This is a genomic window from Shewanella sp. SM21, from assembly GCF_025654335.1.
Classification (GTDB): domain Bacteria; phylum Pseudomonadota; class Gammaproteobacteria; order Enterobacterales; family Shewanellaceae; genus Shewanella; species Shewanella oncorhynchi.
This window is the reverse complement of the sequence record NZ_JAKKRL010000005.1, coordinates 57,672-288,357: the sequence shown is the minus strand read 5'-3', so window position 1 is coordinate 288,357 and position 230,686 is coordinate 57,672. Positions and strand designations below refer to the sequence as shown.

General features: G+C 44.8%; 204 protein-coding genes and 3 pseudogenes. 103 read left to right on the top strand and 104 right to left on the bottom strand.

Annotated elements, in window-relative coordinates; all coding sequences use genetic code 11:
* Positions 1–150: 150 nt before the first annotated feature.
* Entirely contained in the window at positions 151–2,919 is a 2,769-nt protein-coding gene (gene polA, locus L5L94_RS08955; RefSeq protein WP_263162667.1) for a DNA polymerase I, read from the bottom strand.
* Positions 2,920–3,306: 387 nt separating this feature from the next.
* Here polA and elbB point away from each other — a divergent pair, with 387 nt between their 5' ends.
* Positions 3,307–3,969: an isoprenoid biosynthesis glyoxalase ElbB gene (gene elbB / locus L5L94_RS08950; RefSeq protein ID WP_263162665.1), complete on the top strand. Its 663-nt coding sequence runs from the start codon at positions 3,307–3,309 to the stop codon at positions 3,967–3,969.
* 88 nt (positions 3,970–4,057) lie between these two features.
* Here the strand turns inward: elbB and glpG are convergent, their stop codons facing one another.
* The 5 genes from glpG to L5L94_RS08925 all read right to left on the bottom strand — a co-directional run bounded on the left by glpG (position 4,058) and on the right by L5L94_RS08925 (position 8,471).
* Positions 4,058–4,903 carry a rhomboid family intramembrane serine protease GlpG gene (glpG, locus tag L5L94_RS08945; protein ID WP_263162662.1) on the bottom strand — a complete coding sequence of 282 codons (846 nt, stop codon included), beginning with the start codon at positions 4,901–4,903 and terminating at the stop codon, positions 4,058–4,060.
* Complete coding sequence (gene glpE, locus L5L94_RS08940; RefSeq protein WP_006084745.1) at positions 4,900–5,205, bottom strand: thiosulfate sulfurtransferase GlpE; 306 nt, start codon at positions 5,203–5,205, stop codon at positions 4,900–4,902. The genes glpG and glpE overlap by 4 nt, the downstream gene beginning before the upstream one ends.
* A gap of 101 nt (positions 5,206–5,306) precedes the next feature.
* On the bottom strand, positions 5,307–6,332 hold the full coding sequence (tdh, locus tag L5L94_RS08935; RefSeq protein WP_012090660.1) for an L-threonine 3-dehydrogenase: 1,026 nt from the start codon (positions 6,330–6,332) through the stop codon (positions 5,307–5,309).
* Between the two features lie 11 nt (positions 6,333–6,343).
* On the bottom strand, positions 6,344–7,537 hold the full coding sequence (locus L5L94_RS08930; RefSeq protein WP_168826108.1) for a glycine C-acetyltransferase: 1,194 nt from the start codon (positions 7,535–7,537) through the stop codon (positions 6,344–6,346).
* 286 nt (positions 7,538–7,823) lie between these two features.
* The gene (locus L5L94_RS08925) at positions 7,824–8,471 is read right to left on the bottom strand and encodes a TetR/AcrR family transcriptional regulator (RefSeq protein ID WP_263162659.1); all 648 of its coding nucleotides are present in this window, start codon (positions 8,469–8,471) and stop codon (positions 7,824–7,826) included.
* Between the two features lie 147 nt (positions 8,472–8,618).
* On the opposite strand from L5L94_RS08925, the gene waaA reads away from it, so the two are divergent.
* Positions 8,619–9,884 carry a lipid IV(A) 3-deoxy-D-manno-octulosonic acid transferase gene (gene waaA / locus L5L94_RS08920; RefSeq protein WP_263141277.1) on the top strand — a complete coding sequence of 422 codons (1,266 nt, stop codon included), beginning with the start codon at positions 8,619–8,621 and terminating at the stop codon, positions 9,882–9,884.
* A gap of 26 nt (positions 9,885–9,910) precedes the next feature.
* Here the strand turns inward: waaA and L5L94_RS08915 are convergent, their stop codons facing one another.
* Positions 9,911–10,666 (bottom strand): 3-deoxy-D-manno-octulosonic acid kinase, encoded by a 756-nt coding sequence (locus L5L94_RS08915; protein WP_263162656.1) that lies wholly within the window; start codon positions 10,664–10,666, stop codon positions 9,911–9,913.
* Between the two features lie 98 nt (positions 10,667–10,764).
* On the opposite strand from L5L94_RS08915, the gene L5L94_RS08910 reads away from it, so the two are divergent.
* From L5L94_RS08910 to L5L94_RS08900, 3 genes are all read left to right on the top strand, one after another.
* Complete coding sequence (locus L5L94_RS08910) at positions 10,765–11,808, top strand: glycosyltransferase family 9 protein (RefSeq protein ID WP_263162653.1); 1,044 nt, start codon at positions 10,765–10,767, stop codon at positions 11,806–11,808.
* Positions 11,809–11,898: 90 nt separating this feature from the next.
* Positions 11,899–12,984: a glycosyltransferase gene (locus L5L94_RS08905; protein ID WP_263162650.1), complete on the top strand. Its 1,086-nt coding sequence runs from the start codon at positions 11,899–11,901 to the stop codon at positions 12,982–12,984.
* A 24-nt stretch (positions 12,985–13,008) separates the two neighbouring features.
* A complete protein-coding gene (locus tag L5L94_RS08900; protein WP_411569219.1) occupies positions 13,009–14,091 on the top strand; it encodes a CDP-glycerol glycerophosphotransferase family protein in 1,083 nt (360 codons plus the stop codon).
* Between the two features lie 48 nt (positions 14,092–14,139).
* Here L5L94_RS08900 and L5L94_RS08895 read toward each other — a convergent pair whose 3' ends face one another.
* Positions 14,140–15,312 (bottom strand): glycosyltransferase family 4 protein, encoded by a 1,173-nt coding sequence (locus L5L94_RS08895; RefSeq protein ID WP_173497803.1) that lies wholly within the window; start codon positions 15,310–15,312, stop codon positions 14,140–14,142.
* A 356-nt stretch (positions 15,313–15,668) separates the two neighbouring features.
* Entirely contained in the window at positions 15,669–16,739 is a 1,071-nt protein-coding gene (locus L5L94_RS08890) for a glycosyltransferase (protein WP_263162645.1), read from the bottom strand.
* Between the two features lie 282 nt (positions 16,740–17,021).
* Here L5L94_RS08890 and coaD point away from each other — a divergent pair, with 282 nt between their 5' ends.
* A complete protein-coding gene (gene coaD / locus L5L94_RS08885) occupies positions 17,022–17,513 on the top strand; it encodes a pantetheine-phosphate adenylyltransferase (protein WP_105250747.1) in 492 nt (163 codons plus the stop codon).
* Between the two features lie 90 nt (positions 17,514–17,603).
* A complete protein-coding gene (locus L5L94_RS08880) occupies positions 17,604–19,079 on the top strand; it encodes a capsule assembly Wzi family protein (protein WP_263162642.1) in 1,476 nt (491 codons plus the stop codon).
* A 72-nt stretch (positions 19,080–19,151) separates the two neighbouring features.
* Here the strand turns inward: L5L94_RS08880 and mutM are convergent, their stop codons facing one another.
* From mutM to L5L94_RS08840, 8 genes are all read right to left on the bottom strand, one after another.
* Complete coding sequence (gene mutM, locus L5L94_RS08875; RefSeq protein ID WP_113940164.1) at positions 19,152–19,967, bottom strand: bifunctional DNA-formamidopyrimidine glycosylase/DNA-(apurinic or apyrimidinic site) lyase; 816 nt, start codon at positions 19,965–19,967, stop codon at positions 19,152–19,154.
* A 35-nt stretch (positions 19,968–20,002) separates the two neighbouring features.
* Positions 20,003–20,458: a hypothetical protein gene (locus L5L94_RS08870; protein WP_263162638.1), complete on the bottom strand. Its 456-nt coding sequence runs from the start codon at positions 20,456–20,458 to the stop codon at positions 20,003–20,005.
* A 90-nt stretch (positions 20,459–20,548) separates the two neighbouring features.
* Entirely contained in the window at positions 20,549–21,532 is a 984-nt protein-coding gene (gene moaA, locus L5L94_RS08865; protein ID WP_263162634.1) for a GTP 3',8-cyclase MoaA, read from the bottom strand.
* A gap of 18 nt (positions 21,533–21,550) precedes the next feature.
* The gene (locus L5L94_RS08860) at positions 21,551–23,362 is read right to left on the bottom strand and encodes a bifunctional molybdopterin-guanine dinucleotide biosynthesis adaptor protein MobB/molybdopterin molybdotransferase MoeA (protein ID WP_263162631.1); all 1,812 of its coding nucleotides are present in this window, start codon (positions 23,360–23,362) and stop codon (positions 21,551–21,553) included.
* 36 nt (positions 23,363–23,398) lie between these two features.
* The gene (gene mobA, locus L5L94_RS08855; RefSeq protein WP_263162629.1) at positions 23,399–23,989 is read right to left on the bottom strand and encodes a molybdenum cofactor guanylyltransferase MobA; all 591 of its coding nucleotides are present in this window, start codon (positions 23,987–23,989) and stop codon (positions 23,399–23,401) included.
* Positions 23,973–24,683 (bottom strand): ATP-binding cassette domain-containing protein, encoded by a 711-nt coding sequence (locus tag L5L94_RS08850; RefSeq protein WP_173497808.1) that lies wholly within the window; start codon positions 24,681–24,683, stop codon positions 23,973–23,975. The genes mobA and L5L94_RS08850 overlap by 17 nt, the downstream gene beginning before the upstream one ends.
* A gap of 3 nt (positions 24,684–24,686) precedes the next feature.
* A complete protein-coding gene (locus L5L94_RS08845) occupies positions 24,687–25,394 on the bottom strand; it encodes an ABC transporter permease (RefSeq protein ID WP_105250740.1) in 708 nt (235 codons plus the stop codon).
* A complete protein-coding gene (locus tag L5L94_RS08840) occupies positions 25,391–26,215 on the bottom strand; it encodes a substrate-binding domain-containing protein (protein WP_131524430.1) in 825 nt (274 codons plus the stop codon). Before L5L94_RS08840 ends, L5L94_RS08845 begins: the two co-directional genes overlap by 4 nt.
* Before the next feature lie 284 nt (positions 26,216–26,499).
* Here L5L94_RS08840 and L5L94_RS08835 point away from each other — a divergent pair, with 284 nt between their 5' ends.
* Complete coding sequence (locus L5L94_RS08835) at positions 26,500–27,882, top strand: sigma-54-dependent transcriptional regulator (RefSeq protein ID WP_105250738.1); 1,383 nt, start codon at positions 26,500–26,502, stop codon at positions 27,880–27,882.
* 1 nt (position 27,883) lies between these two features.
* A complete protein-coding gene (locus tag L5L94_RS08830; RefSeq protein ID WP_263162624.1) occupies positions 27,884–30,037 on the top strand; it encodes a cache domain-containing protein in 2,154 nt (717 codons plus the stop codon).
* A 338-nt stretch (positions 30,038–30,375) separates the two neighbouring features.
* Here L5L94_RS08830 and L5L94_RS08825 read toward each other — a convergent pair whose 3' ends face one another.
* Together L5L94_RS08825 and L5L94_RS08820 are read right to left on the bottom strand one after the other, a co-directional pair.
* Entirely contained in the window at positions 30,376–30,834 is a 459-nt protein-coding gene (locus L5L94_RS08825; protein WP_263162621.1) for a GNAT family N-acetyltransferase, read from the bottom strand.
* Positions 30,835–30,934: 100 nt separating this feature from the next.
* Positions 30,935–31,594 (bottom strand): 7-cyano-7-deazaguanine/7-aminomethyl-7-deazaguanine transporter, encoded by a 660-nt coding sequence (locus L5L94_RS08820; RefSeq protein ID WP_263162618.1) that lies wholly within the window; start codon positions 31,592–31,594, stop codon positions 30,935–30,937.
* 205 nt (positions 31,595–31,799) lie between these two features.
* Between L5L94_RS08820 and L5L94_RS08815 the strand changes: the two genes are divergently transcribed.
* Positions 31,800–32,540 carry a substrate-binding periplasmic protein gene (locus L5L94_RS08815; protein WP_219251450.1) on the top strand — a complete coding sequence of 247 codons (741 nt, stop codon included), beginning with the start codon at positions 31,800–31,802 and terminating at the stop codon, positions 32,538–32,540.
* A 21-nt stretch (positions 32,541–32,561) separates the two neighbouring features.
* On the opposite strand, the gene L5L94_RS08810 is transcribed toward L5L94_RS08815, so the two are convergent.
* Complete coding sequence (locus tag L5L94_RS08810) at positions 32,562–33,920, bottom strand: isochorismate synthase MenF (protein ID WP_263162614.1); 1,359 nt, start codon at positions 33,918–33,920, stop codon at positions 32,562–32,564.
* Positions 33,921–34,435: 515 nt separating this feature from the next.
* On the opposite strand from L5L94_RS08810, the gene L5L94_RS08805 reads away from it, so the two are divergent.
* The 3 genes from L5L94_RS08805 (at position 34,436) to L5L94_RS08795 (ending at position 38,052) form a co-directional block, all read left to right on the top strand.
* Positions 34,436–35,806 (top strand): ATP-binding cassette domain-containing protein, encoded by a 1,371-nt coding sequence (locus L5L94_RS08805; RefSeq protein ID WP_263162612.1) that lies wholly within the window; start codon positions 34,436–34,438, stop codon positions 35,804–35,806.
* A 306-nt stretch (positions 35,807–36,112) separates the two neighbouring features.
* Positions 36,113–37,303 carry an HD-GYP domain-containing protein gene (locus tag L5L94_RS08800; protein ID WP_263162609.1) on the top strand — a complete coding sequence of 397 codons (1,191 nt, stop codon included), beginning with the start codon at positions 36,113–36,115 and terminating at the stop codon, positions 37,301–37,303.
* A 113-nt stretch (positions 37,304–37,416) separates the two neighbouring features.
* Positions 37,417–38,052, top strand: a complete 636-nt coding sequence (locus tag L5L94_RS08795) for a paraquat-inducible protein A (protein WP_263162606.1) — start codon at positions 37,417–37,419, stop codon at positions 38,050–38,052.
* Positions 38,053–38,125: 73 nt separating this feature from the next.
* Here the strand turns inward: L5L94_RS08795 and L5L94_RS08790 are convergent, their stop codons facing one another.
* The 4 genes from L5L94_RS08790 to L5L94_RS08775 are packed head-to-tail and all read right to left on the bottom strand — an operon-like array spanning position 38,126 to position 43,731.
* Positions 38,126–38,431: a DUF3240 family protein gene (locus tag L5L94_RS08790; RefSeq protein ID WP_006079422.1), complete on the bottom strand. Its 306-nt coding sequence runs from the start codon at positions 38,429–38,431 to the stop codon at positions 38,126–38,128.
* Positions 38,428–41,481, bottom strand: coding sequence for an efflux RND transporter permease subunit (locus L5L94_RS08785; RefSeq protein WP_263162604.1), 3,054 nt, complete (start codon positions 41,479–41,481; stop codon positions 38,428–38,430). The genes L5L94_RS08790 and L5L94_RS08785 overlap by 4 nt, the downstream gene beginning before the upstream one ends.
* A 1-nt stretch (position 41,482) precedes the next feature.
* Complete coding sequence (locus L5L94_RS08780) at positions 41,483–42,511, bottom strand: membrane fusion-like protein (RefSeq protein ID WP_263162601.1); 1,029 nt, start codon at positions 42,509–42,511, stop codon at positions 41,483–41,485.
* Positions 42,508–43,731: a metal transporter gene (locus L5L94_RS08775; protein ID WP_263162598.1), complete on the bottom strand. Its 1,224-nt coding sequence runs from the start codon at positions 43,729–43,731 to the stop codon at positions 42,508–42,510. Before L5L94_RS08775 ends, L5L94_RS08780 begins: the two co-directional genes overlap by 4 nt.
* A 145-nt stretch (positions 43,732–43,876) precedes the next feature.
* Here L5L94_RS08775 and L5L94_RS08770 point away from each other — a divergent pair, with 145 nt between their 5' ends.
* Positions 43,877–44,422 (top strand): helix-turn-helix transcriptional regulator, encoded by a 546-nt coding sequence (locus tag L5L94_RS08770; protein WP_105250726.1) that lies wholly within the window; start codon positions 43,877–43,879, stop codon positions 44,420–44,422.
* Positions 44,423–44,535: 113 nt separating this feature from the next.
* Positions 44,536–44,682: a hypothetical protein gene (locus tag L5L94_RS08765; RefSeq protein ID WP_105253023.1), complete on the top strand. Its 147-nt coding sequence runs from the start codon at positions 44,536–44,538 to the stop codon at positions 44,680–44,682.
* Positions 44,683–44,705: 23 nt separating this feature from the next.
* Here L5L94_RS08765 and L5L94_RS08760 read toward each other — a convergent pair whose 3' ends face one another.
* Positions 44,706–45,656: a YeiH family protein gene (locus L5L94_RS08760; protein WP_263162593.1), complete on the bottom strand. Its 951-nt coding sequence runs from the start codon at positions 45,654–45,656 to the stop codon at positions 44,706–44,708.
* 286 nt (positions 45,657–45,942) lie between these two features.
* On the bottom strand, positions 45,943–46,506 hold the full coding sequence (locus L5L94_RS08755) for a malate synthase (RefSeq protein ID WP_011845404.1): 564 nt from the start codon (positions 46,504–46,506) through the stop codon (positions 45,943–45,945).
* Positions 46,507–46,761: 255 nt separating this feature from the next.
* Here L5L94_RS08755 and L5L94_RS08750 point away from each other — a divergent pair, with 255 nt between their 5' ends.
* From L5L94_RS08750 to L5L94_RS08740, 3 genes are all read left to right on the top strand, one after another.
* Entirely contained in the window at positions 46,762–48,294 is a 1,533-nt protein-coding gene (locus L5L94_RS08750) for a DUF3612 domain-containing protein (protein ID WP_263162591.1), read from the top strand.
* A gap of 8 nt (positions 48,295–48,302) precedes the next feature.
* Positions 48,303–48,470 carry a hypothetical protein gene (locus L5L94_RS08745; protein ID WP_263162589.1) on the top strand — a complete coding sequence of 56 codons (168 nt, stop codon included), beginning with the start codon at positions 48,303–48,305 and terminating at the stop codon, positions 48,468–48,470.
* A gap of 61 nt (positions 48,471–48,531) precedes the next feature.
* On the top strand, positions 48,532–50,046 hold the full coding sequence (locus L5L94_RS08740) for a KAP family NTPase (protein WP_263162586.1): 1,515 nt from the start codon (positions 48,532–48,534) through the stop codon (positions 50,044–50,046).
* Between the two features lie 311 nt (positions 50,047–50,357).
* On the opposite strand, the gene L5L94_RS08735 is transcribed toward L5L94_RS08740, so the two are convergent.
* The 17 genes from L5L94_RS08735 to L5L94_RS08655 form a co-directional block, all read right to left on the bottom strand.
* Positions 50,358–50,684 carry a DUF3325 domain-containing protein gene (locus L5L94_RS08735; protein ID WP_263162584.1) on the bottom strand — a complete coding sequence of 109 codons (327 nt, stop codon included), beginning with the start codon at positions 50,682–50,684 and terminating at the stop codon, positions 50,358–50,360.
* Positions 50,681–52,270, bottom strand: coding sequence for a PepSY-associated TM helix domain-containing protein (locus L5L94_RS08730; RefSeq protein ID WP_263162581.1), 1,590 nt, complete (start codon positions 52,268–52,270; stop codon positions 50,681–50,683). The genes L5L94_RS08735 and L5L94_RS08730 overlap by 4 nt, the downstream gene beginning before the upstream one ends.
* The gene (locus L5L94_RS08725; protein WP_173248398.1) at positions 52,267–52,635 is read right to left on the bottom strand and encodes a hypothetical protein; all 369 of its coding nucleotides are present in this window, start codon (positions 52,633–52,635) and stop codon (positions 52,267–52,269) included. Before L5L94_RS08725 ends, L5L94_RS08730 begins: the two co-directional genes overlap by 4 nt.
* Positions 52,628–55,795 (bottom strand): efflux RND transporter permease subunit, encoded by a 3,168-nt coding sequence (locus L5L94_RS08720; RefSeq protein ID WP_263162577.1) that lies wholly within the window; start codon positions 55,793–55,795, stop codon positions 52,628–52,630. Before L5L94_RS08720 ends, L5L94_RS08725 begins: the two co-directional genes overlap by 8 nt.
* Before the next feature lie 4 nt (positions 55,796–55,799).
* A complete protein-coding gene (locus L5L94_RS08715; RefSeq protein WP_263162575.1) occupies positions 55,800–56,849 on the bottom strand; it encodes an efflux RND transporter periplasmic adaptor subunit in 1,050 nt (349 codons plus the stop codon).
* Between the two features lie 26 nt (positions 56,850–56,875).
* Positions 56,876–57,517 (bottom strand): DUF4198 domain-containing protein, encoded by a 642-nt coding sequence (locus L5L94_RS08710; protein WP_263162574.1) that lies wholly within the window; start codon positions 57,515–57,517, stop codon positions 56,876–56,878.
* Between the two features lie 39 nt (positions 57,518–57,556).
* Positions 57,557–59,743 carry a TonB-dependent siderophore receptor gene (locus L5L94_RS08705; RefSeq protein ID WP_263162571.1) on the bottom strand — a complete coding sequence of 729 codons (2,187 nt, stop codon included), beginning with the start codon at positions 59,741–59,743 and terminating at the stop codon, positions 57,557–57,559.
* A 402-nt stretch (positions 59,744–60,145) separates the two neighbouring features.
* A complete protein-coding gene (locus L5L94_RS08700) occupies positions 60,146–61,393 on the bottom strand; it encodes a glutamate-5-semialdehyde dehydrogenase (RefSeq protein ID WP_263162568.1) in 1,248 nt (415 codons plus the stop codon).
* 48 nt (positions 61,394–61,441) lie between these two features.
* A complete protein-coding gene (proB, locus tag L5L94_RS08695; RefSeq protein ID WP_105250714.1) occupies positions 61,442–62,542 on the bottom strand; it encodes a glutamate 5-kinase in 1,101 nt (366 codons plus the stop codon).
* Positions 62,543–62,553: 11 nt separating this feature from the next.
* Complete coding sequence (putP, locus tag L5L94_RS08690) at positions 62,554–64,050, bottom strand: sodium/proline symporter PutP (RefSeq protein WP_168826179.1); 1,497 nt, start codon at positions 64,048–64,050, stop codon at positions 62,554–62,556.
* 3 nt (positions 64,051–64,053) lie between these two features.
* Complete coding sequence (locus tag L5L94_RS08685; protein WP_006079436.1) at positions 64,054–64,230, bottom strand: hypothetical protein; 177 nt, start codon at positions 64,228–64,230, stop codon at positions 64,054–64,056.
* 163 nt (positions 64,231–64,393) lie between these two features.
* Complete coding sequence (locus L5L94_RS08680) at positions 64,394–66,466, bottom strand: FUSC family protein (protein WP_263162566.1); 2,073 nt, start codon at positions 66,464–66,466, stop codon at positions 64,394–64,396.
* Between the two features lie 5 nt (positions 66,467–66,471).
* Positions 66,472–67,335, bottom strand: a complete 864-nt coding sequence (locus L5L94_RS08675) for an HlyD family secretion protein (protein WP_263162565.1) — start codon at positions 67,333–67,335, stop codon at positions 66,472–66,474.
* Between the two features lie 6 nt (positions 67,336–67,341).
* Positions 67,342–67,542, bottom strand: coding sequence for a DUF1656 domain-containing protein (locus L5L94_RS08670; protein ID WP_263162563.1), 201 nt, complete (start codon positions 67,540–67,542; stop codon positions 67,342–67,344).
* Between the two features lie 181 nt (positions 67,543–67,723).
* A complete protein-coding gene (gorA, locus tag L5L94_RS08665; protein ID WP_113940197.1) occupies positions 67,724–69,079 on the bottom strand; it encodes a glutathione-disulfide reductase in 1,356 nt (451 codons plus the stop codon).
* A 147-nt stretch (positions 69,080–69,226) separates the two neighbouring features.
* On the bottom strand, positions 69,227–69,793 hold the full coding sequence (locus L5L94_RS08660) for a hypothetical protein (RefSeq protein WP_263162561.1): 567 nt from the start codon (positions 69,791–69,793) through the stop codon (positions 69,227–69,229).
* A 152-nt stretch (positions 69,794–69,945) separates the two neighbouring features.
* Positions 69,946–70,737, bottom strand: coding sequence for a hypothetical protein (locus L5L94_RS08655; RefSeq protein WP_263162558.1), 792 nt, complete (start codon positions 70,735–70,737; stop codon positions 69,946–69,948).
* Positions 70,738–71,006: 269 nt separating this feature from the next.
* Here L5L94_RS08655 and prlC point away from each other — a divergent pair, with 269 nt between their 5' ends.
* Entirely contained in the window at positions 71,007–73,046 is a 2,040-nt protein-coding gene (gene prlC, locus L5L94_RS08650) for an oligopeptidase A (protein WP_263162556.1), read from the top strand.
* A gap of 175 nt (positions 73,047–73,221) precedes the next feature.
* The gene (locus L5L94_RS08645) at positions 73,222–73,752 is read left to right on the top strand and encodes a thioesterase family protein (protein ID WP_263162553.1); all 531 of its coding nucleotides are present in this window, start codon (positions 73,222–73,224) and stop codon (positions 73,750–73,752) included.
* 24 nt (positions 73,753–73,776) lie between these two features.
* On the opposite strand, the gene L5L94_RS08640 is transcribed toward L5L94_RS08645, so the two are convergent.
* A complete protein-coding gene (locus tag L5L94_RS08640) occupies positions 73,777–74,424 on the bottom strand; it encodes a glutathione S-transferase family protein (RefSeq protein ID WP_263162550.1) in 648 nt (215 codons plus the stop codon).
* Positions 74,425–74,630: 206 nt separating this feature from the next.
* Here L5L94_RS08640 and L5L94_RS08635 point away from each other — a divergent pair, with 206 nt between their 5' ends.
* The 5 genes from L5L94_RS08635 to L5L94_RS08615 all read left to right on the top strand — a co-directional run bounded on the left by L5L94_RS08635 (position 74,631) and on the right by L5L94_RS08615 (position 81,190).
* On the top strand, positions 74,631–75,320 hold the full coding sequence (locus L5L94_RS08635) for a DNA-3-methyladenine glycosylase I (RefSeq protein ID WP_219235075.1): 690 nt from the start codon (positions 74,631–74,633) through the stop codon (positions 75,318–75,320).
* Positions 75,321–76,134: 814 nt separating this feature from the next.
* The gene (locus tag L5L94_RS08630; protein ID WP_105250703.1) at positions 76,135–77,280 is read left to right on the top strand and encodes an efflux RND transporter periplasmic adaptor subunit; all 1,146 of its coding nucleotides are present in this window, start codon (positions 76,135–76,137) and stop codon (positions 77,278–77,280) included.
* Between the two features lie 9 nt (positions 77,281–77,289).
* Positions 77,290–80,424: an efflux RND transporter permease subunit gene (locus L5L94_RS08625; protein ID WP_105250702.1), complete on the top strand. Its 3,135-nt coding sequence runs from the start codon at positions 77,290–77,292 to the stop codon at positions 80,422–80,424.
* 141 nt (positions 80,425–80,565) lie between these two features.
* On the top strand, positions 80,566–80,829 hold the full coding sequence (locus L5L94_RS08620; protein WP_263162547.1) for a hypothetical protein: 264 nt from the start codon (positions 80,566–80,568) through the stop codon (positions 80,827–80,829).
* A 37-nt stretch (positions 80,830–80,866) separates the two neighbouring features.
* On the top strand, positions 80,867–81,190 hold the full coding sequence (locus tag L5L94_RS08615; protein ID WP_113940205.1) for a hypothetical protein: 324 nt from the start codon (positions 80,867–80,869) through the stop codon (positions 81,188–81,190).
* Between the two features lie 56 nt (positions 81,191–81,246).
* Here the strand turns inward: L5L94_RS08615 and L5L94_RS08610 are convergent, their stop codons facing one another.
* Complete coding sequence (locus L5L94_RS08610) at positions 81,247–82,869, bottom strand: AbgT family transporter (RefSeq protein ID WP_263162544.1); 1,623 nt, start codon at positions 82,867–82,869, stop codon at positions 81,247–81,249.
* A 559-nt stretch (positions 82,870–83,428) separates the two neighbouring features.
* Between L5L94_RS08610 and L5L94_RS08605 the strand changes: the two genes are divergently transcribed.
* Genes L5L94_RS08605 through L5L94_RS08595 form a run of 3 tightly spaced genes read left to right on the top strand, consistent with a single transcriptional unit; the run spans position 83,429 to position 85,837 of the window.
* Complete coding sequence (locus tag L5L94_RS08605; RefSeq protein ID WP_173497831.1) at positions 83,429–83,995, top strand: LemA family protein; 567 nt, start codon at positions 83,429–83,431, stop codon at positions 83,993–83,995.
* Between the two features lie 49 nt (positions 83,996–84,044).
* Positions 84,045–85,082: a DUF3137 domain-containing protein gene (locus L5L94_RS08600; protein WP_263162541.1), complete on the top strand. Its 1,038-nt coding sequence runs from the start codon at positions 84,045–84,047 to the stop codon at positions 85,080–85,082.
* On the top strand, positions 85,082–85,837 hold the full coding sequence (locus L5L94_RS08595) for a lytic transglycosylase domain-containing protein (protein ID WP_263162538.1): 756 nt from the start codon (positions 85,082–85,084) through the stop codon (positions 85,835–85,837). Before L5L94_RS08600 ends, L5L94_RS08595 begins: the two co-directional genes overlap by 1 nt.
* A gap of 69 nt (positions 85,838–85,906) precedes the next feature.
* Here the strand turns inward: L5L94_RS08595 and L5L94_RS08590 are convergent, their stop codons facing one another.
* Positions 85,907–86,752: a 23S rRNA (adenine(2030)-N(6))-methyltransferase RlmJ gene (locus L5L94_RS08590; protein WP_105250694.1), complete on the bottom strand. Its 846-nt coding sequence runs from the start codon at positions 86,750–86,752 to the stop codon at positions 85,907–85,909.
* 92 nt (positions 86,753–86,844) lie between these two features.
* Positions 86,845–89,109 carry a GGDEF domain-containing phosphodiesterase gene (locus tag L5L94_RS08585; protein ID WP_105250693.1) on the bottom strand — a complete coding sequence of 755 codons (2,265 nt, stop codon included), beginning with the start codon at positions 89,107–89,109 and terminating at the stop codon, positions 86,845–86,847.
* Positions 89,110–89,375: 266 nt separating this feature from the next.
* Here L5L94_RS08585 and L5L94_RS08580 point away from each other — a divergent pair, with 266 nt between their 5' ends.
* Together L5L94_RS08580 and L5L94_RS08575 are read left to right on the top strand one after the other, a co-directional pair.
* Positions 89,376–90,122, top strand: a complete 747-nt coding sequence (locus tag L5L94_RS08580; RefSeq protein ID WP_107949945.1) for a class I SAM-dependent methyltransferase — start codon at positions 89,376–89,378, stop codon at positions 90,120–90,122.
* Positions 90,123–90,349: 227 nt separating this feature from the next.
* Positions 90,350–90,997, top strand: a complete 648-nt coding sequence (locus L5L94_RS08575) for a CatB-related O-acetyltransferase (RefSeq protein WP_263162534.1) — start codon at positions 90,350–90,352, stop codon at positions 90,995–90,997.
* Positions 90,998–91,043: 46 nt separating this feature from the next.
* On the opposite strand, the gene L5L94_RS08570 is transcribed toward L5L94_RS08575, so the two are convergent.
* A complete protein-coding gene (locus L5L94_RS08570) occupies positions 91,044–91,964 on the bottom strand; it encodes a LysR family transcriptional regulator (protein WP_263162531.1) in 921 nt (306 codons plus the stop codon).
* Positions 91,965–92,148: 184 nt separating this feature from the next.
* On the opposite strand from L5L94_RS08570, the gene L5L94_RS08565 reads away from it, so the two are divergent.
* The 5 genes from L5L94_RS08565 to L5L94_RS08545 all read left to right on the top strand — a co-directional run bounded on the left by L5L94_RS08565 (position 92,149) and on the right by L5L94_RS08545 (position 97,798).
* Complete coding sequence (locus L5L94_RS08565; RefSeq protein ID WP_263162529.1) at positions 92,149–92,898, top strand: 3-oxoacyl-ACP reductase family protein; 750 nt, start codon at positions 92,149–92,151, stop codon at positions 92,896–92,898.
* 404 nt (positions 92,899–93,302) lie between these two features.
* The gene (locus L5L94_RS08560) at positions 93,303–93,731 is read left to right on the top strand and encodes a hypothetical protein (RefSeq protein ID WP_263162526.1); all 429 of its coding nucleotides are present in this window, start codon (positions 93,303–93,305) and stop codon (positions 93,729–93,731) included.
* A 398-nt stretch (positions 93,732–94,129) separates the two neighbouring features.
* Entirely contained in the window at positions 94,130–96,241 is a 2,112-nt protein-coding gene (locus L5L94_RS08555; protein WP_263147335.1) for a protein-disulfide reductase DsbD family protein, read from the top strand.
* Positions 96,242–96,363: 122 nt separating this feature from the next.
* A complete protein-coding gene (locus L5L94_RS08550; protein ID WP_263162524.1) occupies positions 96,364–97,248 on the top strand; it encodes a DsbA family protein in 885 nt (294 codons plus the stop codon).
* 25 nt (positions 97,249–97,273) lie between these two features.
* Entirely contained in the window at positions 97,274–97,798 is a 525-nt protein-coding gene (locus tag L5L94_RS08545; protein ID WP_263162522.1) for a protein disulfide oxidoreductase, read from the top strand.
* Positions 97,799–97,909: 111 nt separating this feature from the next.
* Here the strand turns inward: L5L94_RS08545 and cyoE (L5L94_RS08540) are convergent, their stop codons facing one another.
* From cyoE (L5L94_RS08540) to L5L94_RS08515, 6 genes are all read right to left on the bottom strand, one after another.
* On the bottom strand, positions 97,910–98,842 hold the full coding sequence (cyoE, locus tag L5L94_RS08540) for a heme o synthase (protein ID WP_263162520.1): 933 nt from the start codon (positions 98,840–98,842) through the stop codon (positions 97,910–97,912).
* A gap of 13 nt (positions 98,843–98,855) precedes the next feature.
* Complete coding sequence (cyoD, locus tag L5L94_RS08535; RefSeq protein ID WP_263162517.1) at positions 98,856–99,197, bottom strand: cytochrome o ubiquinol oxidase subunit IV; 342 nt, start codon at positions 99,195–99,197, stop codon at positions 98,856–98,858.
* Positions 99,197–99,817, bottom strand: a complete 621-nt coding sequence (cyoC, locus tag L5L94_RS08530) for a cytochrome o ubiquinol oxidase subunit III (RefSeq protein WP_263162515.1) — start codon at positions 99,815–99,817, stop codon at positions 99,197–99,199. Before cyoC ends, cyoD begins: the two co-directional genes overlap by 1 nt.
* A 1-nt stretch (position 99,818) precedes the next feature.
* On the bottom strand, positions 99,819–101,798 hold the full coding sequence (gene cyoB / locus L5L94_RS08525; protein ID WP_263162512.1) for a cytochrome o ubiquinol oxidase subunit I: 1,980 nt from the start codon (positions 101,796–101,798) through the stop codon (positions 99,819–99,821).
* Positions 101,799–101,800: 2 nt separating this feature from the next.
* Positions 101,801–102,886: a ubiquinol oxidase subunit II gene (cyoA, locus tag L5L94_RS08520; RefSeq protein WP_263162509.1), complete on the bottom strand. Its 1,086-nt coding sequence runs from the start codon at positions 102,884–102,886 to the stop codon at positions 101,801–101,803.
* A 189-nt stretch (positions 102,887–103,075) separates the two neighbouring features.
* Positions 103,076–103,465, bottom strand: coding sequence for a hypothetical protein (locus L5L94_RS08515; RefSeq protein WP_105250682.1), 390 nt, complete (start codon positions 103,463–103,465; stop codon positions 103,076–103,078).
* A 615-nt stretch (positions 103,466–104,080) separates the two neighbouring features.
* Here L5L94_RS08515 and L5L94_RS08510 point away from each other — a divergent pair.
* Positions 104,081–107,728 carry an EAL domain-containing protein gene (locus L5L94_RS08510; protein WP_263162506.1) on the top strand — a complete coding sequence of 1,216 codons (3,648 nt, stop codon included), beginning with the start codon at positions 104,081–104,083 and terminating at the stop codon, positions 107,726–107,728.
* A gap of 97 nt (positions 107,729–107,825) precedes the next feature.
* Complete coding sequence (locus L5L94_RS08505) at positions 107,826–108,302, top strand: cytoplasmic protein (RefSeq protein WP_263147353.1); 477 nt, start codon at positions 107,826–107,828, stop codon at positions 108,300–108,302.
* Positions 108,303–108,326: 24 nt separating this feature from the next.
* On the opposite strand, the gene L5L94_RS08500 is transcribed toward L5L94_RS08505, so the two are convergent.
* From L5L94_RS08500 to L5L94_RS08455, 10 genes are all read right to left on the bottom strand, one after another.
* Positions 108,327–109,391, bottom strand: a complete 1,065-nt coding sequence (locus tag L5L94_RS08500; RefSeq protein WP_168826299.1) for a sulfate/molybdate ABC transporter ATP-binding protein — start codon at positions 109,389–109,391, stop codon at positions 108,327–108,329.
* A gap of 27 nt (positions 109,392–109,418) precedes the next feature.
* A complete protein-coding gene (gene cysW, locus L5L94_RS08495) occupies positions 109,419–110,270 on the bottom strand; it encodes a sulfate ABC transporter permease subunit CysW (RefSeq protein WP_263162505.1) in 852 nt (283 codons plus the stop codon).
* Positions 110,271–110,274: 4 nt separating this feature from the next.
* Positions 110,275–111,099 carry a sulfate ABC transporter permease subunit CysT gene (cysT, locus tag L5L94_RS08490; protein WP_263141424.1) on the bottom strand — a complete coding sequence of 275 codons (825 nt, stop codon included), beginning with the start codon at positions 111,097–111,099 and terminating at the stop codon, positions 110,275–110,277.
* 68 nt (positions 111,100–111,167) lie between these two features.
* Entirely contained in the window at positions 111,168–112,181 is a 1,014-nt protein-coding gene (locus tag L5L94_RS08485; RefSeq protein ID WP_263162503.1) for a sulfate ABC transporter substrate-binding protein, read from the bottom strand.
* An 88-nt stretch (positions 112,182–112,269) separates the two neighbouring features.
* The gene (locus tag L5L94_RS08480) at positions 112,270–112,443 is read right to left on the bottom strand and encodes a YezD family protein (protein WP_011790691.1); all 174 of its coding nucleotides are present in this window, start codon (positions 112,441–112,443) and stop codon (positions 112,270–112,272) included.
* Between the two features lie 69 nt (positions 112,444–112,512).
* A complete protein-coding gene (locus L5L94_RS08475) occupies positions 112,513–113,163 on the bottom strand; it encodes an alpha/beta hydrolase (RefSeq protein WP_263162501.1) in 651 nt (216 codons plus the stop codon).
* Positions 113,164–113,422: 259 nt separating this feature from the next.
* Entirely contained in the window at positions 113,423–114,925 is a 1,503-nt protein-coding gene (locus L5L94_RS08470) for a DUF3300 domain-containing protein (RefSeq protein WP_263162499.1), read from the bottom strand.
* Positions 114,926–115,073: 148 nt separating this feature from the next.
* Positions 115,074–116,438, bottom strand: coding sequence for an ATP-binding protein (locus L5L94_RS08465; RefSeq protein WP_105250673.1), 1,365 nt, complete (start codon positions 116,436–116,438; stop codon positions 115,074–115,076).
* Positions 116,431–117,126, bottom strand: a complete 696-nt coding sequence (locus L5L94_RS08460) for a response regulator transcription factor (protein WP_105250672.1) — start codon at positions 117,124–117,126, stop codon at positions 116,431–116,433. The genes L5L94_RS08465 and L5L94_RS08460 overlap by 8 nt, the downstream gene beginning before the upstream one ends.
* A 2-nt stretch (positions 117,127–117,128) precedes the next feature.
* Positions 117,129–117,431 (bottom strand): PepSY domain-containing protein, encoded by a 303-nt coding sequence (locus L5L94_RS08455; RefSeq protein ID WP_105250671.1) that lies wholly within the window; start codon positions 117,429–117,431, stop codon positions 117,129–117,131.
* A 367-nt stretch (positions 117,432–117,798) separates the two neighbouring features.
* Here L5L94_RS08455 and L5L94_RS08450 point away from each other — a divergent pair, with 367 nt between their 5' ends.
* Both L5L94_RS08450 and L5L94_RS08445 read left to right on the top strand, forming a co-directional pair.
* On the top strand, positions 117,799–118,746 hold the full coding sequence (locus tag L5L94_RS08450; RefSeq protein ID WP_263162497.1) for a choice-of-anchor H family protein: 948 nt from the start codon (positions 117,799–117,801) through the stop codon (positions 118,744–118,746).
* A gap of 80 nt (positions 118,747–118,826) precedes the next feature.
* A complete protein-coding gene (locus L5L94_RS08445; protein WP_113940228.1) occupies positions 118,827–119,300 on the top strand; it encodes a peroxiredoxin in 474 nt (157 codons plus the stop codon).
* Positions 119,301–119,371: 71 nt separating this feature from the next.
* Here L5L94_RS08445 and L5L94_RS08440 read toward each other — a convergent pair whose 3' ends face one another.
* The 3 genes from L5L94_RS08440 to L5L94_RS08430 form a co-directional block, all read right to left on the bottom strand.
* Positions 119,372–119,761, bottom strand: coding sequence for a YgiW/YdeI family stress tolerance OB fold protein (locus tag L5L94_RS08440; RefSeq protein ID WP_105250668.1), 390 nt, complete (start codon positions 119,759–119,761; stop codon positions 119,372–119,374).
* Positions 119,762–119,915: 154 nt separating this feature from the next.
* Positions 119,916–121,181 (bottom strand): sensor histidine kinase, encoded by a 1,266-nt coding sequence (locus tag L5L94_RS08435; protein ID WP_131525517.1) that lies wholly within the window; start codon positions 121,179–121,181, stop codon positions 119,916–119,918.
* Entirely contained in the window at positions 121,153–121,821 is a 669-nt protein-coding gene (locus L5L94_RS08430; protein ID WP_131525518.1) for a response regulator transcription factor, read from the bottom strand. The genes L5L94_RS08435 and L5L94_RS08430 overlap by 29 nt, the downstream gene beginning before the upstream one ends.
* 86 nt (positions 121,822–121,907) lie before the next feature.
* On the opposite strand from L5L94_RS08430, the gene L5L94_RS08425 reads away from it, so the two are divergent.
* Positions 121,908–123,200 (top strand): DUF5666 domain-containing protein, encoded by a 1,293-nt coding sequence (locus L5L94_RS08425; protein ID WP_263141446.1) that lies wholly within the window; start codon positions 121,908–121,910, stop codon positions 123,198–123,200.
* 37 nt (positions 123,201–123,237) lie between these two features.
* Here L5L94_RS08425 and L5L94_RS08420 read toward each other — a convergent pair whose 3' ends face one another.
* The 4 genes from L5L94_RS08420 to L5L94_RS08405 all read right to left on the bottom strand — a co-directional run bounded on the left by L5L94_RS08420 (position 123,238) and on the right by L5L94_RS08405 (position 128,976).
* The gene (locus L5L94_RS08420; protein ID WP_263141449.1) at positions 123,238–125,208 is read right to left on the bottom strand and encodes a methyl-accepting chemotaxis protein; all 1,971 of its coding nucleotides are present in this window, start codon (positions 125,206–125,208) and stop codon (positions 123,238–123,240) included.
* Positions 125,209–125,336: 128 nt separating this feature from the next.
* On the bottom strand, positions 125,337–126,653 hold the full coding sequence (gene envZ, locus L5L94_RS08415) for a two-component system sensor histidine kinase EnvZ (RefSeq protein WP_263162494.1): 1,317 nt from the start codon (positions 126,651–126,653) through the stop codon (positions 125,337–125,339).
* Between the two features lie 42 nt (positions 126,654–126,695).
* On the bottom strand, positions 126,696–127,421 hold the full coding sequence (gene ompR, locus L5L94_RS08410) for a two-component system response regulator OmpR (RefSeq protein ID WP_006079507.1): 726 nt from the start codon (positions 127,419–127,421) through the stop codon (positions 126,696–126,698).
* 472 nt (positions 127,422–127,893) lie between these two features.
* Positions 127,894–128,976, bottom strand: coding sequence for a hypothetical protein (locus L5L94_RS08405; RefSeq protein WP_168826321.1), 1,083 nt, complete (start codon positions 128,974–128,976; stop codon positions 127,894–127,896).
* 297 nt (positions 128,977–129,273) lie between these two features.
* On the opposite strand from L5L94_RS08405, the gene L5L94_RS08400 reads away from it, so the two are divergent.
* From L5L94_RS08400 to L5L94_RS08385, 4 genes are all read left to right on the top strand, one after another.
* On the top strand, positions 129,274–130,722 hold the full coding sequence (locus L5L94_RS08400) for a WH2 domain-containing protein (RefSeq protein ID WP_263162490.1): 1,449 nt from the start codon (positions 129,274–129,276) through the stop codon (positions 130,720–130,722).
* Positions 130,723–131,239: 517 nt separating this feature from the next.
* Positions 131,240–131,791, top strand: coding sequence for a transcriptional regulator (locus tag L5L94_RS08395; protein WP_173497857.1), 552 nt, complete (start codon positions 131,240–131,242; stop codon positions 131,789–131,791).
* A 396-nt stretch (positions 131,792–132,187) separates the two neighbouring features.
* Complete coding sequence (locus L5L94_RS08390; RefSeq protein ID WP_168826327.1) at positions 132,188–133,564, top strand: hypothetical protein; 1,377 nt, start codon at positions 132,188–132,190, stop codon at positions 133,562–133,564.
* Between the two features lie 233 nt (positions 133,565–133,797).
* Positions 133,798–134,664 carry a hypothetical protein gene (locus L5L94_RS08385; protein ID WP_168826328.1) on the top strand — a complete coding sequence of 289 codons (867 nt, stop codon included), beginning with the start codon at positions 133,798–133,800 and terminating at the stop codon, positions 134,662–134,664.
* Positions 134,665–134,904: 240 nt separating this feature from the next.
* Here the strand turns inward: L5L94_RS08385 and L5L94_RS08380 are convergent, their stop codons facing one another.
* Positions 134,905–135,999 (bottom strand): YopT-type cysteine protease domain-containing protein, encoded by a 1,095-nt coding sequence (locus tag L5L94_RS08380; protein ID WP_173497859.1) that lies wholly within the window; start codon positions 135,997–135,999, stop codon positions 134,905–134,907.
* A 565-nt stretch (positions 136,000–136,564) separates the two neighbouring features.
* Between L5L94_RS08380 and L5L94_RS08375 the strand changes: the two genes are divergently transcribed.
* The 30 genes from L5L94_RS08375 to L5L94_RS08230 all read left to right on the top strand — a co-directional run bounded on the left by L5L94_RS08375 (position 136,565) and on the right by L5L94_RS08230 (position 162,765).
* Entirely contained in the window at positions 136,565–136,843 is a 279-nt protein-coding gene (locus L5L94_RS08375) for a hypothetical protein (RefSeq protein ID WP_014620520.1), read from the top strand.
* Positions 136,844–136,886: 43 nt separating this feature from the next.
* Positions 136,887–137,582 carry an EscR/YscR/HrcR family type III secretion system export apparatus protein gene (locus L5L94_RS08370; protein WP_168826332.1) on the top strand — a complete coding sequence of 232 codons (696 nt, stop codon included), beginning with the start codon at positions 136,887–136,889 and terminating at the stop codon, positions 137,580–137,582.
* A 7-nt stretch (positions 137,583–137,589) separates the two neighbouring features.
* Positions 137,590–138,267: a type III secretion system apparatus protein VscT2 gene (locus L5L94_RS08365; protein ID WP_263162485.1), complete on the top strand. Its 678-nt coding sequence runs from the start codon at positions 137,590–137,592 to the stop codon at positions 138,265–138,267.
* A complete protein-coding gene (locus tag L5L94_RS08360) occupies positions 138,260–138,547 on the top strand; it encodes a hypothetical protein (RefSeq protein ID WP_173248293.1) in 288 nt (95 codons plus the stop codon). Before L5L94_RS08365 ends, L5L94_RS08360 begins: the two co-directional genes overlap by 8 nt.
* The gene (locus L5L94_RS08355) at positions 138,537–140,000 is read left to right on the top strand and encodes a secretin N-terminal domain-containing protein (RefSeq protein ID WP_168826338.1); all 1,464 of its coding nucleotides are present in this window, start codon (positions 138,537–138,539) and stop codon (positions 139,998–140,000) included. Before L5L94_RS08360 ends, L5L94_RS08355 begins: the two co-directional genes overlap by 11 nt.
* A 2-nt stretch (positions 140,001–140,002) precedes the next feature.
* A complete protein-coding gene (gene vscN2, locus L5L94_RS08350) occupies positions 140,003–141,265 on the top strand; it encodes a type III secretion system ATPase VscN2 (RefSeq protein WP_263162481.1) in 1,263 nt (420 codons plus the stop codon).
* Entirely contained in the window at positions 141,219–141,614 is a 396-nt protein-coding gene (locus L5L94_RS08345; RefSeq protein WP_173497860.1) for a hypothetical protein, read from the top strand. Before vscN2 ends, L5L94_RS08345 begins: the two co-directional genes overlap by 47 nt.
* 4 nt (positions 141,615–141,618) lie before the next feature.
* On the top strand, positions 141,619–143,271 hold the full coding sequence (locus tag L5L94_RS08340; RefSeq protein ID WP_263162477.1) for a hypothetical protein: 1,653 nt from the start codon (positions 141,619–141,621) through the stop codon (positions 143,269–143,271).
* Positions 143,258–143,491 (top strand): flagellar biosynthetic protein FliQ, encoded by a 234-nt coding sequence (locus tag L5L94_RS08335; RefSeq protein WP_173248286.1) that lies wholly within the window; start codon positions 143,258–143,260, stop codon positions 143,489–143,491. Before L5L94_RS08340 ends, L5L94_RS08335 begins: the two co-directional genes overlap by 14 nt.
* 40 nt (positions 143,492–143,531) lie before the next feature.
* A complete protein-coding gene (locus L5L94_RS08330; protein WP_173248284.1) occupies positions 143,532–143,906 on the top strand; it encodes a hypothetical protein in 375 nt (124 codons plus the stop codon).
* 541 nt (positions 143,907–144,447) lie between these two features.
* Positions 144,448–144,726, top strand: coding sequence for a type III secretion system inner rod subunit SctI (gene sctI / locus L5L94_RS08325; RefSeq protein ID WP_263162474.1), 279 nt, complete (start codon positions 144,448–144,450; stop codon positions 144,724–144,726).
* Complete coding sequence (locus L5L94_RS08320; protein ID WP_173248282.1) at positions 144,726–145,271, top strand: type III secretion protein; 546 nt, start codon at positions 144,726–144,728, stop codon at positions 145,269–145,271. Before sctI ends, L5L94_RS08320 begins: the two co-directional genes overlap by 1 nt.
* On the top strand, positions 145,258–145,749 hold the full coding sequence (locus L5L94_RS08315; protein WP_263162472.1) for a regulator: 492 nt from the start codon (positions 145,258–145,260) through the stop codon (positions 145,747–145,749). Before L5L94_RS08320 ends, L5L94_RS08315 begins: the two co-directional genes overlap by 14 nt.
* 29 nt (positions 145,750–145,778) lie before the next feature.
* The gene (locus L5L94_RS08310; RefSeq protein ID WP_173248278.1) at positions 145,779–146,267 is read left to right on the top strand and encodes a tetratricopeptide repeat protein; all 489 of its coding nucleotides are present in this window, start codon (positions 145,779–145,781) and stop codon (positions 146,265–146,267) included.
* Between the two features lie 168 nt (positions 146,268–146,435).
* Complete coding sequence (locus L5L94_RS08305; RefSeq protein ID WP_173248276.1) at positions 146,436–147,623, top strand: hypothetical protein; 1,188 nt, start codon at positions 146,436–146,438, stop codon at positions 147,621–147,623.
* A 20-nt stretch (positions 147,624–147,643) separates the two neighbouring features.
* Positions 147,644–148,816: a hypothetical protein gene (locus L5L94_RS08300; protein ID WP_173248274.1), complete on the top strand. Its 1,173-nt coding sequence runs from the start codon at positions 147,644–147,646 to the stop codon at positions 148,814–148,816.
* Between the two features lie 156 nt (positions 148,817–148,972).
* A complete protein-coding gene (locus tag L5L94_RS08295; RefSeq protein ID WP_173248272.1) occupies positions 148,973–150,016 on the top strand; it encodes a VspD in 1,044 nt (347 codons plus the stop codon).
* 14 nt (positions 150,017–150,030) lie between these two features.
* Positions 150,031–150,837: a type III secretion system protein gene (locus L5L94_RS08290; RefSeq protein ID WP_173248270.1), complete on the top strand. Its 807-nt coding sequence runs from the start codon at positions 150,031–150,033 to the stop codon at positions 150,835–150,837.
* A gap of 38 nt (positions 150,838–150,875) precedes the next feature.
* Entirely contained in the window at positions 150,876–151,382 is a 507-nt protein-coding gene (locus L5L94_RS08285) for a hypothetical protein (RefSeq protein WP_028759493.1), read from the top strand.
* A 7-nt stretch (positions 151,383–151,389) separates the two neighbouring features.
* Positions 151,390–151,809 (top strand): hypothetical protein, encoded by a 420-nt coding sequence (locus L5L94_RS08280; RefSeq protein WP_049821674.1) that lies wholly within the window; start codon positions 151,390–151,392, stop codon positions 151,807–151,809.
* A 5-nt stretch (positions 151,810–151,814) separates the two neighbouring features.
* A complete protein-coding gene (locus L5L94_RS08275) occupies positions 151,815–152,381 on the top strand; it encodes a hypothetical protein (RefSeq protein ID WP_173497862.1) in 567 nt (188 codons plus the stop codon).
* Positions 152,382–152,961: 580 nt separating this feature from the next.
* Positions 152,962–156,003: a hypothetical protein gene (locus L5L94_RS08270; protein WP_263162465.1), complete on the top strand. Its 3,042-nt coding sequence runs from the start codon at positions 152,962–152,964 to the stop codon at positions 156,001–156,003.
* A gap of 137 nt (positions 156,004–156,140) precedes the next feature.
* Positions 156,141–156,737, top strand: a complete 597-nt coding sequence (locus L5L94_RS08265) for a hypothetical protein (protein WP_263162462.1) — start codon at positions 156,141–156,143, stop codon at positions 156,735–156,737.
* The gene (locus tag L5L94_RS08260; RefSeq protein ID WP_263162459.1) at positions 156,734–158,617 is read left to right on the top strand and encodes an FHIPEP family type III secretion protein; all 1,884 of its coding nucleotides are present in this window, start codon (positions 156,734–156,736) and stop codon (positions 158,615–158,617) included. The genes L5L94_RS08265 and L5L94_RS08260 overlap by 4 nt, the downstream gene beginning before the upstream one ends.
* Before the next feature lie 4 nt (positions 158,618–158,621).
* The gene (locus L5L94_RS08255) at positions 158,622–159,668 is read left to right on the top strand and encodes an EscU/YscU/HrcU family type III secretion system export apparatus switch protein (RefSeq protein WP_173497956.1); all 1,047 of its coding nucleotides are present in this window, start codon (positions 158,622–158,624) and stop codon (positions 159,666–159,668) included.
* Positions 159,661–160,503, top strand: coding sequence for an OmpA family protein (locus tag L5L94_RS08250; RefSeq protein WP_219235006.1), 843 nt, complete (start codon positions 159,661–159,663; stop codon positions 160,501–160,503). Before L5L94_RS08255 ends, L5L94_RS08250 begins: the two co-directional genes overlap by 8 nt.
* Positions 160,493–160,888 (top strand): hypothetical protein, encoded by a 396-nt coding sequence (locus L5L94_RS08245; RefSeq protein WP_251071130.1) that lies wholly within the window; start codon positions 160,493–160,495, stop codon positions 160,886–160,888. Before L5L94_RS08250 ends, L5L94_RS08245 begins: the two co-directional genes overlap by 11 nt.
* Positions 160,875–161,879, top strand: coding sequence for a hypothetical protein (locus L5L94_RS08240; protein WP_219234901.1), 1,005 nt, complete (start codon positions 160,875–160,877; stop codon positions 161,877–161,879). The genes L5L94_RS08245 and L5L94_RS08240 overlap by 14 nt, the downstream gene beginning before the upstream one ends.
* 13 nt (positions 161,880–161,892) lie before the next feature.
* Positions 161,893–162,546, top strand: coding sequence for a hypothetical protein (locus tag L5L94_RS08235; protein ID WP_219234903.1), 654 nt, complete (start codon positions 161,893–161,895; stop codon positions 162,544–162,546).
* A complete protein-coding gene (locus L5L94_RS08230; RefSeq protein WP_242068362.1) occupies positions 162,547–162,765 on the top strand; it encodes a FliM/FliN family flagellar motor switch protein in 219 nt (72 codons plus the stop codon).
* A 596-nt stretch (positions 162,766–163,361) separates the two neighbouring features.
* Here L5L94_RS08230 and L5L94_RS08225 read toward each other — a convergent pair.
* The gene (locus L5L94_RS08225) at positions 163,362–163,910 is read right to left on the bottom strand and encodes a transcriptional regulator (protein WP_263162451.1); all 549 of its coding nucleotides are present in this window, start codon (positions 163,908–163,910) and stop codon (positions 163,362–163,364) included.
* Positions 163,911–165,056: 1,146 nt separating this feature from the next.
* On the opposite strand from L5L94_RS08225, the gene L5L94_RS08220 reads away from it, so the two are divergent.
* Together L5L94_RS08220 and L5L94_RS08215 are read left to right on the top strand one after the other, a co-directional pair.
* On the top strand, positions 165,057–165,977 hold the full coding sequence (locus L5L94_RS08220) for a LysR substrate-binding domain-containing protein (RefSeq protein WP_173248252.1): 921 nt from the start codon (positions 165,057–165,059) through the stop codon (positions 165,975–165,977).
* Between the two features lie 22 nt (positions 165,978–165,999).
* A pseudogene (locus tag L5L94_RS08215) lies at positions 166,000–166,107 on the top strand (transposase); the annotation flags it as partial.
* Positions 166,108–166,390: 283 nt separating this feature from the next.
* On the opposite strand, the gene L5L94_RS08210 reads toward L5L94_RS08215, so the two are convergent.
* Positions 166,391–167,323: an SGNH/GDSL hydrolase family protein gene (locus tag L5L94_RS08210; RefSeq protein WP_263162446.1), complete on the bottom strand. Its 933-nt coding sequence runs from the start codon at positions 167,321–167,323 to the stop codon at positions 166,391–166,393.
* A gap of 437 nt (positions 167,324–167,760) precedes the next feature.
* Positions 167,761–167,872 (bottom strand): annotated as a pseudogene (locus L5L94_RS21870) (IS5/IS1182 family transposase); the annotation flags it as partial.
* A gap of 316 nt (positions 167,873–168,188) precedes the next feature.
* Here L5L94_RS21870 and L5L94_RS08205 point away from each other — a divergent pair.
* Positions 168,189–169,400, top strand: a complete 1,212-nt coding sequence (locus tag L5L94_RS08205) for a cytotoxic necrotizing factor Rho-activating domain-containing protein (RefSeq protein ID WP_263162443.1) — start codon at positions 168,189–168,191, stop codon at positions 169,398–169,400.
* A 220-nt stretch (positions 169,401–169,620) separates the two neighbouring features.
* Here the strand turns inward: L5L94_RS08205 and L5L94_RS08200 are convergent.
* A pseudogene (locus L5L94_RS08200) lies at positions 169,621–170,055 on the bottom strand (transposase); the annotation flags it as partial.
* A gap of 359 nt (positions 170,056–170,414) precedes the next feature.
* On the opposite strand from L5L94_RS08200, the gene greB reads away from it, so the two are divergent.
* The 3 genes from greB to L5L94_RS08185 all read left to right on the top strand — a co-directional run bounded on the left by greB (position 170,415) and on the right by L5L94_RS08185 (position 175,617).
* The gene (gene greB, locus L5L94_RS08195) at positions 170,415–170,918 is read left to right on the top strand and encodes a transcription elongation factor GreB (protein ID WP_105250662.1); all 504 of its coding nucleotides are present in this window, start codon (positions 170,415–170,417) and stop codon (positions 170,916–170,918) included.
* Between the two features lie 152 nt (positions 170,919–171,070).
* A complete protein-coding gene (locus L5L94_RS08190; protein ID WP_263162440.1) occupies positions 171,071–173,434 on the top strand; it encodes a Tex family protein in 2,364 nt (787 codons plus the stop codon).
* A gap of 218 nt (positions 173,435–173,652) precedes the next feature.
* Positions 173,653–175,617: an LTA synthase family protein gene (locus L5L94_RS08185; RefSeq protein WP_263162437.1), complete on the top strand. Its 1,965-nt coding sequence runs from the start codon at positions 173,653–173,655 to the stop codon at positions 175,615–175,617.
* A gap of 99 nt (positions 175,618–175,716) precedes the next feature.
* On the opposite strand, the gene L5L94_RS08180 is transcribed toward L5L94_RS08185, so the two are convergent.
* On the bottom strand, positions 175,717–176,274 hold the full coding sequence (locus L5L94_RS08180; RefSeq protein ID WP_173248241.1) for a hypothetical protein: 558 nt from the start codon (positions 176,272–176,274) through the stop codon (positions 175,717–175,719).
* 61 nt (positions 176,275–176,335) lie between these two features.
* Complete coding sequence (gene bioH, locus L5L94_RS08175) at positions 176,336–177,130, bottom strand: pimeloyl-ACP methyl ester esterase BioH (RefSeq protein WP_212599493.1); 795 nt, start codon at positions 177,128–177,130, stop codon at positions 176,336–176,338.
* Positions 177,131–177,162: 32 nt separating this feature from the next.
* Here bioH and L5L94_RS08170 point away from each other — a divergent pair, with 32 nt between their 5' ends.
* The 7 genes from L5L94_RS08170 to nfuA all read left to right on the top strand — a co-directional run bounded on the left by L5L94_RS08170 (position 177,163) and on the right by nfuA (position 184,378).
* On the top strand, positions 177,163–177,945 hold the full coding sequence (locus tag L5L94_RS08170; RefSeq protein WP_263162434.1) for a ComF family protein: 783 nt from the start codon (positions 177,163–177,165) through the stop codon (positions 177,943–177,945).
* A gap of 177 nt (positions 177,946–178,122) precedes the next feature.
* Positions 178,123–178,869: a helix-turn-helix transcriptional regulator gene (locus tag L5L94_RS08165; RefSeq protein ID WP_263162431.1), complete on the top strand. Its 747-nt coding sequence runs from the start codon at positions 178,123–178,125 to the stop codon at positions 178,867–178,869.
* Positions 178,870–178,871: 2 nt separating this feature from the next.
* Positions 178,872–179,549, top strand: coding sequence for a response regulator transcription factor (locus tag L5L94_RS08160; RefSeq protein WP_219251885.1), 678 nt, complete (start codon positions 178,872–178,874; stop codon positions 179,547–179,549).
* A complete protein-coding gene (locus L5L94_RS08155) occupies positions 179,536–180,780 on the top strand; it encodes a sensor histidine kinase (protein ID WP_263162428.1) in 1,245 nt (414 codons plus the stop codon). Before L5L94_RS08160 ends, L5L94_RS08155 begins: the two co-directional genes overlap by 14 nt.
* A 174-nt stretch (positions 180,781–180,954) precedes the next feature.
* Positions 180,955–181,719: an outer membrane protein OmpK gene (locus L5L94_RS08150; RefSeq protein ID WP_219251883.1), complete on the top strand. Its 765-nt coding sequence runs from the start codon at positions 180,955–180,957 to the stop codon at positions 181,717–181,719.
* A gap of 92 nt (positions 181,720–181,811) precedes the next feature.
* Positions 181,812–183,560, top strand: coding sequence for a urocanate reductase (gene urdA / locus L5L94_RS08145; protein ID WP_263162425.1), 1,749 nt, complete (start codon positions 181,812–181,814; stop codon positions 183,558–183,560).
* A 239-nt stretch (positions 183,561–183,799) separates the two neighbouring features.
* Entirely contained in the window at positions 183,800–184,378 is a 579-nt protein-coding gene (gene nfuA / locus L5L94_RS08140) for a Fe-S biogenesis protein NfuA (RefSeq protein ID WP_006079591.1), read from the top strand.
* 84 nt (positions 184,379–184,462) lie between these two features.
* Here the strand turns inward: nfuA and L5L94_RS08135 are convergent, their stop codons facing one another.
* Positions 184,463–186,400 (bottom strand): alpha/beta hydrolase family protein, encoded by a 1,938-nt coding sequence (locus L5L94_RS08135; protein ID WP_263162422.1) that lies wholly within the window; start codon positions 186,398–186,400, stop codon positions 184,463–184,465.
* Positions 186,401–186,480: 80 nt separating this feature from the next.
* Positions 186,481–187,848 (bottom strand): MATE family efflux transporter, encoded by a 1,368-nt coding sequence (locus tag L5L94_RS08130; RefSeq protein ID WP_219251881.1) that lies wholly within the window; start codon positions 187,846–187,848, stop codon positions 186,481–186,483.
* Positions 187,849–187,870: 22 nt separating this feature from the next.
* On the opposite strand from L5L94_RS08130, the gene L5L94_RS08125 reads away from it, so the two are divergent.
* Positions 187,871–188,917, top strand: coding sequence for a polysaccharide deacetylase family protein (locus L5L94_RS08125; RefSeq protein WP_168827212.1), 1,047 nt, complete (start codon positions 187,871–187,873; stop codon positions 188,915–188,917).
* Here L5L94_RS08125 and L5L94_RS08120 read toward each other — a convergent pair whose 3' ends face one another.
* The 5 genes from L5L94_RS08120 to L5L94_RS08100 all read right to left on the bottom strand — a co-directional run bounded on the left by L5L94_RS08120 (position 188,918) and on the right by L5L94_RS08100 (position 192,895).
* On the bottom strand, positions 188,918–189,550 hold the full coding sequence (locus tag L5L94_RS08120) for an SCO family protein (protein WP_173497969.1): 633 nt from the start codon (positions 189,548–189,550) through the stop codon (positions 188,918–188,920).
* 47 nt (positions 189,551–189,597) lie between these two features.
* Entirely contained in the window at positions 189,598–190,503 is a 906-nt protein-coding gene (gene cyoE / locus L5L94_RS08115; RefSeq protein WP_263162418.1) for a heme o synthase, read from the bottom strand.
* Between the two features lie 14 nt (positions 190,504–190,517).
* A complete protein-coding gene (locus L5L94_RS08110) occupies positions 190,518–191,495 on the bottom strand; it encodes a COX15/CtaA family protein (protein WP_263162416.1) in 978 nt (325 codons plus the stop codon).
* Positions 191,495–192,040 carry a hypothetical protein gene (locus tag L5L94_RS08105; RefSeq protein WP_198572401.1) on the bottom strand — a complete coding sequence of 182 codons (546 nt, stop codon included), beginning with the start codon at positions 192,038–192,040 and terminating at the stop codon, positions 191,495–191,497. Before L5L94_RS08105 ends, L5L94_RS08110 begins: the two co-directional genes overlap by 1 nt.
* A gap of 90 nt (positions 192,041–192,130) precedes the next feature.
* Entirely contained in the window at positions 192,131–192,895 is a 765-nt protein-coding gene (locus L5L94_RS08100) for an SURF1 family protein (RefSeq protein WP_263162685.1), read from the bottom strand.
* On the opposite strand from L5L94_RS08100, the gene L5L94_RS08095 reads away from it, so the two are divergent.
* Complete coding sequence (locus L5L94_RS08095; RefSeq protein ID WP_105250645.1) at positions 192,894–193,112, top strand: DUF2909 family protein; 219 nt, start codon at positions 192,894–192,896, stop codon at positions 193,110–193,112. The genes L5L94_RS08100 and L5L94_RS08095 overlap by 2 nt on opposite strands.
* Positions 193,113–193,116: 4 nt before the next feature.
* Here L5L94_RS08095 and L5L94_RS08090 read toward each other — a convergent pair whose 3' ends face one another.
* The 6 genes from L5L94_RS08090 to lexA all read right to left on the bottom strand — a co-directional run bounded on the left by L5L94_RS08090 (position 193,117) and on the right by lexA (position 199,242).
* Positions 193,117–193,992 (bottom strand): cytochrome c oxidase subunit 3, encoded by an 876-nt coding sequence (locus L5L94_RS08090; protein ID WP_105250644.1) that lies wholly within the window; start codon positions 193,990–193,992, stop codon positions 193,117–193,119.
* Complete coding sequence (locus L5L94_RS08085) at positions 193,989–194,570, bottom strand: cytochrome c oxidase assembly protein (protein ID WP_198572399.1); 582 nt, start codon at positions 194,568–194,570, stop codon at positions 193,989–193,991. The genes L5L94_RS08090 and L5L94_RS08085 overlap by 4 nt, the downstream gene beginning before the upstream one ends.
* Before the next feature lies 1 nt (position 194,571).
* Positions 194,572–196,164 carry a cytochrome c oxidase subunit I gene (ctaD, locus tag L5L94_RS08080; RefSeq protein ID WP_263162411.1) on the bottom strand — a complete coding sequence of 531 codons (1,593 nt, stop codon included), beginning with the start codon at positions 196,162–196,164 and terminating at the stop codon, positions 194,572–194,574.
* A gap of 9 nt (positions 196,165–196,173) precedes the next feature.
* On the bottom strand, positions 196,174–197,709 hold the full coding sequence (coxB, locus tag L5L94_RS08075) for a cytochrome c oxidase subunit II (RefSeq protein WP_263162408.1): 1,536 nt from the start codon (positions 197,707–197,709) through the stop codon (positions 196,174–196,176).
* A gap of 403 nt (positions 197,710–198,112) precedes the next feature.
* The gene (locus L5L94_RS08070) at positions 198,113–198,625 is read right to left on the bottom strand and encodes a cell division inhibitor SulA (protein ID WP_131524817.1); all 513 of its coding nucleotides are present in this window, start codon (positions 198,623–198,625) and stop codon (positions 198,113–198,115) included.
* On the bottom strand, positions 198,622–199,242 hold the full coding sequence (gene lexA, locus L5L94_RS08065; protein ID WP_105250639.1) for a transcriptional repressor LexA: 621 nt from the start codon (positions 199,240–199,242) through the stop codon (positions 198,622–198,624). Before lexA ends, L5L94_RS08070 begins: the two co-directional genes overlap by 4 nt.
* A 160-nt stretch (positions 199,243–199,402) precedes the next feature.
* On the opposite strand from lexA, the gene plsB reads away from it, so the two are divergent.
* The 3 genes from plsB to L5L94_RS08050 all read left to right on the top strand — a co-directional run bounded on the left by plsB (position 199,403) and on the right by L5L94_RS08050 (position 204,004).
* Positions 199,403–201,826, top strand: a complete 2,424-nt coding sequence (gene plsB, locus L5L94_RS08060; RefSeq protein WP_263162406.1) for a glycerol-3-phosphate 1-O-acyltransferase PlsB — start codon at positions 199,403–199,405, stop codon at positions 201,824–201,826.
* Complete coding sequence (gene mtr, locus L5L94_RS08055) at positions 201,826–203,082, top strand: tryptophan permease (RefSeq protein WP_131524814.1); 1,257 nt, start codon at positions 201,826–201,828, stop codon at positions 203,080–203,082. The genes plsB and mtr overlap by 1 nt, the downstream gene beginning before the upstream one ends.
* 148 nt (positions 203,083–203,230) lie before the next feature.
* Positions 203,231–204,004 carry a VOC family protein gene (locus L5L94_RS08050; RefSeq protein WP_263162402.1) on the top strand — a complete coding sequence of 258 codons (774 nt, stop codon included), beginning with the start codon at positions 203,231–203,233 and terminating at the stop codon, positions 204,002–204,004.
* A gap of 76 nt (positions 204,005–204,080) precedes the next feature.
* On the opposite strand, the gene L5L94_RS08045 is transcribed toward L5L94_RS08050, so the two are convergent.
* From L5L94_RS08045 to L5L94_RS08025, 5 genes are all read right to left on the bottom strand, one after another.
* Positions 204,081–205,247 carry a ribonuclease T2 gene (locus tag L5L94_RS08045; protein WP_263162399.1) on the bottom strand — a complete coding sequence of 389 codons (1,167 nt, stop codon included), beginning with the start codon at positions 205,245–205,247 and terminating at the stop codon, positions 204,081–204,083.
* Positions 205,248–205,464: 217 nt separating this feature from the next.
* On the bottom strand, positions 205,465–208,605 hold the full coding sequence (locus L5L94_RS08040; protein WP_263162396.1) for an efflux RND transporter permease subunit: 3,141 nt from the start codon (positions 208,603–208,605) through the stop codon (positions 205,465–205,467).
* A gap of 9 nt (positions 208,606–208,614) precedes the next feature.
* Complete coding sequence (locus L5L94_RS08035) at positions 208,615–210,150, bottom strand: efflux RND transporter periplasmic adaptor subunit (protein WP_263162393.1); 1,536 nt, start codon at positions 210,148–210,150, stop codon at positions 208,615–208,617.
* Between the two features lie 21 nt (positions 210,151–210,171).
* Positions 210,172–210,432, bottom strand: coding sequence for a heavy metal-binding domain-containing protein (locus tag L5L94_RS08030; protein ID WP_263162390.1), 261 nt, complete (start codon positions 210,430–210,432; stop codon positions 210,172–210,174).
* 277 nt (positions 210,433–210,709) lie between these two features.
* Positions 210,710–211,147 (bottom strand): hypothetical protein, encoded by a 438-nt coding sequence (locus L5L94_RS08025; protein ID WP_168827238.1) that lies wholly within the window; start codon positions 211,145–211,147, stop codon positions 210,710–210,712.
* Positions 211,148–211,738: 591 nt separating this feature from the next.
* On the opposite strand from L5L94_RS08025, the gene L5L94_RS08020 reads away from it, so the two are divergent.
* On the top strand, positions 211,739–212,302 hold the full coding sequence (locus L5L94_RS08020; RefSeq protein WP_219251870.1) for a NapC/NirT family cytochrome c: 564 nt from the start codon (positions 211,739–211,741) through the stop codon (positions 212,300–212,302).
* A 78-nt stretch (positions 212,303–212,380) separates the two neighbouring features.
* On the opposite strand, the gene L5L94_RS08015 is transcribed toward L5L94_RS08020, so the two are convergent.
* Together L5L94_RS08015 and rsmD are read right to left on the bottom strand one after the other, a co-directional pair.
* Complete coding sequence (locus tag L5L94_RS08015) at positions 212,381–212,665, bottom strand: DUF1145 domain-containing protein (RefSeq protein WP_173248200.1); 285 nt, start codon at positions 212,663–212,665, stop codon at positions 212,381–212,383.
* Complete coding sequence (gene rsmD, locus L5L94_RS08010; RefSeq protein WP_131524803.1) at positions 212,640–213,308, bottom strand: 16S rRNA (guanine(966)-N(2))-methyltransferase RsmD; 669 nt, start codon at positions 213,306–213,308, stop codon at positions 212,640–212,642. Before rsmD ends, L5L94_RS08015 begins: the two co-directional genes overlap by 26 nt.
* A 213-nt stretch (positions 213,309–213,521) precedes the next feature.
* On the opposite strand from rsmD, the gene ftsY reads away from it, so the two are divergent.
* The 4 genes from ftsY to rpoH all read left to right on the top strand — a co-directional run bounded on the left by ftsY (position 213,522) and on the right by rpoH (position 217,897).
* On the top strand, positions 213,522–215,132 hold the full coding sequence (gene ftsY, locus L5L94_RS08005; RefSeq protein WP_263162385.1) for a signal recognition particle-docking protein FtsY: 1,611 nt from the start codon (positions 213,522–213,524) through the stop codon (positions 215,130–215,132).
* A 3-nt stretch (positions 215,133–215,135) separates the two neighbouring features.
* Positions 215,136–215,852 (top strand): cell division ATP-binding protein FtsE, encoded by a 717-nt coding sequence (ftsE, locus tag L5L94_RS08000; RefSeq protein ID WP_263162382.1) that lies wholly within the window; start codon positions 215,136–215,138, stop codon positions 215,850–215,852.
* Entirely contained in the window at positions 215,849–216,814 is a 966-nt protein-coding gene (gene ftsX, locus L5L94_RS07995; RefSeq protein ID WP_168827242.1) for a permease-like cell division protein FtsX, read from the top strand. The genes ftsE and ftsX overlap by 4 nt, the downstream gene beginning before the upstream one ends.
* A gap of 225 nt (positions 216,815–217,039) precedes the next feature.
* The gene (gene rpoH / locus L5L94_RS07990; protein ID WP_006079635.1) at positions 217,040–217,897 is read left to right on the top strand and encodes an RNA polymerase sigma factor RpoH; all 858 of its coding nucleotides are present in this window, start codon (positions 217,040–217,042) and stop codon (positions 217,895–217,897) included.
* Positions 217,898–217,997: 100 nt separating this feature from the next.
* On the opposite strand, the gene menE is transcribed toward rpoH, so the two are convergent.
* The 5 genes from menE to L5L94_RS07965 form a co-directional block, all read right to left on the bottom strand.
* Positions 217,998–219,440 carry an o-succinylbenzoate--CoA ligase gene (menE, locus tag L5L94_RS07985; protein ID WP_411569220.1) on the bottom strand — a complete coding sequence of 481 codons (1,443 nt, stop codon included), beginning with the start codon at positions 219,438–219,440 and terminating at the stop codon, positions 217,998–218,000.
* Positions 219,403–220,503, bottom strand: a complete 1,101-nt coding sequence (gene menC, locus L5L94_RS07980; RefSeq protein WP_263162374.1) for an o-succinylbenzoate synthase — start codon at positions 220,501–220,503, stop codon at positions 219,403–219,405. The genes menE and menC overlap by 38 nt, the downstream gene beginning before the upstream one ends.
* Before the next feature lie 26 nt (positions 220,504–220,529).
* Positions 220,530–221,318 (bottom strand): 2-succinyl-6-hydroxy-2,4-cyclohexadiene-1-carboxylate synthase, encoded by a 789-nt coding sequence (gene menH, locus L5L94_RS07975; RefSeq protein WP_263162372.1) that lies wholly within the window; start codon positions 221,316–221,318, stop codon positions 220,530–220,532.
* The gene (menD, locus tag L5L94_RS07970; protein WP_105250598.1) at positions 221,318–223,039 is read right to left on the bottom strand and encodes a 2-succinyl-5-enolpyruvyl-6-hydroxy-3-cyclohexene-1-carboxylic-acid synthase; all 1,722 of its coding nucleotides are present in this window, start codon (positions 223,037–223,039) and stop codon (positions 221,318–221,320) included. Before menD ends, menH begins: the two co-directional genes overlap by 1 nt.
* A 185-nt stretch (positions 223,040–223,224) precedes the next feature.
* Positions 223,225–224,193: a LysR family transcriptional regulator gene (locus L5L94_RS07965; RefSeq protein ID WP_105250597.1), complete on the bottom strand. Its 969-nt coding sequence runs from the start codon at positions 224,191–224,193 to the stop codon at positions 223,225–223,227.
* A gap of 409 nt (positions 224,194–224,602) precedes the next feature.
* On the opposite strand from L5L94_RS07965, the gene L5L94_RS07960 reads away from it, so the two are divergent.
* From L5L94_RS07960 to nrfD, 4 genes are all read left to right on the top strand, one after another.
* The gene (locus L5L94_RS07960; RefSeq protein WP_105250596.1) at positions 224,603–225,079 is read left to right on the top strand and encodes a DUF2726 domain-containing protein; all 477 of its coding nucleotides are present in this window, start codon (positions 224,603–224,605) and stop codon (positions 225,077–225,079) included.
* Between the two features lie 76 nt (positions 225,080–225,155).
* Positions 225,156–225,620: a cytochrome c3 family protein gene (locus L5L94_RS07955; RefSeq protein ID WP_105250595.1), complete on the top strand. Its 465-nt coding sequence runs from the start codon at positions 225,156–225,158 to the stop codon at positions 225,618–225,620.
* A 4-nt stretch (positions 225,621–225,624) separates the two neighbouring features.
* Positions 225,625–226,311 (top strand): 4Fe-4S dicluster domain-containing protein, encoded by a 687-nt coding sequence (locus tag L5L94_RS07950; protein WP_105250594.1) that lies wholly within the window; start codon positions 225,625–225,627, stop codon positions 226,309–226,311.
* Positions 226,308–227,249, top strand: coding sequence for a cytochrome c nitrite reductase subunit NrfD (gene nrfD / locus L5L94_RS07945; RefSeq protein ID WP_105250593.1), 942 nt, complete (start codon positions 226,308–226,310; stop codon positions 227,247–227,249). Before L5L94_RS07950 ends, nrfD begins: the two co-directional genes overlap by 4 nt.
* Positions 227,250–227,518: 269 nt before the next feature.
* Here nrfD and L5L94_RS07940 read toward each other — a convergent pair whose 3' ends face one another.
* Complete coding sequence (locus L5L94_RS07940) at positions 227,519–227,950, bottom strand: Lrp/AsnC family transcriptional regulator (protein ID WP_006079646.1); 432 nt, start codon at positions 227,948–227,950, stop codon at positions 227,519–227,521.
* Between the two features lie 251 nt (positions 227,951–228,201).
* Between L5L94_RS07940 and yjeH the strand changes: the two genes are divergently transcribed.
* Together yjeH and L5L94_RS07930 are read left to right on the top strand one after the other, a co-directional pair.
* Complete coding sequence (gene yjeH / locus L5L94_RS07935) at positions 228,202–229,464, top strand: L-methionine/branched-chain amino acid transporter (RefSeq protein WP_113940284.1); 1,263 nt, start codon at positions 228,202–228,204, stop codon at positions 229,462–229,464.
* Positions 229,465–229,752: 288 nt separating this feature from the next.
* Positions 229,753–230,577 carry an HDOD domain-containing protein gene (locus L5L94_RS07930; RefSeq protein WP_131525752.1) on the top strand — a complete coding sequence of 275 codons (825 nt, stop codon included), beginning with the start codon at positions 229,753–229,755 and terminating at the stop codon, positions 230,575–230,577.
* Positions 230,578–230,686 lie beyond the last annotated feature (109 nt).

Sequence of the window (230,686 nt, the reverse complement as noted above, 5' to 3'; positions counted from 1 at the left end):
TTATGCTGAGTGATGAAAAGGACTCTGTATTGATGTTCTTAGAGGCGATTAAGACGGGAGAGAGCTAATCTGAGCTCAAAATATTGAAGTCAGATTAGCTTTATTTTCAGTTAAATCATATTGATAGTGTTCTTCTGGATATTACTGAGATTAGTGGGCTTCATCCCAGTTATCACCAATGCCTGCTTCGGCAAGCAGTTCAACATCGAGATTAGCTGCTTGCGCCATCAAGGTGCAGATTGTCTTTTTAAGTGCCTCTGCTTTATCCGCATCGACTTCAAACACTAATTCATCGTGAACCTGCATGATCATAGTGATTTCGCCTTGGGTTTCTGTTTTGATCCACTGGGCAATATTGATCATGGCCTTTTTGATGATGTCAGCAGCCGTACCTTGCATTGGCGCGTTAATCGCAGCACGTTCAGCACCTTGGCGGCGCATCGCATTACGATCACGGATTTCGGGCAAGTAGAGGCGACGACCAAACAGAGTCGACACATAACCTAAGTCAGCAGCACCCGCGCGCGTTTCTTCCATATAACGTAATACGCCAGGATAACGGGCAAAGTAGGTATCGATATAGGTTTGTGCTTCATGGCGTGGGATATCAAGCTGACGCGCCAAACCAAAGGCTGACATGCCATAAATTAAGCCGAAGTTAACCGCTTTGGCACGGCGGCGTTGTTCTGTGGTTACTTCATCAAAGTCGGTACCAAATACTTCTGCAGCAGTGGCTCTATGAATGTCTTTGCCCTCGGCGAAGGCTTTGAGTAAGCCTGCATCTTGGGATAAATGGGCCATGATCCGTAGTTCGATTTGCGAGTAGTCGGCGGCCAAAATTTTACGGCCTGCTGGGGCGATAAAGGCTTGGCGAATACGGCGACCTTCTTCGGTGCGAATCGGAATATTTTGCAGGTTAGGTTCGCTTGACGATAAGCGACCTGTTGCCGCATTAGCTTGATGATAGCTAGTGTGTACGCGACCCGTTTTGGCGTTGACCATCAGTGGCAGCTTATCGGTGTAAGTGCTCTTTAACTTAGATAGGCTTCGATGCTCGAGGATCACCTTTGGCAGTGGGAAATCTAAGGCTAATTCGACTAATACTTCTTCCGCGGTCGATGGCGCACCCTTTGGGGTCTTTTTGGTGATCGGATAACCTAGCTTTTCATAAAACAAGACTTGCAGCTGCTTAGGTGAACCAAGATTGAATTTTTCACCAGCAATGTCGTAGGCTTTTTCTTCTAAGGTATCGATTTTACGCGCCAGTTCATCGCTCTGTTGGCCGAGTAACATACTGTCGATTAATACCCCTTGACGTTCAATGTCCGACAATACTTGGATTAGCGGTAATTCGACTCCGGTAAACATGGCGGCAAGTTCGGCTTCTTTCTCGAGTCTTGGCCATAAATGTTGGTGTAAACGCAGTGTGATGTCGGCATCTTCGGCCGCATAAGGCGCAGCCGTTTCCAGTGGAATTTGGTTGAAGGTCAGCTGTTTTGCACCTTTACCGGCGATTTCTTCAAAGCTGATATTCTTATGGCCTAAGTACTTGAGCGCTAAACCATCCATATCATGGCGCGAAGCCACTGAGTTGAAAACATAGGATTCGAGCATAGTGTCGAAAGCGACGCCCTGTAGTTTGATCCCTGCATTGGCTAAGATACTGATGTCGTACTTAAGATTTTGACCGACTTTCTTGATCTTTGGATCCTCAAGCAGCGGACGCAGTTTTTCTAACGCGACCGTTTTATCGATTTGAGTCGGTGCACCAACGTAATCGTGGGTTAAAGGAAGATAAGCGGCTTTTCCTGTCTCAACGGCGAAGGAAATCCCGACTAATTCGGCCACCATGTAATCTAAGCTGGTGGTCTCAGTATCGATTGCCATTAAGTCGGCTTGTTTAAGCTTAGCAATCCAAGTGTCTAATTCGGCTTCGGTGAGAATGCAGTCGTACTGTGTTTCAATCGCTTCGACTGGAGATGAGTCTTCTTGCGTTTCTGTGGATGCCGCATCAATTGAGGTATTTGCCGTCATTTTATTATCTAAGACTTCAGCTAACCAACGTTTAAACTCCATCTCGCCGTAGCATTTGATCAGTTCATCTTTGTCTGCTGGCATGAGAGTGAGTTCGTGCCAATCTTGCTCAAGTTCGACATCGGTTTTGATGGTGGCGAGTTCGTAAGAAAGCTTGAGCATGTCGGCATTTTCAATGATCTTTGCCGCCATGGTTTTAGAACCTCTAAAGCCGAGCTCGGCGACTTTTTCGGGTTCCGCTAATAAGTTACTCACACTGCCGGCTCCCGTGAGCATAGCGAGCGCCGTTTTCTCACCTACGCCGGGTAAGCCGGGAATGTTGTCGGCCTTGTCGCCCATCAGCGCGAGTAAATCTATGATACGGTCTGGACCGACACCAAATTTGGTGACGACTTCTTCTGGGCCCATTATGGTGTCTGTCATGGTGTTGATGAGCGTAACGTTTTCATCCACTAATTGCGCCATGTCTTTATCGCCTGTGCTGATAAGCACGGCACGGTTTTCTAAGCTGGCTTGGCGGGCAATAGTACCGATCACGTCATCGGCTTCGACGCCGGAAATTGAAATCAGTGGTAAACCTAGTGCGCGAATAATGCGATGCAAGGGTTCGATTTGCGAACGTAGATCATCAGGCATAGGTGGGCGCTGTGCTTTGTATTCGCTGTACATGTCATTGCGGAAGGTTTTTCCCTTGGCATCGAACACGACTGCGATATGGCTTGGTTGATAACGGGTCAACAAGCTGCGTAACATATTCACTACGCCATAAACGGCACCCGTTGCTTCGCCCTTTGAGTTTGTCAGGTGAGGAGGCGCATAATAGGCGCGATACAAATAAGAAGATCCATCCACAAGCACAAGTGGGTTTTTAGCGACGGTTGGCATAGGTATTTTTCGTTTATCGATGACTTAGATGGCGCTAAGCATGCCACAGAAGCACTATTTCAGCCATGGCAAAATGACTCTCAGCCTGTGGATAAGTCTGTGAGTGAAAAAGTCAACTGAGAATAATGGCGATGATTACGGCTTAGTGCGATTTTTTTAAGTTGTTGTTTTTTATGTTTATAAAAGATTTGTGTGAGTTCAATACTGTTTCTTAAAAAATCTTCCCAATTTGTGGATTTTTTATTGACTCCGTAAAATACATCTAAGGATTGGCTTAATTTTCGGCACTCGTCAGATTCGACGAATTAAGTTAGCACGATTTTTAATCAGATCAACTAGTTTGTTTATGGTTTGTTAAAACTTAATGACATAAGAAGGATATTTTTAATGAAAAAAGTCGCAGTGTTACTGAGTGGATGTGGTGTTTTCGATGGAACTGAGATACATGAATCGGTTTTAACGCTTTTATGCTTATCCCGATCAGGGGCTCACTACCAGTGTTTTGCACCTGATATCAAACAGATGCATGTGGTAGATCATTTCACTGGCGAGGTCGATGCTGCTGCAAGTCGTAACGTGCTGGTGGAGTCGGCACGTATCGCCCGTGGCGAAGTCAAAGCGACCACAGAATTAGATATCGCCGAATTTGATGCCTTGATCATTCCCGGTGGCTTTGGTGCGGCGAAAAATCTGTGTAACTTTGCGACGAATGGCAGTGAGTGTGAAGTGGAACCGCTGGTGACTGATTTTATCAATGAGTTCATTCTGGCGAAAAAGCCCGTTGGTTTTATCTGTATTGCTCCTATGATGATCCCGCGTTTATATCCCCAGGGTGTAAAAGGCACTATCGGTAATGATAGCGATACTGTCGCAGCGTTTAATTTGATGGGCGGTGAGCATCAAGTTGCGACAGTACATGAGATAGTCGTGGATGAAGCGAATCGCATTGTCAGCACTCCCGCTTATATGTTGGCTGGTAATATTGCTGAGGCGCATTCAGGCATCGAGAAGCTAGTCGTTAAGCTACTAGAAATGACTGATCAGAGTTAGTTTGAGCGGTTTGTAGAGGAGTGAAGCGAGTCATTGAACCAAGATAAATTTCAGGATTTATCTTGGTTCACAATATTAGATTGAGTTATTAGATTGAGCTCGAGGATTTGCGGCTATCAAATAAACCTTGGGCTAAACCTATGAGTAAGCCGCCAATGTGGGCACCATTAGCAACCGAAACCCCTAGAATATCTGTGAATCCCAATGCCAACCATATCATCATAAAGCCCATATATGATGGTGGGAAATCTATTCCAGCTGCGGGTTTACGTATACCCATGATCCAAGTGTAACCCACCACTGCATACACAACGCCGGACAGCCCGCCAAAGTTAGGTCCACCGACATAATATTGGATAACGTTTGGCAGAGTTCCTGCGACAAACAGCAGGATGAGTAATGGTGCAGTACCGATACGGGTTTCGATTTTGCCACCTAAATACCACCACCAGAGCAAATTAAAGATGACGTGCATGGCTGAAAAATGCAGTAGGCTCGGTGTAAAAATACGCCAGAACTGGCTGAACTCTGAATGAGGTACGGCCCCAAAATAGGACAGTGCTTCGTAGGTTTGGTTGGCGAATCCTAAGTTCATCGCTGCAAAAATGAGTACGCAAGCCGCAAATATGATCAGCGTGACTGGGCCTGCGCCAGTAATAAATTGGGTGAACAACTGCAGCGAAGGGGCACCATAATCGAGTTTGGTTTGGGTATCGCCGTGTTCCCATGAGGCTTGCAGATATTTATTGTCGTAAGGGTGAGCAATAAAGTGGGCAAACTCTTTGCGTGCTTGCTCCACATCTTTGTCATGGATAACCAGAATGGCAACACCCTGAACCAGCGGCTCAATTTGGCAGTCAATGTCTTCCCCTTTGAGGTAATCGACAAATGCCTGCGCGGCTCTGCTGTTGGGGAGTCTGCCAATTTCTATCATGCATTCGCCTCATGCCAAGCGCTATAGCCGCCGTCTAGGCTGTAAACGTCATCAAAACCTTGTTCGCATAAATATTGCGCCGCATTTTGGCTGCTCATGCCGTGATAACAAACCACCACCAGTGGGCTATCCATATCGGCTTGGCTAATAAATTGCGCTAGGTTTTCGTTATTCAGGTTAGTTGCACCTGCAATATGGCCGTTGGTGAAGCTATTGCCATCGCGGATATCGACGATTTGCACTGGCTGTGCTTCGGTCATTTGCAGCAATTGATTAACGCTTAAGTGTTTAAAGGAAGACATAATAAAACCTGACAAAGCTAAGAAATGGAAATCAAGATGGGATAAGTGTGCAACAAGGGGCTGCGAGTGTACAGCCCCTATCTAGGTAATGCTCTGGAGGATTAATCCCAGCTGAGGATTACTTTACCTGATTGGCCCGAGCCCATAGCGTCGAAACCTTGTTGGAAATCGTCAATCTTGAAGTGGTGAGTGATGATAGGTGAAATATCTAAGCCTGATTGGATAAGACTGGCCATCTTGTACCAAGTTTCGAACATTTCACGGCCGTAGATGCCTTTGATGACCAAACCTTTGAAGATCACTTTGCTCCAGTCGATGGCCATTTCACCACTAGGAATACCGAGCATAGCGACTTTGCCGCCGTGGTTCATGGTATCTAACATGGCGTGGAAGGCTGAGGGTACGCCAGACATTTCTAATCCAACGTCGAAACCTTCGGTCATGCCCAGTTCTTTCATCACGTCTTTTAGGTTTTCTTTTGACACGTTCACAGCGCGCGTGGCGCCCATTTTACGGGCCAGTTCTAAGCGGTATTCGTTGACGTCGGTGATCACCACATGGCGAGCACCTACGTGACGACATACTGCTGCCGCCATTATGCCGATGGGACCTGCGCCGGTGATCAACACGTCTTCACCGACTAAATCGAAGGATAATGCTGTGTGCACAGCGTTACCAAAGGGGTCAAAGATTGAGGCTAAATCATCGCTGATATCATCAGGGATTTTAAAGGCGTTAAAGGCGGGGATAACTAAGTATTCTGCAAATGAACCTTCACGATTGACACCCACGCCAGAGGTGTTACGGCATAAATGGGTGCGGCCTGCGCGGCAGTTACGGCAGTGGCCACAGGTAATATGACCTTCGCCAGACACGCGGTCTCCAATCTTAAAACCACGAACTTCTTGGCCTATATCAACCACTTCGCCTACATATTCATGACCAACAACCATAGGGACTGGAATGGTTTTTTGTGACCATTCGTCCCAGTTGTAGATGTGCATGTCGGTGCCACAAATCGCAGTTTTTTTAATTTTGATCAGCAGATCGTTGTGGCCCATCACTGGCTTAGGCGCATCGACTAACCAAATACCTTTTTCGGCTTTTAACTTGCTTAGTGCTTTCATTGTCTTAAGTCCTAAATAATGCCCATTTCTTTGGCAATACGGGTAAAGGCGGTGATCGCTTTGTCGAGTTGCTCACGGGTATGTGCCGCTGACATTTGCGTACGGATACGGGCTTGTCCCTTAGGAACGACTGGGAACGAGAAGCCAATAACATAAATATGTTCTGCTAATAAGCGGTTAGCAAAGTCGCCCGCCAGTTTCGCATCACCAATCATCACAGGGATAATCGCGTGGTCGGCGCCGCCCAAAGTAAAGCCTGCTGCTGACATTTGCTCACGGAAATAACGGCTGTTTTCCCATACGGCTTCGCGCAGGGCTTGGCCTGATTTGAGCATTTCTAACACATGGATAGATGCAGTCACGATTGACGGCGCTAATGAGTTAGAGAACAGGTAAGGACGTGAACGCTGGCGTAACCAGTCGATGACTTCTTTTTTACCCGAAGTGAAACCGCCCGATGCGCCGCCTAAGGCTTTGCCTAAGGTGCCGGTGATGATGTCCACTCTGTCCATCACATTGCAATATTCGTGGGTTCCACGGCCGTTTGCGCCAATAAAGCCTACCGCGTGAGAGTCATCGACCATCACCAGTGCGCTGTATTTATCGGCTAAATCACATACGCCTTGCAGGTTAGCAATCACGCCGTCCATCGAGAATACGCCATCGGTGGCGATCAAGATATTACGGGCGCCCGCTTCTTTCGCGGCGATCAACTGAGTTTCTAAATCGGCCATATCGTTGTTGGCATAACGGAAACGCTTTGCTTTACATAAACGTACACCGTCGATGATAGAAGCATGGTTTAACGCATCAGAAATGATGGCGTCTTCTGCATCTAACAAGGTTTCGAATAGACCTGCGTTCGCATCAAAACATGAAGAGTAAAGAATGGTGTCTTCAGTGCCGAGGAATTCGCTCAGGCTAGCTTCTAGCTTTTTATGTATGTCTTGGGTACCGCAAATAAAACGTACTGATGCCATACCAAAGCCGTGGCTGTCTAAGCCCTGTTGGGCGGCTTTGATTAGCTCTGGGTGATTCGCTAGGCCTAGGTAATTATTCGCGCAAAAGTTAACAACTTCTTGGTGATTAACTTGAATGGCAGTTTGTTGCGGTGAGGCAATAACACGCTCGCTTTTATATAAGCCTTCGGCTTTGATGTCTGCAAGCTGTTGATTAATCTGTGCGTAGAATGAGGTAGAGGCCACCTGATATCTCCTTAGTTAACTTTATTCTGATTTTGGGAGTGGCGGCATTCTAACTCTAAACCTAATCGGCCTACAGCCTTTTTTTCATGCAGGTTCGCAAGATAAACTAGTTTAGGGCTAAAGTGGTTTTTACATTATAAAAACTAATGTGCAACATAAGTTTGCCACTGTTTGACTGAGTATTCTTTTAAGCGTTGTAGAGCGAAAACGGGTTCGCACTCAGTACTATAATTGCTTTGAGTTTAGTTCCGAATGCGAGTTCCCAACATAGGCGTTTGGGATGATGTTATAGGGATTCTTGACTCGCTAGCGCGTGGTAATGTTGCTCTAGGCGAGTAAAAGTCGCAACGGAAGTCGGGGTTGCATAGGCTTTGAAAATCATCAGCACCCTTAAAACGCCTTCATAAAGTGTCGCTTTAGTAATGGTGGACGTGCTGGATTGTGTGAGTTGATAACCAATCCAAAAGCTGACGATCATCTTAATGGTATCCGCCAGTGGCGTGATTTTGTCAGCATCGATACACAGAAATCCGTCTTGTGTGAGTTTATGCAGCACATGGCTTGAACGCGTTAAGACTTGCTGCTGTGCGTGCAAATAGCGTTTTTTTAGTTCTTCATCGCGAGCGAGAATATCCGCAAGATTGGCGTACATGAAGCGGAATTGCCACAAGGTATAGAACATAGCATCGAAGTAGCCGATTAACAGTTCTACATCCACTTGCTTATCTTCATAGGGTTGGAAACCCGATTCGAGATGATTCTCATAGAGACTGAAAATACAGCGGATAATGTCTTCTTTATTGCGAAAATGGTAATAAAGATTCCCGGGACTCATATTTAAGTGAGCGGCAATGTGATTGGTGGTGATGTTTCTTTCGCCATGCTCGTTGAACAGTTCAAGACTGGCATAGATTATTTTGTCGCGGGTTTTCATAAGTTATCCAAATTGCTAGTGAACGCCACATAATTGATCAAAGAAAGCTAACCAACGACCGCCGAACTGCTGGTAAATTATCCCTAATTTGGTGCATATGCTAACATTGCCGCTATTCATCAGGCAAAACTCATAAGCACGTTTTTAATGAATCGTTTTCTCTATTCCACGATCTTATATTTATTATCCCCTTTGCTAATCGTCTATTTAGCATTTCGTGCTATTAAAAGCCCTGATTACCGCGGTCGTTGGGGGGAACGTTTTGGATTAACCCGACTTAAATCGACGGATGTACTGGTCCATTCTGTGTCTATGGGTGAAACGCTTGCGGCAATCCCATTGATCCGTTTGATTATGCAATCACACCCTGAGTTAAGCATTACGGTTACCACAACCAGCCCAACAGGGTCTGCCGAAGTGCGTAAAGCCTTTGGTGACTCAGTGCAGCATTGTTATTTACCCTTTGACTTACCTTGGTGTGTGCGGCGTTTCTTGCGCCAAGTCTCACCTAAATCTTGCATCATTATGGAAACCGAACTGTGGCCTAACTTGGTTGCCTTAGCGGCCAAGCGAGGTGTGCGCTTGATGTTGGCCAATGCACGTCTGTCGGCCAAGTCGGCGGCGCAATATGCTAAGCGCCCTAAACTCAGTCGACCTATGTTGCAACGACTCGATGTTATTGCGGTGCAGACTCGAGTGGAAGCGCAGCGTTTTATCGAGTTAGGTGTATCGCAGGACAGAGTAACAGTATGCGGTAGCTTGAAGTTTGATCTCAGTATTACGCCTGAGCGTTTAGCCAATGCCAAGCAGCTACGTCAAGCTTGGGGGCGTGAAACCTCGCCGATTTGGGTCGCAGGCAGTGTGCATCCTGGAGAATTTGACGCCATGCTCACCGCCCATAAGCAATTATTAGCTCAGTGGCCCGATGCCTTGCTGATTATTGCACCGCGTCATCCTGAGCAGTTTTCTGCCGTTGCTGAGTTTGTTGCCAGCCAAGGTTTTGAATCTGTTCGCCGCAGCGGTAATTTTCCTGTGGCGGCCACGACTCAAGTGCTGGTCGGCGATACCATGGGTGAACTTCTGACCTTTTATGGCGCGGCGGACCAAGCCTTTGTCGGTGGCACGCTGATCAATAATGGTGGCCATAATCCCTTGGAGCCTGTTGCTATGGGCGTACCTGTTATGGTGGGGCCGAACCATTGGGACTTTGCCCAGATTACGCAGATGTTGGCGGATGCTGGTGGGTTAAGGGTTGTCGCTTCGGCGGATGAACTTGCCGCTAACTTGATTGAGTATTTTGCTAAACCTGAGTTACGCCAGCAGGCGGTGAACGCGGGATTGGCTGTGGTTGAGGCAAATCGCGGTGCCTTGCAACAACAATATCTTCTCGCGCAATCTTTAATAACCGCTTAATTCAACTGGATAATTCGTTTAGTGGATCAGGCGCTTTGCATCGCCGCTTGATAGCCTTGCATTAGTGATGACCAGTTATCAGCGGTGAAGGCAAGGTTTGGTAGCTTGGCTTGTTCTTTATTAAAGGAACGTAACAGTCTGTCTAGATTTGATTGCTGCCATTGCGGGCTCGGTTTTTTTAACTCGCCGCGGTCGAAATCGATAAGATAAAACCGCTCTGGCGTTAAGGGTTCAGTTTGTGCGGGCTGGAACAAAATATTCTTGGCATTGAGATCGGCGTGGTACACACCGCGCTGGTGGAATTGGGCGATGCAAGCCCCTAATGCCTGCCATTGCTCTGTGCTCATGACCCCTTTGCCGAGTTTAGCGACTAAATCTTCGGCGCCTTCGACCCGTTCGATAATGATATCGGCGCGGTAAAATAATCCATCGCGCACTATGTTGGCGGCAATCGGTTTAGGTACAGCAAAATCTTCGCGATACAAAATGTCTAATAAGCGTAACTCACCCATGGCGCGGGTATTTTCGAGGCCGGTATAAACGTAAGCATCTTTGCTGAATTTCTCCATTAAGCCGCCACGCCAATAATGACGCAATACCCAATGACTGTGCTCAAATGCCACAAACCAAGTGGTGTAGCGGCCTTTGGATGAACCGACGACAGCATTTTTAGCCCGCCAAAAATCCACCGTGAACCACGCGGGATCGATATCTGTTGGCGTATCTTGGCAAACTGCAATGTTACCTTGGGCGGTTTTTATGAGCTGTATCTGAGCATTCATCGGAGATTTGTTGACTTAAGCGTGGCACCTAGGGCCATTCTACATTAAGATCCTTAGCTTGCGCCAAATAACCTTAAGAGCTTTTAGCTTCAATCCCAATGAGTTTAAATCCCAATACCATGAATTCTCTTTGTTTGCTTCGCTTATCCGCTATCGGTGACGTCTGTCATGCCGTGGCTATGGTGCAGGCGATTCAGCGGCAATACCCCGAGCTCAAAATCACATGGGTGATCGGTAAACTCGAATATCAATTGTTGAAGCATTTACCCGGCATTGAGTTTGTTATTTTCGATAAATCTCAAGGATGGCGCAGTTATTTTAATTTGCGTAAGGCCTTAAAAGGTCGACGTTTTGACGTGCTGCTGCATATGCAGGTTGCGCTACGTGCAACCTTGGCTTCATTAGCCATTTCGGCAAAGGTGCGCATAGGCTTTGATCGTGCCCGCGCTAAAGAAGGTCAGTGGCTAGTGACAAATCACAGGGTGGAGCCCTTGGCAAATCCCCATGTGCTCGAAGGATTTATGGGATTCGCTAAGGTGATTGGCGTTAACGATCTCACTCCTCAATGGCATATTCCTGTGCCAATTGCGGATACTGAATTTGCCCAGACGCAGATTAAAGACAATGAAAAAGTCTTTATCATTTGCGCTGCAGCCAGTAAGGCTGAACGTAACTGGTTACCAGAGCGTTATGCCACCGTTGCGAGCCATGCGATTGCGAAAGGATTTAGAGTCATGCTTTGCGGTGGCCCAACTCAACTTGAGAAGGATTTAGCAGAGCAAATTTTGCAGGCTTGTCCCTCTAAAATCGATAATTTAGTGGGCAAAACCAGTCTGACTCAATTATTGGCCCTGCTCAAACGCGCAAGCTTAGTGTTAGCACCGGATACTGGCCCTGCGCATATGGCGGTTACCCAAGGCACGCCAGTCATTGGTTTATATGCCCATTCCAATCCTGGGCGCACAGGTCCGTATTTATCGCAGCAATATGTGGCGAGCGCCTATGATGAGGCGATAGCATCCCAACATAGCGGCGAAGTTAAGTGGGGCACTCGCGCCAAAGGCGAGCATTTGATGGCTTTGATCAGTGTTGAAGCCGTGATTGAGAAGTTTGATCTGGTGGTTCAGCAGACACTCAGTTAAGGCTTGTTAGTATCAGCATTCTTGTTCAGCACTCTTGATGTATCGCTGCGTTAGCGGTTTGTATTCAGAATATCGTTTAGGAGATAAATCATGCGGATAGCCATTGCCATTGATAGTTTAGCGGGTGGCGGAGCCGAAAAGGTCATGATTACCTTAGCCAAGCAATTTATTCGCTTAGGGCATGAGCCGCATTTTTTAGTCATGGAAGATAATCGCTATTATGAAATCCCTGAGGACTTACCCATTCATCAATGTTTTGCCCCTAAGGATAAAGATTTCGACCATTTTGGGCGATTGAATGCTTCGGTTAACAAGCTCAGCGCAAAAATCGCGGAAATTGAATCTCAAGTGGGCAAGTTTGATTTGTTTTTATCAAATTTAGATAAAACCAATTTGATGATGACCAAAACCGGTGTTTCACCACTTTATGTCATAGTCCATTCTTCTGTAGAAGAAGAGTTGAGCCGCCAATTTAAACTGGGACCGTTTGCTTATTTCAAGAAGCTAAAATCCAAAAAAGCGCTCAATAGTCAGCATTTGATTACTGTCTCAAATGGTATAGCAAAGGAGATTAAAGATAAAGGTCGTTTGCATCCAGCATCTATGCAAACTATCTATAATCCATTTGAATTTAACGAAATCACATCTCAATCACAGCAAGATAATCCGCAAATCCCTCAGGGAGATTATCTTATTCATGTCGGTCGCTTTGCTAAGCAAAAGCGCCATGATGTGTTGTTTGAAGCCCTCAAACTCACGCAAAATCAACTTCCTGTCGTGCTCTTGTGTCATAACCACAAAAAAGCGATAAAAGCAGCGAAAAAGTTTGGTATTGAAAAGCGATTAATTATTCCCGGTTTTCAAAGTAATCCTTTTCCATGGATTAAGCAGGCTAAGGCATTAGTACTCAGCTCTGATTTTGAAGGTTTACCGACAGTCTTGATTGAATCTTTAGCTTGTGGGACTCCTGTTGTGAGCACTGATTGCCCACATGGACCTAGTGAAATTTTAACCGGAAATTTAGTGCCTTATCTCGTGCCGCGTCGTGATCCCAAAGCGTTAGCTAAAATGATAGACGAGGTTGTTAGCTTGCCGCCATCCCTCGAGCAGGTTGAGATTTTGACCAAAGTCGATGCGACCTTAATTGCCGAACAATATTTAGCGTTGGCAAAATAATTTATTCGTTTGTGTTTTAGGAGCATGCTTGTGGAAGAAGCCAAACAAGCCAAAAGACGTTATTTATTTTACATAGCGCAAAACTATTCCTATGCGATGTTAAGGCCACTTCAACAAGTCATTTTGGAAAGAGGTGATGAGGTTAGCTGGTTCTTAGAGGGAAATGAGGTCGATCCTAAGTTTTTAAAAACCGATGAACTGCGCTTGCAGAGCATCGATGCTGTGAAAGCGTGGAAACCAGATGCGGTATTCGTCCCTGGGAACGTTGTCCCTCATTTTATTCCTGGGGTTAAAGTGGGCGTATTCCATGGATTTAATGCGGGTAAAATGAATCATAAGGGCCGAGAAGATCACTTCGAAATCAGAGATTGTTTTGATTTGTATTGTACCCAAGGCCCTGCGACGACTCTGCCCTTTCTGAAACTAGAGAAAAAGTTTGGTACTTTTACTGTCGTTGAAACGGGATGGCCTGCGCTCGACCCCCTATTTCTTGAGAATAAAGATAATCCTTATATCAAAGCTGATGACCCAAGGCCTGTAGTACTCTTTTGCTCAACATTTTCCCCAAGTTTGACCTGCGCACCTGTGGTATTTGAGCAGATTAAAGCCCTGTCGCAAAAGAGCCAATGGAGCTGGTTAGTGCAATTTCATCCAAAGATGAATCCTAAGATTGTTGAGCAGTACAAGGCTTTAGAAAACGAGAATTTACAGTTTGTTGAAACTGATAATGTGATCCCTTTGCTGCAGGCGGGGGATGTGATGTTGTGTGACACTTCATCGATTCTGTTGATGTTTTTAATGCAGCGAAAACCAGTGGTGACCTTTAAAAATCAGTCACCGAAAGATCATTTAATCGATATCAGTCGGGTTGAGGATATTGAATCTGCATTAACGCGAGCACTGAGTCGTCCTGATGATTTGATGGCGCACATCCATGATTATTGCAATCAAATTCACCCTACGGGCGATGGTCAATCTAGCCAGCGAGTTTTAGCCGCAACAGATGCTTTGATTGATAAAGGCACAGATTGGCTAAAACCTAAACCATTGAACTTGTTGCGCCATTTTAAGATGCGGCGCAAGCTAGGTTATTGGAAGTTGTTTTAGCTAGTTGTCGTTACTTATGGGCCGATATTGAAATATCGGCCCATTTTGTTAGCCTTGCAGTTTCGTTTCTTCAACCAGTTTAAAGATGATTTCTTGCATATTTTTCTGGAAATCTTCAATACTGTGGTTTGCTTTGATGTAGTCAACTGCCTTAACCGCGAGTTCTTGTCTTAGTTGTTCGTTTTCCATCAGATGGCGTATACCATCGACAAATAAATCGACTTTATCAAAACCATCTCCGAGCACTGTACCTGTAAATACGCCAAATTGACTCGTCAGCTCGTCGGGGTCACGGCAACTGACGAGAAGGGTGCCATAAGATAACGCTTCTAAGAAAGAAATTGGTAGAGCTTCGTGAATTGAAGTGTTGACTAAAATTTTAGCATCTTTGATTAGCTGGTTTTTTCGATCGCCTTCTACATGCCCTACAAAATGTAGGTTGGGAATATTTAGGTAGTCATTCATGATGGACTGATTTTTCTTTGACTGCCTAAATGACTGACCTAGCATGAAAAATTCATATTCAGGCATCAGTTTAGCTATCTCGCAAAATAACCAACCACGTTTGACTGACTCAATTCGTCCCAGAAAGATAATGTGATTTTTCTTCGGGTGTGCTTCTACATCGAAATTATGATCGATCTCGATAGGATTGGGTAAATATTTGATTTCTGTTTTATCATCGAGATTGTAGAGATCTCTGGCTTTACGATCTAAAAAGCGTGCCTGAGAAATAAATGAGACTTTCCCTGCCGCCCAAAGGTCATGAACAAACTGATAAATATTACTGTCCCAATAACTTTTCTCAGGGAAAAGTTTTACGGTATTAATTTCATCCCATTCATAATCAGGTCTTGGATCTTGAACCCAAAATAGGAGTTTTTTATCAATATTGGGAATGGTTTTTAGAATGCGATATGAGTGGGTTGTCATTTCTATTGACAGAAATATATCGTAATTCTTCTTTTTCAGAAACCTAATATTAAGGAAATCCATAAACTTAGCAGCTAAGCGATAAACTTTAATGCCATCGATCATATAGCGACGAGGTATTAATCTTTGCTTGCTGCAGTCTTTTTTTATCAGCACTTCTACTTCAATATTTTCGTTGGGTAAGTGTTTGGCGATTAAGTGGCGTGCTAGAAAACCGTATCCACCATACACTGTGCCTGTACCACCAAAGTACTCATCAACTAATAAAGCCACTTTAAGCTTACTCATTACTACCCCAAAAAATCATTTATTGCTAATTCTACTTAGGCAGAATTATTTGATGGGAAGTATTTTGATATTTTTCAAATAGACTATCAATGAATTTATTTATTCATAAATATAGAATGGTTAACCTTATAATAAACTGTTTTATCGATGTTCAATAATAGTAATTATACAGGCTAAATGTATTGTATTTCTGTGTGTTATTACTCTTTGTTTGATGCATTTGTTAACGTCTTGTGTTTTTTAATCCAATTAAAACGAGCTTTCATACTGTATCAGAGTGTAACAGGTGTTGGAGGTTAAGTAGAAACTCTACTTATATTCAATAGAGTTTCTACTTTTTTACCGTATAAAGATATTTATTCGGCTAAGTTCAAATATTGCTTTGCAATATTTTGACTATCTACGGCTTTAAGAATAGCAAGGTCTTCAAGCGATGGAGGCGATGCCAGACATTCCAGAGCCTTTTGTGCCAACAATGCAGGTTGGCGAACGGGAACCAAATATTTAGCTAAATGTCCGGTAAGGATTTCATTCGGGCCGTGAGGGCAGTCAGTGCTTACGACGGGGGTGCCACAGGCCAATGACTCAATGACTACCGTTGGCAAGCCTTCAAAATCTGAGCTCAGTAGCATTAATTCTGCGTTGGCAATCCAAGCATAGGGATTATGTTGAAAACCGGGTGTGATAATTCGGTGCTCAACACCGTATTTTTTGGCTAATTTACGCGCTTTATTTGGTCGATTACAGAGAAGCACGAGTTTCGGTGCTGTCGGCATATCCCTCAATGCTTTGAAGAGAATGTCATGGCGCTTTTGACGAGTGACTCTACCCACATGGATCATATAAGGCTCATTGGGAATTTCGGCGATAACTTCTTGAGTCTTAATTTTTATTTCTTCTAAGCGAAAAGGGTTGTAGATGGTTTGCACGCTCTGGGGTTTTAACCAAGAAGTGGCTCTGAGTTCGTCGGCAATACCATTTGAGACTGTGATGATTTTTTTGCCGATCAGAGCCTTGGCTTTTTTCCATCTGCGCCAGAAGTGTACTGGACCGCGTTTTAACTCCATCAATAACTCTTGTTTTAACGCACAATGACAGAAGTAGTAGCAAGGATCGAAATGACAGCCGGAAACAACAACATCGCAGTCAGTTGAATTACTTAGAAAGAGTGAAAACTTGCCCGTTTTTTCGGCGGCGCTCACTTTAGCTTTGAGTTGTTGTATCTGCTCCTGTAGCGAAGGTTTTTGACCCGCTTCAAACAGATAATGAATGGTCACATTTTGCGGAGGTATAAAATCGCCTTCCCTGTGAAACACAAACAAATGTACATCTTGTCCTGCTTCCTGTAACACTTCTGCCTGCGACAAGGCGACTTTCACTGTGCCGTTGGAGAAAAAGTTATGGCAAAAAATCGCGATTTTCTTCATATATGCTCTTCTGCGTGTCTTCAAACGTCGTTTTTAAACCTAACACTGCTCAGTGTATATCGTTAAATAGGGGAGCAACATTGTATGTGGTCGGTTTTAATTTCGTGCAACATTATACCTGTTCGTGCCTTTACATGGGCTTAATCAATAGCGTTCTTGCTTATTTTTAAGTTTTTTATCGGTATTTAAAGTCGTTTTTGCTGCGATTATTCACTCGCTTGGCTAAAACGAGTAGACTTGCGAGCAATGATTTTTGGCATCCATGTGAGTTGAGTCAGCAAAGTGCATACAAGAGCAATTTACCCAGGGACATTTGATCCTATCACCAATGGTCATGCCGACTTGATTGAGCGTGCGGCTAAACTGTTTAAACATGTGGTGATTGGCATTGCGGCTAATCCTTCCAAGCAGCCTAGATTCACCCTTGAAGAGCGAGTTGAATTGGTCAATCGGGTGACTGCTCATTTGGATAATGTTGAGGTGGTGGGGTTTTCGGGGTTGCTAGTGGATTTTGCCAAGGAGCAAAAGGCCAGTGTACTTGTGCGTGGGTTACGCGCGGTATCCGACTTTGAATATGAATTCCAATTAGCAAATATGAATCGCAGATTGAGCCCTGATCTGGAAAGCGTATTTTTAACGCCTGCCGAGGAAAACTCATTTATCTCTTCAACCTTAGTTAAGGAAGTCGCTTTGCATGGTGGCGATGTGAGCCAGTTTGTTCACCCTGAAGTAACTGCTGCATTGGCGGCAAAGCTTAAGTTGGTTAAACCCTAGATTTTACCTGCGTACCTGATGGTTTTTACGTAGGCGTTTTGTGTTAACTTTGAGGCATTGTTGCCTTGTGATGATACTTAAAAGGATGTTATGAAGGCTTTTTTTCCCCCCACGATCCTTGCTACTAGCATTGCCTCTGGCCTGTTTTTTTCTTCAATGCTTGCTGCTGCACCTTGGGTCGATGCCTCTGATATTTATCTTAGAGCTGACATTCAAGCACTTGCTGATGCGGGTGTGATCACTGTGCCAGTGAATACTTATCCATTGATGTGGTCAGGCATTGGTGGTGATTTAGCGAAAATTGAGCCTGAGCTGCTTTCTCCCTCTTTAGTACAAGCCTTTGCACGGGTTAATTTTTATTATCAAAATGCTGTCGATAATCGTGGTAATGCACGGATAAAAGTATCGGCAGCATCTGATCCTGCTCGCTTTCAACATTATGGTTCTGACTATCGCGAGAAAGGTGAAGTGCTGGGCTCCTACGAGTATTTAGGATCGCGTGTTGCTTATAAGGCGACTGTGGCAGAAACCTATGATCCGCAAGATAATAAAAATTTCCGCCTTGATGAGTCTTATTTTGCCATCATTTTTGGTAATTGGATCGCAACCTTAGGCGCGGTTGAGCAGTGGTGGGGACCGGGGTTTGACTCGGCTCTACATCGTTCTAATAACGCCCGCCCTATGTCATCGTTAACCTTGAGCCGTAACAATGCCGCGGCCTTTGAAACACCTTGGTTATCTTGGATTGGTCCTTGGACCTTTAAAACCGGATTTAGCTTAACTGAAGTGGATCGTGCTGTGCCTAAGACGGCTGAGTGGGATATGCGCTTAAGTGCAAGACCGATTAAACAGTTAGAAGTGGGATTGTCTTGGTCGACCTTATTTTGTGGTGAGGGCCAAGATTGTAACTTTGACTCTTGGTGGGATTCGGTTGCGAGTAATGCTGTTTGTATCGATGGTACAAATGATTGTGCGCCGAATGAGCGCCGCGATGCAGGCCATAGAACTCAAAGTATTGATATGCGTTATGCCGATACTTTGCAGGATATTCCCGTTGGATTATATCTCGAACATAGTTGTGAAAATGGTAGTGACTGCGGCTCACTTTGGGGTATTGATACCCATTTTGGCACATCGGGTAAGCAGTTTAAGTTGTTCATGGAATATTCGGACACCTATGTAAAATGCGATGGTGATAGTGCCAATTGTTTCTATGAGGATCCTGTCTATCTGAGTGGTGCTCGCTACTATGGTCGTGCTTTGGGTTCTACCTATGATAGCGATGCACAAGTGTTCGTGGTTGGATTAGTTGGCCAGTTTAATAACAGCCGTGGTTTTACCTCGTTGCTGCGTTATGCGAAGCTGAATAAAGATGGCTCCAATGTGGCGAACACTTGGGCACCACAACCGCCAAAAGAAGATTTATTGATGCTGGAGCTTTCTTACCGTATGCCTGTGTGGAAAGGCATGTGGAGCTTAGGTGGAACTGTATCGAGATCGGAGTTTGAAGTTCAAGAAAATGATACCAATGCCACGCTATTTAGCAGTTTTGAGTATCGTTTTTGACAGCTGTAATTGATTAAATAACGAAAAATGCCAAGCACTTGCTTGGCATTTTGGCTTATAAATAACGCAATATTAGCGTGTTTGGCAAATGCCACAAAATACTGTGGTGCGTTGGCCTAAACGGATCTCACTTAGTAAGTTACCGCAGCTTGTGCAGGTTTCACCGCCGCGACCATAGACATGCAGTTTCTGGGCGAAGTAGCCGGGCTTGCCATCGGCATTGGTGAAGTCTTTCAGCGTGGTTCCACCCTGTTTAATGGCGTGGGCTAAGATTTGCTTCACTTCGGCAACTAAAACGGTCAAACGCTCGATATCGATTTTACCTGCTTCGGCCTCTGGATGAATACCAGCGGCAAACAAGGCTTCATTGGCGTAAATATTGCCTACACCCACTACGATATGATTATCCATCAGGCAAAGCTTGATCGCTTTTTTCTTGCCCGCTAAAGCTGCCGCTAATTGTGCGACATTAAAGGCATGGGTCAGTGGCTCTGGCCCTAATTTGGCGAGTAATGGATGGGCTTCTTCTGGGAGTTCACACCATAGCCAAGCACCGAAACGTCTCGGATCGTTAAAGCGTAAAATGCGGCCGTTGGCGAGCACTAAGTCGATATGGTCATGCTTTTCCACTGGCGTGTCGTGGGGCAAAATCCGTAAACTCCCTGACATACCCAAATGCACTATGCTGGTGCCCGCGTCAGTGTCGATTAATAGATACTTAGCACGGCGTCGCACTTGGCGTATAACTTGACCGATAATCTGTTTGGCTATGTCAGGCACAGGCCAGCGCAACGAGCCATTGCGGATCACAAGATCTATTACGGTTTGCTCGACAAGGTAGGGGGCAATACCCTGACGGGTGACTTCAACTTCTGGTAATTCCGGCATGGATTCTTTCTTATCTTAAGTAAAATTGGGTGACATTAAGTTGTGGGTTTCGCATCGAGGATCGGTTGCAGTTTAGCTCTTAAACTCGGTGGTACTAAATACCAATTACCTGCGGGAGACTTTAAGGCGCCTTCATTGGGAAAATAGATCCACAGTTGAGCATCGCGGATATCTGCAATCTGGATGACTAACTCTTGCGGATTATCTGTGGTTTCTGGCGCGGCGGTTAAGGGGGATACCCGTATGGTTTGCCACGCCTTTGCCCATTCATCACAGTTGAGGACTTTAGTGTCGCACTCCCATTGTGATGCTTGCTTGTGCAGCCATAACCCGTCGAGTTGCAGCTGTGAAAGCGGTGCATTATCGTCAAACAGTCGCTGAGCATCACTCGGAACATTATTGGTTTTGTTATCCATAAAAGTCAGCACGGCGACCATAAAGGCGCAGGCGACTATGATGATGTTATTCCATTGCTTACGAGTTAATGCCATAGAAATGTGTAACGCTAAGTATGGGGTGATGCTTCGAGTTTATCACGGCCAAATTGAGATGCTAGCCCTTAAGCGATGGAGTGGTGATGCTTAACCGCCAGTGGCGTTCATAAAGCGTAGGATTTGTACCTCATTATTGCCAAAGTCGTGTTGCTTAGGCTTGAGATTAATTCCCGCGAGAATAGCGACTTTTAATCTTTCAATATCAGCCGGAAATTCCCGGACTATGCTTTTGAGATCAACGGCATGTTCATTGCCTAAACACAGCAATAATTGGCCTTCGACTGTGACGCGCACGCGATTACATTCGTGGCAGAAGTTGTGGCTGTGGGGCGAGATAAAGCCGATATGGATTGGGCTGTCAGCCATAGTGTAATAACGTGCTGGGCCGCCGGTACGTTTGTTGGAAAGCTGTAGCGGATAGTGACTATTGATGATGGCTTTTACTTCATCGCTGCTGCAATGACGGGCGCGTTTCCGCTCATCCATTTCGCCAAGTGGCATTTCTTCGATAAAGGCGATGTCTAAGTTACGGCCACGGCAGAAATCAACTAAATCAATAACTTCATTATCGTTCTGCTGTTTTAAAATCACCGCATTAATCTTGATACGTTCAAATCCCTCCGCAATAGCCGCATCAATACCATCGATGACTCTGTCTAATTTGCCGTTACGCGTTAGCTGAGTAAACAGTGTGGGGTTTAAGGTATCTAGGCTGATATTGAGGCGCTTTAATCCTGCATCAAACATGGGTTTAGCGAATTTTGTCAGCCTTGAACCATTGGTGGTCATGGATAAATCCGTCAGCCCAGGCAGTTTGCCAAGCAGACCCACTAGCTGGTCGCAATCGGTGCGAACTAAGGGCTCACCGCCGGTCAGGCGAATTTTAGTCACACCAAGCTCGGTAAAGGCTTGGGCAATCCAAGCTAATTCTTCGAGGTGGAGTACGTGGTCCTTTGGCAGAAAACAGGGATCTTCCGTCATGCAATAAACACAGCGAAAGTCGCAGCGGTCGGTGACCGAGAGCCGTAAATATTCGACCTTACGGCCAAAGGAATCCACAATTAGACTCATAAAAAAACTCACTGGATCCTAAAGTAGATCCGCAAAGGGTTGAATAAATACAGTTTCACCTGCATTCACGGCTTCTGCATCATCCCCTATGATGATGAGGCAATTCCCTTTAACCATTGAACTTAACATCCCAGAACCTTGGTTGCCCGTGCTACTCACGTGTAGGCGTCCATCTTTACCAAGCTGATAAATCCCGCGAATAAATTCGGTGCGGCCTTGGCGGCTTCGTAGAGTTTCATCACTTATTGCAGGGAATAGCTGCGCTTGCCAGTTCACTTCACCTGCTAATTTTCGTAAAGCGGGCTGCACAAATTGCAGGAAAGACACCATGACTGCGACTGGGTTGCCAGGTAGCCCGAAGAATAAGCTGTCATTCACTTTACCAAAGGCGAGTGGCCGACCCGGACGCATGCTAATCCGCCAGAAATCAATTTTTCCGAGGCGTGTAAGCACGGTTTTGATGTAGTCCGCATCGCCGACAGACACACCACCCGAGCTAATGACGACATCGGCAAGGTCGGCGGCTTTAGCGAGAGTTGCTTCAAGGGCGGCTTCGGAATCTTCGATAATGCCTAAATCGATAACGTCACAACCGAGACGTTTTGCCATCGCTTTGATGGTAAAGCGGTTTGAGTCATAAATGCAGTTAGCTTTGAGTACTTCGCCAGGCTGGCTCACTTCATCGCCGGTGGAGAATACTGCAACAGTTGGGCGGCGATATACACTCACGTGATTGAGCCCGAGTGAGGCCAGTAAACCTTGTTCGGCGGCGCTTAGGCGAGTGGCTTTTGCGAGTGCGACTTGGCCTTGAGCAATATCTTCTCCTGCTAGGCGAACGTGTTGGCCAGAAAGAATGCGGCCTTCAAAGCTAACAATGCCATCGACTTCCTTGGCAAGCTCTCGGGGCTGCACAGTATCGGCACCTGCAGGCACTGTTGCGCCCGTCATGATACGCACGGTTTCGCCGACTTTAAGCGTGCCCGAATATTGATGACCGGCAAGAACCTCTCCCACCAATTTTAAGGTGGTAGGCATTGGGTCTTGATAGACAAAGGCGTAGCCATCCATCGCCGAATTAGTTTGTTGTGGCACGTCGACGGGAGAAATGCTGTCGCTGGCCAGTACGCGGTTATCTAAGGCATCTAACTCAATGTCTTCAATCTCTGCCACGGGTGATACATGGGATAAAATCTGCGCTAAACCTTGGCTGACGGTAAGGTTTTTGTTGTCGCCTATGGCGCAGGCATCCACGGCCGAAATGGGGTATTGGAGTGGCGCTTCCCAGTTTTGGGTGTACTCCATCACAAAATCGGCAATCTGGCAGACATTGTTGAGATCGAGTCGGCGCAGCTCACTAGGAAGTGCGTCGCTGGGCAATTGAGTATCGTCGCAACAGGCGATGGCGAGGATATTCTCATCTTGAGTGTAGATAAAAGGTTTGCCGTGGGCGGCGCGGTGCAATTCAATTTTAGGTAATGCGAGCTTTTTAAAGCCCTCGACGAGGACGATATCGACTTTGTCGGCTTCGATTTGCTTGAGTAAATGGACTAACTCAGGATCGCCATCGCGCGCGTCTTCTGTCATCAGCGCCCAGCGTACATGGGAGGCGACCAGCATTTGTCGTGCGCCCGCTTTACGCATTTCGTAACTGTCTTTGCCGGGAATATCTACGTCGAAATTATGGTGGGCATGTTTGATTACGGCTAAGCGTAGACCACGTTGATTTAATTCGGGGATCAATTGCTTGAGTAAGGTGGTTTTCCCCGTGCCACTGTAGGCACAAAATCCGAGAACGGGAATAGCGAGCGGATTGACGAAGGGGTTACTCATTTGCACCTCTAATTTGGGTTATTGGAGCCTTTTTAGCTATTGGGTGATTTCTATCGCTAGTCGTTGTTTTTGTTCTGGCGTATTCACATTCACAAAAGCATTGGGCTGGTCGGCGAATGTCGCTACGACGAAGTGATGTTTGATATACCAAAAGTCCACTTTACGCTCTCCCGCCTCAAGAAACGCTTTCATCGAGTCACGTAAGCTAGGTTTTAAGAGTAAAACAACGGGTTGTTCATACTCACCGTCACTGGCGACAGCAATCTCGGCTTTTTCTGCTTCAATTGCTGCCAACATACGCGGAACAAGGTCAAGTGGCAGGAGTGGGCAGTCGCAGGGCACTACTAATAAGTAGTCTGCATCTGTTTGGCCCATAGCGGTGATCATACCCGCTAAAGGTCCGAGGAAACCACTATGCTCGTCACTTATTACCTTAAAACCGAACTCAGCATAACGTGTTTGGTTACGATTTGCGTTGATCAGGATCTCCTTAACCTGAGGTTTTATTCTATCTATTGTGTGCTTAATCATGGCTTCACCGTTTAATTCGACGAGACCTTTATCGTCGCCACCCATGCGACGGGCCATACCACCGGCGAGAATAACGGCATCAATTTGCGATGACATACAAAGGCTCCTGTGCTGGCAAAGATTCAGGCTGTTGATAAGAGGTCATCACGCGCTCACCTTCTATGTGCCACTGTTGTTCGCAGATGGCGGTTAACGCGCAATTCTGATGGCTACTCAGTAACATTCCTGTGCCTTCGTGTTTGAGTTGTTGGATCATTTTTAATACTAGCTCTTGGGAATCCTTGTCCATATTGGAGGTGGGTTCATCGAGCATTAATAGTTTAGGTTGTAGGATCCAAGCGCGCGCAATCGCGAGGCGCTGTCTTTCGCCACCAGAGAGATTACTGGCCCTTTCGTGCAGCAGCGACCCTAGCTGCGCCATCTCAATTGCTTGAGTAATCCGCTGTTTAGCCTTGGCTTTTGTTTCTGAGCTGAAATTCAGCCCATAGGTGAGATTATATTCTACTGTGCCGTCGAACAAATAAGGATGTTGGTGCAGATAAACAGCCTTACCTAACAATGGATTGCGTCGCCACCAAGCATTTTGGGCAAAACCGACAGCCTCAATATGACCTTTGGTTGGTGGCATTAAGCCCGCCAGAATTTTCATCAAGGTTGATTTGCCTGTGCCATTGTCGCCTTGCAGATAAATCACATCTCCTTGGCAGAGCGATAATACGTCGGCTTTGAATAACAGGCGCGCGCCAAAGGACATTTCTACGTCACGGGCGATCAGTTTGACCTTAGTCATTGCTTAATGGCTCCTTGGCATGGCTTTGCCGCGTAAACTACCTAAGGCAAAGTTGAGGATCAAGGCCAAGATTAGCAGCACTAGCCCGAGGGCGATAGCTTGGGCGAAGTCACCTTTGCTGGTTTCAAGTGCGATTGCGGTAGGAATATTACGGGTCACGTTTAAAATATTGCCGCCGACCATCATAGAGCAGCCGACTTCGGTCAGAATGCGACTAAACGCCGCGACAATCGCCAGCAGTAAGGGCATGCGCAGTTCTCGGCATACTGTCCACACTGCACGGCACCAAGAGGCACCTAAGGTGCGTGAGGTTTCCCAAGCTCTGCGATCAACGCTAGTGAATGCGGCTTGGCTCATTGCAATTAGCACGGGGGCACAGATGAACATTTGCCCGAGAATCATACCTTCTTGGGTAAATAACCATTTTAGATCGCCCAGAGGACCGTTGCGTGTTAGCAGTAAATACACGAGTAGACCGATAACCACTGTCGGGATTGATTGCAGAGTTTGAACTAAGTTAGTGACTATCCATTTGCCGCGAAATGGCGCAAACGCCAACACAAAGCCGAGCACCATGGAAGGAACAAGCGTGATCAGCAGTGCCGCGAAAGAAACCGAAAACGAGATCGAAATGATGGACCAAACGTCAGGGTCTAAAGAAAACAGCAGGCTTAACGCCTGCTGTAATAGTGCTAGCCAGCCGTCGTTCATTCGCTATAAGTTGCCTTGAACAATTGCTCGCCTTCAACTTTGAAGCTGTTGATCATGCTTTGACCTTCTTTGCTGATCAACCAGTCGCTGAATGCTTTAGCGCCTTTGTGGTTCAGATCTGGGTATTTAGCAGGGTTGATGAGAATGACTTGGTATGGGTTGGCTAAGGTTTTGCCACCATCGAAATCAACGGCAAGATCGAGTTTAGTTTTATAAGCCACGAAAGTACCACGGTCAGACAGAGTGTAACCTTGCATTTCGTTTGCCATCAGCAGGGTTTTACCCATGCCTTGACCGACTGAAGTATAACCTTTGAAGTTAGGAGTAACATTTGCCGCTTTCCATACTTCTAACTCTTTGATGTGAGTGCCTGAGTTGTCACCACGAGAGATAAAAGGTACGCCTGATTTTGCCATTTTAACGAAGGCTTCTTCGGCCGTTTTGCTGTCACGGATTTTTGCTGGGTCGTTTTTAGGGCCAAGTACTACGAAATCATTTTCCATAATGCCGCGGGGCTCAACACCAAAACCATCGGCGACGAATTTAGCTTCGGCGCTAGGCGCGTGAGTCATGACTAAATCCACGTCACCTTGCTCACCTAGTTTCAGGGCTTTACCTGTACCAGTGGCGATGACTTGAACCTTGTAGCCTGATTCACTTTCGAACTTAGGTAACAGTTCTTTCAATAGACCTGAGTTTTCTGTGCTGGTGGTGGTGGCTAACTTGATAATTTCAGTCGAGTGAGCGGGTAAAACAGTGAACATACTGGCTGCAACAACCAGTCCCAGTAATGACTTCATATGAGATTTCATGTTTAGCATGGGTACTCCTTGGCGGAAAATAGGATTCCAACTCAAATGCCTACTGAGTGGAAGGTCTCGTAAATTGTAATACGTTCGGTTGAAAGCAAGTTAGATGCCAAGCTGAGAATGCGGTCATTTTCTTCACAGCTTAACCTAATTTGTGAGCTTGATCCCAAGCTTAACAAATACTCTACAGACAAATTGTCTCAGGACAAACTTCTGATGGTTCATAGTGACCTATTCATCTATTTTCAGTGCTAGAATTGGTCGCAAATGAGTCAAAATGTCCAGAAGCAGACAATATGAGCCAGATAGATAATAACCTCAAGCCTCTTCCATCAGCAGTATCGGTACTGATTGTTGATGATGAACCCGGAATGCGGAGTTTTTTAAATAAGGCACTCTCGAAGAAATTTGCCTTAGTCGAAACGGCGGGCAGTATCGAAGATGCGGAGCAGCTGCGTAGCCGTTGCCATTTCGATTTGCTTATCGTTGACATTCGTCTGCCTGGTCGTTCGGGTATCGAATGGCATGAAGCGTTGGATGAGCAGGGGCGTCGTTCGGACATCATATTTATGACTGGCTATGCTGACATGGAAGTCGCGATTACCGCGCTACGCGCTGGTGCGTCTGACTTCATCATGAAACCTTTCCACCTCGAACAAATGATGACTGCGGTCGATCGCTGTATCGAACGTCGTCTGCTTAAACGTGAAAACTTGATGCTGCGTCGTGAGGTTTCAATCGGTTATTCATCGACCATTATTGGCAGCAGTGAAGCCATGAAGTCGGTGAAACATATCATCGAACGTGTGGCGCCGACCAATGCCGTCGTCTTGATCCAAGGTGAGTCGGGCACGGGTAAGGAATTAGTCGCACGGCAATTGCATTTGCTTAGTGGACGTCAGGGACCTTTTGTCCCAGTTAACTGTGGCTCTATCGCCCCTGAACTGCTCGAAAGTGAATTGTTTGGCCATACCGCCGGTGCCTTTACGGGTGCGAAAGGCAATCGTGAAGGTTTATTCAGTTTTGCTTCTGGCGGGACGATTTTTCTCGATGAAATTGGCGAAATGCCACTGAAAATGCAAACGGCTTTACTCCGAGTATTAGAGCAAAAAGCGATTCGTCCTGTGGGCAGCGAGAAAGAAGTTAACATCGATGTGCGAGTGATCGCGGCCACTAACCGTACTCTGATTGATGAAGTGGATGCAGGGAATTTCCGTCGAGATTTATATTATCGGCTGAATGTGCTCGATATTTTAATCCCGCCATTACGTGATAGACCCGAAGATGTCGTGGAGTTAACCCATCATTTCACTCGCCAACTTGCCGCTGAATTAGGGGTAAGAGAAGTCGTGTGGAGCCATGAAGATATGGTGAAACTACAGCAACACGAGTGGCCTGGTAACATTCGTGAACTGCGCAACATGATTGAGCGTTGTATTTTGCTGGGTAAACCGCCAGCGGAATATTGGAAGCAACAGCTGAAGAGTGAGTCTTTATCCACATCGGGTTATCCATTGGATTGGCCATTGAAAGACGTAGAAAAACACCATGTGACCAGTGTTGTGGACTTACATTCTGGCAATAAGTCTGCCGCGGCGAGGGATTTAGGCGTTTCGCGTAAGACCTTAGATCGCAAGTATAAAGAGTGGTTTGATTTTAGTGGCGAACAGGAGTCATAGGGTGTCATTCTTCACTCACTTTTTTGGTGTCAGTTGGCAGCAAATGCAGGCCAAGGTGCGCTATCGCATATTAATCCTGACGTTACTGCCCATTCTACTGACACTGGTGAGTTTAGTGTTTATCACTATTTACTGGAACATCAGTTATACAGGTAAGCAGCTGTTTATGAAGGTTAAAGCTGACTTATCTGTTGCCGAAAACACTTTGCAGCAAGTGCAAGTACGCCAAGAAAAACAACTTGAACGTGTGGTGACGTCTTGGACCTTTCAAAATGACTTTAGGCCACTTTTCAGTGGTAAAGAATTAAGTGGCGAAGTCAGCTACCGAGCCAGTATTGATGCTTTTCTTCTTGAACAGAAAAACCAGCTAAATCTCGATTATCTGCGTTTAGTCAGTGTTGCCGAAGCGGCCGCAGACCCAGATTTACGCCAAATCCTTCCTAAGTTAGACGGTTTATTACCTTACTCCGGCTTGATGGTGCTGCCGCCCGAGCGTTTAGCACGTATCGATCCCGAATTGGCTATCACTGCGAGCATTCCGATAGTTGCAACCTTGCGGGCGCAGAGCCCCGTTAAAACCGTTGAAGAACGTGGTTTATTGAGCCGTAGCCTATTGCCCGTCCCTGATATGGAAGGCAAAGTGGCTTGGTATCTCGATGGTGGGATCTTGTTTAATCGCGATACTCGAATTGTCGACCACATTCGTGATCTGGTATACGACAAAGGCACCTTGCCCGAGCGTTCCATCGGCACTGTGACCATCTTCTTAGATAACATCCGTATTTCCACCAACGTGCCGCTGCATTTTTATCCCACAGGCAATGAGACGCTGGGCCGCGCGCTTGGCAGTTTAGTGTCGGAGGAAGTGAAAGACAAAGTGTTAACTCAAGGCGAGCAGTGGGTCGATCGCGCTTTCGTATTTAACGATTGGTTTATTTCCGCTTATGCCCCCTTGAAAGATGTTCGCGGCCAACGTGTCGGTATGATCTATACCGGCTTTTCTGAATCGCCATTTATCCATAATTATTTACTCAATATCATAGAGCTAGGCACGATTCTAATGTTAGTGCTGTTGGTCTCTGGCCTGCTGGTTTATCGCGGTGCTTATAGTTTATTGCAGCCCATTGAACGTATTCACCATGTTGTACAAGCAGTGCAGTCGGGGCGCAATATTCGTATCGGCGCCTTAGGATTAGATAGGGATAATGAGTTATCGAACCTAGCCGAGCAATTTGACAGTATGCTTGACTTGCTACAGCGTCGAAATGCCCAAATTCAAGCGGCGGCAGAACAGCTTGAAATGAAGGTTGAAGAGCGTACTCGTAGCCTGCAGGATAAAACCTTAGAGCTGCAACGTAACGTGGCATTACTAAACGAAACGCGTCAACAGCTCGTCACTAACGAGAAGCTCACAGCTCTTGGCGAATTGACCGCAGGTATCGCCCATGAAATCAATAATCCGACTGCCGTAATCCTCGGCAATATGGAGTTACTGCGCTACGAGCTTGGCGACAATGCAGAAGTAGTGAAAGAAGAAATTGATCTAGTCATTCAACAGGTTGGGCGGATCAGCACTATCATCCGTAGCCTGTTGCAATACAGCCGACCTGGCGAATTCAACGCACCACTAGAAATGCATCCGATGACTCCTATTATCGAAGAAATGTTGGTGTTGGTGCGACATTCAATTCAAAAACAAGAAGTCGTGCTGATCACTGAGTTAAACGCCAGTTGCCCAGTACAGGTTAATCGTCCGCAGTTGCTGCAAGTCTTGATTAATCTTGTAGTGAATGCGGCGCATGCGATGGACGGTAAAGGACGTATTTGGGTGCGAACCTATGACTGGGTGCAGCAGGATATGCCGATTGGCGTCAAAATCGAAGTGGAAGATGAAGGCTCAGGGATAGCGCCAGAGCAGCTTGGACGGATTTTCGACCCTTTTTATACCACACGTAAGGATGGCACTGGTTTAGGTCTTTCGCTCAGTTACGGCATTATCAAGCGGATTGGCGGCACGATAGAAGTGAGTTCAACTTTGGGTAAAGGGTCTTTATTTACCATAGGTTTGTATCATGAAGCGAAGGAAGATCAGCAAAATAATCCCTACGATGGCTTACACTTTGCGGGCAACTACAGCGATATGTCTGCAGATTAGTCTTATCCCGTTAGATAGGCAGTGTATTGTATTTGGCTGATTAGGTTTGAATTAAAATATGTCGAGCGATTGCTAGCTTTGTATTATGTGGCTTTGCATTACTGATTTTTAGGCAAAAAAAAGCCGGATGATGAGTCCGGCCACAAAGAGTGTGTGTGAGCAATGTCGTGCTTGCAAACTCAGGAGCTCCATAACAACGTCGATTACCAGTCATCGTTGTTAAAGATGAGTTTTGGAACGCACGTTAACGATAATCATTCTCAATTGTGTTTGCAAGCTATTTATTGCAAAAAGTGCACATCTTTACAAATATCGTTTTGCTCTCATCCATTAACGGTTTAGATCGACTTGCACAGATGCAGTTTATGATCGACTAAGCTTTTAGGATCGGCTGTCAGTTCAGTAATTAAATATTGATTACTGATCAATAAATTAAGCATCGCAGGGAAGCGGTTCAGCGTCTTCACTTGAATATGATTATATCCTTGGCGGCGCGCCCAAGTTTCTTGATATTCGAGTAGGCTCTGCGCTAAGCCTAAACGTCTAAAGTCGAATGCTACTCCACCCAACCAGCTGTAAAATATGGTTTCTTCTTGCTCGTAACCCAGTTTAAAACCCGCAAGTTCACCTTCTACATATGCGACTAAGATCAAACATGTCTTGCCCTGTAAGCGCTGGTCCAACACTTCGTTTGTGAGTGGGTGATCGAGCTCAGGGATTTGTTGGCTAAGTTGGATAAGCTGAGCGGCTAACTCGGGAGTCAAACTTGACTCTGCTTTAATTTCAATAGAATACATAGTTTACTCTCATAAAAAATCAGCCCCACTCGCGCGTTAACAGGAGCAGGGCTGAGCTATTAACTGGTTAAATTATAACAGGTCTGGCCAGTTGGGTTGATCAGGAAATTGATTCTTGCGGATTGGCTCGCAAAATCTTGTCCTGTAAGACTTTTAGCAAAACACCGTATGCCGGTAGGAAAAGGCCTAAGCTCACGATTAGCTTAAAGCCGTAATCGACTGTAGCGATTTCGGGCCAATTGGCTGCCATAAAGCTATCGGAAGAGGCGTAAAAGGCGATACTGAAAAAGACTAAAGTATCGACCAGATTTCCGACTAAGGTTGAGGCGGCTGGGGCGACCCACCAAGAGCGACTGGCTCGAATACGGGCAAAAACCTTAATATCCATCAACTGACCAATCAAATAAGCCGCGAAGCTGGCAAAGGCAATTCGGAACACAAAGGTATTCCACTGTGCAAGTGAGTCAGCGCCTTGGAAGCTACCTTGATGGAACACAACTCCCATCACGTAGGAAATCATCAAAGCGGGGATCATAGCTTTGAGTATGATACTGCGTGCGGCTTGTTGGCCAAAAATACGGACAGTGAGATCTGTGGCTAAGTACACGAACGGAAAGCTGAATGCCCCCCAAGTTGTGTGGTAGCCAAACAGTTGAAATGGCAATTGTACTAAGTAGTTGCTGACGCAAATAATCAGTATGTGAAATCCTACTAATAGGAATAAAGCGCGGCGAAGCTGCGCTGTGGTTAACATTAACATATGTGGCCTTTTTAGTTGTGTAGGGCGGGGTGAGGGAACCCGCTAATATTCAATTTATTATGTTTACGACTTTATTGCCGATGACAGCGTGCTGAAATCGGGTCGCCATTATAGTGGTCGAGTTTTAAGATGCAAGTCTGCTGTTTAAATGTGCACATAGAATGAAAACTCTTCTACACTTTGAATACGTCGAAGGAGGATAGCCATGAGACGATTTTTTGCTACTTTTTGCTTATTTTTAGCTGTGTTACCTGTATCTGTTTCCGCCGCTCAGCCGATAGTGGTCAATGTCGCAACGTCAACTTGGGAGGGATTTGCCAATCGTGATAAAACGGGTTACTACTTCGAGTTACTTCAGCGGATTTTCCCTGAGCCAGAATGGCAACTCAATGTGCAGTTTATGCCTTTTGCCCGCAGTTTATATCTTGTTGAGCACAATCGTACCGATATCACGCTCAGCGTTTACAAGGGTGATATTAAAAAGGGGCTATTAACAGAGAATATGGTTGAAGTGGACTCTATCGATGTGGCTGTTACTGCCGAGGCAGCAGCAGGCTGGACCGGTATTGAAAGCCTATCCCACAAGAAGGTTCAGGCCATGCTGGCCTACAGATACAATATGCTGACACCTGTGCCTATGTATTACGAAGAAAGTAGCGATATGTTGACTATGCTCAATAGCTTAAATGCTGGACGTATAGATGCCGTGCTAGATTACAAACCTAATTTACTTACGTTTGTTCCTAAATTAAAGGCGCCACAAAATTTTGTGATTATTCAAGGTGTACTCAAGGCCGAAACCTATTTTGTTTTCGCTAACACCGAGAAAGGCCAGATGTTGAAACAACATTTTGACCTTGCACATAAGCGCTTAATCGATTCGGGTGAACAGGACAGGCTTTACCTTGAAACGATTGAAAAACGAAGGGCTGACGGCGCTGAATAGTCTTAATGTTTACTAGGCTTATTACATTTCGAATAAAATCGACATTATGGTTGCGAGTTTATTTTCAAGCTCTTGCCACTCAGCTTCGGGCTCAGAACCTGCAATAATTCCCGCCCCCGCAAATAGGTTAATCCGACCTGGTTCGATCAGCGCACTGCGGATCGCTACCGAAAACTCACTCTCATATTTATTGAAATAGCCGCAGGCACCGGCGTACCAACCACGAATATAACCTTCACGTTGACGAATAAAGTTTAGCGCTGAATACCGCGGCAAGCCGCCAACTGCAGGAGTAGGATGCAGGGCTTGCAACAGTTGAAAATCATTTACGCCCGGCTTTAATTCGGCTCGAATTGCACGGTGTAAATGTTGAATATGGTTCAGTTTAAAAATAGTCGCTAATTCATCGGCGCCAACATAATTGCTCAGCGGCGTGAGCATATTCACTATGTGACTGCGAACAAGTTGGTTTTCAACGCTATTTTTGTTGTCTTCTAATAAAGCGTTCGCCAGCGCAACATCTTCTTCTTGATTGAGACCGCGTACCGTTGTACCAGCAAGTGCCTCGGTAAATAGCTCCTGCTGACGGCGGCGGAATAAACGCTCTGGTGAGCAAGAGATAAAAGTGCGATCTGGGCTAAATTGAAAGCCAAACTGGAAACTATTGGGATTACGGCCCTGCCAGCAAGCCAACACCATCCAAGGATCGATAGGTTCGTTGACTTCAAGTTGCGTTAAGCGGGATAACACGACTTTTGGGGTATCTTGATTGAACTTAGGATCTACCACTTGCTCGACTAATGTCTTCCAACGTTCAAAATCAGGTTTGTCACTGCGTCCAAGTGGAACGATCTTTTTAGGTGGCGAGAGTGGCTTCGCAGGCATGACGGCTTCGATAGCGCCGATGGCCTTATCTATCTCGCTATGGTGATCATTATCAGCAAAATTAAGATTCACTAATAGGCTAAATTTGTTCCCACTGCGTCTAAATTCAATGCGCGGCAGGATAAAGCGGCTATTACCGAACTCAGGCCAAGACTCTATAGTGCGATCAAAGGCAACACCGCCATAGTAGCGAATATTCTGATTCGTCGATAAGGCTCGCTGCTCTTGGTAGGCCATGGCCAGTTGCTGATCATTGATTCCGGTTTCAAATCTAAAGTCTTTGCACGCCCCAATCGCCGCGACTTCTTCGATTCTGTCGCGCCCATGCCAGTAGATGCGCGGAAATTGCGTCTGCGATGCCAACCATGAAATTAAAGGCATAGCGACAGTGTTTAGTGACAACTGCACTATCGGTTCCGTCGGTGGAACTTGCTTTAATTGAATGAGTTTGTCGATGAGAGACTTAAGGTCTTCAGACAGGGCATGAACGGGCAAATAGAACTCCAAAGATAACGGATGAAGGCGAAAGCTGAAGGTCACTCTGTCAGCGTCAGTAAATTCGACTCAGGTTAATGTCCTCTTTTACAAGCCATTTACCTGTAGTGATTTTAGTCTGTAAATAAGAATCTTTCGCTCAAATTAAAGGCCACGGTCGAGTGTGTCAAGATGTAAGGCCCTATCGTGTGACTTTCGCCATAGTCTCATTTTACGCTGATAAAAAATGTGACTTGAGTGGGTCTTTTTGTCGGGCAAGTCACCCTCGGTGGACATTTTGTCTCTTAGTCGTTAAATGTACTTTCCCTTTGTCGTAATTAGTCGATCTAGGTTGGTTTTTAAACGTTTTTCGGTTGAGACAGAATAATCGCGGTCCACAATAGCTGGCACATCTTAAATTTTCTACGTGACAAGTTAGATGTCTATTAACGTATGACTCGCCGTGGGAATGAAAAGACGACTAGGGTGAAGCCTTGTCATAGGCTGTTCGTTAGATCTTTATAGGCAGATATAGCATGAAACTCTTAGATCTCGAAGGCGTTAGCTTCAACTATGGCAGCCAGTTACCGACGGTATTGCAGGAAATTAACTTGGCGATTGGTACCGGCCAATGCCATTGCGTGAGCGGTCCTACGGGATCAGGAAAATCGAGTCTGCTAAATCTACTGGCGGGCGTGTTAAATCGCCCGCATGAAGGTGATATCTGGCGTTATCCTCAATTGGTTACGGGTCTGGTAATGCAAGACCCACAAACTCAGCTACTAAGGCAAACCGTTGGTGCCGAGGTGGCTTTCGCCTTAGAAACCCTCGGTATTCCCGCCGAGCAAATGCTACCTAAAGTGCAATTAGCACTGCGGCGCGTGGGCTTGTATCTGCGCCTCGATACCCAAGTCAGCACGCTTTCCCTCGGTCAAAAATATCGCTTAATGATCGCCGCCCAACTAGTGTCAGAGCCGCATTTACTGCTGCTCGATGAACCTTGGGCACAACTCGATGATCACGGTGTGAGTGAGCTGCTGGTCGTGCTTCGTAATCTTATCCAAGATGGTATGGCGCTAGTATTAGTTGAGCATAACGCCTCGGCATTCGCCGAGATTATTCAGCATTATTGGCAGTTAGAGGCTGGCAAGTTGTCCGAAGGCATCTATACAGTGAGCGATGCGCCACAAATTGAAGCGCCTGCGTGGCGACATCAAGCTAAATTTGAGCATTTAGGCAAAGTCTTGGTCAGCGCCGAAGCCTTTGATTTTGGGTTCGATGCTTGTCCCATGTTATTTGCGTGTCCGCAAGGATTCCAATTACAGGCGGGGGAGATAGTGACCTTAGTGGGCGACAACGGCTCTGGTAAAACGAGTCTATTGAAAACCATAGCGGGCGTGCACAGTTTAAGGCAGCGTCTTCCCCTTAAAGTGCTAGGGCGAAGGCCTAAATTGGGGATTTATGGCACTGAATTGGGACTGTTGATGCAAAGGCCGAGTCGACAATTATTCGAGTCTAACGTGCTAGCCGAAATGCAGTTTAGCCTTAGGCGCTTTGAACTCCCCAAAGAGCGAGCGGTGCAAATGTTGGACGAGTTGGATTTATTTAGCTTAGCCCATCTGTCGCCCCACAAATTATCCTACGGCCAACAGCACTTGATTGCCTTAGCGTCACTCGCCTGTCTACGCCCTAAGGTGCTGCTTTTGGACGATCCATTGGCGGGGATGGATAAGCATTACTATGGCAAAGTGTGGTACTTGCTAAAGCGGTTAAGCTCCCAAGGTTGCGCTATTTTGCTCAGTACTCACAGAAGCATTGAACACAGTGCAGTGTCACGGCAACTGAGTTTACGTAATGGTTTATTGGTGGAAGAGTCAACTGAAATGGCTGAGCGTTATGTGGGGTAGTTGTGAGCTTTTCGCGCGTGAGGGGCGCAGGTTTTGAATGCCTAGCCCTTAGGCATTTGTTGAAATAATGAGAGATTGAAATGGGTCTAATCTACACCTTAAGCTCTGATTTCATCGTATCTTGTTTAAGCCCCTTTATTTACCAAGAAAGTCTATGGTGATTTTCTAATCCTCGTCTTAGAATGCCCCTCACGTCTGTTCTATAATAATCAAAAATAACAACAGAACATTTGAGCGTAAGTCGCTTTAATGTCGTATGGTTAAGTTGATATTTTATTCAGGCACATCATCCTTGGGGTTGTAGATATGAGTGAGTCGGCAGAATCAGTTGAACTTATCAAATTACCTGTGTCGCAATTGACATTAGGTATGTTTGTCAGTGCCATAGACAAAAATGATAAAGGTCAACTTGCTATTGCAAATGCAGGACAAATTAAACACAAGGATGCGATTTTAAAACTGGCCAAAAGCGGTATTAAATTTGTTTGGGTAGACGCCGAGCGTTCGGCTGAACATTGTGGGTTAAAGAAAAAAATCACTAACGATAATCAAACCGACAATAAAAAAGCACTCATTAGCCGCGATAAGCAACAAGCTCAAGCTAAAGTCATGCTTACCGAGGCGAAAGACCTCATTCGTAAAGTCTTATCTGAGACCTTCGAAGGTAAAGCCATCGAAGTTGCCCCCTTCGAAGCGTTAGCCGATACCATGATAGAGTCAGTGATGTTGGATGCTGATGCGCTTAAATGTATGTCTGCACTCCGTTCAAAAGATGCCTATCTACTTGAACATTCAGTGAATGTCGCCTTTCTACTGGTTACCTTTGGTAAATACTTAAAGCTAGATCGTGTCATGCTACGGGAAATGGCGGTCGGGGGTATTTTGCATGATATTGGCAAGATTAAAGTCGACAATAAAGTGCTGCACAAGCCGGGCAAACTGACGCCGGAAGAGTTCGAACATATGAAGCTGCATCAAGTGTATGCGCTTGAAATTATGAACGAAACTACTGGTCTGTCGCAGATCAGTAAAGATATCTGCTTAATGCACCATGAAAAATTAGATGGCAGAGGTTATCCAAGGGGTTTGAAGGGTGATGAAATCCCCCGCCATGGCCGTATGAGTTGTATAGTCGATATCTTCGATGCTTTAACAGCGACGCGATGTTATAAAGAGGCTATGAGCCCTGCCGCGGCCTTTAAAATTTTACTCAGTCTGACGCCATTCCATTTGGATCAAGAATTGGTCTATGAGTTTATTCGTTGTATTGGTGTTTACCCTGTGGGTTCCTTAGTTGAATTGTCGGATGGTCGTGTTGGTATTGTTTGGGCCTCGAAAGATAGGGATGCGCTACATCCAATCGTAAAGTGTTTTTATTCTTTAAAAGTAAAACGTTACACTGATGTCGCTATGGTGGATTTATTAAAATCTGAACTTTATATTGAACGCGGTGTGTCACCGAGTACATTAGATATCGATCCGACTCCTTTCTATTAATCCTCAAATCCTACCTTAAATGCCGGTCATCTGAGTCGATGGCTGGTGTGAATGATTGCAGAGCCTGAGCTAAAAACCGTAAACTGAAAGTATTTCTCTGGTCGAGCAATGCTATGAACAGTGCTATGAAATCTCTATTTCCTATTTTTATCATTATCTTATCCTTGGCTTTGTTAATCCCTGGGGTGACTCAACCTATTTTGAGTATCAGCGGCAGTATCGATAAGGCCAAGCTGGCGGAACAAGGCATAGAGCAAGTTGCCCAAAGCTTTGATGAGGACTCTGGGCGTGGCAGTGCCCGCGGTATGTTAAGCATGGTCAGTGGTTTGCTTGGGTTTAATAGCCTTAAAGGTGAAGTCCAAGTGTTGCAGAAGACTCGTAGTATTTGGGGAACAGTGACCGAGCTTTATCACTCTGGTAATGGACTCGTCGCGGGATTAGTCATGTTATTCAGCGTGGTGGTGCCAGCCTTGAAGTTGAGCTTAATGTTGGCACAGCAATGTGTTAGCTCGATTGGGCTGAAACTGCGGATTAATGCCCTCGTTAATGCGCTCGCCAAGTGGTCGATGGTCGATGTGTTTGTGGTGGCGCTGATCATTACGTTTATGGCGGGAAATGCTTCTGGCGGCATGGGGGAAATGTTAAAAACTCAGGCGCAATTTGAAAACGGTTTTTATTTCTTTACCGCTTACTGCATTTTATCGATCCTGAGTGGGTTTTTAGTGCGTCGCCCAACGCCAATTCTTTAGCTATTTTAAAGGCATACTGACTTTAGTGACAAAGTGAGTATGCCTTGCTCAGTGAGATCAACATCAATCTAGATTAAGACAGAGTACCATTTTGATAGATGGGCATAATCCAATAGCGACAGGGATTATGTTTGCAGACCAACGCCAGCGCCGCGAGCAGCGCCGCTTGTTGCGCAGCGGGGTGCATGATTTCGAATTTACAAAACTCCCGATAACCTTCCACTTGTTCCTTGATATTAAAATGGCTGTGTTCACGGCTAAAACCACAAATATTCCCTAGGCTAAAACCCGACAGAAACTCCAACTCTATCAAGGTATCGACTATGTCGTCCTTAATATCATTTTGGGCGATCAGTACTAACAGTTGTTCTGTGCTCATTTACGTTTCTCCAGCCAAAAATACAGAATTGGCAGTAAATACAGTGTGGTAATGGTTGAAGTGAGCAGACCGCCAATCACCACAATCGCTAAAGGTTTTTGAATTTCAGCCCCAGGGCCCGAGGCAAACACCAGTGGCATAAGACCAAACATCGCCGTAGTCGCCGTCATCAAAATAGGGCGTAAACGCCGCGCCGCACCTTGTTCTACCCGTTCGCGCAGGTTGCTGAACATGTGCTTGGTTTGTTCGTAATAGCTGACCATCACCACGCCATTGAGCACAGCGACGCCGAGTAGGGCGATAAAGCCAACCGAGGCGGGCACTGATAAATATTCTCCTGACAAATACAGGCTAACTATGCCGCCCATCATAGCGAAGGGAACGTTAGCGAGGATTAAGCCCGCTTTGGCAAGCGAGCCAAATGTCGTGAATAAAATCAAAGTGATCAGTGCGATAGCAATGGGTATCACTAGTAGTAAATTGCTGGTGGCTCGCTGTTGGTTTTCAAACTCGCCACCAAAACTCACGCTATAACCGCTCGGAAGTTTGATTTCCTGCGCAATTTTAGCGTTGAGCTCTTCTACAAAACTCACGATATCGCGACCCTGCACGTTGGTGGTTATCACTGAAAAGCGATTCCCTTGCTCACGCTCGATAAGGATGGGGCCTTGCTTATAGCTTAAGGTGGCGACATCACTTAGGCGTTTTAAGGAGTGATCTGGCATCACCAGTAACTGATTTTTAAGCTCATTAATGCTGCTTAAGTGGCTCTGATTGTTAGCAATCAGCACGGGTGTGCGCTTCTTACCTTGCAGCACTTCGGTCACGATCACGCCTTCGAGCTGGCTTTTCAGGTAGCGAGCAAACTCCATGGTGCTCATGCCAAAGCCTCGGGCGAGCTCGTTATCTAAGGTGAGGTTGATAAAAGGACTGCCTTCGATCATCGCCATTTTCACATCGACGCTGCCGCTGGTGGCATTAACCAGCTGTTGGATTTGGCTCGTGAGCTGACCTAAGGTGTCGATATCGTTACCAAAGACCTTGATCGCTACGTCGCCAATGCTGCCGGTGAGCATTTCTGATACGCGCATTTGTATCGGTTGAGTGAAGTTAAAATTAACGCCGGGATAGTCCAATAACACAGTGCGGATCGCATCGATAAGCGCTTCTTTATTGGCAAAGCGCCATTCGCTGCGGGGCAAAAGTTCTAAGAATACATCGGTTTCATTGAGTCCCATGGGATCTAAGCCGATTTCATCCGCGCCAGTACGCGCCACCATCTGTTTGATTTCAGGAACTTTAGCCAGCAAGGTTTGCTGAATTTGCTTGTCGATGGCAATCGAAGCCTCGAGTGAAATCGATGGAGACTTCTCCAGCTGCAGAATAATGTCGCCTTCATCTAAGGTCGGCATAAAGGTTTTTCCCACTAACCCGAACAAGCCTAAGCTGACGATAAGCAAGCTAAAGGCGATCACTATAAAGCGTTTTTGATGGCTAAACGTGCTCTTGAGGCTGGCCAGATAAAGCTGTTTAAGCTTTTCAATCGCCTTAGGTTCCTTGGCGGCTTTTTCGTTGACGAGGTAAGAGGCGATAACCGGAATGACAGTTAACGACAACACTAGCGCTGACAGCATGGCAAACACGATAGTGACCGCAACTGGGGTGAAGAGCTTGCCTTCAAGCCCGCTCAAGGTCAGCAAGGGTGAGAACACTATCATGACGATCACTGTGCCCGACACCACGGGAATGGCAACGTCTTTAGTCGCGCGAAAAATCAAATGCAGCCGCGGCAATCTCTGCTTAGTAGCGATGAGATTCACCATGTTTTCGACTACGACCACAGATGAATCCACTAACATGCCGATGGCGATAACTAGTCCGCCTAGGCTCATTAAGTTCGCAGAAAGATTGAAGTAATCCATCATCAAAAACGTCATCAACGCGGCAAGAGGCAGCGAGAGTGACACGACCAATGCGGCGCGCACGTTGCCTAAAAATAGCGCCAGCAAGATGATCACCAACACTACGGCTTCGAACAAGGCATTGGAGATGGTCTCAATCGCGGTATTGATCAGATTCGCGCGGTCGTAAAAGGTGTTGATCTGGCTCCCTTCTGGCAAGGTTAGGCTGATTTGATCGAGTTTTTCTTTAATGTTTTTGACTACTTGTGCGGTATTGGCATCTTTTAGGGCGATGATTAAGGCTTCGGCTGTTTCGTTGCCATCTTTAGTGACTGCGCCATAGCGGGCTAAGTGGCCAATTTGAATATCGGCCAAATCCTGCAGTCGATACACTCTGGCATCATCGGCCTTGATCACCAATTGTTTGAGTTCGTCGATGTCATCGATGCGACCTTCGGCGCGCACTATGATGGTATCTGTACCAATGGTGAGCTTGCCCGCACCTTCGTTGTGATTATTCTCCACTATCGCCTGTTGCAGCGCCGCAAAACTTACGCCCGCGGCCGCCATAGCCGCAGGTTTGGGGGTCACACTAAAGCTTTTGGCATAGCCACCGAGGATATTCACATCGGCGACACCTGCAACGGTGCGTAGTAGCGGACGGATTTCCCATTCGAGCAACTGCCGTCTTTCCATCAGCGAAAGATTGGGATTTTCGAGTGAAAACATAAAGATTTCGCTGAGCGGCGTACTCATTGGCGCTACGCCGCCCGTCACACCTTCAGGGAAACTGTCCCACACGGCGGCGATGCGTTCGCTCACCTGCTGGCGCGCCCAATAGATATCTGTACCTTCGTCAAAATCGAGGGTGATATCGCTGATGGCGTATTTAGTGGTCGAGCGCAGAATCGATTGATGGGGAATACCTAACAATTCGGTTTCAATCGGCACGGTAATTTGCGCTTCGATTTCCTCCGGCGTCATGCCGGCCGCCTTGAGGATGATCTTCACTTGGGTGGGCGAAATATCGGGAAAGGCATCCAAGGGAATGGAAAACCAGGCTCGCGCTCCCGCTAACATGATGATCAGCGCCACAATCAGCACAAATAAGCGCTGCGTAAGCGAAAAGCGGATGACTGAGGTCAACATCTTATTCGCCTCCTAGGCCAAGCATTATGCCTTTGACTGCAGCAACTGACTGGGATAACACTTGGATTTGGCTGAGATCTTGATCGCTTTCAACGATATATTGCTCTGGGGTTGAACCGAGAATATCGATCGTAATCGAGGTGAGCGTGTCTGCGGTTTTAGTGAAGACTTGGCTGTCTTGCTCCCAACTGAATACGCTATTTTTAGGCAATAAATACACCGCCTTTTGATACTCGGGTATCACAGTGATCTGTTGTCCTAACAGTAAGTTACACTCCTGCGGTACGGGTGATGACCAAGCGGTCACAAAGGCACCTTCGGCGATGGCCGACACGGACTCAATGGCGATATGGCACTGATTGATATTCACCGCCGAGAGCGAGTGCGACTGACTCATTGGCACACTGACCTTGACGCGAATGCTGTTGCTGGGCACCAGTGAGAATAGCTGCGAACCCGCCATATAAGGTCCATTCACTTGGTTGAGTTTAACGATCCCCGCCACTGGCGTGCCTACCACAAGGGAGTCTGTGGTGGCATCTGTGCTTTTGACTATCTCCATAAAATGCTGCATGTGCTCATATTCGAGGTGAGTGCTGAAGTAGTCTTGGCTGATCTCTTGCCATTTTTCTGCGCTGATACTGCCATTGTTTAATAAGGGTTTATTGCGCTCATAACGGCTTTTGGCTAGTTGATACAAGCTGCTGGCGGCTTCGACTTGGGCGAGGTAGTGGAACACTTCTGGCCCAGTCAGTTTGACAATCGCTTGGCCTTTAGTGACGAGCTGCCCTTGGCCGACGAGAAAGCTGATCTGCTGGATATTCTCCGGCGTGCTGATCCAATAATCGTTACCGGGGAGGATTTCAACCTGCGCGGGCAACGGGCTGCCCTCATAACTGGCGACTTTCTGTGGTTGTACGTAGCTCAGGTCTAAATTACCGAGGGAGCTTATCGTTAAGGATTCAGCCTGCACTAAAGTGGCAACACTGGCGGATAAACAGAAAAGGCATGCGCCGTACTTGGCCATCATAATGAAATTCCTAAGGCTTGCAGTTGTTGGGAGTGCAGTTGTTGCTGCGCGACTTGGTTCAGTGCTAAGCGGGATTCGGTATCGAGGGCATCCATATAGCGGCGCAGCCAGACTTCGTAGCTAACTTGATTTTGGTCTTTGACCTTGGCCAGCTCTTCAGTGATGGTGCGGCTAAGGTGTAAGGCTTGGGTTAGCAATGTCTGTTGGTCGAGTAAGTTTTGTTGCTGTTGCTCTAGCTTTTTAAGCTGAGTTTTTAGCTCGATATAGGTACGGTCGAGGTTGAGCGTGTGCTCGGTATTGGCTTGTTGCCATTGGGATAATTCGGTTTGTGATAGGGCAGAACCTAAGGTCAGTGGTACAGAAACGGCGATGCCAAGCTGTTGATCATCGACTTGATTATCGGCGGTATTTTTGGCCGTGAGTGAGACAGCCCAAGGATCGTTATTCCCCGCTTGCTGACTCTGGATGATCAACAGCTGTTGCTGTTTCTGTAGGCTCAATAATTGCCATAATGGATGTTGCGCGAGCATGTCATTGGATTGGTTGTTGGCAGAAAGTGGCCGCGCGGTTTCGGCTATGTTCTGCGGTATTTGCTCTTGTCCGGTGAGTTGTTGATAGAGGGTAAGCGCCTCAGCCTGTTGCTGGTTAAGGTCGACCCGCTCCAGTGCAATATCCACCAGTTCGCGCTCTAACAAGATAATGTGGGCAATAGGCAGTTCGCCCACATCTGTGAGTTGCTTTTGCTGATTATGGAGTTTGTCGAGTAATTGGGTCTTGCGATCTAACTGGGCCAGTTTCACTGCGGCAAGACGATGTTCCCACAGGCTTTGTCGCAATAATCCTGATAAATACAGGCCTTGCAGCACAGCTTGTTGCACCTGAATGCCTTGGGTGAGTTGCTTAATTTGCTTATCGCTGCTGTGCATAGCAGGGGATTTTATTGGCAAATTGAGTGAGAGTTCCTGCTCGTAGCTGTTACCATTATCTAGGCTACCTAAGTGACTCAAGCTAATGCTCGGCAGGCCATTGAGCCAAGATGAGCTGCTTAAGCTTATTTGTGATTGCGGTAACTGGCCGCCCGATTGAGATAGAGAATGTAATCTTGCTTGGCTGGTGGTGAGTGCTTGAGATAGCTCGGAATGCGCGGCGTGGCACAGGAAACTGCTGCTGACTAAGGTCGCCAACAGACATAACTTGATACAAGACGTACTGACAGACATAGGACGATTCTATGGTAATAAAGTGTGCTGTCAGTGTAGGGATTGGTGGGCGAAAGTCGTGGGGGACATGTATCATAAAACTGTCTATGGTACATATGTCCCATAAATTAATGGGTTGATTTTGCTTTTATTTAGGAGTTTTTCGATGAAGGATCTTGTCATTATTGGTCTGTTGGCCTTGATCATATGCTTTAAGCTTTTTGACATCACTTCCGACATTCAATTGGGCATTCCCCAATGGCATATTGCCCAGGAAGCCATGTTATTAGTGCTCACTGTGATTGGTGCCATGTACTTAAGTTATGACCTTATTCGTCGCTCCCGCGAAGTGAAAGCGTTGGCTAAACGGTTGGAGCATGCGGATAAAAAAATCGACAATATGTCGACGCAAATGCGCTCTGCCAGACAAGAATATAGCCAAGCGGTGTCGCAGCAATTCGAGACTTGGGGCTTTACTAAGAGTGAGCAGCAAGTGGCATTTTTACTGCTTAAGGGTTTAAGTTTTAAAGAAATTGCTGAAGTGCGCCAGACTAAAGAAAAAACCGTCAGACAACAGGCATCGACCATTTACGGTAAAGCGGCAGTCGATGGACGCCATACTTTTTGTGCTTGGTTTATGGAAGATTTTATTCAAGAACATAATCAAGATCTTGCTGCGAATGAAGCGGCATCAAGCCCTAAGGCGGCTTAATCAACGCAGGATTGGCTTAGCTGTTATAGCTATTTGTTATTGAAAATCGATATTTGCTGAGTTTTTAGTTCTAAACAATAATGAGCATCCCCTAAGTTTGCAGGAAGATGCAATTGAAAAACTGGCTGATTATCGTGTTTTGCCTGATTGCCTTGGTCGCTTCGACGCAAACCACAGGACTCGTGCGCTCACTTATCGAATTCTCCGCCTTTGTTGGCGTCCTCTACTGGGCTTGGCGAATGAAGCCGACAGCAGAGTAGATTGGCTTTGAGTTAAATCTTAGCTATTGAAAATAAAGAATATACACTAAAGACGTGATACCAATCGCTGCCCACAGCATCACCCCAAGCAACAAAGGTTTGGGGCCACTCGCCCGCATTTTCTGCACTGTAATTCCTGCACCAATCAAAAACAAACACAGGACTAATGCCCGTTTCGACACCGTAAATAAGGTGTCATAAACAGCGTGGAATTGTGGCAACCAATGGGCTACGGCAATGGCTAAACAATAAAAACCGATAAAATACGGCAGGTTAAGCTTGCGCTTATCGCCACCAAACAATATAGCGCTGACTAATGCGATCGGGATAATCCACAGGGCACGGGCGAGTTTTATAGTGGTTGCGGTTTTTAAGGCTTCATCGCCGTAGGCCGAAGCCGCGCCGACAACCGATGAAGTATCGTGGATAGCGATGGCGCTCCATACGCCAAAATTGTATTGGCTCATATTAAGCAAGTGGCCGAGTGCGGGGAATAAAAACAGTGCGACTGAATTGAGCACAAATACGCAGGCTAATGCAGTGGCGGTTTGATCGTTACGCGCATTGATGGCCGGAGCGACTGCGGCAATGGCGCTGCCACCGCAAATAGCGGTACCAGAGGCGATTAAGTGGCCCGTGACATGATCAAATTTCAGGGCGCGGGTGAGCACAAACCCTAAGCTGAGGGTGAAAAAGATTGAGCCAACAATCAGGCCGAAGTTGTGGGTGCTCGCCTCGATCGCCGCGTTTAAGTTAATCCCAAACCCTAAGCCAATGATCGAATAAGACAGGAGTTTTTTGGTGAGTGCGGCGATATTCCATTGCACTGGCACCCAACCAAGGCTGGCTAAGGTAAAACCGAGCACTAGCGCCATGGGCGATGAGATAAAAGGCGCGAGGCATAACAAACCCGCACAGATGAAAACGATGCGATGAGTCTTATTATCTTGCTGTGATGTCGATGAAGAATTCATAACGCCTTAGGCTCGAGCGATTCGGTTTATCGTTCCAACCACAGATCTTCACATTAAGCGACGGATACAAAATGGCGATCAATTGGATTGATCATGGAGACAGATGCAAGAGGGCATTATAGCTGTGTGTATGAGCATCAATAAAATCAATTAAACTTATCTAGTTAATCAGTTTTATTGACTCTCAGAGGATTGTGCAAAGCAGGAGGGTAAATTGAAGAAGATGAACTGAGCTCAGTTCATCTTCTTGGCTAGATAATAAATGGCGAGGTTACAAAGCGTGAAATTATAAATTTACGATACTTTTCAAGTTGTAATCGCTGCCATCCTTTGCGGTAAACAACTTATCTTGGGTGTCGTTGGCGCTGGACATTCCCGCATGTAATAGGCTGAGCCAATGGCGCGATGCGGCAGAACGTGACTCTGGTGTTCCGACTACCATGTTTAATGACGTTCCGATTTGGATATCTTCCAGATTGGCAACGTCTCTCGCACCTATCATGCCACTGCGGTCGAAACTGAGTTCAACGTGGCAACCTAGGTCCTGTAACACTATGGCGCAAGGCGCATCTTTAGTGCCGTTAAAGGCCACAAACTGTTTTGGCTGACGTAAACCACTGTGGCTGCCGTCGGCAAAAAAGGCCAACAGGTGTTGGTAGTAAACCACATAGCTGCTCACATCTTGGTGTGAACCAGAGTTAAGTGGAAAGAGGCGGTCGAGGAATTGTTTCGCATTAGCGATCTTCTCGTGCTCGGCGACATTCACTTGGGCCACGGCTAGCACTTCTTCTGCGATGAGGCTGTTTAGATTCGGTTGGATCTGGTTGCTCTTGATAATTGACATATTCATCGCTTGTTCCTCTCACTCTTTCAATTTAAAAAAATTCAGGGTTTTGATTTAACTTTTGGCTTATCAAAGTTTGTCTTCAATTTGGTTTGTCCGCTTTGAGTGCTTAGCCACTTTTAGTGGGAGTGGTTAAGCATTTCTTGTACTGGAATGGCTTAGCTTGTTCGCATTAGCCTTTCCTTGATTGCTTGATTTGTAGTCTAGTCTTTTTTTGACTACAATTTCACAATAAAAATTTTACACTGTGAATTTTACAAAATGCGCAATGACCAGAGCTTGATGAGAAAATCACATTTCCTAGGCACAAAAATACGTAACCTACGGAAACGTAATAATTTAACGATGGAAGATTTGTCAGCACGATGCATTCGAGTCGACGCCGGAAGTGCGCCCTCTGTGTCATATTTGTCGATGATCGAACGTGGCAAGCGTGTGCCGAGTGCAGGAATGCTGGCAGTCATCGCCGCGGTTTTTCAAAAAGACGCCGAATGGTTCTTAGACGATGTGCCCGAAGAAAACGCCATTACGCCAGACAAGGGCCGACGTGGTGGCATAAGCGGTATGGCACTCGAACCCAGCTTTTTGTTTTCCAATGATATTTTACAAATAGCGATACCTGAGATGCTGTCGCAGACAGGGATCTCTGGTCGGCAGTTTGCCCATTTATTGATCCGCGCCCATCAAGAACACCATCAAAATCATTTCCCCGATCTTGAACGTGCCGCTGAAGAAGTCGGCCTCAAACGTATGCCCTTATCTCTGGACGACATGTTGGATATTGCTAAGGGAATGGGATTAAAAATCAAGTGGATAGACAGTACACCGCAGGAAGTTATCGATGAAATGGGCGTGAGTTCGCGTCAGTTGGTCACCTCATTTATTGAGCCGCCGAGCACGATTTATGTAAATAAAATCCTCAAAAATCGCCCCAACAGACTCAAATATGATTTAGCCGTGCACATAGGTCATTGCGTGTTGCACAACAAGGACGGCCTCAAGAGTGTGATGATCTCAGGCCGCAAATTAGAAGTGGATGAAGAGGCGGGTATGCAGTCCAATACCTTGAACGCGCAGGATATCTTGCATGCGTGGCGCGATTTTGAATCGAGCTTCTTCGCCGGTGCGCTGCTGTGCCCTAAAGTGCCTTATCGCCAATTACTCGACCGCCACGGCTATGAGATTGAAGTACACAAGCAACTGCAAGTGTCAGCCTCAGTCGCCATGCGGCGTATGACAGTGGTATCTCCTTATCCTCATTGGCATTATTTCGACGCTTACGCACCAGGCAAACTCAAAGCCGTTTACCGTGGTAACGGTATTCCACTGCCTTGGGGCAATATGCGGTTAGTGGAAGACCCTTGTCAGCATTGGGCCGTCTTTAGAATGATCAGTGAGCCGACGGTCGGTACTTCGGCACAGATTTCGATTTTAAACGTCGGCAACGAACCCCGCATTTACTGCTGTGAGTCGATTAAAGTCGAAGATTCTGCGGGTAACCCGCATGTGCTCTGCGCTGGTATTGATTTGAATCCGGCCATTGAAGCCCAAGGCAAAGATGCCCTGTCCATTGCCCACGATTTGAAGAATGCCTGTGTCGCCAGTGGCGGTTCAGTCGCTATTCCCAAACACATTAAAAGCGATCTGGTGAGCGTCGCAAAAATCCTCAATATCAACTGGATAGAACGCGGGATCAAAAACGACGCCCGCCTTATTTGCTCTCGCGGCGCCGTATGCCCACGCCAACCCAGTTGCTATCAAGCGGGTAAATCACAGTGTGATGGAGTAGCGTAAAGGATGTCGTGGGAAGTTTTATAAAGTGGTTGCTATTAAGCACTATCACTCCAGTGACTCGCCATAAACTCGTCCCTGAGGGCTCGACGGCGGCATCCATGCCGCCAACGGTCACTGCCGCGAGAGTGCTTAACTCTGCGGACTTCTGTGTTTGTCTGTATCGCTCATTTAGTTGATAGTTAAAAAATAACGACTTTATTCTGAAGTATGAGTAACTGATTAATAAAAAGGGATTTTATGTCTGATGATATTGTAGAGTTTAACTGGCAGAAGCCTATGTTATGCACTGATGGAACGGAATTATTTCCAAAAGACACATTAAATAGAGCAAGATACGCTTCATTTTTGCACAACTATTTGGCAAGTAATGCCATCGATGGCGGTTATGTATTAAACCTAAACGCTAAGTGGGGATCGGGTAAAACCTATTTCATTAACCGCTGGATAGAGAGCATTAAAGAGAGTCACCCTGTCGTTTATATTGATGCTTGGAAGCAGGACTATTCAGACGACCCAATGCTTACGGTGATTTCATCTTTGATAAACGCTTTAAGTGATCAATTACCTCATGGAAATAAAATAGTATCTAATATCAATGAAAAAACGGCTCGTTTTATCAAAGCTGCAGCACCTGCTTTACTCAAAGGATTGGTTAAAAAGGCAACTGGATTGAATTTAGATGACATTTCAATCGAAGACAAAATTACACATGAGCTTAAAAATGATGACAAAGGTTCATCAGATATTTTTAGTGAGTCTGCTGCAGCTATTGCACAATGCTTAGTGAAAGATCACAACGATAAACTGAAGTCGGTTGAATATTTACGATCCGAAATTAAAGAATTAATTACTGCGGTAATTGCACATAAAAATGATACTTTAAAAGCACCGGCTTTTATATTTATCGATGAATTAGACCGCTGTCGTCCAAGTTACGCAGTAGAGATGTTAGAAGTAGTGAAGCATTTCTTTGAGCTAGATAATATTGCATTTGTTGTTGCGACTGATACTGAGCAATTACAGCATGCAGTTAAAGCAGTCTATGGGGAAGGCTTTGATGCACAAACCTATTTAGGGCGATTCTTTAGGCGCCGTTATTCGTTAACTGAGCTTTCCCGCTATGAGTTTGTAAGCCGAATCGCAGAAAGCAAAGTGACTTATAATCCTAAGTGGAAAGAATATATTCCTAGATTAGATGAGATCGATGACTTCACAAGAGTTGTTTCTATTGTTGCCGATAGATTTAGATTATCGCTAAGGGAAACTGAGCAGTTAACAGATAGGTTTTTAGCTGTTTTAAGCAATACACCAAAGACATTTAATCCTTATTTATTGCTGACGTTATTTGTCTTGAGGGATAAGTATTTTTCTCTTTATAGTGAATGGGTTGAAGCAAATGATAAAAACCATGATTTTTCTATTTCAATATCAAATGTTGGTTATTTTATAGATGTTCTACCAATTTCTTTTCATAGTGATGAAGGATTTTTACCTAAAGTGGTTACATCACCATGTGGCCTTTCTTTTAATTTAGGATTAAATGGATTGCTGGCTGAAATGAATAAAATGTGCTCGAATTGGATACCTAGAGATAAGAGTATGTATATAAAGCATTTAGATGAAAAACATGGAAAAAGTATATCTTACTTTGATAAAATAGATTGTCACCGTCAAGAGCAATTATTAAATCTTTCTGCAAGTAAAACGGATTATAAAAACTGGGTAGAGTTAGCAGTGTCTTTTGATGAATAGAAAGAAGCGCTTATCTATACTCCTTAGTCATTTTAGAGCTATCCATTTATGAAATTTTGGTATTAATGTAACAATAGTAAGCTTCAAAAATATACAGAGATTAAGCACTCGCATGTAAGTGACCGTTGGCGGCATGGATGCCGCCGTCGAGCCCTCAGGGATGAGTTAATGGCGAGTCACTGGAATGTGGGTGCTTAATTAGCTATATCGTCACTCGATGTGTATATGGCTTTAAAAAAGAACTCATCTCACAATCCCTACTCTATGATTTTTATCAATTAGCCCCGCTCATAATCGATCTCATTCGGTATTTAATACAGCAAACCGAGCAAACACACTACGGTGCTGGCGGGTAATATGGGCTGTAGCCAACGCGGCTTGTAGCTGAGTAAAATTACTAGGATTATCGAACTCAAACACACCCAGCCGAGCAGTAATACGCTGGCGTACGCTGGGCCGTAATGACGACTGGCAAGCCAATAGCACAGGACGAGCGTTGCAGTACCAGCGGTGCGAAATCCGCGTGCCTGTGCATCGGTTAACGGGCGGTTACGCACGGCTCGGTGGTGGCTAAAATAAGATAAGGCCAACAGCCCCATGGCGATAAAACAGGTTAACAATTCGACTGTGGCTATCATGATTCAACTCCTAATTCTGCCGTCGCTTTGGTTACCCGTGTAGCCAGCACTTTTTTAGGGCTACGCAAGCGTTTGGCTGCCATGTAAAATAGCGCTGCAAGTGCGAGCATCATGAGATCAAATCCTGCGAGAACATAGGCTTGGCGCTGTAGATTGCTTATCAGCTGATACTGCGAAGTCATGGCATTGAGCAGGGGTAGCAGGCCATAAAGCAAGGCTGTGAGTAAAAAAAGTCGTTGCCATGTTTGTTTATCTCGTTTGAAGCAAGCGAGCAGTGCGACTAACGCCCAACTGATAAAGAAACAATGGATTTCCCAGTTCTCTCTATCTGCAAAGGTGACAGGTAAGAGTCGATTGGCATAAAAATAACAGGCTAGCGCAATGGGCAGGCCAGCAAAGGTGGCGAGATTTAACATGTTCACTAGCGTAAGCCCGCTATGATTCTTATCTTTTTTAAGCTGCTTTTGTGCCAGTTTATCGGCCCACATAATCGCGCCGCTGGCGATCATCACGCAGCCCGTTAATCCCGCCAGTAAATACAGTAAACGTAGGCCTTGGCCAGCAAAGCGACCACTGTGCAAGGCTATCATGGCACTTTGGGTTTGATTCGCTCCCGAAGTCACAGCCGACTGCGCCAACACAGCACCTGTCACAGTAGACAAGTGATACCAAGGCGCTTGCTGATTTAAGCTGTGCTCAGGGGCGATTTTGACTGTTACGCTGGCATTGCTGTCGTTGAGATTATCAAACTGCAAGCCTTCAAGTGGCGACTCACCCACGACACTGTGAATCGCACTGAGTAAACTCTGACTATCGAGCATAGTGGCTGGTGTGCCAGTGGCGGCGGGAGTTTGGTAAATGGGTTTCCATTGCGAATAAAAGGCTTGAGTTTCATCACCATATTGCGTGTTAAGTCCCCATGGCATATACATAAACATCAGGGTCACTAGGCCGGTATAAGTGATCATAAGATGAAAGGGCAATGCGAGAACTGAGCTGGCGACATGGGCATCTAACCAAGAGCGCGGGCCTTTTCCGGGGCGAAAACTAAAAAAATCCTTAAAAATACGTTTGTGGATCACTATCCCGCTGATGATGGCGACCAACATGAACATAGTGCAAAAGCCGACAATCCAACGCGCCGTGAGCACACTCATGTAGTACAAGTCGAAATGCAGTCGATAGAGAAAGTCGCCCCCTCGGCTTTCCCGTGCTTTAGGTAAGGCTTCACCTGTCGCAGGGTTAATAAAGCCTTGATGATAATCACCAAATCGCTGGCCTTCAGCGGCGGGATCGCTCCATGCATAGGTCAGTAATGGCATCCGTTGTGTGGGTAAGTAAATCCACCATGACTCAGCGTCAGGCGCTTGTTGTGCCAAGGACGTGAGGCCCTTAAGTATCAATTGTTGATTATCCGCATTGGCATCATATTGGCTGCCGTGGTTTTCGGGTTGCATCCACAGGTTGATTTCAGCACGGTAATAGGCCGCTGTTCCGGCGAAAAAAACCAGAAACAACACCCAGCAGGTGAGCAATCCAACCCAAGTGTGTAGCCAAGTCATTGAACGAAAAAAGGAGTCTTTCATAATCCACTCCCTTGAACACTTGTAACATCAAACGCTTTAGCGGCGAGGTAAGCTAAATACAGCAGACCGCTGAGCGCGAATAAATCCAGCCAGTATCGCCATGTTGATTTAACGCTGAACACCCAAATCACGGCGCAGGTGTACACAGTAAATGACAGCATCATGGCGGTTAACACCCGATCAACCTGAGATAACGGCAGGATTTGTGCGAGCAAAATAGTCGCTACTGCACTTAACAAATAGCCGCCAAAGGTCGCTGCGAGGCAGCGATTGCCTATGTGCAGGCTATCGTTCCAGATGGCTGACGTTTTCCAGCGCATCAGTCTTTGTGTTAACGGCGGAGTCATGTTGGTTTTTTCAGTCATGATGGTGTGCCACTTCTGCTGAATTTGTCTTGTGGGTGCGGGATAGCACAGAGATTAACAGGGCGGGTAAAAAGGTTAAGCTAAGTAGCGTTGCCACGATAAGACCTGCCAATACCACTATGCCAACGCCGCGGTAGAGTTCGCTTCCAGCACCGGGGAATAACACCAGCGGCAATAAGCCAAACAAGGTCGTCGCGGTAGACATTAGAATCGGTCGTAATCGACTGGCGACGGCAGATTTGACGGCTTCAACGACACCAAACTGACCCGATTGCAGGTTTTTACGGCTCTGTTCCACGATCAAAATCGGGTTGTTAACGACAGTGCCGAGTAGGATTAAAAACCCAAGCATAGTAATCATATCAAAGGGTTGGTGCCAACCTTGGCCGCCAAAATACGCAAATAAGCTGCCAGTATAATTAAGCGCTTGTAAGCCGACTAAACCGCCAGCAAGTCCTAGCGGGATAGTGATCAGCACAAATAACGGATAACCCCAGTGATTAAAAATCGCGACTAATAACAAGTAGATGATCAACACGGCGACCAGAAAATTGCTGGAGAGTGCCGCTTTCGTCGCTTCGAGCTGATCGGCTGCGCCCGAAATATCCAAACTGACATCTTTGCCGACAGCACCCTGTTGATAGAGGATGGGGACTAATTCTTCCCGCACCTTAGCCACAGCGGTTTCTAACGCAATGGAACGCGGCGGAATAATGTAAAGAGTCACGGTTCTGCGGCCATCGACGCGGCGTAAACTGTCGCTATCCATTTGCTCACTAATGTCGGCCAAGGCTTGCAGTGGCAGTACATTACCCTTAGGCGTGACTATCGGCGCGAGTGCCAATTGCGACAGACTCTGTTGATTGCCTGCCAGACTAAATAGAAAGATATCCACCTTGTTATCACTGAGGAAAAACTCGTCGACATAGGCGCCATCGCTCAGTGCCGAAACTGCATAGCCAAACTCGCTACCGCTAAAATCTTGTTCTACAAGACGTTGCCAGCGAGGGGAAATCTGCCACAGCGGTTGATCTAGCGACAAGGTCGATGGGTCTGAATACAGCTGTGGTTCGGCAAATACTTTTTCCGCCGCTTGATACGCCGCTTCGGCAGCGCGATAGAGACTGGCTTGATTTGGGCCAGAAATATCCAAGGCGACAGCGCGGGTGCCACCATCGTTGCTGGAAATAATGGAACCCCGCGATGAATAGGCGCGCATGCCCGGATATTGCTCAAACAAGGCGGTGAGTGAGCTCATCATGGCATCCATATCTTGGCTGCGAACGGGTTCGCTCATCACCCAAATACTGCCGACACCTACGCTGAGGGTATAGTATTTTAGCGGCGGAATTTTTTGCTCACCACGTTCAAAGGATGCCGCCTCGGCATTGACTCTCGCGGATAGCTGAGTCGTTAATTCTTCTGCAATTTTAGCCATTTCCGATAGGTTGTAACCCGGCGGTGCGACCATAGAAGTAAAGGCTTTTGGTTCTTCACCTTCGGGTAAATATTCGGCCGGAGGCATCAGCCAAGCCGCAAGCCCGATCGTCGAGACGAGTGACAGCACAATCACAAAGGTGCGGCGTCTTGCCGACAGTACAAGTTGGCTGACTAAGCTCAATATGCGTGATGCTTTGGGGGGCTCACTTTGGTTTGTCTGCGCCGAGTGCATCTTACCGAAACCAAAACGGGCAATTGCGGCGGGTACGATGAACACCGCGACCAGCATAGAAGCGATAATGGATGAAGCGATGGCAATCGCGATATCCGAGTACAGTTGCCCCGCTTCTTGTTTGATAAATAGAATGGGTACAAACACTAGCACTGTGGTGAGCGTCGAGGCTAATACTGCGGGCCAGACATCGTAGATACCACTTATGGCTGCTTCGAGACGCTCTAATCCGCGTCTGCGCGCTTGTTCAATACTTTCGAGCACCACAATGCTGTTATCGACCGTCATGCCGATGGCAAAGGCAACACCCGCCAGCGAAATGACATTAATGGTGCGATCAAACACCAGCAGCCCGACGAAGGCGGCTAAGGTACACAGCGGAATACCGATAACACCAATCAGGGTGGCTCGATTCGAGCGCAAGAAGAGATACATCACTAAGGTTGCCAGTAAGGCACCTAGACCTAAATTGACCCACACATTTGCAACTGAATCTTGCACATAGCGCACATCATCACTGAATAACTCTAACTGCATGGCGTGCTGGGCGAGTTGATTTTGATTGATCTGCGCTATCACGGGCATCATGGCATCTTTGATGGCGATAACGTTAGAACCGACATCCCGTTTGACCGCTAAGCTGAGGGTGCGTTCTTGTTCGGCAAAGGATAGTTCTCGGATCTCGGCGTGGTCGAGTTTTATCTCGGCAACGTCTTGCAGCAGAATATTCGTATTACCTTGGCGTTTTAAAATCAGTTGCTTAAGTTGATTTAAATCCTCAAAACGGCCAATTACCCGCAGTAAATAACGTTTTTTACCACTGTCGATATCGCCCGCAGAAGTGTCCTTGTTGCGATCTCGAATGGCTTGGCGCACGTCCATAATGCTGATGCCACGTTGGGCGAGTTTGGCGGGATCGAGCCGTATTTGAATTTGCCGTTCAGCGCCGCCTTGAATAGTGACGGAGGAAACGCCTTTGACGCGCTCCATTTGTGGGCGAATAAAGTCGTTAGCGAAATCGCGCATCATGTCTATGTCTAGATTCAGCGGGTTCCCCGCGACAGGCACGAGGCGGAAATACATGAAAGCGTTGTCTGAATATGAACTGCTGTAAAGCCTTGGTTGATCGACGTTTTCAGGGTAGGACGATACTTGGCTGAGCGCATTGCTAACACGAATAAGCGCGTCGCTTATCTCAGTGCTTTGGGGGAATTCGAGTTCTATCCATGCCGAACCCGTATCAGCCCAAGATGTCATGCGTTGTAAGTTGGGCAGGGTGCGCAGGTAGCGTTCCTGCTCAAGTAGAATTTCTTTTTCGACGTCTTGCGGTGTTGCCCCCGGCCAACCTGTGGCCACGCTGATGGTGCGCACATCTAAGTCGGGGATCATTTGGATTGGGATACGCAGTGCGGCAGCCGTGCCCAATACGCAAAATATCAAGACGATGACCGACAGTAAGGTGCCATGTTTAATTCCAAACTTCAGCATCTCACTAACCTCCTACTGCAGAGTTGAGTACAGAGACTGGCTGTTGGTCTTGTAGGCTTTCGTTACCGCGGATCACTACGGGCGCGTCTTTAGGTAATGGGCTAAGGATTTCAATCCCGATGGCACTCGTATGGCCCACTTGAACGGTATGCCGTTGGGCTATGTTGTTTTGCACGGTAAAAACACTGAACTGGCCGTCCGGGTGACGGACTAGCGCATCTTGCGGCACGACAACACTGTGTTGCGCCCGCTGTAAGTGGAAGGTCGCAGTGGCCGATGTGCCGGGCATCAAAAGTCCACTCGCATCAGGAATGGTTAAGCGCACCAAGAAGCTGCGAGCATTGTGGTCGCTCACGGGGACGAGTGCATTCACATGGCCGATAAACTGCTGTTCAGGCAGCATATCTGCGGCAATATCGACTTGAGTTGCAGTGGCTATGTTTTGGAACATTTCCTGTGGGACTTGAATATCGAGCCAGAGCTGTTCTTGGGATACTAAGGTGAAGATTTCAGTGCCGACATTGACCCATTCACCGGTTTCAGTTTGTTTGCTTGAAATCACTCCCGCAAACGGCGCGATCAGTTGGTGGCGGGCGACCACCTCTTTTTGGTGTGCTAATGCCGCCGTTAAACTCTGCAGATTAGCTTCGGCTTCGGTTAACGCCGCTTGACGAATCGCGCGCTCAGTTTCGGGAAATAATTGCTGAGAACTGAGTGTTTGCGCTTCGGTGAGGAGTCGCTGCTTTTCTGCCAGCATGGTCTTAGCGGCCATTACATCGGCCTGACGCTGTGCTAATTGGTGTATGGCTAAGGTGTCATCGAGTGCGAGCAAAGGCTGGCCAGCGGTAACGTTAGAGCCCGCATCGACCAGCACTTTGGCGACTAGGCCATCGGTACGTGCAGATAAGCGGGCTACCCGTGCGGATTTAATGGAGCCACTGAGTGGCAAAAGTTCATTGGTACTGCCTGTTTGGGGCAAGGCGACTCTTACAGGTGCTGTGCTTGCGTGGACTGCAGAACACAGCATGTATAAACCTATCATTAAATAACGCACGTTAACTCCATCTCATTATAAGATTATTACTGAGTGATAAAACTCGTGGTGGTGATGTGTAAAACGCTATCAACCTCGTTGCCTGCGAGTGTTTGTTTACCTTCTGTGGTGTGATTACTGACGAGTAAGTAGCGGCCCGCATCTGGGGTATCGAGGGCGAATTTACCTTGGGCATCGGTGGTGAAAGATTTACTCCAAAAACCGGGGCGATAAACTTGTACTGGATGATTCACCAGTGGTGCGCCTTTATAGCTAAGTACAAACTCGGGAGCGCCTGACTTTACTGGCGTAAATTCAAAATCTTGCAGCGGTTTTGTGTGTTCTTGTCCCGTGCGGGCATAGAGTATTGCGGCCTGCAATCCGGTCTCAGTTTTCCATGGTTGCCACGCGGTATCGGCATAGAAACTGATGTCACTCTTGCTATCTTGGGTTTTGACCAGTAAATGATCGGCCTGCGTTGTGGCGGTTAACGGTGTCTTGGCATTGGCGGCGAAAATACGCGCCGCGCTTAACGATGCTAACTCTTCTGCCGAAGCTTGCTCTGAACCCGGTTCGCCAAATTGCACTTTAACCGAACCATCGTTATTACGCTCAAGCCATACTTCATGTGCTTGAGCCGAAAAAGCGATACCGCCGAGTAAAGTGAGTATTACAAGTGCTTGTTTCATCAGATCATCCTTAATGTTATTTCGGGTTAGGGCTATGTTTTAGAGCGTCCAACGTAGTGACAGTGTGGCATTACGTGGCTCGCCAAAGTCGGCGTAACCCCAGAGTGAACGGTTGTAGTTCTTGTCGAAAATATTGTTAATGTTCAATTGCATAGAAATAGAAGGTGTGATTTGGTAGCCAAACATTAAGTCAACGAGTGAGTAGGCGGATTGTGTTTGGCGGTAAGCCACATTCGGCGCGCCATCGACACCCCAAATAGTGCCTTGATAGAAGGTGCTGCTCTGCCAGCGCCAGCTTGCACCTGCAGTAATGCCCGGCAGAATGTCTTCAAAGTTATATTTAGTGGTGAGTTTGAAGATATCTTCGGGCAGATAAGTTTGACGACGTAGGCCATCTTTATCTTCTGCATTGTTGTGGGTATAACCACCGCTGATATCCCATAAGTCGGTAAGACGTCCGGCTATTTCTAACTCATAGCCTTTGGTGGTAATCCCATCCACACTTTCGTAGATAGAGTCACCGGAAGGTAGCTGACCTTTACCTGCATACTCGGGTTCGTTGTCTTTATTGGTTTCGTAGATGGCGGCTGACATGTTTAGCGTGTCATCGAACAGCGCGACCTTGACGCCGCCTTCGACGTTTGTGCCTTCTGCAGGTTCGAGCAGTTGGCCATCTTCACCAAAATAGGTGCCAGGTTTGAAGATTTCAGTACGGCTAGCGTAGACAGCGATCTGCTCGGTCACATCGTAGACTAGGCCGTAGTAGGGGATGAAAATACCGGTTTTTTCCATGGTTGCATCTGTGCTGTTACCCACGAGATCATGCTTTTCGTAGGACCAGTTACTTACGCGTCCACCGACCATTAATTTCAGTGAATCCAACAGATTGACACGGACAGTGCCGTAAACACCCGATTGGCTTTGCTCATTGGTTTGGCCATTGGTGGGGGAATTAGGAATATTAGGCTTGGGGTAATTGCCTTGATCCGCCACGTTATAGCGACGTTGGGGGGCGGAGTTCGTGTTGATGTTGTCAAACTCGTTGTCACCATAGTTAAAACCGATCACCGCACTATGTTCACGGCCGAGTAAGTCGAAGTTACCCGTTGCATACAGGTTGAAACTGTTGGTATCGGATTCACGATCATGTTGGGCGGCATAAGTATCGCCCCAAGGGCCAACAAATTCGCCGGTTGATTTGACGATATAATCGCCTGGGTAAAAGGCCAATGCGTCTATGGTGGCGTTAGCAATACGATAGGCACTGACAAGTGACCAGTCGTTATCGAATCTATGTTTAAACTCGGCCATGAGACTTTTTTGGGTCACGTCCCAATGGGTCCAGTCCTGTGAGCTGGAATAACTGCGGCCGAAATCGACAGCTGTGCCATCGGTATAAAATGCGGGATTAGAGTTCCAGTTATACACGCCATCGGTTTGCGATTTTTGATAGTCCGCAAACAGTGAGAGGCTAGTATCTACGCCTAGACTCGTTTCAACCACGCCATAAAGCACTGTGGTATCGCGCTGATAGCGGTCGATAAAAGAATCGCCTTTCTTCACCGCACTGACGAATCGACCTTTCACATTGCCTGAATCCGTGAGCCAGCCAGAAACATCGGCCTCAAGTCTATAGGTATTCCATGAGCCATAACTCGCACTTGCCGTGGCGCGGGTGTCATCCGTTGGACGTTTACGAATAAAATTAACCGTGGCAGAAGGTTCACCTAAACCGCTTAAAATCCCTGCCGCCCCTTTTAATACTTCAACCCGTTCGGCAATCACGGGGTCTAAACCTTGATCAATTGAGCCGCTGTAAACATGGGATGAAGAGGTCGTGATTAAGCCGTCAATTTGGACACCGCTGTCGAGTGCATAACCGCGCACGAAAATCTGACTATTTTCAGAGGCATCGCCCACCATAGTGACGCCAGGAGTGTGATTTAACACTGACTCCATAGTGACCAAACCTTTGTCACTGATCATTTCTTCGGTAATCAAAGTGACGCTTTGTGGGGTTTCTTTGAGTGACATAGACAAACCCGTGGCGCTATTCATTGCCGCGCGGGTGTATGTTCCTACCACGTTCAATCTTTCTATCTGTTCTGTATCTTTTTTCTCATCTTGCTTAGGGTCAGTATTGGCTTGAACCGTCAGAGTAAGTGTGCTGAGAAGTACAGGGATCAATGGCGAGCGCCAAGACGTTAAAACAGATAGGGGAGGCATGGTATTTCAATCCTTTCAGGCGATTTCAGATTAAATGATGATTGGTGATCCTGAGTGCAAATAAAGCGTTTAGGTGCAAATGAGAATCGATCGCATGATAGGTTTGTTGAAAATAAATGCAATATGCTCAATGTGTAAATTGTTTAAGCTGGGTTGTAACTTATTGGCGAATAGCTTGTCAGCGAGCTGTGATAAGCCGTCGCAGTGGGATCTGCACTTTTAGCGCATGCCTTACTATAACTCGGTTTCAGGGCATCGACTTGGAACTCAGGCTGTTGTGGATAGGGTCAATTTAGCCAACAAAAAGGCCACAGTCGTTACCGACTGTGGCCTTTAATCTTTACAATTGAATCGAAATCCAACGGACTTGTTAAGCCTAAAAGTGTGATTTACAGCTTAGGTTTACGCCCGCACTTGGCCTGTGCCTGAGACTAAATACTTCTCAGCGGTCAAGGATTCGAGTCCCATTGGGCCATAGGCATGTAGCTTAGAGGTCGCGATGCCGATTTCTGCTCCAAGGCCGAGTTCGCTGCCGTCGGAGAAGCGCGAAGAGGCATTGACCATTACCACAGAAGCATCGACCGCACGTTGGAAGTGTGCGGCTGTGACTTCGTTTTCGGTGCAAATCACTTCGGTGTGCTGGCTACCAAAACGAGCAATATGTTGGATAGCATGGTCAAAGTGATCGACTTGGCGAATGGCAATTTCGAGATTTAAATACTCTTGGCCGAAATCGTCTTCTTCCATGTAAGTACAGTTTTCAAAATAACCACCGGCTTGAGTACAAGCATTGATTTTAACCTTATGCTCGGCCAGCGCTTTGGCTACCTTAGGCAGGAATTGCGAGGCAATTTCTTGGTGTACTAATAGGGCTTCGAGGGCATTACATACGCCAGTGCGCTGGGTTTTACCGTTGAGCAGTAAGTCCATAGCAATATCCAGATCGGCATCTTTATCGACGTATAAATGACACACGCCTTTAAAATGCTGGATCACTGGGATTTTACTGTTGTCAGTCACAAAGTTAATCAAGCCTTCGCCGCCGCGGGGAATGATCACATCGATATAATCTCGTTGCTGCAGCAGTTCTAGCATGAGGGCGCGATCTGGGTCGGGCACCACAGTGATTAACGCCTCGGGCAAGCCGTATTGTTTCAATACGCTTTGCAAAATAGTGGCGATAATTTTACTGCTGTGTAGCGCCTCTTTACCGCCGCGCAAAATCACGGCATTGCCGGATTTAAAGCACAGGGCACCCGCATCGGCGGTGACATTGGGGCGCGCTTCATAAATCATACAAACCACGCCCAATGGAACGCGCATCTTACTGATGGATAAACCATTAGGTCGTTGACCTATATAACGTTCGTTGCCAATGGGATCGGGTAAGGCGGCGATGGTTTCAATGCCTACCGCCATAGCTTCGATACGCTCTGGCGTTAGCGTTAATCGGTCGAGCATGGCAGGGCCGACGTTATCGGCGGTCGCTCTGTGTAAGTCGATTAAATTTGCGCTTTGGATTTCATAGGACTTTTCACGTAATGAGCGTGCCATATCGAGGAGTACAGTATTTTTAAGCTGTTCGTCAACTTGGGCGAGGATCAGAGCCGCTTTGGCAGCTTCTTGAGATAAATTTTTGATTAAAGTCATATTTACTCCGCTTAGATGTTTACTCGCTTAGTTTTATTCGGCTGATGCTTATTCGAGAATGGCGATGTTTTTCTCGGAAATAATCGGTCCAGTCTTTTGCTGAAATTCACTGGCAAACTCGCGATCGTCTTGGTCCGTAATAAAGCTAAGCAAACAACTGCTGTAATTGGATTTGGCCTTTGCCAATTTAGTGCCATCGTCTTTGCGTACTAAAATGGTGTCACCGACAGAAAAGTCCCCATTGATGGCAACGACATCGTCACTGGTCAATTGCTCGCTATGGATATCAAGGGCGATATTAAAGTCATTTTCAACAATGACTTCGCCTTGAGCCTGCGAGGTATGTGTCATCCAGTGCAAGTGATCCTGCATTGGCTTCTCATCGGGGGTAAATAAGGTTCCTGGGTTTTGGCCCTTCAACAATTGGTTGAATGAGTCGGCATCAAAACCATTAATAATAAAGGTTTCGATCCCGTGGGAAATCGCCTTCTTGGCGGCTTGTATCTTAGTCCGCATTCCCCCCGTACCGACGGCACTGCTAGCGCCGCCCGCCATGGCGTAGATCTCGGCATTAATCTCGGTAACCTGCTTGATAAGCTGTGCATCGGGATATTCATGGGGGTTTTGTGTGTAAAGCCCATTCACATCCGAACAGATAATCAGCGTATCGGCATCGGCCGCCGCGGCGACCATGGCCGAAAGATTATCGTTATCGCCAACTTTGAGCTTGTCGGCGGTGACGGCATCGTTCTCGTTGATGATAGGCAATAGCCCATGTTCGAGTAGGCTGAAAATTGTGTCTTTAATACTGATGTAACGATCTCGATTGCGTAAATCACCGTGGGTTAACAGTAGCTGTGCGGTTGGGAAATCAAATAACTTGTTCCATGTGGCCATCATATCGGCCTGGCCCGCTGCAGCCATGGCTTTCTTCACTGTGACGCTCGGTTTATCAACCTCGCCAAAGTGATGCCATCCTGCAGCGACTGAGCCCGAAGAGACCAAGACAACTTGGATCCCTTGGGCACGACAATAAGTAATAAATTGGGCAATGCCGAGTAAGTAGTGGCTGCTGCAACCTTGTTTGTGTGGAGCAATCAGGGCACTACCTACCTTAACGACAATGCGTTTCCAGGGTAAGTCAGTCATACCTGCGCGCCTCATCTGTCTTCGGCTAAAACACGGCCAGCCTTATGGAATAATTTAGTGGTTTTGGCACAGGGATCAGTATCGAGTAACGAGACTATCCAAATCACCACACTGCTCACGGCAAAGCCGGGGATCATCTCATACACCACTGTGGTTAAAGCTTTACCGTCAGCAAGTACAGGTGCATAAATCCAAAACAACACTGTAGCTGCGCCTGACACTATGCCGGCAATCGCGGCTTTGTGGGTTAGGTTAGCTTTATACAAGCTAAACAAGACTAACGGACCGAAGGCTGCACCGAATCCTGCCCATGCATTACTCACCAGTGATAGCACACTGCTAGAGCGGTCAAGCGCCAGTAGACTTGCGACAATTGCCACGCCAGCTACGCCAAAACGTCCCATTTTTACCATGTCTTTTTCGCTAGATTCTTTCTTCGAGATCACGCGATAAATATCTTCCGTTAGCGAGCTTGATGACACTAATAGTTGCGATGAAATGGTGCTCATGATCGCGGCCAGAATTGCGGCTAATAAGAAACCACTAATGATCGGATGGAACAACAACTCAGAAAACACAATAAAGATGGTTTCAGGATCGGTCAGCTTCATGCCAAATTTATTGGCGTAAGCGATACCGACAAGACCTGTTGCCAGTGCACCCACAATGGTCACTGTCATCCAGCCCATACCTATGTGTCTGGCGGTTTTAATGTCAGCGACTGAACGAATTGCCATAAAGCGCACAATAATATGCGGTTGGCCAAAGTAACCGAGTCCCCAAGATAAGCTTGAGATAAGCCCTAACATAGTGACGTTTTGCATGGCATCGGTGAAGTGTGGAATCGATTGATACGCAAAGTTCAGCATAGTGTCAGCGCTGGTAAACTCTTGATATGCCACCACAGGCACTAAGATTAAAGCGACAAACATGATACAGCCTTGGACAAAGTCAGTGAGGCTCACTGCTAAGAATCCGCCCAACAAGGTATAAGAAACCACTACGCCGAGGGTGACGACTAAACCTATGTCGTAGTTCAGGCCAAATGCTGACTCAAATAACTTACCGCCAGCCACTAAACCCGCTGAGGTATACAAGGTAAAGAAGATCACAATGATCACGGCCGAGATAATTCGGATACTGCTGTTGGCATTGCCGAAGCGTTTAGCAAAAAACTCCGGGATAGTAAGGGCGTTATCCGCGACTTCGGTATAGACCCTTAATTTGGGTGCAACGACCAAGTAATTAATTAGAGCACCAATCAATAGTCCAAGTGCGATGTAAATGGTTTCGAAACCAACCAAAAACATTGCGCCGGGAAGACCCATTAGCATCCAGCCACTCATGTCAGATGCACCCGCTGAGAGTGCGGTGACCTGTGGGCTCACCTTGCGGCCGCCAAGAATATAGCCGGATACATCGCTGGTGGATTTTTTATAGGCGAATAAGCCAATAGCAAGCATGGCGATAAAGTAAATCGCTAAGGAAACGTAAGCCAGGTAATTCATTGGTTATTTTTCTCCTAACGCTTTGTTATTTTGAATAATACTCGGTTTCAAAATGACAAAGAGATAGGTGCTTAATATTGCAAGTAAACACATAAACTGCATTGATTCCTTAGCGTGTAATCGGGTAAAGCTTGCTACTTGCGAGATGAGATTTTCCTCTGGTGGGTTCTCCGTAGACATAATTGCTCCTTGGTTGATAATTGAATTTATATCACCAATATAGTTAGTGATCTAATTATATTAAGGCATTTTATCGGCCAAATATCAAGCTTCTATTGGATTTAAATGGTTGTGGCGGCGGTACGAGAGTGGCTTTTGGGGCGGAAAATAGTTTGAGAACTGACTATTTTTCAGAGGTGTTTTTCTGCTCGGCGATACTGTGGGCGGTACGTTCGAAGGTTAAGGTGATGCGTTCAAACATCCCAGTAATCAGAGTGAATTGTTCGTGGGGTAACGGGCATTGCGCCAGCGCTTGTAATAAGGCTTCGCTGCTGGTGTTAAACTCTTCTGCGACTTGGCCGTGGGCGCAGGCGATAAATGCCTGACCTAAATTGTGTTGCCAGAGGTTGAGTGCATTTTCTAAGCCTAAGTCTGAGTGCGTATCTGAAATCCCCTGCAACATGCGCCGCATTCGAATCGACACATGGCCTAGATTAAGTGCAGTGAACACCAGATCGGTAAATATCCTCGAACTTTTGCCCGAGCCTTTTTCGTAACTGGCGATCCGCAGCAGTCGATCGCCCATGCGGGCGTTAAACCAAGGCTCAGGATCATCATGTTGCGCGATATGCACTAGATCTTTTTGGATAGATTGCAGCAGACGATATTGCATCAACCGCTGGCTAGGTTCGGTGATCAATTTAAACAACCAATACAGCACAGTGACGCCAACAAAAATCGCTAAGGCATTGCTGACAGTGTTTTCTATCGCAAATGAAATGGTATTACTGGGCTGTACTAATACCGCAAACGGCACGCAAATCCCGAGACCATAGGGTAAAGTCGGTCGATTCGCTAAAGCGAGTAGCCCAATAAAAAAGGGGCCTGCGAGCACTAAAATGAGGATTTCGAAATCGCCGCTACTCTCTGCCAGCAAAGGTAAAGCGTAAAACACTGTGAGGGGTACAGCGATAGTGATACCGACAAGAATACGGCGCAAAATCGTGGTTAGCATCGGCAGTGGCTGGCGCGCCATCATGATGGAAAAAACCACTGGCATCAGGATCATCATGAGTACCGCGCTCGATCCTGTGCCGATCCACAGCGAAGCCCCAATGACAAATACCGCCATGCTGCGTAGACCGGTCGTAAACCCTATCAGTGGATCTCGGTGAAATTCCATTGGCGGCGCGTTGAGTTGTACCGCAGAATTGCTTGTCAGTACGTTATAACTCTTGAGCACCATGATCAGATCGGCGCTGAACTCCATCGCAACTTTGAGTAAGCGAGTCTCTAATGGGGTTCGGTCGCGGTATTGCATCAGGTTTTGTTGGAGTTGATACCTTAAAGTACGCGCCATTTTGTAGCATTCTTGGTCATCAGTGGATTGCGCCATCAGGGTAAAACTGCTGCGCATATTGGCTAAGGTTTTTGCGAGCGGTTCGCTGACCAGATGGGAGTGATTACGTTGTAGTCGGCCAAATATTTGGATTGCCGCCAACAGCGAAAGGGTTTTATTGCAGAGAAAGTTTGCCGCATGGCTTTGTCCGCGTCCTTCTGGACCTTCATAAATCACCGCGCTGGAGTCGTCACTCAGCGCCGATACTGATTCCATAATAGTGTCGATATGTTCATGGCGGCTCGCATGTACGCCCTGTAAATCGAGTTCTAATGCAAGATAGTTAAGCGTTTGATTAATTGTGTTTTTAGCATGCAGTTGCAGGCCATGTTTTACCTTAGTCGGCCAAAGTAGCGAACTGACCAAGACGGCACAAATTGCGCCGACGATAATTTCGCTGATCCTCGCCTGCGCCACATCGAATATTTTTGCACTATCGGCTGTGCCTGGGCTCGCCATCACAATGAGCACTATCAAGCAGGCTGTCATGCCCGCCATAGCAAAGGCATAGACAAAGTTTTGCTGGCGCACCATGGCCGACAACCCAGAATTTAACCCTATCCAGCAGGCGAGTAATCCTAAGGCGAGTTCGGGATAGGGTGTAAACCCGTTGAGTATGGCAATCCCTGCAAGTGCGCCGACTAAGGTGCCGCCAATTTGGCATAAGCCCTTTTCGATCACGAGGCCACTTTCGGGGCGAATTTGCAAAAATACCGCTGACACCAGCGCCCAATATGGCCGTTCTAAATTTAAAAACATGGCCACATATAAGGCGAGCGCCATCGAGATCACGCCTTTAATCGCGAAGATGAGGGTTCGTCGGTCGGGAAAAAATAAACTCTTAAGTAATAGCGTCATAATGACTATTTGTCAGTCTGTAGCTTGATGGAAACTGTCATGCCGACGCTCAGTTCTATGTCCTTAGGAATGCTATCTAGCTGGATATCGACCGGAATACGCTGCGACAACCTCACCCAATTAAAGGTTTGGCCAATTTGCGGTAATAACTGCCCATTAGCGGTGACATTGGTATTGGCAATCGCCTTACCTATGCTGACCACTTTGCCGTGCAAGACATGGCCACCACTCATTAGGCTGACATCGGCGTTTTGACCTATGTGAACCAAGGGGATTTTGGTTTCTTCAAAATAGCCTGTGATATAGAGAGAGTCTTGTTTGACGAGCGAAAATACTGAGTTGCCTTTGCTGACATAGTTGCCATTACGCAGGCTTAAATTGATCAGGGTGCCATTTTCGGGAGCGTGAATTTGCGTCCGCGCTAAGTCAATTTTGGCGGTATTCAATTGTGCCTGTGCGAGTTCATAACTGGTTCTTGCCAGTTCGGTATTGATAAAGGCTTCGTCGAAGGTTTCTTTGCTGACTAAGTTGGCGTTGGTCAAATCGATACGGCGTTTGTATTTATGTTTTGCCAGTTCCCATGTCAATTTTTGGCTTTCCGCTTTGGCATTTAATTCGGCAATTGTGGCCTTGTAGCGGGTATCGTCCACTGTGAACAATACATCACCTTTATTAACGACTTGATTGTCTTTTACATTCAGTTGGTTTACCCAACCGGATACATCTGGCGCTATGGTAATGATTTCGGCGCGAACTCGGCCGTCGCGGGTCCAAGGAGAATAAAGGTAGTGCGACCATATCCAATGTCCGGCGATACCTGCAATCGCGACCACAATAAGGGTGAGGCTGATACGAAAGATTTTTCCCATGAACAATCAACTCCCAAGCAAGTAAATGACCAACGCCAGATAGCAGATAAACAGCCCAACTTCGAACCAAGCTGCGCGCCACAGCTTGTGATAGAGCCCAGTTTGATAGAGTACCCCGCGAGTGATGCAGGAAAGCAGAAAAGCGAAGGGGATAAATATAATTAATGGACTAAATAACAAACCATCGAACGCGAGTTCTTTAAGCATTACGCTATTCATCCCGATAACAGTGGCGCAGCGATAACAGCGCTAAGTGTTTAAAATGCAAAGTACTCAGTCGAGATTATAGGAAAGTCGCGTGAGAGTTAATGGTTTTATGCTATCTGTGATCAATTAGGGCCAGCATAAGCTGGCCCTAAATATGATGAAATCAAAGCGAAAATCGCTTCTACCTCATGGTAACAAACTCTTCCGCGCCCGTGGGGTGGATAGCAACGACCGCATCGAAATCGGCCTTAGTCGCGCCCATTTTCATGGCGACGCCGAAACCCTGAAGGATTTCGTCCATACCAAAACCAATACCATGAATACCAACGACTTTTTCGTCCTTGCCAGCGCAGACTAACTTCATCTTACAGGCTTGGCGATGGGCCGTAACGGCGGTGTACATGGAGGTAAACGTCGACGTATACACTTTGACGTTATCGTCGCCGTATTGAGTACGGGCCTCAGGTTCGGTCAAGCCCATAGTGCCGATAGGTGGATGGCTGAACACAACGGTTGGGATCAGGTTGTAATCCATTTTGGCATCTGTCATACCGTTAAATAAACGCTCAGATAACAAACGGCCCGCTTTAACCGCAACAGGGGTGAGCTCTACGCCGCCCGCCATAATGTCGCCGACACAGTAAATCCCTTTGTGAGTTGTATTTTGCTGCTCATCAGTGATGACATAGCCTTTGCTATCTAATTGCACTTCGGTATTTTCTAGGCCGATATTGCCTGTTGCAGGTGAGCGGCCAATTGCCCAAATTAGGCAATCGACTGTAATGCTTTCACCGTTTTCTAAGTTTAATGTCAGGCTGTCATCGGCATTTTTAACCACGGCTTTTGGCACGCTATGGGTGTGTAATGTCGGGCCTTCGGTTGCCATCGCATCGACGAGAGCATCGACTAATATAGGGTCAAAGTTACGCAGCGGCGCATGTTTACGCACTAATAAGTGAGTTTCACTGCCCAGAGCGTGTAACACGCCAGCGACTTCTACGGCGATATAACCCGCGCCAACAACGGCAACACGCTTAGGTTGCTCGCGTAGGGCGAAGAAACCATCGGAGTCGATACCGTATTGCGCGCCAGGAATGTTCGGAATCGTCGGTGCGCCGCCAGTGGCGATAAGAATGTGATCGGCGGTGTAATGTTCGCCGTCCACTTCGATGGTGTTGCCATCCACAAAACGGCCGTAGCCATTTAACAGCGTCACTTTGTTGTTGGCAAAACCACGGCCATAGGCATCGTGAATACGACCAATGTAGGCTTCGCGGTTTTCGACCAAAGTGTTCCAATCGAATTTATTAACAGTGACGTCGAAACCATAATCTTTGGCGTAAAGGTTCATCGCTTCGGCAACATGGGCGCCATACCACATGACTTTTTTGGGCACACAACCTACGTTTACACAGGTGCCACCCACGTGTTTGGCTTCGATGAGTAGAACCTTAGCACCACGCATTGCCGCTCGGTTTGCTGAGGCGATACCGCCGCTGCCTGCGCCTAGGCAGATATAGTCAAAATGTTGAGCCATGAGTTTCTCCGTCTTACTTCAAGGATGAGATGCTTTACAGCAGAAGGTCATTGTAGGGGGCTTTGTGGTAACAGACCAGCCTATTGCATCACTAACGTATAAGGCATTGCTTTTAATAAAAAATATTACTAAAGCTGCACTCAGTTGTTATCGCGTGGCTGTTTCGCGGCGATATTGGCACTTAGAGTGATCGTTTTGAGCTGGGCCTTCTGCACCACATTTCAAACACTGCCACTCTTTTTGGCGGGCGCTGAGTTCGTCGGCTTGATGTTTAGCAGCGTTATCTTGCTTGTCGCCGAGTAGGGACTCTAGCTGATCCATACGTTTATCGAGCCAACGGCAATTAGGATCATTGGCGACATGTTCACGACTGGCTAGCTGTTGTTTGCGACTGAGTTTTTTACTCTTAGCGGCTTTGTTCGATTGAGTGGCTTTAGTTGATTTAGTGGTTTTGGATGGCTCTGCGGGTGTGACAGTGGGGGGCGAATACTCGAATGCACTTTGCACTTGGTTAGGCACATTAATCGGCTTACCTTCATTGTCGAGCAAAGTGCCTAGGGGCAAAGGCGCGGTTTGTGTCGGTTGCGCTAAGGACTCTAGACTCGGTTCAGGCTCAGATACCTGTTGCGCATTAGTCGAGCTTGTCACTTGGATAAAAAGCAGGGGCAAGATAATGATAGCGGTTCGGATAAGATAGAAATGATACGTTAACATTCCCTGTTCCTCGGCAAAATCGATGTGAATAGTGAGTCGCTCCGTCGACATTTTGAGTTTAGTTAGAGAGCTTTGTTTTTGCCAAATGTCGCGGGATAAATTGACAGAGGGAGGTTGCAATACGGCGCTAGAAACACAGAGCTAAAACGACGTTAAAACGTTATCGCAAAGTGGATGCCTGCATAGGTTTGATCCTGTGAACTCATATCGCCATTGGCTGAGGCTTCTTGCTCAATATCACTCTGGGCAATGCTGTGGCTAATGTGTCCGCTAATATTCATGCTTGGGGTCAGTTGATAATTCGCTTCGAGGCCAAACTGCAGGTTATTACTGCCATCGTGTTCTTCTGTGCGGTATTTAAAATCAAACCCTTGAGTGATATAGGGCGTGAGGCTGAACTGGTCTGTGATATTCCAATAACTGTGCAAACTCACTTCAACAAAGTAGCCTGCCGCCTCTGTGGAATAGACATAACTCATCGATGGTACCAACCAAGCTGTGGCGCTGTAGGCGAGTTCTGCAAATAGCTCGTTATCTTGGCAGCGGCTATTGCTATAGCCTTCAATGCGCTGATATCCCAGATTAGCCTCTAGGTTTTCGGCTAAGTTGAACCCATATTCAAGGCCGATATTCCACTCTGTATAGGCTTGGCTATCACCGCGTCCGACTAAGGCATAAGTGGTTAAGTTGCCGTGTTGAACGGCAGCATTGAGCCAATAAATACCCCCATTTTGCAAGTTATTGCGACCCTGTGAGACATATTTGCTGTCCCAACCTAAATCCAGCGTCACCGCCAAAGGTTCTGTTATCTGGCGGGGTAATATGGTGTTTGAAATACTATCGACTTGTTCTAGGCTCTCATTAGCAACTGCGTTGTGACTAAGGCAGTTGATCCCTAATGTGCAGAGGACGCTGGCGATAAGTTTCACTGAGTGTGTTGCCATATTTTTGCTGATTTTGGTCGAGGTACGTTAGTTATGCAGATAATACCTTGCCCACATACAAACATTAATGCGAATTGATTCGATTTGCGATCGAGATTGCAACAATGTGTAGGTAAATAAAACGTAAATCCTAAATGCGAACTAGTTCACTTTTTTTCAGGGGAAATAGGGTTAAGTAAGGCGTTCGAAGGGGACAATCGGTTTTCTCGCCTTGATAAATAGGCCATTAGCCCTTATTTATAACAGATACAGATTGTTGAGGAGTCAATATGAGCAACCCTTTGCTTAGCGGCGCAAAATTACCGCTTTTTTCACAGATTAAACCGGAACATATTCAAGTCGCCGTTGAGCATGCCATTGCTCAGTGCCGCACTAAGATTGATGAAGTGCTGCAGAACCAAGGTTCTTTTACGTGGGACAACTTGGTCGCGCCATTAGAACAGGTTGACGATGAGCTAAGCCAAATTTGGTCGCCCGTTTCTCATATGAATTCAGTGACTAGCACAGATGAGTGGCGTGCCGCCCATGATGCTTGTTTACCTCTTTTATCGGAATACGGTACTTACGTTGGCCAACACCAAGGTTTGTATCAAGCCTATAAAGCGCTGCGAGCATCCAATGAATTTGCACAATTGAGCCAAGCGCAGCAGATGGTGATAGAGCACAGCCTGCGCGACTTTGAACTATCGGGTATTGGCTTAGATGACGCGCAAAAAGTGCGTTATGGCGAGATTGTAAAACGTCTTTCTGAACTCACCAGTGGCTTTTCGAATCAATTACTGGATGCGACGCAAGCTTGGACTAAGTTGATCACTGATGAAGCTGAGCTTGCTGGTTTGCCTGAGTCTGCCAAAGCCGCCGCTAAAGCGATGGCGCAGTCGCGTGAGCTAGAAGGTTGGTTATTTACCTTAGATTTTCCATCTTACCTACCCGTCATGACCTACAGCGAAAACCGCAGTCTTCGGGAAGAATGCTACCGTGCGTTTGTCACTCGCGCTTCAGATCAAGGTCCCAATGCCGGAGAGTTTGATAACAGCCCGCTGATGGACGAAATTCTTGCTTTGCGCCACGAACTCGCATTGTTACTCGGTTTTGACAGTTTTGCTGACAAATCCCTGGCGACGAAAATGGCTGAAACACCGGCGCAGGTGATGGCATTTTTAAATGAGTTAGCGCTGCGCTCAAAGGATCAAGCTAAGGCAGAACTGGCTGAGCTGAGAGCGTTTGCCGAGGCCGAATATGGCGTGACTGAAATGGCCTCTTGGGACTTAAGTTTCTATGCTGAGAAGTTGCAGCAGCATAAGTATGAGATTTCACAGGAAATCCTGCGTCCGTATTTCCCCGAAGATAAAGTGCTCTCGGGGTTGTTCTACACAGTATCGCGTTTGTTCGGCCTTAAAATCCTTGAGCAAAAGGATTTTGACCGATGGCATAAAGACGTGCGTTTCTTCGATATTTTCGACGAAACTGACGAACACAGAGGTAGTTTCTACCTCGATTTATATGCCCGCACAGGTAAACGTGGTGGTGCTTGGATGGATGACTGCCGTGTGCGCCGTCAAACCGCCAATGGATTACAAAAGCCAGTGGCTTATTTGACCTGTAACTTTAATGGTCCGGTCGATGGCAAACCTGCGCTGTTTACCCATGATGAAGTGACAACCCTGTTCCACGAATTTGGCCATGGTATCCACCACATGCTGACCAAAATCGATGTTGCAGGCGTGTCGGGCATCAATGGCGTGCCTTGGGATGCGGTCGAGTTACCAAGTCAATTTATGGAAAATTGGTGCTGGCAGGAAGAAGCCTTAGCCGAAATTTCTGGCCACTTTGAAACGGGCGAACCATTACCTAAAGCCTTGTTGGATAAAATGCTGGCGGCGAAAAACTTCCAGTCTGGCATGATGATGCTACGCCAACTCGAGTTCTCGTTGTTCGATTTTAGAATGCACCACGAATACGACCCAGCTAAAGGTGCGCGCATTCAAGAAACCTTAGACGAAGTGCGTCGTCAGGTGGCCGTATTAACGCCGCCGGATTTTAACCGTTTCCAACATGGGTTTGCCCATATTTTTGCGGGCGGTTATGCCGCAGGTTATTACAGCTATAAATGGGCTGAAGTGCTCTCGGCGGATGCGTTTTCCCGCTTCGAAGAGGAAGGTATTTTCAACCCTGAAACGGGTCGTCGTTTCCTGCACAATATCCTCGAAATGGGTGGTTCAGCCGAGCCGATGGACTTGTTCAAACAGTTTATGGGACGCGAGCCGAATATCGATGCCCTGTTAAGACATTCAGGCATTGCTGCATAAGCAATTGTGCGTTTTGATAAATCAGCCCCTTTTAATGGACTGATTATCTGAGGGTATTTAGCTTAATCGAACGATAAAAAGACGCCTTAGGGCGTCTTTTTTGTGAGCTATATCCCGCTTGCCCTGTGGTATGACCTCTGTTAGCCTGTGGCTCTTATTTCAAGGGCGGCGCGTTATGAATCTGTATTTTCGTTTGTTTTGGTTGTTATTCTGGCGCACGCGCCATTGTCGTAAGATCGATTTTCTAGGGACAAGCCGTATCACTTATCGTGCTTTACCGAGCGATTGCGACATCAATTTCCATCTCACTAATTCTCGCTATCCCGCGTTTATGGATCTGGCGCGGACTTATATGTTGGCTGAGATGGGTCTACTGAAACGTTTCTTAAAGTTGAAGTGGATGCCGATAGTTAACGCCGCCGAATTTACCTATATTCGCGATATTAAGCCGCTGAAAACTTTTGAGATTGAAACCAAAGTCGTCGGTTGGGATGAAAAATATTTCTATATTGAACAACGCTTTGTGAGCGAACGTGGCCTACATTGTATCGTGCATGTGCGCGGTGTGTTTGTGTGCAAAGGTAAGCAAGTGCCGCTAGATGTCCTCGTGAAAGAAGCGGGTTATACCGATGCTGCACCTGAGTTGCCGCCAGAAGTCGTGAAGTGGAAAGCGTTTTTGCAGTTGAAGAAAGAACGTAATATATGATTGTGTTGAGGCATGACTTACTCGCTAAGGTATGCCTCTTATTCCCGTCGTTTCCTCCATCTCAGCCAGTAACACCTCTTCTTGTACTAACATCCAAGCGCCACGCAGTTGTGCCTGTTGCCAATAGCGCACGATTTCATCTAAATCCAACAGGTTTAGATGTTGGAAGCTATAGCTTAAACAAGGGATTAGTGCACAGTCGGCTAAGGTAAAACTGTCGCCACAGACCCAATGATGTTGTGTGAGTTGCGCGTCTAAGCGTTGAAACTGTGTCAGTAGTTGCTTCTCTAATTGTTTGATTTCGAATTCATTGCTGTTTTCTATATGCTTTAACTTTTCTAATTGAAATAATGGGTTGTTAATATCATTGTCTATGATGCGATCGAACAAACGTACCTGTAAGTTGCGTTGTGGTTCTTGTGGCAGCAGCTGGGTACTGTTTTCAAAATGCCTATCTAAGTACTCGATAATAATGCTGGATTCGGGTATCAGCTGTTCATTTTGGGCTTTAAGCAGAGGGATTCGCGCTTGCGGATAACGTTGGTGAAATTCCTTGCGAGACAAAGGGTCGCGTAGATCTATGATTCTGGGATAGAAGTTGGCCTGCTTTTCATAAAGTGCGATGAGCACTTTCTGTGAATAGCGTGATAACGGGTGATAAAAAAGCTCCATAGGCACTCACTCCAAACCCAGTCTTTTGCGGACTTTACGTTTTAACTTTAGTCGTAATTGAAGCGCCTGCTGTAAGAGTTTTCTTAAAAAATGCTGGAACAAACACAATTTTTCTTGGCAAAGCCAAGTGATCCATCAGGGATAAAAATCGGTATTATGAGCCCATATAGAAAGTGTCGGGATTTAATCATTTTAAAGGTAATAATATGAGCCAGTTAGAGCGTTTTTCATCTATTTATGCCAGAGCCAGTGAGCGCAAAGGCGGACCTGCTGGACTCGAAGCCTTATTGTCTGGTTGCCTGTCTGATGATGAAATTCGCCAATATCGGGATGCTGAATTATTGTCGGCGATGAGCCGTCAGGTGTTTCAAAGTGGTTTTGTATGGCGGGTGGTTGTGAACAAATGGCCCGAGTATGAGAAGTCTTTCTTTGGGTTCGAACCGCATAAAGTATTAATGTTATCGCCTGAGCAAATTCAAGCGCGGGCAAGTGATGCGACCTTGATTCGCCATCTTAAAAAGACTCAAGCCATTTATGATAATGCTCTGATGATCCACGATGTTGCTCGCGAACATGGCAGCTTGGCGCAGCTGATCGCCGCTTGGCCGACGCAGGATATTATTGGTTTGTGGGCGTTGTTGAAGAAACGAGGTACTCGATTGGGCGGCAATACGGGTCCCTATTTTCTGCGCGGTATTGGCAAAGATACTTTTTTGTTAACCGATGATGTACAAGGTTATTTTAAAGCACATAAGTTAGTCGATGCGGGCTTTTCATCACAAACGGCGCTTAAGCAAGTGCAAGCCGTATTTAATCAGTGGCAACAGGAGTCGGGTCGTTGTTTGGCTGATATCAGCCGTATTTTGGCTTGCAGCGTGGGCGATAATCGAATTTAGTCCTGTTAAGTTGTGATTGAAGATGAACAAATTAGTTTTAATAGACAAATATTGCTTTGCTAGCAATATTTTTCATTACAGAAGCATTATTTGTGGGAGTCTGAGTTTCATTTAATGGGGTATTAATCTGAATTTCGGGTTTGCTCCGTTTTGGGGTAACCACTAAAATAGCCCGCTAGCTATTATTTGTGACTGTTTAATTGTATGGCGTTGACTCATAACGCTGGCGCTGCATTTTAGCCGTGCACAAATAGTAGATGTAATAAACTGCACAGCAATCCGCTATCGGATGTATTCATGTTTTTACGCACAAGCAGTCTGAAGCCAGCTCTTTGCTTACTCTCTTTCGGTATTGTCAGTCTTGATAGGGTCGTTTTTAACGACTTGATGCTGAGAGTGGCCTGAGTAAAAACAAGCGCGCTGCGTTTTCGTCTCTATGTACAAATTATTGCAACAAGTGACGGTTAAGCTAACGTCATTGAGCTGTGGGCCTTGGCCTGCCGCAAGTCTAGAATATGAACAGATTTGCAACATATTCAATATGGAGTAGGCTTATTGGGGGTTTTACGGCATATCCCCCTAACAATGCCACTCAAAGTTAACCGATTTTTTAAATCGAATAACAATTCGATGAATATAGTAATGCTGAATGAGTGAAAATTTTCATTAGTTTACAATTTAGTTTCGTTATCTTCCTTGTTGATTCATATAGGCTATGAGATAAATAACGGATTTGATTTTAGTTACAATTACGGCTCGTGTCAGCGCAATAAGTGTACTGGTATGTGGGCAGTTAATATTTGAAGGAGTTCTCATGCGGCAGACAATTAAACTTGCCTCAGTTATAAGCGTGGCGTTATGGATGGCAGCTTGCAGCCCTCAAGAAGAGAGCGCTCAGGCGGGTGCTGGTCCACGTAGTATGGAAGTGGGAATCCTTAATGTTGTTGCCCAGCCACAAGTGATTCAGGTGGAATTACCAGGACGCAGTAAAGCTTTCCTCGAGGCTGAAGTTCGTCCACAGGTTAACGGTATTATCACTAAGCGTAGTTTTGTTGAAGGTGGCAATGTGAAACAGGGTGAATCCTTGTATCAGATTGATTCTTCAACTTATAAAGCTGCTTTAGTGAGTGCCAATGCTGATTTAGCCAGAGCGAATGCGGGCTTAGCCTCAGCAAAAGCTAAGGCGGCACGTTATCAGCAATTGGTAAAAACCAACGCCATCAGTAAGCAAGAGTTCGATGAAGCTGAAGCGGCTTATAAAGAAGCATTAGCGAATGTAACCGTGGCTGAAGCTGCGATTAACACCGCTAAAATCAACCTGCAATATACTGAAGTATTAGCGCCTATCTCTGGTCGTATCGGTAAATCGAGTGTGACTGCGGGTGCGTTAGTCACTGCCAACCAGAGCCAAACGCTGGCGACGATTCAACAACTTGATCCTATCAATGTGGATATCGCGCAATCGAGTGCTCAGTTGTTACGTCTTAAAGCTAAGTTGCAGCAAGGTAAGCTACAAGCTTCAGAAAATGCAGACGTGAAATTATTGCTTGAAGATGGCACTCAATATAGTCATCCGGGTAAGTTGCAGTTCGCTGAAGTGAGCGTGGATCCAAACACTGGCTCAGTTATTCTGCGCGCCGAATTCCCTAACCCTGAAGGTATCTTGTTACCTGGCATGTATGTTCGCGCTATGTTAAATGCGGGTACTGATCCACAGGCTATCTTGGTTCCACAAAAAGCGATTACGCGTAACTCTAAGGGTGAAGCTGTGGCTATGGTGGTGAATGACCAAGGTTTAGTCGAAGCGAAAACAGTGACGACCGCAGAAGTGATTAACAACCAATGGCGAGTCACTTCTGGTTTAACTGTGGGCGACAAGTTGATTGTGGAAGGATTACAGAAAGTTCGTCCCGGCGCTCCAGTAACCACCAAAGTTATTTCTGAAACGCAAGCACAATAGGGCATAGCTATGGCACGTTTTTTTATTGATCGCCCCATCTTTGCGTGGGTGATCTCCTTGATTATTATGCTGGCGGGGATCCTTTCGATCCGCTCGCTGCCAGTGTCCCAATATCCTAACATTGCACCACCGACCGTGGTGATCAGTGCTAACTATCCTGGCGCTTCCGCTAAGATTGTTGAAGATTCTGTGACTCAGGTGATTGAGCAACGTATGACGGGTATCGATCACCTCCGTTATATCGCCTCAGCCAGTGACAGTTTTGGTAATGCTGAGATCACTTTAACCTTTAACGCTGAAGCCGATCCGGATATTGCACAGGTTCAAGTACAGAACAAGTTACAGGGTGCTATGACCCTGTTACCGCAAGAGGTGCAGGCGCAAGGGGTTAACGTTAACAAGTCGAGTTCAGGCTTCTTAATGGTATTAGGCTTCGTATCGACCGATGGTTCGTTAGATAAAGGCGATATCGCCGACTATGTTGGTGCGAACATTCAAGATCCTATGAGTCGCGTACCGGGCGTAGGTGAAATTCAGCTGTTTGGTGCCCAATATGCGATGCGTATATGGCTAGATCCGTTGAAATTGACTCAATACAACTTGACCAGTTTAGACGTTATCGCTGCGATTCGTTCTCAAAACGCTCAAGTTTCAGCTGGACAGTTAGGTGGCGCGCCCTCTGTGGCAGGCCAAGAGTTGAACGCAACGGTATCGGCTCAAAGCCGCTTACAAACGGCAGAAGAGTTCCGCAAAATTATCCTTAAATCGGATATTTCAGGCGCAAACGTCTTCCTAAGCGATGTGGCACGGGTTGAATTAGGTTCTGAAAGTTATGCTGTGGTGTCACTGTATAACGGTCAACCTGCGACAGGGTTAGCGATTAAGCTGGCAACGGGTGCTAACGCGCTTGATACTGCTGAAGCTGTTCGTGAAAAAATTGCTGAGATGAAACCTTTCTTCCCGCAAGGGCTAGAAGTTGTTTATCCATACGATACAACGCCTTTCGTTGAAAAATCGATAGAAGGTGTAGTGCATACCTTGCTTGAAGCTATTGTACTAGTGTTCATCATCATGTACCTCTTCTTGCAAAATTTCCGTGCAACTTTGATCCCGACTATTGCGGTACCAGTGGTATTGCTGGGAACCTTTGCGATTCTGTCGTTAGCGGGTTTCTCGATTAACACTTTAACCATGTTTGCTATGGTGCTCGCCATTGGTTTGCTGGTGGACGATGCGATTGTGGTGGTGGAAAACGTCGAGCGGGTAATGGCCGAGGAGGGCTTAAGTCCACTGGAAGCGACGCGTAAGTCGATGGATCAAATTACTGGTGCTTTAGTCGGTATCGGTCTGACCCTCTCTGCAGTGTTTGTCCCTATGGCATTTATGTCAGGTTCAACGGGGGTTATTTATCGTCAGTTCTCTATCACTATCGTATCTGCGATGGCGTTGTCTGTTCTAGTTGCTTTGATTTTAACACCTGCACTTTGTGCGACTATGCTCAAACCGATTAAGAAGGGCCATGCTCATATCGAAACTGGCTTCTTTGGTTGGTTTAACCGTAGTTTCGATAAACTGACTAATCGTTATGAATCGAGCGTTGCTGGGATCATCAAGCGCGGCTTTAGAGTAATGGCGATTTACGTTGTGCTGGTTATTGCAGTGGGTTGGATCTTTATCCGTATGCCTACGGCGTTCTTACCAGATGAAGACCAAGGTATTTTGTTCACGCAAGCCATTTTGCCGACTAACTCAACTCAAGAAAGTACCTTAAAAGTATTGGAGAAAGTGTCTGATCACTTTATGGCTGAGGAGGGCGTGAGGTCGGTGTTTAGCGTGGCGGGCTTCAGTTTTGCGGGTCAAGGGCAAAACATGGGTATCGCCTTCGTTGGTTTGAAGGATTGGTCTGAACGTGAAGCGCCTGGTATGGACGTGAAGTCTATTGCTGGTCGTGCTATGGGTGTGTTCGGTCAGATGAAAGATGCCTTAGTATTCGCCTTCGTACCGCCTGCGGTAATCGAGTTGGGGACGGCGAACGGTTTCGACATGTACCTGCAGGATAAGAACGGCCAAGGCCACGAGAAGTTAGTGGCGGCACGTAATCAACTGCTTGGTATGGCGGCACAGAATCCAAATCTGGTGGGTGTGCGTCCAAACGGTCAAGAAGATGCGCCAATTTATCAATTACATGTAGATCACGCTAAGTTGAGCGCGTTAGGCATTGAAATCACTAATGTGAACAATGTGCTTGCAACGGCTTGGGGTGGTTCTTATGTGAATGACTTTATTGACCGCGGCCGCGTGAAGAAAGTATATGTGCAAGGTGATGCCCAGTATCGTATGCAACCGGGAGATTTAGATTCTTGGTACGTGCGCAATAACAAGGGTGACATGGTGCCATTCTCTGCGTTTGCCACTGGTGCATGGGAATACGGTTCTCCACGTTTAGAACGCTTTAACGGCTTACCATCGATGAACATTCAAGGTGCCACGGCTCCTGGTTTCAGTACCGGTGCAGCTATGACAATTATGGAAGACTTAGCCAAGCAGCTTCCTCCTGGTTTTGGTGTCGCGTGGAACGGTCTATCGTATGAAGAACGTCTATCGGGTAACCAAGCGCCAGCGCTGTATGCTCTGTCGATCTTAGTGGTCTTCTTAGTATTGGCAGCACTCTATGAAAGCTGGTCGGTACCCTTTGCTGTTGTGCTCGTGGTTCCGCTCGGGATCATCGGTGCCTTGATTGCAATGAATGGTCGCGGCTTGCCAAACGACGTGTTCTTCCAAGTGGGGCTGTTAACCACAGTAGGGTTAGCGACTAAGAACGCCATCTTGATTGTGGAATTCGCTAAAGAGTTCTATGAGAAAGGTTCAGGCTTAGTTGAGGCGACCTTACATGCGGTGCGTGTGCGTCTTCGCCCCATCTTAATGACGTCTCTAGCCTTTGGTCTGGGTGTTGTGCCGTTAGCTATCAGTACTGGTGTAGGCTCTGGTAGTCAAAACGCCATTGGTACAGGTGTACTCGGCGGTATGATGAGCTCGACTTTCCTAGGGATCTTCTTCGTACCATTATTCTTCGTGATAGTGGAGCGTCTCTTCAGTAAGCGCGAGAAGAAAGGTAAAGAACAGAAGCCAAACTCAGCTGAATAAGCTCGATCGTTTCTAAACTTCTAAACTAAAGCCCTGCAATTGCAGGGCTTTTTGTTATTTTAATGCTGTTAGTTATAAAGATGGATAGGCACTGTGCGCGAGTTCTGGCATATTGCGCTGAGGCAGTTAAGAGGACGAAACATGGATGATGCTGCATTGGAATTGCAAAAACTAGATGCACTCATTGCTAAGGGTAAGATGTACGTCATTTTGGTCTTTGGCGTATTTTTCTGGGGTATGCTGACCTCCCTCGTGGTCGCCTTAATACATTATTTTATCTCGGGCGATCCATTCTGGGCGGAACTGCAAAGAGCGCTCTATATTTATCCCATTGGCGGTATTTTATTTGGTTGGTTTGTGTGGGTGCAGATTAATTGTAAGCGAGATAAACTGCGCGCCCAATAGTATCAATAGTTCTGGTTAAGCTGAGTGTAGGGGTGACATGGTGTTTTCGTGGGGTAATCTTGCCACTAAGCAACTTATCGTGGGAATGATATGCCATGGTATAGCGCTGGCGTTTTTGGCCTATGGCGTTTATGCATTTTACTTGCAGGAGCTTGTACTACCAGAGTTAACTCGCTGTGTCGGTGCTGCTGTGTTATTTGTGGGCATGGGGTTAGCACCTCAATTATTTTTTATGTCAGTGAGCCAGATAGTGTCGCAAGCTGAGGACTCGACATTAAAATCTACCCTACAGACCTATGTGTTTAATCTAGGTATTTTTTTGATGATCTGCAGTCTGTTAATGGAATGGCTATACGACTAAAGCTATCGAATAAAGAAAGGGCGTCGACTTCATCATCGACGCCCTTTTTATTGCGGTTAAGGCGTGTAGTAAGTCGCGGCTCCCGGCCCAACGGGCAGACCAAAGCCAAATACCCACAGGAAGAAGAATGCTGTCCAACCCACGAAAAACACGAGCGAGTACGGCAGCATAGTGGCGATCAGCGTACCTATCCCTAGGTTTTTCTGGTAACGACAGGCAACCGCTAAGATCAAACCAAAGTAACTCATCATAGGTGTGATTAAGTTAGTCACCGAATCCCCAATACGGTACGCCGCTTGAATCGTTTCGGGCGCATAACCAACCAGCATCAGCATAGGCACAAAAATAGGAGCGGTAATGGCCCACTGGGCCGAGGCACTGCCAAGCATCAAGTTGATAATGCCGCAGAGCGTAATAAAGAACAAAAATACGATCGGGCCCGTCAAGCCAATGGATTGCAGAGCATCGGCACCTAACACCGCCAATACAGCGCCTAAATTACTCCAGTTGAAGAAGGCGACAAACTGTGCGGCGAAAAAGACGAGGACGATATACATGCCCATAGTGCTCATGCTGTGGGACATGGCATTGATGACATCTTTATCATTTTTGATGCTGCCCACGACTTTGCCGTAAATAAAGCCCGGTATGGCAAAACAGATAAAGATAAAGGCGACTATGCCCTTGAGGAATGGTGAACCTGAGATGAGACCGGTTTCAGGATGGCGCAGCGGTGCGCCTTCTGGTACGACTGAAATCGCTAAAATAACCGCGAGCACTAACATAGATAACCCAGCCCATTTTAAGCCGCGTTTCTCAATAGCACTGATGCTCTCCATCGAATGCAGTACGGTTTCGTCTGCATCATTATCTTGGTATTGACCTAACTTAGGTTCGACGATTTTCTCGGTGACAAAGGCGCCAAGGAAAGTGATCACAAAGGTGGAGACAAACATGAAGTACCAGTTTACTTCTGGGCCGACGTTGTATTGAGGATCTATCATGCGCGCCGCTGCTTCGGTAATGCCCGATAGCAAGGGATCGACAGTACCAAGCAATAAGTTAGCGCTATAACCTCCTGAAACCCCGGCAAAAGCGGCAGCTAAACCTGCAAGTGGATGGCGGCCAAGGGAGTGGAAAATCATCGCCGCCATAGGGATAAGTACCACATAGCCAAGCTCGGCAGCGGTGTTAGACATAATGCCGGCAAATACTATGGTCACAGTGACTAATCGTTTAGAGGCACCCATGACTAAGGCGCGCATAGCCGCAGATAATAAGCCAGAGCGTTCGGCAATCCCGACGCCGAGTAGCGCCACGAGCACAGTGCCGAGCGGCGTAAAGCCAGTAAAGTTGGTCACTAGATGCGAGACTATCATCCGCAAACCTTCGGCGTTCATCAGGCTCACCACATGGATTAAACCGTCGGCACTGCGGCCGTGTGAGCCAATAGGTCTAGGATCGACTACGGTTAACCCAAAGTAGCCCGCAATACCTGAAATAATGATCACTGCAACACAGAACAGTGCGAATAAGGTGATTGGATGGGGCAGCAGATTGCCTAAGCGTTCAACAATATTGAGAAAACGTACAAACCAACCACTAGAGCTGATATCGCCCTGTTGTGGATTGGGTTCAGAAGCTTTTTTTGGAGGAATATCGCCGGAATTAAAACTCATCGTCCTTCCTTTATGTCGACCTTTACGCAGCGCAATATTTGGACCCTATAACAGACTCGAGACATTGCCGACGGCCGATTGTGGATGATGTGGCTGAGGGGATAACTCTAGGTGCAAGACTCGGAGTGAAAGCTAAGGTAAAAGTTAAAAAATTAGCGGCAAAGTATGATTGTTAAGTTTTAATTGAAACTTAAATGTTGCTATTGACTGTGTTGAAGTGAGGAGGGCGAAAATTAGGATAAAAAAATGGACTCTCGAGGAGTCCAGTATTCACGAGCAAAATTGGATGCTCTAATGTTGTGCCATATCACTATAGACGTTGTTTGCTGTATCGGAGCTGAATATCGATAAATTTATAGGTTAAATGCTGTTTTTTATGCAGATGATCACTTTTCATCGCTGAATATGGCCAGTTTCGTTGATGATTGCTCGTTAGATAACATCGCCAGCTCTGACCAGCGAGTAATTTCATTGTCTTAATCAGCCCGTAGGTGAAATTTTCACTCATTTATGGTTAGCTGTATCCTATTAACAAGAATAAGAAACCTAAGGATGGAAGATGGAAAAATTGTTATTGGGATTAACGCTGATTTTTATCGTGACCTATCTTTGGTACGTCAGCCTAGTCAAAAAGCGCAATACCGCGCTCGAAGCCTTGTCGGGTATCGATGTACAGCTGACCAAGCGTGCCGACCTTGTGCCTAATATTCTAAAAATTGCTAAACGATTTATGGAGCATGAAAAGTCATTGCTCACTGAAATCACCGAATTACGCACTCAGCTCAGCAATAATTACAACAAGGCCGATCCGAGTGCCGTTAAAGAGCATTTAGTTCAGGCCGAGCGGTTGAACGACAAAATGAGCACCTTGATGGTGAATGTGGAGAACTATCCCGAGCTCAAATCTGACAACACTATGTTGCAGGCGATGCAGACCTATAACGAGGTCGAAGCGCATATCTCAGCTGCGAGGCGTTTTTACAACTCGGCAGTTTCCGAGCTTAATACTGCGGTAGAAATCTTCCCCGGCTCGATTATCGCTTCTATGGCGAGTATTAAAGTGATGCCATTCTATGAGGTAAGCGAAGCGGCAAAAGCGCCCGTAGATGCGGCCGAATACTTGTAAGCTTAGCAGTGCAGGGTGAGTTATTACCCTGCAATACTATGACATCAATATGAATATCATCACTTTTATTTTAGGTAGCCCGATTCGGACTTATCGGGGTCATGTTGGTTTGTCTGCGGATTTGGACGAACTACCTCAACTCGAAGCCTATTACGAAGAATATATCGCTCCAATCAGTCGCAAATATGAAACTAAGCGTGTGGCTTGCCTTAAGGCGGCGCGTAAACGTTTGTATTTGAGTTTGATGATAGTGCTTGGGCTGAGCTTGCTCACCGTTATTGGCTACTACAGCGGTGGCGCTTATTTCCCGCCTTTGCCATTGCTTGCCTTAGTCGGATTAAGCTGGTGGAGCTTTGCTCCGACTCGTGAGTTTAAGCATTTGGTTCAAAATGATATTTATCCGCTGATGTTTAAATATTTCGGCGATGATTTTATTTATAGCCGCAAAATGCGCCTCGACATGAATCGACTCGTTGCGGCTAAAGTATTACCGCGATACGACAAAGTCAGCTTCGGTGACTATATACAAGGCTGCTATAAGGGCGTTGAGTTGACGGTCAATGAGCTTACCTTGACCAAGAATGTGCAAGTCGAAGAGCTGGATGTCGGTACGAATAGCCGCAGAACTGTGACCCGCACGGAAACCCAGTTTCGTGGCTTAGTGGTTGAGCTGAGTAGCCATAAAGCGTTTATGGGTCATACTGTTGTGCTGAGGGATCGCGGTGGTTTAGCCAATTTCCTGTCCGACAGCCATGCGGGACTGGTACGAGTCAAACTTGAAGATCCGCAATTTGAAAAAGAGTTCGACGTGTTTTCAACGGATCAAATCGAGTCACGTTATTTGCTCAATACGGCATTTATGGAGCGCTTACAGGAGCTTGCCAAACATTTCGATGGCAATATTCAATGTGCATTTTTCCGCAATAAATTGACTTTGTTCCTGCCGAATCGCAGAACGCATTTTCAAATGCAGTCCATTTTTCATGGCGCAACCTTTTCAGTAGAATTTAGTCAGATAAACCGAGAAATGAAGCAACTCTTTGCTATTATTGAAGTACTTAAACTTAATCAGTACACGGGACTTTGATGTTGCTTACTCGCTCAGCGCTTGCTCGTACACTGACTTTTGCAGCCTTTTCATTGCCCTGCAGATTTGAGGGGCTAGGCCTGTGCTTATTATTGATATCGAGTTTGATGATAAATGCAAATGCTGAGGAGGCGCGCGAAAAAGCTAAGCCGCGTATTGTGGCGCGGTACTCACAAAGCGGCATAGTGAGTAGTGAAGGTCTAGAAAAACTCAAAATTTATCAATACCAACAAGCTAATGGTGTCACCGTATTTACCGACAAAGCCCCCGCAAATAACCAGTATCAAATTTTGTTATATGACTGTTTTGCCTGTCGTCCCGATTCGACCATAGACTGGAATGGTATTCGGCTATTTACCGCTAATTATGATGCCCTGATCTCCCATGCAGCCCATAAGCATCAACTTGATCCCGCCTTAATCCGCGCTGTGATCCACGCGGAATCAGCCTTTAATGCGCGTGCACTTTCGCGAACTGGCGCCATGGGATTAATGCAATTGATGCCAGAAACAGCAAAAGAAATGGGTGTGGCGAATGCATTTTTACCCGAAGAGAATATCTTAGGTGGCAGTAAGTATTTGGCACAAATGCTAAAACAGTTCAATGGTGATGTCGCATTGGCCTGTGCGGCTTACAATGCGGGGCCGACGACCGTGGTTCAGTACAATGGCATTCCGCCCTATCCTGAAACCCAAGCCTATGTTGAGCGTGTGAAAATTTTATTGAAGCGTTACCGCGAGCAGAAGGACGTTTAGTTGCCGCATTGATAAGCTAAAATGAAGTGGCGAAAATCCGGAGATCATCGCCGCCATTTGAATCGAAGGTTACTCGCCGACTTCCCATTTTACGGTAATGTCACCGTCCACTTGTCCAAGTGTTTTACCCAAGTAATCCATTAATTCAGTTGCGATTTCGTCTAACTGCCAAGGTGGATTGATGATCCATAATCCTGCCGCTGTCATGCCAAATTCATCTGAATCGGGCTTAATGGCTTGTTCAATTCTCAGCTGACGTTTAATGCCACTGCTGGCGAGGCGCGATAACATACCTTCGGTCTGAGCACGATTTACGACTGGATACCACAGGATAAACACACCCGTAGCAAAACGCTTGTGCGCTTTTATCAGGGTTTCGGCCACATCTTGGTAGTCGGTTTTCATCTCGTAGCTAGGATCGACTAGCACCAGAGCACGACGCTCTAATGGTGGTACTGCGGCGATAAGGCCTTTTAAGCCATCACCTTTGATCACTTTAACTTGTCTGTCTTCGCAGAAATAATCATCCAATAACACATAATCAGTGCTGTGCAGCTCGTGCAAGACCATGCGATCTTTAGGCCCTAGCTCCATGTCGATAATGGCGGGTGAACCTGGGTAGAAGTTTAGTTCGTCTGGATTTTCTTCATTAAAATGGCGCACGGCGGCGACATAGTCCTGCAGTGATTGTGGTAGGTCAGTTTTATCCCAAAGCTTAGCTACACCTTCGAGGTATTCACCTGTTTTCTGTGCAAATTCATCGCTTAAAGCATAACCACCCGCACCTGCGTGGGTATCGATATACACGAGTGGTTTGTCTTTTTTGTGCATCAGCTGCAAGGTTTGTAGCAAGATGGCGTGTTTCAACACATCGGCATAATTGCCAGCGTGATAACCATGGCGGTAACTTAACATGGGGGATCCTAGTAATTTGCAAACATAGCAAAGAGAGGCAAATGCCAGTCGCCAATTATACCTGCGATGCTTCTAGGCGTAAATTTAATGCCTCAGTTGGCGCTCTTTTTATTGGCAAACCAATGTGTGGGGGTTTGCATTTGAAAGGTTTTCAGCCAGAGATTCGCTGGTGCGGGTTTACCGAATAAATAACCTTGAAATTGTTCACATCCTAGCGCAGTGAGTTGCAATAACTGGGCTTCGGTTTCGATACCTTCGGCAATGACGTTGAGTTTTAAGCTCTTGGCTAATAGGATGGCGGCGTTAACAATTTGGGTATGGCGTTCACTAATGCCCATTTGGCTGACAAAGTAACGGTCGATTTTAATTGTGTCGGCACTGATATCAATGAGCTGGCTTAATGACGCATGGCCAGTGCCAAAATCGTCAATAGCGATAGAAACCCCCATGCGAGCTAAGGTGTTTAGGCGTCGGCCTGTTTCTTTATGGGTTGAAAATACAGAGGTTTCAGTAATTTCAATTTCCAACAATGGGATGAGTTCAGGATGATTCATATAGGTTTGGATCAACACTTTAAAGAAGCGATCCGACAGAATATCTTGCCCAGATAAATTAAAGGCAATCCTAACCAAAGGCACATTTTTAGGCCAAGAACGGATCAGTTGTAGTAATTGCCTGAAGACTTTTATCGCAAAAATCGCCTGCAATTGAGATGACTCTATGATGGGGATAAAAGTGTTCGGCATGATCATAGTGCCGTCTTCATCAAACATTCTGGCTAGCGCTTCAAAGCTAGTAATGTGGCCATTGGCCATCACTTTAGGTTGCAGCCACATTTCAAGGCGGTTGTGTTTCAGCGCGTCACGGATTCTGGCTTTTTGCGATGAAGCTTCGAGAAGATTGTTAATCAAACCAATGTAATACACCATCACTGGGCTAGCTTGGGTGGTTTGTTTTATGGCAATTAAACATTGCTCCGCGGCTTGCTGCGGTGAGGCTTTATTACCTGAGCTGCAACCGACTCTGCACTCGAGATGATATTCAGTCTGTTGTTCTTGCTTAAGTTGTAGGTTTGTTGGAATACGCTCGCGTAATTGTAGCGCTAGGTTTTCAGGGGAGATAAGCGGCAGGCTAGTAAACTCGAGTGCAAACGATGCTCCTCTAAATCGGTATATTTTTGCGATATGACCAAAGCGATTTTTGAGTTCAATAGCAAAGGCTTTTAGGATGGCATCTCCGACGCTGATACCGAAAGCAGCATTAATTTGGCTAAGATTATCAATTTTGATTAAGGCTACGGTCATTTCCTGATGGATCAAGCTTGGCGCTGGGTTATACCAGTGATTTTCGTTGGGTAATCCCGTCACTAAATCATAGAAATGCGTGCTGATGTGGTGCTTTTTAAGTCGACTCAGCTCAATCGCATGGTTTGCCTGTTCTGTGACATCGTGGCAGTGAAACAACAAAGTATCATGGTGCTGTAATGAGGCTTTTTGCAGCAGATATTTAGTGCTGTTATTGTTCTTTAAATGGGTCGGAAACGAGGCCGCCAGTAAATTCGTGCTGGTATCTTCGGTAAGTTCAAAAATGTCACATAGGCGAGTGCTGTTTAGTGTGACTTCTCCAGCGATTTCCCTCGCGGCATTATTCAGGTTGAGAATGACTCCATCCTCATTGCAGAAGAAGGAGGCTGTACCATTATTTTCAAAGATTTCAGCATATTGGTCTAATGTATGTTGCAGTGCATTTTGATGCTGGATCATTTGCTGCGCATGGATTTTCTGGGTTTTTAGCAGACGCATCGCCGACAACGGGATACAGATATTAAAAAACATAAACAGCAAACCGTTTAGATAAGCGTGGGTCGCAGGTAGGCTGATATCAATATCAATAATGGGAGGCAGGTTTTGGTTACGCAGTAGCAGTAAAAAAGGCAATACGTTGAAACACATCATAATAAAAGCGACTTTTCTGCCAAACAGGAAAAGCGCCATCAAGGGCAAGGTATATAAGAAAGTAATACCCACCTGCGATAAGTTAAAGTCGGGGATAAACAACAGCATAGATAAACAGGCTGCAATAACCATCGCCAGCAGGCTGATAGAGCTGACGAGTAAATATTTGCGCGTAAACCATAAAGACAGGAATAGTACGGTTAAAAAACTGACCGTAATGCTGATAATGAAAGTGAGGTTTAACTCATACGCAATTAAAGAGCTATGCAGCACTATGCTAGTGGTCAAGATGGCGCCACTAAGCAGAATAATCCGCAATAAGCTGGTTTTTAATATCGTTTTGTCAGGATTTAAAAAATCTTGCTCCCTGATAAACAAAAAACCTTTTAGCCATTGAAGCAAAAAAAGTCCTTATCCCGTACGGAAGTCACGCAGGTTGGCTGGGGACGTAACATATAACATAAATCACTAAACTGTTATACAAATAGATTGCTGCCTTTATAAATCAGTACATTACAGTGTGATGCTTGTTTGAATTATTAAGGGCGTACTGAGACAAATTGGCTAAGACAGTGATGAGCTTAGCGATGTGTTTTGCTTACTAGCATATTCATAAACGAGATTTTTAGGCATAATGGCCATCATTTTCGTTGGTTAGAAGACAGCCTGTGACCCCGATTTTTTTCAATCAGCAATACCCAACACTTGTGGATATTTGTGCACGTTGGCAACTCGTCTACGATGCGAATGCGACCTTCGAATTGCGTTTTGAATCAGATACTTTATCACTGCATAAACGCGATGAGCCTAAGCTCGATGGCATAGTGGTGGATTTTGTGACTGGCGCCGTCGCCCATAGACGTAAGTTCGGTGGTGGTCGTGGCCAATCTATCGCTAAAGCGGTGGGATTGAAGCAAGGGGTAACACCGAGTGTGGTTGATGGCACAGCGGGTTTAGGGCGCGATGCGTTTGTGCTCGCAAGCCTTGGTTGCACTGTAACTATGGTTGAACGTCATCCTGTGGTTGCGGCATTGCTTGAAGACGGCCTGCGCCGCGCTTATCAAGATGCTGAAATCGGCGATTGGATGCGTGAGCGGATGCGCCTATTTCATGGGTCTAGCCTAGAAGCACTATCGAAATTGGCACAAGAGGTGGATGTGGTTTACCTCGATCCTATGTACCCCCACCGTGATAAATCGGCCCTTGTTAAAAAAGAAATGCGTGTATTCCAATCCTTAGTCGGTGCCGATTTAGATGCCGATGGCTTACTCGCCCCAGCTTTAGCCTTAGCAACTAAACGTGTCGTCGTTAAGCGCCCAGACTATGCCGAAGATTTGGATGGGGTTAAGCCTAATACGGTTATTGAAACCAAGAAAAACCGTTTCGATGTCTATGTAAAAGCCGCGATGAAATAGCGAAGATTTTTCTCATCGCGAACATTGTATGCTTTCAGTGACAACGGCTTAGCTCATGTCGATATTTCAGTTTTATGGGCTATTTTCTTTTTTATACCCACTTGTGATTTTTTTATGAAACTCATTCCTCTGCTAAAACAGCCGCGAATTCACTGACTATTCCAATGTGAAACTTCTCATAACATTATGTTTCGTATTAACTATTTTGTTTATAAAGAGGATTTGCAATGCAGAACAAGCATTGGTCAAAAGTTCAGTTATTGCACGAGGTGGTCACCAATCCCAATATCATAGTCAAAGGTCAGCATAGCTATTACAGTGATTGCTGGGATGCTGGCTTTGAGGGAGCAGCGGTGAGGTATCTTCATGGCGATGAAGTGAGCCGTGAGTGGGAACCTAAGTGGTCTACCGATAAACTTTATATCGGTAATTATGTGTGTATCGCTGCCGAAGTTGTGATCTTAATGGGCGGAAATCATACGCATAGAGCAGATTGGTTTTGTTTATACCCCTTTATGGATTTCATCGAGGAGGCCTACGTAGGCAAAGGTGATACTCATATTGATGATGGGGCTTGGTTAGGCATGAGATGTATGTTGATGCCAGGGGTGACGATAGGTGAAGGTGCGGTTGTTGCCGCAAATAGTGTTGTCACCCAAAATATCGAACCCTACAGTATTGTGGCGGGATCACCCGCGAAATTAATCAAGTATCGGTTCGATAAAGACGTTATTACTGAGTTACTGGCGTTAAAAATCTACGATTGGCCTGCCGAAAAGTTTGAAAGCTTAAAGCGGTATTTGTGTTCGGCGGATTTTGACGCGCTCAGCAAAGCAATCACTCTCTATGACCAATCCGTACATCAAAGCAAGTAACCGTTAGTCCCAAAGTCAAAGGTCGCGCTCAGTCGAGGCCTTTTACTTATCCTGCCTTAAATCTGCTTTTGGGCGCTTTCGCTAAGTCGGCCAGTGCTTCGATGATCACTCGTAGCTTGGGTTGGAGGTAAGGGGTTTTAAGCCAAATCAGGTGGATAGGTGTGTCGTCACTGGCGAGTTCGTCCAGTACCGAGATAAGTTCACCGGTTTTAAGATAGTCCTCAACCAACCATATAGGCACTTGCGCTAAACCCACTCCCGCCAGTGTGGCCGCTAAAATGGCTTCGCAATCAGCGATTTCGTGGCGTACTGGAATGTCATAGGCCTCAGTGACCCCATCCTCATTTTTAAGTAACCAGCGATGTTGCTGCCCAAGCGGCCAGCCGACAATGCATTGGTGCTGGCTGAGATCATCTTTGCCTTGTGGCGTACCAAGTCGAGCGAAATAGGCGGGAGATGCGCAGATCACTCGGCGTTGTTCTCCTAATCTACGGGCGACTAAATCCACAGTGTCGCCGAGTTGTCCGACACGCACCGCCAAATCAATGCCGTCACTGAACAAGTCAGTTGCTCTATCGTTGAAGGTAATGGATAACTCGAGCTTGGGATATTTTTGCGATAGTGATAATAGGGTTGGCAGTATATATCGCCGCCCAAACGTGACGGGTAAATCCACTCGCACTCGACCTGAGGGAATTTGCTGTTCGCTGCCGAGGCGGCTCTGTGCATTGTCTAGGATTGCCATGGCATTTTGGCAGTCTTTGAGGTACGAATCGCCATCATTGGTTAAGCTCACACGCCTTGTGGTGCGGTGCAGCAGCTTAGTACCTAAGCGGGTTTCTAATCGTACTATGCTTTTACTGAGCGCCGAACCTGTCATGCCTAACGCCTGCGCCGCTAAGGTAAAACTGCCGAGCTGGGCAACTGTGACGAAATGGCGTATCTCAACAAATTGATTATTTATCACGGCAATTAATTCCTTGAAGGACTTAGTGATGGTCATTTTAGTGACTTAATCATGGGAAGTGAATCGCGTAAGCTACTACCACAGTATGAAAAAGAGCGTTAACTAACGGGCGATCGCCATTTTGTGATTGATTAACAACGCTTTTTTATACCATAGATTTTTATCCCTATTGAGTGAGCTAACTATGAAATCGTCGAATAATTTGCAAGGTAAAGTGGCTTTTGTACAAGGTGGTAGTCGTGGTATCGGTGCCGCCATCGTTAAACGTTTAGCGAGTGACGGCGCAGCAGTTGCCTTTACCTATGTTTCATCTGAAGCCCAATCACAATTGCTTGTTGACGAAGTTATCACCCATGGTGGTCAAGCCATTGCCATTAAGGCCGACAGCACAGAGCCTGATGCGATTCGTCGTGCCATCCGCGAGACCAAAGAGCATTTCGGTGGCTTAGATATAGTGGTCAATAATGCGGGCACGTTGATTTGGGATAGCATCGAGAACCTGACGTTAGAGGACTGGGAGCGAACCATTAACACTAATGTGCGCAGTGTGTTTGTGGCGAGCCAAGAAGCCGCGCTGCACATGAATGACGGCGGCCGGATCATCAATATCGGTAGCACGAACGCTGAGCGTATTCCGTTTGTAGGTGGTGCGATTTACGGCATGAGTAAATCGGCCTTAGTCGGTTTGGCCAAGGGATTAGCGCGGGATTTAGGCCCACGAGCTATTACGGTGAACAATATTCAGCCTGGACCTGTGGATACCGATATGAACCCTGATAATGGTGATTCATCCGAGCCCGTTAAGGCGATGGGCGCCCTAGGGCGTTATGGTAAAGCCGAAGAGATCGCCAGCTTTGTCGCTTTTATTGCTGGCCCAGAAGCGGGCTATATCACTGGTGCGAGTTTGATGATTGATGGTGGGTTTTCTGCATAAGCTTTGTCTGTATTTATCTTTTAGGCAAAAAGTTTGATTCCAGTCATTAATAAGCCTGCACAAGAGTCACTCTGGCGGGCCTTGCTTAAGTTGTGGCTAGTTATTTCAGAATCAATATGTTAGAGCATAAAAACTCGTTGAGTATGATGGTAAGAACTTAGGTCGTTGTTACTCAAATTATCTGTCAGCAAAGCGCGGTTTTATTGAAATGGTGGACTATGGCTTGAGTCAGGCAAGGCAAAATAATTTGCTTGTTGATGAACTATTGTTACAATCCGCCGGTCTTATCTTCAGCTATCTGTTGAAAGACACTCATTTTTTATCTTTATTATCAAAGAATAAGACGAAGGGAAATCCAAATTTCTAAGTTATCGACTAAGCAAACAGGCAACCTATGGGGCGTGATGGTGTTTACCATTCTGACCTTGTTCTGTTTGACTCAAAATAGTGGAATACTTAACTTGTTGCTCAAAGAGTCGAGCGCGCAAGCGATGTCGGCTACGTCTTTTTCTGGAGCTGGTTTTGGCGCCAACTCAGTTTTAAACTCAAGTTCAGCTTTAAACAGCAGCTCAGCTTCAAGCAATATGGCTAGTCACGTCGATGCCCAAATGGCGGGTACTGAGCTGGTCAAAAGCGATCCTAAAAAATGTGAATTGTCTGAGAAATCGATCCGAACCTGTATCGACACTCCGAGTACCATCCCATTTCTTATCCTGCTGTTCCTACTGCCGTTACTTCCCCGCGCCTCCCGCGTGATAACACTGTTACCCATACAAGGTTATCAAGCTAAACCTAGGCGAATACATCTCACACATTGTCGCTTTCAAGAATAAAAACTTATTTATCAATTTGATAGGTGGGTTTGTTTAGGCATGCTTTCTCTCAGTCAATATTTGACTTTTCTCGCCAGTTTGCCGGTAGAAAAGAAAGTTAAGCGGCTGCAGAACATCCAATTTTACACATCACACCTCCCTATCTGACTGCTTGAACTTAAGCCTTCTATCACGCTGATGTTTCTTAAGCCATAACGATATTGGTAACCAGAACATAGCGTTAGCCAATATTTATATGGCCTAAAAGCAAGGTAAGCATGCACGCAGCATCACAGAGTCTTGTTTAACTTAGCTTGGTCTAACAGCGCTTAAGTATTGCAATGGCAAATGTGACGACATATCGAAGAGATTAATATGCAATTGAATAACAAACAGTTAATGCATATTTGGGGGACAAAATGAGTACATTAAAATCCATGTTAACCAGATTCTGGATACTCGCCTTAATAGTGACGAGCCCGTCGCTATTGGCCGCATCGACGGGGTGGTTAGTTAACGATAATCACCCGCCAGCCAAAGTACGCTTTATGCTGACGGGCGAAGTTGATCCCGCAACGAATACTTTGCCTGCTGTGCTTGAAGTACAACTTGAGGGTGATTGGAAAACCTATTGGCGCAGCCCTGGTGAAGGCGGTATCGCGCCGACGATAAAATGGAATGGCTCTCGCAATCTACAGCAAGTAGATTGGAGGTGGCCAGCGCCAGAGGAATTCTCATTATTGGGATTACAAACCTTTGGTTACAAAGGTAATACCACCTTTCCCTTAACCCTAAAAGTCGATGATATCGCTGCTCCAACTCAGCTGCGTGGCAAAGTGACCTTGTCGACCTGTACCACTATCTGTGTACTGACGGATTATCAGATTAGTCTCGACTTCACGCCCAATGCGCTGCAAGCGGATACCGATGCCATGTTGGCTTATAACAAGGCCGTGTCGCTTGTGCCACAAAAAGTGTTGTCCCAAGAGGGCCAGAATCCTGCGGTGACAATGGGTTGGGATGCCGCCAAAGGTCAACTTGAAGTCAGACTCAATGATGCCAACTGGCAGAGTCCAACCGTGATTATCGATGGCGAGCCAGATACCACATTCAAGCTAGTGAGCTTAAAGCCAAGCGAAAGAGATGCTAACGGCAAGCAATTGATTGGGATTTTTAGCGGTAAAAGTTGGCTGGGCGAGCCTGAAGTTTTGGGTAAATCACTGAACATAACTGTCGCCGATAGCGAGCGGGCGTTGGAATACAGCGCCGAGGTTAAGCCTGTGGTGATTTCCCAAGCAAGTACCTCGATATTTGGCATGATTTTGTTAGCGCTTATCGGTGGTTTGATCTTAAACGTCATGCCCTGCGTGTTACCCGTTCTCGGCATGAAGCTCAGTTCAGTGGTTGCTGCGCCTGATCTGAAGCGTAATCAAATCCGCCAACAGTTCATCGCATCAGCGCTGGGGATATTGGCCTCATTCTGGTTACTGGCTGGCTTTATCTTAATGCTTAAGCTCACGGGTCAAGCGATTGGTTGGGGTGTGCAGTTCCAAAACCCTTGGTTTATCGGCTTTATGGCGCTGGTGACCACAGTGTTTGCCTTCAATATGTTAGGTGTGTTTGAGATCAACTTACCCTCTAACGTGCAAACCAAGTTGGCGACAACGGGCGGCAATAATAACAGCGGCCATTTTTTACAAGGCATGTTTGCGACGCTGCTGGCGACACCGTGCAGTGCACCATTTTTGGGGACTGCGGTCGCCTTCGCCTTGGGCGCCGATGTACTGAGCCTGTTTGCCATCTTTACCGCGTTGGCCGTGGGTATGGCGTTCCCTTGGTTGATTGTGGCGGCATTTCCGCAAGTGGCGGGTTATTTCCCTAAACCCGGTCGCTGGATGAATACAGTCAAAGTGTTTTTCTCCGGCATGTTGCTCATCACCAGTTTGTGGCTGATTAGCCTGTTGGCCAGCTTTATTGATGTGCTCTACCTGTGGCCATTAGCGGGTGTCATTACACTGATATTTATGGTGTTTATGGCTAAGAAATATGGCGCGATTGCTATTGTGAGCTGCTTAGGTATCGGCATTTTACTGTCGGCGGTTATTGCATTTATGACGGCGAACCAGTGGGCTAAACCTTTACCTGCGGATCTTGCTTGGACGCCATTGGATCAAGCATTGATTAATCAGCAGGTTGCCAAAGGCAAAACTGTGTTTGTCGATGTCACTGCCGATTGGTGCATTACCTGTAAGGCCAATAAAGTTGGCGTGATCTTGCAAGATCCAGTCTATAGCCTGTTGCAACAGCCGCATATTTTGCCGATGAAGGGCGATTGGACCACGCCTTCTGAGCCCATAACTCACTACCTGCAAAGCCATAATCGTTTCGGGGTGCCATTCAACGTGGTTTACGGCCCGGGTGCACCGCAAGGGATTGAGTTACCGGAAATTCTATCGACTGACCTTGTGCTTGCTGCGATTGAACAGGCCTCTGCGTCCCCTGAAAAGTCATCCGTAGCGGCAGGGAAATAACGCTAACGACTAGCCGTTCACTCGGCAATATCACTAGCCAATCTCGTACGGTAGCTCGCCGAGTGACACTCAACAAATACTCAGGTCAGGAAGCCCCTGACCTGAAACAATGGAAATTGATTATGAAACAGACAATTGAAGCACAAAACATCACTGAATCAATGCAGAATACTCAACTCATCGGAGGCACCAAAATGTCGAAATTTAGCTCTTTATTCAAACATCGCAAGTTGCAGATGTTTGCTGTCTCGGTTGTCGCCATGGCAATGCTGGTGGTTTCCTTGCCTTCGGTGAGCACCATGGCCTATGCCAAGGACAGCAGTTTATCGGCGGCGCAGCAACAAGAGGTGCGAGCGATTCTTAAAGATGCCTTGATCAATGATCCTGACCTAATGAGAGAGGCGATTATTGCGTGGCAAGCAAGGGAGCAAGAGGGGGCAAATACAGCCATGCAAACCAGTCTTGTGACCCATCATAAAGCCATGTATGAGATCAAAAGCGATCCGTGGAAGGGCGCTGCGACACCTGAGATTGAGATGGTGTACTTCACCGATTTTAACTGCCCATACTGCAAGAAAATCGAGCCTTCGCTGAACCAGCTGATTGAAGAATTTCCGCAGTTAAAAATCATAGTCAAAATGGTGCCGCTGCAGGGCGAAGGCTCCAAAATGGCGGTCGATTTTGCCCAAACGGTTTGGTTAAACGAGCCTGAAAAGTATCTCAAGGTGAAGGATATGTTGATGTCGAGTCCGCGTGGACTCGATGCCGCCGCCATCGCTAAGGTCGCTAAACTGACGGCAACCGAGCGTTGGGTTGGCAACACAGATGAGCGCGTGGCTAAAATGGTCGATGACAATGTTAATTTAATGAATGAGTTAGGCATAGGTGGCACTCCAAGTATGATAGTGGCCGATACGCTTATTCCCGGATTAGTGCCTTACGAAGTGTTAAAAGAGCAGCTTGAAGCCGCTATTGCCGCTAAAGATAAGACGCAGAAGAGCAGTTAAGATGCCGCCAAAGGAAACTGAAAATATGAGCGCCGAACAGGTTTCGACATCTTTATCTAAACGCATATTGGGCTGGATTAAGCAGCTGGCACTTTGGCTGCTCATTGCCCTTATCGTGACCAGCGTGATGGACATCTGGCGCGGCAAAGATATCCCGCGGGATAATTTGCCGCAGCTCCAAGGGACGACGTTGGCTGGGGAAGCGCTTGATATTGCTAAGTTAAGCCAAGATCAGGCGGTATTGGTGTACTTTTGGGGTACTTGGTGCCCTGTGTGTAATTTTGTCAGCCCGGCAGTCAATCAAATGTCGGCCTATTACCCCGTGGTGACGGTTGCCATGAATTCGGGGGAGGATGAGAAACTGAGAAAATATCTTCAGCATCAAGGCTATGGCTTTGACACTATTAACGATAGTGACAGCAAGATTGCCCGTGATTGGTCATTGCAGGCGACGCCAACCATTATGATCTTTAAAGAGGGTGAGCTAAAACACTATACGACAGGCTTTACTAGCCTACCCGGTATGTGGTGGCGAATGATGTTCACTTAGAAGTGATGCTTCAGGGGCTGTTTTAGGAGAGAAAAAAAGCGCTAATCTTGGTTAGCGCTTTTGTATTATCAACTTATTTCAGGACTAGACAACTAGCTGAAAGCTTAGGGTTTACCTCACTAAAGTGAGTAGCGGTGCCTGACTCACAACTTGGAAGTCGAGCGCCATAGTCACACTGAGCGCCGTAATAGTGATGATTGAAAAACCAAACACTTGGCGAGCCCAGCGGTGCATGTCGATGCCGTGGCGATAACCTTTTAATGCCATGGCAAGCCACCACAGGCTAGTGGCACAGGTGACTGCCATAAAGGCGATACCTGTGTAACCCGCGAGTGGTAACAGCGCACTGACTAAGGCGAACACAGCAATATAAAGCACGATATGCAGTTTTGCCTTGGTCATGCCTTCTGCAACCGGCAGTACTGGAATATTGGCTGCCGCATAGTCATTAAAACGGAAAATCGCGATGGCATAGGAATGCGGCATCTGCCATAGACTGAACATCAACAGCAAAATAGCCGCGCCCATGTCCATTTGCCCTGTCACACTGCAATAGCCAACCACGGGCGGTACTGCGCCCGAGAAGCTGCCGACCAAAGTGCCATACACTGAGTTACGTTTCATATAGAGGCTATAAACCCCCACATAAACGATGTAACCAATAACGGCAAATAGCAGGGCTAATGCATTGGTAAACAAGGCTAAGATGCTAAAGCCTAACACACCTAAGGCGAGTCCAAATGCAAGTACGTTACCCACGGCAATTTCGCCCGTGACGGTCACGCGTTTGCAGGTGCGCTGCATCTTGGCGTCGATATCACGGTCAATACAGTTATTGATTGCGCAACCCGAGGCTACGACCAAGGACAATCCCACTAAGCTCGCCAGCATCAAGACCAAATTTACGTCGCCTTTGGCGGCTAATAAAAAACCGCCAGCAACGGAAATCAGATTCCCGAAAATGATGCCAGGCTTAGTGACCTGCACATACCCTTTGAAGCGTGCTTTCCATTGCGGTGACATAAATCTGTCTTGTGTTTGCATAGACTGTTTCTCGTTACATCATCAAAGCGTTGGCTTCGAGTATGATCCACACCGACAAGCCGACGACCATGACAATAATCAGGGCGGTAAACAGGAAGGAGAAGGTATTCACTTTGCCTTCTTTCGAGAAATCTAAGTGCAAGAAGTACTTAAGATGTACCACTATCTGCACTATCGCCATCACTAGCACTAAGCTAAGGGTGGTCGCTTTCTCGAAGTGATGGGTCATTACGGCCCAAAATGGAATGGCGGTTAATATCACTGACAGCACAAAGCCCATTAGATATGACTTAATGCTCGCGGCCAGATCGTCAGTGCCATGGCTATGCTTATCAGTATGACTATGTGCGCTCATTACAGTGCTCCCAATAAATACACGACCGTGAATACACAAATCCACACTATGTCGAGGAAATGCCAGAACAGGCTTAAGCAGCTCAGGCGGGTGATGCTGCGATGACCTAAACCGGTTTTCGCCACTTCAATCATCATGATCGCCATCCAAATCAGACCTGCGGTCACGTGCAAGCCGTGCATACCGACCAGGGTGAAGAAGGAGGACAGGAAAGCGCTACGCTGTGGGCCATTGCCGTGTTCAATCAGGTGATGGAACTCATAGACTTCCATCCCGATAAACACACAACCGAGGGCGAAGGTGACGAGTAACCAAGCCAAGGTCGCGGCTTTGTTGTGGCGTTTAGCAAAAATCAGCGCCATGCCATAGGTAATACTACTGACGAGCAGGGCGGCAGTTTCGATCAGCACAAAGTCCAATTCGAAAATGTCTTTACCCGAAACGCCACCGTCCGTGTTCATGTAGAGCACAGCATAGGTTGCGAAAACCGAGGCAAACAAAATGCAGTCTGTCATCAGGTAAATCCAAAAACCAAACAGGGTGTTGCCACTCGCATCATGGTGTTCGTGATGATCTTCTGCGTGAGCTACTTCTAAATCTGCTGGGATTGCAATACTCATATCAGCCCCTTACTACATTGTTTAAGTGGGCATTTTCAATGCGAGCCACTTCATCGGGTTGCACGTAATAGTCGACGTCATTGTTATAGGCACGGAATAAGAACACGATAAACGCCCCCACTAAGCCCACAATGGCTAACCAGAGAATGTGCCAAATAGCGGCAAAACCCGCGGCAGTGATCCCCAGCGCCATTAAGATACCGCTTGAGGTATTTTTCGGCATATGGATAGCTTGGTAGTGTTTGAGGCCTTGATAAGCCAAGCCTTTTTCTTTCGCATCGGTAAAGGCATCGATATCAGCAACCTGTGGCAGCTTAGCGAAGTTATAGAACTGCGGTGGAGAAGCGGTTGACCACTCTAAAGTATGGCCATTCCATGGATCGCCCGTGGTGTCGCGGTTTTGGTCGCGGTCACGGATACTCACGTACAGTTGGATAAACTGCAGAATGATACCGACCATGATGATGCAAGCACCCACGGCGGCTAAGTAGATCCACAGGTTCCATGCTGGGTTATCCGTATGACTAATTCGGCGCGTCATACCCATAAAGCCTAATACGTACAGCGGCATAAAGGCCACATAGAAACCGATTTGCCAGCACCAGAATGACGCTTTACCTAAACGCTCATTCAAATGGAAACCTGTCGCTTTAGGGAACCAGTAAGCAAAGCCTGCTAAGTAACCAAATACCGCGCCACCAATAATAGTGTTATGGAAATGCGCGATTAAAAACAAACTGTTATGTAGAACGTAGTCGGCACCTGGTAAGGCTAGTAACACCCCTGTCATACCACCTATAGTGAAAGTCACCATAAAGCCCAGCGTCCACAACACTGGTACCGTTAAACGTAGGCGGCCACGGTAGATAGTGAACAACCAGTTAAACAGTTTTACCCCGGTTGGAACCGCAATCACCATAGTCATCACCCCGAAGAAGGCGTTGACGTTGGCACTTGAGCCCATGGTGAAGAAGTGGTGTAACCAAACGATGAAACCTAGAATTGAAATCGCACCACTCGCCCACACCATAGAGGTGTAACCGAACAGACGTTTAGAGGTAAAGGTTGAGATCACATCGGAGAAAATACCAAAAGCAGGCAAAATCAGGATGTAAACTTCAGGATGTCCCCACGCCCAAAACAGGTTGATATACATCATGGCGTTACCGCCACCGTCATTGGTGAAGAAGTGGAAATCCATGTAACGGTCGAGTGTCAGCAGGGCTAACACAGCGGTTAAGATTGGGAATGACGCGACGATCAGTATGTTCGCCCAAGTACAAGTCCAAGTGAAGATTGGCATTTGCATCAGCTTCATGCCTGGGGCACGCATCTTCAGCACGGTGGCGATAAAGTTCACCCCGGTTAAGGTTGTCCCTATGCCCGAAATCTGCAGTGCCCAGATATAGTAATCGACTCCAACCCCCGGACTGTAAGCCAGCTCTGAGAGGGGGGGATACGCCACCCAACCTGTCTTAGCAAATTCACCTAAACCCAATGAAATATTGATCAGCACAGCGCCAGAGGCGGTCAGCCAGAAACTGAGGTTGTTCAAGAAGGGGAAGGCAACGTCGCGTGCGCCAATCTGCAGCGGCACGACTAAGTTCATTAGACCTATCATAAATGGCATCGCCATAAAGATAATCATGATCACGCCGTGGGCGGTGAAGATCTGGTCGTAATGTTCTGGCGGCAGATAACCTGCTGCGCCGTTGGTGGCGAGTGCTTGCTGGGTACGCATCATAATGGCATCGGAGAAGCCACGAATGAGCATCACTAAAGCCAACACTATGTACATGATACCGAGGCGTTTATGGTCAACTGAAGTTAACCAATTATTCCAGAGTACACTCCATTTTTTGTGTTTAGTGATCAAGGCTGCGATATACAAACCTACCACAGCGACGACCGCTAGGGTCACCATGATGATGGGCTCGTGATACGGAATCGCATCTAAGCTTAATTTACCGAGAAATGACATGATTACTCCGCCTCCACTTTATGAGTGGATGAGTGCTCTAGGGATGAAGGTTCTGTGGATGAGTCTTGTGTTAATGACGGTACAGAAGGTGCTGAGCTATCCATGTCGGCCATGTTCTGTGTATTTTCCATCGCGTGTTCGCCTGCCATATGTGCCATGTCTGCCATGTCAGATGTGTGCTCAGTGCCCATGTGTTCCATGCCTGCGTGCATGTCCATTCCTTCGTGACCTTTTATGCCCTCATGTGAGTCCATGTGCATGTATTGCATCACGATTTGGTCAAACATCCCTTTGCTCACTGAGCCAAAGTATTCAACTGGATTGTATTCACTCGGTTTAGCCAGTGTGGCATAGGCCGCTGAGTCCAATGTCTTGCCCTGTTGTTTTAACTTGGCAACCCATGCCTCGAAGTCAGCAGGTGTTTGAGTGGCAATCGCTTTAAACTTCATGCCCGCAAATCCAGCGCCGCTGTAGTTAGCCGAGATACCGTCGAAGGTGCCTGGCTCGTTAGCGATCAAATGCAATTTAGTGGTCATGCCCGCCATAGAATAAATCTGGCTGCCTAACTGAGGGATGAAGAAGGAGTTCATCGCAGTGTCAGAGGTGATCTTAAAGTTCACCGGCACATTGGCTGGGAACGCCAACTCATTGACCGATGCCACGCCTTGTTCTGGATAAATGAATAACCATTTCCAGTCCAGCGACACTACTTCAACCGTGACGGGTTTCGCTTCGTGTTCTAAAGGTTTATATGGATCAAGATCATGGGTCGAACCCCAAGTGATCACACCTAGCACTATCACGATCACAATCGGCACTATCCACACTACGGTTTCAATCGCCGTTGAGTGTGCCCATTTAGGCGCATAGATTTCCTGATCACGGCCATCGCGGTATTTCCACGCGAAGTACAATGTCATGGCAATCACAGGGATAACGACAATGAGCATGAGTAGGGTGGCGACGATAATCAGGTGTTTTTCATCGATACCGATTTGGCCCTTAGGGTCCAACACACCGCCATCACAACCCGCGAGCATGAGTGCTACTGCCGCAATTGCTGCTTTACTTAATTTTCGAATTAACAAAGGAAGATTCCTCTAACCCTAAGGTTTACAACTCTGCCAAGCGTTAACCGGCAGTCGCACTAAGCGGCGTTATCTGAGCGCAAATCCTGAAACCCAAGAGGCATGACACAATAATGTGCCGCCATCACGAGGCAAATCTAAGATCAGCTTTCAGCGCTTAATGCTTAATTTGAATTTAAAAACAGAGGGTTAAAATGGCGGAGCGCGACAACCGTGGGCGGTATGTTCGAGGGATTTTAGCCTTGGGGGTGCTAAAAAAAGTGAAGCGTTAGTTAAATCGAGATGATTGAAAAATTTGAAGCAGCAGTCGATTAAATGCCATAACTGCAGAATAACGAGGGGGTTGAGCAATAACAGGCTGAGCAGACTAGCGCCGATAAACTCGACTAAAAAGCCATTGCTGAGGCTGATTAATTCACTAATATCGACACAACCGCCGATCAACACAGATAAAACGTCAGCAATAGGCAGCACAAACAATAACCCGAAAAACAGGGTTAGATTTGTCATGCTAAAGGTTGAAAGCCGAATAGTTAGGTTCAATCTTTCAACAATGAATTGGCTAAGAGCTAATTTCAATTAATGAGTCCGGCTGAACGGGAAAAGGAGTCAGTTGGCAGAACAAAAAATATTCAGCATGTAACTTTTTTATGCGGCAGGAGGATACCAAGAAGCGGCTATTGAATGAAAGCGGATCCCCGTAGTAAAAGGGCTTTAGTATTAAAAAAACCTTAATTAAAACTAAATTGGATCGTTAGATTTACAAAATTAACATTATTTAAACTGATTTTGTTCTCATAAAATAAAAAAATGTGAAGCCTCTCATTTATTCATTTTGACTAAAGTTGATTTGCTCGTGGCGTCATTGAGTTGATTACAGCCCCTATAAACATGTTCGCTTTACCCGCAAAAAGACTAAGCTTAACTTCTATGGCGGGGCTAATGTTGCCGGTAGTTGTCTTGATGGGTTAGCTTGTTTGTCGCAAGATTGGGCTCGCCAAGTTTGGCTGTGTGATTAAGTGCATTTGAGATCGGCATCCCAAATAAAAACATCACGTTAAATGAGTGATTGCGTCAGTCATTTACGCTATTTACATTAGATAAACCGATTATTAAACTGTGAACTTATCTCGCCCCTGATATGTGCTTGAGATTGAGCCTGTGAGTAGGGCATGATGCTTCTCAATTCTCGAAGTGCGTCAGCATGAAGGACTACACATAAAGTCATTTATCCCATACCTTAAGGTAAACATTTTCATCGCCTTAGCTTACGTTATTGTAGGTAAGATTGGTTTGATGATTGCTTTGCCGCCTGGATATTCTGCTGCAATTTGGCCTGCCGCAGGTATTGCTATTGCCGCTTGTGTTTTATGGAAAGAATATGCGCCTTGGATTGGCGTGTTCATTGGTTCTTTGTTGATTAATCTCAACATCAGCGGACATATCCATTGGGGGTGGTTGCCCTTTGCGATTTCAATTGGCTCATCTATACAGGCAGTGCTTTCTGCCTATGTTCTTGGACGAGTCGATCATTTATTCACCCTAGATAATCCTAACGCCGTCATTAAATCCTGCTTGAGTTTAGCTTTAACTTGTACTGTAGCGACTGTTTTTGGCAATTTCTCCTTAGTGATTAACGGTACGATTCCACAGTCCGATTTACTGGGTAGTTTAATAAATTGGTGGACTGGGGATTTGCTCGGTGCCGTGATTTTTATCCCTCTGACTATGTTGCTATTTGATAAGCGAGTTATTTGGCGTTCTCGCCGCATTCAGACGGGTGTGCCTTTGCTGGTGGGCTTTTTATTCTGCGTGGGGATTTATTACTACTCAGATATGAATCAGCGCCAACAGTTACGGGATAAGTTTCTGGTTCAATCTAATGCAATTATTAGCAATATTGAAAGTTTTCAAGATGCTAACCTCCAACAAATTGTTGCCTTAGCAAGCTTGTTCGATAATAGCGAGCAGGTTTCTGAGGATGAGTTTGTACAGTTTGGCAAACGCAATATGTTGATGAAGGATGGCTTTAGAGCTTGGTCTTGGTCACCGCTTGTGGCGGCAGCCGATCAGCAAAGTTTTGAGGCATCAATTCGTTCTGTGGTTGGTGGTTCCTACAAAGTGACTCGTCCCGAAGGCTGGCAGGCGAATACTGATGGTTGGCTAGTCCCTGTGATGTATATTCAGCCGCAGATAGGTAACGAAGCGGCCTTGGGATTAGATCTCAATAGTGAGCCGACGCGAGCTGCTGCCATAGCAAAAGTGCGTGCGACGTTAGCACCCGTGATGACAGCCAAGATTCAATTAGCACAAGATCCCAATGGTCCTGGTGGCACTTTACTCATTGCTCCTGCTTTTGACAGATTGGGTAAGATCTCAGGGTTTTGTTCTGCTGTAATTGATTTGCAAGGCATTATTGATGATGTTGATAGTGTAAAAGGGTTGCAGTGGCAACTGACAGATATGAGTGCGGGCGGTACCTTACTTTATAGCAATACTCAAAAATCGTTTCCCGAATTTAGCAGCAAGCTCTTCAGCGATAAAACTGGGCAGTATTTTCAGGCAAATCTGATGTTAGCGGATCGTCATTGGCATATAGTGATTTATCAATCCTATGCGGTGCTGATGGGCGATACTTTTAGCTTATCGCTACTGATGCTGCTGCTCGCCTTTATCACTTGTGCGGTCGTGGGCGGCATGACACTAGTTTCCTCCGGCGAGCGCCAACGTATTGCCGAAAAAGTGACAGAAAAAACCATGGCATTGTCGAAGGAAATTGCCCGCCGTCAGGCTTTTCAAGCTACCTTGGTCGAAAGTGAGCAAAAATATCGAAACCTATTTGATAAGGCCCCTGTGGGGCATGTGCTTAAACGTTTAGACGATGGTCAATTTGTGGCGATTAACCCCGCCTTTCAAGCGATTACGGGTTATTCACTCGATGAGCTTAATCAACTTGATCCTTGGGATCTTACCCCAAAGCGTTATCAATTAAGTGAAACTGAGCAATTAGAGCGCTTAAAGCAGACGCGCCGTTACGGTCCCTATCAGAAGCATTATTTACATAAAAATGGCCAATTAGTGGCGGTGCGCCTCAACGGGGCTTTAGTTACTGGTGCCAATGGTGAACAGCTAATTTTGTTTATCGTCGAAGATATTACCGAGCAGGAGCGTACCGTTGCGCGGGTAAATCTCTTGGCGCAAGTATTTCAGCAGAGTGGTGAAGGCATCACGATTATGGATGCCAACGATATTATTGTGGATGTGAATAGCGCATTTTCTCAGATCACGGGTTATTCCCGAGAGGACATTATTGGTAAAAACTGCCGTTTTATAGAGGCTGAACGAACGGATAAAAGTATCGATTCTCAAGTCCGTGCTGCCCTCGAACAAACGGGTTTCTGGCAAGGTGAAGTCTGGGATAGGCATAAACAAGGCTACGATTTCCCGAAATGGTTGATGATGTCTGTGGTGCGGGATGATTCTGGTGCCGTGAGTCACTATATTGGCAGCTTTACCGATATCAGTGAGCGTAAAGTCAGTGAGGAACGCATTCATTTCCTTGCCCATCATGACTCTTTGACCTTATTGCCTAATCGACTGAGCTTGCAGTCGCGCCTCGAAGTGGTGTTTAAGGATGCTCTGGTATCCCACAGCCAAATAGCGGTAATGTTCATCGACATGGACCACTTTAAAAATATCAACGATACCTTGGGTCATCATGTGGGCGATCAACTGCTGCTAGAGGTGGCCCGACGTTTGAAATACATCGTTGGTGATAATGATACTGTGGCGCGTTTGGGGGGCGATGAGTTTGTGGTTGCCTTGTCCGATACGAACCATGATGAAGTGGCCAGTTTAGCCGAGGCGCTGCGCAGTGGTTTGAGTCAAACCTATGTGATTAATAATCAAGCATTACATTCATCGCCAAGTATAGGGATCAGTTTATTCCCCAATGATGGTGACAGTGTTGAAGCCTTGATGAAAAATGCCGATATGGCCATGTACCGCGCAAAAGCGGCTGGACGCAATAACTATCAATTCTTTACTGCGGCAATGAACACCTTGATCACTGAGCGCCAGCATATTGAAACGGGCCTGAGGCAAGTGTTAGCAAACGACGAATTGCGGCTGCATTATCAGCCACAAATTGATATTAGAAGCGGGCAAGTGGTCAGTGTCGAAGCGCTTGTGCGCTGGCAGCATCCCGAATTTGGCATGATAGCGCCTGACCGTTTTATTCCCATTGCCGAAGAGATCGACATGATCATCCCAATTGGCCAATGGGTGTTAGAAACGGCGATGGCGCAACTTGCTGTCTGGCGCGCAGCGGGTGCCACTGAGTTGCGAATGGCAGTGAATCTGTCAGCGCATCAACTCCGTAAGGATACGATAGTCGCCGATATTACCAATGTGCTGGTGAAGCATAAGTTGGGCAAAGGCGCACTGGAGCTGGAGATTACCGAGAGTGTGGCGATGCAATATCCTGAGCAGAATGCGCGCCTATTAGCGGAATTGCGCCAACATGGTATCGAGCTCGCCATCGATGATTTTGGTACAGGATATTCCTCTTTATCCTATTTGAAACTCTTGCCCTTAGACAGGTTAAAGCTCGACCGATCCTTTGTGAAGGATATTGAGACCGACCCGAACGATGCAGCCATTAGCGCTGCAACTATTTCTATGTCCCATGAATTAGGGTTAACTGTGGTCGCTGAAGGGGTTGAAAATGAGGCGCAATTGGTATTATTGTCGAGCATGGGGTGCGACTTAGTGCAAGGGTTTTACTTTAGTAAACCCTTAGCGGCAGAAGAGTGTTTCCGCTTTATCCAGCGTAATTTATAACGGCAGAGTGTTGTTGTTTTTCTAATGCTGGCGCAGAGTTGGACTATACTTGAGTTCGCATTATGCATGCGTTAATCAAAATACTAAGGATGGTTTTATGCAAGTCATCTTCACTAAAGGTACTCAGCGTTATGGCCAGTTGCGCTGTGTGCGCATGGACGGTAGTGCGACCCAAACCCAAATGCCAGAACAAGGTATAGCACCTCACGATATGATCCACTATGTGGTTGAAAAACGCCTGCATATTCAAGGCGCTTTTTTCTCGCAGATCAGAGCTGGCGCCGATATCAGCTTTACCTTAGAGCATAATGAAATCTCCCGCGCCATCGCAGATAAAACGGAAGTGTGGCAAACCGAATCCATAGTCGAGACCTTGCAGTCGCTACTCTGGTCGGGCGAAACGCCAACCTATGACGGCTTTATTTATCTGTTAGAGCAAGCCTGTAGCAGTCGAGACTTAGCCGTTCCTACTGTTAACCAAACAGATTTTGATCATATTCTCAATGAGATTATGGATTTGAGTGTTGAGTGGCAGGGAATGGGAGAAGGTCAGTCCTTGACCTTGAAGTTCTGATCTATTGATTATGGCGGTGAGTGGCTAAATGCCTTCCCCTAAAAAGACTTTGGTATAGCGTGGCTGGATCCAAGCGCTATCACCTTTGTTTATGCCAAGCTGTTTAAATTGCACTTTAGATAATTCAACATGGATCAGTTGGTTATCTAGCTCAGTTAGGACTTCTAATCTCACTGCAGGGCCAACTATGGTCACTAAGTCTAAACTGACTTTAAGGGCATTTTCAGTTGGTTGTGTCAGTACCTCGATTTCGTGTGGGCGAACATAGGCCAAGCCTTGTTGCTCTTCGCTAATTGTGTGTTCAGGTGAGGGTATGTGGATATTGCCTATAGTGCTATGCCCTTGTTTTACCCGGGCATGAAATAGGTTCACATTGCCAAGAAACTCGTACACAAAAGGATTGCTTGGATTATCATAGACTTCTTCTGGCGTACCTTGCTGCTCGATACGACCTTGATTCATCACTACAATTTTATCTGCGACTTCGAGTGCTTCTTCCTGATCATGGGTCACAAATACGGTAGTGACATTAATCTCATCGTGTAAGCGTCTTAACCAGCGGCGTAATTCTGCGCGGACTTTTGCATCGAGCGCGCCAAAGGGTTCGTCTAACAGTAGAACCTTAGGTTCGACCGCAAGCGCGCGGGCGAGTGCGATGCGTTGCCTTTGACCGCCTGAAAGTTGTGATGGATAGCGATTAGCAGTCCAATCTAATTGGACGAGTTTGAGTAATGAATGCACCTTATCGGCAATGTCTGCCTTACTCGGACGTGTTTTTCGTGGTCTGACTGTGAGTCCATAGGCGACATTTTCGAATACAGTCATATGTTTAAATAGGGCGTAATGTTGGAATACAAAACCGACACCGCGTTCACTCACATGCTGTGTGGTGATGTCTTCGCCATTAAATCTGACTATGCCACTGTCGGCCTGTTCGAGTCCGGCAATAATCCTGAGTAAAGTTGTTTTGCCTGAGCCGGATGGGCCTAAAAGGGCTGTCAGCTCTCCGGTTTTGATCTCTAAATTGACCGAGTCCACGGCAACAAAATCACTAAAACGCTTATTAACTTGTTGAATGTGTATGCTCATAATGCTCTGTTCCCAAGGACGTTGCGTTTAGTTAATTTGATGTTTGCGCTCATCTTTCCACTCCACAAGGCTTTTCAGCACTATAGTGACCAGTGCTAAACCTGTGAGCAGGGATGACACGGCAAACGCGGCCGTAAACATGTATTCGTTATAAAGCACTTCTATGTGTAGCGGCATAGTATTGGTCTCACCGCGAATGCGCCCAGAGACCACTGCTACCGCCCCAAACTCGCCCATAGCACGGGCATTACACAGGATCACGCCGTAGAGTAAGCCCCACTTAATGTTAGGCAGTGTGACGTACCAAAAGGTCTTTAAACCACTGGCACCTAGGGTGAGTGAGGCCTCTTCTTCATCTTTGCCCTGTTGTTGCATCAGTGGGATGAGTTCACGGGCAATAAAGGGTAAAGTGCCGAACATGATGACAATGACTATGCCCGGAACGGAAAAAATCACTTTTAAATCATGGGCAGCAAGCCAAGGCCCAAACCAGCCTTGGGCACCGAAGAGGATCACAAAAATCAGCCCGACCACTACGGGTGAAATGGCGAAGGGCATATCGATTATCGAGATCAGTATGGTTTTGCCTCTAAACTCAAATTTAGCAATGGCCCAAGCGATGGCGACACCAAAAATAGCATTAGTGGGTACAACAATAATTAACACTAACAAGGTGAGGCGAATGGAAGCGAGCGCATCGGGATCGGTCACGGCTTGCCACCAGACCTTGAGACCCGCTTCGAAGGCGCCGTAGAGCACAACCGCTAATGGCAAAACCAGAAACAGTGCGAGAAAGCTTAATGCGATCCCGATTAAACTCCACTTTATCCAAGGTGCCTCAGTGGTAGCGTGATGATTTACAGTCGATATTTGACCCATAGACTTAACCTCTTTTACTCGCCCACCACTGTAGGCTATTAATTAATAACAATAAGAGGAAAGCTGCTGCGAGCATGACCACGCCGATAGCCGCTGCGCCGTTATAGTCATATTGCTCAGCTTTGGACACTATCAGTAGCGGAGTAATTTCGGTGCGATAGGGCAAATTGCCCGAGATAAAAATGACGGAACCATATTCGCCCACTGCACGTGCAAAGGCTAAGGCATAACCCGTTAATAATGCAGGTAATATCGCAGGTAGGATTACTCTTCTTATGGTGGTTAATCGATTAGCACCGAGGGATGCTGAGGCTTCTTCAAGTTCCTTTGAAAAGTCAGCCAAAACCGGTTGCACTGTTCGTACGACAAAGGGCAATCCAATGTAAGTTAAGGCGATTACAACACCAATTTGACTGTAGGCGACTTTAATGCCCCATAAGTGTAAATATTGACCTACCCACCCGGTAGTCGAATAAAGCGTTACGAGCGCGATACCTGCGACAGCCGTCGGTAAGGCAAAAGGCAGATCGACTAAAGCATCGACGACTTTTTTACCAAAAAATTGATAACGTACTAACACCCAAGCGACGAGAGTCCCAAAAATGGCATTAATGCTGGCGCCAATAAAAGACGCCGTAAATGACAGCTTGTATGAGGCTACAACCTGAGGATGACTAATTGCGACCCAAAAGTCAGCCCAACTCATTTGCAGCGTAAACAGAACTAATCCGGCTACAGGAATAAGAAATAGCAAACTTAAATATAAAACTGAGAAGCCTAAGGTAATACCAAATCCAGGTAGCACAGATTTTATGACAACCTTGCTCATATCATTATTCCGTCGCGAGATAAGTGAAACCAATGGGCGGTTTCGTATGAGTGAAACCGCGTAAAAGATTACTTGCTAATCTTGGTTAAAATAGAATCGAATTGACCACCATCATTAAAATGCGTTTTTTGTGCTTTGTTCCAGCCACCAAAAACTTCATCAATGGTAAAGAGCGTCAGTTGTGGAAATTTGTCTTTGTATTGCAACGCAACGTCTGGGTTTGTCGGGCGATAAAAGTGTTTTGCTGCTAGGTGTTGTGCTTCATCAGTATAGAGATGTGCTAGGTAAGCTTCTGCTAACTTACGTGTCCCTTTGCGATCGACATTTTTATCTACCACTGTCACTGGTGGCTCGGCAAGAATACTGACACTTGGAACAATGATTTCAAATTCACCTTTTCCTAACTGCTCAACAGATAATATGGCTTCATTTTCCCAAGCGATGAACACATCGCCAATTTTACGCTGTACAAAGGTATTGGTTGCGCCACGGGCGCCAGAGTCCAGCACAGGTACGTTTTTATAAATCTGAGTAACAAACTCTAACGCTTTTTCTTCTGAGCCGTATTGCTTCAGTGCATAACCCCAAGCGGCGAGATAGTTCCAGCGCGCCCCGCCTGAAGTCTTAGGATTTGGGGTAATGACCTCTACACCTTCTCGAACTAAGTCATTCCAGTCATGGATATTTTTGGGATTTCCCTTGCGAACCAATAGCACTATGGTCGAGGTATAGGGCGAGCTATTGTGTGGCAGGCGACTTTGCCAATTTTCAGGAATTAAATCCGCTTTTTGCCTTAATGCATCAACGTCATAGGCCAGTGCCAGAGTGACAACATCCGCTTCTAATCCATCAATAACTGAGCGAGCTTGCGAGCCTGAACCACCATGAGATTGACGTATGGTTGGGGCTTTATGGCCCTGTTTTTGCCAATATTGGCTAAAGAGTTGGTTATATTCCCGATAGAATTCACGGGTTGGATCATAGGAAACATTCAATAGCGTATCTTCAGCGAGTGCGAGAAAACTAGCCGAGGCCAAAACTAAGGTGAGTGTTGCTTTTTGTAGGTGAGATAAAATATTCATACCGAAATCCTCATATTATTTAATAAGGCTTCCGGTTGACCGGTCAGCGATGTGGTCTAACTGTGTTGATTGGGTGGTAAATTTCGTTTTATTTCGACGGCGTAACTTGGTCTAAACGAATTTTTTCTTTCTTTTCTAATTGCACTAATTTCCCATGGTGAAAGGTTAATTCCACTGTCCCAAACTCAATTCTACCCAGTAGTTTTTCTAAACTATTGACGAGCAAGGGGATCACGGTTTGTAGATCTTCTTTGGTTGCCATATAAGTCCTCATGTAAGTGGTTTTTGACAACGTAATTGGAATTATAATCAAATATTGATAACTAAAAAGTTACATTTTGCGATTTGATATTCTTTTATGTAATAAGTGTGTCTTTTGTGTGTTTGAGTTTACGAGATCGTTAGACTGGCTCTGAGTTGCACTTTCTATTTGATAGATAAGATTACCAATAAGCACATCAATGAGGGGCCACTGTCCATGTCCGGAATCGACATTAATGTGGCCACTTAACCCTAAGTTGATTGTTGGGAATCCCAATTTTTTTGCCAGTTTTGCAGCTTGATTAAAGGGCATCCAAGGATCGTTTTCACTGGCAATGACAAGCCCTGCGACACCTAAGGGATGTTTTGGCAACAAGTGTTTGATCGTTTGATTGCCATCGTGTTCAGGCAGAATGTGTCCATTCTCAGAAAATCGTGCTGGTGATGCTGGCGCGACTAAAATAGCTGCTGCTACCCGCTGTGGATGATGAGCGATGGCAAGGCTTGTCGCTAAACAGCCAAAACTGTGGGCGAGGATGAGGATTTCACCTTCGATTTGATCGATTGCGCGGCAAATGGCATTGGCCCAGATATGAATCTTAGGCTCCAATAGTGGTAAGTCATTGACCCATATAGCTGATTCATATTTTTGTGCAATCCAACTTTGCCAATGTAAAGGGCCGCTACCACCAAACCCTGGCACAATTAATAAGGTTGCCATATTTTATCCTCCAAGATGTGAGTTTATAAGAGAGCCAAATGACGACCGGATGAAGCCAGTTTGACTCGCACTCTGACTATATCTACAAATTTGGTTATTAAAATTGTTATTTGTAGTTCATTTTGGAATATGAGATATATTTAGGATATTAATTCTGGAGGAAGTTGCCTTTGTGAGGTGATGTTACAGATAAATAATCCATAAAAATGCCCAGTAAGAGGGTGAGTCTTCTGGGCACTCGTTTTCAGTTTATATCTTGTTATTCCCTATGACGACGTTCTTGGCTTTGAGTTGATCGACCTTGGTTATGTTCTACCGAGCGAGCGGTTTGCGCATTTTGGCGTGGCTCACTTTGTCTCACTCTCACTTCTTCGCGTTGTCTAGGCGCTGCTTGTCTTGGTTGTTCAATCCGTTGTGGCTCTGTACGTCTTGTTTCAGGCCGTGGCATTTCACTTCTTGGGGTCATAGTTCTTGGTTTTTCTTGCCTTTGTGACTGTGCCCTTTGTTGATCGATATTACGCGGCTGCGATTCACGAGTTTGGTATTGCCTTTGCTGCGGCTCCCTCGATGGTATTGGCTTTGACTGCACGGGTCTTGATTGCATGTCATTACGCTCCTTGTGGGTTGGTGTTTGTACCATAGTCGCGGATCGACGCTCCTTTAACTCGGCTTGCGTTTTCTGATAACTCGGCGTGCGGTTATCACGTTCACGGCTGACGTTGTGATAGTCTTTATTATCACGACTTTTATTGCCCTGATTACTCATATTACCCAGATTACTATGGGTATCTTGGCGTTCTTTAGACTTCGAATATTGGCTATTGAAGTGCTGTTTACTGCCGCTGGAGTGTGAATCTCTGCCGCGATATTTATCATCATGGTAATAGCGTTGTTTTACCACTGGATTGTGATAACTCACGCCGCGTCTATGTTCGGGTTTATGTTTCCAAGGTTGTGCGCCATGGCTAACACTGTATCTTTCCCGTGGGCGATATCGGTGTGAATGGCGATAGTCGATCACCACCACTTTATGGTTGTGCCAGTGGAACGAACTGAAGAAGTAGTTAAAGGAAATATGGATGCCCGGTGACCAGTAGAAATGGTTATGACTCGGACGATAGGGATAGCCAGCATAGCCGCCAAATTCCCAATATACAGGTGGATAAGCCACACCCCAACGCCATGTGCCGTAAACCACGCGTGGATCGTAATAGGGGACGTAGACGATTTCTCGCTTCGCGGGTTCTATGATGATCTGATTGTTGGCGCGTGTAATTGCCATGTTATCCATGTCCGCTAAGCTATTCGCTTTATCAGCCTGTTGTCTTAGGGACTGAATGCTGTTCATCACTTGGCCTTCATCTTCTAAGAAGGCTTCACCGAGTCTTTGAGTCCATTCGAGATCTTCACTCATTTTTTGCAGCAGAGTCGGGAAGGCCAGCAAGGCTTTGACGCTCGGGTCCCAGTCCTGATCTTCGGCTTGCGACATAATTTGGTCGATCGATGATTTGGGGCGCTGGGTTAACCAACGCTGTGCCTGCACTATTTCGAGTGGATAAGTTGAAGCGATAAGTATGTGGGTCAGTAAGCTATCGGGATACAGGGCAATAGGCGCCAGCATTTGTTCGAGTTCGGCTTGGCTTGCCGCTGTGCTCGATCCTTGGCTCACAGATACGCCCGCAGCTTGGGCTGTGGTAGTGAAAGGCAAGGCCACTAATGCCGCCGTTAACACTAGCCAATTCCATCGATGTAGTCTGTTCATGGTTTGCTCCAATAATCCTGTTCGAGGATGTTATGGGCATATTAGGCGTGTGAATATGAACATAAGCTGAAAGTGTTTTGCGGTTAAATATTTATCTATATCCAAGTTTTAAGAGAAGTAATAAATCTATCAAATTGAAAATAAAGACTTAAACTGAGTGTGCAAAGCTGATGCTAAATTTGGCACCACCTAAGGTTTCTGAACGAGAGACAGAAATTCTGCCGTTATAGCTGTCGACTAAATCGCGCACGATAGCAAGCCCAATACCATTACCTTGAAGGTAGGAGTCTGCGCGAATACCACGTTCAAAGATTTGATTTTGCAGGGCTTCACTGATCCCAGGGCCATCATCTTCGATACAGATTAGCAGTTGATAGGCATCGCCTGTGACCGTTAATGTCACCGTAGACTTCGCGGCTTTACAGGCGTTGTCGAGTAAATTGCCCAGAATTTCAGTCAGATCTGCTTCATCCCCTTTGAATACTGCGTGTTCTACCATCTCGCCGCTGAGATTGATTTGTGGCTCTCGATAAATTTTAGCTAATGTGCGTAATAACTTAGCGGCGACTTCATCGACACGAATACCTAAATGCCACGAGGCCGCCGCTGCGGTTTGGGCGCGTTTTAGCTGGTGGCCAATGATCCTGCTGATCACTGATACTTGCTCACTGGAGGATTCGCTTAAGTCGGCCTGACTCTTGATCACCGCCAGTGGTGTTTTGAGGCTATGGGCTAGGTCGGCCAAGGCATTACGATAGCGTTTTCGTTGGGTTTGTTCGGTATTGAGCAAAATATTAAGCTGCCGAGCAACCGCTTGTAATTCAGTGGGGTACTGGCTACTTAGCTGCATCGACTTACCTTGCTCGACGGAATGTAGCTCTTGGGTAAAGCGTGCTAAAGGCCGCAACGTCCATAGTAACCAACTCAATTGAAACACTAACATGACTAACATTAAGATCAGCAGCCAAGTCCAAAGCTGTTGATTAAACTGATCAATTTGCTGCTGAAATTCTCGCTCGTCTTTAATAATGTGGATTGTCACAGGCACGTTTTGATTTTGGCTGGCAAAACTGACACTAAAGCTATAAATCAAATGGAGTTGATCGGCGAGCTCGATTTGCTCAAATGCGCTTTGACCCGTGGCTGGGATGGTAAAATGTGGCGGTGGCGTAATCCCCATAAAAGATTGCGAATGCCACACTATATCTTGTTTGCCGCTGGCGTCTTCAGTGGTTGCAATGGCATACAGCCCTGATTGAATGAGGTTAAAACGATTCTCTAACACTAACTCTGGGATGGAGATTTGTTTGTTTTCGACTTCAGTCACCGCGAGAATCGAATAGACATAGGCACTGAGTTCATTCTTGGTTGCGCTTTTAACTTGTTCAGTAAAGGCATCGTTTAAGGCAACGCCGATCAAAGGTAATAACACTAAGATAAATAATAGCGCGCTGGCAACTAAGCGTGCTTTTAGGGAGTTCAACACTTGCCACGCCATGGCGCGTTTACTCATCGGCTGCTTGCCCGGACGTTAACGCTTTTAGGCGATAACCTTGGCCGCGCAGAGTTTCAATTAAGTTGTATTGATTATCTGGGTCGAGTTTTTTGCGTAACCGGCGGATAAAGACTTCGATGACGTTAGAATCTAAATCAAAATCCTGATCGTAGATGTGCTCTGTGAGGACGGTTTTTGATTTGACTTCGCCTTGATGCAACATAAAAAATTCGAATAGCTTGTATTCAGAACCACTGAGATTAACCAGTTCTTCGCCTTTACGTACTTCTAGACTGCTGGTGTTAAGGCTAAAGGGGCCGTTGTAGATCAGGGGGCTGGCCTTACCGGCGGAGCGACGGATCAGGGCTTTTAGTCGTGCGATGAGTTCTTGGGGATGGAAAGGTTTCGTCAGATAGTCGTCGGCACCGGCATCGAGTCCTTCAACCTTATCTTGCCAACTGTCCCTTGCGGTTAAAATCAGGATAGGAAAGTCGCGTTTTTGTTCACGCACGCTACGGATCAAGGCGATACCATCGAGTTTAGGTAAACCTACATCGATAATTGCTGCATCATAGTTGTATTCGAGCGCTTGAAATAAGCCTTCTTCACCATCACTCGCCACATCGATACTGTAATGGGCATCGAGGAGATGTTGCTTTAAGTTAGTCTGTAGTTCTATATCATCTTCAACTAGTAACAATCGCATCGTTAGTTCCTCGAGACTCGGCCCGTTGCGGCATCTACTGAAACAGAAAATACTTGGCCATCATTATTGAGGATTTTAATACGATATCCCGATCCGCTGGATTGTACGCTCAATACTTTGCCTTGAAATTGTCGTTGCGCCATTGCCACCGCTTGATCAGGGCTATTGACCGCTAGACGGCGCTGCTCATTCTTCGCACCTTGGTTACGAGGCTGATTGCGATCATCATGTCTATCATTACCTGCTATGCAACCAAAGGAGGCTGATAAGCAAGTGATTAGGGCCAAGGTCAAACCAAGTTTCATATCGGGTACCCGCAATGTTTAGCGATCTTAAGTTAATGAGTGAGATGGATAACTTATCGAGTCGACTAAGAATACCTCATCACCTTAACAAACACATAGAGATCAGCCAATTGGTTGGCACAATTCCTTCAAAATTAACTCTGGCAGTTATTTTGTTATTCGTGACAGAACTGAAGTTCTGTTGGCGAGTCTATCTCTATGCTCGCGCTTGTATCGTTTAAGTTTTGTAAGTGTTACCCATTCCAGATGAACTCGGGCTGAACGTATCTTCTGGCTGAGAACAGTGGGCGTTGATGTTCAGCTTATGTTCACCTTCATTGCACTTTAATAGCTCCAATTTGAACGGGTTATCCATAGGATATTCAAGATGAACATACTCAATAAGCAAGATATGGCAGCCACAGTTAATATTAAGCTGTTTATGGCAACGGCTATTGCTGCGCTGTTTTTAGCGTCATCTGTCGCTAGCGCTCAGCCCCGCGAACTGGAGTCATCGCAAAGCTTAACGCCATTTACTGCAGCCAGCGTTGGTATTGCCAAAAAAGCAGAAAATAGCGAGCAAGCTGCTGAGCAGGAACAACAAGCTTTAGCTTTGTTACAACAAGCCGCGCCCGCAAAAAATGTCACTGAAGTCGCCGCTGCAGCCGTGAAATCCTTGGCGCCAGCAGCCTTATCATCCAAAGCGCAGACGACAAACCGAGTGCAACTTATGGGCGCCTCGCCTATGACGCGTGAGCAAGTAACAGCGAAACATGCGAGCCAAGGGATTCCGAGTTCGAGTGCGACCAGTGAAGATCCCTACCGCGCACCTGTGTATCACAGCTTTTCGATTTTTGATGCCAGCAGTCGTTTGTTTGAAGACTTTGACTACGATGGTTTTTATCAAACGTTTAGCGTGACCTTCGACGTTGATGTCAATGGTGCATATCTTAATGAAAGAGCTGATTTATTTGCCGAGCTTTATCTCAGTCGTGATGGTGGCCCTTGGGTGCATTATTACACCACAGACGTATTTACCATTTACGGCGATTCGACACAGGACGATTACGAAGTGTTGACCACGCTCTACACGGGTTATGCGACGGATCACTATGATGTGTTGATTGATGTGTATGAAGTGGGTTACAGCGATATTGTTGCGACCATTAGCGCCGATGAGACCGATAGTTTGTATGCGCTGCCATTGGAGAGTAGCGATCGAGACAGAGAGCCCGACATTATTGTTGTTGAGGAAAGTGGCGGCGCCTTCTCAGTATTAGGTTTGTTATGTCTTAGTTTGTGTGCGGGGCTGCGGTTGAATCGAACTCGAGTCTAATCGCCCTTATTTCTCTCGGTGTTTATCTGCGGTAAATAGGGCTAGTATGGATGAGTTATTTTAACTAAATGGAGAAAGACATGATTGCTCAAGGTCAAACATTACCCGCGGCCACATTAGGTCAACTGACTAAAGATGGCATGGTGAATCACCAAGTTACCGAATTGTTCGCGGGTAAAAAAGTCGTATTGTTTGCAGTGCCAGGTGCTTTTACTCCAACGTGTTCTGAAGCGCATTTACCTGGCTATGTGGTATTAGCCGATCAATTTAAAGCGAAAGGCGTGGATTTGATTGCCTGTGTTGCTGTGAACGATGCCTTTGTGATGAAAGCGTGGGGCGAAGCACAAAATGCCTCTGAATTAATGATGTTAGCCGATGGCGATGCCAGCTTTACTAAAGCCTTAGGTTTAGAGATGGATACTGCCGGTTTTGGTGGCGTGCGTTCACAACGTTATGCCATGATCATCGATAACGGTGTAGTGACTCTACTGAATGTAGAAGAGCCAAAGGCTTTTGAAGCCAGTAAAGCTGAAGTTGTTTTGGCTGCTATCTAAGCGTATTTAAGACATGAAGTTTGGATGTGACCAAAGCCAGCCATTCATTGGCTGGCTTTAACTAAATCAATTTATTGTACGATTTGAATGTTGTCTGCATCTATGGTCACTTCAGACCAATCTTTATCCACTTCACCACGAATAATGACCTGAGTCTCAGGTGTTACTGTGTTGCCGCGCCATAAATCATCATCAATTTCGACCTTAATATCACCCGTAGCGTCACGGAAAATATAATCATCGTGTCCAATGGAAGAAATGATATGGCCCGTTAACTCAATTTGGGCGTCATCACTGGCATTGAGCGCGCTCACCACATCATGAATCACTTGTCTTGCGCTCGGCCCTTGGAAGCCACCCTGTATTTGAGGTTCACCCGTTGTAGGTTGAAAGCCTGCTTGGCTGGTCATAGTCGTGAATGAAAGTGCCATTGCGAAAACGGTAAGAGTCATTTTATTCATCTGTTTGTCCTTTCTATGGTTTTATGTAACTCAGCCTCAATGGCTATTACAGTGTTGCGAGCATAGTGCCAAGACAAGCGTGAAGCGGTTGTGAAGATTGGGTTTGCAACTCAGAATTTGCTAAAACGAGGTCATTTATCCAAGCTAACTTCAGTTAATGGGCATTATCTATAAACTGAACATAAGCCTGATAGCTAGCACCATCGTTTTGGGTTGAAAATGCCCAGCCCATTCGCTCGCAAATACGTTCAATAATAATTAATCCGCAGCCATAGCCTGATGTATCAGTACTTTGAGTGCTTAGTGGATTCAGTATCCATAATTGGTTGCTTTGCATCGTAATTTCAATGTTTCCGGCACTGTAATTGAAAGCATTTTTAATTAAATTACCTATCACTATGTCAATAAAGCTCAGTGGCGCCTTGATGCTCAAGCAATCTTTAAGCGTTAAGCTGTAGGTGATTTCTTGCTTGGCAAAATGCTGCGCCATTTCAGCTAAAATGTGTTCAAGGCGTGGTGCTAAATCAATTTGACTGTAGTGCTGGGATTCAATGTCTTCTTTTCCGAGAAGTAAAAAGGCCTCGGTGAGCGTTTTCATTTGATGCCCTGCGTAATCAATACGTGTAATGGCTTTTTTGACCATTAATTGTTGAGCCTCGGTTGTCGCATTGGGGATTTTTTTGAGCAATTCGACCGAACCTTGGATCACCATAATGGGCGTGCGTAGTTCATGGGAGGCAAAACGGCTAAATTCTTGTTCTCGAGTGAAGTAGGCGGCAATTTTAGCTTTGTTGCTTAATAGGGTTTGCTCAATCTGGCGGGTTTCACGGTATGAAGTACTCGGTGTTGATGTCGGTCTTTTTGGTGATAGTTGATTGATTTTATTTTCAATCTCAGCGAGTGGACTGGATAGCAGACGTACAAAATACAATCCATACGCCATGATAAACAGGAGCAAACCGATCCCCATAATAGAGATCAAAATGTGCATTCTATCTTCATAGCTATCAAGGAAATCGTCCGCGTCATCCTTATAAACCACATACAGCAGCCCTTGCCCAGAAGGATGAGCGGATATCAAAAAGTGTTTATCTTCGTCACCCAGTTGATGTTCGTAAAATCCGGTATTTTGATAAGGTTGCAGCCAAGCTGGTACAAACTCTTTGCTCCAATATGTTTTCAATTCATTGATATCGGGGAGCTGTGCTTTATCACCAAACCTTTGATAATTCTTTAGATATTCGCGAGTCTCTGTGGCCAGCGTTTGCTCGAGGCTAATCTTCTCAATTTGTTCTTCGGCGATATAAATGAGGCTCCAAAAAATGGCAAACATCAAGCTAGTTAATACTAAAAAAGTGAGGCGGATTTTTTTATATAAACTCGGAAAATGCTCAGGGGATAAGTCGGTAACCTTGGCCATGGATAGTCTCTAATTTTGAGTCTGAAAAACCTTTATCGAGTGCACTGCGTAAGCTGTATATGTGGCTGCGAAGTGAATCACTCGAAGGTGCATCATCTCCCCATACTGTATCTACCAATTGCTCTTTACTCACGATAGCGGGCGCATGTTTTAGTAACAGTGAAAGAATGGTGCGCTGAATTTTACTGAGCTTAATTTCTTTACCAGCACGGGTAACTTGATGGGTTTGCAAATTTAAACTGATATCACTGAAGCGCAAAATACCCACATCTAAACGTGGGCCACGATTATGCAGTGAATGCAGTCGTAAGCATAATTCTTCCATCGCGAAAGGTTTATTTAAAAAATCATCCCCACCTGATGTAAAAGAATCAATTTTATCCTGCAGGCTATCTTTGGCGGTTAAAAATATAATCGGTGTATTACAATAAATTTCTTCACGCAATTTTTTGACCGTATTAATACCGTCTAATTTGGGCATCATAATATCCATTATGATGACATCGTAATGGTTTTGTTGAATTAAATTGATTGCACTTTCCCCGTGATATGCACAGTCGGCAATAATACCCTCTAGGGTTAAATAATCCATGATTGTTTCAATAACATCATGATTATCATCAACAATTAATACTTTCATCGGTTAATTCATTTCTTCACATTTGCTTGACGATCTTCATACTAAGATGCCCAGCACTGATTTAACAAGACATAATAGGGAAGAAAATGAATAAACTCTTAGTCTGTATTACGGCCATTTTGCTGGCAGGTTGCGGTGGTAATGATTCATCAACAGATACCTCTAAACCTGATCCTATCGTTCCACAACCTACGTTACCTGCAAAAATTAACGGTACAGTAACAAATATTGCTTCTGACAATAATTCGATTACGGTCAACGGATATAACGTCAATATCGCTAATGCTAAGATTCACTATGGTCAACAGCCGTTAGAGGTTAATGCCATTCAAATGGGGATGAGGGTCAAAATTGATAATGAAGGCCAACAGGCTAAAAATGTCATATTAGATCCAAGCCTCGTGGGTGAAATCAGTTCCGTTAATCAAAATACTATTGCCGTTAATGGGATTAATTTAGTCGTTAAACCAGCGGACGCGACCCAGTATAAAGTAGGCGATTGGGTGGCGGTAAATGGTTATCCAACGGTAATGGGAGAATGGCAGGTTAATTCTATAAACCTTATTCCCAATTTTGCGTTTGCTGAAATCGAGGGACGTGTCTCTGGATTAAACAAGGCTGCGCAACAATTCAATATCGGTTCGGCAGTGATTAATTATGCCAACGCACGTTTAGAAGGCAGCTTACAGGAAGGCGCATGGGTTGAAGTGGAAGGCCAGCAAAGTGGTGCTTCATTTTTGGCCTCTGAAGTCGAGGTGGAAGATACGGCGTCTTTTAACGATATGGAGCTAGAAGGGACTATTACTTGGGTCAACCAAGATAAGACGCAGTTTGAGCTTAATGCCCGTACTCGACTCTATGTCACTACAAATACTCAATTTGAAGATGGCAAGCAAGCTAACTTGGTTGAAGGCAAGTTAGTCGATGTAGATATTCAATCTATGCCGCAGGGTTTATGGGCCAGAGAAGTTGAATTTGAAACATCACATGATAATGGTGGAATACCTCCAACCTTAGGTAAAAAGTTCGAGCTAGAAGGTCTGGCGACACTGACTACCAATAATCAGCTACAAATTAATGGATTTACATTTGATATTGATGCCAGAACTCAATTCGATGACGGTTTAACCTTAGCGACACTTGACCAAAAATGGATTCAAATAGAAGGTGTTGAACTCGCAGACAACCAGTGGTTAGTGAAAGAAGTTGATCTTGAAGTGCGAAGCAATGAGCTTGATTTGTCGGGTTTAGTGATGCAAAAGACCTTGTGGGGCTATCAAGCGACTGATGCTTCATTAACGCCATTTGAAGGCAAATGGGTTGATGTCGAATGTCAGTTCGATGGCTCTAATATCCACAATTGTCGAATCGACGATTAAACACAAATAGAGAAATTAAGTGAGTAAACGTGCGGTTTTAGGCCGCACGGTTTATTTGGCTTTGCCCAATCCCCAAGCTGGTTTCAATATCTTCTACACTCTGCTGTACTTCTTGGGCGATGACCTCACTTTGCTGTGAACTGGTTTGCGCTTGTTCTTTTAAACTATCCATAGTGCGAACAAATTCATCGAGATAATCGACTTGCTCTTTGGCATTTAGCGAGCCTTGTTTGGCGGTATTAGCCATTTCACTTGCTTGGTTTTGCACTGTTTGCGCCACTTGCCACAGGCTCTGAGCACGCAGTTTTTGGCTGCTTGTCGCCTGTGCTATGCCATCGACACTCTCACTGAGAGCATGATTTGATTGGGTCAGTTGTTGCAGAATTTTCACGATCTCATTCAAAGACACTTGGGTGCGTTGGCTTAAATTACGCACTTCATCGGCCACCACGGCAAAGCCGCGACCTTGCTCGCCAGCCCGCGCAGCTTCGATGGCAGCATTAAGGGCGAGTAAGTTAGTTTGCTCGGCAATATTGCCAATCACATCAATGATTTTCGATACATCCGTCACTGAGTTATTCAGGCTTTCAAGGGACGAATGGCACAGACCGACCGCGGTTTGTGTTTGCTCGGTCGCGCTCAATACCGCCTCGGCTTGTGCTTGACTCGACTGCATTTGGCGCATGGTTTCGGCGGCGCTGTCTTCCACAAGTGCCGAAGTGTGGCTCACCTCATTGGCGAGGCTGCGGATATGCTCGGTCTGTGTTTGCGTATCGGCCACAATCGTTTGGGTATGCTCTGTGTGTTGTGATAGCTGAGTAATACGCGCCACCAGTTGGCTTAATGATTGAGAAACCTTAGTGATTTGCTGGCGCTGTGCCTCGTCTTCCTGTTCAAACCTGTGCAGCAACTGGTTGAAATGACCTGCGATTTGGCCCGTTTCGCAGCGACGATTAATGTCTAAACGCTCGCGGCTGTTCGATTCACTTAATTTCATAAAAGCTTGGTTGAGACGTTTTAGCGGTTTGACGACGCGATTTTGCTGCAGGATTAAATAACCAATCGCAAACAAGGCCATGATGGAAACCATAGTGTAGAGGATTAGCTGTAACTCATATTTCAGCTGCTGGTTCTTTGCTGCCTGAGCCTCACCTAAGCCAATAAGCTGTTGTTCCACATTGCTAATCGCTTGAATGAGTTGATCTTGCATCTCTTGGTTTGTTTGCAGTAATTGGTGGGTATTGGCGACTTCTTTGTTATATCGATTGGCGAGACTCAGCAGTTCACTGCGGTCACTCTCGCCGATTTCAATTTGTTCCGGTTCGCTGGCGCCGAGTGCAAATTCATCGGCTTCTTGCTGTTCATATACGCCAATTAACGGCAGTGCGCTGAGGGTGTCGTGCCACGTATTTAGCTCTTTGCTGGTGCTGTCTAAAATGCCCTTGAGCTGCTGATTTTTACCGATCAGATAACCATCGGTCAACTGGGAAAGTTGGTAGACGATAGAAGGTAAATCGCGGCTCAATTGCAGATATTGTTCGGCGACCGCCGCATTTGTGGCTAAGCCTTTATCGGCATAACTGCCCAGACGACGGTTGTAGTCGAGCATTTCAGATTCCGCGTGGGCGAGCAGTTGCCTAGGGTTGCCAGCGAGTTTACCCGCGGCGCGGTACTTGGTATCTAAATCTTGAATGAAGTTGCTTAGGCTGGCTTGCAAGTCATTGTCGGTAGCGCCCATGGCTGCGAGGTTAAGCTGCGTGAGCTGGTTTTTAATGGCGCTGAGTTTGGTTTTCGCTTGTTCAAGTTGGCTAGCGTTGCCACTGGCTAAATAGCCATCGAGATCGCGGCGTACACCGACGAGAAAATCCTGCTGAATAGCTTGTAATGTCAGTGTTTGCTGCTCAATTTGTTGTCGCTGATCACTGCTCCACAGCACTACGGCTGCGAGCAATCCCGCGAGCAATAACAACAGGGCAGAAGCAGAAAGCGACAGCGTTGAAATTTTCATTTTGCAATCTTCATAATGGTCAGAGCCAGTAACTGTGCTGAGTTTATGAATTTAAGGTGACATTAATATGACAAGTGCTCACTTGGATGTCAGCGTTGTCATTTGATTTGCAAATATGTGATCTCGCGTTATTCTAGCGGCAGCCACACTTGGGCTTTTAAACCGCCTTCGGCGCGGTTGGAGAGGGTAATTTGCCCTTGGTGTCTGTCGATAATCCGTTTGATAATGGCGAGGCCTAGGCCCGAACCAACACTACCACGGGCGATATCACCTTGGGTAAAAGGTTGAAATAGTTTGGTAATTTGCGATTCGTCAATTCCTGGTCCATTATCTTCAACACTAAAACCGATACGCTTGCCATCGAACTGCGAGCTAATGCGGATCCAGCCTGAACCATAGCGAAAGGCATTTTCGACTAAATTACTCAGTACCCGTTTAATGGCAATCGCTTGGAATTGGGCTTCTGGGCAGTCAGTTAACAGCACTTCAATTTCACCAGCGCGATTGGCTTCTGCTTGAGCGATATCTTGAATGAGTTTATTGATTTGCCCTAGCTCACGGCTGGTTTCCTGATCTTGGCGAATGTAAGCAATAAATTGGCTGATGATGGCGTCCATATCTTCGATATCATTGACTATGCCATCTTTAAGATATTGATCTTCCTCTACCATCATCTCAGAGGCGAGGCGAATACGGGTGAGCGGTGTGCGCAAGTCGTGGGAGATCCCCGCCATCAATAGCGCTCTGTCCTGCTCCAGTTGCTTCATGCTGTTCGCCATCTGGTTGAAAGCATTGGTAACTTCGACAATTTCACTCGAACCTTTTAGCGGCAAGGGATCGGGAAATTCACCGCGGGAGACTGAAATCGCGGCTTTTTGTAGTCGCCTAAGTGGGCGGTTTTGCTGGCGAGCAAACCACCATCCCCCAGCGACACTAAGTGCGCCAATCACCATTAAATAAAGGGTGAGTGGCGAAAGATCTGAAACATTTTGGCCGATAAGTGGCACTTGTATCCAAATAGAGGGCGCCTGTGGTGGACGGATCCAAATCTGTAATACGCTGCCATGGGTGACGCGGACTTCAGCATCGCCACCAAGATATTCCGACATCTGCGATGACCAGAAACCATAGTAAGTGGCTTGCTCAATACCCGCTTCATGCGCTTGCTGTTGATTGTAGATTTTCATGCCATCGTCGTGGACTTTGGCATTAAGGGCATCGACTATGGTTAAGTGTTCGCGGCCAATATCTATGCCGTCGACAAACAGTAATTTGACTTGGCGAGCGATTAACTGATTAATTTGTTGGTAACTTGGCTTAAGTACATAGACGGCGACCGTGACGTAAGACACCAACTGATTGATCAGTAATAGGCAACCAATCAGCATCACGGTTTGACTAAATGCGCTGCGAGGAACAAACCGCCACCAAAACTTAGGTTTCATCGTGGGCTCAATAACCGCAGGAGATTAAGATGGCAGCGCGGCTCATCGACGCGCGGCACCATCGGGTACAAACACATAACCTAATCCCCACACAGTTTGAATGTAGCGAGGATTCGCGGGATCTTTTTCGATTAAGCGGCGCAGACGTGACACTTGCACGTCGATGGAGCGTTCTAGCGCCGAATAATCGCGGCCACGGGCGAGGTTCATCAACTTATCCCGAGACAAGGGTTCGCGTGGATGGGTGACGAGCACTTTAAGTACGGCAAACTCACCGCTAGTGAGCGCAATCGATTCGTCGCCGTGGTACATCTCACGGGTCGCTAAATCCAGCGAGAACTCACCGAAGCTAATCTGTGCTTCCTGCTGAGCGGGCGCACCGGGCACATCTTGGGTTTGGCGACGCATCACGGCTTTGATCCGCGCAAGTAATTCCCGTGGATTGAAAGGTTTTGGCAGATAATCGTCAGCGCCCAACTCTAAACCAATAATGCGGTCGACTTCATCGCCCTTGGCCGTCAGCATCACGATCGGAATGGGGTTACCTTGCTGGCGCAGCCTACGACAGATAGACAGGCCATCTTCACCGGGCAACATCAAGTCGAGCACGAGTAAATGGAAGTTTTCGCGTTCTAATAGGCGGTCCATCTGCTCGGCATTGGCCGCGCTGCGCACCTGATAACCTTGCTCCATCAGGTAACGCTCGAGTAACGCTCGCAGGCGCATATCATCATCGACGACGAGGATTTTCGAGGTTTCTTGTCCCATGGGATGTCCTTTAATTGCTCAGATTGGTGCTTATTCTACTGATGAGAAACAGTTAAGATTAACCAACTGGCTGAAATTGAAAACGAATCTGCCTAATATAGCCGCATTCAACCAAGGCGACTAGCTCACCTTAGTAACTTGAATGCGATAAATGCTGACATTGATTGCCCAATGTTAATACTAAGCAAATGAAATTGCATGGGAATACTCGCGTTTATTCACGCTATAGCTGAAATTGTAACTAAATTGGCATCAGTAAAAGAGGTGATTTAAAAGCCATTATGCACAGAGATGATTTAGTGGATAGAAATAGTACACATACTTTGATGAATGTACTATTTGCACGTTCAGCTCATAAAGTCATCACAGAACTAAGAACCGTTGTTAGCTCCATAACCATAAAAAGTGGTTATGGAGCTATCTATGTAAATAGAGCTCCAATCATTGATTGTTACAAGCGGTTTGAGACAGTTTACTTCCAATTAATCATATCGATTAAGGGCGTTGAATCGCTATTGGTTCCTGGACACTTAAGTAATGCTCCTGCTGTCGCTTGGTACTCAGGCTTGATGTGCTCTTGTATCCAGCCTTGAGCTCTTATTAGATCCTTACCCATGAGCCCGAAAATACGTTGTGGGTTTACAACTGGGGCATTTGGGAAGAAGTCACCGCTAGTGGCTTCAATCATGCTCAATAAAATGGCGTAGTTATCGTGGTTTTGGTCTGCGAGTGGATCCCCGTTTAAAATCGCATTTGTTAAATGCGCTGTGGTGTACTCTGGCGTGCAGACAATACCATTATCGCCATCGTTATAATCCGCCGCGACCAGATTTTCCACATCAATATGATGCACATGGCTGCCTTTATAGGTTAGATTTTCAGGTTTAATATCGTGCAGGAATATCTCCTCGCTATGTAAGGAACATAAATCTTCTAAGAGTGATTTAAAGTGAATTAAGGGAATCTTGTCCCCTTGTTCAATTAATTGCGCTACTTCAATGCCACCATTATGGGCAATCATGGTCGAATCGTTTACATAAATAGAAGGACAAATTGAAGGATGCGATCTAAGTTGGTTCATTGCTAATTGGTTGTATTTATTTTTATCTATATCAAACGTGTCATTATGAATATGTAATTGCACAAATTGACTATCTTGGCGTACTAACTGTTTGAAGGTTCCTTTCCCAGCAGGTTGAAACTTAGTTGGTGTTTTTGCGACTAATTCGGTTTGTGCATTATAGAAGTAGCTACGTCCTGCCTTAGCATTTGTGAGTGATTTAATACCTACTGTATTGAGCTCTTTTTCAGCTTTTTTTTGTTGATAAGAGCGATAACTTTTTTGTATTAGCTGAGCCGCTTCGATTTTCACTCGATGGAGAGATTTTTTGACATTGTTGATCTCTGCGAATGAACTTATCGTTTTCACAGGCTTTAGCGTATCAGCTCTACGTTGGGAAAGTTTTACGATATTGAGCGTGTTAGGTATAGCTGCGAATTGATTGTAGCTTTTATAGCTGGAAAAATTAGAATAATTGCTTGTATGAATCGGCATTATCAAATCTCTGAATGGAATATTAATACTAAAATAAATGAAAATTTTATTAATGGTTAATGGCAAATGATGAATAAAAAATGATTAATTTACTTGCACAATCCTAATTTTTAACTAACTAGTGATTACTTTTACTTGTCTAAATAAACAGAGTGATTAAGTCATTCCACTTTTACTCAGAATATTTCAGACAAAGTCTGTGTGTCCCTCTTCTACTTATTTATATAGTGATGGAGTAGATAGTTAATTGCTCACACATTTATAACATTAGTGAGCCTATGACCAGAGGAGTACCGGATGCCAATTTCCAATCACATCATCAATCCACCTTCATCAGATATCAAGAGTGAGGGCGTCAGTAACGCCGCAACTGATAAACTCGAGATTAAGCAGGTGAGTAATAGGCCTAGTATAAAAAAGCGTTTTTTATCGCTGTTTCAATCTATCCGTCTTAAATCTCGCTCGAAGAATGGCAAAGAAAAGTCAGTTGCGAATAAACCGCTTCAGTTAGCCAAACCAGCCCAAGTTGCCAAAATGGCAGTTACAGCGCCGAAGCAAAATGCGGATTCTAGACTGTCATTAATGCAAGCGATTCGTGATGGCGTTGAGTTGCGATCGGTAACGGCAGATCAGAAAGCGCGACCTGTGACGCCCAATGCCGATACTTCATTTTTACAAGAAGTATTGAAAAAAATGCAAGACGCTCGGATGGTTTTATCCAGCCAAAGTACTGCACCATCCACAGTGCAAGGAGATATTCAGCCTCCTGTCGCATTAACTATGGCAAGTGGTACATTGCCACCGCCACCGCCACCTTTGCCGCCACCGGCTCCGATCCTGCCAGTAGGTGCGATGGCAAGTGACGTGGTTGCGCCGTCAGGTGGAGGAAAGGACGCTTTGCTAAATGCAATTACAGGTTTCAATAAAAACAACCTTAAAAAAGCAGTTACTGGAATCAAAAATGACGATGTTCAGGCACCTGCAACAAAAAATGAGCCCATGGATGAACTCTACTCTGATGAATTACTTAAAACAGCGCCCAATATGAATCAAGCTAATAGAGAGTTGCTCTGCCAACAAATTAGTGATTATGTTGTCAATGCTATGGAGGTTAATTGGGAAGGCATTTTACTCGATCAATATGGGCAGTATGAGGATATTGATGCGTTAGAGGCGGCAATGAACGGGCAGTCTAAATCGATTTCAAGTTATTGGGCCGAAGTGAAACGTTTTCCTGATCTATGGAAGCGAGCCGATGTTGTGTCTGATCAGCCTTTCCAGACGCAGCGTAAAGGTGTTGCCACTGAAACGATGAGTCGCCTCGATTCAGGAAAAACACGGCTTTTCCGCTCGGATAGTAGCCGTGGCGCCATTGAGATGAAAAAAGGGGAAGCCATTTTAGATGGGGCTCGTCGCACAGCCAATCAACTGACGACAAATGAAGAAAAATTGAATTTACTAGGTAGCAATTACCGTCAGTCAGCACTCAAAGTTCTTACAGAAATGCCTTTTATGGAAGGATTCGCTACTAAGAATGGTAAAGATGCGCAGGCAAAATTGGAAAAGCAATTCATGGAAAACATCCATGGAGCCGACAGTCTTAAAGCAGATATATCAAGATTTCTATCGATTCATATGAAAACTGGATTTGAAGACTTTACCTTTTTAGGACAGGAGGCTTTGGTCAAAAAACAGAGTGAGTTAATAAAAACATTACAATTAAAACTGGGTTATTCTAACAGTTAAGCTAAAAATAGTAAGTCGGGTCTAAGTAGATATTTTGGGCCTGGCTTATGACTTAATGTATATAGATTTGTAAACATAAACATATGTGTACACATTAATAAATTAAGTTTCAACACTAAACTTTCCTAAAGGTAAATTTTTAATTTAAAATAATTAAGGTGAGTATAATAAAGTGTGTCATATTTTAAAGTATGAATATTTAGGTTTTTGTTAGTTATATTCTCTGGGGTTCCCGTAGTTCCTTATCACCTTCTAAGCATATCAGCACAATGTACTGTAATCTTAATAATTAGTATTTACATTCGGCAGCTTGATACATTTGGTTTCGTTTGTTTTTCCATTGTTTTCAAAGCTGCAAAAGGTCCGCACCTTGTTTTTTGAGTGTGTTTTTTTCGATTTTTTTCTGGTTAATTCATCTTTTTTTGGCGATTTTTTATTACTTTATTCTGAAAAAAAGACCACAATGTAACTCTGAGTTAATTTTGTGATGAACGAGTAATTCTTAGGAGGAATAGCAATGGCAAGAAACTATGCGTTAGGAAATCAGATGGTTTTTGATGTGCTTAAAAGACAGGTTAGCACTGAGGATAATGTAGTTAGCATAGGTGGACGTGAGGCTGTAATATTAAAACTACTATGTGATCATGTAAATGAAGTTGTAGGTAAGGAGTATATACAAGAAAAAGTTTGGGGTAAGGTTTTCGTGAGTGAAACATCATTGACCAAAGCCATTTCTAATTTAAGAAAATCTCTTGCGCAATTTGATAACTTAGCGTGCGAAATAAAAACCATTTCTAAAGAAGGTTATATACTGATTCTGGATGAAAGTGTTTCAGGCGTTTTAATTGAAGAGGAATATCCGATTTTTGAGATAAAGAATATTAAGCAGAGTCGTAAAGAATCCTTAAGTAATATCAATGTTTCTCCATATTCAATCGAACGAAATTTATCAATTCGTACTGACATACCAATGAGAAATATATATTTTTTATTGGTATGTTTTTTCTCTGCTCTTCTTGCATCTATGTTAACAGTAGGAGCAATAGTCGTTTTCAATAAGTTTTTTTAAAATTATATTTCACGTAAATTTAAACTTATGCGTGCCAAGATTCATATTGGTTGACTTTTGTTTTTTAAAATAATAGTTGATTCAATCTAAAAGATTTTTAGTGTAATTTTTCACGTTCAAATTCAACCTTGAAACGAAATGAAATCATACGCAAGATTGTCTTAAATATTCTACTAGTATTCTATAATTTATGGGCTTCTCTACAGAGATTTGAGCCAAGGATAAGGCTTTTTTTGCTCCTTTAAAGTCACTTTTACATCTTGGTATAAGCGCGACTGTTGGTTGTTATACATGTCGTTCGGTGATAGTTATTTTTTACGGATTTTTTCATAAGTAATCTGGTGATATTGATGTGCAGGATGATGGATAATTAAAGCTCAACCTCTAGGAGATATTATGCTTTCATTAAACAAACTAGCTGCATGCGGACAGACTGAAACATCTGAAATCATGGATAAAAAAAATATTGATTTAGATGTCAAAAAAATTTCCCACATTGAGAATAAAGATCCCATTGTTTCTTTAAGTAAATTGTTGAGTCCAAAACCTTACCAAAAAGTAAAAGTAGAACTAAAAAGCGGCAGTGAAATTTTTTCTTCTTTAATTAAAAATAAATTAATAAATGGTAAAAGTACTGCTTCTGAACGGGCTCTCGATGCAATGGCATCTAGTTTAACTAATATTCTTAATACGGCAACAGATGATGTAGATCTAAGTGGGAAGAAGGTATATGTGAAAAACTTTCTTCAATGCGATCAAAGTAAGCCTGTCAAAGTGACATCTGATCAATTTACACTAGTGCATAAAGCAGAGATCTTTTCACGGTTATCAGTATGTTTTGATGGGTTTATGAATTCTAATCAAAGTGAGTTATCTGAACGTTTGAACACAATCAGAGACAAATTATCAAAAAATGAAAAATTGAATGAAAGTGAAGAGAAACACTTATTTGAAAAATTAACTAAAGATGCATTGAAGGACACTCAAGGTAATAACCTTTATACAAACAAACTCTTGAAACCAGAAAATTTAGTGTTAGAGTTTCCTGGTGATGCTGCGGTTGTTAAAAATGAAACTGAAGCAAGAAATAATAAGATATTAGTTGAGAATTTTGGCTTTCCTAGCAGCCTTTTAGATAGACCAAGCGCTAAGCTCCATGAAACCTATGCATTAAACGCATTTATGAGTGAAAAAGGTGAGCCAGTTGATTTAGGTCAGCTTTTTGGTGGTGCCTTGCAAGGTATTATGCGGGACCCTGTCGATTCCAGTAAAAGTAAAAGTGGCTTATTTAATGAGGGGATTTTAGCTTCTGGGGGGTTACATTTTGATTTTAAGCCTAACGAAAAAGTGTATCAAAATAATATCGATACGTTAGGCCAAGATATACTTGATTTAGCTGTAAACCTCAATATGGATAATTTCAGCCGTCCTGATATGGAGGGTTTCACTGCAGGTGTATCTGGAAATGCTCTGCATTATACCATTCAGACAGCTAAACTCTGTCGTGCCACCAATGCTACATTTAATTTCGAACAAGTGCTTGATGTATGCTTAGACCACTTAGTTGGTGATAGCGTAAAGCAGCCTGTGCATCATAGTTTACCTGAAGTGATACAGGGGGCATATATAGCCAATATGCTAATAAATAAAGGTGTATTGGATAAAAATGATAAAATTATGAAGCATGATGAAATGTATAGTAGTTTAAAGAGTGCCATTTCTGATGCAGATAAAAAAATCACAGACTTGATGGCAACGACTTATCGTAGGTAATGAGTTTGTCTCTGGCATTAATTGATATCACAATGTCTCAGTGTTAATAAAAAACCACTTTTAAAAGTGGTTTTTTATTGCAGATGTTATTTAAGATGTGGTTAATGTTTTTATATTTATAAACTAAAGCCATTTGTAGTATGAGAATAATATTAATGTATATTTTGCATAGTCATTGATTGCATTCTTCGTGGAAGATGGTGTGCTTTTCATCAACAAATTTAGAGGTGTATATGTCACTTATTATAATTCCTTCCCTTCGAGAAAAGCTTGGGTTAAATATATCATCGAGTGAATTAAAAAAGTTGGATGTAAAAAGTGTTCGTAATGTGGATATTTTACGCTTAAAGCAAACTTTGATAAGGAGCCTGAATATACAAAAAAGGGAAGTAATAGCCACATTTTTAGCTAAGCTAGCTACACCACAAAAACTACTACTACCAAGACCAAGGTTGAAGCCACAACTGCAGCATGAAGTTCTGCCATTGCATCTAGCACTGTCAAGTCATGTTGACTCAATAAACATCCGTCATCCAGAAACAATATCTCAATTAAAAGAGGAGGCTAAGGCGGGAAAATATGAAAAATTTGAGGGGACAAATCGAGAAGTATTTATCGATAAAAAAACAGGGAGAGGGTATAAGATCTTTAAACAAGATAGTACGTGGGGAGCGTTAACTAATGCCGACTTAAGAGTAAATGATGTATATCGTAATCATAATTTCTATGATGGTAAGTATGCAATTTTTGCGAACAATGACCTTATTACTATGAGGGATGATAGAGTATGTGGCTCTCCACGAGTAAGAGTGTTTACTTTTCAAAAAATACCAGGTGCAAAGCATCTAGATAATCATGAAAAAATTCCATATTCAGTGCTGGTTATGATGGAACAAGCAGGTTTTAGACCTTTTGATGTAAAGCCTGATAATTTTATGAAAGTCAAAAATTCACATGGAAGATATGACTATCTGCCTATTGATGCAAAACAGATAGGATTAACGAGGAGCAATAGCGAACGCTCTAGGGAGGTTCGTGAGTTTAAGCAACAACATGGTCCTTATTATTATGGTCAACGTTATGTTGATTATAATAAATAAAACTCATTAATTTGAATAGTCATTGGGTATTGGTTAGTGTTAAACGGCTGGACAAAAATGGTCGGGAAGTGAATGGTTACTCAATATCCTCACTATAAAGCTGCGAGCAACCAATTGAAGTGAAAAAGGCTAGGTTAATATTTCTCCATTAAGAGTTGCAGATAGTGGAGGTCGCAATGACGACCTCCTTCTTTGAAAAGTGGATTTTACTGGGAAATCAGAGAAATTTTCGGAGCTATGCTAATTATTTTCTTCAACTGCAGTTAATATTAAGTCTTGATCCAGCTTTAAGTCTGTATATATTCTGGTCGATGAAGTCAGAATAAATGACTTCATTTTTTCTGACGTTGAAAAAGAAAACTCTCCAAGATTAGGATCGAAATATTTGTACTGTTTCGCTTGGTCGTCGATAAATGCTGCGACTTCATGTCCATAACCTTTATTTTTGGGAGAAAGACCCAATAAATGGAAACCTGCCTTTTTTATATTAAGGTTTGTTTCATTTTCCGAGACAGCTAACCCACTAGATTGCAAATATGATGCTACTTCTTTGTTTATTTTTAGGTTAACAACTTCTTCTAAACCCTCTTTTGTGTCCATATCATTAAAAAAGTGAACACCCTGATGTTTGTCAGCACACCATTTTATGGCGAGCGTTGAACATAGCCCATCTTTACCTACTTGAATATTCTTCAGTATGCTCGATTGATCCCAAGTGACATCAAGACATCCACCGAAATAATTGGCAAGCAGTTGTTGATTTTGTGGTAATGAAAAAAGTATCGAGAGAATTTTTTTAGTCGCGTTAGGTTTTAAAGCTTCATCAAGTTGACCACGATTTTCATATTTTTTGAAAATGCCATCAACCACACTATTATCTGAGAAGCTTGCTCTTATGAATTCAAATAATTCTCGATAATTGCTAGGGAGAGTGGTCAGCTTAACCCCTACGAGCTGGAAATCTCTAATGATAGCAGATTGGCCAATCGTTTTATCATTAGTCTTATGAATGATGCTTGCAAGCCGTTTATCTTTATTGAATGCTTTTAATACACTTTTCGTTAATCCTTTAGTACTAAGTGTTGATACTTCATTTTTTATTTCTTCTCGTTTTACATCAAAAATTCGACCATATTTTGCATCACTAATTTTATCCTTCAATATTATAACTTTTTCCCGTTTAACAGGCTTTTTTGTTACTAATAATGTTTTGTCTAACCGAGAAATGTCGACTTTATTAATGCTTTTCACATCTATATTTTCAAGATTACTCAATTCGATCGATGAAACACTTAATCCAAGATTAGATCGTATTGAAATTGGAACAAGAGACATAGACACCTAAAATTTTAATTGCAATATTTATAGTGAATATTAGTATATTTAGTTAGATATAATTGTAAGATTGTTTATGAAATATTAAGGCAAAGGTTACCATGCAAGTCTTATGAGTTTAAATTGTCGATTCAACATATAAATGACTATAAGTCATGCAGCTTGATTTAACTTAAATGTATGGGAAGAGATAATATCTATGCAGAATGTTCGGCGCGGCCTACAGCTTAAAGGTTCAGAAGATACAGGTCATTGTGATTTACGGTAATTTGATTTTTTAAAAAACCATATTAATCAGTGGTTTTTGGCCGTGTTCAACAGACGCGCAAAGCGCCAAGGATAAATTAATACATTAGCTGATTGTGCTTTTAATGAGCTTTTTCCGTGTTTTATCAGAAGTTTTCACTGGCTTGGCCTGGCGCAGATGGCTTATATTTTGCGCATTCTAGAGCTATCTAGAAGTTTGTGCATGTGTGCATGTATGTAAAATTAAGTAGGCATGTTAAGTATAAGTAGGCATGTTAAGCATTAGAAATAAACGTATGAATAACTAGGGATGTATTAAATGGCTCAACAATTATCAACTGGGTATATAAGTGGTGTTTTTGGCGGTTTAGTTAATAATGCCGACGATAAGGTCAGTACATTCATTACCGATCATACTGGAAGTGTTGATAAAGATGGAAAGTTTACACCAGATAAAGATGGTACACTTATTTTGAGTGCATCTGATTCTTTATCGCTACAACAGTTAATGGCAGATCAAAGCATTACCGCTCAAACCTCAACAACTACATTAAAATCAATTAAAGACTCTATTTCTGCAGCGGCAAGAAACATTTAACTTTAATTTTATAATGCATTATGGGCAATAGAGAGTGCTATAGATGTTGCAATTATTGAATCCAGATAATGCATTTTCAGGAGCAAATTTAATTTTGCTCCTGACTCTGATCTTGTTGTCTACCGTCTTTTTTATCTGTTTCTCTGGATATGTTAAATATAATATTGTACTTAACATCATTAAAAATGCGGTGGGTACACAACAAATTCCACCTACAATAGTAGTGAATTTACTTGCGGCATTAATGGCGCTTAATAGTATTTGGCCTGATATAAAACCCGGATTAGAGAGGGTTAAGCCATATTTTATTGAGCAGATTAATGGAGGAATAGACCCTGACGTCTTGCAATCATCCTCCCTATTTGAGGATAAAAAGCCAGAACAAGTGACTATGTATTATCTGGTCAGCAATGTATTTGAGTTTTTCCCTGAACTGTTGGCGAGGGCGCAGCGTAAAACTAATGAACTAACTGGCATTATTGACATTCCACTTAATTTTGACTCAGGGAGTGATACACTAAAATATTTTCTTGGTAATCTGATTTTAGATTTGTATCAAGGTTTCGAGTTTGGCCTAAAGCTATACATGATATTTGTGAGTATTGATTTTCTAATTGCCGTGATTCTCAGTGGTGTAGGTATGACTATGTTATCACCGACGGTAATATCGACACCTGTAAAACTCGCAGTATTTTATTTTTCTGATAGTTGGACTATTTTATTTAGAGCGCTCCAGTGATATGGACATGCTTTTATTTCCTAACTGGCTGTTATTTGCAGGATTATTTTTATTTTTAAAAATTTATAATCCAACACGTCTTTATCTTGATAATTCGACGGCACTTGCTATTGCTATTGGACTTGCAATTGTTATAGATTCTAGTGATTTAGGAAATATTCCAACTCCTTTTTGGGTATTAAGCGTTATTATTTTTGCTATGTTTTCATCTGTACCTTATTGGCTCAGTGGTATGGTTGGCAGTGTTATACAACAGTTATTATTGCTTAACGAACAGTCTGTACAAGATAAACGTTTTACTGATGAGTCTGAAGCGCTATCTAAGATTAGCTCTTTGATGTTTTTGATGTATGCCTTGGACTCTGGTGTGGTTTTTAGACCTTTGCTGGCGGTGATCTCAGAGAATATTGAACAAGGTGCTAATGTTGGTTTTGATACTTTGTATTTTTACATCACTGATAGCTTAACTATGATGGCTATGGTGACTGGTAAATACATGGTTCTGTTGTTGTGTATTACTATTTGTTGTGGCTATGTTGACCTTTTTTTCAAAAAAGCTTCTTTATCTATTAGTACAACAGCAGATATTAAAGCTATCACCATGATTATTATTCTTAACCTATGGCTGTTACAAGATCAGTTTTATGTTTTTAAACAAATAATGAAAAAGGCAGGGTATGAGTAACATTAATTTATTGAATGTCACATTGAATAGTCAGCAAATTAAAACCACTTCAGAAAAGGATGCCCTTCAGTTTGAGTCAGAACTCAAAGCTGCTGGTGAAGTACATTTAAGTGAACAATTTTCCGATAGCCAAGTAAAAGTACACGCTAGTAAGCAAAATGATTATGTTACTGAAGAAGAGTTTACGATGAAAATAGTAGAGCAGGCCATTATTAATCAAAGTATCAGACAAATGAAAGTTAGTCAGGAACGTATGAAGGAGATACTTGATGAAGTCTAGAATCTTACTTATTTTCCTTTTGTTTACGGCATTTACTTGTCAGGCAAAGGTATTTATCAAGCAGTCTGATATCGATTTGAAAGGCGCCTTGGCGGCAATAGCCAAGGATATGCAGCTAAAGTTAGTTGATGATATTGAAGAAAAAAAGGCTAAACAGCCTATTACTCAAACACTCTCTGGTGACGGTCTCGATTTGTTGGACCAGCTTTCTGATGTTTATGATTTTGATTGGTATGTATATGGCGGGACACTAACGGTTCACTCTGGTCAGGCTTATATAAATCATGCATTTAAACCCAGAAATATTACGCCAGCTAGCCTGCTTAAAGAATTAAAGAGTACGTTCAGAGCCAATAATACGACGAAAATTGAACTCGTGGGCAGTGGCAACTCTATCTTTATTTCAGGAACACGTAAGTTTGTTAATGACGTTGTTGTCTACTCTAATATGATTGATAAAAATCAGTTTTTAGAGAATGGTAATAATTTGGAATTGGCACGGATCGAGTTTGATTATATATCTGTTATGGATCGCCAAATTGATTCATATGACGGTAATGTTATTTTTCCTGGTGCGCAGTCTTTAATCTCATCGGCAATTGAGAAAATTGGTCAGTTTGAGAATATTAGCGATGGAGAAATGGTTAAGCGCGCTTATAAACTAAAACTTAACCAAAATGATAAACAACAGCTTGAAGAGGATGAGTTTACCTCTAAAGTCCAGGTATTACCTGGAAGTAATGCATTGCTAGTTCGTGGTACCCCTGAGGAGATCCAGTTAGCTAAGCGTATTGCCACTCTTATTGATGTTAAACGGCAGCAGTTGCTATTTTTCCTTCGGGTTTATGATGTTTCGGTAGAACGAACTGAAGCACTAGGTGTTAATAGTTCATGGTTGAATGGCAGTCGAGGTCTGTACGATATTATCGTTCCACCCTTTACGGATACAGTAGATTTTTTCAAAAATTTTCAAGCTTTGTATACTAATAATATGGCTAGAGGAGTATATGAAACTAATCTCTTAGTCTTAGAGAACCAGCAAGGGCATTTTGGTAAAAAAGAAACGGCTACAGTTGTACTTATATCTGATAAGCAAGTATCAACTCAAAAAATTGAGGCCGAAAATAGTTTGTATGTCACTGGCCGTTTATTGCCATCAGGAAAAGTGCAGGCGAAATTTAGCTATATAGAAGAGTCACTGAGTGATGATAAGACAGAAGGCGGAGCGACTCAGGCGCCTAGAGTTAACTCTCAATCTTTGACATCAGAAGTCTATATTGAACCAGGGCAGACCGTTATTCTTGGAGGATTTGACAATACAGTGACTGATAGTGTCGAGAGTGGTGTCCCTATCCTTTCAAGTATTCCTTGGTTAGGTGAATTATTTAAGAGTAAGAAGGAAACTAAACGTAAATATAAACGTTACGTATCAGTGTCATTTAAGGTTATCTAGTCATGATCAAACATTTTTTTAAGGTTAAAGAATCTTATCAAGATACAGTGATTTGTCATGTCAGTATAAATACTTTTGTGGGGCAGGAGTGCTTCATTATCACAGTCGCTAATGAGCGCATTCGTGGTGAGATAATGAAAATTACTGGTAAAAGAGTAGAAATTAAGTTGCTTCAGCCAGGGGCTATTCAACGGGGAAGTAAAGTTGAAATTACCCCACGGCGCTTCTGTTTCCCGCTGAATGAAACCGCTCTTATTGGTAAGGTCATTAATTGCTATGGCGAGTCATTGTATGGTGAACAATATTTGGCCGGTGAGGGTGATTACTATGATTTACCCATTATCGATAAGCCTATACCGCTTAATATTCGCGCACCAATCGACACTGTCTTTCCAACAAAAATTAAAATTATTGATGGCTTATTCACCATTGGAGTAGGGCAGCGTTTGGGCCTATTTGCCCCCGCAGGTGCTGGCAAAACTACTACGGTTTCGATCATGGCAAATAACATGGATGCCGATGTGGTGATTTTCGCCATGATTGGTGAGCGTGCAAGGGAGGTGGTTGAGTTTTTGGAGGGGGAGATTGGTCCTGCTGTGATTCAAAAATCGATCACTATAGTGTCTACATCCGAAGCAAATCCGTTGGAGAAAGTGAGATCGGGTTTAGTCGCTGTATCTATTGCTCGGCATTACATGGCTCAGGGCAAGAAAGTGGTGCTCTATTTCGATTCATTGACACGTTTTGCACGTGCACAAGCCATGTTAGATGGTACTCCCATCGAGGGCGGAATTCCGATCGGAGTCTCTTTGGCACTGTCACGACTGGTAGAGAATTGTGGTAACTCTATTCATGGCTCTGTGACTGGAATTTTTACGGTATTGATTGAAAAAGAAATTGATGAAGATCCTATTGCACATGAAGTTAAGTCACTGATTGATGGACATTTGGTCTACTCAACGACAATTGCTTCTACTGGCCGTTATCCTGCTATTGATGTACTAAAGAGTAAGAGCCGTCTACAAAATAAAGTTCAGGATCCTCAATATGTAAGTCTTTCTGAAAAGTTCAAAGATATGGTGTATCGCTATTTTAATGTTGAATTGTTAATCCGAGTCGGTGAGTACGAGAAAGGTAACGATTTGGCGACCGACGAAGCGATAGAGCGCTTCCCATATATCATGGAGTTTTTGAAGCAAGGTTACGACGGGGTCGAATATGAAGAAACCCTCCAAGCAATGGATCGAATTTGGTCAACTTATTGATGTAGTTGACATCAGAATTGGCAAGCAACAACGTAAATTAGCCAAACTAAATTTGAAGCATCAAGAGCTATTGGATTCGATAGAGGCCTCATGGGCATTAATCGCCAATGAGCAACAAAAGTTAAAAAGTCTAGTCGTTAAAGACGAATTAAATGGGCTTTCTCGTTTGTTTCAGCGAAGAGAAAGCGTTAAGTCTCATATCGAGTCTTTATTCTTCGATGCGTCTGTGACCCAGCAAAATGCTAATGAATTAGCAGCCGAGATTGCCCTTGTTATCGCTGAAAAGCGAAGGCAAGAAAAACGAAAGGACGCTTTAGCTGAGATCCAAGAACAGTTAAGAGATGAGTGACAAAATGACAAAGATGGATAGACTTGCCCCAGTTGCCCAAATAGCCTGTTTGAGCCCAGTAGAGAGCGAATTTGAACAGCTTTTGAATCTATCAAAACGGCAGGCTTCTTCTCATGATACATCAACATTTGATGGTGAAAAGGAGGCCATTAAAAGCCATGAGGCTGAGCAAGAAGAGGGTTTTATTTGGGGGCATGTTGTACCTGTCACGGCTTATGTACCACTTCGGCAGCATATATTTTCGGCGAGTAAAGCTATCAGAATCCATTCGTCTGATGCAGTTAGTGGCAGTCGGCTTAAACTCGAGACCAGTGAACCATTGGCAAATGTGGCTAATTTGCAGCGGCCTAGACGTGCAATACCAGTAGCGAATCATGTTCAATCTCAGTTAAAAGTGAGCAACACTGATGAGGTTGCGATGAATACCCAGGTGTCATCTTCAACGGTGCCAGTCAGCAAGTCTTTGAACACAGCTCAGTCAACAGTAGGTGCGGATAAGATTACGCTCCCTCTGAGGGCAAAGTCTGAACTTTCTCAGCCATTACTCAAGTCGTCACTAATAAAGCAACCTACTACGGCAATGGGGTTTGAGTCAGTAGCGAATGCTCAAGTGTCAACGACGCTGGTTGGCAAATCCTTGATAGTAGGGCAACCAGTTGTGAATTCAGAACAGGCTACGCGCTCACAGACGCGATTACCTCAATCTATTGCGGCAGTGCCTCAACCGACTCAGTCGTCACCAATTAAGTCGCCACTAATAAGTCAGCCGCCCGCTGTTATCGGACGAGAGTCTGGAGCAAATGCTCAAGTGTCAACGACGCTGGTTGGTAAATCCTTGATAGTAGGGCAACCAGTTGTGAATTCAGAACAGGCTACACGCTCACTGACGACACCACCCCAGTCTATGGCGGCAGTGCTTCAACCCACTCAGTCGTCACCAATTAAGTCGCCACTAATAAGTCAGCCGTCCGCTGTTATCGGACGAGAGTCTGGAGCGAATGCTCAAGTGTCAACGACGCTGGTTGGCAAATCCTTGATAGTAGAGCAACCAGTTGTGAATTCAGAACAGGCTACGCGCTCACTGACGACACCACCCCAGTCTATGGCGGCAGTGCCTCAACCTACTCAGTCGTCACCAATTAAATCACCACCAATAAGTCGGTTGGCGGCTATGGAGGGGGAGTCTGGAGTGAATCTTCAAAAGCAATCAGAATTAACAGTTGCTCACTCTAATGTACCTGTTTTGACTCGAGTACAGCGAGAATCGAATGCTAATAAAGGCTTATCCGCCGGAGAGAAGAAAGAAGACCCGGTTATTAAAGCTTTTGTACCAGTTCATTCAAATTTAGAAGTAAAGGAGGGAGGTCAGCACATAAATAAGGTTTTTATTGAGGAAAAATCTTCAGTTTTAGTAACTCAGATGGAATTACCAAGTCTAGGTTCTAAACTTGTGGCGATTGGAGCTGTGAGTGCAGGCATGACTGTCCAACCTGTATTGTCTTCGTTGATGCTGCATTACCAAATCGCACCCGAGTATTTTACCCAATATGCGCAATTGAACACCTATCGAGTATTTTTTCGCAATAAGTACTACGTATTCCAGTTTGAGGATAACAAAGTGACTAACTTTCTTGAGGATTATTATGACCGTCATTGATGTCACAGCGGCATGCTTAGACATTCTCAAGAGTGCGATTATTATTTTTTCGCTTAGTTTTGTCGTCACGGGAGTTATTGTCGGTCTGTTGCAAACTGTGTTTAGTGTGCAAGATCCAGGCTTACCTATGGCGGCTAAATTAGTTGTATTTATCGTTTTACTTACACAAGTTGGCGGTGGGATTTATGATCAATTCCATCTGCTTTTTGGGCAACTCTAACATTGAATAGTTAAATATTAACTTTTAAACGGAAGGTATTATGAAAAAACTCAGAGAAATTGTTTATAAAACACTCGTAGATGATTTTAATGTGTCACCAAGCTTATTATCTCGCATCGAGGGTGATGATCCTATCGCAATCGAATTGAATGGCGGAGAAGAGATATTTGTTTATATAAATGATAGAACATTGCAAACTTTTATTGAAATCCCCTTGCGTGATCAACGCATGCTTAAAAATAAAGCACCTAAAATAATAGAGAGTCTCATGTCTGATGAAGACGTTTTTTTCAATATAAAGAAAGAGAAATTAACAGTAGTGACAGAGTTTTCCGCAGATATCGCTAATGTAGAACGAGTGTTGGCCGGTAAGCTGAAACTGTTCAATAACATGGTTGCATATATCAAAGTCTAGCCAGTAATTTACATCATTATTCAGGAATGAAATTTCTGCAGTTGATGATTCAAGAGGAATGATTTAGTTAATTTTAATGTTCTTTCATTATTATCTGTTCATCAACTGTCTCCAGTATATCCGACTAAGCTGGCTCCATAATGCACTGAAAAAGTGGCTATTGATTCTAAATCCAATGCAACGCGTGTTCGTCATGTGACTAATGGTGTCATCTATAGCCCTTTTAGCAATCAATTGTCTACCCGATAAAGTATTAAGAATATTTATGTTGTAGGCCATAGCGAAGCTGTTCGACTACAAATGACTTACTTAGAGAAGGAAAGGTGTTGAAGTTTTGGGTAAAGCGTAAAACTGAAGCCGATAAATACTTTCCTAAAGCGCATATATTTGGATATGACGGGTTAGGAGTTTAACTAATAACTCGGGGGCTATTAATTAACTCATTGTATTAAAAAGTTATTTTTAAACTCGTGTTTTTTCACTTTGATTCCAGTTTGTTCATTTGCTTGCTAACGATAGCAGCGGTTAAATATCAAACATTGTGAAGCGTATTGATTTAAAGAGTTGTTTAGAAATGGTAGATCTTAATGTACAAGCGATACAACCTTCTGTATTTGAAGATACCTTTAATAATATTGGTGAAGGTTTTCAAGAGATTATGAATAATTTACAGAAGATAAATGATGGCAAAACGATTACCTTGCAGGATACGTTGGCCTTACAACAATCGGTATTTCATTACAGCATGTATCAGGAAACAGTAACTAAAATTGCTTCGAAGTCTGCCACTGCAATAAATGATGTCATGAAGGCCCAGTGATGAAAAAACTGTACTGGATAGTTTTTCTTGTACTCTTTGGATGTAATGATCAGGGCCGAGTAGAAGTTGCCAATTTTGATTCCGCTGATGCAGCTAATAAAGTGGTTGTTCTGCTGGCCCGATATCAGGTTTCCGCTTCTTTATCTATTAGTAAGGATCGTCATCTTGTCTATGTTGATAAAGATCACTTAGCTCAGGCGAGAGAAGTGTTAACAAAATTCAATTTCTATTTTGAACGAGAAGATCTAAATGATCTGCTTGAGTCAAAATTTGCTAGCTTGAGTAAGTTAGAGATAGTGAAGGGAAACTTGCTTGAGAGCCGCGAAATATATAACAAAATTAGTGTTATTCCCAATGTGCTACGGAGCAGTGTTATCGTCACTGGGGAAAAAAATAAGCGAGTCTCGGTTATTATTTTTAGCTTTGATGAAATCGAACGTGAAAATAAGTTGAATATTGAGCGTTTTTTGAAAGGCTTAGTTTCAGAGTTGGATACATTAACTGTCAGTTATTTTTTTCAGAATACGGGTAATGAAAAAGTATAAAAAACTTCATCAAACATACTTACATTATTTACTGGTCAATCGGCGACTTTCCCCGGATCAATATAGTGTGCTTACATCACTAACCGAGAGTGAGGTACAGGTATGGTTTACACCTAGACGTTCAAAAATTACTGCTTTAGTGAAAGTATTGGGTAGCGTAGTCATATACCAAGCTCGCAAAGGTGACGCGAGTGATCGCTCTTGGCTGCTGAGCAAGCAATATCTCAATCAAAGTCAATATCTCTGGTCAAGTACACTAGGAATTAAACTCGATTCTAATGTGTCAAAAAATATGTGCACCCAAAAACTTGGAGTAGCATTATTGGCTATTCACAATCCACGTCATGCCATCATTTGGGCTTTAAGACTAGGTATATCACTGCCAGAATCCATATTAGCAGTAAAATCTTCAACTAGACTTGATGCCTTTATCTTACAAGTCGCCAAGGATACAGATATCGAACTCAGCGGCGGGTAAAATAACCGTTAAAATTGGATTGAATTTATATGAAAAAAAATACAATACGCCCAGGTGAAACCTGTGATGACTTTTTTGAGCTATTGAGTGGCACAGTCATTGAAAAAGATATTGCAGCTATGCGTAAGTCGCAGAAAATCACAATAACTCAACTAAAATCAATTTATGAATTAGGGGTTAAGTTTTATACTGACTTCCAATTTAAGGAAGCTGAGATTGTTTTTTCTGCCTATGTTGGTTTAAATCCGTATGATCATCGAGGCCCAGGATGTCTAGCTGCCATTTTTTTGGAAAAAGGGCAATTTAAAAAAGCTTTGGAAGTGCTAAACATATTAAAGACTTTCCCGACAAATGATCTAGATGAAACTATTCTCAACATTTCTTTGTGTCATTATAAGTTAAATGAATATACCGAGGCTAGTGTTACCTGGCTTATTGTAAAAGAAGATAATTTAAATGATTTCTATCTGCAACGATATCATTATCTTAAGTCGCAGCTGAGCCCGTATTTACCTTAATTATAGATAGTATTGCAGAGTCAATATGAAACAACCATTTGAATCTAAGTTTTTTCTTGAGATATAAGCCAATTTCATGACTCACACATTTAGCTGTTCTGTGTGAGTGCATTCCCAACCTGTACCATCAAGAGGATACAGGATTCTTAAATTGTAGAGACTCTATAAATGATAGTGAATAATGCACGAGTGTTATCAGATGCGCTAAATTTTGAACAAAAAAGTTCATCTTTGACTGATGCCGATAAAAAAAATCTAAATGATATAGAAAAGTTAGTTAAGTCTGCCTCCCAGCAAGAAGAAAAAACAAATAAAGCTCTGCCATTTACTAAGAGTGAGCCATCTCCATTTCAGACGCTTGCTACTTTTGCTGCCCATCAGAAAGAAGTTGTACGCTCAATGGTTGGCCTGAGCTCTGAAAGCGCGATCGCCTCTGCTTTGGCGGGAAGCATTGAAGCTTATGGTAAACAATTAGCACATATACAAGGTTGGACAACTGGTGGTCTGCCGATGTTCGAAAGTGCAATGAGAGAAATGTTCGAAGGTTTTCTGAAAGATGGTATCACAGGTAATGAAATTGAAGATTTATTTCAGCTAGCCATTATGGATTACATTTCACACTCAGCTGACTTTCCAGATCTCACGCCACAGATGATGGAAGACATGATGCATTTTTTAGAGAGCACGGGTTCTGGTTCACATGGATATCATGAGGGCTGGAATGGACAGAAATTCGCAGATAAAAGTACAGCTATCTTTGACTTTATGTTGAAAAATGCTCCGAAAGACAGCCTGTGTAATGAAGTACTGACATTTTTAAAAGATAAACAAGGCGCACCATCTGCATTAGTCGACCATTTTAAAAATAATTTTGAAAATAAATATTCGTTTATTGGTGATGCTGGATATCCAAGTGATGCAGGTGTCTCGCCTATGTTACGTATGGCACTAATGGCTGCCTATTTAAATAAGTATCCTGACGTAACGCAAGATACGATAAATTTATTTCTCACTGGGTCAGTGGGTGAGTTGAATGACTTTATTAAAAATAATACACCGGGCGGAAGTTATACATCTGCTATGGATTTTCTCTTTAAAAATGATGGTCACGGGGAAGATAGCGGTTGGCGTGAAGTCACTCAAAATGGGCATAAGGTGATTGATTGGGAGGGGGTTGGATTGGATTCCGGTTATTTTAAAGATATGTATACCGACTTTCCACCACGCGAGTTAACCGATGAAGATATTAAAGAAATTAACCGTATCGGCGATCAAGTGAAAATGATCCAGCAGACCCTTAAGTACTGGATTCAGATCTGCCGGGATGAACTCATGGCATTCGCTAGAAATATCTAACAATCAACAGGGAGTTTGCTATGAGTATTAATGGTGTTTCTGGTCTTCAGCCCCAGTGGACATTGCCGTCTACAACCGAAAATGCACCACTTAAAACTATGCAGCCTGTCGCGAATGAATCTAAGTTGGCGATTGCTGACCGTGCGCTCGCCTCACTCGATGTCGAAACGGGGGATGTAACAACGCTATTAATGGTTGCGGCGCAGCAGAAACAAGTGGTGATGGCTATGGCGGGTCAACATTCCGAGGCCGTTATTGCTTCGGCTCTTGCGACGAGTATTGAGGGCTATGGAAGTCAATTAGACATCGTTAATAAGTGGACCAGTGGTGGAAAACCTGCATTCGAGGCCGCCATTATGCAGATGTTTACTGCTATGAAAGAGGGCGGGATTAACGGAATTGAGTACGAGAACATGTTCCAGCTGGTGCTGCTCGATGTGTTGAGTAATAGTAAAGAGTACGGTTTAGAAGACGCTAACTTCTTGAAAGAATTGGGGACTCTACTGGAAAAAACTGGTAGTGGCAGTCATACCAATTGGGATTTTACCCCTGAGCAATTGGGGGCGAAGGTCAATAATGTTTGGAGTACTCTGAATAGTGCGATTCAGGGGGGGAAAATTCCAACGGATAGCATTGCTTACCAAGCTATGTCAGCTATGAGTGGCGGCAATATCTCATCGACGACGCCCACAGAGTTATCGAGTCGCTTTACCTCGTCTGTGTATAACGATCCCAATGCCGGTGGCTGGATCACCAGCGGCCTTAACGATATTAGCCCTATGGCAAGAATTGTGTTGCTGAGCGCGTTAAACGGTGATCAAACAGTATCGGCAGCCGAGGTCGAGACCATTCTCACTGGCAGTAAAGCAGAGGTTGATGGACTACTCACTAAATTAGCCAATATGGATGCGATGGCGTACTTGTTCAGTGCTAAGTGTCCTGGTTGGCAGAATTCGTCGGACACAAATAAGCCTTTACCACCTGGAGTGACTCAGGCCTTCGATTATGACGGAACGATTCAGGCTCAATATTTAACAGATCTTTATAAAAACTTCTCGCCTAGACAGCTTACTGATGAAGATATTAAAGAAATTAACCGTATCGGCGATCAAGTCAAGATGCTGCAGCAGACCCTTAAGTATTGGATTCAGGTCTGCCGTGATGAGCAAATGGCATTCGCAAGGAACATCTAAAGAGTCGTGTTTGTATTAAGTACAAAATAGAAGGGCATGGTAGCACTGGGAACATGCCGCTCGCATCGCGAGAATTTAGATGTGCAAGCTCACTTCAGTAACTCTGATAGTGAGTGCGCATCTATTCCCAGTATCGTCACATGAAAGGAAATAACTATGAGTACATTCATGATTACCGTCGCTGCGCCAAGCATTATTGGTACAGTCGATGAACAGAGCCAGAGTGTTCAGCGCCAAAACACTGCTGCGACAGAATCGGCTAAGCCGAATCAACCCTTACCAGGCAATACGATTGGAGTGTCCGATAGTCAGCTCTGGCGCATGGTGCAAGAGAGTATGAAACTGGCCGCTGAAGCGTTTTCTGGTACCGGTAAAGAAAACTCTGAAGCGAAAAAAACACTGATAGATATTCAAAAAAATACTCAGATCGATGCGCTTAAAGAGCGTATGGCGCAGATTGAAGAACAGAAGCAAGCCCAAAAGAGCCAAGGCATTTGGGGCAAGATTGCTATGGGATTAGGTTTTCTTGCGGCAATTATAATGGCGCCATTCAATCCTGTTATGGCTGCAGTGATGATTGGTTTCATGATTGCTTCGATCGTGTTGCCTAAAATTGTCGATAAGATTATGGAAGCCGCAGGTGTCTCTGAAGAGATCAGGGGCTATGTATCAATGGGATTAGAGATTGCTATTGGCATTATCAGTATGGTGGTCAGTTTCAATCCTGGGAACATGATGGCGACTGCGGGTAAGGCTGTTGCGAGTGGGGCTGCGAAAGTCGCAACTATGGTTGATAAGGCTGTCGACGCAGTTAAAACGTTGAAGTCATTCAGCACTATATCGACAAAAATTCAGGGTATGGTCAACAAAGTTATGAAGTTGATTGAGCCTTTACTCGATAAGATTAAGTCATTTGCAAGTGGTGGTGAAAAGCTGACCTCAAAGATTGCTCAAGCAAGTTCGGTTACTTCAAATGCAACTTCAGTCGTGAGTAGCGGTTACGCGATTAAGTCTGCCGACATTACAAAAGATCTTGAGATTGCTAAAGCAAACCAAGAGGAGTTGGAAACACGTATCCAGCAAATCTTGACCATGCTTAATCAGGCGTTGCGTGCGGTAAGCCATGCTTTTGAATCACTTTTTAAAGTTAATAGTGATCAGCGCGAATACAACGACAAGATTATTTCAATCAATATGTAAGAGGAAGTTAATTTATGAATTTAGTACAAATGAGTGCACTGTCACTACCATCGACAAAATCTGAAGAGACTTCTTCTGTTAATAATCTCAAGCCGATAGATCAAAAAGCATGGGGCAGTTATGAAAACTCATTGAAAGAGGCCAACAAAGGCTCGGTTTCAATGGCTGATTTACTGGCACTTTTAGCACAAATTATTGAGTCGTCTCAACAGGTTCGCGCTCAAGTGATGAAGAATCGCATTGGTGAAGCTGTTGCTACGTCAGAGTTGGCGACTATGCTCGCGCAAGATAAATCTCAAGATGCCAAATTACGCTTCGGTATTACCTTAGCGTCATCTGTGGTTAACATGGGAATGACAACTGCAGCAACTGTTCGAATTGGCCAAACTAAAACGCTGAAGGATAAACACTTATCCAAAATGGGCGACCGAGGGGCTGCGGATACAGGAGGAGTCAAGTTATTAAAAACGACGGATCTTGAGTCTGGTAAAGTCACTAATGTTGATAAGTCTCCTAAAGTCTCAGATCTAACAGCAAAAGAGCTTAATCAATACAGTGCTAATCTTCAGCAGCAGCGTACTGCCAAGTACAACTCTGTCACTCAAATGGGTGGAATGGCTGATGGTATGGTTGGCAATGCAAACGAAATTCAAAATGCTGAACAGGTGAAAGTACAAGAAGAGACTCAAGCGAGCAAAGACTTGAAAGAGAAGTTTGATGCTCAGCTTGATCAATATATTCAAGATCTGACTGCTGAAGCGGTGAAGTTAAATGAGATCCTTGAAGCTGTAGCGAAAGCGAGTTTAGTGACTAACCGATAATACGGAGCAGAGCGAGCCTAAGCTCGCTCTGATTAACTATGCTTCGACCCGTTTCTTTTGCCGTGACACAACGCACCGAAAAAATTTCGGATATTAACCGAACTCAAAAGGCTGGTGACCACCGCCAGCCTCGCCGAGTAAAAGATATAAAGCAAGTCGACAAGCGAACTAAAAAATATCCTCGTCTGTTCCGGGTTAAACGTAAAAATTTAACATTGGATCAGCAAAGGCAATTTGCTCGACAGCTTAATAGCTATCAGCTCAAGGCGTTACGCGATTGGCAAGGTTTCTCTGATAATTTACTTGATGTTAAATCATTAAATGATGCTCAACTTTGGATATTACATGCGGCAGAGCACTGTGAGCACTTATATCCATTAACGTTAAGAAAACAGCTTAAAAAATATATTGCAGATGTTAAGTCTTCCGCAGGGGATATGGATGCTAATAGCAAAACAGTGCAGCAACTTGTCGCTTATGAACATAATTTAGATGGTTTACTGTCATTATTGGCTTTATGTCGCCGTTACTATATTCAAGAGTAAAGTATAAATGCCTACAAATAATCGCCATGTTCGTATCTCGCATTGTCACTTAAAGGGCAAAACACTTGATCCTTATCAGTTATTAAAGGCTAAGTCAGAACGGCTTAGTTGGAATAGATTATCTGATGTGGAGATATATGCCGATAAACAAGCGGTAATCGAATGGTTTGCTATGTTGCGCGATTATTCTGAAACAACAGTTAAAGCGATTGTGGTAGAAGGGATACTAGATAGTCAATTTCATAAAATTACCTTTATTTTAACATTAGTACAAAGTGTTGATTTTGAAGAGGTGACTTCGAAAGATGCTTATCAACAGCTTTATGACTTTGTTTGCAAAACACCTGCTGGAATACGTGATTGGATCGATGATATAGATTTTAAAATGAGTATGGATGTATTAGCACTGTTATCTAGGAATCGGTGAAATATATGAAACAAGAGCGCGTCACTCTCATGCCAAAATATGAGATGAAACCAGCAATGTACCGAGCAGTTAATCAGATTGCTGGGACAACTTTTAATAATCAAGAGATTAGAGTTGATGTGGGGGCTGTATGTCATCGATTTCAGCAGCAGGATTTCATATTACTCAGCTTAAAGCATGTTGGTATCGAGGCTGAACTATATGTTTCTTTATGCGAAGCAGGCAGGTTGCTCGGTTTGGATGTGAACCATCTCGAACAGGATTACTTATCCTATGTAATCACTCAAGTCTTAAGCCAGTATGGATTAGCGTTTAAATCATATCCTGAGATGGATATAGATGAGTTGCCTCTGTTAATGAGTTGCAAACTTATTATAGGAGATTTCAACATATCTGCATTGTTAAAAGTGGATACACTCATTATTGATGCTAACTATTTGAAAACTAGTTTATCTTCATTACCGAAAACGTTAGTTCTGATGGCATCTTGTACTATGTTTAAAACTAGTCTTAGTGTTGAAGAAATATTGTCGTTAACTAATAATGACCTTGTATTGGTTTGTCCAAAGTAAATGAAAACTAGAACGTGTGACTACATTCAACAATTTTTACAGCGCCTCGAAAAAAATGAGGGTGTTATTTTTAGAGATTACCCAGACAATCTATTGCTGCCAGTTTTTCCTTTTTTTCAGTTAATACATCTCGTTAACTTGGAGGCCGTTATTGATCTTATTTTACAATTTGAAATGGCCTCAAAAGGTGTATTTATTCGTGTTGATGGATTTCTTACTCTCACAATAGCTGAGCAAGATTATTCCGAAGATAATGTGAGACGGTTAAGCATTAATTTATTTGAAAAGATGAGATTTTAATATGGCACTTAATCCAGCGTTGACTCGTAGTACTTCTATGCCAGAGTTATCACGTTTAGACTGTGAGGCTCTACCTAGGAATATAGCACGATCTACCTCTTTATTGGACGTTAGAGCTCCAACACTTAGATCTGCGGAACCTCAAATTCCAGAGAGTGTCTCTACTGCCCCTAGTATTTTGGAGACGGAAGAGCCTCATTCTAAAGTTAAGCCTAAAAAGATTAAAGAAAGCACTAAAAAATCAAATAGAGTGAGCACAGAGAAAAAGGCTAAGTTTCATTTGGCTGCGATCGCCGGTGCCGTAACAATCGGTACTGTGTTAGCTCCCTTCACCTTAGGATTTAGTTTATTACCGACGGTATTTGTGGTGATGTATGGTAATGCATCTGCGATAGCTATGTATGGTGGATCCCAATTTGTCGCTGGCGATAAAGAGAAGAAAAAAGCCCCGTTGGAGCCGCCTAAAGTTGATGCCCCCAAAGATTTACCAACTAAGCGCCCTTTTCATTTGCCTTCCCTGGCCGAGCTACCGGAACCTAAGCATACAGAAGATGTGACGGACAAAGACACCGAACGCGGAGATGTTTTTAATAACTGTTTTAACAACGTTAGTAACTTTCATAACAGTTGGTATGTCTTTATTAACTCTTCCAAGGATCCAGACATTAATCTGGTTTCAGAAGATAAAGTTAAGACCCCTAACGAGTCGCATGTTAATAATATCGGCACGCAAACAACTGATGCAACATCGATCGGGCGGGTCACGTTACCCTTTGCTGATGCTGCTGAAGTCACTGTTGTCGAGACGCCAGTTAAGGAGCGTCAAGCGCGATTAAAGACGTTAATATCTGAGTGCCAAGAGCAAGCAGATCCGCAGCTGGTAACCTTATTCAATTTACTTCTAAGCGGGGATGATGCATGTGCTCAAATGGTCGAAATAAAAGGGAAAGATGGTGCTACAGCGTATGCTGTTATTCCTAATAGTGAATCATTGGTTATTGATGAACACGATCGTGCGACGGGATCCGATTTACCTAGGCTTTTAGCAGGTACAACAACGAAAATCACAACGCCAGTTGCGACGCAAACGGACGATACACCTGCGACAGTGACGGGCAACGGTTCGCCATCGATGACAGATGATGGCACGCAAACCGATTCGCCTACAGCCGTCGCAGAAACACCGACGAATGCGGGGACACCTGCTCGTCCGCCTGTCGCGGCGAAGACCACAAACACGCCAGTAACGTCACAGACGGATGGCGTGCCTACGGAAGACACCCCTGCGACAGAAGTGCCTGAGGCGAATGCTGCGCAAGGATACACCGGCCGTAAATGGGAGGTGAGTAGTTCTACACCAGTAAATCTGAGTCAGGGTGCGCAAACGGGCAGCAATTATACCCAAGGACCTAGACATAATCTTGGGACAATCCCAGATGCAGCGACTGGTCATCCCGGTGGTCCCGCGGCTGGCAATGGCAGCGGAACAACCCCACCAGTGATGGGCAACGGTTCGCCATCGGTGGCGGATGTAACAGATGATGGGATTCAAACCGATGTTCCGACAGCCGTCGCAGAAACACCGACGAATGCGGGGACACCTGCTCGTCCACCTGTTGCGGCGAACACCATAAACACGCCAGTAACGTCACAGACGGATGGCGTGCCTACGGAAGATACCCCTGCGACAGAAGTGCCTGAGGCGAATGCTGCGCAAGGATACACTGGCCGTAAATGGGAGGTGAGTAGTTCTACACCAGTAAATCTGAGTCAGGGTGCGCAAACGGGCAGCAATTACACCCAAGGACCTAGACGTAATTTGGGGACAACCCCAGATGCAGCGCCGAGTACCGCGACTGGTCATCCTCGTGGTCCCGCGGCTGGCAATGGCAGCGGTACAACCCCACCAGTGATGGGTAATGGTTCGCCATCGATGACAGATGATGGCACGCAAACTGATGTTCCGACAGCCGTCGCGGACACTCCGACGAATGCGGGTACACCAGCTCGTCCGCCTGTCGCGGCGAAGACCACAAACACGCCAGTAACGTCACAGACGGATGGCGTGCCTACGGAAGACACCCCTGCGACAGAAGTGCCTGAGGCGAATGCTGCGCAAGGATACACTGGCCGTAAATGGGAGGTGAGTAGTTCTACACCAGTAAATCTGAGTCAGGGTGCGCAAACGGGCAGCAATTATACCCAAGGACCTAGGCGTAATCTGGGGGCAACCCCAGATGCAGCGCCGAGTACCGCGACTGGTCATCCTCGTGGTCCCGCGGCTGGTAATGGCAGCGGTACAACCCCAGCGGTAACGGGCAACGGTTCGCCATCGGTGGCGGATGTAACAGATGATGGCACGCAAGCCGATGTTCCTACAAATACAGGTACACCGGCTCGTTCGCCTGTCGCGGCGAACACCACAAACACGCCTTCAATGTCACAGACGGATGGCGTGCCTACGGAAGATACCCCTGCGACAGTGGTGCCTGAGGCGAATGCTGCACAAGGATACACTGGCCGTAAATGGGAGGTGAGTAGTTCAACACCAGTGAATCTGAGTCAGGGTGCGCAAACGGGCAGCAATTACACCCAAGGACCTAGACGTAATTTGGGGACAACCCCAGATGCAGTGCCGAGTGCAGCTACAGCTCATCCTCGTGGTCCCGCGGCAGGTAATGGCAGCGGTACAACCTCAGCTGCAACGGGCAACGGTTCGTCATCGATGACGGATGTGACTGATGGTGAAGTCGGTGTTGTAGCAACGTTAGTTAATACATTAACCCCAGTGTCGACTGAGACAGCTGGTCCTGCTATTGCCGCTGAGAGTCAAAAAAGTACTGCTAAACCACAACTTGACCTAGGTAAGATCGAATCGCGCATAGTAGGTCGAGCGGGGGGACATATTCAACATAGGGTACCTAAGTTCTTAGATCGTCCAGAGGCTGGCACGTTAATGGGATCTTGGCGACCTATACCTGAGTCTTTACGAGGTAAAAAAGATTCTGCTGAATTTGAAGAGTGGCGAAAACAAGATTTAGGTCAGTATTTGAAAAGTTTGAATTCGAAGGTCCTGTTGACTCAAGGGGCTACCAGTATGCGGGGACAAAATCATTTTGCCGGTAAATTAAATAATTTAAGGGATCGGGCCGAGATTAAGTCGCAGTTAAATCCCGTTAATCGAATGAATAAATCTGATTACCAGCAAATTTCAGGGTTGGATCTAGTGTCGACCGGACGCTCATATTTACTCGGGACTGCCAGTGGAGAACTGATTGTTACCTCTCCGGTTGTTCGAAGTAATCTGGTTTTAGCGCCTTGAATCAATAGCTAACCTCCAGACTCTCCATCAATTGAAAAGATTAAATCATAAGAGTTCAGGTTTAATCTTTTTTTTTCTTTTGTAGTGAGATTTAAGGATTTAGTAAGCTTAAATTCTAAACCAGAATGAGGTATGTCTTGTATATAGAAATCAATTCATTGCATCGATTAGTTCCACAGATTGCATTTAAGAAAGAGCGTCACTCAAACGTAATAAAGAAGTCTGATCTTCTTATTTATAACGAGGCTAAGGCGTTATTATCTGCTTTAGAAGAGAGAGTCGAGCAATACCAGCAAATGCTTGAAGAGCAAGTGGTGCAACTGATCGAGGAGAAAGAGCAGGCGCTCAATCTTCACGCTAATAATTTATATAATGAGATAGAAGAAGAATTTCAGGTTAATCAAGAGCGTTGGTTTGACGAAGCCAATCAACAGCTTGTCGATATTGTTGAAGAACAGTATCAAAGTCTTAGTTTGTTGAAAGATGAATTGAAAAACCGACTCGCTGAAACCGTAAAATTGCGTTTAACAGAACTGAGTCTTAATGAGTATTTAATCGGACATCTTGTGGACTTACTCCATGCTGAAATAGACGATCAGGCAAGACATTTGTCTGTAGAGTATACCTATGTCAATGGATTCGCCGTGCTGACGATAGAGAATGACGACAAGATTATTAGCATAGAAACTCAGTCGATTGTTGAAGCACTACGGACTAGCTTGGAGACGGTATGATTAAGCGTCTTCGTCGGTTTCCAATCAAGTTTAATCCCAGCAGTGTGATTCTCGCATTTGCGTTGCCAACTATTATTTTGTTCACCCTTCCCGGAGTGGTGATCGATCTGTTTATTTTAATTAGTTTTATTAGTTCAGTATTGCTGCTGGTTATCATGCTTGAGAATGATCAACCTCTAATGGTGACATTTTTACCAACGGTCGTATTGTTACTGACGACCTTTCGCTTGTTATTGTCTATCGCAACGACCCGAAACATTATTGCGAATGAAGATGTAGGTAATGTGATTGAAACCGTGGGGGAGTTTGTGATGGGAGGGAACCTTATTTCAGGGTTACTCATCTTTATCATTATCACCATAGTGCAATTTTTAGTTGTTACCAAAGGTGGCGAAAGGGTCGCGGAAGTGGGGGCCAGATTCTCTCTGGATGCCTTACCTGGTAGACAAATGACGATTGACGGCGATTTAAAAAGTGGTCTTATTACAGGTGAACAAGCACAAAAGTTACGCTCTGATTTAAGCACCGAAAATCGGCTATTTGGTTCGCTCGATGGGGCAATGAAATTCGTCAAAGGTGATGCTATTGCTGGTATTTTGATCAGCTTGGTTAACCTGTTTGGTGGCATTTATGTGGGGGTTAATCAGTTTGATCTCTCGCTATCTGAAAGTGTTAGCCGATTCTCTGTACTGACGATAGGTGATGGTCTTGTCTCGCAGATCCCCAGCTTATTGTTATCAATCGCTTGCGGTGTGTATCTCACGCGTATTAAAGGGGATGAAGAATCTAGTTCATTTATGGGGCAGATGGCAAAGCAGGTTAGCCGTTTTTGGAAAAGCCTGTTAGTTATTGGAGCCTTGATTTTACTACTCGGTCTACTCAGTCCAAGTCTGTTCTATGTGTGTATGACGTTATTTATCTTATGTACACTGTCAGCGTTCTTACTGTGGCGAGTGCAAGGCAAGCCAAAAACTGTCGTAAATACAGGCATTGCCGGCAGTGGACTATATGAATCTCTTACATTTGTGCTAAGGGAACCTCAGCATTGCACCCTAGTAGAAACTAGTCTTGTACAGATTGAAAAAGCACTTTGGGGCCAAGCCCTTGGCGCCCCTATTATCACAGTAGATGAGCAACTTACTGTTGATATAGAAGTTCATATTTCGGGTATTCGTATTTATAGCTTCTCACATGATGAGTCTGCAGAGCTAATCGAAGTACTTGGGGACGAAATTTTTGTTAGCGATGCTGCCACCCAAAATATCGCTACGATTGTGCAATATTTTTTACGGAAATGCTTAGTTGAAAAGTATAATCTTCAATACACCAGCAATATTATTGAAGGACTTGCAAGCCAAAGTGAAGTGATTAAAAACGAAATCGACTCGGCACTTGGTTTGAACCGTGTCCATGATGTGATTAAAGAAATGATCCGTGCTCGCGAGTTTTATCTCGATAGGGTGACTTTCTTTGAGGCATTAATTTATTGGTCTCGTATCGATAATGAGTCTAAAAATTGGCTCAATCGGATTCGAAATCAAGCAAGATATGAAATCACCTCACGTTTAATGAATTCTGAGGGAAAAATCTATGTTGCGCTATTGAGTTCTGAACTAACCGAGTGCATTGAAACCTTTGTCATGGGGGAGAGTGAGGATTTAGATAGCCTAATTGAGCTTCAGTCAGCATTACGCCAGGAAGTTCTGCGAATGACCTCACTATATGGAAGTAAGCCGACTTTAGTTGTGAACGATAATGAAATTAATTCGGTTAAATCTTTCTTCCAGCAGGTGGTATCAACTATTTCAGTATGTAGCCATGGTGATATAGCTGATCCAAGTTGTGTTGTGAGTTCCGAACCACTACAAGTTTTGATCTAAATTTATGTCAAACGAATCAACTGAACCCAAAAAATATCCGCCAACGGAGAAGAAGCTTCGGGAGTTAAGAAAAAAAGGTCAGTTTCCAAAAACTGAACTAGCAGAACCGACCATGGAGTTAGTGGTATTTGCAGTGATATTTATTGGTACAATTTATTTTATTTTTGATTCGTCAAATGATTGGTTTGAGGTAATGTTATATGCAGATATACAGACAGGCTTAGACATTATTTACACTGTGATTGCGTGGGGTATATTCATACTGCTAATGATTAAGCTCGTCATGGCAGCTATTAGTTGGGTAATGCTAAATAAGAATGTTATTAATACTGAGTCATTAGGTCTTAAAATGGAAAAGATTAGCCCAGTTACGGGGGCTAAAAATATATTTGGAATTGAGGCAATATCCCGTTCATTACGTAAGGTGCTAGAGTTAACGTTTTTGTTGTTTTTGCTTAAATATGTTTTTGATATTGGTGGCGCAGAATTGACTAGGTTGGCACAAATAAACAATGTGTCATACTTTATTTATAATCTAATGCTGTATGTGGGTTTGGTTTCCTTATTGTTTTTTGTTTATGGCGTAAGTTTAGGTTGTGTAGATTTTATGGCTGAGAGTTATCACTTTAATCATAAAAACCGTATGACGTTTACTGAAATGAAAAATGAAATGAAAGAAACTGAAGGCTCGCCAGAAATGAAGTCTGAACGCAAACGGCAAATGCGAGAAGTCATGGATGCGCCAATGACTAAAGGGCGTACACCAACTTTTGCTATTGCAAATCCTACGCATATCTTAGTGCCTATTTGCTATGACTGCATGATAGATAAAGTCCCTGTCGTGCTCAAGATTACAACTGAATCATTTGCATTGGATGAACGCCGTAGATTAGAGGCGCTTAATATTCCGATTTTGGAACATATAGGGCTTGCAAGGGCATTCTATAAAAGTATGCGTACTGGTGAAGACTATATTCCTAAAGAGTTTTACCGCCATATCGCTTTTATTCTCTTAGAATTAAATAAGCAGGAAAGTGCAAAAAATGTTTAGAAATTGGCTTTGGATAGGGGTGATAGTTGGACTCACTTCATGTGCCCAGAATGTGAAAGATGATTCAATAATATGGGATCATGAATGGAAACAAGATATTTATAATTTACTGTTTTCTGAGATTGATGATGTAGATCATCTACGTTATTGGGTAAAGAGAATACCTGAATATGTAGATGGTTCACCACATCAGACGACATGTATTGAAGTTTCTACGCCTTCTCATCCAAGTCGGCTATATCTCGCTAATTTACATACCTATGCGTTAAGCGAGGTAAGCAGTTGTCAAGGTGACTATTGGCTCTATTCAAATCTTATTAATGTAGTGAAGGGTAATAAAGTTTCTGGCAGTGACCGTTCAACTGCCGCTGATACGGGTCGATCTATAGCAGGTGATCGTTGGAGTTCGGACGATGGGAAATATTGGATAGTAGACGATCAATCATCATGCGCATTAGATAATAGATTCGATATTTGTCGTACTCAGTCTAAACACGTACGTTTAGTATTTAATGAGCTATTTATGGTGAATGAATCAGTTCTGACACCAGATGGTAGAAATATGTTGGTTCGCATGATTGAAGATCTGCGTGGAAAGCCAATAGAAAGCATATTGGTTTATGGCATTGCTGATTCATCAGGAGCTTATGAGAGTAATCGACATCTAGCTGATGCGCGCGCTAAAAGCGTGAAATACTTTTTACAAACTGAAGGTATGAGAGATACGCCCATTTTTTTACGCGGTAGTGTTGAAAATGGTTTACCTACTGCTGAACAGCGTATTACTCAGCGCCGCTTTATGATTGAGATGAAGTTTAATTACGATGAAAAATAAAAAATTTACCTTATTTATAATGGAATTTACCCACTTAGTGCAAGCTTCAAGCCTATCGCTAGATGAACACCAAGCATTATTATGTCATTTTGGTGATGTAAGCTGCCGCATTGAAGATGGTGCTCGCGTTGGCCTTGCCAACACTATCTTGATTATGGTTGAACTCGATATTGAGCATTTCCCTGCAGATACTGCGTTAAAGATAAATGCTAATTTTTCATTAACATCGGGTGGATATATTGCTAAGTTTAAGTCGAATGATTATTTCTATGTGCGTAATATGCCTTTACCGGACCATCCTCAAGGTTTATTAAAAGCGTTGAGTGATACTGTGAGTATTGCAAATATATTGAGAAAAGAGTTGAACTTGCATGTGGTTAGTTGAATTCGTTGATGGCCACCTGCATGGCGTAATATTACCAGTCGAACCAAAACTAGTTATTACAGGGTCAAATAAAGATATAGATGCAGAAACGCTTTATGTTCCAGAAATTTTGCCTGTAAGTACTCGTTGGGACTTTTGCAATGATAAAAATATCATCTGTATTAGAGGAACAAGAAAAAACGACCGATTAAAAAAACTGAAGTCAGGCCGTATCTATCGCTTAAGAGGCATAGCCTTTTTTGTTTATCAAGAAGGTAAACGTAAACCACAATGGTTAAGCTATCTAGCTCGAAAATATCAAGCACTCATTATGTTAACTTTGTTGCTTAATGCTGGATTGGGTCTAGGTATGTGGATGGTATATCAAGCTAACCAGTACACGCAAATTGCAGAACACTTAACTCAACTCAATGGTAGTTACGTCAAGAATGGCAAGCTTAAGGTGCCCAATAGCGCCTCCTTTTTGTTGTTGCCTGAGGCTTTGCAAGCAAATGCTGAGATTGTTGAAGCAAATAATTTGCAAATTCTCTCACAACCTGTTGTGGAATTAGTCTCAAGCGATTCGAAGCAGCCTGTTAGTTATAAGGTAATAAATAAAGTCGATCGTGATCAAATCCAGGTTGAGACCTTTGAAACTGATAATCGAGTTATGGCTGTGTTAGGTGAATATGGTTTGTCGTTTAATAAGATAAATGATACTTGGTTTGTCAATGATAACGCCAAAGCTGCAATTGTGCTAAGAGCTAATGGGCTACAGGATATTATCCCATCCGTTTCAGTTCGGAATGATAGCACTCAAGTTATTGATAATGCCAACTTTCCATATTCAATCTTTTACTCATCGACATCAAGAGGGTATATATATGACGACAAGTATCGATATTGGGTTGGTAGTAATGTACCACTTCTAGGTGTGATTCAGTCTATTTCACGTAATAAGGTCATTTTTAAAGACCGCAATCAAACACGCGTATATTTTATTCAATCATAATAGGAAAACTGAAATGCTAGATATTCAAGCTAGATCTATGACCAGTGCTATTCCCACTCCTGAGTCCGAGGCTATGGCGCTCGAATTGGCCTTGAACCAGCTTCCCATAGCGACTAAAGCGGTTAAAGCATCATCTTCAAATTATTTATTTTCAGCGGGCAATCGAGACCCGTTGAGTCTGATTGATACAATTCTTTCAAAATATATTTCAGAACAGACAAAAAGTGCTGAAGCTAAAGCTGACAATATTTCATTAAAGTCAGAGGCCATTGCCGAAATTAACCGCCTATGGGGGTTAATTATGAGTGATAGATTACCGAACACTAAACCTGGTGATGATAAAAGCACTAGGTTAAATAATGGCAGTGCCGACGTTGAAGGATCTGCAGCGAATTTGTTGAGTAAAATAGATAACATCATTAAAACTAAACTTGGTAATTCTAAGGGCGTTGGAGAGATCGCGGGTACTGATTGGAGCACTAAGAACGTAACTTATGATCAACTCCAATCTATGAATGCAACTATGACAGCATATTGTGACACCATCCAAGTCGATTTAGATACTGAGCAACAAAAGTTTAAAAATACGATGACAGAAATTACCTCTGCTCAAGAAGAGATCCGTGATGTCCGTCGCTCAATTATTTCTATTTCTCAGGGAGGCTAAATGATGCGCATCGCGATAGATGTTGTTATTGCAAATTGCACTATGACATTGGATGAACTTAATCATTTACAAACAAGTCAAATTAAGCCAGTAAACGACTTTGTTCAATCTGAAGTATTATTAAAAAGTGGTAATGAACTGATAGCAACAGGCTCATTAATAAAAGTAGATGACCAGTTTTATGTTTCTATTGAACAAGTTAATAACATCGTGAATTAATTTATATTTTCAAGTTAAAACCTGTAATAGTTAAATTAATATAACGATTTATCTATTGGTTAAATCTATATATTTGTGGCGCATGTATATCAGAGGATATCTTGTGCCTTTATATTTTATTTATTAGTAAGGTTTTTCTGCTAACTATATTGATTGGCATTAAGAGTTTCTATATTATGCAAGCAAGTGTTAATCAATAGTTAACTTATTTAGATATAAAGCACTATGAAAAAATTTAATCAGATTTGAGTAGATGCGAAGTTAATTAGATAGACGTGTTTATTGCAAATAATTAGGCTGATAGATTTTTTAGTAAGGTACTACCTCCTATTCTAAAGTGTAAATACTCTATTCTAATTATGTATTTCGCTTGCAGATGTCTTTGGAGAACTTATTTCTGTAGAGTTAATGCGTAGCTATTCACTCTTCATCACTATATCTGAGCTAGATTTATTGACTTGTATAATATCATTAGCCAATGCCTTGGCTATATAATGCAAGTGTGTTTTGATTTTTATGGAATATATTTACAGCTCATTTTTACATGCTTATAATATATAATGAGATATTCAAACCAAAAACAGCTGTTATAGTTATTAAAATATTTTATTTATGGTAACAATAGCTACAACGGTAAACATCGATGCAAGTAGTGAAGAAATTAAGCATACTAAGAAAAAATATACATGCTTAATAGACAAATTTTCTCGCATCATTTCCGTTTTCTCTATGAAAGATGAAATCATGCCGTGATTGTTTAAAGCTTTATTTCCTTGTTCGATACTTTTGATGTCAATTATATCTTTTTTATCGGGAATTTGAATGTCCGTGGTACTTTCATCTAAAATAAGTACATAACCTTCTTTTGAAATTGTTTTGATTTCGCAAGCTAAGTTGTCGAATTGGGTAAGGATTTTTCGCAAATTTGAAATAGCTTTTGTCAAGGATGTTTCGCTTACAAATACTTTCCCCCAAACTTTTTCTTGAATATATTCCTTATCCACAACACTATTAAAATTATCACATAGTAACTTTAAGATTACTGCCTCGCGACCACCTATCTTCACTGTATTTTCTTGTGTACTAATCTGTCTTTTAAGTACATCAAATACTAACTGATTTCCCAACACATAGTTTCTTGTCATTTTTTGCCCTCTTAAGTTCACTCGTTTGATATAAGTCTAGTGTTAAGTATGATAAATGAACCCTATTCGTTTTATGAATAAGGTATTTAATGATTTTTTCTTGGTTATTAGACTAGTTTGTTTGACTGCTTTTTGCTGTGTCATTTGCTTGCCGTGCTCATTACTGTCAAAAGCAGTCTTTAGTCTATTTATGCGGTGCAGCAATTTATTCATCGCTAGTGACTCATGTTGCTATATTGTGTTTTATAAATTAATAATTAGTCATTTTATTAAGTTTAGGAGATAACTTTGTATTGCCCTCAGCACTTGATTTCTGTGTTATTCCTTGTTCGGTCATTTCAAATATTGTTGTTGATCAAGTTTAATTTACTTCAATAGTTAAACTATGCATCAATCGAAAAACACCGCCTTGTAGTAAGTTAGTAATTTATATTTTTTTGTAATTGTTTTTTTGATATTTTCGTGATTTTCTGGATAAAAATTTTCACATTTCCCAGTTGTGTCATGATAGTTTTTGGTAAATCTGCAAGTATATCGAATTGATATTTATGATTTTAATATGTACTAAACAACAAAACAATGCGTCAAGTGCTCAATAACGGAGAGGCATACTAGCGAGACTTGCTTAAAAAAAAAACTCTATTTTTTTCATGGCTATGAATTTTTTGTTCTTTTGCCCTTTAACTTGCGAAGTTGATTTTCATAACACACTGTTTTTTTGATGGTTTTCTGGTAATTATATTGTTGTATTATTTGTCAAAAACGACCTTGAGGTTGTTAAAAAATTCATTGCAGTGATTGATCTATGCCAATACACCTTCCTACAGTCAAGAGGTTTTTATCTGATAATATTTTCTGCTATAAGTCGAATGAGGTTGCAGTACACATTAGGTCTCATGGGCTAAAACTAGGAATGTCTGCGATACTAAGTCGTTGTATGCTGTAGCCAAATTTTAATAAGTCACAACGTAGTAGCAAATACCCTTATCTTAAACAAGAATTATTACTATTATTAATTGAGTGTTGTTTTGCCAATGGAGGTATTGCTTTTAAGTTCCAGTTATTACTCAGAGTGATCCTATCTACAGCTATCCTGCGTATGGAAATGTAGTAAAAAAGAAAGTCCATTATATTGAAGGAGATAGAATGAAAGCGTTGCCGAAACTAAATCAACTTAGAAATCTTAGGGCTATTATTCAACATGGAAATATTAGTGCTGCTGCACAAATGCTTCATCAGACACAGTCGACATTGACGAGAAGTATCCAGGAGCTTGAAAAGACGCTGGGTGTTACCTTGTTAGACAGAGGGATGAATAGCACTGTATTAACTAAAGCCGGCATGATGTTTGAGCCTAGAATGAATTTAATCCTGAATGAGTTAGAGAGAGCAGTTGATGAATTACGACAAATTGAGAAATTATCAGATGGGAAAATAGCTTTTGGTTGCTCTCATTTCCCTGCTACTAGTATTGTTCCTGATGTTATTAAAAAGTTCCAAGAACGCCATAATTCCACTCGGATTACTATTATTGAAGGGCAGCTTTCTGAATTACTAAGCTCTTTACGTATGGGGAAGCTAGATTTTTTTATTGGCGTTGTATCTTCCGATTTAATGCTTAATGAGTTTGTTGAAGAGAGGTTGACATCGTGTAGTTTTTCGGTCGTAGCTCGCAAAGGACATCCTCTTGCTAATAGTACTTCACTAGCTGAACTACAGGCTGCAAAATGGTATATTCCAGCTGCAAGTCATGGATATTATAGCGATTTAGAAATAGTAATTTTTCCTAATGGAGTCAAATCTTGTGGTTCGGTAATTTTTGGTGATTCAAGTGCCATCGCTCGGAAACTTGTATTAAATGAGGACTATTTGTTTGTTGGTCCTAGACCTATGTTTTTAGCTCCACATCACAAAGACTTGATATCTATTATTCCAATTAAGGATAAGCTTCCTGAGGGCCATTATAGCTTGATTTTTCCTCGTAACAAAAAATTAACTCCAGCTGCATTGAATCTCGTTAATGAAATTCGCTTCGCATATTTTGATTTCATAAAATCGCATAGCTAATTTATTAGGGTAAATCTAAATTAAGATATTTTATAGCCCTGTGGTGACGGCTCTGCAAGAACTCACCTATTACTGTGAACACTTAGAAAAACGACGGCGGCATTTTACGACAAGCTGTCAGCACTTTTAAAAAACTGACACCAAAACTATTTTAAACCGCCAACCTTTAGGCAATGAGTTGGCGCAACTTAAATACGTTATTTATGAAAGAATTAGCTCGATTTCTACCTCTATTATGTATTTAACTACTTTTAGTAGTTCTTATTAAATTGACTTCGGGAACTATCGCTCGAACGCACATAATATTGTTTTTTTTAACATGGTGGCTAGGTTTCTTGTTGTTCTATAATAAAATTAAATTATTGCGTCTAATTAATATGGACGCAATAAAATCTTATGTAATTGATAATTTTTTAATTATCGGTTAATTTTCCAAATTTATAGATAATATAATCGCTCATTCGAGATGCTAACATTTGGTGTACCTCTTGGCTTGGATGAACTTCATCATGAAATACATGCCGATGTGCAGGATCAAAAGCTTTACTCGTGCCAAAGATATCCACATAACCGACACTATTTGCTGTGTGAGTGTCATAACCTACCTTATCAGCTTTATCTAGTAATTCAGTAAATTGATTATCGAAATCGAAAAACTGTATATTTACTCCTTCGGCCTTATATCGCTCCGCGAGTTCTGCTATTTTTTGGCTTAGGCTAGCATTATGTTCACTGGCGAGAGCACTATTACTGGTGCGATATGTTTCGTCTTGTTTTTGGGCATAGGCTGTCTTCGTGAAGTCTGGAATCCCTGTAACTAAGATGTTTTTTATTTTTTTATTTCCCACTAATTTAGTGATTTGTTTCTCGTAACAGTGTACCACTTTTTGAGTGTCTTTCTTATCGAACGTCATATAATCGTTGCTGCCCAGAGCGAGTATGACTAAGTCATCAGATTTAAAATCATGTTTTTTAATTTGACGTTCCATGTTGGAAATAAACCAGAAGGTGGGATTTAACTTGGAATATTTAGCCGCTACAGCACCACCTTCGGCATAATTTACCAGTTCTTTATTCAAATAGGCAGGTGAAGATATAAAATCTGGCCATACGAAACCATTGGTAAAACGTCCAGCGTGATATTGTTTAGAGGAAAGCATTATTCCCAAGGTTTTTGATTTCATTCGGCCTTCTGAATCCGATAGACTATCTCCTATCACGACCAAACGTTTAATATGATTCAGTGATGCGTGATCATGAGGGGTTAATATATTAGAAAGCCTTTGTTGACGCTCTTGGTGATCATTTACTGCGACTTCAAATAAACGGTGGCTGAAGTCTGTCATCTGAGTGGGTCCATCAATCGTATCCTGTGTCGATACAGGTCCCTTCACCACACTATTATGGTGCTGATACTTTAGTCGTGAGTGTGGAGATTGGGATGATGCTAATAGAGGCCGAACATGTTTTATTGAGATTGTAGGATTGCGGTGTTGGGTGTTCGTATTGAGTGGTACGAATATTGTTCCTTGAACTATGCGAAATGGCATAGGGATATTTCCTATTGGTTATCTGTCAGTTTTATGACTATCAGACTTATTAGACAGATGTACACCATAAAAATAATGAAATACTCTGATGATTATTGAATTAGAGCTTGAGGTCTGTATCTATATGGTTTCTAGACGATCATACTGTATTGGCTTGAAAATATTTTTCTATCCAAGAGGCCTTATTACTTAAATCACTCTCCAGTGACCCCATTCCTACCTTGTTTCCTGTGCTAATTGACCCTCTGGCGGATGGGCATAGCTAGCCTTATGACTTGTTCATCACTTTTAAACCTGACTGTTGTAATCCCGCAGACTCAATTTCGGGCTGATGGACTGTTTATAACAATTTACCGATATAGCTCACCTTTACATGGTGAGTATTTTAAAGGTGAGGTAGCAGCATTAGCCATTTATAGTCACCACCTATGCATTGTATTTACTAATTTTTATTTTTTTCAAACGTGTTTTCTGTGGCTAATGTTTAAGTCTATCAATCCTGCTTAGTGAAGGAGGAGTGATAATATTTATTCATGTTTATTCACGTTAGTTCTCTTAAATAGTTTTTGATAATTAAAAGTGATGAAATGTTATATTTTTTCATTAAGGAAATATACTGATATCGAATATGCTCATTTTTTAACTCAGTGGAAAACTTGACATGCGCATGAATATATTTAGTAAAGCTAACTCTTATGACTTATTGACGCCGAATTTAAAAAATAGCGATAATGCGTCACCGATTCAATTGGTTTCTGTTCGTCCGTTGACTGAACAAGAGAAGAAAAATTTAACAAAAAATAAAACTTATTCTAACTTTATTAAAAATAACAAATCAATCAAGTCTGTAACCGTACTGACTAAAATTAAATCTTTATTTGATAATAGCTCTGGTAAGAACAAAATGTTAAGTAAGCGAGGCTTAACTATTGAAGTTAAAAAAGGTTCAACCGAAGAAGCAAGTGCTCAATGGAAAAATGACCCGCTACGAAATCACTTCAAGTCTGCAGACTTATCGTCACACAGCCTATTATCGGACAAGCAAACTGTTCTTAAAGGTCAATTGTCACCCTTAATCGGTAAGGGGATTATTGGTTGTCATAAAAAATACGAATACTTGCCTTTTCCTATTACTCATATTCAAAATGATAAGGATGGTAAACATGTATCTTCGGATACTCTTGAAAGTAAAGCTGGGTTAGGATATTACACTGGCGAGCATATCGCACCGGAAGAAATAATTCCAGGGAGCCCAATTGGGCAGTATTTTCATCAAGCATTATTTGATAAAAACTTGCACATTCTCGCTATTGATAATGGCAATAAAGGTACTTTTGGTATCTCATTTGATTTAAATCAAGTCAAAGAGGGCCAGCCTATTTTAGTTCATTGTAGGAGTTTGTCGGGTTGCTCAGTTGTGTTTGCCACTAAATCGAATAAGTTATTTGCTTTCCATGCTGGTCAACGCCCAAATGAAAAAGAACATTGGATTACAGCCGAGAAAGGTGCGGAATCGATTGCACAAAGTGCTGATTTTTTAGCTAATGGCACATCAAATACTTTATCATGTACTAATAACCAAGAGTTAGTAAGTTATTTATCAAACCATTTTGACCAATCTGCTTTTATTTATTGTGGTCACGGAGAGTCAGTCATGAGCCAACCCAATGTAAGCTGCTTTGATTATAACATGGGACCACAGCGAGATGAACCCCGTGTAGGAAATGCCATGGCTTTAGTTAGTAAAAATAAAGGTAAAATCAGTGTGAATGTATTAGGAGATGATCTTGGTATAGATAGCGGTAGCTTTGAAACACGATCATTGCAACATTCGATGTTCGCATTATTTACTGACAAATCGTTTTCTCGTTAATTGGCTAATTTTGCTCTATTATATTAACTAATTAAGCAGCTAATCAGTAGGAAACAACTATTAGCTGCTGAAAATGTTATTAAGAAAATTGTTGATTTTTTAAAAAGTCATTTATTAGGTTAAATTATAACTAGCGGTCGTTGGTTTTTTCTTTGAACTATAAAGTTTCTGAAAGCTTACGGCTAAATTGCGTGGCTATACGTATCTACAGTTTACGCTACACTCGGCGCTTCCCATCTGTCCCATGCTTTTTAATTTTCCACTCGCCTTCGCCATCGATTTTCAAGTCCGTCGAGTGGATAGCAAAGTGTTCAATGGGGCTTCTTGTCTTGGTTTTGAAGGCGATATTTACGCTTTTTGCTCGCTTGATGATATAGGTGTAATGAGAGCAAGATAGTTGGATGTCGCCTAGTTTAAGCACTGAATTGATAAGGCCTTGCAGGGCTCGCAACGGCATAGAGAAAACATGTTTAACCATCCGGTGGTAATAAGCTAAGGTCACTAAACAAGCGGGGACGCCTTTATTGCAATGCTCAGTTTTCGTTTTCCACATTGCGATAGCCTCTTCATCAATCCAGAAGGTAAGCAAACCACGGTTTATCAAGGCTTGGTTATAGCGTTTCCAGTGAGTGGTTTTGTCGTGAGGTTTTGGCACGATTGATAGTGAAGAAAGTGGATTATGCTGATCAGATCAGCAGACAGTGTTTTAGTTCAATCGATTTAGGAAACAAAGCTCTTTTATAGCCCAAGCTGACCAGCAATAACCGCCAGCTTAATGATGCGCAATACAGCTATTGTATTTATTGGATTGATATTGATAGAAAACAGTAATGTATCAGTCGATCGAAGCTGAAATGGTTACTAAATTGGCATCAGTGAAAGAGGTGATTTAAAAGCCATTATGCACAGAGATGATTTAGTGAGTTAACTTTAGCGTCCAGTCTGAGTATCATCAGTCTAATATATTATCCCGCATCAATTGTGGTCGTTTAATCCAACGATTGAGTAATGAGTATGAAAGCGCATTTGATCACCCGACAGGGTTGGCAAACTTTAGATAAAGAATTGAAGTATTTGTGGAAGGAATATCGGCCGCAAATCACCCTTAAAGTCCAAGAAGCGGCGGCGCAGGGCGACCGTAGTGAGAACGCTGACTACACCTACAACAAGCGTTTGTTAAGACAAATTGATGGCCGAGTCAGATACTTAGTTAAGCGGTTAGAAGAATTAAAAATCGTCGATTACTCGCCGCAACAGGAAGGCAAAATATTCTTTGGCGCTTGGTTTGAGCTTGAAAATGAAGCAGGTGATCGAGTGCGTTATCGGATCGTCGGTAAAGATGAGCTCGATACAAAATTAGGCTATATCACCATCGACTCGCCCATGGCGCGTGCCTTAATCGGCAAGCAAGTGGATGATGAGGTGCTAGTGCAAACGCCATCGGGTCCAAAAGAGTGGTATATCAATCAGATCCGTTATACCCCTTTTGAAACTACTCTCGCCAGCGAGGCGAATTAACCACAGAGTTGCCGCTGTTAAAATAGCGGCGGTAGTCACGGGATTGCGGGAAAGATCAATTGACCTAGGCTTTAGCATGAAACATACGGGGCGCCTGTGGTATCTTTGGCGCAATAACGACTTACTTTACAGTTAGGCACGACACTTTATTTATGCAAACTAATGCACATAACATCGCTCTGATTATCGCTCAAGAACTGAATGTTCGTGAGCAACAAGTTGCCGCAACCATCACTCTGCTCGACGATGGTGCGACAGTTCCCTTCGTTGCCCGCTACCGTAAAGAAGCCACGGGCGGTTTAGACGATACACAACTGCGTACCTTGTACACGCGTTTAGGTTACCTGCGTGAGCTGAACGACAGACGCCAAGTGATCCTGTCTAGCATCCAAGCTCAGGGTAAGTTAACGCCAGAATTACAATGGGCGATTGACGAGGCAGACAGTAAGACACGTCTCGAAGATTTATACCTGCCCTTCAAACCTAAGCGTCGTACTAAGGGCCAAATCGCTATTGAGGCTGGGCTTGAGCCATTAGCCGATGCATTACTGGCTGATCGTAGCGTAGATGTCGAGACTACAGCGGCAGGCTATATCAATAGCGAAGCGGGTTTTGCCGATGTTAAAGCTGTGCTCGAGGGCGCGCGTTATATTCTGATGGAGCGCTACGCCGAAGACGCTGAATTACTGCGTAAAGTGCGTGAGCATTTAAGCCAAAACAGTGTGTTAGAAAGCCGTTTAATTGCAGGAAAAGAGAAAGAAGGCGCGAAGTTCCGCGATTATTTTGAGCATACAGAACAGTTAGCTAAGATCCCATCACACCGTGCGCTGGCTATGCTGCGTGGGCGTAATGAAGGTTTCTTAACCTTATCTATGAATGCCGATCCAGCCGCTGAAGCGGGCCAAGGTAGTTACTGCGAAGTGATTATCTGTGATCATTTAGGGCTGAAATTAGGTGATAGCAGCGTTGATCAATGGTTGAAAACTGTGGTGACGGCGACATGGCGTATTAAGATTGCCCTGCAGATGGAAACTGAGTTTATTTCGCAAATGCGCGAACGCGCTGAAGCCGAAGCGATTAAAGTTTTCGCCCGTAATCTAGGTGATTTATTGATGGCCGCTCCTGCGGGCGCGAAAGCCACCATGGGACTCGATCCTGGTTTACGTACCGGTGTTAAAGTCGCTGTGGTCGATAACACAGGTAAGTTGTTGTGCCATGCGACTATTTTCCCACACGCACCGCAAAATCTGTGGGAAAAGTCGATCCGTACTTTGGCTAACTTAGTCAAAATGCATAAGGTTGAGCTGATTGCGATTGGTAACGGCACTGCATCACGGGAAACTGACAAGCTGGCCGCTGAGCTGATTGCCGAAGTGAAAGATACCCATCCACATTTGACCAAAGTGATGGTCAGTGAGGCGGGTGCGTCTGTGTATTCTGCATCGGAATTGGCGGCGTTGGAGTTTCCTGATCTTGATGTGTCGATTCGTGGCGCTGTGTCTATCGCCCGCCGCTTGCAAGATCCATTAGCCGAGTTGGTGAAGATTGAGCCTAAGTCTATCGGTGTCGGTCAATATCAACACGATGTGAGTCAAAGCCAATTATCGGGTTCGCTGGAAGCCGTGGTGGAAGATTGTGTAAACGGCGTGGGTGTAGATCTCAACATGGCCTCAGTGCCGTTATTGTCACAAGTGGCTGGTTTAAATAAGACGTTAGCGAAAAACGTGGTCGATTATCGCGATGCCAATGGTCAGTTTAAGAATCGTAAAGAGCTGCTGAAAGTGCCGCGTTTAGGGCCTAAAGCCTACGAGCAAGCAGCGGGTTTTTTGCGTATTCGAGAAGGGGACAATCCACTCGATGCCTCGTCTGTGCATCCAGAGGCTTATTCGCTAGTGGAAACTATCGCTAAGACTAAGCAAGTAGAGTTGGCGAGCCTGATGGGTAACTCTGATTTGCTGCGCAGCATCAAGGCAGAAGAGTTTATTACGGCGGAATTTGGTTTGCCGACGGTGACGGATATTTTAGCCGAACTGGATAAGCCAGGACGCGATCCCCGCGGTGAGTTCAAAACCGCTAAGTTTAAAGATGGTGTTGAAGAACTTAAGCATCTGAAACCCGAAATGGTACTCGAAGGCGTAGTGACCAACGTGACTAATTTTGGTGCCTTCGTCGATATTGGCGTACATCAAGATGGACTCGTGCATATCTCTTCTCTAACCGACAAGTTCATCAGCGACCCGCACACTGTGGTGAAAGCGGGAGATGTGGTGAAAGTCAAAGTGATGGAAGTTGACGTTGAGCGCCGCCGTATCGGTTTGAGCATGCGTTTGGATGAAGCTATCGACCAGAGCAAGCCACAGCAAAGACCACACAATCCTGCCAGAACTAATCATGGTAAAACACCGCAGTCAGCGAAACCGGCTGCGCGTCCTGCGCAGAAGCAAACACCTAAAGCGCCAGCAAACGCGGCCATGGGCAATGCCTTTGCCGATGCCTTCGCTAAGCTGAAAAAGTAGACGCTGTAATGTTAATACTCGGACATACGTCATGTCCGAGTCGACTTTTTAACCTGTTACTCACAAAATTGTTGCATAAATGCCGTCTTAGGGAATATAAAGTCGGCATTTAATGCAACGTTAAGCAAAATCGGTTGTCATAGCACAGCTTATTCACCGATTTTTCAAATTGACACTCCAAAGCAGAGTGGCTCTTTTTACACGTTTTGGGGTAACACATGCAATCTGGTTTATCACCTCGTGGGCGAAACAATGCCCATGGGCCTTTTCGCGCCATCTTTATCTTTTCGTTATTAGTGCTTTTCATTGCCACCGCGAGCCGTATCGCTTTAGGGCTGTGGCAAGCCGATCGCGTGGCCGCTGTGGATGGTTGGTCGCATCTCTTAATTCAAGGTTTACGCGTCGATATCGCTACCCTGTGCTGGTTATGGGGTATTGCTGCCTTAGGAACCGCATTATTTTCAGGTGATCATTTTATTGGCCGTCTGTGGCAGCCGATTTTACGGGTGTGGTTAACCGTCGGTCTGTGGATAATGCTGTTTTTAGAAGCATCGACCCCCGCTTTTATTGAAGAATACGGTTTTCGTCCGAATCGTTTGTATGTGGAATATCTGATCTACCCGAAAGAAGTGCTTTCTATGCTGTGGGCGGGTCGTAAGCTTGAGCTTATTTTCTCAATATTATTAACCATAGGTACACTCTGGGGCGGTTGGGTTCTCAGCGGTAAACTGACGAAAAACCTGCGCTTTCCACGCTGGTATTGGCGTCCAGTATTAGCGTTAATCGTTATCGCAATTACGATATTAGGTGCCCGTTCAACCTTGGGTCATCGTCCGCTTAACCCCGCTCTGGTGGCCTTTGCTGACGATCCATTGGTGAACTCTTTAGTGATTAACTCTGCTTATTCCTTGGTGTTTGCCATCAAGCAGATGGATAGTGAAGAAGATGCTTCTAAAGTGTATGGCAAGCTAGATAACGCGGAGGTTATTGCAACGATTAGGCAGGAAAGTGGTCGCCCTGAAAGTGCCTTTACTTCAACGGATATCCCATCACTGAGCTTTAACCAAGCCAGTTATACTGGTAAGCCAAAGAACTTAGTGATCCTACTGCAAGAGAGCTTAGGCGCCCGTTTTGTCGGCAGTTTAGGTGGGTTACCCCTGACACCGAATATCGATGCCTTGTCTAAAGAAGGTTGGTATTTCGATAACTTGTACGCTACTGGTACACGATCTGTACGCGGAATCGAAGCCGTGACAACAGGTTTTACGCCAACGCCAGCTCGCGCTGTGGTGAAGCTAGGTAAGAGCCAAGTTGGCTTTTTCAGTATTGCTGAATTACTTAAAAATCATGGATATACCACGCAGTTTATTTATGGTGGTGAGAGCCATTTCGACAATATGCGTAGCTTCTTCTTGGGCAACGGCTTTAGTGACATTATAGATCAGAAAGATTACAAATCTCCGGCCTTCGTGGGTTCGTGGGGCGCGTCAGACGAAGATTTAATGCGCAAGGCCAACAGTGAGTTTGAGCGTCTGCATAGTGAAGGTAAGCCTTTCTTTAGTTTGGTGTTTAGTTCGAGTAACCATGATCCATTTGAATTCCCAGATGATCGTATCGAACTTTATGAACAACCTAAGCAAACTCGCAATAATGCGGCGAAATATGCCGACTATGCGGTTGGTGAGTTTTTCAAATTGGCGAAAAACGCAGACTATTGGAAAGACACGATTTTTATCGTGGTTGCCGACCATGACAGTCGAGTGGGTGGCGCGGATCTGGTGCCAGTGTCACGTTTTCGTATTCCGGGATTAATTCTTGGGGATAATGTTGCACCAAAACGCGATCATCGTATTGTGAGCCAGATTGATTTACCGCCAACACTGTTATCATTGATTGGTATTTCAGACTCTTATCCTATGCTGGGCCGAGATTTGACCCAAGTCAGCGATGATTGGCCTGGACGCGCGTTAATGCAATACGATAAAAACTTTGCCCTGATGGAAGGTAAAGATGTAGTGATCCTGCAGCCAGAAAAAGCGGCTCAAGGTTTCGAATACAATGAAAAAACTGAGCAGTTAACGCCTTATGCGCCAGCCGCTGCAGCGCTAGAGAAGAAAGCCTTAAGTTGGGCATTGTGGGGCAGTTTGGCCTACCAGCAAGAGCTGTATCGTTTGCCTAAATAAGCGTTAAACAGAATGGAAAATGCCGCTATTTTTAGCGGCATTTTTGTTTATCATTCAGGTTAATTTTGTGCGCAAACGGATTCATACGATTGGAATAGGTTAAATCCACGTCGACATAATAGATTCTTGCTCTGGCTGAGTCTGTTGTTGATAGAACTGACTAATGCGTTGCCCAAGTTGTTGATAAAATTGACTCGATTCGCCTTGAAGCGATTGCCTTGCCGTACTGCTGGTATTCGCTTTGGCGTTACTGCTGGCATAATTTGCCGCACCTTGACTGACCTTTAAGCGTATATCCTTACGTTGCAGCGCCGCTTGGCCTCTTGCAGCAATTTTTAGCGTTTTAGGTAAAACACGCTCGGCCACTACAAGGGGCGCTTTTTTCTCTTGCTGTTGTTGGTTCTGTTGCTGTGAGGATTGCTGTTGCTGCTGTTTTTCTTGAACTTGTTGCTGATTATGCTCGAGCGTTTTCGCCTGTTGTTGAGCTTGATCCGCAGTGCGTTCATTCTGTGGATTAAAGGCGCGTTCTTCGTGACCTTTAGTTGCAGCTTGTGGTGGGATGACCACAGGTTTCAGTTGGTTGTCGACCCGAGCCGAGTCCGTCGCGACATTACTGGTCGCTAGCGGGACTTGGGGGTAGTTACTGACAACTAACATGGGAAATTCCTTGGCACATTAATGGTTAAATACTAGTCATTAATCGCTCAAAGATAAAGCGTTAACGTGTCTGTAACGTTAACCAAGGCATAAATACCTGCAAAAACTCCTGCTGATGGGAAATAAAGGGCGCGTGAGAGGCTTTGGCGAGCATCACATCCTCACTTTGAGCTGTGATGGGCATTTTAGGTGGTACGCGTTTGGGTACTAGCCCGTCGAGTCGGCCCCAGATCCTTAGCCAAGGTTGTTGCAACTCTATCAGTTGCTGCCTTAAGTCGACGTCGGTCAGCATATTTAGGCCTTGAGTTAAGGCTCTGGCATTGGGTAAAGGGCGTGCGAGGACAAGATCGCGCAGTTGTTTGATGTCTTCTTTGGCGGTTTCGCTACCCATGGCTTGAATCGCCAGAAATCTCTCTATAGTTTTAGGTAAATTTTGGCCGAGTTGTTCTCTAAATTGATTGAGGACTTGTGGCGGAATGCCCGGCCATGCTTCGTCCTCCCTTGCCATAAAGCAAGGGGATGAGGCAATAGTAATCAAGCCTTTGATTTTTTGTGGATAACTTAACGCTGCCTGAGTCGCAACGAGCCCACCGAGTGACCAGCCGGCCCAAATAGCGTGTTCAGGCAATGCAGCGACCAAGGTATCTACCCAGGTTGATAGGCCACCTTCAACCATTTGGCTATGGCCAAAGCCCGGCAAGTCTACATAGTGCACCCTATACTGAGACAGTGACTCATGTAATGGCGTAAACACAGCGCTATTCACTCCCCAACCGTGAAGCATCACCAGATCTGGCCCTTGGCCGCTGATTTCAATATGCAAATTTGCTTGGTTTGTGGATGTCACTTGGCTCACTTGAGTGCCTCAAAAATGGATTAGGTGAATGTATGCCGTACTTTGTCAAAAGGATTTGGTCGCAATCTGCTTTGCGGGTAATGCGTTTAGGCTATCAACTCGGTACAAGGTGGTTGGCGGGCAGTTTACCTAACCGTTGCCTGCTGTGCCACCAATCCATATCACTTCCCGAGACTGGCATTTGCGCCGTTTGTCTTCAATCTGGCTTATATCATGGGCCTATTTGCTTAGGTTGCGGTAAGTCGATGCAAATAGAAGTCGATTATTGCGGTGAATGCCAAAAGCGTCAGCCACGTAAAGTCATTGCGCCTTGTAGTTATCATCAAGGTTTGGGTGCTTGGGTTGGTGCGATTAAATATCAAGGTCAACTTGCCGCTTTGCCCGTGCTGTGTCGCGCCTTAGTGGCACGACTTAAGGTATTAGAACAGCAAGGATTAATCTCGCTGCCTCAAGCGATAGTGCCAGTTCCATTGCATCCAAAACGTTTGCAACAACGGGGATTTAATCAGGCGTGGTTAATTGCCCATGACTTATCGCAGCTCTTGCAACTGCCATTAGTGAGCGAAGGGTTAACGCGTCAACAAGACACTCGACCGCAGGCGGGGCTTTCGGGGGCGCAGCGACGACGCAACTTACATGATGCCTTTATGTTAGCGGATGATTTTGCGTTCCAGCGTATTGCATTGGTGGATGATGTGGTCACCACTGGCACTACAGTCTCTGAAATTGCTCGCTTATTCGAAGCGCGTTATGTGCATGTTCAAGTATGGTGTTTGGCAAGGGCTGAGGCGCCAGGCTTGTTGGATGATATTTAAAAAGGTTAAAAGCATTGCTCCATTATATCTTTGTGTATGTCAAAATTATGTCAAAAATACTGCGTAAACATGAATAAGTTTTAATTTTGCGACAAGATGTAAGTATCTGTATCAATGGGTTTTGTTTATTTTTTGTATTGAGATACCTTCCTATATTATTTCGTTTGGAGGGTATTTATGGACGCTAAACTGGCGCGATCAAATGCAGATACGGCATCAACGCTGAAGGACGTTATTCAGGCGATAAACTACTCTTTAAAGCTACATGGTTTTTGTGGTTTCTGGTTTCAAGGAGTTCCACATTGTGCGTATGAAAATTATCACTTTCCAAAAGATACCAATCTGTTCTCTCCTACGGCACTAAGAAAACCTATCGCCAGCATAGCTTCTTCCCATGTCATAGCTGAATTACAGCATTTTTATTTAAATCAGATAGCCTCCCATGATTTCAATTTTGGTTTTTCATTGGATACTTCAAAATCTTATATGTATAGATTCACGAGTGAAAAAAATGATAAGACCAGCTTACTGTTTAGTAAGCATAATATTCAAAGTGTTTTGAGCTGGCCCATCTCATGCCACTCTAATCGTCATTGGGCAGGCCGGTTTATACTACTTAGCCATCTTAGTGCTTCGGAGGTGGTATTAGAGGGATTGGCAGACACTTTAAAGGAAGCTCAAAACAAGCTTTTTGAATGTAATAAACAATTGTTCAATCCATTTCTACAAAGCTCTCTGCTTAAAGATAATGCGAGAGATATCCTACTTATGGTCGCAAACGGTCTTCAAAACGACGAAATTTCAACTCAGCTCCCGATAAGTGTCAGAGGAGTTGAATATCATATGGAATCCATGCGTAAGAAATTTGGGGCTACAAATAGAGCAAATTTAATCCATTTAGCCCATCAATATGAGTTGATCTAAATATGTTGATATTACTGGTTGAAGATAATCGACTTCTTTCTAACAACATCATTCAATATCTTGAATTGAGTGGTATAGAGTGTGATTACGCTTTCAACCTGGCACAAGCGGATATGCTCATTAGTCAGCAGCAGTTCGACGCTATTATTCTCGATCTAAATTTGCCGGATGGTGATGGGATTGAAGCGTGTGAACGCTGGAAAGCACAGTGCATTACCTCACCAGTAATCATGTTAACTGCACGTAGTAGTCTGAATGATCGCTTGAGTGGGTTTGCTGTGGGCGCGGACGATTATTTAGTAAAACCCTTTGCAATGGAGGAACTGGTCGCGCGATTGAAGGTGGTTGCTCAGCGTCGTCCCGCGCCCCAAAGGTTGACTATTGGCGACCTAGAAATCGATTTTGCAAACCACATGGTGTATCGGCAAGGGCAACAGCTGGCTTTGTCTAAAACCGGATGGCAGATCCTGGCTTTATTAGCTAGGCGTAGTCCAGAAACGGTGAGTAGAGAAGAGATTGAGCGAATGCTTTGGCCCGACAGTACACCTGATAGTGATAGCTTGCGCAGCCATATTCATCTTTTGCGCCGAGTGATCGATCGCCCCTTTGAACGGCAAATATTACATACGATTCGTGGCGTCGGTTTAAGCCTTAGAGATGATATCAATGCAAGCGCCTAAACTTAGCCTCAAGCGTAGTTATCAAGTGTGGGGAGTTATTTTTCTATTAATAACCTTAGGTGTAAATAGTTTTATCCCGCTTTGCATGATGTGTGCAGGTATGATTTCTATGCATGAAGTCACAATGCACAATGCAGGGCAAGCGGCTGAAGCATTACTGAAGCTGGCGGAGCCAACTCAGCAATCATTACTTCATCAACCACTTCTAAAAACCGATAACTTAACAGTCTATCCTCATTGGCGAGATATTCCGCTGCAAATTCGTGAGTTAAGTAACAATGAAGTCTTAACTGATGCGAGCACAATTCACTATGAGCATGCAGAAGGTCCCATTGTTAACGCGTTAAGTGTGTACTACACCCAAACTGGCCAGCCGCTCTACGTTTGGCTGCAGTTTAGTGTTACCCATGATTTGCACTTTGCCCCTAAAAATATGACGGCGATCTTGCTGCTTGTCTTGATAACCTTTTGTGCCAGTGCAAGCTTAGCGTTTTATATGCAAAGTAAAGTGATTACGCCTGTTCATCAAATTAGTCATGCGATTAAACAACATGATTGGGAAGGAGGAGGAAAACTGAGTTTACCAGAACAAGAATATGCTGAATTAAAAGCTATTGTTGATGCTTTAGATAACTCGATTTTACAACTTCAGGAGGCTCAGCAGCGAGAACTCAATTTTTTACGTTTTGCTAGTCATGAGTTACGTACGCCAGTCGCCATATGCCAATCTTCATTCGAAATCCTCGCATTACAACAAGGTGAGCTTACGGGGGCAACTCTGTATGCTTCCCAAGCGACCAATCAAATGAAGTCACTCATTGAAACCCTACTATGGTTAACTAATAAAGAGTGTTCAAACCTAGAAAAGGAAAACGTAGCATTATCGCCTTTACTTACCAGTATTATCGAGGAGCAGCAACGGGTACATGGTTATGAGCAAAAAATTCAATTATTATGTGACGATACTTGCTTGCCAGTTCAGCTTCATCCGCTAAAAATCATATTAAGCAATTTATTAAGGAATAGTATTGAGCATGGTGGGATGGATATTCGCATTACTCAAGATGCTTGTTGTATAGAAATAATCAATTCCTACAATAGTAAGGGCCGCCATGGATTTGGTTTAGGGCTTTTACTAGTGAAACGTCTCGCTAATCAACTGGGTTGGATTTTTACTAGCTCATCTGCAAATAATTTATTTACAGCTAGGCTGGTCATATCTAATAACTAAAGAATGGGAACTATAGATTTACTGCATTAAACCACACACTTTTAAAATGCAAAAGCGCCGTTGGGCTTAGATCACATAGTCATCATGCTATTCGTAGTAACTTTATTATATAAAGTTTACTGGTCGATAAGTATTTTAAAATACTTCCTAGAATACATGATTGAGAGGGGCTCTATGTGTAAAAAAAGTGTGGCATCTATTTTAGTCAGTGCAATTATTTTTAGTGGTTCAGTATATGCTGATGTGAATAAAACGAGCGTGGATTTAGGTTATAAGTTTTATACTAGTGCCGCAAAAAATGATAACCCAGGTGTTTTTAATCAACCTTTTGTAAAGTTGAATCATTTAGGCATTGCTGATTGGGGTACTTACTTTGCTAATCTTAAGCTCGAAAACCCTGCTGAAATCGCGGAAAATCAGAAGAACCTTGATGGTAAAACTACCATTAAGTCATTATTGATACTTGAAAATAAGCTGGGAGAGTCGCAGTTCAACTTCTGGACTCAGAACTTTATCTCTGCGAGTGAAACGCTAGTTGAAGATAATCTTTACTTAGGTATTACCCATAATGCAAAAATTCAAAATTTATCACTAAACTATGGTGTCGGTTTAAATTATACCATTGGTAGCTTTTCCCCCACATCAGAGAAGTTTAATGATCTGTCAGGTTATGCCATGGTTTTAAATGCAAAGTACCCATTTGAGTTGCTAGGTTTAAAAAATAGTTTAAGTTTGAATTATGAAGCACAAATTGATAGGGATAAAGCGCATCAATCATTATTTTCATATGACAGCTATGGCCATCAGATAATTACAACATTACAAACAAGCCTCACAGGTTCAATATTTTCAAAGTTATATATCACCCATTATGATAGCTGGGGTTCGCAATATAATGATGGGATTGAATACGGTATATCTGTTGGTTATCAGTTTTAACGGTTTATCAAATAGGTTGAATTTTTGATAAGTAGAATCTCATTTAATTTGATGCTGTTCTAGTTTTCATTAAAAATAATAAGGGAATTGTAATGCATTATAAAAAATCCATTATTGGTATTGCTGCCACGGCAACAGCAATTATTGTCGGCTGCCAAGTTACCCATCAAATAGTAAAAAGCCAGGGAACCGCTCAAGGCAAGCATGGCGAAGTGCAGGTCGAAACCACATTCAAAGACGGACACATTGTGGCGATTGATGTACTAAAGCAAAAGGAAAATAAGGTCCTTGCTGGTGCCGTATTTAAAGATGTTAAACAGGCAATTATTGATAATAACTCTATCGAGGTTGACGGTATTGCAGGCGCAACCGTAACGTCTAAAGCGCTTAAAGAAGCTGTGGGTAAAAGTATTGAAGCCGCAGGTGTTACGTTAGTTGCTGTCGCTTCAGCTAAAAAAAATGAAGCATTAACACCAGCAGAATATACCTATGATGTGGTGATTATTGGCTCGGGTGGTGCAGGTTTCAGTGCTGGTTTAGAGGCTATGGCCGCAGGCCGCTCCGCCGTTATTATTGAAAAGATGCCTATTATCGGCGGTAATTCTTTGATTTCTGGCGCTGAGATGAATGTGGCCGGTAGTTGGGTGCAAAAAAATATGGGAGTTACCGATAGCAAAGAGCTGTTTATTAGCGACACGCTAAAAGGCGGCGATTTCAAAGGTGACCCTGAAATGGTTAAGACCATGGTCGATAATGCGGTTGATGCTGCTGAGTGGTTAAGGGATTACGTCAAAGTAGAATTTTACCCAGATCAATTATTTCAGTTTGGTGGACACAGCGTGAAACGTGCGCTTATCCCTAAAGGTCATACCGGAGCAGAGGTGATCAGCAAGTTTTCTATTAAAGCTGAAGAAGTAGGCTTACCAATTCATACCAATACTAAGGCTGAAAAGTTAATTCAAGATCAAACGGGCAGAATTGTGGGTGTAGAAGCGATTCATAATGGCAAAACGGTAACCTACTATGCAAAACGCGGTGTTGTGATTGCCACAGGTGGCTTCTCGTCTAACATGGAAATGCGTAAAAAATATAACCCAGAGTTAGATGAACGTTATGGCAGCACTGGTCATTCAGGTGGTACTGGTGACGGTATTGTGATGGCAGAAAAAATACATGCAGCAGCTAAAAATATGGGATATATCCAGTCATATCCTATTTGTAGCCCAACCTCGGGTGCGATTGCCTTGATTGCAGACTCTCGCTTCTTTGGTGCGGTGTTAATCAACCAGAAGGGTGAGCGCTTTGTTGAAGAATTGGAACGCCGAGATGTGATTTCACAGGCCATTCTAGCCCAACCAGGCCGTTATACTTATGTGCTCTGGAACCAAGCTATTGAAGATGTTGCCCATACTGTTGAAATGCATCAAGGTGAACTGAAGGAATTCACAAAAGACGGGCTAATGTATAAGGTCGACACCTTAGAAGAAGCTGCTAAAGTCTTTAATATTCCTGAAGATAAGCTGTTATCAACGATTAAAGACGTTAATCGTTATGCCGCAACAGGAAAGGATGAAGCCTTTAATCATCGCTCAGGATTGGTTGATTTAAGTAAAGGACCTTATTGGATTTTAAAGGCGACACCTTCTGTGCACCATACTATGGGTGGACTAGCGGTTGATATACGTACTCGTGTACTTGATGAACAAGGAAAGGTGATTCCGGGCTTGTTTGCTGCGGGTGAAGTGACTGGTTTAACCCATGGAACCAATCGACTCGGTGGTAATGCTTACACTGATATCATTGTCTTTGGTCGTATCGCGGGACAAGAAGCGGCTAAATAGTTTGTATTTTATGTCTGGCTTAAAGCGACCCAATTGGGTCGCTTTTGTTTGTAAATGATGCAGTTCACTCGCGTACAACACATTCGTTTAAAGCTTGTTTATGATGAATAAATCGTGATCGCTATGGCAAAAATCCATAAACTTGCTATCCAAAGGACTACAAAGCGAAGGTGAGTCGGAGTATCATACTGCTAATTCTTACTAAAACACTCAGGTATCCCCTGACGGAGCAGGTTTTCATGATTACCATTTCCGATGCGGCTCAAGCCCATTTTGTTAAGTTGTTAGCAGATCAACCTGAAGGCACTCATATTCGCGTATTTGTGATCAGTCCAGGAACCTCGCAAGCCGAGTGTGGTGTGTCTTATTGTCCACCAGATGCAGTGGAAAGTGATGATATTGAAATCGAGTTCACTGGCTTCAATGCTATGGTCGATGAGAAGAGTGCACCTTTCCTTGAAGATGCCACTATTGATTTTGTGACTGACCAATTAGGTTCACAACTCACGCTCAAAGCACCTAACGCAAAAATGCGTAAAGTGTCTGGTGATGCACCTTTAGTCGAGCGTATCGAATACGTGATCCAATCAGAAATCAACCCTCAGTTAGCTGGCCATGGTGGTAATATCATGCTTGTTGAAATCACTAAAGAAGGCGTGGCTGTACTGCAGTTCGGCGGTGGTTGTAACGGTTGTTCTCAAGTTGATATCACCCTGAAGGATGGTATCGAAAAACAATTGTTAGACATGTTCCCAGGTGAGTTGACTGGCGTACGTGACGTGACAGATCACCAACACGGTGAACATTCTTACGCTTAATCTTGTTTGTTGAGCTGAATGAAAAACGCGACCTCAGAGTCGCGTTTTTCATATTTGGCTTTCGCTTTAAGTGCAGTTGTTCAGTTATAACTTAGGGTTAAGATTGTCAGCTAAGAACTTATCTAAGGCTTTAAACGTCGCGAGTCTGTTGTCGTTATTGCTCAGGTAATGATCACCATTTTCCAACTCAATATACTCCACTGGTTTATTCAGTGATTTGAGCTCGTCATACATTTCTCGGCTATGTTGAACCTTAACGACTCTGTCTTTATCGCCATGTAGCAGTAATACTGGGATGTTAATTTTATCTGCTTTACTGATAGGTGAGCGCTCATAGAGGGCATCGAGATCATCTCCTATTTGTTCTTTAACCACTTCATAGTTGGTATGTCTGCGGCTTGATTTTACTAGGTAGGCCACATCGGTCACACCAGCCACACTGATGGCGCAACGGTAAAGATCGGGAGTCATAGCAGCCCCCATTAAGGCCGCGTAACCACCATAACTCGCACCGGCAATACAAATGCGTTTAGGATCGCTAATCCCTTGAGCTATTAGGTAACGAGTCCCGTCTTCAACATCGTTTTGCATTTCGAGACCCCAGCTTTTTAGGCCAGCCTTCATAAACTCATAGCCGTAACCTGCCGACCCCCTGAAATTCATTCGAAATACCGCATAACCACGATTAGCGAAAAACTGTGCCCAGTAGTCAAAGTCGTTACTGTCATAACTGATCGGGCCGCCATGGGGGAAAATAATCGTCGGTAGCTGTTTGGCTTCGAGTCCCTTTGGTACTGTTAGGTAAGCATCGATTTTGAGCTTATCCCTTGCTTCGTAAGTTAGATGTTGGGTGTTGGCGAGTAGCTCACTATTGAGCTTGCCGTATCTGTTCGCGATGGGATATAACGTTTTTTCGTCCCTATCGCCGAAATAATAGGTGCCAGGCTCGGTCGAGCTGGTGGAATACACTATGTAGCGGCGTTCATTTGCACTGAATTGAGTAATATAGTTGTGAGCATCGGGTAATACAGCCTTAAGACCATTTTGTAGTCCGACATATTCTGTTTCCCAGAAGGTGTATTCCTCGCCGTCGCCTTCACTGATACCAATGACTTTTTTCTTTAATTGCGAGTAGAGTAAATCCCCTTCGACGTCAGTTGCTTCATTGGCGTAAACTAACTCTTTTCTAAGATTAGGGTCGGTCAGGTTCACTTTAAAAATGGCTTCGAAACCTTGGTGATAGGCGCGAACGTAGAGGATATTAGGGTCTGCATCAAAACCTAATGGCCAAACCGTGTCCTCAGAGAAGGCTTTAAAGGTCCAAAGCAAGCGTGAATCACTCTTTTGCTCGGCCTGTTCATAAATACGGTACTCAGTATCATCGTTGTAGATAGAAATTCGGACTTTGTGCTGCCTGTCGGTAATCCAACTTATAATCTTCTTTTTAGCATTTTGGGTGTAACTGGATTTCCCCTGCGCTAAATTGACTTTCAGAACGCTGTCTTCGCCTACGTTTTCGCCCATTCCGTCTAATGACAGTAAAATATTATCGGGATCATCTGGCATAAGATCGATAATTTGCCCCTGATGTTGCGGGATCCAATTAAGACGGTCTAAGACGCTGCGCGGAAGGACACTCGAGGTCTTTTTCGTGGTCAAATCATACTTAACAAGGCGGGTTTCGGTTGTAGGTGTACCGTAACGGTTAGCCGGAAACTTAGCACTGATCAGTAAGATATTATCGTTTGCCCACTGCAGAGACAGGATGACAAATTTTTGATTATCCGTGTGCAGCGGAATGCTTTTTTCGCCTGTTTCTATATCTTGGATACTAACGACAGTACCTTTGAGTTTGGCTTGATCGACCCGTACAACAGAAGCGATTTTTTTGCCATTAGGCGAGAGCTGCACAGAGCTAACATCTGGGATGCTTGCAAAGGCTTCAGCGGGTAATTGTGGCGCAGTGTTGGCAACCGTATAGTTACATAGCCACAGCAATAGCAGCGGTAAAATCCTTTTCATTATCGATTCACATCTTCGTTACAATTGTAAAATCAACATAATAATGATTTTGAGATTAGTAAACTACTGTCTTTACAGATTTATTTATGTAAAAAGGCCTGACTGAAATAATAATGCCCTGCGAGCGTTAGGCTTCTGACGATCATAAAGACACTCATCGCGGCCCAGAGGGCATGGTTGCCTTGCTCTGGTAGTAATAGCTGCTGCAGTAAATACCATGTTGGGAAAAACGCGCCAAAGGTGGCGAGTATCATGCTATTGCGCATCACTTTTCCTTTAGCGGCACCTATGTAAACACCATCGAATAAATACGAGCTAAAGGACCATAAAGGCAAGAATATTAGCCAGATAAGATAGGTTTGCGCAGTGGCTCTGACCTCATTAATACTGGTCAATAACGCGATAATATTACTGCCAAAAAGACTAAATACAGCGCAGAATCCTAGTGCCGTTATGGCCGACCAGCACCAAGCTAAGATCACAGCTTCCCTTAATTGTTCTGCCTGTTTTTGCCCATAGGCTCGACCGACTTCTGCCTCGGCATAATAGGCTATACCATCTAGAGCGTAGGAGATTAATAGCAGTAAATTCAATAACACGGCATTGGCCGCAACGGTATTATCACCTAGACCTGCACCATGGAATGTCATAAAGGCAAAAGCTGCCTGCAAACAGAGGCTGCGGACAAAAATATCTGTGTTGAGCCTCAGTAATTTGCCATAACCCGTTAAGGTGACATGGGGGAATAGCTGAGATAAGTGAAACTCGGGTGCGCGCTTGAGTTGTTGTAACACCATAGTGAGTGCGACTGAGAAAGCGGTGATATCGGCAAATACTGAGGCGAGGGCAGCGCCTTTAACGCCCCAACCCAAGCCGAGGACAAACACCACATCGAGAATAATATTGGCAAGGTTGGCTAAAATCAACTGCCACATGGCGGCTTTAGGTTGTTGTCGCCCTAAGAGCCAACCTAACATCACTAAATTGAGCAGGGCGAAGGGCGTTGACCAAATTCGTACCTGAAAATACTCGCGGCAATAGCGCTCGACTTCGCTACTCGCTTCGGATAATCCTAACGCTAAATCCAATATCGGGACTTGCAGTGCGATAACGCCTGCGCCCAATAACATCGCTAGCATAGCGCCTTGGACTAAGAGCTTGTGCTGGGCGTGAAGATCGTCAGCACCAAAGGCTTGCGCGACTAAACCTGTCGTCGCCATACGCAAAAATCCCAATAACCAAATGATTAATGTGATAATCGTTGACCCGACAGCGACTCCCCCTAAATAATAGGCCTCACTCAGATGACCTATAACAGCCGTATCGACTAAGCCCAACAGCGGGATAGTGATATTGGAGAGTATCATCGGCAGGGCGAGCGCCAGTAACTGGCGATTTTTCGCGCCGTTGAGCATGAGGTCGAGCCAAGTTGATTTAGCAGTATTCATTAATTTCAGAGGTGTTCACATTATGGTTAAACGTGTGCTGTTGGCACTCATAGGGCTAATGACGTTTTCTGCCCATGCCGTGGTCATTCTGCAATATCACCATGTGTCAGAAACCACTCCGGCGGCAACCAGCGTTACGCCCGCGCAATTTCGTGAGCAAATGCAGTTTCTCGTCGATGACGGCTTTAAGGTGATCCCGCTTTCTAAAGTGGTTGAAGCGATCAAGCAAAAACAAGATTTACCCGCTAAAACAATCGCAATTACCTTCGATGATGGTTATCGCAGTATAGCGACTACGGCGCATCCTATCCTAAAGGAATTTGGATTCCCCTACACCTTGTTTGTGGCAATTGAGCCGATTAAACAAAAGTTTACCGAGATGATGACTTGGGATGAACTCATCACATTATCCAAGGAAGGCGCCGATATTGCTAATCACAGTTGGGCGCACGAACATTTGATCCGCGCCTTAGAAAATGAATCACAGGCGCAGTGGTTAGCGCGGATAAAAGCCAATATCTTAGATACAGAAAAGGCGATTGCAGATGCCACTGGGCACAATTTTAAAATGCTGGCGTATCCCTACGGTGAGTACAATCAAGCGTTGCAGGATATGTTAACTGAGAACGGCTTTGTCGCTTTTGGGCAACAGTCCGGTGCCGCCGGGCCCTATTCGCCATTAACGGCCCTGCCGCGTTTCCCCGTTGCTGGACAATATGCTGACCTAAAAAGCCTTAAGGCAAAGTTATACAGCTTAAATATGCCTGTGATTGCACAAACCCCAAGTGATCCTGAGTTAAAGGGTGGCCATTGGCGTCCTGAGCTTAAAGTGACCCTCGATATGAGTGATATCTCTGCTAAGCAAGTGATGTGTTACATCCAAGGTCAAGGCTCAAAACAGCCGACTTGGCTCAATGAAAACGAGTTTAGTGTTCAAGCGGATTTAGCCTTGCCCGCGGGGCGCTCGCGTTATAACTGCACAGCGCCGAGTAAGGCGCGCAATGGCTACTATTGGTTTTCTCAGCCTTGGGTAAGACCAAAGGACGATGGCTCTTGGGTTAAAGAGTGATCAGCGGCTAGGTTTGTATTGCGCCACTATTTTTTCAAAATCGCTAATTAATTTATCATTTAATACCTGCGGCGGTTTGCCTAACGCTGCCGTAGGTTTAAATACCGCAACTCGCGTTCCCTGCGGCGACACCAAAACATAACCCGCACTATGGTCGACTTGGTAATTTTCTCCTTCACCCACCATGGCATAAGTGAGTCCTAAGCTGCGGGTGAGGGGAAATATCTGCGTTTGTTCACCCGTTACCGCTTTAAACTCTGGATTGAAAAAATTCACATAGGTCAGGAGTTTATCCTGTGTGTCCCGTTTGGGATCGACGGATAAAAACACTACCTGCAATGGCGCTATTTTGTTTAGATCAGGATAAGCCGCCGCAAGTTTATTTAAGGTCGTAGGGCAAATGTCGGGACAAAAGGTAAAACCGATAAAAAATAAGCTCCATTTCCCCTGCAAACTGGCATTGGTAAAAGCTTGCTTGTGTTGATCAACCAATTCAAAGGGCGCTAATTCATAGGCCTGTGGAAACAGAAAACCGCTCTCTAACTCGATAGGTTTTGGGGGATTAAATTTCACCGCAAATAGGCCGCCAAGACCGAACAACAAAATGGCGATGACTAAAATTCTTTTCTGCATTATTCGCTCCATAAATACAGGTTAGCGCGACAAACTCGTTCCATACACTAGTTCCACAAATAGTGGTCTAGCAGTAATGCCATAAATAACAACATTAAATGGTAGATAGAGAAGCGGAACACTTGCATCGCTAAGCTATCATGATCCCGATATTTAAGTTGCCATGCTTTATAGATAAATCCCGTACTGAGTAAACTCGAGCTGACGAAATACACTGGCCCACACATACCAACCAGCACAGGTAACAGGCAAGCAATCGCCAGCAATACTGTGTAGAGCAAGATGCAGGTTTTCGTAAATTCGACACCGTGGGTGACTGGTAGCATGGGAATATCTACTTTGGCATATTCGGCGCGTCTGTGAATGGCCAGTGCCCAAAAATGTGGCGGCGTCCACGTAAAAATGATGATCACTAGCAATAACGCATGGCCGTGAAATTCGTTCGTTACTGCCGTCCATCCCAGCAGGGGGGGCATAGCTCCCGCAAGGCCACCGATCACAATATTTTGTGATGTTGCGCGTTTCAAATAGGCAGTATAAACCAAGGCATAGCCAATCAGGCTGGCAAAGGTCAGCCAAGCTGTGAGTGGATTGCCTAAGGAATATAAGACGATAAAGCCAAGACTACCTAAGCTAGCGGCGAAAATTAACGCGCGTGTGGCCGAAATACGCCCTTTGGGTAGCGGGCGATTGTAGGTGCGTGCCATTAAGCCATCGATACGGCGATCGATCAGATGATTCAACGCCGCCGCTGAACCTGCCATCATAGCAATACCCAGCATACCGGCGATTAAAGGTTGAACGGGGACCGCATGGGGGACAGCAAGACACATGCCTACTAAGACAGTGAGCAGCATCAGTGCGACGACTTTAGGTTTGGTCATTTCAAAATAGGCGCGCCATGTTACGCTGAAAGTGGGCAGGCTACTGGTGATTGAGAGTGGTTTTGCCATCTTGGATCCCTCGCTTATGCTTTGCGCCATAAAAAATAGTTGATTGTGACTAAGGTCAGTAGCAGTAGTGCCGCACCACCGTTGTGAGACACGGCAATACCGAGTGGCAAATGCATCACTACGTTAGAAATACCTAAGCTCACTTGTAGTATGACTAGTCCCACTAATAAAAGGCTTAAAGCCTTAAGTCCCGTAGCGCCCACAAATAATCGGTAGGCGAGCACGAGTAACAAGCTGGCAGTGACGATAGCGCCAATTCTGTGGGCTACGTGGATAGTCATTCGTGCAGGGTAATCGAGTACCCCAAATTCGAAGCTAGGGTGTTGGCCTTGGAACGGTGAAAATGCCTCGGCTATTGCTAAGTTATCTACCCAATTTCCCTCACAGATGGGTAAAGAGGTGCAGGCGAGCGCCGCGTAATTCGATGATGTCCAAGCGCCCAACATAATCTGACCCACAAGGACGAATAGGCTCACCAACGCTAACGGTGCGAGATGCCGAGGATGGGTTTCGCTATTAAATATACGCCGAGATCGGGTTCGCAGGTAAAGGAGTAACAGCAGCGAGATTAGGCTAAAGCCACCAATAAGATGCGACATCACAATTATTGGCATGAGTTTCATGGTCACAGTCCACATGCCTAGCGCTCCTTGAAAGAGGATCAGCAGCACTATGATGACCGGTAACTTTTTGGGTGCTTCAGGTGTTTTTAAGCACAAAATTAAGATGAACAACACCAGTAAGCCAAGTCCGCCTGCGATATATCTGTGGATCATTTCCAGCCAAGCTTTCTCTGGATTGATATCGTGATCTGGGAATATAGTTTGCGCATGGGCGATTTCATGGTCTTGGGTGGGCACTTTAATATGGCCGTAGCAGCCTGGCCAATCGGGGCAGCCAAGCCCTGCATCCGATAGACGGGTGTAAGCGCCCATTAAAATCACCAATAGGGTAAAGACTAAGGTTAAGCGTAGGATCCAAGTTAGTTGCATCAATCTACCCTCGACAGTTTTAACAACTTACGCAGATCCGCAATCAGCGCCTTGCCTTGAGCTAAATGTGCTTCTTTGCCCTGCACTTGAGGGTAGCGCAGGACTAAGCTGCCTAAGGGATCGACTATGATTAGCTGCTGTTCATCTAACCATTTGCTTAAGTCTGCATTGGCGGGGCGAGTGTTGAAGTGAAAGGCGCTTAAGGCGTTAAGATCGCTGTCGGGATGGGTGAGGATGAGCGGTTCTACTCGCGCCTGATCTGGCCCTAACGCTGTGTGGCTTTGGCGCAAAATATACAGGCGTTCGCGGCAAGTATCGTTGCATTTGGCGGGCAATAAATACAGTAGTTGCCATTCTTTGGGATTAGAATTTTCAACCCCAAGGCTGGCATAACTGGTTTCGGGACTGATCAGCTCGCCATGATTGGTGGCACCGCCATGGTATAAATTCAGGCTCAGCACTAGCTTAGCAATCACTACGGGGGCAATAAACGCCAGCAGTAATAGCCCTAATGCTTTGTGTTTAGATTTATTCTGGGAGTTCATGCTTGCTCCTCTCATTCAAATTATCCCTAATTTATTGTTTTATATTTATTTAGTTTTATTAGTGTCTTGCTAAGTATGGTACGAATTTCCCTATTTGCTCCTTGAGTTTGCGACTGTTTGGGCGCTATGGCGTTTTACATATTTAATCCCTTGCCACAGCATTAGTCCTGCAAATACGGCTGCCATCGAAAACCACTGCAACGCATAGCCCCAATGTTTTTGTGCTGACAGTGGGAAAGGTTGCCAAGGATGGGGCAATGTGAGGGAAGGTAATTGCTCTGGTTGCAACACGACAGGTAACACTGGGTGCCCTAATACCTTAGCCATTTCGGGCATATTTAAATTTTGAAAGCGAATACTTGTCCCTGTTTCTGCCATTAAAGCTTGGCTCAAGGGATTGATTTGCTTTTGATAAAGCCTGCCTTCGATATTTAATGCCCCGCTTAGGGGAGTGATGTGGGGTAACTCATCCCGATGGGAGCCTGCGGCAACAAAGCCTAACTCGACCAGCAACCAAGGTTTTTCAACTTCTACTTGCAATGGTTGGAAGGCTAAATAGCCCACTTGACCTTGATAGATTTGATTATCCAGCAGCCAGATTTGTGAGCTTGCGGGAGTGGCGCGTACTTGCAGTCGATAACCCGTTACGCCTTCTTTGCCGACCTTGAGTTGGAGCTGCTCAAAACTTAATGGCAGCAAAGCTTGCCTTGCTTCCATTTGGGCTAAAAGCGTCGTTTTATCTTCACCACGGGCTAACTGCCATAAACCCAACTTGACCAATATAGTTAATACAGCCACAGTCAATATCAGTAGAAAAACCGTTAATTTATTCAGCAGAACATGAGGATATTGTATGAATAGCCTGTTCATTTTTAAGTTGGTCTTAGTTCTGCTGTTGCTATTCATCATTTTTAATCTAGGTCGCGCCTTGTTTATTATGGTGAAAGGTGATGAAAAAGTGCCTATGAGCCGTTATCTTGGTCGGCGAGTGATTTTCTCCGTGCTCGTTATCTTGTTATTGCTGGTGGCCTTAGGGACTGGGCTGATTAGCCCCAATCCCACACCTTACTAAAGCACTAGAGAACGTAAACGAAAATAAACAAACACAGCCAGACCACATCCACAAAGTGCCAATACCAACTCCCCGCTTGGAACGCAAAATGTTTATCTGCGCTAAAGTGCCCCTTCAACACTCTGAAAAACAACACGAATAAAAAGAGAGTCCCCAGAGTGACATGCATGCCGTGAAAGCCAGTTAACAGGAAGAAGGTGTTGCCATAAATCCCAGAGGTTAGGGTGAGTCCCATTTCCCGGTAGGCATGCATATATTCTTCTGCCTGTAAGGCAAGGAAACCCATACCCAAGAGTATGGTGATACCAAGCCAGAGAGTAATGGCAGAACGTTTACCTTTTTCTAGGCTGACATGGGCGAAATGTAAGGTAACTGAGGAGGTTAGCAGTACGATAGTGTTGATTAATGGCAGTCCAGTCCATGGCATAGCTTGGGTTTTAGTGCCATCTGGCGTAGTAATGAGCGGCCAAATAGCTTCAAACTGAGGCCAGAGTACTTCGTGGGTCATGGCATTATTCGATGCGCCACCGAGCCAAGGCACTGCGAACATGCGGGCATAAAATAGTGCCCCGAAAAAAGCCCCGAAAAACATAACTTCCGAAAAAATAAACCAGCTCATACCTTGGCGAAACGATCGATCCATTTGGCTAGAATAGAGCCCTGCCATCGACTCTTGGATCACGGTTCTAAACCAACCTACCAGCATGAATAGGATCACAGCTATCCCAACCAGCAGCACATAACCGCCACCGGATGCACCTGATTTCAACTGTTGCACGAAAAGGCCTGCACCAGAGGCGATTAAGAACAAGCCAATGGCACCTACAATAGGCCAGACACTTTGGGATGGAACGTAGTAAGACTGATGTTTCGTTGTCATTTTGCAGCTCCTTGCTCTATGGCAGACGCTAACTGCTTGTCGGTAATGTCGTAGAGAGTGTAAGAGAGGGTCAGAGTATGGATAGACTCAGGTAACTGAGGATCCACATAGAAAATGAGCGGCAGCTCAGCGCTAGTGTCCGCCGCTAAGGGTTGTTGATTAAAGCAAAAGCATTCTGTTTTATTAAAATAAGCGGCACCTTGGCCGGGCGAAACTGAAGGTATCGCTTGGCCAATAGTTGCTTTAGCGGACATATTGCGCGCCAAAAATGCCGTATGGATTAGCTCGCCAGGGTGAACTTCGAGCCGTTTGGTTTGTGGCGCAAATGTCCATGGCATGCCTGTTTGTACCTGAGAAATAAATTCCACAGTCACTATTCGGCTTGTATCTACTGTGATTGCTTGATAACTACTCGCGGTATTGGAGGGTTTTCCATTGATACCGAGTTGCTCGCACAACACATCGTAGAGCGGCACCAGCGCGAATCCAAAGCCAAACATGCCAATACAGCCTATAACTAACATGCTGATAAGTTTACGATTTGACTTAGATTTATCTTGCTGGTGTTGGGTTGCCATTTCATTTCACCTCAGGTGGTGTCGTGAAGGAGTGGTAAGGCGCAGGGCTTGGCAATGTCCACTCTAAACCCTCGGAACCTTCCCAAGGTTTAGCGGGAGCTTTTTCGCCGCCACGGATGCACTTAATTACTAATACTAAGAAAATCAATTGCGATAAGCCGAAGGCGAACCCACCAATCGAGACGATTTGATTAACATCGGCAAATTGAATCGAGTAGTCAGGGATACGCCTTGGCATTCCTGCCAGCCCAAGGAAATGCATCGGGAAAAATAGCACATTGACTGAAATCACCGAGCACCAGAAATGCCATTGTCCCAGTCGTTCGTTGTACATGTGTCCCGTCCACTTAGGTAGCCAGTAATAGGCCGCTGCCATGATGGAGAAAATCGCACCAGTCACGAGCACATAATGGAAATGTGCCACAACAAAATAAGTATCGTGGTACTGGAAGTCGGCGGGTGTAATGGCGAGCATTAATCCCGAAAAACCGCCAATAGTGAAGAGTATGATAAAGGCTACAGCAAACAGCATGGGCGCTTCGAAACTGAGTGAGCCGCGCCACATAGTGGCAACCCAGTTAAACACTTTCACCCCAGTTGGCACTGCAATCAACATAGTGCAATACATGAAAAACAGCTCGGCAAACACTGGCATACCTGTGGTGAACATATGGTGCGCCCACACGAGGAACGACAGAATTGCAATACTAGCCGTAGCATAAACCATGGATGCATAGCCAAATAAGGGTTTACGACTGAAGGCTGGGACTATGGCAGAGATGATGCCAAAGGACGGCAAGATCATGATGTAAACTTCAGGGTGGCCGAAGAACCAGAAAATATGCTGGAACATCACAGGATCGCCGCCGCCCGCCGCATCGAAGAAACTCGTGCCGAAAAACTTATCGGTCAGCACCATAGTCACTGCGCCCGCGAGTACGGGCATAACTGCGATCAGTAGGAATGCCGTGATAAGCCAAGTCCAGACAAACAATGGTAACTTCATCCATGTCATGCCTGGCGCGCGTAAATTCACTATGGTCACAATCACGTTGATCGCGCCCATGATCGAACTTATCCCCATGATGTGAATAGAAAATACAAAGAGCGCCGTGCTATCTGGGCTATAAGTTGTTGATAGTGGTGCGTAGAAGGTCCAACCAAAGTTAGGTCCGCCACCTTCCATAAACAGCGAACTGAGAAGAATAGTAAAGGCGAAGGGGAGTATCCAAAAACTCCAGTTATTCATCCGTGGCAGCGCCATATCTGGCGCCCCTATCATCATCGGGATCAGCCAGTTAGCTAGCCCTGTAAAGGCCGGCATTACCGCGCCGAATACCATGATCAACCCATGAACAGTTGTCATTTGGTTGAAAAAGTTGGGCTCGACCAATTGTAATCCAGGTTGAAAGAGTTCAGCGCGGATCACCATGGCCATAGCGCCACCGGTTAAGAACATAATGAAGCTGAACCATAAATACAAAGTACCTATGTCTTTATGGTTGGTGGTTAGCAGCCAGCGCATGATGCCCTTTGGCGCACCATGATGATGGTCATCATGGGCTGCGGTTTGATCTTGAGTCGTAGTGCTCATCATTATCCCCTACTGTCCATGACTTGCGATATCAGCAGGTTGCACTGTATCGCCGGTATTGTTACCCCAAGCATTGCGTTCATAGGTAATGACTGCTGCAAGTTGCTGTGGGCTAAGCTGTTTGCCAAATGCCTGCATAGCCGTGCCCGTTTTGCCGTGCATCACAATATCGATGTGATTGGCGACTGGTCCAATGGCGATAGCACTACCCACTAGCGCGGGGAAGGCGGGTGGTATTCCTGCACCTGTCACTTGATGGCAGGCAGCACAGAAGGTCGCGTAGACAGTTTCACCTTCGGCCATGAGGGCGTCATGGCTGAGTGTGGGGAGGCTTGCGGGATCGACTGCAGCTGAGACGTCTTTTGCAGGAGCGGGTGTCGGGGTTGTACTGCTTGGTACCGCGGCGGATGTTTGTGCAGAATTGCCGTTCATGTACTCGTTGACGTCTTTGGCTTGCACTGCATCGCCAGTATTATTGCCCCAAGCATTACGCTCGTAGGTAGTCACTGCCGCGATTTCTTGTGCAGTCAATTGTTTACTAAACGCTTGCATGGCTGTACCCGTTTTACCGTTGAGCACAATTTCAAGGTGGCCGCTGAGCGGTCCCGTTGCAATCGGGCTACCTTTAAGGGGCGGAAATACGCCTTGCAATCCTTCGCCATTGGGCTGGTGGCAGGCTGCGCAGTGCCCGAGGTAAACTTGTTCGCCTAGAGTCATCAACTCTTCTTTACTTAGGGTTTGTGATAAAGCGGCTTGAGCGGCTTCAGCCGCAGCACCTGCGGCTTGTTTTTGCTCTGTGACCCAAGCCTCAAACTCGGCTTCGGGTAAGGCTTGTACTACGATAGGCATAAAACCATGGTCTTTACCGCAGAGTTCGGCGCATTGACCACGATAAATGCCGGGTTTGTCGATGCGAGTCCAGGCCTCATTGATAAATCCAGGGTTGGCATCTTTCTTAATGGCAAAGGCGGGTACCCACCAAGAATGGATGACATCCTCTGAAGTCATCAGAAAGCGGATTTTGCGGTTTATCGGTAGAACGAGCGGTTTATCGACTTCCAATAGATAGTTTTCACCCTTGGTTTCGGTGCCTTCGATTTGTGCTCTGGGTGTTGTCAGTATGCTATAAAAATCAATATCTTGATCGAAATAGCTGTAATGCCATTTCCATTGGGACCCCGTCACTTTTACGGTGAGATCGGCGTTACTGGGATCTTCCATTGCGATTAAAGTTTTTGTCGCTGGAATCGCCATTAAGATCAAAATGATAAATGGCAGAATCGTCCAAGCGATTTCAACTTTAGTGCTTTCGTGAAAGTGGGACGCGACAGCGCCTTTGGATTTTCTGTGGTTGATCATGGCGTAAATCATGACGCCAAAGACCACTAGGCCTATTGCGCAGCAGATATACAAGATGGTCATGTGCAAGTGATAAACCTTGCCACTGATCTCGGTCACGCCAGGGGTCATGTTGAACCGCATGTCTGCGGCGGTCAACGGTGGTGCGAAAAGCACCACGAGTAAACAATACAACAATTGCTTCACAAGACTTCTCCTCTGCCAATTGCGAATAGCAACTACAAAGAAGAGCAACACAGTAAGTCTCAACTCTATGCAAACTCTTCAGTTCCCAAAAAAGCTTTTTTGACTTCAACGTGCGTTGGCGGCTGTTACTTTTAATCAAGTATTGTTACTGCTGGTAATTAGCCACGCTGGCACATACTGCTGAAATAAATCTGTTCTCTATTTTTAGTGGCGCTTCGAGTTCGATAAATACTCGATTCATTGACCACGGAAGGTGATATATCATCACCGACTTAACCAACCATACTTGCTGTTTAAATATTGATCAAGATCACTTATTTATCTAATTATCTGAAAAATTGCCAAAAAAAAGCCTCACATTCATAGGTGAGGCGGCTTTCAAGGTAAAAAATTAAATGAATATTTAGTGTACAGCGCTAAAAAAAGATTGCTGACCGAAGAGATTGCCTTGCTCAATACGTACGTCTGCATGTAAGTGACTGTTTACGTCTTCAAGCACTATGCCCATAGCTCGGGCACTTTTAGCCACGATTTGTAGGCGTCGATTATCCCGCGCATCTAATGATTGAGTCCAAGTAATGACTGCACTGGACGTACCACTTGTCAGGGCTTTTTCCATCGCCCACAGGGTTTCGACTTCATCTTTAGCATGTACCAGCAAAACTCTATCCATACGCACACCTGCACTGGCGAGCATTTGCTTGTAGCCAATACTTGGTGGGTTGATGAGCACTAACCAACGGCCCTGTTGGCTTAACTGAGCGAGTTGTGCACTCAGATGAATTAATTCTTGGCGACCTTGAGTCTTAGTTGGCATACAGGCGATAGGCGCATGGTGCCAGTCATAGTCGGCATCACGGACTTCATCGAGCCACAAGCCCGGATGGCGGGGGGCATTGCCAAGTAGTTTATTCATAGCCAATCTCCATTACGGATCACACCGACGGCGAGTCCTTCAATTGTTAAACTTTGGAAGCCTAAATCCACTTTAATCGGGGAGTAATCTTCATTTTCGGCATGTAGATAGACTACATTACCTTTTTTTTCGAAACGTTTAACAGTGACATCGTCATCGACTCTAGCGACAACCACTTGACCATTTCTAGCTTGTTCTACTTTATGAACTGCCAGCAAATCACCTTCGAGAATACCGATATTTTTCATGCTGTCGCCCTTTACTCGCAGTAAAAAATCGGCGGCGGGATGAAACATGCTTGGGTCGACTTGGTAGTACTGTTCAACATGTTCTTGGGCGAGGATAGGTTCACCCGCGGCCACTTGGCCGATGAGCGGTAAACCTGTTTCAGTCAAATCTTCGATTTCCGCAGGCAGACGAATGCCTCGAGATGTGCCTGGCATGATCTCAATGCAGCCCTTTTTTGCCAACGCTTTAAGATGTTCTTCAGCCGCATTGGCGCTCTTAAAACCTAAACGGGTTGCGATTTCTGCCCGAGTGGGTGGCATGCCAGTATCGGCAATATTTCGTTTAATTAGCTCTAAAATTTCAGCTTGGCGTGGCGTCAAAGGTCTCATGGTGTTTCCTGTTTTTCTATACAGTTACTGTTAGTATATACAGTATTATTTGCAGCGCAAGTATTAACCACTTTTTAGCTATGTTGGAGAGAATTAGCGAATATTGCCCATAGTCTGGTATTCTATCGGGCTAGTAAACGCACTTAATTGCATAAGAATAATGCCTAAACACGACTCTCTTTGGTTGAAATCATTACGTTGGATCCAAAAACACTTAGTGCACACTATTGTGGTGCCTCAGGATCCCTTTGCCGATCTGAATCTGGATGCTTCCAGACCCCTTGTTTATGTGATGAAAACAGAATCCCTCAGTGACATCGCTGCTTTGAGCGAAATAACGGCTAAGTTAGGCTTACCAAGCCCTTATGAGCCTCTAGTGGCTAATGGTGTGACTGCGCCTCGGGTTGTCTGTCTTCAAGGACGTAAGCCACTGTTTGGCGAACGTGCTGGTAATGAGCCTTTCCTCGAATGCTTTATGCGTTTGTTAGCCGTGCATAAGGAACGTCCTGAATTGGATATTCAACTGGTGCCCGTGAGCTTGTATTGGGGTCGCACGCCAGGGAAAGAAGACGACACTATGAAGGCGGCCGTATTTGAGCGGGAAAACCCGACTTGGTTGCGCAAGTGCTTGATGATTCTGTTCTTAGGTCGACATAACTTCGTGCAGTTTTCGAATGCCGTATCCCTGCGTTACATGGCTGACGAACATGGCACCGACATGGGGATTGCCCATAAGTTAGCACGGGTTGCGCGCGTGCATTTCCGTCGTCAACGTAAGGTAATGACAGGGCCTGTGCTGCCAAACCGCCAAGCACTGTTTCATTCGTTACTCAAATCTGAGTCGCTGCGCAAAGCGATTCAAGAAGAAGCCGCCAGTAAAAAGATTTCTGAGACCCAAGCGCGCGAGACGGCTATTGAGTATCTCGATGAAATCGCTGCCGATTACTCAGACAGTTTAGTGCGTATTGCCGAGCGTTTTTTAACTTGGCTGTGGAACAAGCTTTACAGCGGGATCAACATTAAAGGCGCCGAGCAAGTTCGGCAGTTACACCACGATGGCCACGAGATTGTTTATGTGCCTTGCCATCGCAGCCACATGGATTACCTGCTGTTATCGTATATTTTGTATTATCAAGGCATGGTTCCGCCGCACATTGCTGCCGGCATTAACCTCAATTTCTGGCCCGCGGGACCTATGTTCCGTCGCGGTGGTGCCTTCTTTATCCGCCGTAGTTTTAATGGCAATAAGCTGTACACCGCAGTATTTCGTGAGTATTTAGATCAGCTGTTTGCTAAAGGTTATTCGGTGGAATACTTCTCCGAAGGTGGCCGTTCACGTACTGGCCGTCTGTTGGCGCCGAAAACTGGCATGATCGCCATGACGATGAACAGTGTGCTGCGCGGTATCGAGCGTCCAGTCACGCTAGTGCCTGTGTATTTAGGCTATGACCATGTGATGGAAGTGGCGACGTATCATAAAGAGTTAAGTGGTAAGAAAAAGAAAAAAGAATCTGTGTGGCAGGTGTTTGGTGCGATTCGCAAACTTGGTAATTTCGGCCAAGGTTATGTGAACTTTGGCGAGCCGATTACTCTGCAAAACTTCTTAAATGAGCGCGCGCCAAACTGGCGTACTGAGTTGGCCGATGATCCCGAGCAGAAACCAAGTTGGTTAACGCCAGCGGTAAACGTGCTGGCTAATCGGGTGATGACGCGTATCAATGATGCCGCAGCCGCGAGTTCTGTGACTTTGACTAGCTTAGTTTTACTGGCGACAGATCAAAACGCCTTAGAACGTAGTCTGCTGGAGCGTCAGCTTGATTTGTATCTGACCCTACTCAAAAAAGTGCCTTACACTTCTTATACATCTGTTGCCGAAGGTGATGGTAAGCATTTAGTGCAGCAAGGTTTAGAGCTGAACAAGTTTGTTGTTAGTGCCGATCCTTTAGGGGAAATAGTGTCTATTGAAGCGAGTCAGGCTGTGTCTATGACTTACTATCGTAACAATATCATTCACTTATTTATTGTTCCTTCATTAATTGCGAGTTGTTTAACCCATAATGAACAGATCCTGCGCCAGCAAGTGGTTTCAATCGTTGCCGATTTTTATCCACTGCTAAAAGCCGAACTCTTCATGGGAATTAAAGACTTACCAGCCTATGTTGAGCAAGTGCTGGATTTCCTGATTGGGCAAGATTTAGTGGTTGAGACTGATACCTTAACTGTCGTGCCTGAGCACTCAAGCCAATTATTGTTGTTAGCCAGTTCAGTGAGTGAAACTCTGCAACGCTACGCTATTATTTTCAATCTGTTAGCGAACAGACCTAAAATGGAGCGCTCAGAACTTGAGTCTGAGAGCCATTTACTCGCCCAGCGTTTAGGGGCTTTACATGGTATTACCGCGCCTGAGTTCTACGATAAAAAACTCTACGGTACTTTGAGCGTGAAGCTTAAAGAATTGGGATATCTGGCGGATAGTGAAGATAAGTCCAATATCAATCGCATACGAGATCAGGCCAATAGCTTATTACGTCCGTCAGTGAGACAAACGATAGTGGCGAGTGTCACCGCGGAGCACACAGTTTAATGGCAAATCATATGAATGCGGCTAAGCATAAGCCCGCAGGTAAGTCCTTGCTCGGTGGTGCCATGATTATTGCTGGCACGACCGTAGGTGCTGGGATGTTTTCTCTGCCGGTGGTCGGTGCAGGTATGTGGTTTGGCTATTCGATTTTGATGTTATTGGGCATTTGGTTTTGCATGTTGATGTCGGGTTTATTGTTGCTCGAAACCAATTTACATTTCGAACCCGGTGCTAGCTTCGATACCTTAAGCAAGCAAACTCTTGGGCAGTTTTGGCGGATAGTGAACGGCGTTTCTATCGCTTTCGTGTTGTATATTTTGACCTATGCCTATATCAGCGGCGGTGGTTCGATTGTGAATCACAGCTTGCAGGGCATGGGAATTGAGTTACCGCAAAGCGTGGCAGGGCTGGTGTTCGCCATAGTATTAGCGAGCATAGTGTTGATCAGTACTAAAGCCGTGGATCGGATTACCACGATTATGCTCGGCGGTATGATCATTACCTTCTTCCTCGCGATCGGCAATTTATTGATCGAAATTGATGTGACTAAGTTGCTCGAACCCGATGGTAATAACCGTTTTTCACCTTATCTGTGGGCGGCGCTGCCCTTTGGTCTCGCCAGCTTCGGCTACCATGGTAACGTTCCCAGCTTAGTGAAGTATTACGGCAAAGATTCCTCCACCATTATCAAGGCGATTTTCGTCGGCACCTTTATCGCGCTGGTGATTTATGCCTGTTGGTTAGTGGCGACTATGGGTAATATTCCCCGCAGCCAGTTTATCGACATTATTGCCCAAGGCGGCAATATGGGGGTGTTGGTGGGCGCTTTGTCTGAGGTGATGGCGAGTAGCTGGTTAAACAGTATGTTGACCCTGTTTGCTAACTTAGCTGTGGCTTCATCTTTCTTAGGGGTGACCTTAGGTCTGTTCGATTATCTTGCTGATTTGTTTGGTTTTGATGATTCACGCTCTGGCCGAATGAAAACCGCGTTAGTGACCTTTGTGCCGCCAACGATTTTAGGATTACTGTTTCCCGACGGCTTCTTAGTGGCGATTGGCTTTGCGGCATTAGCGGCAACTGTGTGGGCGGTAATCGTCCCGGCGCTGATGGCCTATAAATCGCGGCAGTTGTTCCCCGATAGCACAGGTTTTAGAGTGATAGGCGGTACACCGCTGATTATTCTTGTGGTGTTATTTGGCATAGTCACAGGTGCATGTCATCTGCTCGCGATGGCAAATTTACTGCCGCAATATTCCTAATTTGTTGTGATGATTTAAGCCCTCTATGTGAGGGCTTTTTTGTCTTTAGTGGTTGAGTTTTGTCTTGCAGATCTTTTTAACCTGAATACTGGACAGAAATACAAACTCAGGCTTAACTCGAATGATTGTTAAGACAAAGGAGCCGATAATGAAAATGACTCAGTACGCACAAGGACATGCATGTTGGGTTGAACTTGCAAGCCATGATTGGCAGGGAGCAACAGTATTTTACCAAGCGTTATTTGGTTGGAACGCGGTTGAAATGCCCATCCCTGAAGGTCACTTTTCGCTATTTAATTTAGCGGGAGATGACTTAGGCGCCATGTATCAAATCCCTGAGTCAGAAGCACATATCCCCAGCCACTGGCGTATCTACTTTGCCGTCGATGATATCGATGCCAGCATTGCAGCGATTCAAGCGGCGGGCGGCCAAGTGCACATGGGGCCGCATATTGTGGGTGATGCGGGCGTGATGGCGCAGGTCAGCGATCCTGAAGGCGCACGTTTTGCCTTATGGCAAGCGAAGAACCACATTGGTGCTCGCAGTCAGGGTGAACTCAATACCCTTTGCTGGGTCGAGCTGGCTTGCAAAGAGCCGCGTACTGAAGAAGCCTTTTACTGCAAAATCTTCCCTTGGACCAACATGCCGAGTGACATGCCTGACATTGAATACTCAGAATGGCAGCTTGATGGTCAATCCATCGGCGGTATGATGACGATAATGCCCGAATGGGGTGATATTTCTCCCCATTGGTTGCTTTATTTTGCAGTAGCGGATTGCGATGCGTTTGCTGAGAAGGCCCAAGCCTTAGGTGCGCAAGTGTGCATTCCGCCTAGTGATATCCCTGATGTGGGACGATTTTCTGTCATTGCTGACGCCCAAGGCGCTACCTTTGCGGTGATCAAGCTTAATCAGATGTGACTGGCATATTAAGGACTGTCATTAAGGTTAAAAACGGCGACGCTAAATCGCCGTTTTTATTTGTCTAACTATTTGTTTAATTAGCGTTATCAATCATGATTGTTTCAGGGCAGGAGCCTTTTGAGGCCTTATTGGCTTTGGCGAGTAGGCTAGGTAAGGAGTCAGAAGTTTTAATGACTTCGGGCAAGTTAATGCGGATTTCACTCAGTAATCCCTTGCCACATTCAAGACTCATTTTAGTGTGAGCGCCTTGACCGAAGCTGCTATCAAAACTTTGGTTTAACTCACTTTTACTGACACTCTTACCTATGTTGTCATGAATAAATTTTTGTACCCATGCCGAGGCATTGACCGCTTGGGTCAGCTGGGTTGCCAATAAAAAGTACTCGTTAGGGTCTTGGCTACGGCAAGTGCCGTGTTTCCACCATTCGTGGCGTTCTAAACAGGTGCCATATTGGGCGCTTGGCATGACTTCTTCTAAATTTTTGCGCACCGATGGATTCAGTTCAAACTCCGGATAAGTACAGAAATCATTCGGTTGCAGTTTGACTGTGCTGCAATAGCCATATCGCGTGCCGCATTGTTGTTTATTCGGCCACAGTCCGTGCAGGCTGAAGTGTTGCCATTGGCTCGATTCTGGCGTTTGGCTGAGGGCGCGGCATTCGGCTTTACGGCGGCCATAGAGTTCACAAAAGGTGCTTTGCCAGCTTAATGCGAGCACGTTAGCATCGAATTCGCCACCGATTTGACATTGATTCCCTTGGCGTTTCTCTGGGGTACCATGCTCTTTAAGGCTATCTCGGCTTTTTGCTTTGATGTCCGATGCCGTGGTTGTTTGCGCCGGTTCCGCCGCCGTTGCAGGTGTTGATAAATTACTGCCAGCAACATTAGATAGATATTGACCACAATCGCCGCTGATCCAACGCATGGGAGACTTCACCGCATTGGTGCGCACTCTTAGCCAATCAGGTTTAGCGCTATTGCCGAGGATTTCAAGTACAGGGTAGCGCTCACCAATATTGCTCTGCCATTGATCTGGATTCGTCTGCTTATTTTTCGATTGAAATAGCTCACAGCGTTTGTCGGCAACGAATTCACCGGTTGCGGGTGCGGCAAAGGCGGGGGCTGTAATGATGAGCGCAGAGCATAAACCGAATGCGGCAAGTAATGCGCGTGATGGGGTTTTAAGGGAAAGTGCTTGCGGCCATATCTGGCTGATGGTTAAACAAAATGACTTGGTCATGTGATGGGATCCTTCCTGCGGCAGTGAATTGAGTCAATTCTGTGTGGCACTGAGTCAATGGTACACATAAGCGCTATAAACTTAGAGGCTTATTTTACTCAGAGTGGTGTATGGCACTGTTGCAAAATTAGATTTTTAATCTGATTGAATGAAAAAATCCCCTCAAATGTCAATGGGTTGAGGGGATTTTATCGGTGTTCTAGCGCCGTAAACTCAATTACGCCGCATTTTTCTTTAATTTACGCGAGTAAATCAGTAAATAAAGTGCGGGTAGTACAAACAGTGACAATAATGGGGCAGTAACCATACCACCGACCATAGGTGCGGCAATTTTTTGCATCACATCGTTACCCGATCCTGCACCCCACATAATGGGGAGTAGGCCGAAGAAGATGGTTGCTACTGTCATGGCTTTGGGGCGAATACGCATAACAGCACCTTCAATTAAAGCTTCTTTGAGATCGGTAACTGTATGGTAGTTATTCTTCTCTTGCCTGTGCTTAATGGCATTATTAAGGTAAATCAGCATGATTACCCCAAACTCCGCGGCAACGCCCGCCAAAGCAATCATACCGACTGCGACGGCGACTGAGATGTTGTAATCCAGTAGATACAATAGCCAAGTGCTGCCGACCAGCGCGAAGGGGAGGCTGAGCATGATAATACTCGCCTGCAAAGTAGAGCCAAATGTCATCATCAACAGGATGAATATCACACCTAAGGCCATAGGGATCACTTGCTTCAGTTTTGCATCTACCCGTTGCATATATTCATACTGGCCTGCGAAGGTATAGCTGTAGCGCGGGGGCACTTTAAGTTCGGTAGTTAATGCTTGCTTGGCAGTAGTAATGTATTCGCCGATAGACGTGCCTTCAATATCTATAAACACCCAAGAGATTAAGCGACCATTTTCACTGGTGAGCATAGGTGCGCCATCGGTGATTTCGATATCCGCTAAATTTCGCAGTGGTAGATAATTTCCCGATTTAGTGATCACAGGGAGTTCGCGTAGCTTCTCAATATTATCGCGTAGCTCACGGGGATAACGTAGGTTGATGGGATAACGCTCAGCCCCTTGTACCGATTCACCAATATCCATACCGCCAATGGCGTAACGCACTACATCTTGAATATCCTGCAATGACATACCGTAACGTGCGGCCACATCGAGTTTGGGGGTGATATCGATATAACGCCCACCGCCACTGCGTTCGGCATAGGCCGACTTAGTGTGTGGCACTCTACTGAGGATGGCCTCTATTTCTGCCCCTAGACTTTGCAGCTCATTCACATCGGCTCCGGTGATCTTGATGCCAACGGGGGTTTTTATCCCAGTCGAGAGCATATCGATACGGGTTTTGATGGGTTGCACCCAAGCATTGGTGAGTCCTGGCACTTTCACCGTTTGTTGCAGTTGAGCGATGATGCCATCTAAGGTCATGCCCTCGCGCCATTCTTCATGGGGTTTAAGCATGATGGTGGTTTCGAGCATAGTTAACGGTGCGGGATCGGTCGCAGTCTCGGCGCGGCCCACCTTACCAAATACGCGGGCGACTTCGGGGACGGTTTTGATCAAACGATCGGTTTGCTGTAACACTTCGGCGGCTTTGCCCGCACTGAGTCCTGGTAACGCGGTTGGCATGTAGAGTAAATCGCCTTCTTCTAACTCGGGCATAAACTCACTGCCCATGCGCGTCATCGGATACCAAGCGCTGACTAAGGCAATCAATGCTAATCCTAGGGTGATTTTAGGAAACCTAAGTACCAGATTAAGCGAGGGCTTATATAAAGCGATCAGCACGCGACTGATGGGATTTTTATGCTCACTCGGAATTTTTCCCCGAATAAAATAGCCCATTAAGACTGGCACTAATGTGATTGCTAATAATGCGGAAGCGGCCATAGCAAAGGATTTGGTATAGGCCAGCGGTGCAAATAAACGGCCTTCCTGCGCTTCGAGTGCGAACACAGGCACAAAGCTTAAGGTGATAATAATCAATGAGAAAAATAACGCAGGGCCGACTTCAATCGACGCTTCGGTGACGATTCGCCAATGTTCTTTAGTATCGGGTTCTCGGTTGTGTTCTGTGTGAAACTTTTCCAAATGTTTGTGCAGGTTTTCAATCATCACAATTGCGCCGTCCACCACTGCGCCTATGGCAATCGCGATACCCCCAAGACTCATAATGTTGGCATTCACCCCCATCTTATTCATTACGATAAAGGCAATCAGGATTGAAAGCGGCAGGGTAATGATGGCGACTAAGGTTGAGCGTGCGTGCAGTAAAAACAGCAGGCAGACCAACCCTACCACTAGCATTTCTTCGACGACCTTGCTGAATAAATTATCAACGGAATTAAGGATTAATTGGGATCTGTCATAGGTGGGGATGATTTCTACACCATCGGGTAAACCTGCTTTCAGTTCTTCAAGCTTAGCTTTTACGGCATCAATCGTGGATAAAGCATTTTCGCCGTAACGCATCACAATAATGCCGCCTACGACTTCACCTTCACCGTCAAGTTCGGCTATACCGCGGCGTGAGGCCGGGCCTTTGCGCACGGTAGCAACATCTTTGAGTAATAAACCTGTACCAGAAGGGCTGGTGATACCCAGTGGAATTTCACGGAAATCCTCAAGGGTTTGACGATAGCCTTTGGCGCGCACCATATACTCGGCTTCAGCCATTTCGATGACCGAGCCGCCAGCTTCGCTATTAGATTTTTCTATCGCATCTTTAATGCTGGCGATATCCAGTTTATAGATCGCCATTTTGTCGGGTTCGAGTACGATCTGGTAGGTCTGCTCCATACCACCGACGGTGGCGACTTCAGACACGCCAGCCACGCTTTGTAGCTCTAATTTAAGATACCAGTCCTGCAGGCTTTTGAGTTGTGATAAATCTAAATTGCCAGAGCGATCGATCAGCGCATATTCAAATACCCAACCCACACCTGAGGCATCGGGGCCAAGGGACGGTTGTACGCCCTGTGGCAATCGGCTACTGATCTGACTTAAGTATTCTAATACCCGTGAGCGCGCCCAGTAGATATCTGTGCCATCTTCAAAAATCACATAGACATAAGAATCGCCGAACATGGAATAGCCGCGTACCGTTTTGGCGCCGGGTACAGCTAACATGGCGGTAGATAAAGGGTAAGTGACTTGTTCTTCTACCAATTTAGGCGCTTGCCCTGGGTAGGAAGTTTTAATAATCACTTGCACATCCGACAGATCGGGCAGTGCATCAAGCGGCGTTTTGCGCAGCTCCTGTACGCCCCAGACAGTGATCATGATGGCAATGATCAACACCATCAATCGCTGCCTGATGGACGCCTCAATAATATATTTCAACATAACGCGCTCCTAGTGCTGATGACCGCTGCTTAAACGCATTAAGCTGCCCTTGAGACTGGCTTCAGAGTCGAGTAAAAATTGCCCTGAGATCACCACGCGCTCGCCTTCGGTTAAGCCCGAGACAATCTCAGCTTTACCCTGACTCATCATGCCGACGGTCACGACTTTGGCGGCAAAATTATTGTCGTCTTGTTTGACTATCACGCGATTCTCTTTACCCGTTTGGATTAAGGCTTCCTGTGGGATCACTAGCGTGTCCTTATTTGGGCCGCCAAAAAGCGAGACTTTAGCGAGGGTCTTCGGCCTAAGGGAAACATGGGTGTTATTGAGCACAACACGCACTCGCAAGCTACGCGTGACAGGATCGAGTTCTGGATAGATATAATCTATGGTGCCTTTGATCCCGCTTAAGTTCATCGCGGGAACGGCCACTTCAGCCTGCTGGCCTTTGACTATCCAGCTTTGCTCATTTTCAAACACATCGGCTATGACCCATACCTTAGAGAGATCGACTAGCGACATCACTTCGGTGGATGGCTCAATATACATACCATCGCGGATAGACAGTGTTTCGACTACACCATCCTGTTGTGCATAAAAGGGTACCCGATATTGGGTTTGGCGCGAATTAGCTAATTGCTTGATTTGTTGCTCGTTAAATCCAAGGAATGACAGCCTTAAACCTGCTCTACGAACAAGATCTTGATATCTTTGGTTGCCCGACGTTTTGGCGGTATCTAAGGCAAGCAGATAATCATCCTGAGCATTGACTAAATCGGGTGAATAGATTTCATAGAGTAGCTGCCCTTTTTTGACTGTGTCTCCCATGGACTTAACCATCAGTTTTTCAACCCAACCCGTTACTCGCGCATGGATATGCGTTATTTGGCTTTCATCGTAATCCACTTGTCCAACGGTCTCGACAAATTTCCATAGCGTATCGCGCTCAACTTTGGCGACTTTTATGGCTAGCGCTTGCTGCATGCTGCCGGAAACATTGATATTGATTTCGTGAGTATCGCCACCCGTTTCGACTTTTTCTAAATTCATACCGCAGATAGGGCACGTACCGGGCACATCGCTGATGATGTGGGCATGCATAGGGCAAATGTATTTAGTTGTTTCTTCGCTGGTTTTTTTAACGAGATTGTTAGCCTTAGGGGTTGGTGTGTCGAACACTTGACTTGCCGCTTTCGTGGTCGAGGTGTGCGCATGGTCTGTCGCTAAGTGATCTGTATGTTGATGTTCAGCATGTGGATCTGCTGAATTAGTATCGGTGCCTTCCTTTTCAACTAAAAACATATTGCACTTAGGGCAGCGACCGGGTTCATGGCTGAGTATTTCCGGATGCATTGGACAAGTGTAAGTTTTTACTTGGTTTAGTTCGGTACTTTTCGGTGAATGATCTGTGGTCCCAGCTGTACCCGATGCGAAAACCTTTTCACTCGATAGTTGAGCATGGCTTAACGGTAATCCCAGCAGTAAGCTGCTTAGGATTAGTACGGCATTGGGTGCCTGCTTTTTTACGGTTTTAAATGGATTCATATGCCTCATCTCCAGCCTAGCTTAGTGGTGTTTGTGGGCGTTTTTTGCCGCACCTTCAGCTGGTTTTGCTTCTACTGCCTTTGTCTCTAAGTTCATACCACATTGAGGGCAAGTATCCTCTTTGCTGCCAGTCACGTCAGGGTGCATAGGGCAAACATGGGTATGGGCTTGTTCCTGTGGATTGGCATTGTCGTGTTGATGTGCGTGCGGCGCGGCCGTCGCAAACACGCTTGTGCTGGTCAGCAAGAATGCGATTAAGGCGAGATTAGTTAGTGTTTTCATATTATTCACTCCATCGGATTAACGGCCGAATACGAGCGCATAAACGTCAGTGAGCACAGTGGATCAAAGCGGTTCGCTTCGATAGACGTATTGATGCCACAATTTGGCATTCGGCTCAGTAATCAACGTTCTGCTAGACTCGGGTGCACGATTTAATGATAAGGCACCACAATAAACGGCTAAATAGGGCGTTAGCTTAGGGCTAACAGCATTGTCGTTTTAGCTTGGTCGTTTGGCTTTTTTAAGGGTTTATTTGCCCAATAAGCACAAAGTAGAGCTAGGCTATCGGTGGTTTAAAGGCCGAAGACAAAGAGATAGAGTGGAAATGAGGCATAGGAGTGGCCATTGCAGTATCGCTCATGCTCACACTTGGCCAGAGGTGTGGGCTGAATAGAGTGCCAGCGACTGAAATCGTCAAACAATGACCACAATCATTTGAACATGATGTGGTGCCATCACAGCAATGCTGTTTCGCGCCGGGAAGCATTTTATCGTTGCAGCAATCCGCGTTGGCCATTGAATGTGAGTCAGAACTGTTCTCTGTGTCCATCTGCATCATTGTAGCGTGGTGCATTTGGGAGGAAACCTCATGATTCATCGCACTCATATCCATAGTGTGTGGCACCATGGCGTGACCATTAGACACGACACTTTGCCCGACGAGTGCGAGTAGAGTGAATATGACTAAAAAATAACGACCGAGTGTGTGATGCATAAGTCTTCCAAATGATGAACTGCTCGATTCTAGCATAGCGATGTTTAGCTGTAATGATTTAACTCACACTTCAGTTAACGCCTCAATTTGAATATCTAATTAATCTAAATTAGCAAATAAAATTTCTGACTCGAAGTTTTGCCTTCAACGGGCTTATCATGAATATGACTGCGTATTTTAAGAGACTCAAATTGATCGTAGAAAGTTTCATTTCGAACAGTATTATTCGGCTTACCTGCGTTTTACCATTTATTTCTGCTTCACTCTTAAGGTGCAATAAGCATTGGCGTGATCACATTTCTGTTTTCTAGAAAATGATTTTCTAGTTCTGAATTATCAAGGGAAAGCCTAACTATAAAAAATCGGTAACTTGCGATTATCGGGTGATTGCATTAGCTTTAGTTAAAGTGCATCACAGTTCAGCTAGCGGTTTTTACCAAATGACGTCCAAATAGTTAGAGCTAAGTCTCATTTTGCGCTTTTAAGGTTAATTTAATCAGCAAATTTCGGCTTAAAATCAAATTTCTAATAAATGAAAGAGCATAAACTAGTCTTATAAAAACTAATTTTGACAATTTTGGAGATAGAGTGATGAACTGGCGTGCACTATTTAAACCTAGCGCGAAATATTCAATCCTGGCGCTACTGGTCGTCGGTATTGTAGTGGGTGTTGTGGGGTACTTTGCCACTCAACAAACATTACACGCGACCAGTACAGATGAGTTCTGTATGTCTTGCCATAGCAATCATTCGCTGAAGGATGAAGTGTTGGCTTCTGCCCATGGCGGCGGCAAAGCAGGGATTACGGTTCAGTGTCAAGACTGTCACTTACCCCATGGTCCAGTCGATTATTTGATCAAAAAAATCATCGTATCTAAAGATTTATATGGTTTCATGACAATTGATGGCTTTAACACTCAAGCTTGGTTAGATGAAAATCGTAAAGAACAAGCGGATAAAGCGCTGAATTATTTCCGTGCGAACGATTCTGCTAACTGTCAGCATTGCCACACTCGTATTTACGAGAATCAGCCAGAAACTATGAGTAAAATGGCTGTAAGAATGCACTCAAATAACTTCAAGAAAGAACCAGACGCGAGAAAGACCTGTGTTGACTGCCATAAAGGCGTAGCACACCCATATCCAAAAGGATAAGGTTTAGCGATTCAGTTTCTTAATTGATAGCCATTAAAAAGCCCTCTATTGAGGGCTTTTTGCTGTCTGTGTGCTCGGTTAATTCGCTTGAGTCATCACTCGTTGCCGATAAGCTAACAGGCTGAAAATTCCGAAGATAAACACTTGTAGATAATCTTGTTGCGTTAATGGTAGCAAGGTCTTAAACAGCATGTGGAAAATCGCGACTTGGAAGCAATGCATCATGCAGGTAATGGCAAACAGGATATTTAAAGTAATCGCCACATTGCCTTCAAAGGGGATGACTAAGTTGTAGGCCATCATCAACCATGCAATCAGAGTGATGGCTTTACCTAAGTTAATTAATAAGGGCATGGTTTTCATCTTCGATGAGCTCAACAGTGGTTTCTGAGTGATATTGATATAAACGGTAGCTCACTTGCCCTGCATTCTTTTCTTTTAAGGCGTGCCAGCGAGAAGGGATAGCAAGTTGCGGCAATTCAGACTCGATTTCGACATAAATCAGCGCACCATCATTGAGCCAACCTTGAGTATCGAGCAGTTGAATCGTCTTTTCTGCCAATCCCTTACGAAAGGGTGGATCGATAAACACCACATCGAAACCTTGCTCGCAGCCCCTTTGCAGTACCACTAACGTATCAGCATTGAGCACTTCGGCCTTATCGCATTTAAGGGTTTGCAGATTTTCTTTTAATTGCAGGGCTGCGCCGCGTTGCAACTCGATAATTTTGGCGAAACTGGCATAGCGGGACAAGGCTTCGAGAGCTAAAGCGCCGCTACCGCCAAAACAGTCGAGTACACGTGCATTGACTAAATCATTCGCCAGCCAGTTAAAGAGTGTTTCGCGAACCCTGTCTGTCGTTGGGCGTAAACCTTCGAGATCTTGGATAGGTAGACGACGCGAGCGCCATTGGCCTGCGATGATCCGCACTTGTCCACTGCCGGGTTTATTTTTGGCTGTTTGACCCTTGGTCACATTATTTTTGACCGTTCGATGATTAACCAAAGTGCCCCCGTGATTTTGCCTGAAGAAAGAAAGTGGTAGACTGTGCCACCTTAATAAAGGCCGCTATTTTATATCAAAGTCTCACTAAAAGGTGAGAAGGCTAACTGAGCTTAGCTAATTGCCGACTTTTTGGGCGTAATTGCCGAGGCAATCTGGTATAACATCAGGGTCTTATTCAAAATTCAATACTGAAGTAGAGCGCTGGAATCACACATGGCAAAGAAAGGTTTTTTCTCTTGGTTTCGTAAAGATAAGTCACAAGATGAGGTCGTCGCTGAAACGCCAGTTGTTACTCCAACACAAGATACTGATGCAGCACAGCGTTTAGCGCAGGAACAAGTAGAGGCACAAGGAGTCATCGAGGCCGAAGCTCATGCTGAAAAACAGGCTGCAGAACAGTTAGCGGCCGAACAAACACATGCAAAAGCCGAAGCCGAGCAATTCGCCCTTGAGCATGCCCGAATCGAATCGTTGCATTTTGCTAATCAGCAAGCTGAAGCGACACGTTTGGCTGCTGAACAACTTAGTGCACAAAAGCATGCTGCAGAGAAGTTAGCCGAAGCACAGTTAGAAGCAGAACAACGCATCGCAGAACAATTGGCAGTACAGCAGTTAGCGGTTGAGCAAGCCGCCGCAGAGCAATTAGCTCAAGCAGAGGCGGTGCGTGTAGTTGCCGCTCAGCTAGAAGCAGAATTACTCGCAGCGGAACAAGCTGAACTTGCCCGTTTGGCCGCCGAACAGCATGCTGCTGAAGCCTTAGCGGCAGAACAACTCGCTGGCGAAGCACTGGCACGTGAGCAAGCAGAGGCTTTAGTTCAGCAACAAGCTGAAACTGAGCAAGCTGTTATAGCCGTTGCTGAATTGCAACCTGAGCCTCAGGCGAGACCCGTTAAGGAAGGGCTCTTTGCTCGACTGAAACGTGGCTTAATGCGTACCAGCGAGAATATTGGCAGTGGTTTTATCGGCCTATTTCGCGGCAAGAAAATCGATGACGATCTGTTTGAAGAACTCGAAGAACAATTATTAATCGCCGACGTTGGTGTCGAAACCACTACGCGATTAATCAAGAATTTGACAGAGCATGCTTCACGTAAGCAGCTTAAAGATGCCGAAGCTTTATATGAATTACTGCGGGATGAGCTGCAAAAAACACTGGATCCAGTCGCTATCCCGTTAGTACCAGACAATGCTAATGGCCCATTTGTTATCTTAATGGTTGGCGTTAATGGCGTGGGTAAAACCACCACTATTGGCAAATTAGCCAAACAATATCAGAGCCAAGGTAAGTCAGTGATGTTAGCCGCGGGTGATACCTTCCGTGCTGCAGCGGTTGAGCAGCTACAGGTTTGGGGTCAACGTAATGATATTACAGTGATTGCCCAGCATACAGGTGCCGATAGTGCCTCTGTGTTGTTCGATGCTTTGCAAGCGGCCAAGGCGCGTAAAGTAGATGTATTGATTGCCGACACTGCTGGTCGTTTGCAAAACAAAGCGCACTTGATGGAAGAATTGAAGAAAGTTGTGCGAGTGATGAAGAAACTCGACCCAGATACGCCACATGAGGTCATGCTGACATTAGATGCGAGCACGGGGCAAAACGCGATAAGCCAAGCACAATTATTCCAGGAAGCCGTAGGTGTAACGGGTATTACCATCAGTAAGTTAGATGGAACGGCTAAGGGCGGCGTGGTATTTGCGATTGCTGATAAGTTTAATATTCCGATCCGTTACATAGGTGTGGGTGAGCAAATTGATGATTTGCGAACCTTTAATTCGAAAGAATTTATCGATGCCTTGTTCACTCAAGAAAAAGCGGATAGCTAATTTATGATTGATTTTCAGCAGGTCAGTAAGATTTATCCTGGCGGCCAAATGGCGCTGGAGGATGTGAATTTTCATCTACAGCAAGGTGAAATGGCATTTTTAACCGGCCACTCGGGGGCGGGTAAAAGTACGCTGTTGAAATTAATCACGGTAATCGAGCGGGCAACAACGGGGCGCGTCGCGATTAACGGTCACGATATCGCCAAAGTCAGCCCTAAACATGTACCTTATTTGCGCCGCAATATCGGGATGATTTTCCAGAACCATCATCTATTGATGGACCGAAGTGTGTTCGACAATGTGGCTTTACCACTGGTGATTGAGGGATTCTCCCATGGCGAAATCCGTAAGCGTGTAGCGGGTGCCCTCGACATGGTGGGTTTATATGGCAAGGAGCGGCATAACCCAATTATGTTGTCCGGCGGTGAGCAGCAACGTGTTGGCATTGCCCGTGCGATTGTGAATAAACCGCCTTTACTGCTCGCCGATGAGCCTACGGGTAACTTAGATCCTAAATTATCTATGGATATTTTGCGTCTGTTTGAAACCTTTAATGATGCGGGAACCAGTGTATTAATCGCTACCCATGATTTAGGTCTTATCGCACGAATGAAATATCGCACTTTTACCCTTAAACAGGGCCGTATGTTAGGTGCACAAGAGTTGCATCCTAATGTGCACACTCGCAGTGCACCGACGAATAGAGGTGAAGTGCAATGAGCGATAGCGCAAAATTAACTCGCAGCAAGCTGCCGCTGTCTGGCCGGATTGTGATGTTTTTTATTCGCCATGCTCAGCAAGCAATGGCGAGCATGGGAGAGCTCTGGCGCAACCCAATATCCTCTGTGATGACCATGGCTGTCTTAGGTGTGAGCCTAAGTTTGCCTGCAGCATTGCAAGTGTTAGTTAAAAATGCCGAGACCATTACCAGTTCCTGGAACAGCGCGGCAGAGATCTCCTTGTTTATCGACGATAATCGTAGTGAACAAACGATTCAGAGCCTGCTGACTCGCATTCGGACATATCCCGAAGTGGATAAAGTGCAATACATAGATAAAAATCAAGCGCTAGAAGAGTTCCAACGCTTATCTGGGTTTGGTGAGGCCTTGGCCTATTTAGATAAAAATCCTTTGCCCGCGGTCATTACCGTTACGCCTACGCCGCGTTACTCAACACCAGTGGGCGCCCGTGAACTCTTAACTAAACTAGAGCGCGAGCCTGAGATTAGCTTTGGCCGCTTAGATATTGAATGGTTAGAACGGTTACAGGCGGTAGTGCGTCTACTCGAACGTACTGTGATGGCGATTGCTGCGTTACTTGTTCTGGCTGTGGTCTTAGTGATAGGTAATACGATTCGCTTGGCAATTATAAATCGGCGCAGCGAAATTGAAGTGATGAAGCTAGTCGGAGCAACTGAAGCCTTTATCCAGCGCCCATTTCTCTACACAGGGATTTGGTACGGGGTTATTGGCGGCATATTGGCTTGGCTTATCATCAACTTATTAGTGTGGTATCTCGATTCCGCCCTTGCCGAACTTTTAGGCTTGTATGGCAGTCAGCTTGAAATGAAATCACTCACTTTTATTGAACTGCTGCAATTGGTTGGACTTGCCTCATTTTTAGGTTGGTTAGGTTCGTATTTGTCTGTACGCCAGCATTTACGGTCGATTGAACCTTCATAATAATCAGTCGATTAAACTAAAAAAAGTGACGAAAAAAATGCTGAGTAATGAACTTTTGTTCACTTGCAATGTCTACTTCAGCGAGGTAAAAAGGGTATCTGCAAATGAGCTGAGGTTGACATACTCTGTCAATTAGCCGATAGTTCGTGAGCTTATTCTTAGGGTATTTTGTTGTTGAACTTAAGAATGCACTCGTTAAGTAGTCTGATAAATGTAGGAGAGCGAATGACCTTTCAAACGCAATCAATGGCACTGACAGTCCCACAGGGCGCCAGTAGTCTAGAAGCTTATATCCATTCAGTGACTAGCATCAGCATGCTGGACGCTGAGGCTGAGTATGAGTTGGCCAAGCGTTTACAGGAAACTGGTGATCTACAAGCTGCGAAGCAACTGATTATGTCGCACTTACGTTTTGTAGTGCACGTTGCAAAGGGCTATTCAGGCTATGGTTTGCCACAGGCTGACCTGATCCAAGAAGGCAACATAGGCTTGATGAAAGCGGTTAAACGCTTCGATCCCGATGTTGGCGTGCGTCTAGTGTCTTTTGCTGTGCACTGGATCAAAGCTGAAATTCATGAATATGTGCTGAAAAACTGGCGCATTGTTAAAGTCGCGACCACTAAAGCACAACGTAAGTTGTTCTTTAATATCCGTAAAGCGAAAAAACGCTTAGGTTGGTTCAGCGATGCAGAAGTCACTATGGTGGCTGAAAATTTAGGTGTGTCTAAGGCCGATGTGACCGAAATGGAATCACGTATGGCAGCGCAAGATCCGGCATTTGATTTAACCAATGATCAAGACGAGGAGCATGATTTTGCCCCCGTCCATTATTTGGAAGATCATTCATCGGATTTAGCGGAAAATATTGAAAACGACAACTGGGAATCCAATGCTCAAGGTCGTTTATTATCGGCCATCAAAACCTTAGATGAACGTAGCCAGCATATTCTGCGCGCTCGTTGGTTAGATGACGATAAAACCACACTGCAAGAACTTGCAGAGACTTATCAAGTGTCGGCCGAACGTATTCGCCAACTTGAGAAAAATGCCATGAACAAGCTAAAAGCTTGCATGGAAGCCTAAGTCACGTCACGTGTAAAGTGATTGTAACTTAACCATAAAAAAACCTGCTGCGGCAGGTTTTTTTATGGGTGAAAATTGGCTTGATGACGTTGATGATGAATCAGTGTTTAACAAGATTTGCTATCAAGGCTTTTCTGTTCACTTTCAGTCCTATTTGTTCATTATTTTCTGGCCATGAATAATATTGTCTTGGGCGTTTGAAGCGGGCGATTTTGTTGGCAAGGAACAGTTCGAGCGTATTTGCAATCGACTCTGGGTGGTGGGTTAAACTGCCGCGAATGATGGCAGCAGGGAGATTGCCAAATTGTACATCTGGTATGGCAAAAACGATTGCATCGTCTATTTGTGGGTGCTGTTTAAGCGCGGCTTCGATTTCTTCTGGCTGGATGTTTTCGCCGCCGCAGATAAACATATTATCGACGCGGCCAAGAATGCGCAGATTACCATTTTCGTCCCATTCGCCCTTGTCTTTGGTGTAAAACCAGTCGTCTTGTTCAACGCACTTTTGTATTCCATCCGCGGTGAGATAGCCCATAAACAGACATTCGCCGCGCACCAAAATCACACCGTTTTCGATTTTAAGCTCACGCTTGGGGAGTAATTTGCCACTGCTACCGTCGCTTAAAGCGTGACCTGTGGTGATCTGCGAGCCCATTTCCGTCATGCCGTAACTGGTGTAACTGGCGATATTGCGTTGCTTAAGTTGTTGGAGTAAGTCAATTGAGACTGCGCCGCCGCCCAGCAATAGGGCTTTGATACTTTTAAGCTTGCTGCTCGTATCGGCGAGTAACTTGCTCAGTTGTGTGGGAACGAGAGATATGTGAGTCAACTGATCTTGGTCAATCTGCTGACCAAGGCTAAGCGCTTGATCTGGCATGACAACACTGGCACCGACTAAGGCACAGCGGTTTAATATCGCAAGACCGCCAATATGGAATAAGGGCAAGGAGAGTAGCCAGGCATCACCTTGTTCGAGTGGGATTAAGCTGCGGGCACCTTCGGCATTGGCAATATGATTCGCTAAGCAATGCACCGCCGCTTTGGGAAAGCCACTAGAGCCTGAAGTTAAAATCACATTAGCTGGACGAGTAAAGTCGACAGGCTGGGCTAAGTCACTGCTAATGCGATTAAAATTTAAGCGCAAGTGATGACAATTCTGTAGTTCACAAACCTCAGCACTCCAAACATAGCGGATCTGATGTTCATTAATTAAGTCTTGGATCTGCGCGAGGGGGAAACGGGGCGAGATAGGAAAAAAGATTACTCCTATATCGATGCAGGCCCAATAGAGACAAATCATCTCGAGATTATTGCTAGCAATACAGGCGAGCGGTTCCCCCTTTGAGATCCCCGAAGCGCTTAGCTGCTGAGTCAGTGCGATAACGCGCTGGCTAAGCTCTGAGTAATTAATGTCTTGCCCCGCCAACTTGATGGCTGTCTGCTGTGGAAACGCAAGCGCAGCTTGGTGCACGGGTGACAGTGCAAGCGGTTTTGATAGGCTGGCATTAGACAAACTCGTTTCCCTCACTTTTGGCTGTATCATCATTTTGTTGCATTGAATCAATGGCGTGCAGTGCAATTGGCTCAAGTTGCGCGAGTGTGAGGCAGTATTTTTTACCCGATGACATGATTAAATCTTGGCTAAAGGCGCTGAGGGTATCGAGCCCAGGGATTTCATCCGAAGTGAGAATCGCGGCTAAATGAGTCAGATCATTAATGCCTAAACTGCTCTCTAGACTCGAACTGATAATGCAACGTACGCCATAGCTTTGCGCCGTATCGATTAAATTAGCTAGCTTTTCGATACTGCCGAGCAGCATAGGCTTGATGACAAGCGCAGTCAGACCATTTTGCATTACAAACTGGTATTCTGGATCGTTGAGCGATTCATCGAGGGCGTAGGGTATACCAATTGCTTGATAAAATTCATGATTATCATGAGGATTCAGGCAAGGTTCCTCAATGTACTCTATGGTATCTAGGGGTAAGCAAGCGGCAAATTCGATTGCTTGCTCAAGTGTAAACCCTCGGTTCGCATCCAAACGCAATTTGAGATCGGGGCGGGTACGTAAAATGCCATAAATCAGGCTTAGTTCATCTTCGATTGAAGTTTGCGCGACTTTGACTTTAACCGAGCGAACATTCCTGCCAAGGGCGGCAATTTTGCTATCGAGCAAGTCTTTGCTGGCATCCGTTGGATGATAAATCAAAGGGACTGTGGCCGTTTGTGGACGGATGGCATCGAGTTTGCCCATTAACTTGGCATGTAACAGACTTAAACCAAAGGCCAAAGAAGGGTAAGGGCTTTGCTCGGCGCATTCCAGCAATGTATCAATATGCTGACCGCAGAGTTGGGGTAATAATCCAGTCAAAGCCGTTTGCACTTGAGTGAGTGTTTCACGGCTGAACCCCATCAAGGCTTGTTCATCGACATCTATGCCAGAGAGTGGGGCAATTTCAACTTCGACTTGTCTATGCTCGCCACCAACATTAGCACTGGCTTGTAGTACTAATCCCGCTCTGTGATCGATACGTTGCTTGCCGACGGGCAATAATACGTCGAGCGGTAGTCGATATTGATACAGGTTAAGCGAAGTTAATATCATATATTTCCTACATTTTAATTCTGTCATTACCCTAGCAACTTCACTATTTTTGAGGTTAATGCCTCGGGAGCAGCTTGGTGTATGTTGTGGCCGGCGCCGTGAATACTATGGACGAGGATGGGCGCGTGTAATTGCCACTCTTGGGCGAGGGCGTGGAACTTAGCATCTTGGTTGCCCGCAAAGAAATGGCACTCACAGGTAAGCTGCAAAGGTACATCCCACATCGATGCTTGGTGTGCGAGTGAGGTGTCTATGAATACCTCTTTCAGCCGCTGTTTCGGATGCAGATCTAATGCTGCAGAACGATGCTCGATTAAGGTTTTTCGTTTGGTAGCCGTCATATCGGCAAATACGGGCTGCTGATACCACAAGCTTAAAAAGTCTTTGCTATTCAGATGCAGTAAACGCTCGGCCCACTGAGTATCATTTTTGATTCTGGCAAGTTTTTCTTGCGGGTCTGTAAGTCCAGGATGGCAGGATTCGAGGTTTAGGCTCAGAAGTCTTTCTGGATAGGCTTTGGCAAGGTGCAGAGCAATACGGCCACCTAGAGAATAACCATAGAGATGGAATTGACCAATATGAAGGCCATTCAGGTGTGCCAACACATCTTCAACACATTGGTTAAATCCATCTAATTCGGTTAGCTTCAACTCCCTTTGGTTATCCCCGTGGCCCGGAAGATCTAAGCAAATACAGTGAAAGTGCTGGCTTAGCGCTGGCATTAACGGCAACCAGTCGGTCTTAGTGCCTAAAAATCCATGCAGTAGCACTAAGGTCGGTAGTGAAGAATTGCCGTAACGGGCCATGGTTGGCATTAGCTTTGTTTCACCCACAAGTTGAGCTCGGCGATTTGGTCGCTGGCTTGTGTTTGACTTACATTGACTTCAATGATCGAAGCCCCCTGAAAATCCAGCGCTTCATTATAGCTATCTTGAAAATCGGCTAAATTATCCACTTGATTATAGGGTAAATTAAACATAGCTGCGGCGTAGCCAAATTCTAAACCGTGGCTGAGTCGATAATAATCGCTACGGACTTGTTCATTGGGAACGGGCAATAAGTTAAAGATGTTACCGCCATCGTTATTGAGGATCACGATCACCAGCGGGCTGGTTAAGCCTTTAGCGATGGCCAGCGAGTTAAGATCGTGCAGTTGTGATAAATCACCGATGATTAAACTCGTGGGTTTGCCTTCATGGGCCGCAATACCGCAGGCGGTGGCGAGTAGTCCGTCAATACCCGATGCGCCACGATTAGTATAAGTGGTTGCCGTACAACAACTGACAGGGGCATACATGTCGTACAAGCGTACAGGCAGGCTGTTGCCGATAAAAAGCTGTTGTTCTAGCGGACGAGTATTGGCGATGGCCCGCACAACTTGTGCTTCACCAAATTCCCCTTGGTCGATATTGCGCACAAATAAGTTATGCAATTCATCGTTATAGGTGATTAGAGTATTCGCCCAGTTTGCAGAGGATGAGCGATACCAATTTAAGGCCGCAAACTGCTGTGCATTCGCGTGCCAAATGTGTTTAGCATTGTGACTAGGGTCAAGCCTGTCTTGTTCTGGTAAAACCTGCCAATAGCTGTGCCAATTTTGCTCGGCGAGATAACCTATCAAGCGTTTTGATAATAAACGGCCGCCGAATACGAGTACTCGATCCGCTTCCTGCAATAGATTGCGTGCCCTTGGATGTTGCAGCAGTTGATCAATATTACCTATTGCCGCGGGATGCTGACGCAGTTGCGACTGGGCATCGGTAAGTAATGGCCAGCCGATTTTTTGCGATAGGGCAATTAGTTGCTGTGGATCTTGTTCAGGCGTGAGAGTGCCGACAACGATCACCCCTTTACCGTGGACGAACCGCATAATGGCATCGTCACTTGGGCTGCTCACCTGTTTGCTCTTGCCGTATTGGGTATACGGACGTGCGAGCTGCAGCCAAGTTTGCAATGGTTTGAGGTAGGGTGATTCGGCATCGAGAATCGCGCCACCGAGTTCACTCGGATACAAGGGCTCACGGTACATGCAGTTGATGTGCACTGGACGAGTTTGATTCGCCACTGCTTCATCCACTGTGGTAAGCAACGCCTGCGGTGCGATATGTGTATCCGGTGTTGGCAAATTCACTTGGGTGGCGTAATTCGCAAAAATTCCCGGTTGGACTATGGCTTGATTGGCACCGCAGCCGAGTAATTCTGGCGGACGATCGCCACTTAAGACGATTAAAGGTACATGGGTCAGCCACGCCTCCACAATGGCAGGGTACAAGTTGGCGACTGCTGTGCCTGAGGTCGTAATGATGGCGACCGGTGCGCGGCTGGCTTTTGCTAGACCTAAGGCCATAAAGCCAAGCCCACGCTCGTCGAAATGTAAGTGACGCTGGAGTTTAGTTTGCTGGGCGGCGGCGAGGGTTAGCGGTGTTGAGCGCGAGCCCGGCGCCATACACACATGTTGCACGCCAAGACGTGCTAACTCCTCAAGAATAAGGGCGCCCCAAATAAGATTAAGAGTGGCTGTATTTTCGGTCCGCATAGCTGAATCTATTAGGATAAAGATGGGCTTAGTGTAACGTGTTTATGCTCCAAGATGTATGCTTGGTTTAACAATTCTCGAGTGGATCGCATGGGGGCTGAGGTGGAGCCTAAGCTAAGGCAGAGGATGCCTATCACCTCGTGTATCGGTGGTTTGTTGTTTGGATATGTTGAGCTATTGCTTGGCTAGATAATACGATCGACGATTTTTTTAATCTCTCCGCTTAACCATTTCAAGTCCTCATTGATTGCATTAGGCTGATTTTTTTGCACTAAGAAAATCGTTGGGGTTTCTGTATCTGCATATAAACGTTCTGCTTCATACTGCGATAGTTGACACGTATGCAGCTCAGGAATATCACTCACCATTTCGTAAACTATCCGATAAGGCAATAGGGAGACTGCATTACTTTCGCCTAGATATTCAAACAAACTTGAAATACTGGTAATGGTAATTTCAGTATTGAGTTTAATGCCATTCGTTATGCAAAACTCTTGGTATGGACTCAATTTGGTGCTGGGATTACCAAGATCCGTATTGACATAGGGGTATTCCGCAATCGTCTCTAGGGTGATTTCCCGTTTAAAAATAGGATGATGCCTGCTAGCAATCAGGTAGAGTTTGTCCATACGTTGCAATTCAGTTGTTAGCAGTTTATCGCCGAAGGCGGCAACATCGGCAGCACTTTTATTGCAACAAATACCTAGGGTTGTATCACCATTAATAATGTCTTGAGTCGTATGCATAGACCAAGGGTTTATATTAATGTGCATGGGTTTTTGCTCTTCTTTAATAGCCTGCATCAAGGCCTTAGGGAAGGTGTAGGCAATTAATCCTGGCGCTGCTATTTCGACATGCGTCTTAACTTGGCGAGTGTTTGCTATTCTGGCTTTTTGAAACTTATCAGTACACTCAATTGCTTCTTTTGCAATTGGATATAAATGAGTAGCAAACTCATTTGGGAATAAGCCATATTTACGACGGATAAATAACTCATCACCAAAAATTTCCCGTAGATTTTTAAGGCTACGGCTGATTTTAGGAGCTGGAATGTCTAGCGCTTTCGATACATAGGTTGCTGACTTGTTCTCATATAATGAAACAAGTATTTTTAAACTCAGAATATCGAGGCCATCCATGTTACTAATGTGCATTTTTTATATTCCTTAATATTGAGCAAATACTTAAATCAACGCCTAATTATGGTGCTAATTAATAATTTTAATGTGAAACTAATCCCAAGTTTTGGATCTAGATTTTATCTATGTGTATCAAAGGTTTTTTTGTTTTATTTTTAATATTTAAAATGGTTTTTCATAAAATTTAAAATTTCAAAAACTGATATTTGCATATTTAAAATGCAAATACTGAATTATCAAGTATCAATATTTGTATTTAAGATTTACATAATTTTGCAATGTGACGAGCCATGTAAATCATTGTTTATATTTAAGTTGTTATTTGCAAGTGTGACATGTGTCAAGAAAAGATAAGTGTTTTCAAATAATACTAAAGTTGCTTTAAAGGAGATAACAAAAAATAAATTAGTTTTTGGAGGCGTGTATGAATACTTCAGTCATTCTCAGCTATGCGTTTATGTACTTCGTACTATTCGTAGCAGTACCATTCGTGTTTGTGATGTTTGTCATGACTTGCATTAAGTTTTTTAAAGCAGGTCCTGATGAAGCCGCACATCATGAGATGAAACTTAAACCAGTATTGTTTGATAAACAAAGCTTCAATTTTTTTAAATCATTAAAAACAGTCGTTGAAGGTAAATACGATGTTTGTTGTAACGTGCCATTAGACACTGTATTTGAGATGGACAAACATGATACGGAATTAAATCATGAATGCCGACTCGATTATGTATTGATCGACCATGATTCATCTGAAGTGAAAATGGTTATCAGTGACTTTGGCAAAGAAACTAACTCACCACTGAAAAAACTGTTTAGCAAATTCAATATCAGTTTCATTGAAATGAACCAGCATAAGCAGTGGGATACTCAGAGTCTTAAGCAAGCCTTGGCTGTGTGATCTTGACCGTCGGGTTCGGAATTATCCGAACTCGACCCCTTCTTTACCTTCCTACGGATAAATGTGAGGACTTCCTATGTCCAAAAGACAATGGCTGTGGTCGTTACGCTTAGGTGCTGCTGCGTTGCTTTTAAGCTTTTCTGCAATGAGTGCTGAGCCAGCCAATCAAATTAACAGTGATGCTTGTATGAAGTGTCACAAGCGTAATGGTCAAATGTTAGGGCATCATGGTCAAGATGCGATGAAAATGAGCTGTTCTTCCTGTCATGGAGAAAAGGGCGATCACCCTAAAAAACCGAATGATATGGTGGTCTTTGGTATGGAGGAATCGTCGGATCTGACGGTTCAGCTGAGAGTGTGTCAGAAGTGTCATACCAAGAAAAAACTCAGTGGAGCAGATTGGACGCATAACGTACATGCTCAAAAAGTGCCTTGTGCCGCCTGCCATAAATTACATAGCCCAACGGATCCAATGGCGGATATGACGCCGAAGGTTCGCAGTGAGCTATGTAGCAGTTGCCACACTGGCAAGCAGGAGTAAGGTTATGGAAAATTCAAAAAGAAGATTTCTAAAAGGCACCTGTGCCTTATTTGCCGGCGCTACAGGTGCATCATTACTCGCTACAGTGAATGCATCGGATAGCGTTAAAGCAGAACCTGATGTCAAATATGCACTTATTCATGATGAAACTAAGTGTATAGGTTGCCAAGCGTGTGAGGTGGCTTGTCGTGAAGTGAATAATGTACCCGAAGGTGTGTCTAGGCTTCAAATTAAGCAAGCGGGTCCCTTTGGCGAATACCCTAATCAGTTTTATCACTTTAGTCGCAAGTCTTGTCAGCATTGTGAAGACGCGCCCTGTGTAAATGTATGTCCAACGGGAGCTGCATTTATTGATAAAGAAACGGGTATCGTTTCTGTCGATGCATGGAAATGCGTAGGTTGCCAATACTGTATTGCAGCTTGTCCTTATCAAGTCCGTTTTATTAATCCTGTCACCCATGCGGCGGATAAGTGTGATTTCTGCCGAGAAACTAACCTAGCTCAAGGTAAACAACCTGCCTGTGTTGCTGCTTGCCCAACAAAGGCACTCGTGTTCGGTAATTTAAAGGATCCGACTTCTGAGGTTGTTCAAGTTCTGCGGTCTAATCCAACCCAGCGCACTAAGGTTGATCTTGGAACGAGACCTAAATTGTTCCGTATCGTTGCAAAATCAGGGGAGGTGATACTATGAGTGCCCTACATTTTGATACCTTAGTGTGGCATTGGCCGATTGCAATTTACCTGTTTTTAGCAGGTGTATCTGCGGGAGCCATGTTCTTCGCCGTACTGTTGAAACATTTTGTTTTGAAGCAAAACGCCTATCAGTCTGGTTTTGTGCGAGCCGCTTGTATCGTCGCGCCTGTAGCTGTGATGGCCGGGTTAGGGATATTGGTCGCAGACTTAACTAAACCTCTCGATTTTTGGAAGATTTTGGTGTTCTACAACCCTAAATCTGTCATGTCGATGGGCGTGCTTATTCTGCTGATTTACCAAGTATTTATGTTTATGTGGATTGGTTTGACCTTCCGTAAACCTGTTGATGCTTGGTGTGAAACACGCTTTCCTATTGTGCTTAAGTTGACCGCATTATTGGCTCGATTTGAAGCGACAATTACAGGATTGCTCGTGATTCTATCCTTGGCATTGGGCGCGTATACAGGCTTCCTGCTCTCGGCCTTGCCAGGCTATCCCATGCTTAAAAACCCTGTGTTACCTCTGCTGTTTTTGGCATCTGGTTTGTCTTCCGGTGCGGCATCATCTTTACTCGGTGGCGTGTTGATGAATGGCAAGCCTAATGACAAAGAGGTGCACTTTATCCACAAGGTTGAAATCCCACTGATTTTAGTCGAAATTGTGCTGATTTTTACCTTCTTTATGGGCTTAGTGCTAACAGGTGGACAGAGTAAAATAGCCGCCTTTAATGCCTTAGGGTATGGCTTCTGGGGATGGATTTTCTGGCTTGGTATTATTGGACTCGGTTTGTCTGGACCATTGGCGATGAATCTGTTTATGACGGCGACATCTAAACGGAAATGGGCCTATGTGGCGGGGACGGCTTGCTTGAGCTTGATCGGGGTATTACTGCTACGTAACTTCATACTCTATACAGGACAAATGACGATCGCTTAAGGCGTACCGTTAATTAATGACGAAAAAATTATAATAATCAATGGAATCGACGGATCGCGGAAACAATGTCAAAGGAAAACATTGTAGATGAGGCCCTTGCGGCGCTGGCTGAGCTCTCAAGGGTTAAGTCTAGCCGCGGTTGGTTGTGTAACAGGGAGGTCGCTGGGCAAGGATGCCATATTTTACACTTCAATATTTTGCCCTGCCTCCAAACGGGCCTCGCCACCTTATTCCTAAGGGTGGCGTTTCTTGTTTTAGGGAGGCACGATTTACTCGCCGAGGTTATTAATCCATTCACTCATTACCACATGGGTTTTGATCTTGATGATGTCAGTGTGAGTGTCAATATACTCACGGATCTCATGCAGGCGGCGCATCGAAGGCGCATGCACGTACACGAGTAAATCCATATCACCAGAAATACCACGGCAGGTAATCACTTCGGGGATCGCTTGGAATACGTGTACCACGTCGGCGCAACGTGGACATTGATGCTGGATTTCGAAATAAGCCGATACTCCTTCTTTTTGCGACTCACTCAAGAGCACTTGATAGCCACGGATCACTCCAGTTTGTTCGAGCTTTTTTATGCGCTCGGCAACCGCACTACGGGATAGATTGACCTGTTCGGCGATATTCGACACGCTCTGGCGCGCATCCTGACGCAAACTATGAATGATGGCCGTATCGAATTTATCCAAGGGTGACTCCAGTGAAAATGGCTATATTGAATCTGTGTGTTATTTTGCCATTGGTTTGAATAACCACAGAATTTGCTGAGTATTTTTGCTTAAAATTTTACCAAAATTTAAGCTGGCCGTCATTTTGATGGAAATAACGTTATTTGCCGCGATTTTGCCGGTATTGGACGTGGAGAACACTGAAATTAACGGCAGATTGTAGGGCGAAATCTCATTATACTGACAGCTCAAAAAACACAGAATATTAACAGATGAATTCAAATAGCGGAACTATAGGTCGTTGGCAAGGTGCGGGTTTAATGGCGACCACTTTGCTCGGTACAGGGGTATTTATTTTGCCTCAGATGACTATTGAAAAAGCGCATTCTGGCGCCTTAGTCGCATGGATCTTGTTAACCTTGGCCATTATTCCTGTGGCACTGGTCTTTGGTCGTTTAGCAAGTGTATTTCCCCATGCCGCAGGCCCCGCTTACTTTGTCGAAAAAGCCTTTGGTCGCACTGCTGGTCGAACAATTGGACTGATCTTTTTACTGGTTGTGCCCATGGGGGCGCCGGCCGCGATTTTGATGACCTTTCAGTTTGTGAATGCCTTAATACCGATATCGGGTTGGTCCAAGGTTGGTGTTGAAATACTCGTGATTTTTGGCTTGTTTCTGATTAATTTAAGAGGTATCCAAGTGTCGGCTAAGCTGCAATTTGGCCTGACACTTTGCATAGTCGCCGTTGTTGTGGTCTTGTTTGGTGCGAGTAGTTTTCAGCAAGGTCATCTCACGACACTTGCTAGCCATGGTATGCCTGAAATGCCGACCGTGATGATTGCCGCTGGTATCGCTTTTTGGAGTTTCTTGGGTATAGAAGCTATGACGCATCTTGCCGATGATTTTCGTCGTCCGCAGCAGGATATGATCCCCGCTATGATGATGGGCACAGTGCTGGTGGGCGTGATTTATGTGGCTTGTACACTTTTATTGCTATTAGTGCCGACAGATAAAAGTGTCGCCATGATCGGCGTGTTTGACCAACTGCTCGGTGGTTACGGCGCACAAGTGATTGGTGTGTTAGGTATTGCAAGTGGATTGGCAACCGTTAACGTGTATGCGGCCAGTGCGGCACGTCTGGTCTGGAGTTTTAGTTGTGAAGGCATTTTACCGCGCTTCTTTGCCGTTAAGAATGCTCATGGTGTACCTATTCGCGCACTTGCTGCGCTGTTATCTGTGATGGCAAGCGTGATCGTACTGACTTACCTTACCGGGCAAGAGTTAGAGCACCTTATTGCATGGAGCAACGGCGTATTTGTGGTGATCTATTTGATGGCTATGCTCGCTGCCGCTAAGTTATTACCACGGCACAATTGGCCGCTGGTGGCGCTGGGTTGTGCGTTTTGCTTAGTATTAGGTTTTGCCCTAGGTGCAAGTATGTCCTACGTGCTTGTGTTGATCTTAGTGGTCGCACCATTTTTGTGGTGGCAAAAGACCCATATTAGTCGCAAACAAAGTTTGGCGTTACCTGAGTAATATTCGCACCCTCTGGGGCTAAATCAACATGATGGGTTAATTAAAAAAGCCCCGAACTCTTTATTGCCATAAGAGTTTGGGGCTTTTTTGTGTGGTTTAGTGGATTTCGAAACTGGATATGATTGAGTGCGATTAAATTGAATGAAATAAAGAGGTAAACCTTAATTCTGATGGCCGCCAAGCTTTGTTGCCGAAGGACTGCACATTACTGATATTTAATGTATCTCGGTGAGCGAGGCGATAACTTGTGTTCTATATTTTGATCATTCATACGGAAGGAGAATAAATATGGATTCAGCTGCGTTGCTCAATCGTGTCGATGAGTTACCTAGGTTACCTAAGGCGATCAGTGAATTGTTAGATGCGGTCAATGATGACAATGCGACAGTAAAAAGCATTGCCACTAAAGTTTCACACGATCCCTTAATCAGCGCTAGGGTGTTACGCCTTGCTAATTGTGCCCACTATGGACGTAGTCGAGAGGTTGGCACTATTGATGAAGCTGTTGTGCGTCTTGGAATGCAAACCCTACGAACCTTAGTGCTCGCATCGGCGGTGATTGGTGCAGTCCCTAAGTGTGAAGGAATAGATTTAGCCCAGTTTTGGGGGCAAACCTTTGAGATTGCGCTTTATAGTCAAGAAATGGCAAAGCGTTGTGGTGCAGTCCCAGAAGAGGCTTTTACTTGCGGTATCTTACATCGTATTGGCGATCTATTGATTGCGGCAGTATCGCCTGAAGATGCGGCGAAAATTGCCGAAGCTGTGGCACAGGGCAAAGATAAGCATCAGTTTGAGCGCGAGTTACTCGGATATGATTCCCCGGATATTGGCGCATTACTAGCGAAAAACTGGAAGTTTACACCAGCGTTAGTGCAAGGCATTTTGTATCAAGACCACCCTAAGGATTCAAACCCATTTTCAAAACTTGCTGCGTTATTATGCTTATCTTACAAAGTTCTAGATGAGTGGGATACGATTGAGGATGAGGAGAAAACCAGTTGGTTATCTCAATTAGCGACTAAGAAAGGATTGAAGATGGAGATGGGCGGGCTAAGGACTAAGTTGACTGAATTACACGGTTCGGGATATGAAATCGGTAAAGCGTTAGCTTAGGAGCTTGTTTAGTTTAGTTTTTTGGTGAGTAGGGCGGCAGTAAAAATATTTTTAGCCAAAGAGCGATATCAATTTAGTCTTAAGAAGACCATCGCGTGAATGGGGAACG

Excerpts from the sequence above, each read along its gene's own strand:
- polA (WP_263162667.1), bottom strand. The coding sequence starts at position 2,919 with ATGCCAACCGTCGCTAAAAACCCACTTGTGCTTGTGGATGGATCTTCT.
- elbB (WP_263162665.1), top strand. The coding sequence starts at position 3,307 with ATGAAAAAAGTCGCAGTGTTACTGAGTGGATGTGGTGTTTTCGATGGA.
- glpG (WP_263162662.1), bottom strand. The coding sequence starts at position 4,903 with ATGATAGAAATTGGCAGACTCCCCAACAGCAGAGCCGCGCAGGCATTT.
- glpE (WP_006084745.1), bottom strand. The coding sequence starts at position 5,205 with ATGTCTTCCTTTAAACACTTAAGCGTTAATCAATTGCTGCAAATGACC.
- tdh (WP_012090660.1), bottom strand. The coding sequence starts at position 6,332 with ATGAAAGCACTAAGCAAGTTAAAAGCCGAAAAAGGTATTTGGTTAGTC.
- L5L94_RS08925 (WP_263162659.1), bottom strand. The coding sequence starts at position 8,471 with ATGAAAACCCGCGACAAAATAATCTATGCCAGTCTTGAACTGTTCAAC.
- waaA (WP_263141277.1), top strand. The coding sequence starts at position 8,619 with ATGAATCGTTTTCTCTATTCCACGATCTTATATTTATTATCCCCTTTG.
- L5L94_RS08915 (WP_263162656.1), bottom strand. The coding sequence starts at position 10,666 with ATGAATGCTCAGATACAGCTCATAAAAACCGCCCAAGGTAACATTGCA.
- L5L94_RS08910 (WP_263162653.1), top strand. The coding sequence starts at position 10,765 with ATGAGTTTAAATCCCAATACCATGAATTCTCTTTGTTTGCTTCGCTTA.
- L5L94_RS08905 (WP_263162650.1), top strand. The coding sequence starts at position 11,899 with ATGCGGATAGCCATTGCCATTGATAGTTTAGCGGGTGGCGGAGCCGAA.
- L5L94_RS08900 (WP_411569219.1), top strand. The coding sequence starts at position 13,009 with ATGCTTGTGGAAGAAGCCAAACAAGCCAAAAGACGTTATTTATTTTAC.
- L5L94_RS08895 (WP_173497803.1), bottom strand. The coding sequence starts at position 15,312 with ATGAGTAAGCTTAAAGTGGCTTTATTAGTTGATGAGTACTTTGGTGGT.
- L5L94_RS08890 (WP_263162645.1), bottom strand. The coding sequence starts at position 16,739 with ATGAAGAAAATCGCGATTTTTTGCCATAACTTTTTCTCCAACGGCACA.
- L5L94_RS08880 (WP_263162642.1), top strand. The coding sequence starts at position 17,604 with ATGAAGGCTTTTTTTCCCCCCACGATCCTTGCTACTAGCATTGCCTCT.
- mutM (WP_113940164.1), bottom strand. The coding sequence starts at position 19,967 with ATGCCGGAATTACCAGAAGTTGAAGTCACCCGTCAGGGTATTGCCCCC.
- L5L94_RS08870 (WP_263162638.1), bottom strand. The coding sequence starts at position 20,458 with ATGGCATTAACTCGTAAGCAATGGAATAACATCATCATAGTCGCCTGC.
- moaA (WP_263162634.1), bottom strand. The coding sequence starts at position 21,532 with ATGAGTCTAATTGTGGATTCCTTTGGCCGTAAGGTCGAATATTTACGG.
- L5L94_RS08860 (WP_263162631.1), bottom strand. The coding sequence starts at position 23,362 with ATGAGTAACCCCTTCGTCAATCCGCTCGCTATTCCCGTTCTCGGATTT.
- mobA (WP_263162629.1), bottom strand. The coding sequence starts at position 23,989 with ATGTCATCGCAAATTGATGCCGTTATTCTCGCCGGTGGTATGGCCCGT.
- L5L94_RS08850 (WP_173497808.1), bottom strand. The coding sequence starts at position 24,683 with ATGACTAAGGTCAAACTGATCGCCCGTGACGTAGAAATGTCCTTTGGC.
- L5L94_RS08845 (WP_105250740.1), bottom strand. The coding sequence starts at position 25,394 with ATGAACGACGGCTGGCTAGCACTATTACAGCAGGCGTTAAGCCTGCTG.
- L5L94_RS08840 (WP_131524430.1), bottom strand. The coding sequence starts at position 26,215 with ATGCTAAACATGAAATCTCATATGAAGTCATTACTGGGACTGGTTGTT.
- L5L94_RS08835 (WP_105250738.1), top strand. The coding sequence starts at position 26,500 with ATGAGCCAGATAGATAATAACCTCAAGCCTCTTCCATCAGCAGTATCG.
- L5L94_RS08825 (WP_263162621.1), bottom strand. The coding sequence starts at position 30,834 with ATGTATTCTATTGAAATTAAAGCAGAGTCAAGTTTGACTCCCGAGTTA.
- L5L94_RS08820 (WP_263162618.1), bottom strand. The coding sequence starts at position 31,594 with ATGTTAATGTTAACCACAGCGCAGCTTCGCCGCGCTTTATTCCTATTA.
- L5L94_RS08815 (WP_219251450.1), top strand. The coding sequence starts at position 31,800 with ATGAGACGATTTTTTGCTACTTTTTGCTTATTTTTAGCTGTGTTACCT.
- L5L94_RS08805 (WP_263162612.1), top strand. The coding sequence starts at position 34,436 with ATGAAACTCTTAGATCTCGAAGGCGTTAGCTTCAACTATGGCAGCCAG.
- L5L94_RS08800 (WP_263162609.1), top strand. The coding sequence starts at position 36,113 with ATGAGTGAGTCGGCAGAATCAGTTGAACTTATCAAATTACCTGTGTCG.
- L5L94_RS08795 (WP_263162606.1), top strand. The coding sequence starts at position 37,417 with ATGAACAGTGCTATGAAATCTCTATTTCCTATTTTTATCATTATCTTA.
- L5L94_RS08790 (WP_006079422.1), bottom strand. The coding sequence starts at position 38,431 with ATGAGCACAGAACAACTGTTAGTACTGATCGCCCAAAATGATATTAAG.
- L5L94_RS08785 (WP_263162604.1), bottom strand. The coding sequence starts at position 41,481 with ATGTTGACCTCAGTCATCCGCTTTTCGCTTACGCAGCGCTTATTTGTG.
- L5L94_RS08780 (WP_263162601.1), bottom strand. The coding sequence starts at position 42,511 with ATGATGGCCAAGTACGGCGCATGCCTTTTCTGTTTATCCGCCAGTGTT.
- L5L94_RS08775 (WP_263162598.1), bottom strand. The coding sequence starts at position 43,731 with ATGTCTGTCAGTACGTCTTGTATCAAGTTATGTCTGTTGGCGACCTTA.
- L5L94_RS08770 (WP_105250726.1), top strand. The coding sequence starts at position 43,877 with ATGAAGGATCTTGTCATTATTGGTCTGTTGGCCTTGATCATATGCTTT.
- L5L94_RS08760 (WP_263162593.1), bottom strand. The coding sequence starts at position 45,656 with ATGAATTCTTCATCGACATCACAGCAAGATAATAAGACTCATCGCATC.
- L5L94_RS08755 (WP_011845404.1), bottom strand. The coding sequence starts at position 46,506 with ATGAATATGTCAATTATCAAGAGCAACCAGATCCAACCGAATCTAAAC.
- L5L94_RS08750 (WP_263162591.1), top strand. The coding sequence starts at position 46,762 with ATGCGCAATGACCAGAGCTTGATGAGAAAATCACATTTCCTAGGCACA.
- L5L94_RS08740 (WP_263162586.1), top strand. The coding sequence starts at position 48,532 with ATGTCTGATGATATTGTAGAGTTTAACTGGCAGAAGCCTATGTTATGC.
- L5L94_RS08735 (WP_263162584.1), bottom strand. The coding sequence starts at position 50,684 with ATGATAGCCACAGTCGAATTGTTAACCTGTTTTATCGCCATGGGGCTG.
- L5L94_RS08730 (WP_263162581.1), bottom strand. The coding sequence starts at position 52,270 with ATGAAAGACTCCTTTTTTCGTTCAATGACTTGGCTACACACTTGGGTT.
- L5L94_RS08725 (WP_173248398.1), bottom strand. The coding sequence starts at position 52,635 with ATGACTGAAAAAACCAACATGACTCCGCCGTTAACACAAAGACTGATG.
- L5L94_RS08720 (WP_263162577.1), bottom strand. The coding sequence starts at position 55,795 with ATGCTGAAGTTTGGAATTAAACATGGCACCTTACTGTCGGTCATCGTC.
- L5L94_RS08710 (WP_263162574.1), bottom strand. The coding sequence starts at position 57,517 with ATGAAACAAGCACTTGTAATACTCACTTTACTCGGCGGTATCGCTTTT.
- L5L94_RS08705 (WP_263162571.1), bottom strand. The coding sequence starts at position 59,743 with ATGCCTCCCCTATCTGTTTTAACGTCTTGGCGCTCGCCATTGATCCCT.
- L5L94_RS08700 (WP_263162568.1), bottom strand. The coding sequence starts at position 61,393 with ATGACTTTAATCAAAAATTTATCTCAAGAAGCTGCCAAAGCGGCTCTG.
- proB (WP_105250714.1), bottom strand. The coding sequence starts at position 62,542 with ATGACTGACTTACCCTGGAAACGCATTGTCGTTAAGGTAGGTAGTGCC.
- putP (WP_168826179.1), bottom strand. The coding sequence starts at position 64,050 with ATGAATTACCTGGCTTACGTTTCCTTAGCGATTTACTTTATCGCCATG.
- L5L94_RS08685 (WP_006079436.1), bottom strand. The coding sequence starts at position 64,230 with ATGTCTACGGAGAACCCACCAGAGGAAAATCTCATCTCGCAAGTAGCA.
- L5L94_RS08680 (WP_263162566.1), bottom strand. The coding sequence starts at position 66,466 with ATGACGCTATTACTTAAGAGTTTATTTTTTCCCGACCGACGAACCCTC.
- L5L94_RS08675 (WP_263162565.1), bottom strand. The coding sequence starts at position 67,335 with ATGGGAAAAATCTTTCGTATCAGCCTCACCCTTATTGTGGTCGCGATT.
- L5L94_RS08670 (WP_263162563.1), bottom strand. The coding sequence starts at position 67,542 with ATGCTTAAAGAACTCGCGTTCGATGGTTTGTTATTTAGTCCATTAATT.
- gorA (WP_113940197.1), bottom strand. The coding sequence starts at position 69,079 with ATGGCTCAACATTTTGACTATATCTGCCTAGGCGCAGGCAGCGGCGGT.
- L5L94_RS08660 (WP_263162561.1), bottom strand. The coding sequence starts at position 69,793 with ATGTTAACGTATCATTTCTATCTTATCCGAACCGCTATCATTATCTTG.
- L5L94_RS08655 (WP_263162558.1), bottom strand. The coding sequence starts at position 70,737 with ATGGCAACACACTCAGTGAAACTTATCGCCAGCGTCCTCTGCACATTA.
- prlC (WP_263162556.1), top strand. The coding sequence starts at position 71,007 with ATGAGCAACCCTTTGCTTAGCGGCGCAAAATTACCGCTTTTTTCACAG.
- L5L94_RS08645 (WP_263162553.1), top strand. The coding sequence starts at position 73,222 with ATGAATCTGTATTTTCGTTTGTTTTGGTTGTTATTCTGGCGCACGCGC.
- L5L94_RS08640 (WP_263162550.1), bottom strand. The coding sequence starts at position 74,424 with ATGGAGCTTTTTTATCACCCGTTATCACGCTATTCACAGAAAGTGCTC.
- L5L94_RS08635 (WP_219235075.1), top strand. The coding sequence starts at position 74,631 with ATGAGCCAGTTAGAGCGTTTTTCATCTATTTATGCCAGAGCCAGTGAG.
- L5L94_RS08630 (WP_105250703.1), top strand. The coding sequence starts at position 76,135 with ATGCGGCAGACAATTAAACTTGCCTCAGTTATAAGCGTGGCGTTATGG.
- L5L94_RS08625 (WP_105250702.1), top strand. The coding sequence starts at position 77,290 with ATGGCACGTTTTTTTATTGATCGCCCCATCTTTGCGTGGGTGATCTCC.
- L5L94_RS08620 (WP_263162547.1), top strand. The coding sequence starts at position 80,566 with ATGGATGATGCTGCATTGGAATTGCAAAAACTAGATGCACTCATTGCT.
- L5L94_RS08615 (WP_113940205.1), top strand. The coding sequence starts at position 80,867 with ATGGTGTTTTCGTGGGGTAATCTTGCCACTAAGCAACTTATCGTGGGA.
- L5L94_RS08610 (WP_263162544.1), bottom strand. The coding sequence starts at position 82,869 with ATGAGTTTTAATTCCGGCGATATTCCTCCAAAAAAAGCTTCTGAACCC.
- L5L94_RS08605 (WP_173497831.1), top strand. The coding sequence starts at position 83,429 with ATGGAAAAATTGTTATTGGGATTAACGCTGATTTTTATCGTGACCTAT.
- L5L94_RS08600 (WP_263162541.1), top strand. The coding sequence starts at position 84,045 with ATGAATATCATCACTTTTATTTTAGGTAGCCCGATTCGGACTTATCGG.
- L5L94_RS08595 (WP_263162538.1), top strand. The coding sequence starts at position 85,082 with ATGTTGCTTACTCGCTCAGCGCTTGCTCGTACACTGACTTTTGCAGCC.
- L5L94_RS08590 (WP_105250694.1), bottom strand. The coding sequence starts at position 86,752 with ATGTTAAGTTACCGCCATGGTTATCACGCTGGCAATTATGCCGATGTG.
- L5L94_RS08575 (WP_263162534.1), top strand. The coding sequence starts at position 90,350 with ATGCAGAACAAGCATTGGTCAAAAGTTCAGTTATTGCACGAGGTGGTC.
- L5L94_RS08565 (WP_263162529.1), top strand. The coding sequence starts at position 92,149 with ATGAAATCGTCGAATAATTTGCAAGGTAAAGTGGCTTTTGTACAAGGT.
- L5L94_RS08560 (WP_263162526.1), top strand. The coding sequence starts at position 93,303 with ATGGTGTTTACCATTCTGACCTTGTTCTGTTTGACTCAAAATAGTGGA.
- L5L94_RS08555 (WP_263147335.1), top strand. The coding sequence starts at position 94,130 with ATGAGTACATTAAAATCCATGTTAACCAGATTCTGGATACTCGCCTTA.
- L5L94_RS08550 (WP_263162524.1), top strand. The coding sequence starts at position 96,364 with ATGAAACAGACAATTGAAGCACAAAACATCACTGAATCAATGCAGAAT.
- L5L94_RS08545 (WP_263162522.1), top strand. The coding sequence starts at position 97,274 with ATGAGCGCCGAACAGGTTTCGACATCTTTATCTAAACGCATATTGGGC.
- cyoE (WP_263162520.1), bottom strand. The coding sequence starts at position 98,842 with ATGCAAACACAAGACAGATTTATGTCACCGCAATGGAAAGCACGCTTC.
- cyoD (WP_263162517.1), bottom strand. The coding sequence starts at position 99,197 with ATGAGCGCACATAGTCATACTGATAAGCATAGCCATGGCACTGACGAT.
- cyoC (WP_263162515.1), bottom strand. The coding sequence starts at position 99,817 with ATGAGTATTGCAATCCCAGCAGATTTAGAAGTAGCTCACGCAGAAGAT.
- cyoB (WP_263162512.1), bottom strand. The coding sequence starts at position 101,798 with ATGTCATTTCTCGGTAAATTAAGCTTAGATGCGATTCCGTATCACGAG.
- L5L94_RS08505 (WP_263147353.1), top strand. The coding sequence starts at position 107,826 with ATGCAAGTCATCTTCACTAAAGGTACTCAGCGTTATGGCCAGTTGCGC.
- L5L94_RS08500 (WP_168826299.1), bottom strand. The coding sequence starts at position 109,391 with ATGAGCATACACATTCAACAAGTTAATAAGCGTTTTAGTGATTTTGTT.
- cysW (WP_263162505.1), bottom strand. The coding sequence starts at position 110,270 with ATGGGTCAAATATCGACTGTAAATCATCACGCTACCACTGAGGCACCT.
- cysT (WP_263141424.1), bottom strand. The coding sequence starts at position 111,099 with ATGAGCAAGGTTGTCATAAAATCTGTGCTACCTGGATTTGGTATTACC.
- L5L94_RS08485 (WP_263162503.1), bottom strand. The coding sequence starts at position 112,181 with ATGAATATTTTATCTCACCTACAAAAAGCAACACTCACCTTAGTTTTG.
- L5L94_RS08480 (WP_011790691.1), bottom strand. The coding sequence starts at position 112,443 with ATGGCAACCAAAGAAGATCTACAAACCGTGATCCCCTTGCTCGTCAAT.
- L5L94_RS08475 (WP_263162501.1), bottom strand. The coding sequence starts at position 113,163 with ATGGCAACCTTATTAATTGTGCCAGGGTTTGGTGGTAGCGGCCCTTTA.
- L5L94_RS08470 (WP_263162499.1), bottom strand. The coding sequence starts at position 114,925 with ATGAACAGACTACATCGATGGAATTGGCTAGTGTTAACGGCGGCATTA.
- L5L94_RS08465 (WP_105250673.1), bottom strand. The coding sequence starts at position 116,438 with ATGAGTAAACGCGCCATGGCGTGGCAAGTGTTGAACTCCCTAAAAGCA.
- L5L94_RS08460 (WP_105250672.1), bottom strand. The coding sequence starts at position 117,126 with ATGCGATTGTTACTAGTTGAAGATGATATAGAACTACAGACTAACTTA.
- L5L94_RS08455 (WP_105250671.1), bottom strand. The coding sequence starts at position 117,431 with ATGAAACTTGGTTTGACCTTGGCCCTAATCACTTGCTTATCAGCCTCC.
- L5L94_RS08450 (WP_263162497.1), top strand. The coding sequence starts at position 117,799 with ATGAACATACTCAATAAGCAAGATATGGCAGCCACAGTTAATATTAAG.
- L5L94_RS08445 (WP_113940228.1), top strand. The coding sequence starts at position 118,827 with ATGATTGCTCAAGGTCAAACATTACCCGCGGCCACATTAGGTCAACTG.
- L5L94_RS08440 (WP_105250668.1), bottom strand. The coding sequence starts at position 119,761 with ATGAATAAAATGACTCTTACCGTTTTCGCAATGGCACTTTCATTCACG.
- L5L94_RS08435 (WP_131525517.1), bottom strand. The coding sequence starts at position 121,181 with ATGGCCAAGGTTACCGACTTATCCCCTGAGCATTTTCCGAGTTTATAT.
- L5L94_RS08430 (WP_131525518.1), bottom strand. The coding sequence starts at position 121,821 with ATGAAAGTATTAATTGTTGATGATAATCATGATGTTATTGAAACAATC.
- L5L94_RS08425 (WP_263141446.1), top strand. The coding sequence starts at position 121,908 with ATGAATAAACTCTTAGTCTGTATTACGGCCATTTTGCTGGCAGGTTGC.
- L5L94_RS08420 (WP_263141449.1), bottom strand. The coding sequence starts at position 125,208 with ATGAAAATTTCAACGCTGTCGCTTTCTGCTTCTGCCCTGTTGTTATTG.
- envZ (WP_263162494.1), bottom strand. The coding sequence starts at position 126,653 with ATGAAACCTAAGTTTTGGTGGCGGTTTGTTCCTCGCAGCGCATTTAGT.
- ompR (WP_006079507.1), bottom strand. The coding sequence starts at position 127,421 with ATGGGACAAGAAACCTCGAAAATCCTCGTCGTCGATGATGATATGCGC.
- L5L94_RS08405 (WP_168826321.1), bottom strand. The coding sequence starts at position 128,976 with ATGCCGATTCATACAAGCAATTATTCTAATTTTTCCAGCTATAAAAGC.
- L5L94_RS08400 (WP_263162490.1), top strand. The coding sequence starts at position 129,274 with ATGCCAATTTCCAATCACATCATCAATCCACCTTCATCAGATATCAAG.
- L5L94_RS08395 (WP_173497857.1), top strand. The coding sequence starts at position 131,240 with ATGGCAAGAAACTATGCGTTAGGAAATCAGATGGTTTTTGATGTGCTT.
- L5L94_RS08390 (WP_168826327.1), top strand. The coding sequence starts at position 132,188 with ATGCTTTCATTAAACAAACTAGCTGCATGCGGACAGACTGAAACATCT.
- L5L94_RS08385 (WP_168826328.1), top strand. The coding sequence starts at position 133,798 with ATGTCACTTATTATAATTCCTTCCCTTCGAGAAAAGCTTGGGTTAAAT.
- L5L94_RS08380 (WP_173497859.1), bottom strand. The coding sequence starts at position 135,999 with ATGTCTCTTGTTCCAATTTCAATACGATCTAATCTTGGATTAAGTGTT.
- L5L94_RS08375 (WP_014620520.1), top strand. The coding sequence starts at position 136,565 with ATGGCTCAACAATTATCAACTGGGTATATAAGTGGTGTTTTTGGCGGT.
- L5L94_RS08370 (WP_168826332.1), top strand. The coding sequence starts at position 136,887 with ATGTTGCAATTATTGAATCCAGATAATGCATTTTCAGGAGCAAATTTA.
- L5L94_RS08365 (WP_263162485.1), top strand. The coding sequence starts at position 137,590 with ATGCTTTTATTTCCTAACTGGCTGTTATTTGCAGGATTATTTTTATTT.
- L5L94_RS08360 (WP_173248293.1), top strand. The coding sequence starts at position 138,260 with ATGAGTAACATTAATTTATTGAATGTCACATTGAATAGTCAGCAAATT.
- L5L94_RS08355 (WP_168826338.1), top strand. The coding sequence starts at position 138,537 with ATGAAGTCTAGAATCTTACTTATTTTCCTTTTGTTTACGGCATTTACT.
- vscN2 (WP_263162481.1), top strand. The coding sequence starts at position 140,003 with ATGATCAAACATTTTTTTAAGGTTAAAGAATCTTATCAAGATACAGTG.
- L5L94_RS08345 (WP_173497860.1), top strand. The coding sequence starts at position 141,219 with ATGAAGAAACCCTCCAAGCAATGGATCGAATTTGGTCAACTTATTGAT.
- L5L94_RS08340 (WP_263162477.1), top strand. The coding sequence starts at position 141,619 with ATGACAAAGATGGATAGACTTGCCCCAGTTGCCCAAATAGCCTGTTTG.
- L5L94_RS08335 (WP_173248286.1), top strand. The coding sequence starts at position 143,258 with ATGACCGTCATTGATGTCACAGCGGCATGCTTAGACATTCTCAAGAGT.
- L5L94_RS08330 (WP_173248284.1), top strand. The coding sequence starts at position 143,532 with ATGAAAAAACTCAGAGAAATTGTTTATAAAACACTCGTAGATGATTTT.
- L5L94_RS08320 (WP_173248282.1), top strand. The coding sequence starts at position 144,726 with ATGAAAAAACTGTACTGGATAGTTTTTCTTGTACTCTTTGGATGTAAT.
- L5L94_RS08315 (WP_263162472.1), top strand. The coding sequence starts at position 145,258 with ATGAAAAAGTATAAAAAACTTCATCAAACATACTTACATTATTTACTG.
- L5L94_RS08310 (WP_173248278.1), top strand. The coding sequence starts at position 145,779 with ATGAAAAAAAATACAATACGCCCAGGTGAAACCTGTGATGACTTTTTT.
- L5L94_RS08305 (WP_173248276.1), top strand. The coding sequence starts at position 146,436 with ATGATAGTGAATAATGCACGAGTGTTATCAGATGCGCTAAATTTTGAA.
- L5L94_RS08300 (WP_173248274.1), top strand. The coding sequence starts at position 147,644 with ATGAGTATTAATGGTGTTTCTGGTCTTCAGCCCCAGTGGACATTGCCG.
- L5L94_RS08295 (WP_173248272.1), top strand. The coding sequence starts at position 148,973 with ATGAGTACATTCATGATTACCGTCGCTGCGCCAAGCATTATTGGTACA.
- L5L94_RS08290 (WP_173248270.1), top strand. The coding sequence starts at position 150,031 with ATGAATTTAGTACAAATGAGTGCACTGTCACTACCATCGACAAAATCT.
- L5L94_RS08285 (WP_028759493.1), top strand. The coding sequence starts at position 150,876 with ATGCTTCGACCCGTTTCTTTTGCCGTGACACAACGCACCGAAAAAATT.
- L5L94_RS08280 (WP_049821674.1), top strand. The coding sequence starts at position 151,390 with ATGCCTACAAATAATCGCCATGTTCGTATCTCGCATTGTCACTTAAAG.
- L5L94_RS08275 (WP_173497862.1), top strand. The coding sequence starts at position 151,815 with ATGAAACAAGAGCGCGTCACTCTCATGCCAAAATATGAGATGAAACCA.
- L5L94_RS08260 (WP_263162459.1), top strand. The coding sequence starts at position 156,734 with ATGATTAAGCGTCTTCGTCGGTTTCCAATCAAGTTTAATCCCAGCAGT.
- L5L94_RS08255 (WP_173497956.1), top strand. The coding sequence starts at position 158,622 with ATGTCAAACGAATCAACTGAACCCAAAAAATATCCGCCAACGGAGAAG.
- L5L94_RS08250 (WP_219235006.1), top strand. The coding sequence starts at position 159,661 with ATGTTTAGAAATTGGCTTTGGATAGGGGTGATAGTTGGACTCACTTCA.
- L5L94_RS08245 (WP_251071130.1), top strand. The coding sequence starts at position 160,493 with ATGAAAAATAAAAAATTTACCTTATTTATAATGGAATTTACCCACTTA.
- L5L94_RS08240 (WP_219234901.1), top strand. The coding sequence starts at position 160,875 with ATGTGGTTAGTTGAATTCGTTGATGGCCACCTGCATGGCGTAATATTA.
- L5L94_RS08235 (WP_219234903.1), top strand. The coding sequence starts at position 161,893 with ATGCTAGATATTCAAGCTAGATCTATGACCAGTGCTATTCCCACTCCT.
- L5L94_RS08230 (WP_242068362.1), top strand. The coding sequence starts at position 162,547 with ATGATGCGCATCGCGATAGATGTTGTTATTGCAAATTGCACTATGACA.
- L5L94_RS08225 (WP_263162451.1), bottom strand. The coding sequence starts at position 163,910 with ATGACAAGAAACTATGTGTTGGGAAATCAGTTAGTATTTGATGTACTT.
- L5L94_RS08220 (WP_173248252.1), top strand. The coding sequence starts at position 165,057 with ATGAAAGCGTTGCCGAAACTAAATCAACTTAGAAATCTTAGGGCTATT.
- L5L94_RS08210 (WP_263162446.1), bottom strand. The coding sequence starts at position 167,323 with ATGACAGACTTCAGCCACCGTTTATTTGAAGTCGCAGTAAATGATCAC.
- L5L94_RS08205 (WP_263162443.1), top strand. The coding sequence starts at position 168,189 with ATGCGCATGAATATATTTAGTAAAGCTAACTCTTATGACTTATTGACG.
- greB (WP_105250662.1), top strand. The coding sequence starts at position 170,415 with ATGAAAGCGCATTTGATCACCCGACAGGGTTGGCAAACTTTAGATAAA.
- L5L94_RS08190 (WP_263162440.1), top strand. The coding sequence starts at position 171,071 with ATGCAAACTAATGCACATAACATCGCTCTGATTATCGCTCAAGAACTG.
- L5L94_RS08185 (WP_263162437.1), top strand. The coding sequence starts at position 173,653 with ATGCAATCTGGTTTATCACCTCGTGGGCGAAACAATGCCCATGGGCCT.
- L5L94_RS08180 (WP_173248241.1), bottom strand. The coding sequence starts at position 176,274 with ATGTTAGTTGTCAGTAACTACCCCCAAGTCCCGCTAGCGACCAGTAAT.
- L5L94_RS08170 (WP_263162434.1), top strand. The coding sequence starts at position 177,163 with ATGCCGTACTTTGTCAAAAGGATTTGGTCGCAATCTGCTTTGCGGGTA.
- L5L94_RS08165 (WP_263162431.1), top strand. The coding sequence starts at position 178,123 with ATGGACGCTAAACTGGCGCGATCAAATGCAGATACGGCATCAACGCTG.
- L5L94_RS08160 (WP_219251885.1), top strand. The coding sequence starts at position 178,872 with ATGTTGATATTACTGGTTGAAGATAATCGACTTCTTTCTAACAACATC.
- L5L94_RS08155 (WP_263162428.1), top strand. The coding sequence starts at position 179,536 with ATGCAAGCGCCTAAACTTAGCCTCAAGCGTAGTTATCAAGTGTGGGGA.
- L5L94_RS08150 (WP_219251883.1), top strand. The coding sequence starts at position 180,955 with ATGTGTAAAAAAAGTGTGGCATCTATTTTAGTCAGTGCAATTATTTTT.
- urdA (WP_263162425.1), top strand. The coding sequence starts at position 181,812 with ATGCATTATAAAAAATCCATTATTGGTATTGCTGCCACGGCAACAGCA.
- nfuA (WP_006079591.1), top strand. The coding sequence starts at position 183,800 with ATGATTACCATTTCCGATGCGGCTCAAGCCCATTTTGTTAAGTTGTTA.
- L5L94_RS08135 (WP_263162422.1), bottom strand. The coding sequence starts at position 186,400 with ATGAAAAGGATTTTACCGCTGCTATTGCTGTGGCTATGTAACTATACG.
- L5L94_RS08130 (WP_219251881.1), bottom strand. The coding sequence starts at position 187,848 with ATGAATACTGCTAAATCAACTTGGCTCGACCTCATGCTCAACGGCGCG.
- L5L94_RS08125 (WP_168827212.1), top strand. The coding sequence starts at position 187,871 with ATGGTTAAACGTGTGCTGTTGGCACTCATAGGGCTAATGACGTTTTCT.
- L5L94_RS08120 (WP_173497969.1), bottom strand. The coding sequence starts at position 189,550 with ATGCAGAAAAGAATTTTAGTCATCGCCATTTTGTTGTTCGGTCTTGGC.
- cyoE (WP_263162418.1), bottom strand. The coding sequence starts at position 190,503 with ATGGCAAAACCACTCTCAATCACCAGTAGCCTGCCCACTTTCAGCGTA.
- L5L94_RS08110 (WP_263162416.1), bottom strand. The coding sequence starts at position 191,495 with ATGCAACTAACTTGGATCCTACGCTTAACCTTAGTCTTTACCCTATTG.
- L5L94_RS08105 (WP_198572401.1), bottom strand. The coding sequence starts at position 192,040 with ATGAACTCCCAGAATAAATCTAAACACAAAGCATTAGGGCTATTACTG.
- L5L94_RS08095 (WP_105250645.1), top strand. The coding sequence starts at position 192,894 with ATGAATAGCCTGTTCATTTTTAAGTTGGTCTTAGTTCTGCTGTTGCTA.
- L5L94_RS08090 (WP_105250644.1), bottom strand. The coding sequence starts at position 193,992 with ATGACAACGAAACATCAGTCTTACTACGTTCCATCCCAAAGTGTCTGG.
- L5L94_RS08085 (WP_198572399.1), bottom strand. The coding sequence starts at position 194,570 with ATGGCAACCCAACACCAGCAAGATAAATCTAAGTCAAATCGTAAACTT.
- ctaD (WP_263162411.1), bottom strand. The coding sequence starts at position 196,164 with ATGAGCACTACGACTCAAGATCAAACCGCAGCCCATGATGACCATCAT.
- L5L94_RS08070 (WP_131524817.1), bottom strand. The coding sequence starts at position 198,625 with ATGAATAAACTACTTGGCAATGCCCCCCGCCATCCGGGCTTGTGGCTC.
- lexA (WP_105250639.1), bottom strand. The coding sequence starts at position 199,242 with ATGAGACCTTTGACGCCACGCCAAGCTGAAATTTTAGAGCTAATTAAA.
- plsB (WP_263162406.1), top strand. The coding sequence starts at position 199,403 with ATGCCTAAACACGACTCTCTTTGGTTGAAATCATTACGTTGGATCCAA.
- mtr (WP_131524814.1), top strand. The coding sequence starts at position 201,826 with ATGGCAAATCATATGAATGCGGCTAAGCATAAGCCCGCAGGTAAGTCC.
- L5L94_RS08050 (WP_263162402.1), top strand. The coding sequence starts at position 203,231 with ATGAAAATGACTCAGTACGCACAAGGACATGCATGTTGGGTTGAACTT.
- L5L94_RS08045 (WP_263162399.1), bottom strand. The coding sequence starts at position 205,247 with ATGACCAAGTCATTTTGTTTAACCATCAGCCAGATATGGCCGCAAGCA.
- L5L94_RS08040 (WP_263162396.1), bottom strand. The coding sequence starts at position 208,605 with ATGTTGAAATATATTATTGAGGCGTCCATCAGGCAGCGATTGATGGTG.
- L5L94_RS08035 (WP_263162393.1), bottom strand. The coding sequence starts at position 210,150 with ATGAATCCATTTAAAACCGTAAAAAAGCAGGCACCCAATGCCGTACTA.
- L5L94_RS08030 (WP_263162390.1), bottom strand. The coding sequence starts at position 210,432 with ATGAAAACACTAACTAATCTCGCCTTAATCGCATTCTTGCTGACCAGC.
- L5L94_RS08025 (WP_168827238.1), bottom strand. The coding sequence starts at position 211,147 with ATGCATCACACACTCGGTCGTTATTTTTTAGTCATATTCACTCTACTC.
- L5L94_RS08020 (WP_219251870.1), top strand. The coding sequence starts at position 211,739 with ATGAACTGGCGTGCACTATTTAAACCTAGCGCGAAATATTCAATCCTG.
- L5L94_RS08015 (WP_173248200.1), bottom strand. The coding sequence starts at position 212,665 with ATGAAAACCATGCCCTTATTAATTAACTTAGGTAAAGCCATCACTCTG.
- ftsY (WP_263162385.1), top strand. The coding sequence starts at position 213,522 with ATGGCAAAGAAAGGTTTTTTCTCTTGGTTTCGTAAAGATAAGTCACAA.
- ftsE (WP_263162382.1), top strand. The coding sequence starts at position 215,136 with ATGATTGATTTTCAGCAGGTCAGTAAGATTTATCCTGGCGGCCAAATG.
- ftsX (WP_168827242.1), top strand. The coding sequence starts at position 215,849 with ATGAGCGATAGCGCAAAATTAACTCGCAGCAAGCTGCCGCTGTCTGGC.
- rpoH (WP_006079635.1), top strand. The coding sequence starts at position 217,040 with ATGACCTTTCAAACGCAATCAATGGCACTGACAGTCCCACAGGGCGCC.
- menE (WP_411569220.1), bottom strand. The coding sequence starts at position 219,440 with ATGATACAGCCAAAAGTGAGGGAAACGAGTTTGTCTAATGCCAGCCTA.
- menC (WP_263162374.1), bottom strand. The coding sequence starts at position 220,503 with ATGATATTAACTTCGCTTAACCTGTATCAATATCGACTACCGCTCGAC.
- menH (WP_263162372.1), bottom strand. The coding sequence starts at position 221,318 with ATGCCAACCATGGCCCGTTACGGCAATTCTTCACTACCGACCTTAGTG.
- menD (WP_105250598.1), bottom strand. The coding sequence starts at position 223,039 with ATGCGGACCGAAAATACAGCCACTCTTAATCTTATTTGGGGCGCCCTT.
- L5L94_RS07965 (WP_105250597.1), bottom strand. The coding sequence starts at position 224,193 with ATGCACATTAGTAACATGGATGGCCTCGATATTCTGAGTTTAAAAATA.
- L5L94_RS07960 (WP_105250596.1), top strand. The coding sequence starts at position 224,603 with ATGAATACTTCAGTCATTCTCAGCTATGCGTTTATGTACTTCGTACTA.
- L5L94_RS07955 (WP_105250595.1), top strand. The coding sequence starts at position 225,156 with ATGTCCAAAAGACAATGGCTGTGGTCGTTACGCTTAGGTGCTGCTGCG.
- L5L94_RS07950 (WP_105250594.1), top strand. The coding sequence starts at position 225,625 with ATGGAAAATTCAAAAAGAAGATTTCTAAAAGGCACCTGTGCCTTATTT.
- nrfD (WP_105250593.1), top strand. The coding sequence starts at position 226,308 with ATGAGTGCCCTACATTTTGATACCTTAGTGTGGCATTGGCCGATTGCA.
- yjeH (WP_113940284.1), top strand. The coding sequence starts at position 228,202 with ATGAATTCAAATAGCGGAACTATAGGTCGTTGGCAAGGTGCGGGTTTA.
- L5L94_RS07930 (WP_131525752.1), top strand. The coding sequence starts at position 229,753 with ATGGATTCAGCTGCGTTGCTCAATCGTGTCGATGAGTTACCTAGGTTA.